We start from the raw sequence: 230,686 nt of genomic DNA on the forward strand, positions 1-230,686 counted from the left end.
AAAGTACAGAAAATAGATCCTACATTACTCCCTATTACTCTCACTGTAATAAAGTATGCCTCTTTTGTAGTTTGCGTTCTTGTCATTTTAAATATTTTTGGGGCAAATACGAATGGGATCATTGCTTTTTTGGGTGCAGCAGGCGTTGGTGTCGCTTTGGCATTGAAAGAAACTTTACAAAATATTGCTTCTGGAATTATGTTAATTTTTTTAAGACCTTTTCAAGTTAACGATTATATAGAATCAAACACAAATATTGGAACAGTCCAAGAAATAAATTTATTTACTACTACATTAAAAACTCCAGATGGACTATTTCTCTTTGTTCCAAATAGTCTTTTATGGAATTCTTCGATAAAGAACTTTACCAGAAATGGTACAAGACGTTTGGATATCAATGTTAGTATTTCGTATGAAAGCGATGCCGAAAAAGCAAGAGAAATTATTCTTAATTTAACTAGATTAGATGGCAGGATTCTAAAAGAACCATCACCTATTATAGTTATTACTGCTTTGAATGAAAGTGCAGTAAATGTTATGTTAAGATGCTGGGTCTTAATTGATAATTATTGGGATGTAAATTATTACTTATATAAAACAATCAAGACTAATTTTGAAGAGCAGGGAATTTCAATTCCTTATCCACAACGTAACGTGAATTTAAAAATTCTGCACGACCCGACCGAACTAGTGAAGTTAAGTAATCAAGCAAATAAATAATTTATAAATTATATAGCAAGTTAAGATGATTTTCGTAAATGTCTTTTACTGATTGATAAGTTTTTCTAAAAGTAGGGAAAGTACCTATAATATCTATGTGATTCCATGTGTCTTTAACACCCAGATAGTTCCAAATACCTGAAGTAACTCCTTCTTTGTCAGAAAAATAAATTTGTTTTTGCTGAAATGGGCCTTGCATACTTATAGTATTTACCATTCCATCATTATCTAACCAATTTTCATCTATATTAATTTTACCGGCAATATTTTGAGTAAAACAACCAATTGCTGCTGTTGGTAAATCTAAAATATTAAAAAATGAATATTTGCAATTGTTAAAAGGATTAGTAATATGTGTTGATTTAGTACCTAAAGCAAAATAATAAACATTAGAATATATTTTTTCTGTTTCATTAAATTCTAAAGCACCTTCAGGACTTAAATCCCATTTACTAATATCTTTTGTACTAAATGCTTTTGAATTAAGAACTTTATTAAAATAATTGGAAAAAGATTCATGCCTATCTCTAGATAATCCCCAATGATCGAGTTTAAAGTCATAAAAAGAATTTTGGGTAATTCCAACTGCTGCGCTAAAAAAAGAAAAAAGAGTTTGGAGAGTTGGGACAAAGACATCTAAGATATTTGTTAGAGAAGTTCCATTATTAGGGGTTGAAATTGTTGTTAAACTAAATACCCAATCTTTGTTTCCAGAAAAAAGTTCATTTCTATTAGCTTGAAAAGTACTTACTTCCTCAGGTGAACCTTCTTTCAATAGTTTAAGAAAAACTCGAATGGTTTGCCCACCTTGACTATGCCCTAACAAATGTATTTTATGAGTCTCATCCCAATTTGCCAAAAGTGGGGTTTGATAACATTTCCCATATCTAGCATGTCCAAATTTTTTAGAATGATACTCTCCATAATCAGCACATGTTCCTTTAAGTTGAGCATATAATTCAATGGCTCTATCATAATTAGAACTTAATGGCCCAACAGAAGCACTTACTACATGAAAATCTTTTGTTTTTAAATCTTCTTGCAAATCATTTAATCCACCCCAATAGTAGAATCCTTTCATTTCTTGTCGACCCCAACCTGTTAGACCATGAACAAAAACTACGGGTAGATGATTTTTTGCAAAACATTTGTTTTGGATAAAAAAAGATAAAAGCAGTAAATAGACAAAAAAACGTTCCATATAGCTTCCCTCTAAAATGAATCCTCTTTGCAAGGAGAGTTTTAGTCATTATTGTGAAAAAATTGTATCATTACAGTATCTTGAATATTTTTGTGTTTCAAGAATGGAAAATTAATATTTTTTGTTTTTTTCAAGCTCAGATAGATTTCCTGTTATTTCAATAAAACTTTGCTTATTTTTATTTTTGCTCCTTTTAATTTTTTTTGTAATTGAATATTTTTAAAGTTATTTAAAAAAATATAATTTCTTTTTGTTTAATAAGAATGTATTAAAAAAATATTTTTATTTGTATTAAGAAATTTTAGAAATGAAACAGGAATAAAAATTTTTTCAAAATTAAATAAAATATAAAACATCTCAGTTTTCCAGTTCAACTTTTTTGTGCCCTACATATTTGTCAAATATTTTTCATTTGGTTAAATCTTTTCCCAATAGATCTTGAATATTCAATATGTCTTTGCCAGAATAAAACTTAGGTTACTTACTTAAATACTTTTTTTTAAAGGAAAATTGATTATGGATCCTCGCCCTGCTCGTATGCCATGGCTTTCTCCTTATCTTGCAGTAAGAAATCTAGAAAGAACGGCTGATTTTTATACAAAAGCGTTTGGTTTTAAAGTAAAAGGAATGAAGGACCAACATGGGAATATTAACCATATAAATGTTTTTCACAAGAATACAGTCATTTGTATGTTGCATCCAGAAAATGCGATGGGAAGTCCTGCAAGAGCGCCTGCATCTTTAAATATTACAGCTTCGCAATCGTTTTATGTTTTTGTTGATAATGTAGACAAAATATACGAAAAAGCAGTTGCTAGTGGTTGCAGAAGTACTGTTTCACCAGAAGATTTTTACTGGGGAGACAGAATGTGTACTGTAATTGATTTAGATGGATATTCATGGTCATTTGCTAAAGAAATAAAGAAGCCAAAAGCTAAAGCAAAAAAGAAAAAAGCGACGACAGCTAAGAAAAAGAAAACTTCTAGCAAAAAAAGCCCTGCAAAATCTACGAAGAAAAAAGTTACAAAGAAAAAAGTAACGAAGAGAAAAACAAAAAAGTAACTTAATTAAGAAAATTGTTTTTTTCTTAAGAATTGGTAACGTGATTCAAAAAGATTACTTAATTGAAATGGACTTAGTTTATTAAATTGTTTAAACCATTCTTGTGCATTAAATTGAGCAGGAAAGTTTGGGATGTTTTTAAAAGATTTTTTCTCAAAATGATATTTAAAGCCACCATGTGTAATTTCTTTTCCAGATTTTTGATCAAATGTTAGAACAACACAAGTAACTTCATTACAATCACAATCTGGATTTACGCAATATAAATCATCTAAAGCAAAAACTTGTTTTTCATGAAAACGCTCAATAGCGCCTGCGTATGGAAAAATTGCTTGGAAAGGAACTAATGATGCTTTCTTTTGTTTAGGTGGAATTTTTTCTTCCCAGTTTGAATCAGCTAAGTTTGGGATAAAACTGATAAAAGGCTGTTTCAAATGTGGATTAAGGTTCCCATGTGCTAATTTTTCAAAAGTGGATTTAAATTCTGCTTTTTCTTTTTCTGTTAACTTTACTATTTCACTATCAGAAACATTTATATTTCCATTGCCCTTAGCATCTAAGGTCGTTTGTAATGAGCGGCAATCGAGAATTTCAGTTAAATTAAGGTTAAAAATGTCAAATTTTAAAGTCAAACCAAGTATTTTTGCATTTTCGTTAGACTCATCTCCCTTTAAACTTGCTAAAAGCTTTGCTCTGAACTGATTTCTAAATGGGGTCAGTTTTACAACCAAAGTGCATTCTTTTGCTGCATTATAGGCATCATCTTTAGTTTCAACCTGTTTTTGAAGCATTAAGACAGATTCAACCGAAAAATATTGTTCATTCCAGTAAAGTCTATTCGCTTCGTTAGCCTCTAAATTTAATTGCATATAATATGGTTGTTGCATGCTGTGAGCTCCTAATTAACACAAAATCATGGATTAACAAAATTAAATCCTTTGAGCAAGTTGCCTTAACATAAAGCTCCGCATGGACATAGAACTATTCTGGAATTTTTCATATAAAAATTCAATCTGGTCTGTATCAGATTCTAAACCTATAATGTATAAAAGTGGGATGAAATGTTCTTCTGTTGGAACGGAAAGTTTAGCATTTTTGCCAAATATTCTTCTATATTTTATGATAGTATTATGGTCTTTATTTTCTAACGCACTTTTAATTTTTTCATCAAAAGAAGTTGCCCATTCAGGACTAGGTGCCGAAATGTCTTGAGAAAATGAGAAAAATGAATGGACGATGTTCCCACTGCCTATAAATAAAATTTTTTCATTTCTGAAAGGTCTTAAAATTTTTCCAATTTCATAATGCTGATTTAGTTTCAAATCTAAATTTTGGCTAATAAGAACTACAGGAATATCAGCTGATGGAAATAAATGAATTAAAATACTCCATGCGCCATGATCTATTCCTCTTTTTTCATCTAATATGGGAGCAAAATCTTTTAATTCATTTTTTAATCGCTCTGCTAAATCAGGATTTCCTGGTGGAGAGTAAACAACATTGGAAAGCTCACTAGGGAAGCCTGAAAAATCATAGATAGTTTTTAATTTATGTGAATGAGAAATAAATAAACCTTCAGTTCTCCAATGCGCAGAAAAACAAACAATAGAACTTATGTTATTTTTTAATGAATTTCCAATTTCATTTAATTTAATAGAAAAATCACTTTTTTCAATTGCATTCATAGGGCTTCCATGCGCTATAAATAAACAAGGAGTGTTTTCATTTTGCATTTTTTATCCTTTTAAGTAATTTTAAATAAAGAGATTTTATCAGAAATAAAGAAGAATAAACTTGCAATAATTTGACATATTAAATAATCACAGAATTGTATTATTTGTCATATCGAGGATCGTATGGATAAAAAAATTTATCTTCTAGGAATTATTTCTTTATTAAGTGCAGTAGAATTTAAAAGTTATTCGCAAAGTATATTTCAAAATCCTGATAAAAATAGAAGTTTACCGCCGGTTGATCTTGTTCCTGAAGCAAATAAAGGAGTAACAATAAAAGAACAACTTGGGAAAAAAATTGATTTAAATATAAAATTTATTGATCAAAATGGAAATCCTAGAACACTAAAAAATTTGACCGAGAAAGGCAAACCAATTTTATTAACTCTAAACTACTATAGATGCGTTAGTTTATGTAGCGTACAGCTATTAAATTTGGCAAAAACATTAAAGGAATTAAATTGGCCAGTAGGGAAAGACTTTACAGTTTTAACAGTAAGTTTTGATCCTAAAGATACTTATCATGATGCAAAAAAGAAACAAATTGAATATCTAGATAAATTAGGTCAAGATCATGCTGAATGGAATTTTTTTGTTGGCGATAGTAAAAGTATTGAGACGATTACTAAAGATGTAGGATTTTATTATAAGTTCATTCCTGAAAATAATGAGTATTCACATACTGCAGCAATTTTTTTTATAGCGCCAGATGGAACAATTACTCGTTACGTTTATGGAATTTCTTATAAAGTAAATGATGTGAAGTTTTCTTTAATGGATGCGTCGCAAGGAAAAATTGGCTCAACTACTGACAGATTTCTTTTATTTTGTTGTTACTATGATCCTAATGCAGGCGCATACACCGGGTTTGCTATGGGTTTTATGCGAGTTGTTGGAATTTGTATGATATCTTTTTTACTTATATTAATTTTTGTATATTATAGAAAAAGAAAGTATAATTTAATAAAAATGAATTATAAGGAATAATTATGTTTGAAATTAGAAAAAGTAAAGATAGAGGTTCTGCAAATTATGATTGGCTAAATACAAAATTTACTTTTTCTTTTAATGGTTATTATGATCCAAAATTCTTGGGTTTCCGTTCTTTAAAAGTAATAAATGAAGATTTTATTAAAGGTGCAGGAGGATTTCCTTTTCATGAGCATAAAAATATGGAAATTATTACATATTTAGTTAAGGGTATATTAGAACATAAAGATACTTTAGGAAATAGTGCCACTATATCTTCAGGTGAAGTGCAATTAATGAGTGCTGGTACAGGAATTAAACATAGTGAATTTAATCATTCAAAATCTGATGATGTGCATCTCCTCCAAATTTGGATAGAACCTAATGAGTTTGATCAAACTCCTTTTTATCAGCAAAAAAATTTTAGTAATACGAAAGATAAGTTTCTTTTACTGGCTTCACCTAATGGAGAAAGAAATTCTTTGATAGTAAAACAAGATGTAAAGTTATATCGTTCAATCCTTTTTAAAGAAGAAAATGTATCATATAAATTAAAGAAAGATAGGCATGCTTGGATTCAATTGATTTCTGGCGAATTGCTAATTAATGATACTGTAACTTTAAACATGGGTGATGGACTCGCTATAACAGAAGGTGATATTTTAAATTTTAAGGGAAATGAATTGGATAATCATTTTTTAATTTTTGATTTACAATAACTAGTTTATTTTCTTTAAAAAGTTAATACTATTTTTCCAATTGTTTTTCCTGTTTTTAACAGATCGTGCGATTGTTCTAATGTTTCTTCTGAAATAGTTCCTAAATCATTTGCAATTGTTGTTTTTATTGTCTTTGTATCTATAAGTTGTGATATTTTATTTAAAATATGGTGCTGCTTAATCATATCTTCAGTTTCATAAAGAGAGTGAGTGAACATTAATTCCCAAGAAAATGTTAATGATTTTCCTTTTAATTTCATCAAATCAAACTTATTTTCTGGATCATCAATTGCAACGATTTTTCCAAATGGTTTCATATTATCCGAAATTTGATCAAAATATTGTTCTGTTCCATTAATAAAAAAAGAATAATCAACTTCATTAATGCCTAGTGCTGTTAATTGCGGCAAAAAGTTTTTTGTGTGATCAATAGTAAAATCTGCTCCTAGTGATTTTACCCAGGCTATTGATTCAGATCTTGAAGCCGTTGCTATTACAATACAATTTGTCAGTTTCTTTAGAAGCTGAATGGCCATTGAACCGACACCACCAGCAGCACCAATTAATAAAATTTTCTTAGGTTTAGTGCTTTTATCTTCAGATATTTTTAATTGTTCAAATAATGCTTCAAAGGCAGTTAAAGAAGTTAAAGGAACAGCCGCAGCCTCCTTGAAAGAAAGACTTTGTGGCATATATCCAACAATTCTTTCATCAACAACATGATATTCAGCATTTGCACCTTGACGATTCAATGCTCCTGCATAAAAAACTTTATCGCCAACTTTAAAATTTTTAACATTCTTTCCAACATTTTCAACAACCCCAGCAACATCCCAGCCAATAATATTTTGTTCGGGCATATCTTTTTTCCAAAGTGCTATTTTGTAGTCAGCTGGATTAACAGAAATTGCTGCTACTTTTACAAGAATATCTTGGTCTTTTAAATCAGGCATTGGCAATTCTACTTTTGAAAATTGGATCTTTTCTGTTGAGGGATTATAGAAAGGTCTAAAAGCAAACATAGATTTCTCCTTAAAAATTTAATCTATTTTCATCTCTCTGAATGTAACACTTGTAATTTAGTTATCAATAAAGTAGTTTATTAACATATTGTTTATATTTTATTAACAATAGGAAAAATCTATGAAAATCAATAATTTAGATGAGATAAGAGCTTTTGTGCTCCTTTACCAAGAAAAAAGTTATACAAAAGTTGCTGCTAAATTAAAAATATCTAAGGCTGCTTTATCTAATAAAATAAAAACATTAGAGGAAAATATTCATTTTTCATTATTTCACCGCAGTACAAGAATTGTTACTGCAACTCAAGAAGCAGAAAATTTTTATTCCCATGCTTTAAAAATATTGGATTATGTAAAAGAGCTGGAGTTATCGTATTCAGATATAAAAAAAATGGAAGGTAAAATACACTTAACATGTTCAAACTCAATTGCAGTTAGTTTTTTAGGGAAAGTTATTCCTGAGTTTATGCAATTGTATAAAGATATAAGTATTGAACTAACAGTTACAGATAGTTATTTAGATTTACTTGAAAATAATATTGATCTGGCTATCCGAATAGGAAATTTACCTTCATCTTCATTGGTTGGAAAAAAAATGGGAACAAATAAATTAATTTTTGCATGTTCTCCTGAATACTTGTCAGTTAATTCTTTACCTACCAGTTTAGATGGGTTAAATAAACATAAAATAGCTTATTTAGATATTCATGAAAAATTACAATTTGTTAAATCTAAAATCAAATTAACTAGTTTAAAATGTAAACGTGATTTAAAAACGAATTATTCAAATGTAATTAATCAATATGGGGTAAATGGAGGTGGAATAATCGTGCGATCTTTTTGGGATATAAAAGATTATCTTTCACAAAGAAAACTAATTGAAATTAAATTTGATGATTTTTTAGAAGATTATGGAAATATTTGGCTACTAACGACAAATAGCCGGTATGAAAATTTAAGAATAAAAACTTTATTTCAATTTATATTAGAAAAGTGGAAATTTTACAATAATTAAGCTTTAAATTGTTCACGAAGCATAGTTTTATTAATTGAAAAATTATTTTCATTTAACATCGTTTGGATTTTTATAGGAAGACCCAGAAGATTAATAAATCCTTCAGCTTCACTTTGATTGTAGCATTCATCTTTTTCAAAAGTAGCAAAATTCTTATTAAATAAACTTTTATTAGATTCACAGCCTGCAAAAATGCAATGCCCTTTATATAATTTAAGTTTTATAATTCCTGACACATTCTGTTGTGTATAATCAAAAAAAGAATCTAATGCTTCTCTTATTGGTGTGAACCAAAAACCATCATATATAATTTTAGCATAATCCATTGATAGTTTGTGTTTCATTTGAATTAGCATTTTATCTAAACAAATACTTTCAAGCTTTTCATGAGCCGAGTACAGAATAGTTCCTCCAGGAGTTTCATAAACACCACGTGATTTCATTCCAATTAATCTATTTTCTATAAGATCTATCACACCTATCCCATGTTTACTTCCTAGTTTATTTAATTCTTCTAGAATTAGAATTGGGGATAAATTTATACCATTTAAAGCTACAGGAATTCCTTGATGAAATTCAATATCAATGAATTCAGGAAAATTTTCAGTTTCTTCTAATTTAGAACACATTTCATAAAAATTTGCATTATGTTCACTTTGTATTTCTTCCAGATCACCTCCCTCATGAGAAACATACCAGATATTTTTATCTATCGAATATGGCACTTCTTTTGTAGCAGTAATGGGAATTGATCTTTGTTTTGCAAATTCTATTGCTTCACTTCTTGAAGAAATAGCCCATTTTCTCCATGGAGCAATTATATTTATTTTTGAGTCAAAAGCTTTGATTGCAAGTTCAAACCTGACTTGGTCGTTGCCTTTACCTGTAGCTCCGTGACATATGGCAGTTCCATTTTCAAGTTTAGCAATTTCAACTAGTTTTTTTGCAATTAAGGGTCTTGAAATCGTTCCAAGCAAGTAATGGTTTTCATATTTAGCTCCTGATTTTACAAGTTTCCATAAATATTCAGTAATAAACTCATTTTGCACATCTAGAATATAAGCTTTTGAAGCTCCTGATGTTATCGCTTTTTGTTTTATTCCCTGTATTTCATCAAGACCTTGTCCTAAATTACATGTAACTGTAATTACTTCACAATTATAATTTTCTAACAACCAATGAATCATAATTGAGGTATCTAAACCTCCTGAATAACCAAGTATAATTTTTTGCTGCATTTTTATATCCCTTAAATTGAATAAATATTCAAAAAATGAATATTTATTCAATATGTGAGATTTTTAAAATTTGCAAGTGTGTTTTTCATTAAGTATAAAATTACTTAAAATAATAACAATCTGCCGGTGATGTGCTAGTTACAGGGCATAGTGTTAAAACATCATTTGATTTTGTATAGTTGTAATTACTTTTAAAGAGAACGGCATGGCAAATTGCCACCGATTTTGCACTTTTCAGAACTTTTGTTGCTGCAACTGGATCTTCAAAATAAAAGGTACGAAAGATATTAACAAAGTCTTCAACTGAAAGAATGCTTTTCGAGATGTTTTTTATACTTCCAGATCCTTGATTTCCTACAATATCTGCAGAAATTGCGCACACAGTTCTGTCATAACTTGTAACAGATGCAATAATGGCAAAGGTTTCGCTGTAATTAAAATCATTTTTTGAAAGATTTAATTCAATTACGCCCGTGTTAATTTTTTTTCCAGTATCTTTGTTAAATGAAGTATCCCAAATACTGAAAAGGTTTTTACCTTGATTCTCATCTTTATTCTCAGATTTCCCACAAGAAATTGTCAGAAAAGAAATAATAACAAAACAAATAAACTTAGAAATTTTATCTACCATAATTTAACCCAAACTTATTCTCAAAAACAAATAAAAATAAGTTAAAAATAAAGCAAAAATCTTTTAATAAAATAGCATATTATATTGTTTTTATCAATATATAAAAATTAAATTTATATTAATAAAATTAAATAGTTATTGATGGTTAAAAGTTCGGTTTTATACTTGATAGCTAAGTCTCAAGATAATTAAGATTTTTAGAGAAATGATTTAACATTTTGTTATTGTTAATAAAAATATATACATAGTAATTATTTTAATGCAAATAGGAATTAATATATAATAAAATATTCAAGTCAAAGTTATTATTTAAATTTTCTTTAAGAATAGTTTCTTTAACAGGAACAACTCGTAACATTAAACTAGGCTCATAGATAGCTTCATCTCTGAAAATATCTAATTCATAATAACCCCGAGCAAGATCTTTTTTATTTACTACTAAAGGTATCCAGGGAGAAAATTTATCTTTTGCTGCTTGCAAAAAATGGTAATCACTTCCAAAATTGTTAACACACATTTCTTGAAAATTTTGAATTTTTTGGTCAGCATTTAATTCTGTTACTTCTAAATATCGAATAATCCATGTATGATATCTTCCTAATCCTTTATGAATTTTATATTTTGTTTCTTTATAGACCCCAGATATAGGGATATAATTTTGTGATGAGTCTTTTAGCCATTTCCAATCTTTCTTACTATTTGCACAATAAATGTAGTAATTATTATGTGAGAAAGCTTTACTAAATATAAATAACGAATAAATAAAAATAAAAGTAGCAATTAGTTTTGGATGCATTTTATTCCTGCGTTTTTAAATTTTAATTTGCTTATTAACAATTATTTGCTAAATAAAATTCTAAAATATAAAATTAAACTTATTCTAAATTAAAATTGTTTTCAACTTTTTTAAAGAATTTTATTAAGGGAATTTAGAAATCTAGTAAAAATCAGGGATTTAAGGATTGTATTTCTGTCTCGCCAATTGTTATAGATGCCCCTGAACGGACAGCGGTTTTTTGTTTTTTCCGTAAATGAGGAGGAACATCACTTAAATCAACAGATACTAATTTAGAAACTCCTGGTTCACTCATGGATATACCATAAATTGTATCTAAAACTTCCATTGTTCTCCGGTTATGTGTAATGACAACGAACTGAAATTCATCACTTAAAGCTTCTAGAACAGCATTGAATCTACCAACGTTGGCTTCATCCAAAGGAGCATCGACTTCATCAAGGAAACAGAACGGTGCGGGTGTTGTTTTTAATAAACTAAAAATCAAAGAAATAGCAGTTAAAGCCTTTTCCCCACCACTAAACAAACTCATATTTTGCATTTTCTTTCCGGGAAGACGAACTAAAATTTCAACTCCTGTATTTAGTAAATCATCTTCTTTTAACATATGAAGCTCACCATAACCGTTAGGGAATAGTACTGGGAAGATTTTTTGGAACTCGACATTCACTTTATCAAAAATTTCTTTAAATCTATTTTTTGTATTTTCTTCAATTTCAGTAATGGACAAATAAAGTTCTTGCATTGATCTTTCAATATCTTCTTTTTGAGTAACAAGAAAATTTAACCTCTCAGAAACATCCTTAAATTCTTCTAATGCTCTTTCATTAACAGGTCCGAGATCAAGAATTGCTTGTTGAAGTTCTTTGATTCTACTTTCAAGAATATTTCTTGAATTTTGATCGCTATTCGTTTCTGAAGGTAGATCTTTTATTGACAAAGAAAATTTTTCATTTGCTTCACGAACAGCAGTGTCAATTATTGTTTCATATCTTGCTAATTCCAACATTTTTTCGTTAATAAATTTTTGTTTAGATGCTGCATTATCTTTTTGCGACTTTAATTTGCTTTCATAAACTCTCAGTTCTTCTGATATTTCACTTTCTTCTTGAACTAAATATTCCAACTTATCTTCTAAAATTTTTACTTGTTTTTGATAATTTACTATTTCAATATTAAGATTTTCAAATTCATCTTCTGCATCAGAAATAGCAGATTCTAATTCATCTATTTGACGAATAAAGGAATCAACTTTCTGCTGCATTCTTTTTAACTGATAAACCATTTCATCATAGTATTTTCGATTATTTGCTTGTCTCTCAGTAATAACTGCTCTTTCAGATTTTTTATTCTGCAATTGAGTAGTTATTTCATCTTTTATTTCTTTTTTTTCAGAAAACTCTAATTCAAAATCATTTAAATTTTGTTGCAATAATTTTAATTCATCATCAAGTCTATCTAATTGATTCTGATTTTTTGCAAATGATTCTTTTGCTTCTGAAATTTCTAAGTTTAATCGTTGTTTTTCCTCTGAAAATCTTGAAATATTTTCATCAATATGTCTTAACTGAAGATCAAAATTATCTAATTGACTAGATAACTTTAAAGATTCTACCTTTTCTTTTTCCAAAACACTCGCAAGTTCATTAAATTTAAATTCGATTTTTTTCTTACTTTCATTCAATGAATATAAAGTACCTTCTGCTGATGCAAGCTGTTCCTGAATTTTTTCTTTTAAAATTAATGATTCAGAGTGATCCCTTCTCCGTTGCAGAATTCCTTGTGAAGCTCCTTCTTTTATAATTCCACAAGAAAAGCCTTGCACTCCATTTGATATTGCTCCTCTTTCAGTAATGAAAATGAAATGTTGATTATTATTTGCAATTTTTTTAGCTTTTAATAAAAGCCATTCATCTTGGCATATGAATATTCTTTCAAAAATTCTTTTTGTTGCCGGTATTTTATAGTTTTCCAACCTATCACCAACACATCTAATACCATTAATGCTTAAAATATTTTGCTTATCATTTTCTTCACTTTGGCTTAAAGGTAAAATTAGATCTTTAACAAGTAAATTTACTTTTGAAATTGAGTACTCTTCTACTTTATCTATAATTTCTATTAAATCATCTGTGTTTTCAAGAATAGCTGATTGAAAAAGAAATGGCATATGGTTTTCTAAAATAGATTCGTCTTCCTTATGCAGAGAAACTGAATCAAATAAATATCCAGAAATTTTTGTACTTAGTTTTTCTTTAAGTGATAGTATTCCATCAGATAAACCGCTATCAGACTCAACTAAATCTTTTAAAATGTTTACTTTACTTGTCACTTCTAAATGATTTTGTTTTATTATTTCACGGTCTTTGTTTGCTTGATCATATTTTAATTTAACTTTTTCTAATTCCGTTTCTAATGAATTTCTATTTGAGACGACTTCATCTAACCCTAATGATAGTTTACTTAAATTTTCAGCAATTGTTTTTCTATCTGCCGCTATTTGACCCTTGGATTCTAAAGCAATTAAATGATTTTCTGTTACTTTTTGAATCTGACTATTATATTTACTAATAGTGTCAAGCAAACTTTCATTTCGAGCTCTTAAAGAATTTTTGCTTGATTCAATAGCGCGTATTTCTGATCGATACTCATCACCACGCATTCTCTCTACTTGAATTGTTTCGTCAATCTCTTCTAACTTTTCTTCTAAATTTTCTTTTTCAAGATCAATTTTTCGCAATTGCGTACTTAGTGCTTCTATTTCAAGCATTATTGAAGATTGTTTTGCTTCTTCTAATTTTAAATTATTCTGCTCGTCAATTAATTCTTTTTTTACTTTTTCTTTTTGTAAAATTCTTTCGTCATGCCTTTTTTTGTAATTTTCTCTTCTTTCTTCATACTTTGTCAATGCAATTTTTTGATCATCTAATGTGTTTTCAGTAGATTTTATTTGTTGAGTTAGTTCCAATTGATTTGATTTAAGATCATTAGCTGCAACTTCCCATTCACTAGCTTCGATAGTAGCTTGTTGTATTTCAGTCGATCTGCTATCAACTTCTTTTTTAACTTTATTAGCAATACTGCGATAAAAACCAATATGATTTTTAATAAGTTCAATTTCTTTGTCTTTTAATTCAGATGAAAGATTTAATTTAAGTGAAGCTTTTTCTACTTGTTCTGATAGAGATTCTTTTTGTCTAATTAATTCACCTTCAATTTCAGCTAAATTTTTCATTCTATCTTGAGTAGAAAGCAGCCTTTTTTCGGCTTCTTTTCTTCTCACTTTAAACATTGTAATTCCAGCAGTTTCCTCTAATATTTCTCTAAGATCTTCTGGTGATGCTTGAATTATTCTATCACGTTTATCTTGTTGGATTATAGCATAACTTTTAGAACCTAGACCTATGGAAAGTAAAAAATCAACTATATCTTTTAATCGACATGGCTCACGATTCATGAAATATTCTCGTTCACCACTTCGATTAATTCTTCTACCAATAGAAATTTCAGGTAAGTGCATATATTCAGCTGGACAATGCAATCCATCATTTGCAAAAATTAAGGTAACTTCTGCTAAACTTAATGGTTTTCGATCTTGCGAACCTGAAAATATAATATCAGTTGGATCATCAGCGCGTAAACTTTTAGCGGTTTGTTCTCCCATTACCCAACGCACAGCATCGATGATATTCGATTTACCAGAGCCATTTGGTCCAATAACACCTGTAATTCCATCATGATATTGAATGTTAACTCTATCAGCAAAACTTTTAAAGCCAGATATATGTATCGATTTTAGTTTCATATTATCCTTATAGATATTAATGATCTACAATAGTTAAATTTTTTGACTAAAAAAACAGCAAAAAAACACAAATCAGTCTATAAAATAGATAGATTCGCAACCTTTGATCAAGAAAGATCAGCTATTGATAATCTAAAATTCAAATTTTACAAACTAATTTCACTATCTCTAACTTACAACATCTGCCTTGATTTACAAATGTTTGAAATTTGGACTTATTTTTGATTTTGGAGAGGAAGAATAAAGAGTGGAATGAATGGATAGTCTAGTAATTTGTTTATTTATAAGACAATAATTTAATATACATTTGATATTATTTACTAAAATTTTAAAAAACACACTTGTAAATTTGCATCAACATCTATTTTAAGTGTAATAAATTTAAGTCTGATTATTAAAATGTTTCTAATAGGGAAGGGGAATCTTTCAATGGCAACTCTAGGAGTTAATATAGATCACGTCGCTACTCTGCGCCAACAAAGAGGCACAAAATATCCAGATCCTGTTGAGGCAGCTTTCATAGTCCAAAATGCAGGAGCTGATCAGCTTACTGTTCATTTGCGTGAAGATAGGAGGCATATCCAAGAGCGAGACATAAAACTATTGAAAGAGATCCTTCAAATTCCGCTAAACTTAGAAATTGGAAATACACATGAAATGATAGATTTCGCCTGTTTCATTAAACCTTTTATGGTAACATTAGTACCGGAAAAAAGGGAAGAAAAAACAACTGAAGGTGGTCTTAATTTAGAGGAATATTTTGATCAATTAAAAGAATCTATTAATTTGTTACAGATGAATTCCATTCCTGTTAGTTTATTTATTGAACCTAGTTTAAAAGATATTACTTTAACAAAAAATTTAGGTGCGAAAATGATTGAACTACACACAGGGAAGTACGCTGATAGTGAAGGACTTGAAGCTCAGAGAGAATATGAAAAAATTGTTGCAGCTACTGAATTTGCTTTAGAAAATAAAATTCAAGTTCATGCAGGACATGGGCTGAATTATCAAAATGCACAAAAAATTGCAAAAATTAAAGGTATTTCTGATTTAAATATTGGCCACAGTATTGTTTCCTATGCTTTATTTGTAGGTCTTGAAAAAGCTGTTCGAGAAATGAAGAAATTAATATCATAATATAAATAGGATCTTCTTAATTAAATAGGAATAAAAATGACTTTTATAAAAAGCCAAATATCGGTTGTTTCAGAAGATTATAAACAAAATTATAAACAAAATTTGTTGATATGTGAGCAATTGTCAGAGCTGCAAAATAAAATAAAAATGGGTGGTGGAGAAAAAGCAAGAGAACGACATCAAAGTCAAGAAAAAATGTTTGTTAGAGATAGAGTATCGACAATTTGTGATCCGGGCTCACCCTTTTTAGAAACTGGACTTCTAGCAGCCCATGAAGTCTACGAGGATTCTGTTCCTGGTGCAGGAGTGGTAACAGGAATAGGAAAAATCTCTGGCAAAATGTGTATGATTATAGCAAATGATGCAACAGTAAAAGGTGGAACATATTATCCTCTAACAGTAAAGAAACATCTCAGAGCACAAGAAATAGCATTAGAAAATAAATTACCATGTGTTTATTTAGTTGATAGTGGAGGAGCCTTTTTACCATTACAAGCTGAAGTTTTTCCAGACAAAGAACATTTTGGAAGAATATTTTATAATCAAGCATTAATGAGTTCGCAAGGGATACCACAAATTGCTGCTGTTATGGGATCGTGTACAGCAGGTGGAGCATATGTTCCTGCAATGAGCGATCAAACAATTATTGTAAATAAAACTGGAACAATTTTTCTTGGAGGACCTCCATTAGTTAAAGCTGCCACAGGAGAAGATGTAACAGCTGAATTTTTAGGTGGTGCAAAAGTTCATACAGAAATGAGTGGAGTAGCAGATCACTTTGCAGAAAATGATGAACACGCTATTTCGTTAATTAAAAATATTATTTCTCATTTAAATAATAAAAAACAAGCTAATATTTCATTAAAAACTGGAGAAGAACCTTTTTATGATCCAACTGAAATATTAGGAATATGGCCAAAAGATTTAAGGCGCCAAATAAATATTAAAGAAATTATTGCAAGAATTGTCGATGGCAGTCGTTTTTTTGAGTTTAAAGAAAAGTATGCCACAACAATAGTTACAGGTTTTGCGCATATTGAAGGAATTCCTTGTGGGATTATTGCAAATAATGGAGTATTATTCAGTGAAAGTGCTTTAAAAGTAACACACTTTATTGAATTGTGTACCAAGGATAAAATTCCGATAGTGTTTTTACAAAATATTACTGGCTTTATGGTAGGTTCCCAATATGAAAGATCTGGAATTGCAAAAGATGGAGCTAAAATGGTGCACGCAGTTGCAACAGCTAAAGTTCCAAAAATTACTTTTTTATTGGGTGGATCATACGGAGCTGGAAATTATGGAATGTGTGGCAGAGCCTATTCACCAAGATTTTTATGGACATGGCCAACAAGTCGAATTTCGGTAATGGGTGGAGAACAAGCCGCTCAAGTTATGGTAACAGTGAAAAGAGAACAACTTGCTCGAGAAAATAAAGCATTTTCATCAGAACAAGTTGAAGAAATTTCTCAACCTATTCGATCAAAATATGAAAAAGAAGGACACCCCTATTTTGCATCAGCTCGCTTATGGGATGATGGTGTCGTTGATTTACGTTTAACACGATCCGTTTTAGCTGCAAGTTTAGCTACCACATTAAATGCACCTATTGAAGATACTCAAACTGGCGTATTTAGAATGTAATTATTTAAATTATTTCTTTGGAGTTTGAATTATGTCAAAAAAAGAATTTATAAGAATTGCTAACGCCGGTGGATATTGGGGAGATGATCCTTATGCTTTACGTAGGCAAGTTTTTGGTGAATTAAAATTAGATTATATTTCAATAGATTTTCTTGCTGAAATTACAATGAGTATTTTGCAAAAACAAAGATCTAAAGATCCACAAGCTGGATATGCGAGAGATTTCATTGTAGCTTTAGAGCCTTTGTTAGAAGAATGTTTAAATAGGAAAATAAAAATTATTACGAATGCTGGAGGTGTGAATCCAAAAGCATGTGCTGAAGCACTTTTTACTTTAGCCCGAAAAAAGAATGTTAATTTAAAAGTTTCAGTAATTGATGGTGATGACATTTTAAGCGCAATTCCCAGTTTAAGAAAATCGGGAGTTGAGTTTAAAAACATGGAAACAGCAGAACTATTTAACAATTATGCTGATAAAGTTTTGTGTGCAAATGTTTACTTTGGAGCTTTACCAGTTGCTGAAGCCCTAAAAAGCGATCCAGATATTGTTCTTTGCGGAAGAGTAACCGATACTGGCATTACTTTAGGCGCTATGATGCATGAGTTTAAATGGAAAGTTTCAGATTATGATAAGCTCGCGCATGGCATTGTTGCTGGCCATATTATTGAATGTGGTGCTCAAGCTTCAGGAGGAAACTTTACAGATTGGCAGAAGGTTCCAAGTTTTATTGATATTGGATTTCCAATTGTTGAATGTTACGAAGATGGTTCCTTTTATGTAACTAAACATCCCAATACTGGTGGTTATATTAGTTGTCAAACAATCCGTGAACAACTTTTGTATGAAATGGGTTCTCCCCAAAGTTATATTACACCCGATGTTATAGCTGATTTTTCATCTATTCAAATTGCTACAAATTCTCCTGAAAGAGTTAAAGTAACAGGAATTAAAGGCAGAAAACCTACCGATTTGTTAAAGGTAAGTATTGCTTATGAAGAAGGTTATAAATGCTCCGGTTCAATAATTATTTCCGGTCCTGATGTAAGAGCAAAAGCAGAAATGTTTGCACGAGTATTTTGGCTAAGATTAGAAAGTGAATTAAAAAAAGCAGGTTTTCAATCAACAGTTGATTTTAAAAATACTGAATATGTTGGAGATGATAGTACACATAAAGGGATGTTAAAAAAGCATGATGCAATAGAAATTTTATTAAGACTAACTGTCAGAGATCACAATAAAGATAAATTAAATGTTTTCAGAAAATTGTTACCAAGTTTGATATTAAGTGGTCCAGCTGGAGTTGCTGTAACTGGAGGTGCTCCCACAATCTCTGATATTGTAAGTTATTGGCCAGCGTTAATTCCCCAAGAATGTGCATTGCCAAATATTAGGACCTTTGAACAAAAGAAAAATGATGAAAAATCAATTCAAATCCAAGAAGTTCTGCAACTGGAATGGCCTATTACAAAAGGTACAGCCGAAATAGAAAATCCTCCCCATGATCCTTGGAGCCCAAGTTTAGTTAGTATTATGGCAACTTCTCGTCCAATAAAAGTATGTTTAATGGAAATTGCGCATGCTAGAAGTGGTGATAAAGGTGATACCGTAAATATTGGATTAATAGGAAGAAGTCCTGAGTGTTATGTATGGTTAAGAGAAAATATAACAGCTGAAAAAGTGAATGATTGGTTTCATAGTTTATGTAAAGGAAACGTAACAAGATATTTAGTTCCCAATCTTTGGGCTCTAAATTTTTTACTAGAACAATCATTGGGTGGTGGCGGAACAAAAAGTTTACAAATCGATGCTCAGGGTAAAACTTTTAGTCAAGCTTTATTAAGATGTGAAGTCGATATTCCTGAATCCTTACTTGCAACTATTCAACCTGAAAACAGATCTTGTGCAGGTGAACTTGTAAGAAGGAATGCATAATGGAAGATATTTTTTATGCTGGAAATTCAATTAAAGTAATAAATGCCGAATTTGGTGTGAAAAAATTAATACTGAATAGACCTGATATTAGAAATGCTTTTAATGAAGAAATGATAAATGAAATAATTTATGTTCTAAAAGAATTAAAAGATATTAAAAATATTTATGAAATGCGTTTACTTACTATCGAAGGTACAGGAAAAGTATTTTGTGCTGGAGCTGACTTAAATTATATGCGATCTTTGGCGGACAAAAGTCATGAAGAAAATCTTTTAGATGCAAAAAATCTTGCAAAAATGTTTTATGAAATAGTAAATTTTCCTACACCAGTTATCAGTTTTGTACATGGCGCAGCTATTGGTGGAGGGTTTGGACTCGTTGCTTGCTCAGATTACGTCCTAACTACTGAAGAAACAGTTTTAGCTACATCAGAAGTCTTGCTTGGGATTGTCCCAGGAGTTATTAGTCCTTACATTATAAGAAAGATAGGTGTTGCCTTTGCTTCACCTATTCTACTCTCAGGAAAAAAACAATCAGCGGATGAATGTTTAAAAATTGGTTTAATTCATAAAGTAACAAAAAAAGAAAATATAGAAAACGAAAAACAGGAAATACTTCAGCATTTTCTTCAAGCAGCTCCTAGTGCAGCCAGAATTACCAAAGAATTAATCAAAAATAGTTATCCGTTACCTAATCAAGTACAAATTGATTTTACAATTGAAAAAATTGCTGTTGCTAGGTCTAGTTCTGAAGGAAAAGCAGGATTAACGGCTTTTTTTGAGAAAAAAAATCCTTCTTGGTGCGATGGGATGCAAAAATGAAAAAACTGGTTATTGCAAATAGAGGCGAAATTGCTAGAAGAATTTTTAGAGCAGCAAAGCAAAGAAATTATTCCGTGGCAGTCATTAGTACTGAAGAAGATTCTGATTCATTAGTTTGTAAAGAAGCTGACTGTATTCTTTTTGTATCAAGTTTTTTGAATGCAACTGAAATTGTAAATGCTGCTAAAAAATGGGGAGCAGATTTATTACACCCTGGCTATGGTTTTCTCTCTGAAAATTCTAAGTTTGCTGAACAAGTTGAACTTGCTGGAATTGCTTTTGTTGGACCGACTCCGCAAAATATGTATGCTATGGGAAGTAAAGAATCAGCAAAAAATATGGCAAAAAAATGTGGTGTCCCGACATTAAATGCTTTGTTGTCAGAAGATTTAAGTAAATTATCTCCATCTGAGTGGCAAAATGAATTAAAACACAGAAATATTTTTTCTCCATTTTTAGTTAAAGCAAGTGGAGGTGGTGGCGGTCGAGGCATGCGAATTGTTGATGATGTTCTCGAATTGCCAAATGCTATCAAAAGAGCTTCTGAAGAAGCAAAAGCAGCATTTAATGATGGAACAGTCTTTATAGAACGTTACCTAACTGCTCCGAGACATATTGAAATTCAAGTGTTTGGAGATGGAAAAGGTGGTGGCGTTTTTTTTGGTGAAAGAGAATGTTCTTTACAGAGAAGACATCAAAAAGTAATGGAAGAAGCGCCTTCTACCCATGTTAATAAAGAATTAAGAGAAAAAATGGGAAGAGCATCATTATCGTTAGTTAAGGAAACTAAATATCGTGGTGCAGGTACTTTAGAATTTTTATTAGATGAAAATTCTAATTTTTATTTTTTAGAGATGAATACTCGTTTGCAAGTTGAACATCCTGTGACAGAAAATGCTTATCAAATAGATCTCGTGCATGCACAATTCGATTTAGCAGAGGGTGTTTGGCCTGAGCAATTTCCTAATCCAAATGAATTTCATTTACTAGATCCAAAGCAAGTTTCAATTGAAGCGCGCATTTTAGCTGAAGATCCCAGAAATCAATTTTTACCAACTCCTGGTAGAATTAAACTCTATATTGAACCAGAATCTTCTGGAGTGAGAGTAGATTCTGGAATCATTGAAGGTGCTAGAATAAATTCAAATTATGATTCCATGATTTCTAAATTAATTGTTACTGCTCCAAATCGAGCTTTAGCAATAGAAAAAATGTCTGCTGCTTTAGAAAATTATGTTATCTTAGGCTGCACAACTAATTTACCTTTCCTCCAAAATATAGTTCGGCATCCCGATTTTTTGGTAGGGAATGAATCCACGCATTGGATAGCTAAAGAGCTAGATCTATTAAATCAAAAAATAATACCAAATTGTTTAATTGAACTCGTAACTTCAAAAAAATTTAGAGAATTATTAGTTAATATTTTAAACGGAGAAATCAAGCAATCAAAAATAAACAATGCATTTAGTAATCAGGCAAAATGCTTACCAAATTTAAAAGGTTTATCTGCCGAAAAAGAATTTAGTGATTTCAAAATTATAAGAGAACCTGAAAATAATAAATTTTATCTTCTTGGAAATTCTATTGATTCTTTGCTTTCTTCAATAAAAGAAGTTAAAAACTCCTATTCCTTCAATTTAAAAAAACTTATTTTTAATTCAAATTATACTAAACAAAATAGAATACCATTTTATGCAAAAAGACTTAATTCTGAAGTAATCCAAATTAATTTTTTTGGTGAATATTTAAATATAAAATGTCCTTTTTATGAACTTAGTATCGTTAATAAAAATCATACTGGTAGTGGCGAAATTTGTGCTCCTATGGCAGGTAAAGTAATTGAGGTTCTTATCAAAGAAGGACAACTGGTTGAAGCTGGTCAAGTTCTTTTTATTGTTGAGTCAATGAAGATGCAATTGGAAGTAAAGGCATCAGGAAATGGTAAAGTAACAAATGTTTTAGTTGAACAGGGGAAAATTTTATCAGGAACAGATATTATGGCTATGATAGCATTAGACTAACTATAAGCTGTTTCATTTTTGAATTTTCATTTATTATCATGAAAACATCAAAAGACCATTTTTGAATGAAATCCAATTTTAGTTGAAGGAAACCAAAATTATGACAACCTATCATAACAATGCACAAGAGATTCGAGAAGTTATACAAACTGTTAGAGCTTTTGCCGCAAAAGAGCTGGCTCCTTATGCAGATGAACTGGATAGAGAAGAAAGACTCGCGCCTGGGATTTTTAGGCGATTAGGAGAATTGGGAATTTTAGGGCTTACTTGTCCCGAAGAATTTGGGGGAGCTAAACTTGGAGCTGTATCAGTAGTCGCTGTTATGGAAGAACTTAGTTATGCTTGTCCAGGTACATGTCTAAGTTATTTAGCGCATTCTCTTTTATTTGTGCATAATCTCTCGCAAAATGGTTCTCCCGAACAGCTCGTTCGCTATCTACCTAACTGTATTTCTGGGGAAATGATTGGCGGAATGGCAATGACTGAGCCAGGAGCAGGCTCCGATGCAATAGGATTACAAACTAGGGCAGTAAAAAAAGAAGATCACTATGTTTTGAATGGTTCTAAAATGTTTATTACTAATGGCCCTATAGCAGATGTTTTTCTTGTTTATGCAAGAACTAGTGAAGATAGAATGGGGCTTTCAACCTTCATAGTAGAACGAGGATTTCCTGGTTTTTCTGTTGGTAAAAAACTTTCAAAAATGGGAATGAGGGCAAGTCCAACTGGAGAATTGGTTTTCAAAGATTGTATAGTTCCAGTTGAAAACCTTATTGGTGAAGAAGGTTCGTCTGTTAAACATATGATGAAGAACTTAGACATAGAGAGGGTTGGATTAGGAGCTATGTCTCTAGGTATAGCCAGAGCCTGCTTAGATCATTCCTTGAAGTACGCGCAAGAGCGTCAACAATTTTCGGAAAATATTATTAACTTTCAAGCAATTAGTGAGAAAATAGCAAATATGTATATCGGCTATCGGGCGGCAAGAGCATTTATGTATGAGGCAGCTCAGGTGATAGAAGAAGGTCGGAGAGCAAATCAGGAAGCTGCTGCTGCAAAAGTATTTGCCTCAGAAATGGCTACAAAAGTTGCTTTAGATGCTATTCAAGTTTTAGGTGGCTATGGTTATATTCGTGAATTTCCTGTTGAGAGACTTATGCGAGATGCGAAGTTGTTAGAAATTGGTGGAGGAACTAGCGAAATTTTGCGAAACATTATTGTTAAAGAATTTGTTCGTAAAAGTGGCAAATAAGCATTTTTTAAATTCGATCTAGTGTTGAAAGTTTTTTTGCAAATGCCTACAATCTACTAATCGGAGTAGATTAAAATGAATGTTGAGTTCATTTAATTTGGGAGTATATGATTTGCAGGATAGTTCAAATAACTTAATTATAAAAAGTTTAGCCCCTTCATCGGATAGGCTTCCACTTTTTATCGTAGGCGATGTGCATGGTTGCGCTCGCGAGCTTTTTGAACTTATCGAAGCCGCCAAAAAGCATATTTCTAAATTTCAGCTTATTCTTGTTGGTGATTTGTTTACAAAAGGCCCAGATCCAGTTGGAATTTATGAAATTATTCAAGAATATGGGGCTCTTTGTATAAAAGGGAATCACGATTGGGCATTATGGTCAACTATCCAGCAAGCTCAAAAAAGAAGTTTTCACACCTTAGCAGAACATACGAAACAGACCTTACATTTAATTCGCTACCATAAAAGAGCAATTTTTGATTTATTATGTTCATTACCACATGCTTATGTTTCAACAGTGGTTTCGCAATTGAAGCGCAACGAATGGGAAAGAGAATATCCATTAATTATAGTACATGCAGGTCTTGATGCAACTAAAGGATTATTAGGTTCTTCTGAAAGAATGTTGTTAACTGCCCGTTATGTTAAATGGGATACTAAAGGAAATGAAAAAAAACTAACTGTGGTTCCTGCAGGTTATCGTTCTGAAGTACTAAATCAGGCAAGCCAAAATACTCAGAATCAAAAATCAGCAATAAGTATCGACAAAGAAAAAGAGCGTTTTCGTTGGCATGAACTTCATCAAGGGCCAGCATTAATTGTCTTTGGCCATGATGCCAAACAAGGTCTTTTTCGAAAGACATTACCTTCTGGAAGACCAATCTGTGTTGGAATTGATACAGGTTGTACTTATGGTAACAGTTTGACTGGTTATTTTCCAGAAATTGATCTTGCTGTTCAGGTTCGGGCTCAAAGGAAATATTTTGATATTAAAAAAAATATTATTCTACTCAAACCTCATCAAACAAAATTAGTTACGGTTTGAATTGAAATAGAATGGATTCTTTATGAATAATGTTGTTTCTGAAACGAAAAATAATGTAACAAGTGATGTCCCAAATATTTATCTAGGAAGTGAACTTTTTCTAGATTTATTATTAAAACAATCTGTAAAAATAAATTATGTTACTATTAGAACATATTGCAATGGTGCTTGGCATCAACTTTCAGGAAAAGATTTCTGTTCGCACGTTGGAAGAGCTGTTGAATATTGGACCAATTTGTTACCTATAGAAAGTAGAGAATACGGACAAAGTGTTATTTTAATAGGTCGAAATACTTATAATTCTTTTGTAGCAATGTTTGGAGCGATTTTAGCAGGTCTTGATGTTATGTGTGCTCCCTCGCAGATGTCGAAAAGCGATTTAAAATGGTGCTTAAATTATTTTAAAGGAATTGTAATTGCATCTGATATTGATGAATTAACTCCGCAATTAAATGGTTTTTCTGTTCCTGTTTTAAATATTTCATCTGCTGCATGGATGCCGCAGGATAAACATCCAGAACCAAAAATTCTTTCAATATATAGAGAATATAAAATAAAGAAACCGGAAAATAATCAGGATTACTTGCAAGGAGAAGGTGATCTAAAAATTCAAAAAACACCTCATTCAGTTGTTCCTGAAGATTCGCCTTGGAGAAATGTCAAACCAGGACGTTTTTCTTTTGTTTCCTTTGGTCATGATGGGTTTCAAAAACCAGAAACTCTATTACCTGATGCATTAGTAACCACGGCACAAAATTTTATAATTCATGCTGAATTTCCAAAACAAATATTTTGGAAAAGTATGGAATTGATGATGCCTAGTAATCCTTTTGCGCATTTAAGTCGTTTTTGTGCAATGTTGAAAAATGGAATTATTGGCTTTCCTAATCCAAGTACTGATTGGGAAACTAATTTAAGAATTTTAAGACCAAGTTATCTTTTTGGTAGTTCAAATGAATTAGAACAGCTCTGTTCCTTTATTGATATTGTAACAAAAAGATCTAATCATCTTCCAAGATTTCAGGTAAGCGAAAAAATAGATAAAATTCAAAATTTACTGTCATCTAATAAAGCTATGAAAATTCCTGAAGGAATTTTTGATTTGTTAAAATCTTCTTTGCGTAAAACCTCCAGAATTATTTCTGGACATTCTTTTTTGAAAGAGGCGGTTGAAGATTTACGATTTGTGGTGCACGGTTTAGCATCTGCACAAGAAACATATGTAAAGACGCTCGAAAAATTGGGAATACCTGTTATTGAATCATACGGAACAACTCACGCAGCCGGTATGTTATCAAGCAATCTTTATCATGCAGCACATTATAAAGTCATTGGCACACCTTTACCACATGTAAATTTCCGCTTAGCAGCGCATTCTACTTTAGAATATAGACTTTCAAGTTCTGTTTTTGAAAATGCAGGTAAGTGGGAAGAAACTGGTGATGTTGCCCAAATGACTCCATTTGGATTTATTATCACTGGTAGAAAAAAGCATTTGTTTGTAACTTTAGGAGGAACAGTTGTTTCTCCTGTTAGGTTAGAACAATTATTAAAAGAAGATGATATAATTTCTGATGCTTGTGTTATTGGTGACAAAATGCCATACCTATCTGCATTGATTGTTTTGAATCACAACGCTCTGGCTGATTATCGAGCGACTCCAGAGAAAATAAAAGATCATGTACAATCAATTGTAAATAAAGTTAATGAATCTTTGCCTAGAAATGTAACGTTAAAAAAGTTTTATATTTTAGAAAAACCTTTTACTGAAGCTAGTGGTGAAAAATTAACAAATGGAGAAATAAACCGTCTAAAAATACAGGAAACCAGAGCTACTTTAATTAAATCTTTGTATCAATAATTCACTACTAGTTAAGTTTGCGACCGACTTTTTTTTGAGATAATCTACTTTTAATTAGTTCCCTCATGCATCGGAGGTCTCATGCAACTGCATACTGAAAAAGTGTTCGAGCTTGTTAAGGAAGTTTATAGTCCTTCTCTATTTAATGAGTTAAATTGGACTGGCAGTTATTCTGATTATGTTGCGATGGTAGAGAAGAATCCTAAACTCTGCAGAACAGCATTTCAGCGAATTTACGATTTAATCATGCATTTTGGTTCATATGAGTATGTTGAACATAAAAAGAAACTAATTCATTATAAGTTTTTTGATGATCCTTTGAATAATGGGAAAGACGCTGTTTTTGGTCTTGATGTACATATAGCTAAACTAGTAAATTTTTTCAAAGCTGCATCGTTACGTTATGGACCAGAAAAGAGAGTATTACTTTTGCATGGACCTGTTGGAAGTGCTAAATCAACTATAGCAAGATTATTAAAAAAAGGTGTTGAATGGTATTCGCATCAAACTGATGGTTCTTTGTATTCTTATGAATGGATAAATCTTCATGACAAATTAAAAATGGAAGATGTTATGCCATGTCCCATTCATGAGGAACCCTTACATTTAATTCCTGAAGAAGCTCGCTTAAAAGTATTAAGTTTATTAAATAAAGGAAAACATTTTCAAGAAAGAATTCATATAGAAGGTAGTTTATGCCCAGCTTGTCGTTACGTTTACAATGATTTAATGAGACAATATAATGGCGACTGGGAAAAAATAGCAAAAAATCATATCAATGTGAAACGTTTGTTATTATCAGAAAAAGATAGAATTGGAATTGGTACTTTTCAGCCGAAAGATGAGAAAAATCAAGACTCAACTGAATTAACAGGCGATTTAAATTATCGAAAAATTGCTGAATATGGATCAGACTCAGATCCACGTGCATTTAATTTTGATGGTGAATTTAATATTGCAAACAGAGGAATAGTTGAGTTTGTAGAAATGTTAAAACTTGATGTTGCATTTCTTTATGATTTATTGGGTGCTTCACAAGAACATAAAATTAAACCAAAAAAGTTTGCGCAAACTGATATCGATGAAGTAATTATTGGACATACAAATGAACCTGAATATCGTAAATTGCAAAATAATGAATTTATGGAAGCACTACGAGATCGTACGGTAAAAATTGATGTTCCTTATATTACAAAATTAAAAGAAGAAGTTAAAATCTATAAAAAAGATTTTAATCCAGAAACAGTTCCACATATACATATTGCGCCACATACTATTGAAACAGCAGCAATGTGGGGAATTTTAACTCGCCTTGAAGAACCGAAAAAAGCTAACTTAACAGTTATGCAAAAAATGAAATTGTATGATGGTAAAACCCTTTCTGGTTATACTGAAGATAATATAAAAGAATTAAGAAAAGATGCTTTAAGAGAGGGTTTAGACGGTATTTCTCCTCGCTATATTCAAGACAAACTTTCTAATTCTTTGGTTGAAGATAGAGGTAATGGTTGTATTAATCCATTTATTGTCTTGAATGAATTAGAAGGAGGATTAAAGAATCATAGCTTAATACGAGATGAAGAAACTAAAAAAAGATATCGAGAGCTTCTTGCGGTAGTTAAACAAGAGTATGAAGATATTGTTAAAAATGAAGTTCAAAGGGCTATTTCAGCAGATGAAGAAGCAATAGCTAAACTCTGTGGGAATTATATAGACAATGTAAAAGCTTATACTCAAAAAGAAAGAGTACGGAATAAATATACAGGTATGAGTGAAGAACCTGATGAAAGACTAATGCGAAGTATTGAAGAAAAAATTGATATACCTGAAAGCCGGAAAGATGATTTCAGAAGAGAAATAATGAATTACATTGGTGCTTTGGCTTTAGAAGGAAAAATATTTGATTACAAAACTAATGAGCGTTTACATAAAGCACTTGAATTAAAATTATTTGAAGATCAAAAAGATACAATTAAGTTAACAAGTTTAGTAAGCAATGTAGTTGACAAAGAAACACAAGCAAAAATTGACGTTGTCAAAAATAGATTAATTAAAAATTACGGATATTGTGATATTTGCTCAACAGATGCGCTTCATTTTGTTGCAAGTATTTTTGCCCGTGGTGATGTGAAAAGAAATTTAAATTAACAAATTCTTTTCACCATCATTTTTCTTTTTTCTTATCGAAAGGGGGAGGGCATTCAAATGAAAATGGAAACCGATGTTAACCGTTTTAGAAAAATTGTAAGAGGAAAAATTAAGGATAACTTAAAACGGTTTATCTCTTCTGGTGAATTAATTGGGCGCCAAGGAAATAAACAGGTTTCAATTCCATTACCTCGAATAGATTTACCAAGGTTTGAATTCGGTGGGAATCAACAAAGAGGTGTTGGACAAGGTGATGGTGAGCCTGGAGATCCTGTAGGGCAGGGGCAGCAACAACCTGGTGAAGGTGAAGCGGGTCAGAATCCAGGTGAACATAGCATGGAAGTAGATGTAAGCCTTGATGAACTTGCAGGAATTTTAGGGGAAGAATTGGGCCTCCCTAGGATTGAAGATAAAGGGAAAAAAAATATTTCTCAGAAAAAATATAAGTATCAAGGTGTCTTAAGAAATGGACCAGAAAGCTTAAGAAATTTTAAGCGCACTTATAAAGAAGCTTTAAAAAGACAAATCAGTATCGGTGATTATACTAACGACAGACCAGTCGTTATTCCTATCAAAGAAGATAAAAGATACAGAAGTTTTAGAATTGAAGAAAAGCCGGAAGCCAGTGCAGCAATAATTTATATGATGGATGTTTCTGGTTCTATGGGAGATGAACAAAAAGAAATTGTTCGTTTAACCTCATTTTGGCTAAATGCTTGGCTTAAACATAATTATGATAATTTAGATACTCGCTTTATTATTCATGATGCGATAGCAAGAGAAGTTGATGAACATACATTTTATCACACCAAAGAATCAGGTGGTACTTTAATTAGTAGCGCTTATAAACTTTGTGAAAAAATAATTACTGATAATTACCCAGCTTCTGAATGGAATATTTATTTATTTCATTTTTCAGATGGAGATAACTGGAGTGGTAATGATACAAATGAATGTATGAATCTTTTAGATGGTACTTTGTTACCTTCTAGTAACTTATTTGCTTATGGACAAGTGGAAAGTCGCTATGGAAGCGGACAATTCTTAAAAGATTTAGAAAAACATTATGGCGAACAAAATGAAAAGGTCATAATGCATCAGATCAAGGATAGAGATGGGATTATGAACGCGTTACGTGCTTTTTTAGGAAAGGGTAAGTAATTATGGTAATGGATCCACGTCTCACAAGTGAACTCACTCCTGAATTAAAAGATATTGTAAATGAAATTGAAAGCCATGCAAGAAATTTAGGTTTGGATTTTTTTCCAACTATTTTTGAAATGGTTGATTATCAACAAATGAGTGAAATAGCTGCATATGGCGGTTTTCCTACCAGATATCCGCATTGGCGATTTGGAATGGAATACGAAAGAATTGCGAAAAGTTATGAATATGGGCTTTCATTAATATATGAGATGGTGATAAATAATGACCCTTGTTATGCATATTTATTAAGAAGTAATTCATTAGTAGATCAAAAAACCGTTATCGCCCATGTCTATGGGCACTGTGATTTTTTTAAAAACAATTATTGTTTTTCTCATACTAACAGAAAAATGTTAGATGAAATGGCAAATCATGGAAGTAGAGTAAGGCGTTATATCGAAGAAGTTGGGCATGATGAGGTTGAAAATTTCATAGATATTTGTTTGTCACTAGAAAATTTAATTGATCAACATGGACCACATATTCGAAGAGAAAATAAACCGAAAGAGAAAGATAATTATGATGAAAGTTTAATTTCTCCTGATAAGTTGCCAGTCCCTAAACTTCCTTCGTTACGTGGATACATGGAAGGTTATATTAATCCTGATAGTTACGTTAAGGAGCAGCAAGCAAAAGTTATCCAAGAAAAAGAAAAAGAAAAAAAATTTCCAGAAAGTCCAATACGCGATGTACTAAAATTTTTATTGGATTTTGCGCCTTTAAATTCTTGGCAACGCGATGTTCTATCCATTGTAAGAGAAGAAGCTTATTATTTTGCTCCACAAGGTCAAACTAAAATTATGAATGAGGGTTGGGCGGTCTACTGGCACTCAAAAATTTTAACTCAACTTGTTTTAAAAGATTCTGAAGTGATTGATTATTGTGATCATTATGCTGGTGTGGTGCAAATGTCTGGGCAAAGATTAAACCCTTACAAATTGGGTGTAGAGTTGATGCGACATATTGAAAAGCGTTGGAACAATGGGCAATATGGACTAGATTATATTCTCTGCGATGATCCGCAAATTAGAAAAAATTGGAATAAAAATACGAATAAAGGAATAGAAAAACTATTTGAAGTTAGAAAATTTCATAATGATATCACTTTCCTTGACGAATTTCTTGACGAGGATTTTTGTGAAGAAGCGAGATTGTTTACTTGGGTTCAGGATAGACGATCTGGACAGGCCATTATTCATGATAGAGATTTTAAAACAATTAAAAGAGACTTGCTCGATGCAATGACTAATTTTGGTCAACCTATTATTGATGTTGCAGACGGAAATTTTAGAAATCGTGGTGAATTATTACTAAGACACAAGCATCAAGGTAAAGATTTAAAAATTGATTGGGCTGTAGAAACTTTAAAAAATATTTTTAAAATTTGGAACAGACCTGTTAATATTGCAACGATAATAGAATCTGAAAATAAAATTGTGCATTATGATGGTTCAGAGCCAAGAATAGAAAAAGGTGTTAACTTAGATTAAGTTCATAATTGTTGAAATGGTTCATTGATTAGTTTTAAAATTTTTTCTTTAAATTCATCGTTTTTAAATGGTTTAATGATATAGCCGTCAGCTTTTAAACTCATACCTTGTAAGATATATTTCTTTTCTTTTATTGAAGTAAAAAAAACAATTTTAAAACGTCGCTTTTGAAATCTATCTTTTAAACTATGCATAACCATAAAACCATTTTTATCTGGCATATAAATATCTAGCAAGACAAGTGCTACATCATGAATATGTGCAAGTATTTGTGAGATTAAGTCTTCTGCATTGTAGCAACAAACGACTTTCAAATCCATAGATTCAAGTATTTTTTTTGTTATCAAATGTATTTCTTCTGTATCATCAAGAATAATAACGACTTTTTGCATAATTTCACCATTCTTAAGAATATTTTTATTATATAGGAATCAGATATGTATTTGAATAGGTGGTGAAATTTTTGACTATTTTACGCGAATAGGTATAAAAATTGACACTTAAATACTAATAATTTTACTGCTAATATAAAACAATATTTTGAGAAATTTGAATATAAGTTTAAATTATGATTTTTTGGAGAAAACAAAAAAAGTTCGTTTTGTATAAGAAGCTAAAATTGTTTTTTATAACTTTAGCTATAGTTTTATCTTGGCAAAATATTTGTTTTGCAGGACATAAAATTAAATTAGGACTCATGACACTTCGTCAACAAGATGATGCTTTCTTCTCACTATTGGTAGACTTTACAAGAGCTGCTTGTGAAAATTTAGATATGGATTTATATGCAATTTATGGGAATGATAGCATTTCTTATATAACCGAAAATTTACATTCTATTTTAGATAAGAATAAAATAGATGCTATGATTATTTTGAATTATCAAGATAAAATTGATGAAATAGCAGAAAAATTAGAAGCAAATAGAGTTCCTTTTTTTGTTTATAATTCTGGTTTTAGTTCTTCTAATAAAACAGATATAAAAAATAAATATAAATATTTTTTAGGAGAAATGTTACCTACTGATGAATATGCTGGTTATTCTTTAGGAAAGACTTTAATAGAAAATAGTCTGCCAAATAGCAAAGGCGAATTTCATTTAATTTCGCTTGCAGGTGGTGTTGCTGATGAAGCTTCTATCAAAAGAATAGCTGGTTTAAACAAATTCATTAAACAATCAAAGAAAAAAATAATAATTGATAAAATATTTTATATAAATTGGCGAAAAGAAGAAGCTACTAAAGTTATGAAAAATGAAGTCTCAATAATGAATAATCTTTCTGCCATATGGGCTGCCAGTGATTCATTGGCACTTGGTGCTGTCGAGAGTATTTCTAAACAAAATAGTAAAATATTAGTTGGAGGAATAGATTGGAGTTTTGAAGGAGTAAAAGCTGTTTCAGAAAATAAGTTATTTGCCACAGTTGGTGGTCATTTTATGGATGGCGCTTGGATTTCTGTTCTATTACACGATTACTTTCATGGGATAGATATTTTTGATGAAAATAAGAACTTTTTAAATTCATGGATGTCCCTAATAAGAAAGAATAATTCTGATAAGTACTTAAATTTTTTTAATAATAGAAAAAATTGGAAAAAAATAGACTTCAAAAAATTGTCAAAAGTTTATAATTCACGGCTCAAGAATTACGATTTTTCTGAAAAAAGAATTGTTCCCTTAATTTTTGCAAATGAATAACATAAATATTTGATATTACTTAAGAAAAATAAAAAATAAAATATTGAAAAGTAACAATTTTTTTAAAGAAAGTTAACTTTAGACCGATATTTAGATAAATGGAGGGACTTAGGAATGAGCTTTAATCCAAAAGATGAAAAAATTAAAAGTGAAAAATATAAACGTGATGGTGCAAAATATGTTTGCACAAAATGCAAAGCAAAACATTTTTCTAAAGATGATGTTGAAAAATGTTATGACAGCCATCCAGCTACGGAAGAGAAACTAGTGAAATAGCATTCCATTAGGATTGAAAAATTATTCAATAGGAATTCCCCTAAAAAACTAATATATTTGACAAAAATAAAACAAATTATTATAAAATAAATTCAACTTATGTCCCACTAAAATTTAATAAGCAGGTTAATTTATGGTAGAAAAATATTTACACATGTTTTCTGTTGTTTCTTATGTCTTGTTTTTTTCATTAATTTTATTAGAATTTGTTGTTTCTAAATATAGAAGTAGAAATGACTATGAATTAAAAGACACTGTATTTAACATTGGCACAGGTCTTTTTTATCTTACAATTCCTTTAGCATTAAATGCTGCATTGACTATTTTTTTATATGACTTTTTTTCTAGATTTGCATTATTTGAAATGCCCGGTGTTTGGAGTGCCTTAATAAAAGGTGAGAATTTATATCTATGGGCATTTTTACTATTATTTCTAATGGATGATTTTTCTTATTACTGGTTCCATAGAATTTCCCATGTTTGTCGATTTTTATGGTGCATTCATGAAGTCCATCACTCATCAAAAAAATTTAACTTAACAGTTTTTTTAAGAGCCTCATTTATTGATTATGTTCCTCAAGGTTTGTTTTATATTCCTTTATTTATTATTGGATTTAAACTCGAAGATATTTTCTTTCAAATGGCAATAAATTTCACGTATCAATTTTGGATACATACAAAATATACAGGAAAAATTAAGTATTTTGATGAAATTTTTAATACACCAAGTCATCATCGAGTGCATCATGCAAAAAATATTAGTTACTTAGATAAAAATTATGGAGGAATTTTAATTATTTGGGATAAAATGTTTAAAACTTTTGCTAGAGAAGAAGAAACTGTTGAATATGGAGTATTACATGATTTAAATACTGATAATGTATTTGCTTTAAATTTTATAACTTTTAGAGATATGTTTAAAGCTTCTTTCAAAGCAAAAGGTATTGTAAATAAATTTCTTTATCTTCTAAATCCTCCGGGCTGGAGTCATGATGGATCATCTAAAACAACGAAAGAAATACAAGACGAGTATTTTAGGAAATCTAAGTTAACTAATGATAGACAAAAAGAATATATTCAAGAAAAAATATCTGCAGTTTAATTAAGTTCAGATTAATTATAAATCTGAACAATCTGCAGAAAATTCCTCAACTGATTTAGTATTATAAACAGAATAGTTTGATTTTTGTTCTAATATGTATTCGGACATTCCATAATGAAATCTTTTTTCAGTTCCCCAATCATATGTATAACCACGACCCGTCCAAGGACATTCGGTATATCCATCATGTGCATAGTATCTTTTTAAAAATTGATATGCAGTCCATTTTGTCAAAGTAGGACTTAGCAATAAATTACTGTTTACTTTGTCGTCTTTACCTATTTCTTTTCTTAGTAAAACTTCATTTGCAGGCATTTTATCGATTGTATTACAATTTGCTGCCGTTGGATTCATAAAAGTAGAGGCACAGGGACGAAATATTCCAGGACCTTTAAAACTTGTAAAAGTATTATTTTGATAATCAAGATCAAGTTTTGCTAAAACAGCAGGAACTTTCATAAATGCAAAATATCTTGGTGTTTCATTAGGAGATTGAGGAGGGATACCTAAAAGTTGGCTGTATCTTAATCCTAAATTTTTCTTATCTATGCGTTCTTTTTTGATAACATTTTTACATGTTTCTTTCATATCAGCAGCATTTGTAAACCAAACTTGTATTCCTTTGGGAAGTGATCCATTAGTGCCTTTTTTGTAAGGGTAATTAGTAAAAACTGCAATTTCATAGAAATCCATTTCATTTTTTACTGGAAGAGGTGAAAGTTTAATTGCGGGTAATAAATTCCAATTGTCAAGAACTCGTTTCGTTGCCTGCATATACTTATCATACCAAACAAAATATTCGACCCAGCTACTTTCACTGGTTTTATTTTCCATATCACATTTTAACTGGGGAATGTTTGTTGCATTATTACTTGATACAATACTTGATTTTCCATATAAGTAGCAGACAAATTTATTTGTTTTAGTTGTAAATGTGTATTTATAGTATAATGGATTATTTATAATAGAATTGCTATTTTCTTTGCAAGAATAATCAATAATGTCAACTTTGTTAATTTTACTTGCATAATCTTTAATTAAATTAATCTCATTTAGGTTACAGGAAGGATTTGTTTCAAGAGAATGAGCATTGTATGAAAAGTAACTTAAATTCATTCCAAAGATTATACAAATTGTTTTTGGATTATTTAAAAACATTATAATTTCCTTTTTTTATTTATTATTTTTTTTGATGTACTAGTCAGAATTTATATTATCTAAGTTGAAAAGTAAATTGGAAAATCTAATATTTTATTTTTTGGAATAAACTTTAAAATATTTTTTGTCAGAGTAAAATATATAATTAATTTTTTAAAAAAAAATTTATTTAAAAATAAGAAAAAATTATAAAATTTATATTTTATTATCAGTGTTTAAAGATTAGATGCTTTGACTATAAGAGGTATTTTTTTTGAGTTCCGTAAATTGATCAAATGTTGAACAAATATTTCGTAAGAAAACTAAACCTAATGGAGTTACTTGAATTGTTTCATTATCTAATTCAATTAGTTTATCAATTTTATAAGGAATTAAATTTTCTATAATTTTTTCTTTCAAATTAACATCTAATGGAAAATGTTGAAATGATGTTTTATGGTAACAAGCTAAATTTAGAATGTGTTGCTTAATAACTAAATCAGTTTCATTCATAATATAGCCAGACTCAAAATTAAAACTTTCGTTTCTTGTTAGTTCCATATATTCAGAAAATGACTTTTTATTTTGGACATAAAATAGGCCAAAATCACTGATTGCTGAAACGCCTATTCCAAGAAGGATAGAACTATTTTGTGTTGTAAACCCCATGAAATTTCGATGCAATTTTCCTTGCAGTGCACTTTGATATAGTGAGTCTGTATTTAGGGCGAAATGATCAAAGCCTAAACTAAAGTAGCTATTATTAGTCAAAGAATCAAAAGCAGTTTTATAAATTAAATGCTTTTCTTTTCCAGAAGGCAAAGAGGTTTTACTTAATTTACTTTGACTAGGTTTTAGTTGAGGAACATGCGCATAGCTATAAAAGGCAATTCTATCGGGTTTTAATTTATAAACTGTGCTGAGAGTTGCTAAAATTGATTCAGGATTTTGCTCAGGTAATCCATAAATCAAATCAAAATTTACAGACTTAAACCCTATTTTTCTAGCATATTGAGTACAAAATTCAATGTCATTATATGTTTGTTCTCGCCCAATTATTTTTTGAACATCAGGATTAAAATCTTGCACCCCTATACTTAATCTTTCAAAAGAATATTCTTTTAAAACATCAAAGTGCTCTTTATTTGTGACTTTTGGATGAACTTCAACACTAAAATCTCGATTGTTAGATATTTCTATTCGTTTGAAAATTTCTGAAAATAGTAATTTTAAATTAGAAGGGGAGAAGAAAGTAGGGGTTCCTCCACCTAAATGTAGTTCTTTTAATTTGATTGGTCTTTTGAAAATATTAAGATAATTATCAATTTCTATTAGTAGTTTATTTATATATGGAATTTCTAATTCATGATTTTTAGTTATTACTTTATTACAACCACAAAAGTAACAGAGGGATTCACAAAAAGGAAGGTGAATATAAAGTGATATTTCAATTTCATTTTTGGTTAAAAAATTTGCATTATAAGTATTAAGAAATTCTTCTTGCGTAAAAATTTTTTTCCAATAAGGATATGGAGGATAACTTGTATACCGAGGAACAGGAAGGTCATATTTAAAAAAAAGTTCTTCATTTGGTAGCATATCCTAACTCCTTATTAACTACAAATAGCCAAATTTTTATACCTAATTTTTAAAAAGAAATAAATAATTATTTTACTGGATAAAGTATTTTGAATAATTTTAAAATATATAGTAATATTAGATTAATAAAACAATATTGAGATTTATTTTCAACAGCTGAAAAAACACTTTGTAATTTGCATAGAAAAATTAGAAAGGAGTTAAGGTGAGAATATTGTCTTTTATTTTTCTTCTTTTACTAGAAGTGTCTTGTAAAAAAAGTTCACAAGACACTCCTGCGAATATTGTAAACTATTCTGGACCCAGTTCATGCAATATAATGAATAAAAAATTGAGTATAAAGCCTCAAATAGTTGGAGGGAACCCCGCCACAGATTCAAGTATAATTACAGGTTCAAATACAGTAGCCTTAATTTTGAATGAATCTAATAGCTCTACTAAAAAAATAATATGTTCAGGAACTATTGTGCAAAGCAATCTAATATTAACAGCTGGGCACTGCTTTGATGATGTAAATCAAAATTCAACATCACCTGGAATAGTTGTGTTTGCAGATTCTTTTGTAAATTATACGGCATCACAATCATTAAGGATTAGTTGTTGGCAAAGACCTACAAATTATAGACCTTGTAGTTCAGATAATTCTTACAACTGTATTTTAAATGATATTGCATGGGTTAAATTCAACGGTTCCTTATTGCCAAATTACAATATTGTTCAAGTATTAAAAGATCCATTGAGCATTTCAAACACAGAGACAAAATGGATGGCTGGTTTTGGAAATCAGAATGATTCAGGATCTAATAATTCTTTAAAAAATGTTGTTGCTTCTATTCCAACAATTTCTAACCCAGATTCACCTCCTAGCGGAGCAATCCAACAATTTAACTCATATACTTTTGCAAATGCGTATCAATCTTATTTGACTGTCATAGGTCCAAATGTTGGAAAAGGAACATGCGAGGGGGATTCAGGAGGTCCTGTTTATGTGTTAAGAAACAATAATTATGTATTAGCAGCGATAACCCAAGGAAGTAATAACTTATTGTCTCCTCATCCATTGAATTCCTCACCACCTTATCAGTTTGATACAAATAACTATGCCACGTGTCAGGATGGATATGGGGTCTATACAACTATCGGAAATTATGTAAATTGGATTCAAGTTTCGAGCGGTATCACATTAAGTACATATTAAAATTAAATTTATTTTGTTTTATGAGCAAGAAAAAAAAGTATTGTATCATCTTTCTTATTTTTTAAAAATTGGGTAAATACTAATCAAATAGTATAAAATTACTATTGTTCAATTGGTGAGATAATATGCAAAATGATGTAACATTAAATGATATTATAGATGATAATCTTAAAAGTAAATTTTATGAAATATGTTATAGTTTTAAGGCATTGAATTATTTTAGCTATATCAATACTAGCTTTTTAAATATTGAAACGAAAGAATTAAATTTTTTGCATATTGATTTAAACAAGTATCTTGATTTTTATCGAAATGAAAGATTTATTTTAATTGATCCTGTCATGGATTTAATATTTCATACAAACAGGGATGTAATTTGTTTCGAAGAATTAAATTATAAAGAATTAGTTAATGAAAATGGTAAAATATACAATCCTGGTAAAATAATAAATGCCCACAAAGCAAGTAATAAGTACTGTATGTCAAACGGTTTTTATACAGTTTTAAGATTAAAAAGTAAATATATGATTACTGGTTCATATGGAATTCATTCAAAAAGCTTTAAAATAGAAAAGTTTTTTGACAAAAAATATTTAGAGGGTAAATGGTTTTATGAATATACTAAGCAAATCAATTTCCTACTTTTAAATGCTATAAATAAAAGAGAGTCCGAAAATAAACTAGAAAGAATTATTCATTAGATGATAGTGCAATAAGATTTAATTTTTCTTTTTTAGTCAATTTTTTAATTTCTATTTCTTTTTTTGTTGCACTTGATCTATCTTTTACATTTTCTTGGTAGACTACTCTTTTGGGAGGATTAAAAGAAAAAAATTTTGCTCTTTTTTTATTAGAGGAAGAATGTTCTTTGAATCTTCTTTCAAGATCTGTGGTAATTCCAGTATAAAGCTTGCCTGAAATTGTTTCAATAATATAAACCTTCCAAGTCATTTTAAACCTTAAATTAGTGTCTATTTTATAATTGAATTAAGCATGCTAAACTTTCTTCAGATGTATTATAAACTAACTTCAGGAATAAAGTATGTCAAATTTAAGATTCCTATTTGCTTTACTTTTTGTTTTTTTTATTTCTTCAGCCAAAGGTCTACAAATAAAAATTTGTGCTGATGATTTTCGAGGAGAATTGCGCCTTAAAAAAAATGTAGAAAATATAAGTATTGATATATTAAAAAAAGGAATACTTGAACTAAATAAGGAAACAAGCGTTGTACTTGTATTAGAATTCTTACCTCTTCCTAGATGTCTTGATTTGTTAAAAAAAGGTAAAATGGATGGAGCACTAAATTTATCATACAATGATGAACGCGCTAAGTTTTTAGAATATCCTCCAGGTTCTGGACCTGAAGAATGGGGTATTTGTACATCAGTCTATAAAGTTGCGTGTTCAGGCTATGTTTTAATCACTTTAAAATCGAATCCGTATAATTTTGAAGGGGATAAAAAAACATTCCCGAAACCTGTCCGCGTTGTCAGAGGATATTCAATTGAGAAAGAAATAAATCCAATTTACAAAGAAGATTTATATGTTGGTGTCAGCAATTTTAATAATATTAAACAAATGTTGGAAACAAAAAATGGTTCAGTAGTTGCAAATTTCACATTTCCGGTAAATATTGAAAAGTTTTATGAAATTTCGGATCAATTAAAAATTCATACAAAATATATTACTATGAGATCATATTATATTCCATTGGCTAAAAACTCAAAACTTCCCAAGGAATTTCGGGAAAAATTTTGGAAAACCGTTAGTTCTGTTGCGAATGATACGACTGTTGTAAACGAATTGCTCAAGTCATATTCAAAAAATTGATATAAATTTAAAATTGTCTTTTAAATTTATATCTTCCCGTGATATGCTAACTTGAAATAAGAATCGTAATTTTTAAAATGTTTTGTTATATAACAAAAATAGCAAACAATTGGAAACGTATTTTATGTACAATTCAGATGTAGTCTTTGAAGAAAATCGTTATGGAAAATTAAATGTGTTACTAGTAGACGATCAATCTATGGTAGCAAATTCATTAGCAACCGCTTTGTTACATAATGGATTTAATGTAAAAGTAACAGATAAAATTGATGAAATGAAAAAAATAGTTAACTTGGAGAAAGTTGATGTTGTAATAATGGAATATGCTTACAAGAATACTCAGGGTCTTGAAGAAATAAAATATGCAAAGCTAAAAAGTAAAAATGCAAAAATTAAATTTATCGTTACAAGTCCTGATTCTCGTCATGAAATAAAAGAAAACGCACTTAACCATCAGTGCGATTTATTTATTCTTAAACCTGTATCAATTCAAGATCTTTCTTCTGAAATTAAGAAAATTGCAAAACAAGAATATAGAAAATCTGAACGTGTAAAATGTTATATAGCTTTTGATGTTCAAAAAGCTGGAAATAATTACAATACTTTTGCAACAGATATATCAGTAGATGGAACTCATTTATTAGATAATGATAAGATTATAAATCCTAGTGTTGGTGAAGAGATTGAATTAAAATTTACAATTCCAAAAATATTAGAAGAAGTGCGGTGCAAAGGTCTGGTTGTGCGTTTGTCAAACAATGGTTTTGGATTACAATTTAAAGATCTCGAACAAACAGCTAAAAATAAAATAAAATTACACATTATTCAATAATTGAAAGTTTAGCATGCAAAATTTAATTTTTCCAGATTTAAAAATAGTTCAAAATTCAGACTTAGAAAAAGCAACTCGAACTTTACTTTTAGCTTTTGAACATGATCCTTGTTTAAGATATTTACTAAATAATTCATATCCTGAGCGCGAAGCAAAATTTATTCATAACTTTGTCCTCAAAACTGGTCTTGAAAAAGGAAAAGTATATACAACTAGTGAAAATGTAGAAGGTGTTGCAGTTTGGCTTCCTCCAGAAAGTATAAAACTTTCTTGGTTTGATTTTATTAAATTTGGAGGCTTAAAAATTCCTTTAAAGCATATATTAAAAATGAACACTTATGATCTGCATGCAAAAAAAATTCATAATAGTGTTGTAAAATCTCCCCATTGGTACTTGCTTTCATTAAGTGTGCAACCCATCCAGCAAGGGAAAAGTCTTGGAACAAAAATGCTGAAACCAATGCTTGAGTTTTTTGATATGACTAAACAAAGTTGCTATTTAGAAACCCATAACCAAAAAAATATTCCTTTTTACGAAAAAAATGGTTTTAAAATAATGAGCATAACAAAATTACCTAATTCAGATACAAATCATTACTCCATGTTACGGCATCCCAAGTGAAAAAGTGTTTGCTACTTTTTGCAAATATTAGGATTAAATATTAGTAAATTACAGCTAACGGTAAATGGCTTTTTCATAGAATTTTTCTAGATCTTTTTTCATTTTTGCTCTTGTATTTAAATCGAGAAACATCAAATGTCCAGATGAATAATTATGAATTTCAATATTTGCTTTAACTTCGTTTACTAAAGGTAAATTTTTTAAATCCAAAGTTGCTTGATAGTAAGGAGTTATAAAATCATAAATACCTCCAGCTTGAAAAAATTTTAAATTTGGGTTTAGATTTAATGCGGCAGCTAGATCTTCACCTACATATAAATCTCCTTGCAGTTTAGTTTCTTTTCCACTTGGATAAGTATGTGAATAATTCCAAAGATCAATTAAATACATATTTTGTGGAATGAAATTAGAATTTGTTGAATATTTTAATTCTTTTTGAATATAAAGAAACCAGGCGGCATTAAATACAGAATTGGTATTATTCATTAATGGATCCTGAAATAAGTAATCTATATTATCAACTATAGGGTTTGAAAAACGCGAATTTCTAGCATCATAAAAACTAATAAATTTATTTTCATTTTCTAAAAGATGACTTGGAAGAAAATTAAATAAATTTAGTGGAAGAATATTTAAATCAAATTTAGTTTGTTTTTTTATATCTAGTGAATTAATTCCAATATATTTCTCAACTTTATTCGCAATTCTATCTGGCATTTCTGACATTTTTGATAGGGCAGTTTCAATTTTATTTGCTAATTCAATTTCTGCAGGTGAGGATAGTTTTAATAATTCAATTAAATTATGATAGTTTTTTGCAATTTTTATTTTTTCATTAAGTAAACTTTGCAATATAGTATCTGTATTATGATAAATTAAGTTATTTAAATTTTTATAATTATCATTCCATCCATCCATAAAAGAAGCATATTCATTTGAAGAAAAATCTTCAACTTTTTTTAAGTGATCAAAAACATTATTTGTATCATTTATTTGAATTTTTTGATAATTTAATGCTGCAGCTGAAAAAGAAGGAAGTTGTCCTATCGGATTCATCCAATTACGATAGTCTAAAATTGTGGAAATAGAAGTTATTCCATTAAAATCTATTCCATTTTTATGAAGAAAGTAAACTAAAATCGGACTTCTTACAGTTCCATATGACAATCCCATCAAAAATTTTGGAGAATCCCAGCGCTTATTTTTTGTTAAATATCTTTTTATAAAATTTACAAATGATTGTGCATCTTCATCTGCACCCCAAAAGTTTCTATTTTTAAATGGTGCTATAGCTGTTGAATATGCTGTTCCTATTGCGTTAATATAAATTAAATCAGTTTTTTCTAACAAGCTATCTGGATTATCTTCTAATGAATATCCTCCTGGCGGAGTAAAATTTGGGTAAGATGATTTTATAACCTTTGGTGAAAATCCCCCCAGTAATTGATACATAGAAGTTGTTCCTGGTCCACCATCATAAATAAATGTAACTGGTCTTTTTTGAGAGGGCTTTTTTTCTGCAGTAAAGGCCACATAAAACATTTTTGCATTTGGTTTTGAGTTATTGGGATCTAACGTAACCAAATGACCAACTGTAGTTAAATAATTTAATTTAATTTCACCATTTTTATAGGATTTTTTTGTTGTAATACTGTCTTCAGTTGTATTATTAACAGAATCATCGGGTAGAAATCCATATATCGTTTCATCAATAACGGAATTTTTTTTAATAATGTTATCTGATTTTTCAGAGTTTATATCTTTTTTTAGAATTGTTTCATTATTTTTACACGAAACTAATAAATGTAATGAAATTATACTTATCAGTAGAATTTTTTTCATTTGCTGCTCCTTTGAAATTAAATAGTACATTAACATATTAATTTTATTATTGATATTTTTTCTTTGGAAAATCTTAAGCTTCATGTTTTTTATTAAAAAATGAAAAACATTTTATTATTTTGATTTTTAGCATTACTTTATAAAAATAAATTAATTAATTAATTTATCCGAAGGAAAGATTACATTCCGAAATTTTTAATAAAATTGAATACTAATTACTAATATATTTTCGGAATATAATTTGTATAGTAAATTACAACCTAAACGACTTTTTTTCTTTCTTTTATAAGAGTTAAAAAAAGCAAATTTGTTACTATAAAACAAATTAAAGAAATAACTAAAATATATGAAAAAACTGTTAAATTTTTAATATATTTTGAGAAAAATTCTACACTAATACTTAAAATGATCATGTTTATAAAACTAAATAATGCTGTCATTGTTGTTTTGGGATATTCAAATGAATATAAAATAGTTCTAAATAGTGGAGAACTTATACAACCTAAACCAATTGTATAAATACTTAAGAATAAAATAGCAAAAAATACATTACTCATTCCATAAAATGAAGTCATAAATAGTAAAAATAATCCAGAAAAAATAAAGAAAGAAGATATAACAATAATTTGATGCAATTCAAATTTTTTCAACAAAAATTGTAATAAAATTGTTCCTGCAATAAATCCTCCAAAAATAGGGAATTGAGAAAATCCATATTCTATAAAAGTCATTTTTGCATTTTGAATTAACAAAATAGGTGAAACGGAAATCCATAAAATTAATGGAAATTGCGCAAATGTAAAAGTTAAAACCCCAAAAATATATTTGTTTTGCTGAATTAATTTAAAATATAATTTTATTCCATCTTCTATAAAATTTATGTTTTTATTTAATTTATTATCTTTTGGAAATGAAAAATATAACCCTATAAATGAGATTGCTGCTAGAAAAGTAATAAATATATTTATACCTCGCCAATGGAAAAATTGCAGATGTATACTTCCAAGTAAAGGACCAATTAAAGGTGCAAGAATGCTAACTGAAGTCATAAAAGCTATAATTTTGACAGCTTTTTTTTCTGGGAATGATTCTTGCACTGTGGCATAACCAATAGCGCTTATAAAAGCTATGCCAAGACCTTGAATTATTCGAGCAAATAAAAATTGGTAAATATTTAGTGCTATAGAATTAATTATGCATCCAAGAATAAAAACAGCAATTCCTTGTAATAGGAGTTTACGTTTCCCATATTTTTCAGCGAAATATCCAACAAATAATTGAAAGCAAGAACCTCCAAAAATATATAGGCTTAATGCACTGGGAATATAACTATTATCAACATTAAAATCTTTGGTGACATGAATCATTGCGGGCATAATCATATCATTCGAGATATAAACACTAAATTCATACAAAACTAAGAAATAAACAAATAAATACGATACTTTTAACACGTTATTAGACATGATAAGTCCTTATAAATATTATTGAATTTTAATAAATAGATTTAAATAAGAGATTATTAGTTATGTCGTCGTGTTAAAGGAGATTTCATTTTTATCCTAAAAAATAAGCAAATAGAAAACAACTACTTCTATATCATCATAGTGATACTTGCAAGCAAAATTTGTATAATGGTATAAGTTTGACAAGAGAATTTTAAAATTGTGGAGGAATAATTTTGAAATTAACAAAACATCGTTTTTTTAAATTGTTACTTTTAATCACTATTTCTCAATTTTTTGGTTGTAATCATCTTTTTTATTATCCTGATAAAACTATCAGATTTGAACCAAGTAAATTAGAATTACCCTTCGAAAATATTTACATAAATGTTGATAGTTCTACTAAACTAAATGGATGGTTAATAAAGTCAAAAAGAAAAGAGAATCTTGGTTTAGTTGTTCAATTTCATGGAAATGCTGAAAATATTTCTACTCATTTTTTATATTTGTCATGGTTAACTGAATATGGTTATGATGTATTTATCTTTGATTATCGGGGTTATGGACTTTCAAATGGAAATCCAGAAAGAGAAATGATTTTTAAAGATTCTATTCAAGTTTTAAATTGGATTTTTAGTAATTATACTTATAAAAATATTTTTTTAGTGGGACAAAGTTTAGGAGGGGCGATTTTAATCCCAGTTATTGGTGAAAATCCAAATGAAAAAATTCGGGGCATTGTTTTAGATAGTACATTTTCTTCTTATCGCAGTATTACACGCGATAAATTAAGTTCAGTTTGGTTGACTTGGCCTCTTCAATGGCCTTTAAGTTTTCTTGTTTCTGATGAATATAGCCCAATTGATTTTGCTAATAAAATAACAGTTCCTATCTTAAATTTTCATAGTGAAAATGATCCCGTGGTATCTTATGAGTTGGGGAAAGCCTTATATGAAGCAATTCCGTCTCAAAAAGAAATGAATACTCTCTCTGGAAAAGAACATTGTGCTGCTTTTATAATGAAAGAAGATCAATACAGAAGAAAATTACTAGAATTTTTCTGCATGAATATACTAGAAAAAAATAATCAATGTGCAAAAGAATTAGAAGACTTAAAAAATATCAGAATTAAAAATGCAATTGATATATATAATGAGAAGAAAAACCAAAAAGGGTGAAATAAAAAAGGTGGGAAAATATTTTATCCCACCTTTTTGCTAATTATTTCGGTTGAGCTGACATAACAACATCAACTTTTTTCACTTCTAATGGGAAGAAAAGATCAGGTTTTGCATTTACTGCTTTTGGAATGTCCCCAGCAATATGCGCATTTCTGCCTTCTTCAGTTGTAAAAGTGTCAAAAACATAGAATGTTTCTTCATTTAATTTAACGAAGTACCAAGTTTTTGTTTCTTTTTCATTCTCAACAACTTTCAATGGATTTGCACTTGCCAAATAATCTAAAGCTTGTTTCCCTTTTCCAGGTTTAGCTTTAACAGTAACTATAAGAGCTTTCTTTAAGTCTTGATTAGGTGTTACGGAGAATGCATTAAGGCTAATAAATAAAGCTGCGAATGAAGTTAATAAAGTTTTCATGATCTGTTTCCTTAAAAAATAAAGTAATAAAAATAAGTTTAAAATTCTTAAAATAAAAAATCAAATTAAAAAGTAATTACTGTTTTTCCTTGAATCAATAAGCTAGCTATGCTAGTAGCCCCGCCTAAACCAGGAATTTGAAATTGATCAATTAAGTTAATTCCATATTTTTCAACGTCTTCTTTTGCATTAAAGACAGTGGCACAAGCTTTTGATGCACCTGCAATATTTGTTTTTACAAGAGCATATAGTCCGTGGGCTGGGTGATTAGTATCTTCTAGAACAGCAATCCAGCGAGTTCCTGCACCTTGAAAATAAATTTCAAAATCTTGTCTTTGTGCTTTTAAGTCAGCTGCTAAAACAAGTGCGTTGAAAATTCTTCCTAAAGATTCATCTCCAGGGCTTTTTGGGTCATTAAAAATTACGATTGAGTACTGTGACATGGGTTTCTCCTTTGTAGAAATCACTATACCGAACGTTCGGTATAGTGATTTCTAGCTGAGCAATTTAAATTAGTCAATCTTTTTTTTCAAAAAGTATGCAATATTTTTATAGCTAAATAATTACAATATGTTACAAAATTAAAAATTTTCATTTTTGAGGAGATTTAAAACATCTTGCTATCTTTTCTGCAGAAAGCTAATTTTGGGGAGTGTTTTTTGGCAGCTTTGTGAATTTAAAGGATGTAGAATGTTGCAGCAAGAAGCAGGTTATCTTGCCATATTATCAAAAGATTCAAGATTTGATGGGAAATTTTACTTTGGAGTGACAACCACTGGTATATTTTGTCGTCCCATATGTCCTGCAACTCCAAAAATGAGCAATATTCAATTGTTTTCTTCTATTGCAGAAGCAGAACGATTTGGTTTTCGTCCTTGTATGCGCTGTCAACCGCAGAAAAAATATGAACATTCTTTTGCTTTGAATGAAAATAATTTTTTGATTAGAGCTTTGCAAAAGCTTCAATCTATAGAAATATTTGATTTTAATGAAGAAAACTATGCTTCTGAATTAGGTTTTACAAAACGGCATTTAAGGAGAGTATTTTCAAACTCGCTTGGAAAAACTCCTGTCCAAATATTACAAGAATATCGATTACTAACAGCTAAAAAACTGATAGCAAAAAGTTCCTGTAATTTAACAGATGTTGCTTATAACTCTGGTTTCCAATCACTACGTCGATTCAATGCCTCAATCAAAGAGAAATATCAAATGTCACCTTCAGAAATTAGAAAAAATAGTAGTGAAAATTCTAGAGAATTTTTTGAATTTCTACTGCCTTATCAAAAGCCCTATGATTTTGGTGCGTTACTCGACTTTTACCGTTCACATCAGGTGGGATTATTAGAAGAATTTACGCAAAACTCGATGAGTAGAATTTTTCAAATACATGATGATATAGGAAAAATAAATATTGAGCATATTCCAGAAAAATCATCTCTCTTGCTGAAAATAAATTGTCAAAATATTTCAGTCATTCCGTTAATCATTGAAAATGTAAAGTCTATGTTTGATCTGCAATTTAACCCTGAAGATCTTGCAAATTCCATTCAAAAAGTACCTGAACTTAAAGTTATTTCAGATGAATTTCCAGGAATAAGACTTCCAACGGGCTGGGATCCGTTTGAAGTAGCTATAGCTACTATTCTTGGGCAACTTGTTAGTGTCGAAAGAGGGAAAAATTTAGTTGCAGATTTAATAAATTTATTAGGCAATGAATCAGGATTTTATGCAAATGAAATGCCTATTAAGCTTTTCCCAACCCCAAAACAAATATTAGAGGCAGATTTAACAAAGTTAAAAACAACCACACGCAGAAAACAAACTTTAAAAGATTTTTGCAGGGCGATTATATTAAATGAAATTCATTTAAATTCTGCTCAATCTGTGAGCGAATTCTCAAATAAATTAAAAAAAATAAAAGGTATTGGAGATTGGACCGTTAATTATATTTCTCTAAAAGCTTTAAAAGATACAAATGCATTTCCAGCAACTGATCTTATATTAGCGCTTGCTTTACAAAATTATTCGCTTGAAAAAATTAATGAAGTTTCACCTTGGCGCGGATATGTTGCTGCTTTATTATGGAAAAAATTTGGGAAAAGTAAAAAGAGTATTCTGTAAAAAAAATTATTTAATAATCCATTCTAAAAAATATACTGAAAATTGGTTTATAAAGAAAAAATAGCTATTCAAATCTATAAAAAATGTATTTCTTTGTTTTTACCTATTTTATAGGACTTGTAATTCTTTAATTTGTTTGAGAAATAAATTATGTAATTTTTATTTTACCTTAGCTGGAAATTTTATGGAACATCTGTTTGCATCCGATTTAAAAACCATTTTGCATTCAAAGCGTGCAAATTTATATTATTTAGAATATTGCAGAATATTAGTAAATAATGGTCGAGTTGAATATCTTACAGAAGAAGAAAATAAAAGTTTATATTGGAATATACCTATAGCAAATACAACTTGCATCATTTTAGGTAATGGTACTTCTGTTACTCAAGCGGCAATGCGAGAACTATCGAAAGCTGGAGTTATGGTTGGATTTTGTGGGGGAGGGGGGACACCACTATATTCAGGTATAGAAAAAGAAATAGACATTGCTTGGTTTTCTCCGCAAAGCGAATATAGACCTACTGAATATGTACAAAAGTGGGTAAAGATTTGGTTAGAAGATGAATTAAGGTTACAAGCGGCAAAAAAATTTCAACTTCTTAGAACAACATTTTTAATTGAACAATGGAAACTAAGATTTGAAAGTAGTGATAAAATATTTAATGTTCAGATTGATCAACTAGAAAGCAAATTAAATAATCATACTAATCAAATTCTGAGTGCTAAAAATACAAATGAATTACTACTAGTTGAAGCTAATTTAACAAAATATTTATATTCATTAGCATGTAATGCTACAAAATATGGAGATTTTACAAGAGAAAAAAATGGTACGGGTAATGACCAAGCAAATAAATTTTTAGATCAAGGAAATTATTTAGCATATGGGCTTGCTGCAACTGCCTGTTGGGTTCTAGGAATACCTCATTCTTTTTCTATACTTCATGGAAAAACTAGGCGTGGAGGACTTGTCTTTGACGTTGCTGATCTAGTTAAAGATGCGCTTATTTTACCACAAGCTTTTGTTTCTGCAAAAAATGGAGATGAAGCACAAGATTTTCGTTCCCAATGTATTAAGCTTTTTTTAAAAACGAATAGTCTTGATTTTATGATTAATAGTATTAAAGAAATAGTTGAAAAGATAAACAAATGAATATTTTAATAATTTCACAATGTACAAAAAATGCTTTAATAGAAACAAGAAGAATTCTTGATCATTTTGCTGAAAGAAAAGGGGATTGTGTTTGGCAAACCGATATAACTGAACAAGGCTTACAAACTTTAAGAATTTTACTAAAAAAAACTGCTAAAAAAAATACGGCAGTTGCATGCCATTGGTTAAAGAATAACAATTTATCAGAATTAATTTGGATTGTTGGAGATCGAACAAAATTCAATGATAAAGGAACAGTTCCAACTAATTATACTTATAATAATATTCTAAGAAAAAATTCTGAAAATAATTGGAAAACAGGACAGGCAATTGCACTTCTTAGTTCAATTTCAGGATTATTTCATGATTTTGGCAAAGCGAATGATCTTTTTCAAGAAAAACTTGATTACAAAAAATTTAAAAGCAAAAAAATAAAATTTGAACCTTGTAGACATGAATGGGTTTCGTTAAGATTATTTTTGTCTTTTATAACAGAAAAAATTAATGAATTCAATGAACCTGTTTATTTAACTGATGAAAAGTGGTTACAGAAATTAGCAAATGTAACAAAAGAAGATGATACTGAAATTTTAAATAAACTAATAAAAGATAATACAGAATTTCAAAAAAATCCATTTAAAAATCAAAGTTTACCTAATTTGGCCAGAATAATTTCTTGGCTAATTGTTTCTCATCATAAATTGCCGCAGTATAATAAAGATCGTTCAACACATGCAGAACCAAAACTAGAAAATATTGATTCATGGTTTATAGAAAAATATTGTAACAATATTTCTTGGAATACATCGCAAGTAAATAATAATAATTGGGATACTAGTGATTTTCTTAAAGTTTGGTCTTTTTCGGAAGGCACTCCTATACAAAGTCAGACATGGAGAGAAAAGGCAAAAAAGTTTGCAAATAGAGCCATAAAAAATTATCAGTTATTAAATGCTGACTTTTTGCAAGAAGATAAGTTTTCATCGCATATTTCAAGACTTTGTTTAATGCTAGGAGATCATTCTTACTCATCAGCAATAGCAAATAAAGAGTGGCAAGATAGTAATTATAAGGGCGCAGCTAATACAAATAAAGTTACTAAAAAAATTCATCAAAAACTAGATGAACATAATATTGGTGTAGCTTATTATTCCTATATGATAGCCAAGTCATTGCCAAAATTAAGAGATTATTTACCTAGTATTCAAAGTAATAAAATGATTAAAAGAAGATCAGATAATCCAAAATTTCAATGGCAGGATAAAGCTTATGATTGTTTACTATTTCATCAAAAAGAAACATTGAGGCATGGCTTTTTTGGAGTTAATATGGCTTCAACTGGATGTGGAAAAACATTAGCAAATTCTAAAATAATGTTTGCTATTGCAGATGAAAAAAAAGGATGTAGATTTAATGTTGCTTTAGGATTAAGAACTTTAACCTTACAAACGGGCGATGCCTTAATAGAAAAATTAAAAATTCCAGAAGAAGATATTGCAATTTTAATTGGCTCACAAGAAGTAAAGCAGTTGTATGATTTGGCAAAAGAAAAAGAAATTAAAAATAGTAAAGGAATATCTGAAGAATTTTTTACAGGATCAGAATCAGCAAATTATTTTTTTGAAGATAATTCTTACATTAAATATGATGGAACAATATTAGAAAGTAGCTTTGCAAATTTTATAAAACATAATCCAAAGATTCAAAATCTCATTCAAGCGCCTATTCTTGTTACGACAATAGATCATCTTATTCCAGCAACAGAAGGAACTAAAGGCGGAAAACAAATTGCTCCCACTTTAAGATTGTTATCATCTGATCTTGTGTTGGATGAACCAGACGATTTTGATTTACAAGATTTGCCAGCTTTATGTAGGCTTGTGAATTGGGCTGGAATGCTTGGATCTAGGGTGTTACTTTCTTCTGCTACCATTCCACCAGATCTTGTTAATGCTTTATTTGCAGCATATATTGATGGAAGAAAAATTTTTGAAAAAACCTGTTCCAGTAATGTCAGAGAAACTGAAGTTTGCTGTGTTTGGATTGACGAATTTTCAAAGCCTAAATTTGAAAAAATAAGTAATGAAAATTTATTTAAAAAAGAGCATGAGTTATTTGTTGAAAAAAGAATAGAAAATATTAAAAATATCCCTTGTAAAAGAAAAGCTGAAATTGTAAATGTAAATTCTTTGTCAAATAAAATACCTGAAATTATTTCTAGTATGTCAAATACAATTTACGATAATATTTATAAATTACATGAAAAATTTTACATCTCACATACTAATTATCAAAAAAAAGTATCGATCGGTTTAATAAGAATGGCAAATATTAACCCTTTGATTGCAGTTGCAAAAAATATTTTAGCACGAGAACATAGTAATAATTATGTATTTCATTTTTGCATTTATCATAGTCAGTATCCTATGATTATAAGAGCAAAAATTGAAGAAGAGTTAGATCAATTATTGACAAGACACAATGCAGAAAATTTATGGAACACTTCGTATTTTAAAGAAAATGTTATTAACTGTCCTGAAGAAAACCATGTTATTGTCATTTTTGCTACAAGTATAGCTGAAGTAGGGCGAGATCATGATTACGATTGGGCAATCATTGAACCTAGTTCAATGCGCTCTATCATTCAAATCGCTGGAAGAGTCTTGCGACATAGAAATAATATTCCAAATGATTCTAATATCTATATTTTAAATAAAAACTTTAAAGCTCTCCAGCAAAAAACGGTTTGTTATCATCGCCCTGGTTTTGAATCTGAAGATAATTATTTCATAGATAAAGATTTAAATAATTTATTAGTGGAAAATGATTATAAAGTTATTACTTCTATTCCAAGAATTCAGAAAAATATAAATATGAATTCTACAAATAATTTTATAGATTTAGAACATTCGCAACTTAACAAAAAGCTTTTTGGAGGAAAAATTGGAGATGTATACGCTGAATTATGGTGGAAGAAAAATGTATCATGGTGCAGTGAATTGCAAAGAAGAAGTATTTTTAGATTAGCATTTCATGAGAATAATGAATTATTTTGGTACTTAGATAATGAAGATGATGATCCAGTTTTATCTGAATTTAATTCGGAAAATAAAATTATAACTGTATCAAATATTTATATCTACAATGAATTAAAAAATTTAGTAGTAAGTAAAAAATCAAAAATAATTAATAAGACCGATTTGAAGAATTTAATCATTGATATTTCAGAAAAACTTAAAATTTCACTAAAAGAAGCTTCAATAAAATTTACAAAAATAAGCTTAAGGGAAGGAGAACAGTTTTCTTATTTTTCTGAATTAGGTGCATACAAAGAATTATCTAATTAAATTTTTTTTACTTAATAGGTTTTTAATAAAAGGAGTTGTATGGAAAATCAAGATTTTGTAATTAAAATAAAGGAATATATCGATAGTAAATTGAAGGATAAAAATGATCCTGAAAATGAAAATGTATCTCTCAAATCAGGTATTTATGCAGATTGGATTGATAAAGCTGCAAAAAATGCTAATTCTATTTGTATCACAAGTCATCCTGCTAAATATTCAAATTCAGAAATTAAAACTGGAAATATAAAAGCAGAATTAGTTGATGTATTATTAAAAGATAATAATTTGAACAATGATTCTACATTTTTCGTAAGTACACATAATTTGGAAAATAAAAATTTAGATATTTATTGCAATGCAGCTTATTTAGGATATGCAGGGTTCCTGTTACTTAAAAATCCAAAAAATGACCAACATTTAATAAATGAAATTGTTGCTGGAAATATTCATTTTTTATCTGCATTTTCTGAAAATAAAAAACAAATTTGTGAATGGGTTGAATTATTGAAAGAATCTATCAAAGATAAAAACTATGCATCGCATTATTTATCAAAGCAAATATATTTTCCAGTTGCAAATAAAGAATATCATATTGTGAGTCCTTTAATGGCTTCTTCTTTATATCATAAAGTTTTAGAAAAAATTACATTTTTTAGATATTCAGAAAATGCCAAGTTATTAAGAGAAAAAAAGAAAAATTGTGAATATTCTGATGAAACTATAAAAGATTTTCCAAATTTAATAGAAGTAAAGTATGGAGGTACAAAACCTCAAAATATTTCTTATTTAAATAGTATAAGAAATGGAAAAGTATTTCTACTCTGTAATAAACCTCCAGTGTGGAATAAAAATAAGTCAATTAAAATTGTAACAATAAATAATATTTGGAAAGATTTTGAAAGTATTGTGTATAGGAAAATTAAAAATTTTAAATTCTTTCTCCATAATGAAAAAGCAAATAATTTTGAAAATCGAGATTTAAGAGCAAACTATTTAAGTGAAATTGTAGAATCACTCGTTTTTTATCTTGTTTCATTAAAGAAAGATATTAAGAAATATAAATTAGATGATAGTATTATTAATTCTTATTTTGATGTGTATTTTAAACAAAATAAACTTAAATATTCAGAATTTGATAATGAAAATTTTATAGAAAAAATTGCGAATGAATTTACTTTTTTATTAATAAAAGCAATTAAATCAGATTCTTTAAACTTTAGCGATGATGAATATCAGCACATCAATAAATTAGTAAAAAATGAAATGAAATGGCTTCTTGATGCAGGTGAATTATGAAAAACATCATTGTCTTAGAAAATATTAAAGTAGAAAATGCTAATGCAATCTTTGGTTTGACTTATGGTTTTCCGGGAATTTCAAATTTTTTAGGATTCACTCATGCTTTATCTAGAAAATTAAATAGTAAATTTTGTTTATCTTTTGGGGGCTGTGCCATTGTTTCTCATGAGTATGAAATTAAATTAAAATATTACAAAAAATTTAAAGAACCCGTTTTTACACTAACTAAAAACCCATTGCTGCAAGATGCTAGCACTGCCCCATTTAATGAAGAAGGAAAAATGCATTTAACTGTTTCGTTAATAATTGAGTGTAATTTTTCTATTTCAGAAATTCCTTTTGATACAGGTTCTGCTAAAAATGACAAACAGGAATTTGAAAATTATATTTTGCATGAAGCAGTAAAAATGAAATTAGCTGGTGGGAATATTTTAAGTATAGAAAATGTTAGTTTTTATGAAATTCCAGAAGCAGAATTTGAGAGAAAAAATTTAATAAAAAAAATATGTTACTCTTTGATACCTGGATTTTTCATAATAAATAGAGTTAACTATTTAAAAGAGTATCATGAAAATAAATTAACAGAAAATCCAAAACAAGAAATATTAGATTCATGGTTAGATTTTTATGCGATACAATTTCAAGCAAATAAAATTCTAAATAATAACTCTGAAGAAATAATAAATTGGGAAAAGAAAGATAAACCATATTCTGGATATTTAGTTCCTTTAGCAGTTGGTTATCAGCCAATTACTAAGATTTTTAAAAATTGTGAAGTTAAAAATGGTAGAGATTCAAATTCTGATTTTTGCTTTGTTGAACCTGTTTACAGCATAGGAGAATGGAAAAGTCCACATAAAATAGATAATTTATCTGATGTTTTTTGGTCCTACAATTTTGTTAATAATTTTTATTCATTTTTTTATAAGGGAATGTAACTATGTCAAAAAAAGAAATTAAAACTGCATCAGTACTTGCTTTTGAAAGAAAGCTCTCAAATTCCGATGCTATTATGTCTGCAGGAAAATGGCAAAATATTGAAAACTCCAGTCTTTGGGAGCCAATTCAAATTCAAGAAAAATCTGTTAGAGGAACAATCTCTAATAGATTATCTTCTAAAAATGAAGAAGACCCTTTAAAATTAAATGCAAGTATACAAAATGCAAACTTACAAAGAGTCGACTACGCATGTTTGCCATTTAATACTGATACTTTAAAAATTGAATTTACAGTTAGAATATTAAATAATGTATATGTTCCTACAACTTGTAACAATCCTAGTTATCAAGAAGTTTTTACAGAAAAAATTCAAGAATATATTAAAGAATACAGTTTTAAAGAATTGTCTTTACGATATGCCGAAAATATTGCTAATGGAAGATTTTTGTGGAGAAATAGATTAGGGGCAGATAATATCAATATTCGTGTGACTCAAGTCTCTATTAAAAATGAAAATTCAAAAGTTTGGAACTTTAATGCTTATGACTATAATTTAAAAAACTTTCAATCTTCTCCTACAGATCAATTAAAATCTTTAGCTGAAGTTATTAATAACGGATTTAAAAATGATACTTATACTGGCTTAAAGGTAGAAGCTTTTATTAAATTAGGTGAGGGACAAGAAATATTTCCTTCGCAAGAATTGGTTTTAGATAACGATAAAAATTCTGCAGGAAGAAAAAGTAAATATCTTTATTCTGTTTCTGGTGTAGTAGCTATGCACTCACAGAAAATTGGTAATGCTTTAAGGACAATTGATACATGGTATCCAAATATGTCAGAACCAATTTCAGTTGAGCCTTATGGTTCTGTTACGAACAGAGGGATAGCTTTTAGACAGCCAAAAGAAAATATGGATTTTTATAGTCTTTTTGATAACTGGATTGTAAAAAATATTGAACCAAAATTAGAACAAAAGCATTTTATAATAGCTATGTTAATAAGAGGCGGAGTCTTTGGTGGTAGTGATAAGTAAGAAGGAAAATTTTCATGACTGATTTTTATGTTAACATCGAAATAACTGAAAATTTAGAATTTAGTTCTCAAGTAATTTTAAATACATTATATACAAAATTGCATATAGAACTTGTTAATTTAAAAAGTAACATAGGGGTTAGTTTTCCAAATTACAAAAAAACTTTGGGCAACTGTCTGCGTATCCATGGAAATGAAAAAGATCTTATGCAATTAATGGAGAATAAGTGGTACGGTAATCTACATTCTTACATTAATGTCAGTAAAATTTTAAAAATTCCTGAAAATGTAAGTTATAGAATTGTATCAAGAGTGCAATCAAAAAGTTCTTTAGATCGTTTGTATAGAAGATCGTTGCGCAATGGAAAAAAAACTTTGGAAGAAGTACAAACTCTTTTAAGCAATAATTTAGAAGATAAATTATTGAAATATCCATTTATTGAGTTGAAAAGTTATTCAACTAAACAAAGATTTAAATTATTTATCCAGCATCAAGAAATCAAAAAAGTTCCAACTGAGGGGAAATTTTCTTGTTATGGGTTAAGTCAATTTGGAACTGTTCCTTGGTTCTAATTTTTAGACCCTTTTTTTTCAGCGTGAAAATATGTCTTTAAAATTAAGCTTTAATTGTATTCTGTGAAAATTGGGTTTTGCATGTAAGAAATAGGAGTTGTTATTTGAAAACTGAATAACTTATGTTATAATGCTCAGTTCACTGCCGCACAGGCAGCTTAGAAAAATTGAGGGCTACATATCAAAAACTGATTTGTGTTCACTGCCGCACAGGCAGCTTAGAAATCCGATTGCCAAAGGTTCTGAATGTTTAAAGAGTTCACTGCCGCACAGGCAGCTTAGAAATAACAACAAAGTAGAAGAAATAGAAAAAATTGGTTCACTGCCGCACAGGCAGCTTAGAAAGATGTAAGTTCTACAATTGCGTTAACAGTATTGTTCACTGCCGCACAGGCAGCTTAGAAAACAGGACGCACAGCGGCCGAGGAGGCTCGAGCGTTCACTGCCGCACAGGCAGCTTAGAAATGCCCAAGGTGACCGTGGGGAAAGGGCAGGGAAGTTCACTGCCGCACAGGCAGCTTAGAAAGCTATCGCTTTATATTTTACAACCTCCCATCTGTTCACTGCCGCACAGGCAGCTTAGAAAAATGAGTCAAAGCAGAAATTCAATAGAAGTCTGTTCACTGCCGCACAGGCAGCTTAGAAAGATCTTACTGCAAGTATCAGCAAATCTTCTGGGTTCACTGCCGCACAGGCAGCTTAGAAAATAAGTTCAGATCTTAAAAGCTTTACTTCAAAGTTCACTGCCGCACAGGCAGCTTAGAAATCATGTTGGTTTCGCAAGGGGCTAGCAACCTGGTTCACTGCCGCACAGGCAGCTTAGAAAACTCATCAATATCAATTCGTTTTGTTGGCTTTGTTCACTGCCGCACAGGCAGCTTAGAAAAAGCATAAGTTGAATTTCTGCATTTATATTTTGTTCACTGCCGCACAGGCAGCTTAGAAACATATGATCTGAAACTTTTAAACCCATCAAATGTTCACTGCCGCACAGGCAGCTTAGAAATAAATTAGTTGCTCGTTGGTTAAAAGACAGTGGTTCACTGCCGCACAGGCAGCTTAGAAAAACAGTATTAAGACAACTCGATAAAATGGAATGTTCACTGCCGCACAGGCAGCTTAGAAATGGTCCTGAGCCTCTCTTAGCGCAATTTCTTGGTTCACTGCCGCACAGGCAGCTTAGAAATTGAATTTTCAGAGTTAAATTATTCTACTGCAGTTCACTGCCGCACAGGCAGCTTAGAAAGTGTTTTAGATTATTTAAAAGAATCTTCATATGTTCACTGCCGCACAGGCAGCTTAGAAATGATTCATATTTAAAAAATGCTGGAGCAGACATGTTCACTGCCGCACAGGCAGCTTAGAAACATAATTATCAGGCAATTGGATTTACTATAGCTGTTCACTGCCGCACAGGCAGCTTAGAAATTAAATTTAAAGATACTGTCAAGTATGTAGATGTTCACTGCCGCACAGGCAGCTTAGAAACTGGAAAAAAGGAATTTGCTAGAAGAGCTAGAGTTCACTGCCGCACAGGCAGCTTAGAAATTTCTCTAAAACGAGTAAGTCTGACTTTGTGGGTTCACTGCCGCACAGGCAGCTTAGAAAATTAAATCAGAGTAAGTTCTTTTGAGTAAATTGTTCACTGCCGCACAGGCAGCTTAGAAATTATTTATGAATTTAATTAATATGACCATGTAGTTCACTGCCGCACAGGCAGCTTAGAAAATTCAAATCATGGTTCAAGACGCTCAACGAAAGTTCACTGCCGCACAGGCAGCTTAGAAATGTCCGAATTCCTGTACATCGTACATTTTTAAGTTCACTGCCGCACAGGCAGCTTAGAAAACTCAGCTGGGTATCGATGTAATCTACATCGTGTTCACTGCCGCACAGGCAGCTTAGAAATGTTTTTACAAGTGGGGAACACCCGTGTGTTTGTTCACTGCCGCACAGGCAGCTTAGAAAGATTATGAAATTTACTTTGCCTGTATTAGGAAGTTCACTGCCGCACAGGCAGCTTAGAAAAATGGGAACGCCAACAGTCGATATTTTCTCAAGTTCACTGCCTCACAGGCAGCTTAGAAATAGTTCCAAAGTTATAGTTGTAATTTCTTTGTGTTCACTGCCGCACAGGCAGCTTAGAAAAGCACAGAGACCTATGCAACAGCAACAGAGACGTTCACTGCCGCACAGGCAGCTTAGAAAAATGAAATACCTAAATCTTAAGATGTTCAGAGAGTTCACTGCCGCACAGGCAGCTTAGAAATAGTTGGGCGGTAGGTGCTACAGCTAGTCTTGGTTCACTGCCGCACAGGCAGCTTAGAAAAATCAGGGAATTTTTCGGGTTTATTCATTTTCGTTCACTGCCGCACAGGCAGCTTAGAAATGCAATTGGTGAGAATATTTTCATTTATATTTGTTCACTGCCGCACAGGCAGCTTAGAAAAAACTAGCCATGCTATCTTTATTAAAGACTTCGTTCACGGCCGCACAGGCAGCTTAGAAAACAAGGAAATTTTTAGTGAGTCTACAAAATTAGTTCACTGCCGCACAGGCAGCTTAGAAAAAAATGGTCATATATAGAATTATTGGCATTAAGTTCACTGCCGCACAGGCAGCTTAGAAACTAATAAATTGAAATTTGATTCTTTGAAGTTTTGTTCACTGCCGCACAGGCAGCTTAGAAACAGCAATTGCTTCTTGCCTAGTAACACAACCAGTTTACTGCCGCACAGGCAGCTTAGAAAAAATCATGTTGTGTTTCCATCTGGAAAAAAGGGTTCACTGCCGCACAGGCAGCTTAGAAAAACATCTGATCTTAATTTATGTTGATGCACGCGTTCACTGCCGCACGGGCAGCTTAGAAATGACCATGCGGCAGTCAACGGCATTAAGTGAGGTTCACTGCCGCACAGGCAGCTTAGAAAGCACAAATGAGTAATTTCAAATTTAGTCATAAGTTCACTGCCGCACAGGCAGCTTAGAAAAATCGCCCATAAATATATTGCTCTCATCATATGTTCACTGCCGCACAGGCAGCTTAGAAATCTCGAGCGTCTTTTCTATCAAACGTCTTTTAGTTCACTGCCGCACAGGCAGCTTAGAAATTCGTACTCAAAGACAATCTCATAAGTTAGTAGTTCACTGCCGCACAGGCAGCTTAGAAAAGCAACGCAAAATAGTGATGAGCTTATCGCTGGTTCACTGCCGCACAGGCAGCTTAGAAAAGATAAACGTAAACCTAAATACCACAGTATCCGTTCACTGCCGCACAGGCAGCTTAGAAAATTTAAACCAGCCAGCAGGTGAATAAAGGCCAGTTCACTGCCGCACAGGCAGCTTAGAAAAGACAGACTCTGTCTATCACTTACCTTAATTTGTTCACTGCCGCACAGGCAGCTTAGAAAACACCAACGCTTCCATATCTGATCTATTTGAAGTTCACTGCCGCACAGGCAGCTTAGAAATAATGCAGTGATATTTATTGTCGGCTCACCAGGTTCACTGCCGCACAGGCAGCTTAGAAAAACTATACCCAACATTAAAATAATCAATTAATGTTCACTGCCGCACAGGCAGCTTAGAAACTTGATATCTCTGGAACTAAGGTAGATCCTAAGTTCACTGCCGCACAGGCAGCTTAGAAAGACATTTTGTCGGTTGTCAAGCTTTCAACATCGTTCACTGCCGCACAGGCAGCTTAGAAACCGCTGAAGGGTTAGCTCGAGACACTGCAAGCGTTCACTGCCGCACAGGCAGCTTAGGAAATATCTTAAAAATTATTCCAAATTTTAAAGTTACAAGGTCTCATTATTTATTTGTATAAAAATTAATATATTTGGAAGAGAATAAGTAATATATTTAAGTAAATTTTCAGATAATAAAGATATCATGCCGAGTAAATAAACAAAAATTTAATACAACATAGTAGTTGCTTCAGAAGTTAAAGTTAAGAGATGTTCTAATCCTTTAAAATCTTCGTTACCTTTTAAAATAAAAGAATAAGCATCTGTATTTTTTGGTACATTATTTTTTACATTTTTAATAGCTTCTTTAAAAATTTGTTCAACTTTATAAATATCTTCATTTATTTTATTTTTTTGTTCTATAATTTCACTCAATTTTGGATACATAGCATTATATTCAGACTTAATTTCTTTTAGTAAATATGGTATGCCTACTATATCGCTAATTTTACCATCTGACATAATGTCACCTTTTAACAAATTTAAAGTGACATAGGCATCAATTCTTACTGGATATAAATAAATTTCTGATTGATCAACTTTTCCAAAATTAAGATTTAATAAAATTAAATTATTTTTAGTAACTTTACCGTTAAATTTGTTTAAGTAGCTTGAGATTACATGTATTTTTGCATTTAATAAAACAGATTTTTGATTTAAATCTAAAAGATATTCCCTACTTTTTTTGTTATCTTGAGAAGAACTATTTTGAGAATATTTTTTATTTTCATCTGTTTTTCCACAGGAAAATATAAAAAAAGAAAGGAAAAATAAAACTAGGATGGAACTTACATTTTTCGACATTATTAAAACCTCATAATTTGATAATGCTATTTTTTGAAATAGAGTTTAATTAAAAATTTGTCAATATTGATTTAAAGAAATAAATTGGCTTAATATTTAATTTTAAATTTAATTATTATATAAAGTTATGAATTTCTATTTGTAATTATTGAGTTATTTCTCTTTATTTTATTGACTTTAAATTAATATAGTAAATTTAAATAGTTATAAAATTATTCATATTTTCTTTAAAAAATGATGATGTCCTCATTTGGCGAGTAATTTTAGAAAAAATAATTTAGAAGAGTTATACCTTTTGGATACTATATTAAGGTTGGAGATAACATGCAGGTAAAACAGAAAAAAATTACAACAAACCTTTGTGATCTGTACTTAGTTGGATCAAATGCAGGTCTTCAGGGGGTTTATTGGTCAGAACAGCCAATAAATTCTCTCGAAAATACAAATACTAATGCTATTAATGAAATATTAGACGAAACAGAACGCCAATTACATGAATATCTCATTGGTAACAGAACAACTTTTAATTTAAAGCTTGATATTATAGGCTCTGAATTTCAAAAACAGGTTTGGGCTCAATTGCTTAAAATCCCTTATGGAACAACCATTTCATATAAAAAGCTTGCGCAAAATTGCGGAAATATGAGTGCTAGTAGAGCTGTAGGCAATGCTAATGGAAAGAACCCTTTTTGCATAATTATTCCTTGCCATAGAGTTATAGCTTCAGATGGAAATTTAGGCGGATATTCTGGAGGGCTGGAAATTAAAAAAAACCTATTAGAACTAGAAAAAAAATATTATTTTTAATTAACTGAGAGACTATGAACATAAGTAACAAAATATTGAATTTAAATTGGGATTTAATCCATGCACAATTGTTAAAAAATGGATATTACTTGCATCAACAAATTTTATCTACAGATGAGTGTCAGCAATTTAAAGAATATTATCATAAAGATGAATTATATCGTTCAACCATCGTGATGGAAAGATATCAGTTTGGGAAAGGGATATATCGTTATTTTAAATATCCTCTGCCAGATACAATCCAAATGCTTAGGGAAGTGGTTTATACTCAGCTATTTAATACAGCAAATGAATGGAGTAAACGCACAAAATATGATTACTGTTACCCTGATACGTTAAAAAAATTTTTGGCGGATAATTCAATTGGGATGCAGACAAAATCTACTCCGCTAATTTTAAAATATAAACAAGGTGATTATACCTGTTTACATCAAGATATAGCGAGTTCAAATTTTTTCCCTTATCAAATTGTTTTCGGACTAGATCAGCAAGGTGTTGATTACGAGGGTGGGCATTTTATTTTAGTACAACAAAGACCTCGTATGCAAAGCATCCCTCATGTTATAACAATTCCAAAAGGTGGTTTTATTATTTTTTCTTCCAATTATCATGCAGAATTAGGAAACAAAGGTTTTTATCGCACTGTCTTTAAACATGGAGTTAGTGAAGTAACACAAGGTGATAGAATGACATTGGGGATACTATTTCATGACTATCAAGTCGAAAATTCATTACTATAAGTAATTTTCTAAATCTGGAATATTTGTTTTTGTGTACTGTGTAAAATCTTCTCTGCTTTTAAAGATAGTTCGCATTTTAAATTGTCCCTTATCAATATTTTTTTGGAAAAAATTAGCTGATAAATATTTAGGTACAATTTTTACTTCAGACTTATTAATAAATTTATGATCAATACGATATTCTTTATATCTAACGGAATGATTCATTAATATTTCATCTATAATATTTGCTAATTTATTTTCTTCAATATTTTTTAAGTCATCAGAAAATAAAACCCATCTATAAAAAGCTGAATTTTCTTCAACCGTAGGATAGACAAAAAAATGATCTAAATCACTTTTAACCTCATTCTTAAATTGTGTTATAGTTTCAATTATACTTATATATGAAACACGTTCTGCTGAAATATTAAGATATACCCCCTCTCTTCCTATGATTTGAATTCCTAAATAAGGTTCTATTTGTGTAATTTTTACAATATCTTTCATATTATATTGAATAAGACCGTTATAGTTAGAGATATTAATGATATATTCTCCCCCTAATTGTACTTCATCAACTGCTAATGGAGCTTTATTTGGGTGAGCTGGATCGCTAAAAGATATTAACGCATGTTTAAATAGTGGATAATAATCTTTAACATTGCTATTTATTGATGGTATTTGAACTGCTATAGGACATTCTGTAGCACAATAAACACCAAGAAAAAGAAGTTCTTTTCCAACAATTTGATTTAAAGCCTGCATATGATTTTCAACTGCAGTACCACCATAAATAATACAAGATAAATTAGGCCAAATGTCTTTTATGTTTTTATTTCCTGATTTTTTTATTAATTCATTTAATAAAAACAAAACTTGCGATGGAAGTCCAGAAATAATTTGAATATCCTTATCAATTGTTTCAGTAATTATATGTTGCAATTTTTCTTCATAATTATCTAGATTTATCGTTTTTTTACTAGGATAACGGTTACTTTTTTGAATGTTATGTGGTTCTTGCGCTAATAATCCACTAAGATAACCTACTGGAACTCCATTAATAAAACTTACTTCTGATTTAGCACTTAATGTTAAAGTTGCACTATTTAAATTTATACTCGGTAGGTTTTCTGAAAAAATAGACATAAACTCTAATTGAAAGTCTTTATATTCTTCTAACATTTTTTCACTATATGGGAAAATTTTGTGACTAGAACTAGTTGTTCCTGAAGTCATTAAGTAATATTCTGGCTTACCTTTGAACAGACAATTTTCTTCACCAGATATAATTTTATTTACATATTCTTCATAAAAACTATAGTCATTTGTGGGTATTTTTTTTACAAAATCATGATAGTAAACTATTTTATCTAAGTTTAAGTCTCTATAAATTTTTGAATCTTTTAAATAATGTTTTATACCTTCTAGTAATTTATTTTGAGCTTTTATAGGATTCTTTAATGATTCTAATATTTCTTTGTAATTTTCAGAAAAGTTTATAATTTTATTTGTTTTTGAAATTGTATCTAAATTTAAATTTTCCATAAATAATTTCCTTTTAATAAAAAAATTAAAATCTATTATATAGCCTTTAATTGGGACAAATTTGTTCAGCTAAAATTCAAATATTTAATATCATATATTTTTTTATTAGGCTATGAGGAGTTACTTAATGAGAATGAATTATTTTGCACTCAGATTTATTGAATTTTTTACAAACCTCTAAAGCTTTTGTAATTGCTTCTTCTTTTGAATATTGACTGGTGCTTTTTCCATAACTTCCTTTATCACCAACTGCAAAAGCTTTGTGAGGCGCGTCATCTAAATATTGCATAAAAACTTCTTTTCCTTTTGTACTTGAAAGATTTGGATATAAGTTTAAATTTTCTTGTTGTTTAGTAAGCATAATATTTTTTAATTTGTAGTTATTTTCTTGGAAAAATTTTTCTACTATTGGTTCCCAAATTTTCATACCTTGATTAAATAAAAAATGCCCATCTTCACCAAAAGGTGAAGTTATTATAAGTTTTGCATTTCCTCCATTTTTATTAAAAACCATTAATAATTCATTAGCTAAGTCAGGTGAAAAATATTGATCATTTTCAGCGTAAATCCAAAGCATAGGTATTGAAGAAGATTTTCCTAATTCTTTAAAAGCTGAAATTAAAGTATAATCTCCTCCACATATTTTTCTTGGCGCAAAGGAACCGCTTCCGCCTGCAAAACTTATTGCTAATTTAATTTGCACCATATTTGTTTCAAGAGGAAACGCTGTTAAGCCTACTACAGCTAAACCTCCCGTAGAAACACCAACCGCTATTGTATTGTTAGTATCAAATTGAGGAAGAGTAGATAAATATCCTAAAGCAGCTTGTAAATCATTTACAGCTTGTTTCGTTGTTACTAGGTAAGCAGGGCTCTGACACGAGAATTTGCTGTATTTTGCAATATTACCTCCTGAATGCCCAAAACCAGAGCGCATAACAACGGCAACTGAAAATCCTTTTTTTGCAAAAAACATTGCCTGCTTAAAAAATCCCATTGCGGTTCTTTTTGGTATTTCACTGTGATCGCGGGGTGTCCCGTGAGTTATTAGCACAACTGGGTGTTTGCCAGGTAAGTTTGGATAAATGAGAAGAGTTTCTAGGCCTTTTTCATTAGTATCTGGTGCAGGAATTTGTATTTGTTCCCAAATTATTTCTTCTGAATAAGCTTTCCCAAAAGTTATTATGCTTATTAACATAACTAAAAAAAATAGAGAGTAATGCAGTAAGTTCTTAAATTTTATACTCACCTGGTAGTGGAACATACTCTGTTTCTCCTGGTACTGTTCCCATTTGTTGAACTTTCCATTTTTCGGCAGCCTGATAAATTAATTCTTTTCTTGTTGCTACAAAATTCCACCATATATGTCTTTTTTCGGGATATGGTGTTCCTCCAAAGCAAGCAAGAATGGTTCCTTTGTTCACTTCAATTTGAATATCGTGTGGATCATTTAAAATAATAAGATCATTTGCCTGTAAATTTTGCATGTTTATTTTTGCTTGTCCATTTGTTACTAATATACCTAATTCTTTATATTGGAAGGAAAGTTTTTCAGTGCTATCATTTTTGCTTTCTATTATACAATATAAAGTATCAGTAAATGTTTTAACGGGAGACTGATATTGATTATATTTTCCAATTAATAAATTCATTTCCAAACTTTGATTTAAAAGAAATTTTGGCAGCTTGTCTTTTGTGTAATTAATAAATTCTGGTTCACATTCTTCTTGCTCTTTTGGCAAAGCTATCCAAATTTGGAGCATATGAATTTTTTTTGTTGAATCGCTTTGCTTATGTCTACTTTTTTCAGCATGCACAATTCCTTTTCCAGCAATCATTAAATTAATATCTCCAATATTAATTTGCTGTTTACTTCCTAAGCTATCTGTGTGAAAACCTTCACCAGATAAAAAATAAGTTACGGTCATTAATCCAATATGCGGATGTGGTAGAACATTAATTTCATTCTCTAATTTATATTCAATGGGACCCATGTGATCTATAAATACAAAGGGGCCTAATTGTCTTTTTTTTGCATTTGGTAAACATCTTGTAACGGTAATGTTTCCAATACTTTTCGGTACTGATGGAATAATTATGTCATTTGTCATATCTTTTGCCCTTGTTAAGTTCTTTGCACGATTTTTATACTAACAAATTTTTCTCGCAATAAAATTAAAAACTGAATATTTGCAATTATATATATTTTGAATTCACTTTTTTTCTGAAGTCAAGATTTTAACTTTTTGAAATTTTGTTTAAATTGAAAATTATTTCTGCTAAGAAAATTTTGGGCAAATTTTTAATTTGTGCTTGATGTTTATTAGAAGAATGGTGATGAGATGGTTCTGAGTAAAAAAAGTGATTCTAAACAGAAAGATAAAAAAGATAATTCCAAAATACAGCAGAAAGATAAAACAAGTCTTATCAATTTTAAATTTCCTCTTATTGAACTTATTCTTGACTATTTAAAAATAAATCAAATGGAAATAAAAGATTTTTGTAAAAAATTTAAAATTACTCAAAAGGAATTTTTAAGTTTAATAGATCCTGTATCTGATGTTCCTTTCTTACTTGTAGCAGATATAGTTGAAAAAATGGGATATGACTTACGTATAGAGCTTTAGTCTAGAAATTGTTTCTTTTTTGAAAATTAGATATTTTTTTAATATGTATTGTTATCTTTTTATTTCAGTATAATCGTGGAAAAATAAAAGGCATAATTTAAATTATAGTAAATTAAACAAAATATTTATACATAAGTAAATAAAACAAAGGTTATCGCTTTAGATAAATTATTTATATCTAAAAAAATAAAGTAAATCAAGGAAATTTTGATTGAACATTAAAAAAAAATATATTAAAAATAATTATTGGTTTGCTATTTCTTTTCTTTCTGAAGGGTTTTTTTAGCTTTTTTAGAAAGAGTTTATTCATTGCTCTTGCTATAGATTTTTTTATTATTATAAAAAATACAAAATAATATAAAATTTAATTCTATAATTTTGTGTTTTTTTAAAATTTAGATCTGTGAAAGGATTTGTAAATGACTCAGCCTGAAAATGAAACACTCGATACCGGTGCTTCTGGAAGAGAAGCTACAGAAAACTCTAACTCACTGGATTTACTGACAACTCTTTTTGATAACTCCGATCAACCAATCCCTCTGTTAAATGAAGAAAATGACCTTTCTGTAGCTCGAAGTTTAGTAACTGAGTACTTTGCCCTCGGAAAACAAGAAGGTGAAAATTTAAAAAAACTAATGGAATCTAGAGTTGGTTATAAATCTATGATAGCTGCAAGCTCTACATCCGGCGCTGCTGGAGGAGTTATTGCAAATTTTGTAAGTCCTTCTCAACTAGCCGCAACAGCAGGTGGAGCTATTGGAACAGCAGTTGCTGGACCAGTAGGCGGTGTTGCAGGTTACGCTATGGGGAATACCTTAGGTTCTTTACCGGGAGTCCAAACGACAGCGCATGCTTTAATGGGAGCAATGTCAGGGTTTTTGCTTGGGTCAGCAGTCTATATGCTGCAAGCAACCAGAACAAAATGGGTCAGTCTGAAAAAATTCCGAACTTTTATGGATTATGACCTGTTCAAATGGGAAAATCAGTGTTTTAGAACTCAATCTGTGCAAATTCAAGCTGGGGTAGAAATCCTAGCGCAATATTTAAAGGCAAAATATTCTGGAAAATTTGGGAATACAAAACTTCTCCTTATTAGCTGGAAAAATAGTGAGAATGGATTTTATTTAGCTAATGCCTATGTAAAAGTTCTTTTCATGTTACTTCTCTCTATTGATAAAATGCCTAGTTCTGTAATATTATCTATTTTAAATTATGTTGAAAAAGAATTAGAAAGTGAACAAATATCTGCAAAATTACCGAGTGACTTTAAAAAAGTTTATCAAAACTTTAAAGATAAAATTACTAAGTATGTAGAGAGTAGAGTTTATAGTGAAACTATTGTTGAAAATTTGGGAAGTATACTACTTTCTGGATCTTCTGCAATTACACCAATAATGCCATGGATATATTCAAGTTTACTTGGTACTGATCAAGAATTAAAATTTTATGACTCTGATGATTTTATTAAAAGAATTGAAAATGATTCTGTTAAATCGGTTTCATATCGTTTATGGTCTGATTTAAGTATTTTAAAAGTAAATGAAATTAAAGATTCAAAAGATTTAAGACTTGAAAGCCTTGAAAAGAAAATAGGTAAAATAACAACTTTAATTAACGAATTAAATAAAGTAAAATTAAATAGCAATGGTCTTGAAGAGATACCAAATGAAGATAGTGTTTTAAAAGTTGAAAAAAAAGTTAATAAACTATTTGAGTATGCACATGATTTTTTAAAGCATAACTTTAATAATAAAGATAAACAACTCGAAAAAATAATTACACTTACGCATCAATTAGTAAAATTGGAAGATCCTAAACAAAATTCTGTTAGCTTTGCACAAAACGTTTGGGATAAAATGTTTGAATGGTGGAATTCTCAACATAAAATTAATGAAAAAGCTTCAGAATCAAGTAGTAAGTTATACAATGGACTTATTAAAATAAATTCAGAGCAAAAAATATTAACTAAAGATGAATTTAAAAATGTTGTAAATCTATGTTTTTCAATTAAAAAAGAATTTGATAAAAATACTAAATTAAAAGAAAAATATTCGCAAGAATTTTCAAAAAGTGAGCAAAACAAAAAACGTGAATTTGTTTTTGCCAGAAAAATAGATAGTTTTTGTGAACTTGTTTTATATGTTGAGAGAGTTAGTACTTTCATGTTAAAAGATGATAAACTAGATAAATTTTCTGTTTACTCATTTTTTGGACTATGGAGTGTTTATAATATAGTTCTTAATAAATATTCAGTAGATATCCCAGAAGAAGTATTAAGATCTTTTCAAGATAAAAATCTTGCAAATAATTTTAATTCAGATGAAAAACTTAAAAGATACTTTTTGATACCTTATGAATCTTTTTCAAAATTTTTACTTCCAGGTTTTAAAAGAGATTACTTTAATAAAAATTCAACAGATTTCTTTAGATTATACTTATTTTATCTTTCCAATTTAATAAATTTAGTATCTGAAATTCAGTACCACACAGAAGCTCTTAAGTTTAGCAAACTCCTTATGGCTATGTATGGTGAAGAAGATACTTCAGTATTTTTTGCTATGGTACCTTTAAGTATATTAAAAGATAGAACAGAATTATTATTATCTATGATGAATGAGTTTTCAAATCACGTTGAAAGTTTAAATAAAAGCTATTTAGAAGAAAAAAACAATAGCTGGTCTAATATGGTAGGGCTATACGATTTCTTGTTTGGAAAAAATACTGGTTTTTATCAAAATTTCACGAAACGGTATACTGAATATAAGGATAGGGTTGTTATATTTAAAAGAAATATTGATTATTCATTATCATTGCTGGAACAAAAAAGTAGAGCTAAAAATGAAAGTAAGCCTATAAATGAAAGTCTAGCAAGAAATACAGATAAATTTTTTAAATATTCTCTTGATTTATTTTTAAAATATTTAAAAAGCGTAAATTCTAATACAAAAGACAAGAATTATTCAGAAAAGCTTGAATTACAAATAATGGACTTACAAGAACGGCATGAAAGTTTTATCTCAGATAAGGCTTTAATGCTTGGAGTTATTCCTACTTTTAAAGTTATTGGCTCTAATTCTACTGATCCAAGTAATGATCAAATTCATCCTTTTATAATGAGTTTTTTTAAACCCGATAAGTTTAAAATACCTTTTAAAACTTATGAAATAAGCAAAAAAGAAAATTCTGAAACTAGTCTTTCGCAAATTTTGAAAAACTTTTTGATTAGTGATGAAGCAAAAGAAATTTTAAATGAATGTATAGAAAAAGTTAGGGATAGTTCGTATTTTAAATCTTTTGGGTATAATTTTTATAAAAGAAATTCATTGTTTGATATTACAAGAAATGACTATATGTTTGAAAAAGCTGAAATTAGAATTAGTTCATTAGCATTATATTTTTCTAAATTTGAAAAAACTACAAACATTCAACTTTTAACCGATCCTCAAAGTAATACCGCACAAAATGAAAATTTAAAGTTACTTAAAGAAAGTGGACTAGCAGAGATAGATCTAGAAATAGATAACGCAGAAAATGAGTCAAAAAATCAAGCTTATTTGACTTATCTGGTCCTTTTTTCATTCGCTATGTATCCGGCAAATCATGAAACTATTTTAGAAAGCTTTTACTCAAGTAACAATTCTGAAAAAGAAAAATTAGCATATATTCAATCTGTTTGGGGATTATTTGGATTGTTTTTGGCATATATGTTTGATGGTACTAGGGAAAAATATCAAAAAATAAGTTCATATTATCAACAAGAAAAAGCGAATAGAAAAATAGAAGAAGTTCAGATAGCTTCTATAAAAGATAAAAGTTTATCGCAAGAAAAAAAGAAGTTTCTCCAAGAAAAAATTGATTATAAAAATCAAGTTGAATTTGAAAGAAAAGCTTTAGAACAATCACAAACCTCGACGTATGCAAAAATTTCATTAGGAATTCAAACGGAAATAAAACGGTTAGAAAATACTGAAAAAGGAAAATTACTAAAAACTGAGTTTGAAAAAATTGATCGTGAAAATTCAATCAACTTAATAAATAAATTGAGTAAGGTTTTAAATCAGCAAAGAAATTTCTTTTCCTTTGGTGCACCGCAATCCTATACAAATATTGTTGCTTTAGCCCAAAAAAATGGTATTTCTCAAATGGATTTAGCGAAGGAAGCTGCAAAAGAAAAAGTTTAATATACATGTGTATAGTTTTTGATTATCGCAATGATAATCAAAGACTATTTTAGAATTTTAATGAACTCTGCGATTCTATCTCTCAATAGAATTTACTTAAATTTTATTTAAGTTAAAATATTGAGGGATTTTTTATGGAAAATAAATTAGCGAATGAAATTTTAAATATTTTATTTCAATATCGAAGAATAATTCATCAGCAGCGAAATTGTCAACAAAACTGCACTAAATGCCTTTTCCCGCATTTTTCAAAAGTTTTGGCATTTATTAAAAAGAATGATCCAATCACATTTGTATTGCCAGCTTTTCCAGGTAAATCGCCTAATTTACATAAGGTTATTAGTCATTTACCAGATATGGGAGAGCAACTTGCATTAAATTTTTTAAATCAAATCTGTGAGCAAATTGCACAAATATATCCCCCAGGTGGGAAGATAAAAATTTGTTCTGATGGCCGTGTCTTTAGTGACCTTATTGGAATAAGTGAAAATGCTATTACTGAATACCAAAAAGCCATTATGCAGATAATTTCTGAAAGTAATTTAACGCATTTATCAACTTTTCATTTAGATGATATTTGTAGTGAAAATAATTTTGACAAATTGAGAGAAGATTTAATGTATCAATTTGGAGATACGTTAGAAAATTTGCGAGATAAAGTATTACGCGGTTCAAAATTATCAAGTCAACAAGAACACATTGATGCACATAGACTTTATTGCGGTATGACAAGATTTTTAGCCGAGGATGCTGCTTTTCCTGGACAGACCAAAAGTCGTAACCTTATTCAAAAAGAGAGTAGAGCAAAAGCCTATCATGTTATTTTACGTAGCAATGCTTGGAGTGAATTAATAGCTCAACGATTTCCAGAATCAGTAAGATTGTCTATCCATCCACAAAGTTGTGGTGCAAAAAAATTGGGAATTCGTCTAATCGGAGAAGAAAGTTGGGGAACTCCTTGGCATGGCGTGGTTGTGAAAATGAATGAGAAATTTTTCTTATTAAAACGGGTTGAGGCCGAAAATTTAGGCGCAAAATTAGTTTATTCACCATTAGGGATTCCTAGTTATTATGAGTTGAGGGCGCAAGAACAAAACTATCAATCACTTTCATATTCAGAGGCGTAAAATGAATTTTAAAAGTAAACAGCTAGAACCTTTTGGAGTGCTACTCGAGCCAACATATTTTAATCAATCTATTCATTCTCTTGATGTTGAAAACCTAAGGGAAATTTTTCACGCAAAACAATTTATTGTATTGCGTGGATTTAAGACCTTCATGAATGCCGATGATTTTGCGCTTTATTGTGAAAATTGGGGGAAAATTAGCCTTTGGCCTTATGGGAAGGTGCTTGAACTTATTGAACAAGAAAATCCAACGGATCATATCTTTCATCACAATTATGTTCCTTTACATTGGGATGGAATGTATCGTGAACAAATTCCCGAATATCAAATTTTTCATTGCGTTTCAGCTCCTCTTCAGCATCAAGGTGGACGAACAACGTTTTCAAATACTTTTTTAACTTTCCAAAATGCTACGCAGGATTTTATAAGTTTGTGTAATAAAGTAACTGGAATATATTTAAGAAAAACAGAATTTTATCACAGCAAGGTGATTTCACCAATTATAACAAAGCATCCCTATAAAAATTATAATGTAATTCGTTATAATGAAATACCTGCAAATGATTTTGGGCATTTTATTAACTATCCAGAATTGAAATTTGAAGGTTTAAAGAAAGAAATTGCTGACAATTTTCATCATTCTTTAAAAAAAGCTTTGTATTCTAAAAATAATTTTTATGCGCATGCTTGGGAAAAAAATGATATTGTAATTGCAGATAATCTTACACTTTTGCATGGTCGTGAAGCTTTTTTAGCAAAATCTCCAAGACATTTACAACGTGTGCATGTTTTGAGTGATCCTCCTGTCCAAAACGAAAATTTAGAGTCTTACAAATGAAAAAAATATACACAGATATCGCAATCGTTGGTGCTGGGCCAGTAGGGTTAATGTGCGCCTACTTAGCAAAATTATGCGGTATGAATTCAATTATTTTTGATAAATCAGCTGGTCCCTTAAAAGTAGGTAGAGCAGATGCATTAAATGCCAGAACTTTACAGCTTTTTGAGATTGTTAACTTATTTAATAGTGTTTATCCTCTTGGAAAAGTTTGTAATACAAGTTCTGTTTGGGAAAATGGTAAGTTTATTTCAAGACAATCAGCTTGGTGGGAAAGCATAGAAGGTTGTTTTCATAAACACTTTCTTATGGTAGGGCAATCTTTTATTGAACATATTTTAGATGAAAAGCTAAATGAATTAAATAATTCTGTAATAAGAAAAACTGAAGCTCTTGATATAAAGATATCTGAAAATTATTGTGAAACAAAATTGTCAACTGAAGAAACGGTCTATTCTAAATATGTCATAGGTGCCGATGGAGCGCATTCATTTGTTAGAAAAATATTTAATATCTCATTTGAAATAACCAAACCAAAGCTTACTTGGGCAGTATTAGACGCAGAGATATTAACAAATTTTCCAAAAGTTCCTGAAATTATTGTTTTTCAAAATGAAACTTCTGATGTTGCTTGGATTCCTCGAGAAGGTAACATAGATAGATTTTATATTAGAATGGATGAGGAAGAAATTACTCTTCCAAATGTTTTGAATAAAATAAAAAAAGCTATTACTCCTTATGAAATTGCATTAAATAATGTTAACTGGTTTTCTCAATTTTCTGTGAAAGAGTCTCTTGCAGAACAGTATTCAATTGCAAATAAAGTATTTTTAGTTGGAGATGCTGCTCATATTCATTCAGTAAATGGAGGACAAGGACTTAATACAGGAATTGCAGACGCGTTTAATTTAATATGGAAAATACATTCAGTTAGTAAACAAAACTCACCAATTGCTTTGCTTGATAGCTATGAACATGAAAGAAAACCAGTAGCCCTAAGTGTGATAGAAACTTCTGGAAAACTGGTTCGTTCAACGAAATTCTCAGAAAATAATACACATGCTATTGATTATGTAAAAATTGTTGAGAAACATGCCGGAAATATTACGGGTATGGGAATATATTATAAAAATAGTGATTGTGATATTTATCGACTGCATGATTTTTTTGTATATAAAAATAATCTGCAAAAAAGAATATATTCACTTCTTAAATACTCAAGTTTTACTTTATTAGTATTTTTAGAAAATAAAAAAGAGTTAAAAAATTTGTCATTAGGCGATGTCCAAGTTATTGAAATTTATTTTGAAGAAAATAAAAATGAATATTGGACAAAATTTATGAAATATAAGAATCAAGTTTTACTTGTTCGACCTGATTCTTATATCCAACAAATTTATTCTTTAAAAGAATTAGAAGTAATTTAAAGTATTGTATTCTAATTATGGTGCTAGACGGATAGCATTTTCTTTATCAATTTGTGTATAAAATAAGATTGGATAGTGATCACTATAGCTTGTATTTCCAGCTGTTGGAATAAAATACTTACTTGAATTTTCTCCATTTTGAAATAAATACAAGTGATCAAAGTATAACTTCTCTAAAAATTTATTTGTTGGGTCGGCTTTATATGAGTTAAAAATGTTTTCTAAGTAAGGCTGGTATTTTCTCAGACAAGCTTCTTGTAACTCAATAGGACTATTCAAAGTAGCAAAGACATATTGTTTCTTAACACTGTCATTACTAGTAATTTCTAACCATCTTCCATAGACAATGATGTGTCCTTTATAATATTGGTTTGGAATTTCTTTTTCTAATCTTGGTAGATCTTCTTCAGTTATAAATTCTGAATTTTCTAATTTAGGTACTTTATCAGCAGATAGTATTGAGCATCTTAAGTATGTAGAATTGGAAAAACTTGGTTCATTTGTATTTCCAAAATCACTTATTTTTAGAATAGGATTTTTTGCATCAACAGTTAGGATATTTAATGGGGTATGTGTAAAATGATAAAATGCATTTAGAACTGAAGGATAAGTTGAATATGCTGTGTACATGAAAGAAATTTGTGAAAGACCAGGGAGAACATATCCAGTTAAATAGCCATGAATTTGCATAGCTTTAATTATAGAGCCAGTGGCTGTTTTAAGGTCGAATTCGCCTTTGCCAGCATTAATTAAGTATGAATCCTTTAATATTGCATATCCTGATTGATAAAAACCTAAACTATCTAAATGCCAAAGCGGGTTATATTTTTTGGCAATAAAATTAGCCCCACTAGCAACAGTATTTAATCTATCTAACCATTTAATATAGTTAATGTAATTATAATTACTTGTCTGGCTTTTAATAGGATTTGCACTTACTGCAGTATTGAAGAATAAAATAAGAAATAATATCGCAAAAGTCTTAATTTTCATTGTATTGTCTTTCTTGTTAAATCACCATTAAAAACTATATAATAAGTAGACAAAAGCAATATTAAATATAAATTAAAAAAAATTATTATCAATATAAATATTTAAATTTCTTATATTTTATTTGAATTATCTTTATAAAATATAAGAAAAATATAAAATTTGTTTTCTTTAATTGTCTGATTTGGTAAATTCTATAAAATTCTATTTAGTTAATTCTTTTTCAATTTTATTAAATATTACTTTGTCTATTTTTTTATTGAAAACGATATATAAATTTATTTCTTTTATTGGATTTTTTAAAGAAGTTATTTTTTTGAATATTTCAGAGCTTTCATCTTGGTATTTTTTGATATGCTCTGAACCTAATATCATAAAATCAGCATCATTATTTAGAATAGAAAGTAAACAAGATTTAGCATCAAATTGTTTTTGTAATTTAATTTCTTCTTTTTTTATTTTAGCTTCAATAGATTCTTCAATATAGTATCCATTAGGTGAGCAAAAAACCAATCCATTAAAATCGTCTAGTGATTTTTTCTTTTTGTATTTAATATGAGTATAAATATATATTTTAGATGTAAGAATAGCTTTTTTTAGATATAATACTTCTTTGTTTCTTTCTTCAGTGTATGTATAAGGGAATGTGGCTGAATAAGAACCTTTTTTAACAAGCTCATACCCACGCGCCCATGGCATAAATTCTATTGTATATTTTATATTAAGTTTATTTAAAATTTGTTTTACTTTAGCGGTAAATGTACCACCATCAGGTAATTTTTCATCTGAATAAGGAGGGTAATCATTGCCAGTTACCAATTTAAGAGTTTCTTCGCCTTTTGCTGAAAAATTTATGCAAAGTAAAATAATTAAATATAAAAATTTCATATATTCCCTCATGGTATAATTACAATAAACTATTATAACCAAAAGGAAAAATAACAAGATATTTTTTTTGTCGGTTTATTTTACATCACAAATCAAACCGATCTAAATTCATAATCTTGTCCCAAACTTTTATAAACGACTTGATAAATTTTTCATTACTATCTTTGCTTGCGTAGACTTCAGCAATTGCTCTTAATTGTGAATTTGATCCAAAAATAAGATCTACTGATGTTGCAGTCCAAACTTTTTTGTTGGTAATTCTATTAAATCCTTCATATAATTCTTCATTCTTGGCTTTTGTCCAAAAAGTATTCATATCTAATAAATTCACAAAAAAATCATTAGTTAAAGTTTCTGGTTGTGAAGTTAATACTCCATAGTTGGTATTTGAGTAGTTAGTATTTAATACGCGCATTCCAGCAAGCAATATACACATTTCAGGGGCTGTTAGGGTAAGTAATTGAGATTTATCTATTAAAAGTTCTACAGCATTTTCAGAATAATTTTTCTTTACATAATTTCGATAACCATCTGCTATGGGTTCTAAAATAGCAAAAGAATCAATATCAGTATGTTCTTGCAAGCAATCCATTCTTCCAGGTGAAAAAGGAACAGAAAAATCAAATCCTGCTTTTTTAATTGCTGCTTCTAATGCTGCGCATCCTCCCAAGATAATTAAATCAGCCAAAGAAATTTTTTTATTTGTTATTTGATTTGAATTAAAGTTTTTTTGTATACCTTCCAATTTCGATATTACTTTTTTAAGTTGAGTTGGCTGATTAACTTCCCAGTTTATTTGTGGTTCAAGTGTAATTCTTCCACCATTAGCACCACCTCTTTTATCACTTCCACGAAAAGTTGAAGCTGAAGCCCATGCTGTTGAAATCAATTGAGGAATGCTTAGACCAGATTTTAAAATTGAATTTTTTAACTCTTTTATATCTTGTTTATTTACTTTGGCATGATTTATACACGGAATTGGATCTTGCCAGATAAGAACTTCTTTCGGTACAAATGGTCCTAAATATCTACTTATTGGCCCCATATCTCGATGAGTTAATTTAAACCACGCTCTCGCAAAGGCATCGGCAAACTCATTAGGATGTTTTAAAAATTTTCGGGATATTTTTTCGTAGATAGGATCCATTCTTAAGGCGAGATCTGCTGTAGTCATCATAGGAGCATGCTTTTTTTTCGAATTGTGAGCATCGGGAACTGTATTTTCGCCTTTGTTACCTTTTGGTTTCCACTGATGCGCTCCTGCCGGACTTTTAGTTAATTCCCAGTCGTATCCAAACAGAGTTTCAAAATATCCATTATCCCACTGAATTGGATTTGGTGTCCAAGCGCCTTCAATTCCACTAGTAATTGTATGCTCTGCTTTGCCTGTCCCTAAGCGATTTTTCCAACCAAGTCCAAGTTCTGATATCTCAGCTGCTTCTGGTTCTGGGCCTACATTTGCCGGATCTCCAGCACCATGACATTTTCCAAAAGTGTGACCACCTGCAACGAGTGCTACAGTTTCTTCATCGTTCATGGCCATACGAGCGAAAGTTTCACGAATATCTTTTGCTGACGCTAATGGATCTGGGTTTCCATTTGGCCCTTCGGGATTAACATAAATAAGTCCCATTTGTACTGCAGCTAATGGGTTATCTAATTCTCTATTTCCTTTATATCGTTCGTCTCCAAGCCACTTTGTTTCAGACCCCCAATTGATATCTTGCTCAGGTTCCCAAATATCTTCTCTGCCACCAGCAAATCCAAATGTTTTAAATCCCATAGATTCTAGAGCTATATTACCAGCTAAAATCATTAAATCTGCCCAAGAAATTTTACATCCATATTTTTGCTTTATAGGCCATAATAAGCGGCGTGCTTTATCTAAGTTTCCATTATCAGGCCAGCTATTTAATGGAGCAAATCGTTGTGAGCCATTTCCTGCTCCTCCTCTGCCATCAAATATCCGATAAGTTCCAGCAGAGTGCCAAGCCATGCGGATAAAAAGAGGTCCATAATGACCATAATCTGCAGGCCACCATTCTTGTGAATCTCGCATTAATTTATGTAAATCTTCAATGACAGAATGAAGATCAAGTTTGTTAAATTCTTCAGCATAATTAAAATTTTTGTTTAAAGGGTTACTTAATTCAGAGTGTTGATGCAAAATAGACAAATTAATTTGCTTCGGCCACCAATTTTTATTACTATTTTGGGAATTTAATGCATTTGTAAAAGGACATTGGGAGATATTTTTCATAATTTCCTCATAAAAAAATAGAAGAAGAATGTTAATTGTAAAAATTTAATTAATTAATGTCAATTATTTTAAAAATACAAAGTTTAAAAATAAAAAAATATAATTTACTTGGTTTGAAAATGAGAAAAAATATTTGTATTTATAACTTGTTTGGAATAATTTTTTTTAATTTTATATCTTCTTCACAAATATGAAAAATAAACCATTCAAGAAGAAAAACTTGAATTTTTAAAATTAGAAAAGCTTCATCAAAATTATTTTTTTCTATTTCTGATTTAATATTACCTAATTCAGAAATAAATTGTTTATGCAGATTTCTATGAAAATCAATTTCATTAAATTCATATTTTTCCATAAACAGTTCTTCATCAGCAAAATGTTTTAATGAGTAGTTTTCTATGAAAGTACAAATAGCTAAAATTTCTTCCTGGCTTTTATTTGTTATAATACTATTCACAAGATTATTAATGAATTCGATTAACTCTTCATGCTGCATGTCAACAATTTTATTATTTATTGAGTATTCGGAAGACCAATTTAAATCAAGTAAATCAAAACTTTCTTTTTCTTCATGTTCTTTATTGTAATTTAAGCAGCGTTCTAAATAGTACTTGCAAGCATTATCTTCTGGATTTATTTCTAAACAATTTCGAAATAAATTTGCAGCAATATCAATTCTTTTTAAATGGAAATTTGCCACTCCTCTTTCAAAGAGTAATTTTGTATTAATCTTTTTTTCTTTAAGATCAGGCGAATCTGTTAAAAAAATTTCATATACAGATATTGGCCTTGATTTCCCTTTTACTTTTACCCAATCAATAAAACGGTGATCTGGTATGGAAAAAAAACTTGTATTATTTAAACTGCTTTTTGTTACAAGAAATTTTACTCCATATATTTTAGTTAATTTTTCTAGTCTTGATGCAAGATTAACAGCATCTCCAATTACTGTACTTTCCATTCTATTTTGTTCACCAATAGTTCCAAGAAAAACATTCCCAGTATGTACTCCAACTCCAATATTTAAAGGGTTTACTTGATTGCTATAGAAATTAATTTTATTCAAAGTTTCAAGCATATTTATTGCAGCTTTTATAGCTCCTTCTGAGTTAACAGGGAATAAAGCCATTATTGAATCGCCTATATATTTATCTATAAAACCTGAGTCGTTCATAATTATTGGATTCATTTCATGAAGATACTTATTTAAAAAGGTAAATGTATTTTCGGGTGTATTTTTTTCTGAAAGCGTTGTATAGTCACGAATATCAGCAAATAATATAGTAATTTTTTTTTCAACACCATGTCCTTTTTGAATTTCTGTAATACTTTTTTTTCCTAAAAGATCAAGAAATTGCTTTGGAACAAATTGTTCATATACTCTATTTGTTTCTTTGAGCTTGTCTTCTGATTTTTTTAGCTTTTTTAAGCTAGCTAATAAAGGCTTATAAGTGAATAAATATAAAATTGGGAAAAGGCAAATTACTAAAGACGAAGAATCGATAAAACCTTCAATGAGATCAGGATTTTCAAAGTAATCTTGTAACTTAACTTTTGAAAGAATAATCATTATAGAAAATTCAATTGAGAAAATTGAAAGTGCTAATAGAAGAAGTAATTTAAAAGGGGATGTATAATAATTTTTCAAAAATCACCCAAATAATTTAAAATTCACCCAAACTATATAATTGGAATAGAAACAAAGAATAGTCTCGGTAAGTAACTTACTTTCTTTAAAAAAAAATTAGAAGAGTATTTTTTTGTTTAATGGATTATTTAAGAAAATTATAGTACTTGTCTTCTTTTATAACTAACTTTCGAGAATTACTAGTATGATAGAACTACTTTATTTTCTTCTTCTTGGTGTTTTTTCTGGTACAATTGCTGGATTATTAGGTTTAGGTGGGGGTATCATTTTAGTTCCATCATTAATTTGGATATTTCAAAATGGACTGAATATTCATCAAGAAAAATTAATGCATATGACAATTGCTACATCAATGACAACCATCGTTTTTACGGCTATATTTTCAATATATGCACACCAAAAAAGAAAAGCAATTCACTGGCGAGCCTTTAAGAAACTTTTAATAGGTATGATTTTAGGTACGTTACTAGGCGTATTCGTCGCAAGCCATTTATCTAGTTCATTTTTAAAAATAACCTTTGCCTTTTTTCTGTTAATTGTAGCCTTGCAAATAGAATTTCTGGGAAATCCTAAAGCTGAAAAAAAATTTCCTGGGTATCTGTTAAGTAACATATTTGGATTTTTTATTGGAAACTTAAGTGCTTTGGTAGGAATTGGAGGAGGTTCTTTAATTGTTCCTCTTCTCCTCTGGTTTCGAGTTCCAATTCGGAATGCTATTGCAACTTCAGCGGCGTGTGGGTTACCAATTGCACTTTCTGGTGCTATTGGATTTATTATATTGGGCTATAAAAATAGTGTGAATCAATCTTCAGGATATGTATACTGGCCTGCTGTTTTTGCAATTGTTCCTGCTAGCTTAATATTTGTTCCTTTAGGAGTAAAATTAGCGCATCGATTGCCGGTCGAAATATTAAAGAGAATCTTTGCAATTTTTCTAATTGTAATTAGTATCAAAATGCTTATAGGTGAATTTTTATAGTAATTCTTACAAATTTCTAAGGCAAAAATGGAAGGTTCTATTTTACATATTCTAAAATTTTTAATTACTCCATTATAATCGAGATAACAGATTTTTCACAGGCGCTATAAATGCATTACCTTATAGCGAAATAATATTTGTTGTGTTTTGTTACATTAAATGTATTAAAAAAATCGTATTGCTTACCACTTATAGTTTAAAAAATAATTTTACAATTTTTATAATAGTTAGTATAAATATTAAAATAAATGAATTTTTAAAACAGTTCATTTAAATTTGTTATTATTTGAAAAAAATACAATTTAACCTTTTTTCTTAACTTGGGAATTATTTATGCATGATCGTAGACAATTTTTAAAAAAAACAACTTCATCCCTATCTTTTGCTTTACTGTCTAAACTTACATTTCCAGCATTTTCTGTAACAGATACTGATCTTGATCTTGCCATTATCGGTGGTGGACTAGCGGGACTAACTTTAGGACATAAACTAAAACATCAGCAGTTAAAAGCTTGTGTATTTGAAGCAAATCCAGAAAGATTGGGAGGAAGAATTAGGACTCTAAGAAATTTTAATGACCATTTTGTAGAGCTTGGTGGAGAGCATATTAATTCTGATCATAAAAATATAATGAATATCTGTAATGAATTAAAAGTTGAAGTTGTTAAGGTAGATTCCGTACTGGCTGAAAACAAAAATTTGGACTTATTCTATGCAAATAAACATTTTCTAAACCAAGATGAATTAAATTCTGTATCAAATATAATGCTGAATATCATAAAAAAAGATCTTAAAAACATGCCAAAAGATAAATTAGGTAATATTATTTGGCCTGATTTTGAAAATAAAAATCCATTGTGGAAAAAATTTGATAATACTAGTATAAGTGAATATCTGAATAATTATAAAAATGAAATTCCAGATTGGTTTGTTAAACTTATTAGTAACTCAATGACTATCCTAAATGCAACTGATTCATCGTTACAACCAAGTATTGCTTTGATGCAGTTTTTTCCAAATAGCATTGATTCTAAAAAATTTTCAATTTGGCAAAATTGTGATGAGTCTTACAAAATTAAAGATGGAAATAGTAGTTTAATTGAAAATTTAGCAAAAAGCGTTAATGAACATTTTCCAATCAAATTAGGACATAAAATTATTGACATAAAAGACAAAATAAATTTCTTTTTATTAACTTTTGAAACAGAAAATGGATTAAAAGAAGTAAAAGCTAAAAGAGTTGTTTTTGCATTGCCAGCAAAAATTTTACCGCAAATTGCGGGCTTGTCTAATTTGGAATTAACAGCAACCAAAAAACAAGCAATAAAAAAATATGGATTTGGAAATAGTTCTAAAACAATTTTAGGCTTTAAAGAAAGATTTTGGCTCAATGAATCTACTGTAAATCCTTTATTGAAAAGATTAGGAAGCGACGAATTTAATGGAGTTATATGGGATTGTACTAAAAATCAAAAAAGTAAAACTGGTGCATTAACTAGATTTAATGGTGGAAATATTGGAAATAGTATTAAAAAAGATGAATTTAATGGTACGTTAAAATTTTACGAAAAATTATGGCCAAATGTCTTCAGTTTTTATGAGAAAAAAAGCGCATATATCAATTGGGGAAATGAGCCATATGTCCAAGGTTCATATTCAAGCCCACTCATTGGGCAAATGACTACATTATATGGATGTTGGGATAAAAGTGAATTAAATGATCGATTACATTTTATAGGTGAACATACAAGTAAAGACTATTATGGATACATGGAAGGAGCTTGTCAAACAGCAATCGATTTAGCCTTAAAGTTAAATAATAAAACAACTTAATTAAATTTTAAAACTGGAATATGATAAATAGATACACTGAAATTATTCATGCTTATCATAAAAATATTTTTTTACACCATTGTAAGCATTTTTTAATCTTTCTTTTTGTGATAAATTTTTCCCTTTTGAGTAATAATTTGCAAATATTTTTTCTGGTGAACTGAATTTAAATTTACTTATATAACTGCTATTATCATACCACAAACTATTTGCTGTATAAGAAAAATATCGATTTACTGACATTGCTATATTATCAAATCTTAGGTAATTTTCTCCTATATCTGTAATATAGTAATTAAAGAAATTGTTTTTATTTAGTATCCAAATAAATTCTTTTGCTAACATTCTATTTGATGAACAATAGTCACCATTTACCCAATCAAATGCAGAACCTCCATTTTTTATAAGTGAGGAGTAATAACAAATTTGTGGTTCCAATTCACTGTTTCCATAATTAGAAAACAAGATATTGCTATGTGCATTATAGTAATTTAATCTTTCAGAAGGTGGTCCTATATACATATTTTTTCCAGAAGACAGCAAAATTGAATATTTTCCATTTACTGATAGGTCTAAAGAAAACTGAACAAAAGGCTTTACCTTTTTGAATTCATTATAATTTACGACTTGTAATGTTTTCGATGTGTCGAAGTTATTAGCAAGATATAAGTAATAATTGTTATAGGAATTAATATATTTACTGTCATACGATGTGATTAAGTAATTAGATTAACCCTGTGAACTTATATTCCATATTTGTTCTTTTAAATTTAGATCACAAATTTCTAATTTAATATAGTTATAATTATTTGCATTTATTGGAGAAGTTAAACAATAATATTGCTCATTTTGACCGTCATGAACTAAAGTAATTATTTGTCCGAGATCAGTGTATATCCATTCTGCTGCTTTTTCACAATAATCTAAATAAACGTAATTCCCACTTTTTGGACTGACGCAATATCTTTTTTTATTAAAAATTTCAATTTTTATTTTAAAAGTATTTTTATTAAATATTTCTTCTGGAGATTGTACTGTTTCATAAATATTTTTGCCAGAATAAGGACAGATGTAATTTTTTTCATTTCCATCTCTTTTTTTCCGTATATTTGAGCTTGTATTTGGTATATAGCATGCAAATCCACTTGATGTTTGATTGTATTGTATTTGCATACTATTAAAAGTACCTAGAGGAAAATTATTTTCATGCAGTGATGCATCAATTTGTGGATTGTTACGATCTACTCTAGTTATATTATTTTCAATAGTTTCGTGTTGAACAAACTGCCTTGTATTGGAATCAAATTCAAAGCGTGTAGCGGAGATAATTGTCTCAGGCCGAATCTCATAAAGGGCAGAGTATTCATTTTCTCTTGTGAAAGTATAACGAGCATTTTCTAGAGACGCTCTTAATTCCGGTGATGTGGTTGAATTTGTTATTGTTCTTGTATAAGTTGCTTCTAAATCTATAAAATTACTTTGAGGTATAATTTCATAAACATAAAATTCCCGAACATGCCACCACCCCATAGCGTAAGAAGTAGCAAATTGTCTTGCATAATCTCGATTTGCAGTAGTGCTAATAAAGGCTGTTGAATCTCCAGAGTCCCCTGAAATGTGAAGACCCAAATCCGTACTTAAAGCTCTATCTCTGATAAAACCATATCTAAATTTGTCATCAGGCTTTGATGGAGATGCTCGATAGACGAATTTTGGAATTTTTCTTTCTGTTTCATCAGCATATATTTTAAAATCAGGGAGAAAAACTTTCTCTACTAAAATTAGAAATAAAAAAAATGAAACAAATTTTAAAAGTTTTTTTCTTCTCATTAACAAAAACCGCCATTATTTAATTGTTAAAGCTAATTAATTTAAAAAAGCGAAAGCTTAAAATTTCATTAAAGTTTATTTATCAAAATTTGATAATAATATCAAATTTTTTCTGATGGCATAAAAAATATATTTTTTAATATGCTTGTAATTAGAATAATTTTATATTATGATGAGCACTCTGTTTCTTTTTTTTTAAGGGTATCATGAAAAAATAACCATTCTTAAGTAAATTAATAAACAAGCAATAAAAATGCTAAAATTAGCAGTATATACTGTATACTATATTTTTTGTGCAATTTTAGTGACTATGTATTATTAATTCCATCTTATTTCTTTTTTTAGTCAAATATTCAAAACTAACAAAATTTGTATGCTAAAGAATGGTGAAAACATGCGTCATATGCCTAAAAATTTATTTCTATTTATTTGGAATTTTCTTAAACCTTATAAGTTTATCGTCTTTTTGTATATATCAATTCCAATGGCTGCTGGATTTATGGGGCCTTTAAATAGTTACTTATTGAAAATTATTATCAATACTTTATCACAATCAGTGCAAAATTCAATTGAAAACATACTTTTTCCATTGATATTTTTGGTATTAAATTTCATTATGCTTGATAATGTAACTTGGCGTTCAATAAGTTACATTAATTATAAGTATCAGCCTGTGATTAAAAATAAAATTATATATGATACATTTCAATATATTATTTCTTTACAACAAGCATTTTTTCAAGATAATTTATCTGGAAAAATTGCAAGTCATATTAATACACTATCAGATAATATCATAAAAATACTTTATCCAATATTACCGCACTTTTTAAGGAATTTTTCCCTCCTTATTATTTCTTTATTTTTAGTATATCATGTAAATATTTCCTTTTTTTATATAATGATTACGTGGGCAATTGTCTTTTTTTCTTTTAGTTTTATTATGTCAATAAAACTTGTTAATTTATCTGATAAATATGCTGAGTCAGAATCAAACATATCAGGTTATTTAGTAGATTCTATTTCTAATGTTAATAATATTAGATTATTTGCAAAGAATAACTTTGAGCTATCTTCTTTAAATAATTTATTATTGATTAGAAAAAAAACATTTAAAAAAGAAGAATTATTTATTTTTATTATGAATGTAACTCAAGGTTTACTAATAACAATAATGTTAATTTTTATGATAGTAAATTTAGTACATTTTTATAAAGCAAGTCTTGTGACAATAGGTGATTTTGCCTTAATTTTGGGGGTCACTATGGAAATAGCTTATATTACATGGTTTACTATGTCACAAGTAAATGAATTTCATCAGGCGTTAGGTAAATGTAAACAAAGTCTTTCAAATTTAATTGTCCCTTTAGAAGTACAAGATCATAAAAATGCTAAAGAGATATTTGTGAAAAAAGGAAAAATTGAATTTTTGAATGTTAAATTTCAATACAATGGAATGGAGGCTTTATTTCAAAATAAATCAGTAATAATTGAAGCTGGTCAGAAAGTTGGTCTTGTAGGTTTTTCTGGAGGTGGAAAAACTACATTTATAAATTTGATACTAAGAATTTATGATGTGACATCTGGAAGTATACTTATAGATAACCAGAATATTCAATTTGTTACTCAAGAGAGTTTAAGAAAATCGATAGCTATGATTCCACAAGAACCATCTTTATTTCATCGAACAATTTTAGAAAACATTCACTATGGTAATATTGAAGCAACAATGGATGAAGTTATCGCAGCATCAAAAAAAGCAAAAGCACATTCATTTATCATGAATTTACCTGAAGGATATCATTCCTTAGTAGGTGAAAGAGGTGTTAAGTTATCTGGAGGCCAGAAACAAAGAATAGCTATAGCAAGAGCAATACTTAAAAACTCTCCAATAATAATTTTAGATGAAGCAACTTCGCAACTAGATTCTGTTACTGAATCTGATATTCAAAATAGTTTAGCAGAACTTATGGAAAGTAAAACTACAATTGTAATTGCACATAGACTTTCTACTCTTTTACACATGGACAGAATTTTAGTATTTAATCAAGGAAAAATAGAAGAAGATGGATCTCACAATGAGCTCATAAAGAAAAATGGGTTATATAAGAAGTTGTGGGATGCTCAAGTGGGAGGATTTATTCTCGATTAAAACTTTTAATTTTTACTTTGCAGTTCTGTGCTAGTCGAATATTTACGAACTATTATTATTGCGGCAGTGTTAGTTTTTCTAATTTAGGATTTTGAATAAGCATTGATTTATCAAAATTTCTGACAGGGTTATCATTAATCCATAATAATTCTAGCTCTTTTAAATTAGAAAATATCCCATTTGGAATGTGTGTAAGAAGGTTATGATTTAAAGCGAGTTCTTTCAGCTTTTTATTATGTGCAAACGTAAAAGATGATAATTGGGATATTTGATTTCTATGAATCCAAAGACTTTCTAAATTTTTTGAACTAGTAAAGAGATCATCTGGGATATGTGTAAGATCATTGTGGCCTAGATGTAATCCTTTTAATTTTGTATTAAGAACAAAAGTAGCTGAGGACAATTGTTTTATTTTATTACTCTTTAGCATCAGAACTTCTAAATTATTTAACTCTTTAAAAAGATTTTCTGGGATACTTGTAAGTTCATTACCGTTTAGATCTAATGTGACAAGCATGGTATTTTGAGAAAAGATAGTAGAAGATAATTTATTTATTTTATTGAAATTCAACTTTAATTTTTTCAGTTCTTTCAATTCAGAAAATATGTTATCAGGCAGACTTGTAAGCAGATTAGTGCTTAGTTCAAGTTGTTGCAATTTTAAATTTTTAGCAAAGATGTTAGGTTCTAGTTGAGATATTTGATTCGAAATGAGGCGTAATGACTCCAAATTAATTAATTCTTTAAATAGATTCTCTGGTAAGCGAGAGAGATTATTATAGCTTAAAGAAAGTTCGATTAGTTTTTTATTATTTGTAAAAGTTTCAGGAGCTAAATTCTTTATCTGGTTTTTCAAAAGATATATTTTTTCTAAATCTTTTAAACCAGAAAATATACTTTCAGGAATGTAAGAAAGATTGTTATATTCTAGTTTTAATTCTTTCAACTTCGTGAGTCCAGATAAAGAACTTATATCCTCTATTTTTTTTCCAGCAAGGTCTAAAGTTGTTAAATTTTTTACTAGACTTGTATCACAAGTATTACTTATCATTTTAGCAGTTTTACTTGCATCAAATCCTGAATTTAATTGACACCATTTCTTAAATGAATAATTCAATAAAATATCAATTTTTTTGCTTTCTATACCATTTACTAGCAACAGATATTTACATTGAGTTGCCGTGTTTAGTGATTTTGGTAATTTGGATATATAAGCATAGCTTTTAATAGTATGGCTATTAAAAGCATGGCTATTAGAGAAGGTAAAAGCCACCTCAAAGCATTTATAATCTTGTTGGATTGTTTTATCTAATATTATAGAAAATTTATTACTAGAGTCTTTTGATAAATTTAAAGTATAGTCAGAAAGCTCGGACTGTGCTTCATCTATTCCTCCAGTTGTAACTTTTCCCTTTTTTTTTGCTATTTTTGCATTTAAAATACCCCTAGTATTCTCTACAAGGTAAACCACTTCACCATCATTAGCATAATAATTATTTTCACTTGCGGTAACTGGTATAAAAAATGTAAGCAATAAAGCACTGCTATATTTTAAGTAAGTCATTTTTTTCCTAGTATTAATATTTATAATTATATTTAAAATTTATGCATAGGTTTTATATTTTATGTACTCATTTTAAAAAATGAGTACATTTCGCTTTTAAGTTAAATTTATAACAATTTCAATCTGTAGTTTATATTTCTGTTGTTAATTTATTGCTACATATTGTTGCTTTGTATTAATGTCTTAAAATTATTGTAATTACTTTATTGTTGAATAAATTTTCAAAAAAGAAATAATTATTTGTAGTGAAATATTAAAATATTATTTTAGTTATGAAAAATATTCTATTACAATAAATATAGAAATGAGAGTAAAGTAACTTTTTTGGATTTGTTCGAGAGTGTGGAGATTGAGTTCAAGTAGAAGCATGCTGATCATATGATTATAATAATGGCAATACATTAATATGTGAGCTACTCTCTAATTTACAGGCAAGTAAAAGAACTTTTAGCATAACGTGGTATTTTTGTAGATCGCATGACAATTCATCGTTGGATCGTGGAATACTATCCGAAATTACTTAAGAAGGTTTATAAGCTTAGGAAGAGCATCTGCGAACGTTAGCGAATGGATGAGACTTAAGTCAAAGTAAAAGCTGAATGGTATTATCTCAATTGAGCAGTGGATAAGCATGATCAAACGATAGATATTTATCTTTCAAAATGAAGAGATACAACGAGTGCTAAACTTTGACATTTTTGCAACAGAACCACTATAAATTAACAGAGAAAGAATATTTAATTGATATTCTGTTCCGCTCCATATTTTTTGTAAATATCTGTAACACCTTTTTCCGTCTTCATTTTTAGCAATATACTATTTAAATTATTTATAACTAAGTCACTTGTTTTTTTGTTAAATGCAATGAAAATTTTAATTTCTTTTACTGAAAAAACAGAATGAATATTACTGATATGCATTTGTTTAGCTAACCATTTTCCTTGAATTTCCCCGATAGCTAAAAGATCGATTCTTTTTTTTTCAAGTTTTAAAATATTGTTTCTTTGATTGAAAGCAATATCTAAATTTTCACCTCTTTTAAAACCATTGTGCAGAAGAAAATTTGTGAACCCATCAGAAATATAGCCTCCAACAATGTATTTTTTAACCTGATCTAATGTAGTAATCTTTTGTTTAAAATCGTTGCGAGCAATAAAGACCCATCTATTTTTAATAATTGGCCCAACCCATTTATATAAATCTTCACGTTCTGGAGTGCGGGCAACCGAATAGAGTATTGAGTTTTCTTCATTCTGAACTTGAATCATTGCTCTAGCCCAAGGTAAAACTGTGATGTTATAAGAAAAATTCGCCCTTTTCAATAATTCTATTAAGAGTTCTGTGCCTAATCCCGTCACTTTCTCATTTTTTAACATATTCAGAGGAGGCTGAAAATCTTCAGTATAAATTTTATAATTTTCCCGATCTGCAAAGGCAAAATTAAAATTCAAACAAAGAAGGATTATTATTTTCAAGAAGTTGAACCACATTTACAAACCTCAATCTTCTTATTAAAGATATTTTTTGCATACTATCATTTTTGTGGTTCTGTTGCAAAAAATAGCATTGTCAAATGCACGTATAAGCCCGCTCTAAGCGTTCTGTTGCAAAGATTTCAAAGTAACAGCCCAATGTTTCCTAGCCCCTAATTTCGAATTCTAAGTCAAGCTGCTAGAATTAATCATATTTTTTTGCTGAAATCTCCAATTCTTTTTTCTTTAAAAATGAATACTAATTTCTATATCATCCTAAAAATTTTTTTAATAAATACAAAAAAATTATAATTTATTCAATTATATCAAATGTTAAATAATTCTAGATCTGTATTTTTATAAAATTTTTTAATTTCTTCTTCGGGGCAAATTTTGGGACTTTTCTTATTTTAATAGTTTAATTTACTAAATTTATATATTATATTAATAAATTTATATTAATTAATATTACTAAAATTATTAAATTAAATAAAATAACTCTTAGTTGGAATTTCAGTTATGATAACTCCCATTATGTTGTGTGAAATTCTGAAAGAAAGAAAAATTGGCTAAAAAAACAAGGGGGAGGTGTATAATAGTAAACATAGTTACTATAGGGGGGGTTATGTGGAGGTATAAATATGAAAAAACTTATGAAAATATTGAGAAAAAAACTATTTGGGAACTTTGGAGTGACATAGAAAATTGGAAAAAATGGAACCCAGGAATAAAAGATAGCAAGCTGAATGGATCATTTTCAGAAGGCTCAACTTTCACTCTGATTACTTTAGAGGGAAGGGAAGTTAATTTAAAGTTAATTGAAGTTGTAAAAGAACATAAGTTTGTAGATTGTACTCAACTCCCAGGCGCAAAAATGTATGGCATTCATGAAATCATCCCAGAAAAAAATGGTGTAAGGTTAGTAACCATAATAAAAATCGAAGGAATCCTTACTTTCCTCTGGAAAAGAATAATAGGTAACAAAATTGTACAAAAAATTCCTCAACAAACTGAAAACTTAGTTGAGCTTGCAAAGAAAACTTAGGAGTATTGCTTGAGCTAGATTTTCACCTACGAAAGCGCCCAGCTTTGTATTGCACAACGATTTTTTTCGTTATATTCCATGTTACATAAAATTATCAATTTGATTAAATGTAAAACAGTTTAAAATATTACTGTCATAAAATAAAATTACTAGGCAACCATGACGTTGATCGCGTGGATGACTTTGTTACACTTTTTAAATGAATCTAATCAAATTTTATAGTGTAACTTTAACGTTTATTTTTGTTACTTTTAATATTAATGAAAGGTACAAAAATGCCTACAAGATGATATAAATGTAGAATTATCACTTGTTTAGTTTTGGACGAAGAAGAAAAATATAGGAATTTTTCTTCTATTAAAGTTGAATTATAAAATTAAGTTTTTAACCCGGCAGTAGAAAATACAAATTGTAGTAATCAAAGTTCTAGTTAGAGATCACTTTAAAGTGACTAAGACCCTTATTAAAGGATATTTTATTGATGGTAATCAAAACAAAATTTTATATTTTAATTGTAGTTATTTTATCTTATATTTTTATTAAATGTGATAGAAATCCTTTTGGTGATTACAATAATTCTATGTCGGATCAAAATTTTCATCCGGGTGTAACCACCGAATCTCCTAGCTCAAATGTTGCTCTTATTTATAAAGCTTTTATTTTAGGAAGATCAACTAATACAATTTATGTTTGTTCTGTTTCAAATAATAGCTTGTCTAATTGTTTTAATACAGGGGCAAACAATATAAATGCTCCAACAGGTATTGTTGTTTATAATGGTGTAGCATTTATAGCAAATTTAAATTTAACTACCATCACATCGTGTAATGTTAATTCTGATTTTACATTTTCTAATTGTATTGATTCAGGTGCAGCCACCATTAATCATCCTTATGAATTGACGCTTGTAGGTTCTTCCATTTATGTTGCCAATAGTGGGCAAGGTACAGGAAGCACTGTATCATTATGTTCAATTTCAAATAATTCATTAAATTGTTCAACAGTTGGTAATGGATTTAATTGTCCAACAGAAGTAAATTTTTTGGGGAATTACGTATTTGTTTCAAATTGCAATGGAGGCTCAATTTTAATATGTAATGCTTCTAATTTTTTAGGATGTAATTCCTTTGCGGTCGCAGGGAGTATAATAGGAGTGACGATTACTAATGGTTATACTTACTCGACGGGTTCAGGATTTATTAATTATTGTTCCATTACATCCTCAATACCACCTACCCTGACAAGTTGTAATTCAATTAATTCAAATTACTCTGATGGCCCAGTATCGTTTTTATCTGGTAATATTTTTTATACAACAAATGGAAACCCTGGACGTGTTAATGTCTGTAATATTTTAGCAAATGGCTCTCCCAGTAATTGTCAGGATTCAGGAGCTTCAGGTTTACCAACTGGATTAAATGGAATAAAAATAATTGGATTTTAGGAATTGTTTGAATTCCTGCATGGCCCTCTAAGCCGGTAGCTGCGTTTTGATGCTATTTAAGCCTTGTTTTTTAAAAGTTATCCATATTTTATATGACATTTATCCATAAAGTTTTTGGTTATGTGAGTCATTTGGATATAATTCCTTAAACAAGAAATTTTTTCATTTTTTCATCATAGACTACTTGGGCATCATTCAAAGACAACCGAGAATAAATCTCTAAAGATTGCCTTGTTACATGACCAGAATACGGCTGAATAAGAGCATCATCAACCCCTTGAGACTTTAACCAGCGGAATAAGTAGTGGCGTATTTTGTGAGGGGTTAAACTTTCTGATATTTCAGCTTCAGAAACATATCTTTTAAACATTTTTTGAATTCCGCGTGGAGTATATTTTTTATGCCAAGAGGATTCAAATAAATATGTTGCGCTTTCTAACTTCATTTTTTGAATATGTCCTTTTAAAACTTCTTTGAATTGTGTAGGAAAAGGAACTATTCTATCTTTTTTTCCTTTACCTTCCTGAATTTTAATTTGACAAGCATCAAAATCGACATTTTCAATTTTTATATTTACAATTTTAGACACTCTACAACCTGTATACAATAAAGTTTTAATAATGAGAATATCTTGGAAATTTTTAGCCTCCCATACGGCTTTATAAAACTTTTTTAGTTCTTCATCAGATGGAACGTAAGGAAGTTTTTTACCTTTTTTTTCGATTTTAATCCCAAACTCTATTCTTAGATATTTGAAGACATCTTTAAGATAAAAATAATTTGGTTTTTCTTTTCTTAATGTTTTTGCAAACTCTTTCGCTTTTTTTATAGCTGGTGTTCTATTTTGTTCTCGCATGATAGACTCCATTAATTATGCAGATAAAGCTTTTTTAAAAGGAATTCTTTCATTCATATCAAGAGTAAATTTACCATAAGGATTAATATGTGAATGAATGATTGGAGTTAAAGCTCTAAAATCATTTTTATCCATTAAATTAAACCAATATTTTTCCGAAAGAACTTCTTGAATCATAAGGGTATTAATATATACAAGACATACTTGTAAGAGTTGAAGTGCTAAAATAGACAGTTCTTGTTCTTCTAATCTGTTAGAAGAAAATTCACTATTCTTTCCGTAAAAAATAAATCCTGTGATACCATTCCAACGCTCAACAATATTAAGGCCTTCATTAATTTCTTGTCTAAGATCTTCAGAATCAAGATATCTGAATAAAAAAATTGTTTTAATTGCTTTACCTAATTCATGAAGTGCTAGGTATGCAGGATGTTTAACTGGGTTTTTTGTGAATCGTTTTAAAATAGATTCAGTTTCAGCCGTCCCTAAACGGAGTGCAGTTGCATATTTTACCATTTGATCATATTGCTGTTCAATAAGTTCCCAGTCAATTTTTTTTGTCAATATTAATTTTAAATTGTTAAGTTCTTCCTTTATGTCCTCATCTGTTAATGAGAGTTTTTGTGCATATATATTTTTAAGCCGTGGCATTAATTGAAATCCAAGTAGATGTGTAAAAGCAAATCCAACTTCACTTTGACCATGAGTATCAACAAAGTGCTTTTCAATATTCACTTCATTACAATGTCTTAAAACTCCTTCAATCATAGAAGCTACTTCAGAAGAAGAACAAGATTTTAATTGTGAATAAATACACAAGGAGTTTTTTTCAACATGCCAATAAATCATAACTCCTCGACCACCATAGCGAAGGTGATATTCTGTCATTAAATTTTGTTCCCATGCTCCGAATTTTTTTGAATCAGAAGCAGATGTCGTAACAGTCACATTTCCCCATATTTTTTTCACTCGTGTTTTAAATGTTGCATTGATAACAGATGCTATAGCCTCTCTTAGTTGTTCTTTTGTAATATATGTCTTTTTAACATGATTTAGTTCATAATGCTGTACCCTGAAATCAAACTACTTGCTCTTGTTATTCCTGTATTTGTGCCAAGAGCAAACAAACATGTCAATAATCTTCTTTGTAAAATGTCTTTTGCTAAAACTTCCTTTGTACCAACGGTAGAAAATTTACTTACAAAATCAAGTCTCAAATCTGTTTCCTTAAGAACATCAAGTAAACTTGTGTGTTTCCAGCGTTTATAAATTTCTTTTTGTATTTTTTTTAAGTTCTCCGGCTCACTTTGCTCATCTAATGGAGTAAGTTGTATCCATCCTTTCTTATATTTTTCTAGAATTTTTACTTTTTTATTTTTAACTATACGTTTATTAAGATTCATTAATTCTTTTGTCATTAGATCTTTAATCAATTGAATAAATTCTTTTACATTAGTGGGAAGATTCAAGGCTTTATAATATTCTTCTCTGAGTGAATCAAAATCATCAGGAAGATCTTCGTCAGGATTTCTAAATCTATTGGCTCCAACAATCCAAATTTTCCTGCACCTTAGCCCTTCTCTTAAAGCTTGAAGAAGGCAAATTTCAAAACTAATTCTATTTATTTTTTCAACTATAAAATTCCGAAGATTTTTCTTAAGAAGACTATCTATTTGGCTTTCTTCTTCAATTGTAAAATATCTCTTTTTTTCATTTAGGTGTAATTTTATTAAAGATAGTCCTTTAATTATTGACTGATGGTATTCATTATTTGAACTAAATTCAAACCGCTGTAAAATTTCAGGGAGCATTCTTCTGTAATGACCTGAATAAGAATCTCGAAGAGTATAATGAATTTTTTTATGATAGGATGTGGTTCCTTTTTCTTTAAGTTCTTTAATTAGCTCTTTTAGTGTGTCCTGACTTGCAATAGGGTAGATAATATCCTCAATAACACCCAGCGGATATTCCACTAAAGGTTCTGCGACATTCAAAAATAGCTCATCTTTGTTTGGAATTTTACTGTTTTTAATGGCATCTAAAATTGACTTTTCAACTTTCCCTTCTGAATTTGAAGACATCTTGTGTATTTATGAGTGAATTTATATGACAAAAGAGCTTATAAGCTCTGAATATATCGAGTTTCTTGAAGGTCTTAAAAGCAGCGTTAGAAACTCTAGGTATAAAGCAATAAGAGCTGTTAATAGTGAACTTATTCTCTTGTACCATAAAATTGGTAGTGAAATTTTAAGTACGCAAAAAACTTTTGGTTGGGGCTCTAAGGTTATTGCACTTCTTGCTAAAGATCTTAAGTCTTCTTTCCCTGACATGAAGGGTTTTAGCTTAAGAAACCTTAATTATATGCGGCTTTTTGCAGAAAGTTACCCCGAAATTGAATTTGTGCAGCAGGCTGCTGCACAATTACCATGGTTCCATCTTGTGACTATTTTAGAGAAAGTAAAGGCTCACGAAGAGCGTATTTTTTACATACATCAAACAATAGCACAAGGATGGTCACGTCCTATTTTATCCCATCAAATTGAAACAAATCTCTTTACTAGACAAGGAAAAGCTGTTTCTAATTTTAAAGATAAATTACCTTCACATCAATACGAACTCACTCAGCAAACTTTAAAAGATCCCTACATTTTTGACTTCTTAAGCATTGGAAATGAAGCGTATGATCGAGAATTAGAGATTTCTCTTATTCTATATATGGAAAAGTTTTTAATTGAATTAGGCTCTGGATTTGCTTTTGTTGGACGTCAATACAAGTTAGAAGTTGGTGGGGATGATTTTTATATTGATCTTTTAATGTACAATTTAAAACTCAGATCATTTATTGTAATTGATCTTAAGTCTGATAAATTTAAACCAGAATATGCTGGTAAAATGAACTTTTATTTGTCCGCAGTGGATGATTTACTAAAACACCCTACAGACAATCCTTCTATTGGGCTTATTTTATGTAAAACTAAAAATCAAATTCAAGCAGAATATACCTTACGAGATCTTAGTAAACCCATTGGACTTTCTGAATATCGACTTAATGAATCATTGCCAGAAAATTTAAAAAGTTCTCTTCCTACTATTGAGGAATTAGAAGATTCCTTAAAAAATGATTTAAATCCTAATAAAAATTCATCCATGATAGTCGGCATTGCACACATCGCTCTTCTTGTCTGAGAATATGATTTGGCAATTGATTTTTATTGTAACAAATTAGGATTTAGAGTTATTGAAGATATATAAATGCCGAACAAGCGATGGGTTCGCCTAGAAGCTCCTGGGAAATTAGGCTCTGAAATACTCTTATCCAGAGCAATCAATGAAGAGCAGCTTTTTGTTGTTGGCAAACAAGCAGGTGGAAGGGTTTTCTTTTATTTTCATACCAGTGATTTTGATTTAGATTATCACTTATTCCTTTCAAAAGGAATTGAATTCACAGAAAAACCTAGAATTGAAGAATATGGTAAAGTTGCTGTTTTTAAAGATTTATATGGAAATAGAATTGATTTAATTGAATTCAGTGAGTCTAAAAAAGTTTGTACACAGTTTGGTGGAAATGTGTTTACAGTTTAAAAATAATGCTAAATAAAAGAGCAATCTTCTAAAACTTCATAACCAAAAATTTACAGGCAAATTTCATATAAAATATGGATAACTTTTAAAAATCAACGCTTAAATGGCGTCAAAACGCAGCTAGCTGCTTAGAGGGCCTATTTGGGGGCCTGAGCCGGCAGCTGATTTTGAACGCCATTTCTAATAGTAAATCAAATATAAACATTCGATATCAAAGATGAAATAATAAATTTTAGTTTATTTAAATATGAAGTTTATAAGTTAGAAGTATTTTAAAACCTAAATCCAAACAAGCCTGCTTCTTCAGGGTAGTCTTTTAACTCAAGTACTATATCTTGAAGTATAGATGAATCACCAGATTTTAAACCTTCAGGCATTTTATCTGAATTCATACAACAAATATATTGAAAATTATGTTCTAAAGATTTATTTTTTGCTAATTGAATTGCTTTTAAGATTTGTCTTTCATCTACATCTGCAAAAATTGTACTATCATGAATCAAAAACATTGGTCCACTTTTATTTTCAGAATTTACTTCAGCAATTAACAGGTCATAACATAATATTTCCATAAATTTAATTCCAGAACTTGAGGATCTTTCAATTTCAATATTAAAATCATATCCTGATTCTTTATAATTCAGAACTAATTGACCTGGTTTTTCATATAAACTTCTCGTGTTTTGGGAAAATATATTTATAAGCTTATCTCTTTGTAATTGCCTTTCTTCGTAATCTCTTCCAATTTTCAAATTTAATTGCTCTTGTCTTATTCTAATTTCACTTTCGCCGTGTTTAATCTTTTTAAGATCATTTATCTTAGATTTTATTTCTTCTAATTCATTTTTTTTCATAACAAAACGTTCAGATAAAGAATTGTACTCAGCTAATGCACCATGGTTTTTAAGAATAGTAAAATATTTTGCTCTTTCTTCAGTTATTTCCTTTATTCTAACATTTCGTTCTAAAATCGATTTTTCCAATATTTTAATTTCATCTCTTAAATATAAATTTCGATTTTTAACTACACTTGAATGAAAGTTTTTAATATCGCTAATTCTCTTTTTAATCAAATCAGGAAAAATTATATTAACCTCTTCATACATTGTTTCAATATCAGAGATATTAATATTCTTCTTTTCAAGTTTAATAGCATCACTATAATTACTTAATAAAAGCCTGTCTGTTACATTTTTATTTGATAAATCATGTATATTTTTTGTTAATTCATTGACTCTAGTTTCAATTTCTTCATATTGTGGATGAACTTTAAACGTATTAATTTGGTTATCTAAATTGTTAACTTCAGTCATTAAATTTATCTTTATTGACTCTAATTCTCCAAGATCACCAATAAATCTACTAAGAATTCCACTTTGTAGAGACTTCTTTAATTCTTTCAGAATTTTTTTCTCATCTTTAATTGTTTGTAATTCAGACGCGTATTCAGAGGATAATCCCATAAGATAAGTATTGCATACTTGAATTTGCCAAGGTTGTTGATTAGGAAAATATTTGAAGGGTGAAGAATAAGCTTCTATACCTTTCCTTGCAGAATAGGAGAATAACATCCGGAAGCTTGGTGAATATTTTTGAGATGATTTAGGAATATTATAAATTAATTCTCCTAATGCAGTGTTAATTTGTTTTTCACTTACATATTTTTTGCCATTATCTTCTTTAAAATTTGAAAATATTTGCCCACTATCTTCTAAAATATAAAATTTAGATGCATCCGAAATTTCCCTGCATATTGAAAGATTTTTTTCATTAATTTCTAAATCAATTGTAAACGACCAACCAGCAAGTTCTTTTTTATTAAAACTAAGCCCTTTTTTAGCTTCTCCTCCTAGACAAAAATGAATAATTTCAATTATTGAAGTTTTACCTACACCATTTCGAGTATCTTCATCACTAGATTTATGACTTTTTTCTGCAATAATAACATTTAAACCTTTCTTAAAAATGACTGGCTTAAACTTGGAATTATTTGCTTTAACTGATTTTAGCACTTTTTTATTTTCCTTAGAATTCCATCTTCTATTGTTATTGCTTCAATTGTATATAGAAAAGATAGTAGGAGAGTATATCTACCGAACGAAGAAATAGAATTACTAGATTTAAATCTTTCCCATAAAGAAGAAACAGTATCTGTCTCATGGATTTGATTTAATAATAAACCAGACAAATATATAATTGAGTCTTCTAATTTGATATTTTTTGTGGGCAAAATCATTTTTCAAATACCTCACAATTTTGAAAAAAGTATACTAGAACAGCAAGTCCTGATGCTGAGTATAAAAAATCAGTTGTTTTATTTAAACAACTAAACTGGAACATTTCTTCAAATAAATCATCACCTGTGATAGAAGTAGCTTTTAGTTCATTATATTTGGTTATGAAACCTGTTTTAAGTCTTTCTGGAAAGTCTGCATCTAATAAAAGTACAGTAGATAAATATTCTTCTACAGAACTAACTTTCAACATACCATATTTAATTTTTTCTTGAGATTTCTTACCTAAATCATTTTTATTTATTTTAGTCGATACTGATATTAGAGTTAAGTCTTGAGTAGGGTTAGGAATATTTTTATTGGCTATTGCCTTTATAATTACATCTAATTCTGAAAAAGTAACATTTTGCATATTTTCTTTTAAAGCTTCGCTTATCCACTCTTCGTGTGCTAATTTCATATTAGTTAGAGATTCTATAGTGTATTTATCAGGTCTTTTATCAATTTCTGTGTGATGATTTGGACAAAGAAGTATTAAATTATCATAACTATTTTTAGATAATTTATCTAAAGAAGAATTTGCCCGTGGGCCTTCGTCACCATAAGCGTATATATGAGCCATTTCGCCTATTACTGAAGCACCATCTTTTCCATCTAAGATAAGTTCTTTCCTACACTCGGTAAAAGAACACCTACCCGCAGCTTTACCATATAATGATTTAATAGCTTTATCAGGTATTTTACTTCGATTCATATAGTCTCACATATTAAAATAAAATCATTTATCAAAATTTTAATTTTATTTTCTAATTTGCTTATAGCAGTTTATAAGTTATAAATCCGCTTATAGTAAATGATTATAACTTGAAAAGTTCGTTATTGTCAAGTAGAGTACGAACTCGATAGTTTTTTGAGTGTAGAAAACACGAAATCTCTTAATTGATGAGTAAATAAAATAACAAAAAGTTCGCACTCTGACCATTATGCGAACTTTTTGATTTCATTCGAGAGGTAAAATAATGCCACCAAAAAAATCAAATTATGACTTTGATGAAATTTATAAACTATTACCTCACGAAAAAGTTTTGATGGAAAGAGCTAGAGAAAAAACGACAGTTCCATTAGCAATACTTATTGTATATTATCGTATTAATAAGACTTTTCCAGATGAATTAGCAGATGTTCCTAAATTTCTTATTAAATGTCTGGCAGAACAATTTGAATTAGATTGGAAAGATTGTCAGAAAATTTTTAAAAATTATGACTTACATAGCAGAACTGCAACAAGACATAGAATGCTTATTAGAGACTTTTTTGGTTTTTCCGAATCTACAGAAAAAAATTTAGAACAATTTAAAGAATATTTATTTCATGAAAAACTTCATTTGGAGTGTAGGATCAATGTATTAAAAGAAATAGCGGATAACTGGTTTATTCAAAATAAACTTGAAATTCCTGCACAAAGTAGTGTAGATAGAGTTATAAAATCTGTATTGCAAATTTGGGAAAATAAATTATTTTCAAATATCTTTACATCAATATCTACTTCAACTAAAAATGAAATCGATGCACTTTTACAAGCGCCAACAGAAAAAATAATTCAAGTAAAACGAGCTGGAGTTGTTAAAGAAAAAAAAGCAAAAAGTGGTTTTGCTCTTGTCAAAGATGATCCAGGAAAAATTGGTCTTGATAGTTTAATGCAAGAAGTAAAGAAATTCGACTTACTTTCTAAAATAAGCTGCACAGATATTTCTTTAAATCATCTTTCTTTAAGAGTTTTAAAAAAATATAAAAATAGAGTTTCAATAGAAACCATATATGATATGCGTACTCATCCAGAAACAATTAGATATCCTCTCATGTCAATCTATGCTTTTGTGAGAAAACAAGAAATTACAGATACAATAGCTGATCTTCTTATTCAATTGATTCATAAAATATCATCAAATTCAGAAGGAAAAGTAGAAAAAGAGTTATTAGAAGAGATAAAGAAAAAAGTTTCTGGTAAGAATGAAATTCTACTTAATATGTCAGAATCTTCTGTTGAAAATCCAAAGGGCACAATTGAGGAAATTATTTTTCCAGTAGCAAGTGAAGAAACTCTTCGAGCAATTATTAAGGAATTAAAACAAAAAGGTACTTCGTATCATGAAAAAGTTCATTATACAATGAGAGATTCTTACTCTGGACATTATAGAAAAATGCTTCCAGAAATCTTACAAAGAATTGAATTTAGATCAAATAATTATTACCATAAACCAATTATTGAAGGTTTGAATTTATTAAAATCTCATCTAAATGAAAAAAACAGGTTTTTTAATTTAGAAGAAGAAAATCAAATTGATAGCATTTTAAAAAAAAGTTTACGCAATTATATTATTGAAGAAGATAAAGATGGAAGTGAGAAAATAAATAGAATTAGTTTTGAAATATGCCTCTTACAATCACTTAGAGAAGGATTAAGATGCCGAGAAGTTTGGATTGTAGGTGCAAATCGATATCGAAATCCTGATGAAGATTTACCTGATGATTTTGATACTATGAAGAAGGAGTATTATGAAGCATTAAATTTGCCAATAGATGCAAAAGAATTTATCAAATCAATTATAGTAATTATGGAAAAAGAACTTAGAGCTCTTAACCATAAAATGTCAAGAAATAAAAAAGTAAAAATTCTTGATAAGGGGAAAGGATGGATCCATTTAACTCCAATTGATGAGCAAGAAGAACCTGAGAATTTAAAAAGAATTCAAAAGGAAATATTTAAAAGATGGAAACATACCAGTTTGCTAGATGTTCTTAAAGAAACTGATTTAAGAGTAGGATTTACAAATAAATTTTCGACTGTCGGCACTCAGCAATTTCTAGAAAAAGATATTTTACAAAGACGACTTTTATCATGCTTATTTTCAATTGGAACAAATACTGGATTAACGCGGGTAAGTAGTCTAATCCCTGGTGAACATTATCATGAATTAAGTCATGTAAAAAAAACTTATATCACAAAGGAGCAACTTCGCGATGCTATTGCAACTGTAGTGAATGCAACTTTTCAAATTAGAAAGAAAAAAATATGGGGAAATACTACAGTAACATGTGCTTCAGATTCTAAAAAATTTGGTGCTTGGGAACAAAATTTAATGACTGAACATCATATTCGATATAATGGACGTGGAATTATGATATATTGGCATGTGGAAAAGAAATCAATGTGTATCTATTCGCAAGTAAAGTCGTGTTCATCGTCAGAAGTCTCTTCAATGATAGAAGGGGTTTTACGTCATTGTACTGATATGAAAATAGAAAAACATTTTGTTGATTCCCATGGGCAAAGTGAAATTGCATTTGCTTTTACTCATCTTCTAGGATTTCAATTAATGCCACGTTTAAAAAGAATTCATGCTCAAAAATTATATTTACCTCATAAAAATATGAAGGAAGAGTTAAAAAATTTAAGCCCAATACTTACAAAAGAAATTGATTGCGAAATTATTGAACAACAATATGATCAAATGGTAAAGTATGCTACAGCTCTTCGATTAGGAACTGCAGAAACTGAATCAATATTAAAAAGATTTTCAAAAAATCCTATAAAGCATCCAACATATCAAGCTCTACATGAGTTAGGGAAAATTATTAAAACAATTTTCTTATGCAGGTATTTAGATTCAGAAGATTTAAGACAAGAAATACATGAAGGATTAAATGTTGTTGAAAGATGGAATGGTATTAATGGATTTATTTTTTATGGTAAAAATAGCGAATTTGCTTCCAACAGATTAGAGGATCATGAATTATCTGTGTTAGCACTTCACTTACTTCAGGTTTGTTTAGTCTATGTAAATACCCTTATGATTCAAGAGGTTTTAAGTGAAAAGCATTGGTTCGATTTAATGGAAAAAAATGATTTTAGAGCCTTAACTCCTCTTATTCATTCTCATATTAATCCATATGGTAAGTTTACTTTGGATATGAAAATCAGGATTCCTCTTAAAGATATTTTATCGGCTTAATAATATTCATTGAGGTAAACTATGATTGAATATAAAAGAACTCCAGCAATAAAAAAAGCAAAAGAAATAGCAAAGATATTAAGATCTGAAAAGCCAAATTATTTTTATTTAAAAGATATATTTAAAATTATTAGAAAAGAACTTGAAATAAAGATTGAAAAGAAAAGTAAAAAGTTGCCTTATGTTCCAAATGATGATGAGTTAAAACGATTTTATAAGGCTGTTTGGGAAGCAAAAAATTTTCAAGATATGCTTATCATAAAGACACTACTTTACACAGGAGCAAGAGTTTCTGAGCTTGTTAATATGAAAATTGTAGATGTTGATTTTGAAACTTGCCAGATTAGAATTCATGAAGGAAAAGGAAGAAAAGATAGAATTACGCCGTTTCCTATTCAATTTAGAGAAGTATTAAAAGGTCATATTCAAAAAATGAAACAAGATAGTGCAACTTATCTTTTTGAATCATCTTGGCATAGGAAATATACTTCTCGAGGTATTCAAAAAATGTTTAAGAAATATGTTATTGAAGCAGAAATATCAGGAAACTTAACTCCTCATAAGATGCGACACTTTCTTTTTAGATGGTTAAAATCACAAGGTATAGATGATGCTTTAATTCAGCCTTATTCAGGACATGAAACTCGACAGTCATTAGAAATTTATTCTCGTTTGGCAATTCACGAAGCTCAAATAGTTTATACAGATAAAATGAAAAAATTTCCAGTATAATTAAATATTTATAATTATTTTATCCCTAGAAATGGCTCGAAAAATCAGCTGCCGGCTTGGCTCCCCTATTTGGGATTCTACAGTTCCTTACCGCGCTCAAAAGCACATATTATTTTTACGGATTGAAAAAAGTCGCAGCTTGGTTGATGTTACTATCTTTAAATTTTGAATTAGTTTCTTAGGCTCTTCAAGGTTTCTAATTCGCGCCCATTTTGACTCACCATTTGCTCCTGGCGATTTTCAAAGATGGGTCGCTACATTTAATTTTCATTATAAATTTGTTTTCTAATTTTTTTTGATTTTAATTCGCCAGCTTTAAGTCCCATTTGACGATAATGTTCTTTATCATGGATTGCTGATGTTGCTTCCCCACCTTTACGTGCAATTTCTTCAACCGACATGTGCTTATTTTCTTCAGTATTTTTCCTAGGATATTTCTTTTTTTCTTTCTCAGAATAAGGTTTTTTGGTATTATAGTTATCACTATGAGACTGAATTTTATTCGACATAATAAGTTCTCCAATATTTATATTTTATTTAAATTTGTTCGATTTGAATTAATTAAAAAGAACTATTTTTCAGAAGTGACTTTGATATCAAAACACTTCTTTAAATTAACAGCAATAATTTATTTTTCAAATCATTTTCAGTATAAATGTTTTACTAATCAATAAATTCAGTGATATCTTAGTCTTAAATATTTATAACAAATAAAATAATTTTTATACTATTATTTTTACATCTATTTAGTTGTAAATTTTATATTTTTGTTTATTATTATATTTTTTATAAATGAATGTTTTCTTTAAGATTTGTTATTTATCTTTTGTTTTTTTGGTTAAAAATTTCTTCTCGCTTTTTATTTGTAAATGATGAATCTAAAGTTTACATAGTTCATTAGAAGTATTTAAAACAATTGTAATTTATATTTCTAATATAATGAAACTATAAACTAATATGTTAATTATAATCAAAAATATAAATTATAAAAAAATATTAAAATTTTTAACTAAATATTGATAATTTATATAATTTTTATATTACTTTCTATATCATCAATTTGAATTTATAAAAAATAACATTTTTTAGTAACTACTTGTTTCACTAAAAAGATACATCTTTTAATACGATTAATTATTTGAATTTCTACAATTATACAAAGCTCAGGCTTTTCTATTATTCACCATAAAGTAACAAATAGAAAGTGCAAAATAGCCATAACCAAAAATATCAATTCTTATAATAAGTCTTATTATATAATAATTCTTATCAGTAATAGTTAATTTTTGATATTATTATTGATATTTTTGTTCTGTATAGTTATCTTAATAAAAATAACTTATATCTTATTTGTGATTAATGTCTAATTTTTCAGAAAATTAAAGGAGGCATTAGATTGAAAATGTTTTTATTATATTTATAAGTTAAATAAATTATTACTCCATTTTTTTGGATGCATAAAATTTATGCAGTAAATTTGTTTTACTCTTAGTGTAGAATCATTGCAAAAATAAAATTAATGGTACTTTAATTTTAGTTATAAATTTCTTGAAATCATGACTAAAAGTGAGATTTTATTATATTTAATTCAATAATTTCAGATTTTTAAAGTTAAGTAACATATTTTATGGTAAATATTTGTTATAAATTTAATTTTATGATAAAGGAACTTGTTAGATAGAATTTTCTATCTAGAATAGTGATATTCATGGCTTTGTAGATTGGAATATAAATACTTCTAAAATAAAATAGGTTATTTTGGATTTCTTGTCTATTTATTATACTATTTCTAAATTAAATATAAAGTATTAAAAATCAAAACTAAATAGATATAGCTAGTTAATTTTATTATAAATAAATTAGTTTTAAAAAATTAAATAGAAAGAGAATAGCTTATGAGTATAATTATTAAAAATAATTATGATTATTGTGAAAAGTTAGAAGTTAGTTTAACTAATTTTTTTCAATCAGATGCAATATTAATAGGAATAAGTCTAGAGGCGGGAAAAATCATCTTTGCTTCTGAAGGTTATTATGATTTATTCAGTTATGAGATATATAATAAAGATATTGCCAATGTCTTTACTCAAAGATCAATAGAAAAATTAGTAAATTTCTCAAGTAAATTAAAATCATTTAATAATAAGTCAAGAGTTCTTGTAAATTTAGAAATTTACTTGAAAAAATATTTGGTCAATATACCGTCTTTTATGTTTTTCTCAGGGTCTGTTTTATGCATTGAATTCCAAAGCAATTTTGATAGGCTAAATTATTATTTTGATGAAATAAAATATCAAGAAATCCTTCAATATTTAACGGAATCTAAAGATAGCATAAATGTATTAAGTAATAATCTATGCAAATATATTTCAGAAGTAACAGGATTTGAAAGAACTTATTTTTGTGAATTTTTGCAAAATAACCACGCAGTAATCAAGGCAAATTATTTTTCTAATGGATTAGAAAGTATTCTACACCATCATTATCCAGCCACAGATCTTCCTATGTCAGTAAGAGAGATATACATAAAAAATAAATTTAGGATAATTTATAATGTAGATTATATTCCGCTACCTATTAAAGGGTGTATCAATAAAATTGATCTTACATATTCTATATTTAGAGATATATCTTCTATACATTTAGATTACTTAAGAAATATGAGTTTAAAATCAGCTACCTCATTTTCAATTGTTGTTGATGGAAAACTTAAAGGTTTAATTGGGGGGCATTCTAAACATAAAAACCATACTCCAATTGAATTGTTGCCTAAAATTCAAACATTAGTAGATGCTATTTCCATTAAAATAAAGCAACTTAGAAATAATATTATAAAAAAAGTAAATGTAGAATTTAACTCATCTATCGATGAGTTCGTTTTGTCATATGAAAAATCTCAATGTAATTTTGAGAAAATGCCTAATAAAAGTTTTGATTTATTAAAAGAGATATTTAGTTCACATTTGTTATGTTATAGATACAATAGCAAAAATGAAGAAAGTTCAGTTATTCCAACAGAATTTGTAGATGAAGTCTTAAAAAAATTAAAGAAATATAAAATAAGAAATATATACATTTTTGATAGATTAGTTACTTTTAATCCTATTTTTTATAAATGGTCAAAATCTATTGGAGCTGGAATGCTGGTTATTAATTTAAGTAATGATTTATCAAATTTTATAGTTTTAATAAGAAAAGAGGAAAACCATACTTTAAAGTGGAGTGGAAACCCGGAAGAATTAGATCTTTTTTCGGAAGAGGAGAAGATAGTAAATCCTAGAAGGTCATTTAATACATGGCTTCAAGATATAAATCATAAATGTAAGCAATGGACAATGAAAGATTATGAAATTGCCTTAAAACTCCATAATCAACTAATTCTAACACGTTCAAATTTATTGAACCATGTACAAATGAATAGAGAAATAAAATTTTATGAAACAATAAATTAAACATTTTATTATATAAAATTTATCTAAAAAAGAGGTTATATAAATGATTCAAAATGATTGTTCTTTAAGTTTCCATGAATTATTAAAATTAGAAACTTCAAAGATTCATAAGGAGGTTGAATTTTTAGTAAAAATTAATTCTCCACAACCTGCCTTAAGTGATTATATAGATTACATTGTTGTAATGTACAAAATAATTGCACCTTTAGAGAAAATTGCTTTAAAATATTTTGAATTTGAAAGCTCATTCCCAAAGACGACTAAAAAAAATAAAACACAAAAGTTGAAGTTAGATTTAGATAGTCTTGATATTGATCTAAATAAAATTAATTTTTCTATATTTGTTCCTGAAATTAATTCTTTTGCAGAGCTATTAGGATGCTTATATGTAGTTGAAGGATCTTCAATAGGATCTCAAATTATTTGTAAGAAACTTTACTCACTCTATGGAGAAGAATTAAAAAATAAAATGAATTACTTAAATGGATTTGGGAGAGATTCTTTTAAAAATTGGATTTATTTTATTGAATATTTAGAAAATTATACAACATTATTTCCTGATAAAAAAAATATTATAATAAGATCAGCTCTAGAAACTTTTAATTGCTTTAAAACTGAATTCAAAAATGTAATTACATGATTTAATATAATATTTTATTATCTAAATATGATTTAAAAAAGATTATTAATTTTTTTACATTTAATATTAAGTCTTTATTTCTTAAAAATGAAAAATAATCTGATTTAATTGAAGAAATATTTATTTAATTCAATCAATTCGCGTTTTAAGTAAATAAGAACATTAACTCTTAGTTAATTAATCGTTGATATCAAGGTCCAAAGATCGATACAAAGCCTGAAAAATTAAGATTGTTCTATTTATTGTTATAATGTTAATAAATATTTATCTAAAATTAACTACAAATAAGCTTCATGGAATTAAGAAAGAAGTTTTTCTTTTACTAAAATATTTATCATAATAAAGAAATGCTAGAAAATTATTTAAAATATGAAGAAATATTGTTTCAAAAGTATTTGAGAAAATTTCAGGGCATGTCGTATTGATACTTAAATGTTTTAATAAATCTTAAGAATAAATATAAATCCCCGATAGGACTAATATTGTACCAAATATACCAAATAAATTTGCCACTACTAGCGGAGTATTTTTAAGATAAAAACCATAGTAAGTCCAGCTAGAAAGGGCTAGTAAACTTATCAAAAATGCATTTAGAGATACAGAATCTGCCGACTTTAATTCAAATATTTTAAATGCTTGAACATAAAACATTGTATTACCAAAAAGACCAATCGTCATGATAACGAAATCAATAGTTTTTTTATTCATTTATATATCCTTTAAAAGTTAAGTGCTTTAAATTTGCCGTTGGAGGTTATAACTAATCTTTTTATCTTCTGAAAAAATTTGTTTAAATAATAAATAAATATTGATATTTTAATTAATATATATATATATATATATATATATAGCATAAAAGGATTTACCTCAACTTTAATTAAGATTTTAAAATATTTAATATTATTTGAAAGTTATTGATTGATTCTATTTATCTTAGATAAAGAAAAGTAAACTTATAAAATCAACTTTATAATCATGATTCTTATTTTTAGAAAAATCAAGCTTAACTTAATTTTTCCAATTGGAAATTTAAAAAATTTTTACTTTTAGTATTTTTGATTTTAAATAAATGTTTCTTTACCAATATGGTTTATTTATTTAGATAATTTAATTCATAAATATCAAAATATTATGAAGATAATTTTAATTTTTCTATGATGTAGTGTTTACTTACAGAAAATAAAATGTTAACTGTAAAAAGCAGATTGTTTTTTTTAATCTGCCTCCCCTAATATATATTGTTTAGTTAAAGCTTATTTTTTCTATTGATATTAAATTTACTATAAAATTATACAAATAATAATGGAGTACATATTATGACAAGTAACATCCAGAATACACAAAGTACACAGAGCAATAGAAATGAAGAAGGATCAAATTCAGTTCATAAAGCAAATACCACACGAGGAGAAAATAACGACGAAAGAGAAGATAACAGAGCTCTGACTTCTGAAGAATTAGGCCGAAAAGGGGGAGAAGCTACAGCTGCTACCCATGGTAGAGAGTTTTTTCAAGAAATAGGCCATAAGGGTGGTGAGGTTCGCACGGAACAAATGCGGGAAGCAAAAGCTGCTAAAGAGCGTGAAGAAGAGCATAACAATCAATCAAATCAAAACGGACAATATGATCGCGGTTCAAGAAATGATCGTGGTTCAAGAAATGATCGAGCATCTAGAAATGAAAATAATGAAAGGAGAGAACGTAACGATAATAATGAAAGGAGAGAACGTAACGATAATAATGAAAGGAGAGAACGTAACGATAATAATGAAAGGAGAGAACGTAACGATAATAATGAAAGGAGAGAACGTAACGATAATAATGAAAGGAGAGAACGTAATTAATATGTCATAGAGTATGAATTGATACGGAAAATTGATAACAAGAATTGAGTGGCATAAAATGATAATAATTAATGAAAATCATCTGATCCTAAATTTTAAGAAACAAAATCAATATTAGATATTTAGCAAAAGAAGAAGAAGTTGAAATTAGATAAGAAGCTGAAATGAGCCGCCTTCTAACTTATGCACTTATTAATAATATACAAATAGTTTACATAAAAACAGAATGAATTATTTAATTATATTAAAGATTATTAAGCTTTAAACAAAATATTTATGGGAGAATTTAAATGAGAAAGCTTTTAGAATTTGAAAATTGGAAACGTTTTTTAATATCTAATAATGTTAATGAAGTTATTTATTTTAAAAATAACATTAACTATAAAGATCAGATAGTTGGAAAAGGAAATGGAGAAATTTATACAATAGAAAAAAATACGGTTGTAAGATTGAGTTTTTCTTATTTCCCACTCCCTAGTTTGTGCATGAAATTAATGGAACAAAAATAATCAATTGGATTTTATTAAGTGAATATCGAACAACATATTAGTTTATACTTTAGATATTATAAAATTAAAAAAAATTTCTTTATTAATTACTTTAATAAATATTGGAGTATAGAAAATGAGTGTTTTAAAATTTAGAAAGGATAGAACATGAATGGTGTTTTAATAGGGTTTTGCTTGACGACTGTAACTTATGTTTTAATATCGAAACTGATCAAACAAAAAGATTCTTCGATTCGCTCACATATTGATTCTGTTGCAGAGAGTATAAAGGATTATTTAGATAAATTCATTAAAGATAAAGAATCAAATATAAATATTGGAGATAAAAAAAAATAAATTTTTGCAGTGAGGTTAAATAAATTTTTAAAATTTTTGTATGTTTCTATAGTAAGAAATATAAATTATAAAATTCAATTACATATGAGATGAAATATTATGACTTCTTCAACGGAAAATACTGTTAATGATCACGTCCTTGTCTATTGTAGACCAGAAGTTCTTTATAGGTTCTGGCTCAATTTGGAAAATTTACCCCTTTTTATGGGACATCTTAAAGAAGTGAAAAAAAAAGATGAATTGAATTCCACTTGGATTGCAAAAGCTCCTTTAGGTGCAACAGTCTCTTGGGAAGCAACTATTATGGAGAAAATACCTAATGAGAAAATTGTTTGGCAATCGCTTCCAAATTCTGATGTTTATAATTATGGTAGGGTGTCTTTCAAATATGCTATTATTTGCGAAGATCCTCTTCCAGTATATGCTACCTTGCTAGAAGTTTTTATTCTTTACAAACCACCTCTCGGAACTCTAGGAGAAAAAATAAGTTCTTTTTTTGGTGAAAATCCAAAGCAGAAAATTTCAATAGATTTGAAAAGTCTCAAGGAAGGAATAGAAAACAATAAATATATGAATTCTGGTTGAGAGTTGATAAGTTGTGTTTAAAAAAAAGGTATTTAAAAAGACATGGAGAAAATTTTCAAAAAGCACGGACAAAGAGTCTCTTCGTTGATTGGGTCATGAAAGTACTATATATTATTTATTGCCTTCTTGTTCCTTAAAGATAAACTTCTCCATACGGTTTATGAATAGTCATTTTCCTCTTCTTATCACCAATCAAAGTAACAAATATTTTACTGATTTCTTTGAAGTCTTTGGAAAAATCTATATTAACTTTTTGGTTATCCATTACTCTATTACAATAAGCATTTACATCCGCTTTTAATATCCAATATGATACATCACCTTTTTTTCTCTCTCCTCTCTCTGGTAAATCAAATTTCTCCGATGCAACTTCAAAATTTTCGATTTCTTCAATTTCATATTTGCAATTTGCTTCCTTAGGAAATGCAATAATCTGCGAAATTTTTTCTCGGATAATATTATCAGTAGCTCTAACTTTTTCGTCTTGTTCAGCTGTTTGAGATTTTCCTTCAAAACCATATGCTTCTTTTGCTGGTATTCGTATCTGAATATTTACTTTTTTTGAATTAAAAAGGCCAATTGCAATATCGACTTCAGCTTTATTATGATGCGCTGTTCCAAGCTTTTGATTTTTAGTGTAGGAAGAATATGTAGCTATTGGCGAAATAAATAGAGTAGAAATAACAATTAATTTTATACAAATTTTAATCATAAAAGTATCCTTTTCTAATTTTAAATTTTTAATAGAAATGATTGACTGGTAATACTGATTTGCGTGATTAACAATAAAACTTTATAAATAAAAAGTTCTACTGCATTTATAGTATGAATTATTTTAATTTATAAATCAAGATTTTAGTGCATTTAATAATTGAATTATTTTAATTTATAAATCAAGATTTTAGTGCATTTAATAATTGAATTTTTAATTTTTTTATTGATTTACTAAATTAAATTAATTTGATAAAATAAAAAAGTAATAGATTTAATATTATTATTAACTATTATATTCGAAAAATATTTTTAATTTGAATCAATTAAATAATGGAGAGAAGAATGATTGTATCTGATATTATGACAAAAGATCCCGTCCTTTGCACACCTGATGTTACTTTGCTAAAATGCGCACAATTAATGTCTGAATACGATTGCGGAGAAATACCTGTTGTTAATACATTTGAGGAGAAAAAAATAATAGGAGTTATAACTGATAGAGATATAACATCTAGAGGAGTAGCAAAAAATTTAATTCCTTCTTCTTCAATAGTTGAAGAATGTATGAGTAAAATTAAATATACTTTAAATAAAAATGATAGTTTGGAAAAATGTATTAAAATAATGTCTGATAATCAAGTTAGAAGATTGCCAGTGGTAGATGAAAACTTTTCTTGTATTGGGATAGTTTCTCAAGCACAAATCTCTAGATTTTGTTCAAGTATTACGAGTGGTAATTTGTTACGAGAGATCTCTAGCCCATAGAAAATTAAAAATTTAAATACAAACAACACTTGTTTAGTAAAATTAACTGTCTTGGATTATGTCACATTCATTATTATCTGGATGCAGATTTTTAATTAACCCTGCATCTATAATTGCTTTTTCAGCGAAATTAGCAATTAAGCAATGGGCCCGTTTACTAGGGTGAATTTCATCCCAAAATAAATATTTATCTGGAGTTGAGCAAATTTCTCCATCATTTTCTAAATAGTTTTTAGAATAACATGCTTCGTTTACTTTTTTGAAACCATAAAAAGTAGGAAAAGAAGTTATCTTTTTAAAAAAGTTATCTATTTTTAGATTAATAATAACTAATTTGTCTTTATATTCAAGTTGATTCTTAAGAATTTCTAATTTTTCATTTAAAATTGAATTATGCTTAGCAGTCACATGGGCTAATGTTTCTATTTCTTCTTTCCTCTTCATCGCGTATGGTGTTTTCCCTAGATTAGGTAAATTAGGGATCAAAAAATATTTTTTGTCATTCGAAGAAGAATAGTCTAAAATGATTTTTATGCTCTCTATGATATTGTTTACTGTTAATGTAGGATCCGACTTTTGTAGGTAGTCATTTCCACCTACCCAAATAACATATAAAGTATGGTTTAATGCATATTCATCAGGTTTATTAACCGTCACATATTCTTTAATCATTTCTTTAACACCAATATTCATAAAAACTTGAAAGCTTTTTAAATAGTTTGTTATAACTTCATTCTTAAATAAATCATTAATTCTCTTAAAAAAATCATTTTCTAAATTTTTATTGTTTGAAGTTGTTGATCCTCCAACTGCAAAATTACATGCTCGATTTGTATTTATGTTAAAAAAACAATCATGTGCGGAAGGTGGAGATAGTTTAAGATCTTTTAGAAGCTTATCCACCCAAATTTTTCCATTGGAAAACCTCCCTTCTTTATACGGAGGTGAAACGGGATAAGCTTTGGAGACTCCTGATCCTGGAATGTCTTTAGTTGCTCTGCTTAAAAGATCTACATTCCCAGTGTCAGAAAGACTATCTCCAAAAATTACTACTGAATTAAATTGAGATGAATATTCTGATAGTTGGGGACGACTATTGTCTTTTTTAAATAAACGAGCACATCCTTGCAAATTAAAACTAAAGAATATAGTTGAAAAAACATAGATATTTTTTTTGGAAATCATAAAATAAACCTTATATCAAAAAAATATGGAAACTCTAATTATTAATTTTAAGTAAAATTAAATTAACTGCATTAAGATTAATTATAACTTTTTTATTTTTTATAAAATTCAATATAATAGCTAGATATCATAATAAAATATATTCATTTAATAAAATGAAATTTTGAACATCCATCTTTTTTCATAATCTTTTATTTTAATTTTTAATAATTTTATTTGAGAAAATAGTTATTTGAATTTCTTATTCGCTTATGATTTATCTTTTTGCATTCAGCATTAGAAATCAACATTTAGTAAAATTATTATAAAATAAGGAAACAAGTCAAGAAAAATCGAGTAAAAATATAATTGTATTTTAACAGCAAAGATAAATATAATTTTTTAAATGTGGAATATTACTTTACTGATCATATATCTTTACTATCATTGATTTACATTCCTGAAATTCAGTGCGTGTCATATATAGGTCTGCAATTCTTACACCTTCTTTATTAAATTCTCTCAAATCATCACAATTATTATTTCCTGTGTAACTGGTTGGATCAGGAAATTCTTTTCTGGACGTTAAAATAGATTTATTATCGAAAATAAATCTTATTGAATCAGAACATTTTATTCTAGTAACTTCGATAGAATATTTTTGATCTTTCCCTTTTTATAAAGCTCTTTTTTTAAAAATTGTTTGCATTGTAACCGAACAACTATGCTTTGCACGATCCCCAGACACTATCAATGAATTTAAAGTACAATTTCTTCCATCTTTTGGTGATTCACAGATTAGTGAATATAAAACAATACTATGATTGTCACTTGAGATTTGTTTATAGTGATTAATTTTATTCAAAAGAGAATATGTAGGGATAAAAATGAAACATGAGATAGCTGTAGTAATATTTATGAATATTTTTTTTGCTCCATTGTAAAGTGTCCTCAATAAAAATATAATTTATTTATTATGATTTCTATAAAATTTTAGTTTTTATTATTAATATTTCATGCTAAATAGTAAGCGATAATCCAATAAGAAATTTTTATTATTCTAAAAATTTCTTAAATTATAGTAAAAGATACATTTAATTTTAATTTATTTTAAATGAATCTAGGATAATTAAACTCTCATATATTTTTTTTATAAGCAGTAACTTAATAATATATATTTTTTTGATCTCATCTATATTTTAGATAAAATAAATCCTCTATTAAAAGAATTTAAATATATTCTTTATTTAATTTAAAAAATTTCTATTTTTAATAAATTAATACTTTACGAAAATTACTTAATCCTGTACGATCTCACTGGTGAGAGAGTTTTAATTTTTTTAGAAATTCATCCTATAGGTTTTGTTATTTTCTTTCTTTGTGTTTTAAGAAAGATGATTTTAATTTTTATTAAGTATTTATGCATTATTAAATGCTTTTTGTAATTTTTTTGGTAACTAATAATATTTAAATGCAATAAAATCTCTTTAATTCTTAAAGAATATGTATTTATTCTCAGTAAAATATAAAATTTTAGTTAAATTATAATTTATTCTTAATAGAAATTAATTATTTATCATAAATATTAATTGAAAATTTAAAATATACTTAGTAAAAAATGGTTAAATATTATTTACAATTTTAATTTATTATTAATCTAATTTTTAAAATTAGAATATTTTGTGAGGAAATTTTATGGATATTATAAAAAAATTGATAAATGATCATCATAATGCATTGGCTCTTATTGAAAAATTAGAAAAACGTACTCAGAAAAATGATGATAAAACACAGGAACTTGTCCAAAAGTTATATGATGAAATATCATTGCATGCTAAATCTGAAGAAAAAGCACTTTATAAAATGTGTGAGAAGAAAAATATTAAACTTAGAGATATTGTTTTAGAAGGTAAAATTGAACATTCTCTAATTACTAGGCTTTTGGAAAAATTAATTTCTACTACGCCTGGAGAAGATGGGAAATTTAAAGCTATTCTTTTTGTCTTAAAAGAACTCTTAGAGCACCATGCTCTTTGTGATGAAGAAGAAGAATTATTTCCACAAATTAAAAAATATTTTACGGAGAGGGAACTTATTGAAATGGGCAAGTTTTTTGATGACTATAAAGAAGAATTAACTGTACAATAATTTAAACTAGTAGTCTTTTGTAAATAATCTAGAAGTTTTAACTTTTTCTTTCTAGGAATGAATCGATAAACGATAAAATGCTTAGAATGAGAAATATGATAAATATAATTTTTGCTGTAAAAGCGGATATGTTTGCTAATAAATAAAATCCACAGAAAGCAGAAACTAAAGCAATACCCAAAAAAAACAATGCCCAACGTAACATATTTTATTCCTTTAAAATTTTTAAACCATATGAAGATATTATTTATTCTTATTTTACAACGTTAATTATTAAAAAATATTAATTTATCTACTTAAATCCTTGCTTCGAAAAATGAATTTTATTTTCCAAATGGAAGGATAACTAGTAGGAATTCAAGTAAAATTTATATGATATCTGATCCATTAGCTAAAGTTGCATTTTAATTAATTTTTAAATCTTCTTATAAAAAATATTTTCTTAATAATTGAAAAAATTGGATCTTAATAAAACTAAGAATTAACAGGAATACCACCATTCGGGTGTAGTACTTGTCCTGTCATATAGGAGGCATCTTCAGAAGCTAAAAAAACAAATGAAGGTGCCACTTCACATGGCTGCCCTATTCTTTCCAAGAAAGTATCTTCTCCAAAATGTTTGAGGCTTTCTTCAGTAAAAGTGGAAGGTATCAATGGAGTCCAAATAGGCCCAGGAGCAACCGCATTCACTCGGATTTTTTGCTTGGCGAGATTTTTCGCTAAAGATCGTGTAAACGATATGACAGCTCCTTTAGTAGAGGCATAATCAATTAGGTCATCACTTCCTTTATAGGCAACTACTGAAGCACAATTAATTATGCTGCCACCTTCTTTCATGAATTTTAATGCTTCTTGTGTCATAAAAAAATAAGAGAAAATATTTGTTCGAAATATTTTTTGTATTTCTACTTCTGAGATTTCTTCAAATTCTCTGTGAAGATGTTGTTCTCCACAATTATTTACGAGTATATCGATGTGACCAAATTTTTTAATAATTTGCCTGATTGCTTCATTACAAAAAAACGATTCCCACAATCGCCATCAAATATGATGCAGCGCTTTCCAATATCTTCAACTCGCTTTTTTGTAAATAGTGCGTCTTCATGCTCGTTTAGATATAGCAATGCTAAGTCGGCACCCTCTTTAGCAAAAGCAATAGCTGTTGCTCGTCCTATCCCACTATCTCCACCAGTTATGATAGCAATTTTACCTTCTAGACGCTTTGCGCTTAATTTATCTGCTCTTTCGAAAATAGGTTTTGGAGTCATTTCCTTTTCTTTTCCTGGTTTTCCTTCATCATTTTGTTGGGGTTTATTATTTTTCATTTCCTTATTTTCCTATGATTATTTAATAAAAGAAGATTTTTTTAATAGGCTTTTTTTCGACTAAAGTTAGATTCTAAAATTAATTTTTACCAGCTGGATTTTGTATATTTATTTTTTAATATTTTTATAAAATATTAAAAATATATTTTTTTTATTCTATATATAATTTAGATAAAAAATAGAAATTTTATAATGATATTTAGAATTTTGATCTTAATTTTTAATTTTGAAATAATTTATTTTTTTTATTTCCAATTTCTGATGCTGACTCACCTTCTTGAGATTGTTTAGATTCATTCTGTCTCTTTTCAGTTATAAAGTTTTCTAAATAATCACGAAGCTTTTCGGCTGTAGAGTTTAAGTAGCTTCTTACAGAAGATTCATTTTTTTTGATTAATTTTGAAATTGCTACATATGAAACAGCGGTTATACAAATCCCTAAGATAACTCCAGACATAATTATTCTCCTTAATTTTTATGAAAAAAATAGCAGTAAGTATTTAAAAATACTAGTGATGTAAATTCAATTAGTTTAAACTGATAGATATCTTTTCTATGCATATTTTATATCAGATGTAAATGGTAGTTCTTTTTAATATCTCTTCAGTAGGAGGAACCCCACTCGGACTTCGCGGAGGATTAATAATTGGAACTTCTACTGGTCTTCTAATTGTATCTTCTTTTTCCTTCTTTTCTTTATATGTTTCATCCTTTTTTTTAAATGGATCCTCAAGATTATTTTCAGAATAATTTAAATAGCCACTCTCTAATACTTTTTTCATTTTTTTCTCCGATATTTTAGTTTTTATAAATTGAAAAATTAAAAACTTAATCCAACGTCTATACCAATCATTTGTATGTTATTAGTAAGAGAATATGTTAGAAATATAGATGGACCTTTTTCAGTTTCATAACCAACCCTAACTTCACCTCCAGCAGCCAGATCTCCTTTGTCGATATTTTTTTCTGGAACCTTAATCCATTCTTTTCCACCAATTACTCGCAAGCCGGTCGAAAACGATTTTACAGACATCCCTAATCCCAGAAAGGCATAAGTATTAGTTACCTGAACATTGTTGTCAGATATCTTTAAATTAGGAATAGATGTTTTAATCTTTGCTCCAATTTCTGGTCTAAAATGAGAAACTTTCATCAGCCACGAAAATTCTGTTCCTAAAGATAGGTAATTTATTCCACTTTCTCTATAATAGGTATCATAAGAAAATAACGAACCAATTCTAAATTTAGGTTCAGTCTTGTATTTATCCGAGTATTGATTTTCAGATTTATTTTTTGAAGAAAGATCGTTGTAATCTTTCTTGAGATTATCTAATTCTTCACCTGTCGAAGCGAGCAAAGCATCTCGATTTTTAATCTCCATATCCATTTCTGATATTTTTGTTTCTAATAAGGCTATATTTTTTGCTTCTGCTGGGTCCTTGTAATAAAAAGTGATTACTGCTTTTGTTCCCATATATTCCATTTGAAAAGGGTTCAATTTTTTCACTGGAATTTCAGGGTACCTTTCTTTTATCAATAAGATTGATCTTTTTGCTCTTTGAGAAGCAAGGTGTTTGTTTTTGGCTGCCGAACCAGTCCTTGAAGATCCTGCATAAGTTACTATGTTTTCTATTTTTTTATTCGCCAATGAATTCAAACAGTAATTCAAATTCTCCTCATTCTTTATATTTTCAGAAGAATTATTTTCAAACTCAACAACGCATTCCTTCTCTTCTAAAGCATTTGAAGTTAGAGGAATAAAACAAACTTGCAATAATAGGATCTTATATTTTGAACGCATAATAAATTCTCACATAAATGTTAAAGATTAATAACTCGTAATTAATATTCTTTTTAATTGATAATTATTCTATGAATGAACCTGCAAATTTCTGTTTTAAACATTTATCTATTCATTGTTTTACTTGACATTTTTATTTGTATTATTAGATTTTGAGTCTCGCTCATGTTTTGTTGGGGGTTCATTTTGATCTTTTTCTTTAAAAGGTTTACGGCGTCTAATTGTTGATAGTTTTTCTACTTTTTTTAGAATTTTTCCTACCGTCTTCTTTTTATTATTTTCCCCCATTTTCTCCAAACTATATTTATCAGCTCCATGCTCCTTTTCTGATACAATAGAAAATATATTTGAAATTTGATTTTTTTTTAACATAAATTAACCTCTCTTTTTAAATTAAATAAATCTTGTTTTGATACTAAGAAGTAAACATTTAAATAATTTATAAATTGTGCATTTAAATTGATTTAACTTAAAATAAATTATGGAAATATTAATTTTATTTTAAACTAATTAAATGCAAAGATAACTTTAATTAATTAGATATTTATTTCAGATAATTTTTGCTAAACTTTTGAGTTTTATGAAAAGTGTATTCCTTTTTCTTGAATAATTCAAATATTCAATTAAATTTTACTTCTTATTATTTTGATAAATTTTTGATAATACAACTTATTAAAGCTCACAATGTGCATTCAGGATAGGAACCCAAATCACAGAAGCAATGTGTTGTATTTCAATTAATCATACTCTCTAAAAACTAAGAAAATATCTAAATGATTTAACGATCGTCGGAAGTTTTTTTCTCTTTTTCTGCTTGTTAATTATAATTCTACAAGAAGAAAATTAGCAAGTTTTTATTTGATATTTAAGAATACACTTTCATCAAATATGACCACTTCTTTTTATAAGAAGTTCTTAAACAAGATAAATGCAATATTTAAATTTGTAAATAATATTTACACCAAATTACTTTACAATAATATTTTTGTATAATAATTTTTTGTAGTTAAGAAGATATGTATTTTGAGAAATTATAAATGTAAGGTTTTAAAACAAATAATTAAGTGTATTTTATATAATAAAATATTATTTGAGTTTAGTAATGAAGAATCTTCTTTGAAAAATATAAAATTAATTCTCGATAATATAACAAATATATAATTATAAATCATTCATTTTCACAAAAAAATGTTGATAAAATTTGATTTTTCTTTTGTACATAAGAGTAATGAACATTCTTTTTCAAAACAGAGTAATTTTTTTTAATTTTAAGTGATTAAATCGTATACAGGGTGTATTAGGCACTGATATTAACTGACAGACTATTTTATTTTAGGTGTCTTTTGAAATAGGTAGTCTGTGCGATTTTTAGAAAACTACACTTATAAAGCATGCATAGTAATGTTACTGATTATAAATATGTACAAGCTTCTTACACCAGTTTTCCAAGTTGGGTGCTTTTTGCGACAAATACTAAAAAAATGGCTCCAGGTTTTTATGAAGTGAATACGCAAATCAAAAAGCATGGTAAAGAAACATCATCCTGGATATCGTATGATATATTATTAAACCCTGGCTACAATCTACATGAGCTAAAATTAAATTCTAAGATATTCAAAGAATTGCATAATATTAATAATATAATAGATTAGTATTGCTTTAAAATTGCCCTTTCTTGTAAAATAATTTTTATCATTTTCTTCAATGTATAAATGTTTATTTTTTAATATAAGGTTCATTTTTATTCTATTTGTTTCGTCGTAGTATACAGTAGACATAGAGAGGCATGAAACACATTCCAGACTATTTCAGTTAAGGTCAAGAAACATCAGGATTTCGTCGATCCCCTTTTTCTCATTTTCTAAAATAAAGAAATCTAATGAAATAAAAAGTTGCATTTTTCCATAAATTTTTTTTGCCTAAGCATTACATAACCCAAGTTTCCAGCAAGTAAATTCTAAAAGTAAAATATTTTATTCTCTCCCAATGAATTAACAAGCAACACGCCATTCCGCAAAGGAATCTACTGGTTTTTTATTTATTTGAATAATTCTTCTCCTAGCTTTTAGTTTACTTAAGTTTAAATGACTAGAATTATTTATTATAATTGAAAGACTTTTATTGAAATTATTTGATTTTATTCGCTCTATATTTGTGCCAATCGATATAGATTTAGCATCCTTTTGGTTTAATTCATTCGGAAAGAAATGTAAGGAAGTAATTAATGCAAATGGCAAACAAATGGAAAGATCTGCTGCAACCTTACCTGTACACGAAAGCCTACCAAAAGATAATTTTTGTTTCAAATTTCTAAATAATTCTTCGATTAACCAACGCATTATACCTATTTCATAAAGAAATTTTCCAGTCATATCCAATCTATTTGTAACATAAATTGAAAAATATGAGGGGTCAGTTATTTTATTGTACACTGCAATAGCTTTTAATGCTAATTTTCTTTCTTTAATATATACAACACATTCTTGAATATATTTTACTTTCCTTGCCTTATTTTGATGCTCTGTTTTTGTTAATTTTACTCTATATTTTACTTTATTTTTAAAAACTCTTTTCCAACTTTTCCAAGGAACTTTTGATGAGGCACAATGTCTTACTTTTCTATTATCTTTTGCATTGATACAAAAGGGAATTTTTAATTTATCTAAACTTTCCATTAATTTAACCGAATCATACCATGAATCTAAGGCTACAGGAAGAATTGGATAACCTTCAGCAAATATTTCTTTCAACAGTTGAATTGTTAATTCATGTCCTGAATAAAGCAGTCTACCATTTACCTTTTCACAGAAAAAATAGTGTATGGGTAATGCATATCCTTTTCTTTTATTTATAAGAGAAAGTATAAATATTTTTTGACCTTATAAATATAATTGTTACTTGTACCCCAATTACCTATTCCATGTATTTTTTTCCCAGTTTTTATATTTGAAGTATCATCTATTACATAACAATAATCTTCTTCATTTATATCTTTTTTGATTTTATTTAAAATACTAAAACGTAGCCTTCTCATAAACCGGTTTGAAGAAAATCTCTGTACTCCATTTTGCATTGTTGAAACGGATTGACTCCAACCTAATTCCCTTGCTGTGGCTGATAAACTTTTCAATCCAAAAAGATGCATGCAGAAAAGTGCACAAATATTATTGTAATTTTTTAACCTTCAAAAAAAACATCTTTGTATGCCAGTTAAGAGCTGAGAAAAGTAATGTGAGGATTGAAGAAATAGCTCCAATTTGGTAGTTAATTGTTGCTTAAAACAAAGTAACAAAGGAGCTACCAATGGATTGGCAGAACCAACTCATCAACGTTTACCCTACTACCTGCAACTTCTTTTCTCAACTATCTTCAAAAATTTTTTTAAAAATTAGTCCTAATGCAAATCCTTTGTTTACAGATGAAGAAGTCATCACTATTTACATTTTTGGAATTCTAAATGGACTTAAAAATATTAAATCAATTTTTGACTTTACTAAAAATTTCCTTTCCGAGTGGTTTCCACAGCTACCTTCTTATGAAGGGTTTTTATTCAGACTAAACTCTTTAAATTCCGTTTTTCCTGAACTTACAAAATTCTTACTTAATGCCGACAAATTTAAAACAACATCCAACTCAGCTGAAAATATTACTTTAGTGGACTCACTACCAATTATGATTACAAAAAATTCAAGGGTTTATAAGTGCATCACAGCCAATGATATCTCTGCTGTAGGGTATTGTTCCTCAAAGTAAACATACTACTATGGAATGAAGCTTCATTTTATTGCATCATTTAAAAATAAAAAACTACCTGCACCTAAACTCGTAATGGTTACAAAAGCAAGTATTCATGACTTGAGGGCAATAAAGAAAGAACTTCTAGCTCAAAAAAATACGAAAATTCTTGCCGACAAAGCTTATATTGATAAAAAAACTAAACACAATTTAGCTCTTATTGGTACAGAACTTCATACTCCTATTAAAACCTCTAAATTTAAAAAAGAACTCTCCCATGATGAAAAAGTTTATTCAAAAATAGTCAGTTCATTTCGACAACCAATCGAAATATTATTCAATTGGTTGATTGATATCAGCGGTATCCAAAACGCTTCAAAAGTTCGATCTACCAAAGGACTCATTGTTCATGTCTATGGACGTTTTTCTGCCTGTTTATTTAAATACTTATTTGCATATTAATTTAACTTTATAAAGTATTTTCAACTCTTAATTGGCATTTTGTATTGATCTGCTACTATACGAATCTCGCTTGGTACGGTAATACTAATCATAAGTGACTCTTTGTTAATTTATTTTTAAGCAATCTATCTTTACCTTGAGTCACTCAACTCGTCTACATTTTTAGCCTGTGGAATCTATCCTTTATAATTTTCTCTTCACAAAATCTATACTTTTTTAACTTGCGTTGTTAATTTGGATGGAAACTTGGGTTAACTATTTATTATTTAATATCGGGTACTTATGAAGAATCTGGGTTAAAATAAGCTTTGATAATCATCTTTAAGAATTCCTTCGGTTTACTTAATTCGATATATACAAAAAATTTATGCCTTATATCCTTGATTTATGCATTTAATTCTACTAACTCTCTTAGAGGTTTTTTCTTAAATGTTGTAAGTGCATTTATTAAAGAGGGAAAAAATATTTTTTTAGAAATAAAATGAATTTAGCTTAAAGTCATAAAGCTAAGAGGAATAATCAATAGTATGTAAAAGTTTATTTTTTTTAATCAAGAAGTACAACTGATAGAAAATATAAATACAAATACTGTAATTTTAAAATAAGAAATTCTAATACATCATTTCCTTCACTTTTGCTTATTTTTAGCGAAAGTGAGGGAAGTAGAATTATTTCCATAACCAGTATTAATTTGCAGCAATATTTTTGTCATAAAATTAATATTTATTTAATAACTGACTAAGATAAAAATTTTTATATATATTTTTTGTTTTAATTAAATAAAATAGTTTATTATATTAGAAGGTGTTTAGGTAACATTATTTTTTAAAATAAAATAAACTATTTATAATAAATAACATTACTTATTTGTTTAAAAAGAAAAAATATTTATATTAGTAGATAGATTACCAAAAAGTAATTGTAACATAGAAAAATTTTTATCTTGCACTAAAATTTTTCTATATTTTTATAAAAAAATTTGCATCTCATTATTTACTTATGCTATTCATTAAAGTGTTATATTTTATTCTTTATCTTTTGAATGTTTTTTCTATAAAATTAATTTAAAACCAATTTAATATAAAATAATCAAAAAATAATATTTTTATTGATAGGAAAATTTATATATGGAAAATGTATTGCGATATTTAGAATTAATTTCTAAATATAATGAAAATATTTCTGATGAATTAATTAGAAATAGTACTATAAATAATTCTCCTGAAAAAAAACAAAAAAATAAGTTTTATTTTAGGGGGCAAAGCAATTGTTCATGGAAATTAATTCCTAGTATCTTTAGACAGGAATGTGTTGATTATGATGAAGCTAAATTAATTAAAAGTGTTCTTAAATTTAAATATTCACATTTTGATATTGACGACATTGGTTTAAATACAATATTACAAAAAACTTTAGAATTACAGCATTATCACATGCCAACACGTCTTCTTGATTGGAGTGAAAATCCATTAGTGGCGCTATATTTTGCAGCATGTAATGACAATAATAAAGATGGCACTATATTTTTATTATATAATCTTCAAGAAAAAGGAAATGAAAAATTAGCTAAATTAAATGATTTTAATTTTAGGTTAAAATTAAAAATTTCAATAATGGACAATAAAAGTTCTATTTTAAAAGAGTTGAATAATGAATATAATAAATTTAAAGAATTATTCAAATACAATAATATTGATATTGAGAAATTTAATAAAGAAGAAAATAGTAATCAAAATAATGATATTTTCAAATTTTCAAAAGAAGTAATGAGATTTAAAAAGGTTGGAATTAGGTCATTAAATAGAAATTTAACAACGCCATTAACTGAATTTGTAACTGATCAAGGTTCTGTTTTTTCATTAGAAGATGATTGTGAAATATTAAAAGAAATTCAGAAGAGAATATCTTTTATATATAAGTTAAATGAGGCAAGTATTATTAAGTATAGAGAAACCGACCGTGGTAAAAATCAATCTTCAATTTTTACCATGCATTTTGGGAAAATTATAGATAATAAAATTATAATTCCTTATGATCTTTTTGAAGAAAATAAAAGATTAGAAAATAAAGTTAATAAAACTGATTTTCAATTAGATCATTGGAATGGATCTAACTTACTTGTAGCAAAAATACTACTTAGAAAAGAGGATAAGTCAAAAATTATTTATGAACTTAGAAAATACTTTGGTATCCATGATGCTTTTATTTATCCTGATGACAAAAAAAGGAAATTTGATTATCTTTATCAAGAATTTATTTGCAGAGAGTATAATGATACTGAAAATTTTAAATATACCAATAATATTTAGAATTTTTTGTAATTTATAAAAAATATACAATAATATTTGCTTCTATGATTAAATACTATTGATAATAAAGAAATAATTATAAATTAAAATTGATTAATTTTAATTAGTTTATTTTATAAAAATCAATTTTTATTTCGATTTTATTAATACTAGTTAATAATAAGATTAATTTTTAAATTATGAATAATTTTATTTTTCATGGAATGGTTATTAAAAAATATTTGATGAATATTTAAAGAATATCATAGCAGGTTAAATGGGCTTAATAGAATATTAAAATTATTGCTTATTTTTACTTTCTAGTTCTAACTTAAAGCATTTAAATGTGTCAATTGCAGATTTTAAAATGATATCTTTCTTTTCAGGAAAAGAAATCGTATAATTTTCTAAAGATTCAATAAATTGGGCCCAATGTTGAAAAGTATTCCTTCCAATTCCATTTAAATAATTCATATTATTTATAAAATTTTCACCAAAAAGTGAACAAAGTTTCTTAAAAAGAAATTGTGTTCCTAAAGAAGATCCTTCAAGCACATAAAAGCACCCTAAAGCTTCATCAAAACAATTAATATGAGGAACAAATTTAGAAAAATTAATTTTCGCAATATCAATATCAAGATTTTTTAAATCTAATATTAATTTATTACTTTTATTTTTTAAAATAGTCTTTGAAAAAGATATTTCAAATTCATTAAAATTTAAAATATCTTTTTCAAGAGGAGTCATAACTCTATACATTACTATTAAATAATCTATATACTCATTAGTAGAATTTATTTTTATTAAATTATCTAGTTCATTGTGAATGTTTTTGGTTTTTAATTTTATTAATTCATGAAAACGAATCGATAATTCGCTATTTATCATATGAAAAACCTCTATTTAATAAATAATTTATATGAAAAATATTTAGTTTATAATGCTGCAAAATTTAATTTCACTATTCATTTGAATATTATTTAAAAAATTTGAACGAGTTAAAATAAGTCGATTATAAAGATGTAAAGCAATTTCATAATCCTTCATAGTCCATTGTTTACATTTATGGCTTATATCTTGCTGCCATGTGTCAAAAGATCTTTTTGGATTTAAAATCTTTTCATCATTTATAAAAAGATCTAATTCTTCAGGTTTTCCACTCCACTTTATAGTCTGACTTTCCTCTTTTCTTATTAGAACAATGAAATTTGATAAATCATTACTTAAATTAATAACAAGAATACCTGCCCCTATTGTTTTTGACCATTTATAAAAAATTGGATTAAACGAAACTAGACTATCAAATATGTAAATATTTTTTATTGGATATTTCTTTAGTTTTTTTAATACTTCATCAATAAAATCTGATGGAATTATAGAATGAGTATCTATTTTATTATTAAATCTGAAAAATATTAGGTGTGATTTAAATATTTCCTTCAATACACTAAAGCTTTTATTAGGTACTTTTTCTAGATTACACTCAGATTTTTCATAAGAAGATACAAATTTATCAATATGCGAGTTATATTCTAATTGTACTTTTTTTATTATATTGCTTCTAAGTTGGTTAATTTTTATTGCAAATGCATCTATTAAAGTTTGAATTTTTGGTAATACTTCAATTGGAGTATAATTTTTATGTTTTGAGTGGCAGCCAATCAAACCTTTAAGTTTTCCATCAATAACGATTGAGAAAGATGCAGCTGATTTTAGACTCATATTTCTTAAATAATGCAAATGAAAAGATGATATATCTCTAAATATTGAATAAGTTAAATCAATTTTTTTATTGCATCCTTTAATTGGTATCTGAGTATAATCAACATTGTAGATTATCCTAAATTTATTTTTTATGTATATTTCTCTCACAGACATAGACAAATCTGTGGCAGGATAGTGATGACTCAAAATATTTTCTAAACCATTAGAAAAATAGTTTGCTTTAACAATTCCATGGTTATTTTGTAAAAACTCACAAAAATAAGTTCTTTTAAACCCCGTTACTTCTGAAATATATTTACAAAGTATATTACTTAAAGAATTTATGCTATCTTTTGTTTCTGTTATATATTCATATATTTCTTGAAAGTGTATTTCATCAAAGTAGTAATTTAATTTATCAAAATTACTTTGAAATTCTATACATAGGACAGAACCTGAAAAAAACATAAAAGAAGGAATATTGACCAAAAAGTTTTTTAAATATATTTCTAAATTTGCAAGCACCCTTGATTTATTATTGTATAATTTTAATTTAGAAGAGTAATTTAAAATTTTATGCAAAGATCTTTGACTGAAAACATTTTCAATATTGTTATTGTATAATTCATAACTAAATAAATCATGAAAATTTTCAGAAGTAAAAATAATTTTATTATTTGATAGATTAATTCCTATTAAAATTGAATCAGATTGAATAATATTAGTAAGATTAACATCTAATCTTTCACAATATTCATAATTATATTTGTTTATTATACTCATAAAATACTCTCTTTAAGTTAATTAAAAGTTAATTGATCTATTTTTAAATAGAATTAGCAAAATATTTAAAATTATTTGTTACTTAATTTGATTGTGAAATAGCATTAAAATAGATAAGAAAATAAAATAGCCATTTTTATTTTAGAAGTATAAGGTTTCTGATCTAAATCGTTATAAACACCACTATTTTAGATAGTGGGAATCTATCCGGAAAAATTCTTTATCATAATAAAAAAAAATAACATATTTTTAAGATAAAATATGTTACTTAAATTTAAATATTTGAAATTATTAAATATTATTTTAAAATTAGAAACGATTTAGTTAGTCCTAGAATAAAATGTTAACAGTAAAGTACCAAGAAGTTAAATTGCTGTAAAAGCGCTTGTATAAAAATCAAATTTTAATTCTGAATGTAAGAAATTAAAATATTTTAGTAACAAATACTCTATAAAAAATGTTAAATTTTATAGCATAATATTCTGCTGAAGTTAAAATATTTTAATTTACTGAAATTACATATATATTATTTTATCTGTTCTATTCTTATATTAGATATATTCTATTTTTAGATTATCTTATTGATTTGTTTTTAGTGCAATAAATCTATTAATTATTTTATAAAAGAATCTGAAAGATTTATTTTGTAACTATAATTCTTTATTTTTAATTCTTGTCGTTTTTACTCAAAATTTACGCCAAGCATAAGAATTCATTTATCTCAAAAAATTATATAATGCAATTCAAAAGCGATATTTAATTAAAAATATTTGAATAGAAAGTTTCATCCGCATTGAAGTTAAAATTACCTTCCGTATTAATCTTGTTCTTTACCTTATAAAATGTATTATAAAAATATACAGTTCAGATAACTGATAAAATATCCAAAATAATTTTGAAAGGAGTTTAAAATGACAAAAATTTGGATTGTCGATGCTTTTACAGACATTGCTTATAGAGGAAATCCTGCTGCAGTGATGATTGTAGACGAATTTCCACTAACAATGCTGCAAATTGCAAAAGAAATGAATTTATCAGAAACAGTCTTTGTTAAGCCTCTAGGGGGTAATCGATTTCATATACGGTGGTTTACGCCAAAAAATGAAGTAAAACTTTGTGGCCATGCGACTCTTGCTACAGCCCATATTTTAACTACTGAAAATTTTATATTAAGTGACAATATTATATTTGACTCACTATCAGGTGAACTTTCGGTGATAAAAAAATCAGATTCATATTCGTTAGACTTTCCTTTACAAAAAGTTGGTCAAAACCTATCTATAGAGCCATATAAAAAAGCTTTTCAATTGAAAGATGAAATCACTGAAGTAGTAAAAGCATTTGATGATGTTTTAGTTCTTGTGAATAATGAAGATATTTTGAAAGAATTAACCCCAGATTTTTCAAAATTATTAGAGATAGATGCCAGAGGAGTTATTGTTACAGCGCATTCTTCAAATTATGATTTTATTTCCAGATTTTTTGCCCCCAAATCTGGAGTAAATGAAGATCCTGTTACTGGTTCAGCGCATTGCAAACTTGCAGACTATTGGAGTAAAAAATTAAATAAAAAAGAATTACTTGCTTATCAAGCAAGTGAAAGGGGAGGAATAATTAAAATTTTTGTTAATGATGAAAGAGTTATATTAAATGGTAAAGCAGTTACTATACTAGAAGGTAAATGGTTAGTTAATATTTAGTTTCCAACGACAAAAAAACAAATTGTTTAATTTTTTTAATATCTCAAAATTATATCTAAATAAAATTGAAAATTAGTTTAAAATTGCTTTACAAAAAGCTGAAATATTTTCGCTCATATCTTCATTTAGATATAAATATGGCTCAATCAATTCAAGTTCAATCAAATACATTTTACCTTTATGTTTGACTAAATCCACTCTAGCATAATTTGGATTTATATGTTCTAAAAATTTCTTAGCACTCTTAATTTCTTCGTTAGATGGTTGATAAGAAAGATTTTTAGCTCCATACAATTGATGCGCTAGTATGGAATTTATTGCTGGCTTTTTCTGAACAGCATGGGAGAATTTATTATTAAAAAAGAAAAAAGATAGTTCTCCATCTACTTTAATTTCTGGAAAAAAAGTTTGAATAACTAAATCCCATTGTGATATAATTTCCTTAAAGAGAGACACTTTTTTATCTAAATCTGAAATAGAAAATTTAAATACATTTTTTCCACCGAGACCAATCGCTGGTTTAGCAATAAAACTAGTTTTAAAATTATATTTCGAGATAAAAATTTTTATTTGTTCTAAAAAGTTTTTAGAATTTTTATTAACAATTAAAATATCACCTACATCTAAATTCATATTTTTTAAATCTAAAAGATATTTTTTATGAGAATTCCATGTTATAATATCAATGTTGTTAACTGTTTTTTTATTATTTTTCTTTAATTCTAGTAACATGTCTATAAAATCAGAATAATTTAATGAATAATCCCAGCATCGTTTTGGGACTATTATGTCATATTTATTTTGGCTTTTAGTAATATTTTTCCAATTTACAAGTTCTAACTCTGCTCCAAATTCTTTCATAAATGGTTTCAATAATTTATATTCATCTAAAAAATCAGAGCAGTTATTTAAAAAAAAATCTTTATTATCGGAATCTAGTAAAGCAACTTTCATATAAATATCCATCATTTATTGTTAATAACTATAATTATATATTATAATTAATTTCGTAGTGCAAGTGATGTAAAAAAATTAATAGACATAAATTATCAAATTACAGTAAAATAAAAAGATGAAAGGAATATTATGGGAAAAATATTTAAATTAAAGAAAATTAGTAATATGAGTACAGATTTAATTTTATCTTTTCAAAAACTACCAATCTATTTATATATAAAAGAGAGTTATTACTTCAGAATGAGAGGTTATTCAATTGGGAATTTGAGAAGTTAATTCTGCCAAATATTCTGGTTGAAATACCTACTTTTGAGTATCAAATTGGAATTCATCAAATAATGGTTTTTTGTAGTGATCATCATTTAGGATTACCTACGGCAGAAGGAATTCAGCAAGATGGGTTCAAATTTCTTGCCATTTGTTGAATTGCATTAAAAAATGTAATTGGTGCAACTACACAGATTTTTAACAATGATAAAATTACTCTAGTTTATGAAAAAAATTTGAATCCATATGATTGACTGATTTTCAGTGATGAAAATTTTCAGCATTTTACAATACCTTTTCAATCTGAAATTTTGAATATTGATAGCTATAGGGATGCCATAGTTTTTACTTTTAAGAAAATATTGCTGTGTTCATTTTTTCTATTTACTGATTTTTGCTCTTCTCTTCTAAGAAGAAGCTCACACCTTGGATGTAATTGTTGATAACAGTAAATACTTGCATTGCACAGTACTGTGTGATACATAATATCTTGGATGGCACAATATTAAGCACTGGAGGTTGTTATATTGAATTCGCAGTTGAAAAAGGGGGTTTTAGAACTATGTGTCATGGTCATATTAAATAAAAAAGATTGCTATGGTTATGAACTCGTTGAAACCCTATCAGAACATATATCAGTAGTTGAGGGAACAATTTATCCACTCTTACGGCGTTTATTAAAGGAAGGATATTTTGAGACATATTTACAAGAATCGGGAGAGGGGCCTTCTCGAAAATATTACAAACTAACTGAATTAGGAAGAAAAACGATGCATGAAATGCTGCAAGAATGGAGAGAGTTTTCGCAGGGCGTCAATATGATTATTGAAAGAGATAATATAGGAAATCAAAAATGAATAAAAAAATATTTTTACAAAAATTAAAAAATGCACTTGCGCAGATGGATGAACAAGAAAAAAATGAAATTTTAAGTGATTATGAAGAACATTTTTTAGCGGCGGCTGAATCTGGTAAATCAGAGCAAGAAATAATTAATGCCCTTGGCGATCCTTTAATTATAGCAAAATCTTATTCATCTGAAAAAATTATAAAACAACTTGAATCTAAAAAACCATTTCAAAAAAAAGTAGTTCCACTTGCTCAGTCATACTTCTTAGTTGCTAGTCTAGGTTTCTTTAATGTAATTGTTTTTGGTATACCTTATTTCCTTGCATTTGTTATAACATTATCAATTTGGTTATCTTCTGTTCTATTAACTTTAAGTAATTTATATAATTTTGGAAATAATATTGTTTCCAGTGTGTTGAATTTCGATTTGAATAAAGGTTCAGCTATATTTTATTCTTTGGGAGGAGTTTTTCTAGGGATATTATTATTAAATATTGCTTACTTAGTTACTAATTGGTTATTAAAATTATTTATAAAACATGTGCAATTGAGTTTAAAAGTTGCAGGATTGGATGGAGAAAAAAGGTTATGAAATTAACTCAAAGTAAAATTGTAATTCCTTCATTTATCGGTATGATACTTTGTTATGTAACTGCATTTGCATTAGATAAAGATAGTAATAGAAAGTTTAGTAAAGATTTTAGTAGTGAAAAAGTCCATAAAATATATCAAGGGTTGTCTGAACCAGAGCTTGAAATTTCTGGACCAACAATTAATGCTAAAGTAACAACTATTGAAGGAAAAGATGTATCTATTTCTGTAGAAAAAAAATCTCCTAATTGTGATTTAAATATCAAAAATAATTCGGGAACAATTGATATAGAATATATTGATTCTTTTTCTTTTTTCAAATTTGGAAGATTAAAAGACACTTGCTTGGCAGAAATAATAATTTCCACCCCAAAAAATTCAAAACTAAAAATATCTACAGTTTCGGGGAATATTGATGTAGAAGGTCACTATAAGGAAATAAAAATGACTTCTGTAAATGGAAATATAAATGTTAATATAGATACTCCAGAGGCGAGGATTAATTCTGTATCAGGAGATATTTATTTAAAAGGTTTGGTAAAAGATCTTGATGTAAAAAATGTAAGTGGAAATGTCAATCTTATTTATAACTCTCTTCCTGTCATTGGTCTTTTAAAAACTAGTACAGTAAGTGGGAATGTAAAAATTGAAATACCAAAGGATTCTCAATTAGATTACAAATTTCAATCTATTTCAGGTGAGTTTAAGGTAAATAATATCTATATTAATGAAAGTTCAAAATTTTCTATAAATTCCGAAAGTGTTTCTGGAGATGTAAAGATAAATTAAAGTAAATTAATTTATCTTTTCACTTCATTGATGAAAAGAAATAAAGCTTAGTAAATTAAAGTTTTCTATCCAATTCATTTATTTGATAATCATTTGCACTCATATCACGTTTTTGCATAAGACCGTCTGAATTAAATTCCCAATGTTCGTTGCCATGAGTTCGCATCCAACTTAAATTTTCATTATCAAACCACTCGTATTCAAATCGAACAGAAATTCGGTTTTCTGTATAACACCATAGTTCTTTTTGAAGTTTATACTCTACTTCTTTTTTCCATTTCCTAGTTAAAAATTCTATAATTGCAGCACGACCTGAAAAAAATTCTGTTCGATTTCTCCATACAGAATCTTCTGTATAAGAATTAGCAACACGTATAGGATCTTTTGAATTCCAAGCATCTTCAGCACTTTTCACTTTTAATTTAGCAGATTCTAAGTTGAAAGGAGGCAATGCAAAAGGTTTACCATTTTTTTTAATAATCATGTCAATCCTCTTTCTTTAAAGAAGAAGACTTGACGCTCTATTTAAAGTAACTATCAAGTCAACGTAACGTTATTTATTCTACTAATTTTTATTTGGTTGAACTACTGGAAAATCTATTTCTGTTTGTGCAATTTCATTAATATAATTCGTCCATGTATTTAACGCTACATGTAACACAATTTCAAGAATTTGACCATCATCATAACCAGCATTTTTGATGGCATCTAAGTCACTTGTTTGAATATGTCCTCGCTTGTTAACTACTGTTACTGCAAATCGAACCGCTGCATCCGCTTTGGGATCATTTGATTTTCCTTTTCTGTTTGCTGCAATTTCATCATCTGAAAGTTTTGCTAATTTTTTTCCTAAGTAAGTATGTGCAGATAGGCAATAACTACATCCATTTATTTCTGCAACTGCAAGAGCTATTCTTTCACGGGTCGCAGCTGCTATTTTGCCTTTACCAAGAGCTTCAGAAAGGTTTAAATATCCTTCCAAGGCTGTAGGACTTGAACTAACCATCAGAAATAAGTTTGGTACAACACCTAAGTTTTTTTTGACTGATAGAAGCATATCTTTTGCTTCAGGAAGAGCTAATTCGATTGATTCTGGTGTAAAAATTCGTGACATAGAATTTCTCCTTTTTTTATTGAAGCATGATTGCCATTCAATAAAAAAAGAATAAATCCTTCCAAATATATTTAGAAGATTGAAATTTGTGATACACTTTTCCAAAATTGGAAGGATAATTTATGGATCGTTTAGAAGCTATGTTAATTATGGTGGCAGTTGCAGATGGAGGTAGTCTTTCTCAAGCTTCTCGTAAACTTAAAATTCCATTAGCCAGCATAAGTCGAAAAATATCGGAACTAGAAGCACATTTGAATGTGAAGCTATTAATAAGATCAACAAGATCACTAGAACTTACTGATTATGGTAGATCGTATGTTGGACATTGTCGGCGTATATTAGATGATATTGAAGAAGCTGAACGTATGGTTATTGGAGAATATTCAGCTCCCAGAGGATTACTCACGATTACTGCGCCAGTTGTTTTCGGAAAATTACATGTTATTCCAATAATTGCAGAATTTTTAAATAACTTCCCAGAAGTTAATATACAGTTATTATTGACAGATAGTGATTTAGACCTCATAGAAGAAAAGATCGATCTGGCAGTGAGAATTGGAGATCTTGCAAATAGCACTTTAATTGCTTCTAAAATAGGTGAAATTCGACATATAACTTGTGGAAGTTCTTTTTATTTTAATAAACATGGAAAGCCCAAAATTCCACAAGAACTAAATTTACACAATTGTATAAATATTTCTGCTTTTGGAACAGCGAAAAATTGGGTCTATTATTCAAACAAAGGAAAAATGAATATTAAAATTCAACCTCGATTAGAAGTAACTACAGTGGAAGCTGGTATTGAAGCTGCTGCTTTAGGTGTTGGTATTACTCGAGCTCTTTCCTACCAAATCAATTATTACTTAAAAAATAATAAACTAGAAATTATATTAGAAAATTATGAACCTAAACCTTGGCCTGTCCATCTTGTTTTTGCTTCGGGAAGAATTATACCTAATAAATTGAGGTCATTTTTAGAATTTGCAAAACCAAAGCTAAAAGATCATTTAATTTATATTCACTAGTAGTAATGTTGTAAAAAAAATATTCTTCATATTTGGATTTAATTTTGTATTTATTTAAGGAATGTAACTTCCAATCATAAATTTATTTTACAATAGTTGGATCCCATGAAGTTTTAAAATTTATTTCTAATGAATTTAATTCTGCAATATCTTTGTATGTGAGATCAAAATTAAAAATATTTAAGTTTTCTTTCATATGCTCTATATTTTCAGATTTTGGTATAGCACAAAAACCATTTTGATAACTCCATCTTAGTAAAACTTGTGCTGGATTTACATCATATTTTAGCGCAATCTTTAAAACTATAGGATCTGCAAGAAAATGAGCATTAGTTAATGGAGCCCAAGCACATATTGTAATGCTATTTTCAAAACAATATTTTACTATGTCTTGCTTTTGATTAAATGGTGTAATTTATAATTGATTTATTGCTGGTTTAATTGAACATATTTTTAATAGTTCCTCTAAATGTGAAATTCCATAATTTGATACTCCTATTGCTTTTATATGTCCTAATTCAGAAATTTTTTCAATTTCCTTCCATGCAGCCAATCTATTTTCAACATTTTTTGGTGAATGTATCATATACAAATCAATATATTCCAAACCTAATTTTTTTAGACTATTACTAAATTCAGTTTTTACAAATTTTGGATCAACTTTTGAAGAAGCAAGTTTAGTACTAATGAATAATTCTTCCCGCGGAATATTTGAATCTTTAATAGCTTTACCAATATCTTCTTCATTTTCATAAACACTTGCAGTATCAATATGTCTATATCCTAATTTTAGGGCATTTAAAACTGCATTATATGTTCTAATCCCAGGTGGAATTCTATAAGTTCCTAATCCAATCATTGGGACAAAAGTTTTTTTTACTATTTCTTTAGCAGGTATTTTTTGATATTTAGAGGAAATTTCTGAATTATCTTCTTTAATTTTAAAGTATTTTCTGTTTATAAGTGGATCTTTAATGTAATCATCTACAAACCGATAAATAACTTCTTCTGTAACATGCTCCATAGTGAAAATATGCGTAAAGTTGCCTTGTGAATTATTTGAATTTTGATCAACAAAAATAGGTAAATGGTATTTTTTTGCAAGAATTTGAGAAGGAGCTGGTAATACAACGCAAGGTGAGAATTTATTATGCCATGCTTCAATATTTTTACTATTTAAAATTTCTGTTAATATTTTTGTTCTTTCCAAAATTGTTTGAGTACGTTTTTTAAAACCTTCTACACCTACTTTTTTTATAATATTTAAGGCAATGATTGGTACTGTTCCATCTCTTGAACCACCAATTGTTGTATCATATGAAGCAACACATTCTGCAAAAGGAGAACATGGAAGATTGCTAATCACTTTTTTTCGCGCCAAAAATAAAGACCCTGGCATTGGAATCCCTACTCTTTTATGTAAACTTACAGATAATGTATCAATTTCTTCAATCCTAAAATCAAGAGACAAAGGTTGATTTTCTAAAAATGGTGTAATCAATCCACCTAAAGCAGCATCAAGATGAATGTGATAATTTTCTGATTTAATATTTGCTAAATTAATACAATTTATTAATTCTAAAATATTATCATAGGCTCCTTTCGCTACTGAACCAGAACAAAAAATAAATATATAATTTTCATTTTTTTTCTGCTTTTTTAATTTGGAGAAAAGATCTTCAGCTGACATTGAACCATTAGGTTCTGTTTTTACTTTTAAAATTTGTTTGCATCGAGTGATTAAAGCAGCTTTTAATATGCTATAGTGAGCATCATCAGCAAATACTAGGATAGGATCAAGAAATCTTCGCATGCCAATATGAATACCATGTAAATTTGAAAATGAAGAGCCTGGATTTGTGTATCCCCAAACATCATTTTCTGGTAATTTAAGCAAATTAGATACAAAATAAATTAATTCCTTTTCTGCTTCAAAAGAAACCAAATGACCACCCAAACCAGTAAATGGGTCGCCTAAATTATTGATAGTATGACCGAGAAGTGGCCAAAAACCCTCGCACTCTGATGTCTTTTGATTGAGCTGTATGCCTAAACAATTTTTCGTTTCTTCTTCAAATTTTTTAGCTAATTCTAACGCTATTTTATATGTCGGAGTATTTTGAATTATTTTTTCCAATTTAATTCTCCTCTGTAAATTTAGATTTTTATTTTATCCAATTTTTTTTATTCTTAAAAGTATTATCAAGAATTATAAATTTATTTTTCCTCTTCCTTATTAAATTAGAATAAAAAACTAATAAAAAAGACTACCACTTTTGAATTTTGAAGTATTTTTATATTTTTTTAATAAATCAATAATAAATTACTACTTGCTTTAAAAATATCATTCAAATATTACTAAGAATAAAAATATATTCATGAAATATTGAATAAAAAATCTTCTACTGATATAATATTTTTTATTCCAGAATAAATTAGGTGATTTAAATACGTATAAATTTAAACATTGTAAAATTATGCTTGCTAATACTCTATAAAGATAAAATATTTATAGTGAGAATATACATAATAAATCTATTGAAATAGGAGATGAATGGATAGAAAGAAATCGTTATAAATTAAATAAATTAGTATGAAAAAAATATAGATTTTAGAAAATCTTGTGATTTAACTATCGATAACTTTTTGCTTAGGGAAAAAAAGTGATTTAAAATATGATAAAAAATTTTATGCATTTAAGATTAGATTCAGTACCTTGGTATTTAAAACCACTAATTTTAGTATATGGGTATGTTTTAGGTTACCTGCAATATATTCAATACTGGCTAAATAATAAAACAATACAGATTTCATGGGTAGGTATTGAAAATCTTTCTCCCGATAAAAATTATATTTTTGTGTTTTGGCATCGCTATTTTCCATGCTATTTTTCCGCTTTTTTTAAATTTAAAAAACATATTTGGATGGTGCATCCACTATTATATATGGCACATATGTGGATACTTGTTAGACTTCTTGGAGTTCAAAAGATAATTCCGGGCTCTGCAGGAAATTCAGGAATTAAAGCAACAAAAGAGCTTATTGCAGATCTAACAGCTGGATATTCAACTATGATTTGTCCTGATGGACCATCTGGTCCTCCTTATGTTTTTAAAAAAGGAGTTCTTTATATCGCAGCTAAAAGTAAAGTTCCAATTGTCCCACTTTACTTTAGAACAAATCCAAGTTTCCAAATTAGGAGTTGGGACAAAAAAAAATTCCCTATTCCATTTGGAAAATTGGAAGTAGAAATTGGTGAACCGATTGAAGTTTCGGAGATGAATCATGATACAGTAATGAATAATATTCTTTCTGCAATGAATGGAGAATAATATAGATGTTATTAAATTTGATTAGATTAATTTTTATTTAAATTTCAACATAAAGATTTTATATAATGGTAATTATAAATAAAAAAATGAGTAGCAAGAAGGTTTTACAATATTCATTTGAATCAAAACTATGGAAATATAAAGGAGAAAAAGGTTGGTACTTTTTAACATTATCAAAAGAATTGTCTAGATTAATTAAAAAAAATCATTTTTCCTCTGAAGAAGGCTGGGGAAGACTTAGAGTAACCTGTAATATGGGAAGATCTGTTTGGTCAACTGCAATATGGTACGATAGTAAATTTGAAGCATATTTATTGCCTATTAAAATTGCAGTACGAAAAAAAGAAGGAGTTGAAGAAGGAGATATTCTTAAATGTTCTTTAAAAATTTAACTTTTTTGAAAATTGGCAATATATTACAGCCAAATCCTCCAATTTGGTTGTATTGGAAAAAGAATTATAGTTGCTGATTATTATTACAATCCAAAACTTGTGCTCTTGTTCAATTATCTAAATAGCAATTGGGGATATCCAAATGCTTATTGCTAATAGTGTGTATTTGAAAAGTATTTATTGATAAATTGATAATTATTTAACATGCTCAATATTATTTCTAATAATAAAAAATTATAAATATTTTATGTATTACAATTTTTTTGTTAATGAATGTTGCATAACTAAAATCCTTGTAATTATAATTATCTAAAGAATAAATTTAATTTTAATGAAATATTTTATATTTATAAATTAATTATTAAAAATTATATATTTTATTTAATAAAATTATATAGTAAAAAAGATACAAAGTGGATTAATTTTAAAGAATTATAATTTTTATATGCGTTTACAAAACTTTCTAACCAATGTAATTAATGAAATACTAAATTATTTATAAATTTAATTTAGATATTTTCAATATTTTCATAACTTTTATTTTTAAATGAAAAAGGGAAATTAGAAAATCAGTATTTTTTAAAATTTCTAAGAAAGGAAGACTTAAAAAATGAAGATAACATTACTTTTAAAGTTAAATTTCTCTAGGTTTAACGAATGCTAAAATTTACATATTCCCATTAAATTAATTATATTACATAATTAATTTTTCTTTGCTAAAAATTTATTTTGATAAATATTTGTTGTTAAAGTAAGTTTAATAATTATTTCGAAAGGTAATTTATGACAAATAGTATTAATAGTTTGGAAAATGAATTTGTACAATACTCAAGTTCATTAGGAAAAGAAATATTATATAAACCATCTTTGGAAGTGAAAAATATATTAGATCCAAATATACAAGAAATTCTCCAAAAAATGAGGATTCAATTAAATGGAAAAGGAATTGGATTAGCAGCAAATCAAATTGGTTTTCCTTTGCAAATATTTATGATTGAGTTTAATAATGAAAATGAACGTTATAAGCATTTAAATTTCGAATCAATACCTAATCAAGTGTACATTAATCCTAGAATAGTGAATACTTCAAAAGAAAGAGTTTCTTTTTGGCATGGATGTTTAAGCGCAATCGGAAAACCAAGAGGTCTTGTAGCAACTTATAAATGGCTTGATTTTGAAGCTTTTGATGAAAATGGTAATTTTAAAAGTGGAAGATTAGATGGTATAGGATCTGTAATTTTTCAACACGAATTTAGGCATTTGTTAGGTTCTTGTTACTTTGACCATGCGAAAGAATTTCTAGAATATGAAAAACTCAATAATTTATTTCTTTCAGGGGTACTAAATCCTTATGAGATTGTAAGCGAAGAAGTTCCTCTACTATTAGCAGATTATATTGTTGGTACTAAAATTAGTTAATGACTTTTTGCATTGTTTTTCTATTTAAGAAAATAGCTATAAATAGGGCTAAAATACTTGTAACAGTACCTCCTAGAAATGCATATTGATAACCAACTAAATAAATAATAAATCCAAAAATTGGTCCAGTAATCCCTAAAGCTAAATCAAAAAAGGCTGTATATATTCCTAAAGCTTCTCCGCGACTTTGTTCAGGAATTTTTTTCACAACTTCTACGCCAAATGCGGGAAATACAAGAGAATAACCAATCCCTGTCAGAGCTGAACCTAAAATAGCTATAATTGGATTGTTGAAAAGCAAAATCGTTGACTGTCCAATTGTTTCAACTAGCAGAAGAAATACAAGTATTCTTGTTCCACCATATTTTTGTATCATATTTGGGAATAGTATTCTTACAAGAATGTAAGCTGATGCAAAAACTGTTAGACAAAGCGATGCTCCATTCCATTGTTTACTTGCATAGTATAACGTCATAAAGGTTGCGATAATTCCGAATCCAATTGCACCTAAAGCCATTCCTGCTCCAGGTAACCAAATATCTTTTAGTAAAATTAAAAATTGAATTCTTTGATTGTTTGGAATAATTGTTGTTACTACAGTATTGGGTAATTTTAGCGCTATTAAAAAAGCAATTACTGGAAGGGAAGTTATTACTAGGGAAATAATTTGTAGTCCACCTATTTTATAAAGTTCCATACCAATTGGAGCGCCAAATGCGAAGGCTCCGTATAATGCAAGACCCATCCAAGACATGACTTTTGCTGAGTTGCTTGTTCCAGCTAATCCAATTCCCCAAGAAAGAGCACCCGTCATGACCATACTTTCTCCTAATCCTAAAACAACTCGACCTATTAAAAGTATTGCTAGTGATAAATTAGAGGTAGAAGAAACAAGATAAGAGGAATAATATGTTAAACTAGCAAATGCACATAAAAGTAATCCTAAAAGAACTATTTTTTTGCTTCCTTTAATATCAGATAATTTTCCTGAATATTTTCTTGTTAACATTGTAGAAATGGATTGAGCAGCTATGACGATTCCAGCTATTGCAGAACTATATAGTAATTCTTTAGTAACAAATAATGGCAAAACTGGTAACGGAATTCCTATCGTAAGAAAGCCAATAAAAACAACTAATGTCAGAATAAGCAAGGATTTATTTGAATTTTCCATGGTCTAATTTTCCTAAATTAACAAATTATTATCTAAATTACTTAATAGTTATAATCTATGTAAAATAAAAATATTTTTTATAATTAATTACAAATCGAATAATTTTTTGCTTTAAATATTAAGCAACTAAAGTTTCTCCCCAGAGAACTTACACCTTCAAAATAAAATTATGCAATAGAGAATAAAAACTTTTAAATAAATATATTATCCTATTATAATTTTTTATACTTTCAATTTTAAAAAATAAAAATATATGAAATAATTAAATGAAATATTTATATTTTAAAATAAAAATTATTTCTATAACATTTCAATTTTTTGTTTAGTAGTTTATTCTGGAATTAACATCTTGTTAAAATTTTTTGATTTAAAGGAGTTTTATATGAAAAGTAAATTCATAAGTTTGATTGTCTTTAAAATAGGTTTATGTTCTGTAACTTTAAATGCAAAAGCTGTCAGTGCTCATAATGCTTGTACTGGAGCTAATACGGTATCAAAACATTTAGAAATCTTTGATGATCTTGATTTTAATGTTTATTCTAATCAAAAGTGGGATGAATTAAAGAAAAGCCATGCAAAGGATATTATTGTTCACTATCCAGATAGGCACATAACAAAAGGCTTAAATGATCACATTGTCGAATTGAAAAAAGCTTTTATATTTACCCCTGATAGTTGTATTACGTCACATCCAGTAAAGATTGGTGCAGGCGAATGGACTTCTGTAATTGGAGTTTTAGATGCCACATTCTCTTTAGTTGACGATTGAAAATAATTTTTATTTTTTGTAATATTTTTTGATAACCCTTAACTAAAAGATATAATTATGAAGTTTTTAAGAAATAAAACTATACTTTTTCCATTTTTTTTATCATTAAATCTATATGCAACAGATTTAAATGAACTCCATTTTGTAACCGAACCTTCTGGAGTTATATATTATGATAAAAAAAATATTGAATTGAAAGGAATTGTTGGTGAAAGAATTCAATATTTAATCAAAAAATTAGAATTAAAAAATAAAGTAGAAATTATGCCTTGGTCTAGAGCTTATTATGAAACGATTAAAAATAAAAATTATGTTATTTTTCCAATTGCGAAAACAGAAGAAAGAGAAAAAGAGTTGAAGTATTGTTGTATAATTTCTAAATCTAGGCAGTTTTTTTTTAAATTAAAAGCAAGAAAAGATATAAATGTTAAAAATATTACTGATGTAAAAAAATATTCTGTTGGAGTTGTTCGTGATGATTATAGGCAAGTTATATTAGAAAAAAAGGGATTATCAAAATTAGAAGTAGCAACCACAATGGATTTAAATTTTAAAAAATTCATTGGAGGTAGAGAAGATATAATATTATTAAGTGAAAATTCAATGCTTAAGTATTTGAACCAAAATAATATGACGATTAATGAGATCGAAAAATTAATAGAATTTAAAGATATTGATATAAATAATTATGTTGCATTTAATAAAGAAATGGATGATAAAATAATTTCTAAAGTAAAAACAACATTAAAAGAAGTTTATGACCCTGATAAAGATTTATAAATTTTGGAATCATTTCTTTGAGGTTAAAAATATTAAATAATATTTTTATAGGTTTTTATTTGAGGATATCCGGATTGCATAATATCTTTTACCGCATTAAAAAATTTGCTCATATGTTCTGAATTTAGATGTGCATGTAAATGTTCTTGAGACTCCCATTGTTCATAAAGTGTAAATTCACAATTATCATTTGTAGATTCGTGTAGCAAATAGCAATATGCACCCTCTTCATTCAATGTTAAAGGAATTATTTTTTCCATCTCTTTTTTGAAAAAATCTTCCTTCCCAGGAATTACTTTTACAACAGCAAATACGGCTAAAATTTCTTTGTTTGGTTTTCCTACATTATAAGTTTCGTTAAATTTTGTCATTTTACAATCCTTTTCTAAGTAAATACCTGAAAAACTTTCCTAACAAGGTTTTTCATTAATTAAAACTTACCATTATTTTTTTTTCTTACAATCTATTAAAAGAAAAAATATTGTTAATTAAAAGTTAATAATTAACGTGATTCTTTTTCTTAATTATTAATTTATTTAAGTGCGAATAAAAATTACTTAGTAATATCATTACTATATTTAAATAAATGAATTAAAATAAATTGTATATGGCTAAGAAAAAAACTATAGTGAAACATCTTTAGCAATTAATCTATAAATCTATTGCTAGTATGAATAACTTAAGGAATTAAAAAGTACCAATTTTTAGTTAACCTATTGAATATAAGGTAAAAATAGTGACACAAAAGAAGAGCCCATTTGGATTTGAAAAGCCAGAAAGTAGTCCAGGTTTCTTACTATGGCAAACATTGACTATTTGGCAAAGACTTATAAAAAGGCAATTAGAAGAGTATAGATTAAATCATACGCAATTTGTTATATTAGCAATTGCTTATTGGTTCTCAACAAAAGATAATATAGCTAAACAAACGGATATTATTACACTTTCAAAGCTGGAAAAAATGACGGTTTCAAAATCTCTCAAGTCACTTGCCTCCTTAAATTTAATTCAACGATCAGAAAATCAGAGTGATAGTCGATTTAAAAATATTATTCTAACTGATGAAGGTGAAAAGCTAATTAAATTACTAATTCCTATGGTTGAAAAAGTTGATAATGATTTTTTTAATACACTAACAAAAAATGAAAATGACATTATAAAAGATTGTTTTAAAAAACTTTCTCATTTTCAGAGTATTGATAACTCCTTCTAAAAATTTATTTAAGTTTTATAATTAGTAATATATTAATAGAAACATTAGATTAGTTTTTACGAAGGAATATTTATCAAGTAAATCCAACTATAAATTTTAAATTACTGAAAAAAGGTGAATATATGGCGAATCAATTAATTCAAAATTTAAAAAAACTTCAAAATAAAGAAAAAGCAAGAATACAACAAAAATTTTTTAAAACTGGAAAAGGAGAATACGCTGAAGGAGATATTTTTTTAGGTGTTATCGTTCCTGAAGTCAGAAAGATAGCAAAGAAAAATATATCACTGCAACTTGATCAAGTACAAATTCTATTAATTAGTAAATATCATGAAGTTAGATTGCTAGGATTAATTATTTTAACTTATCAGTATGCGAATATGGTTAATATTAATAATGAAATAGAACAAAAAAATATCGTTAACTTTTATTTATCTAATACGAAATATATAAATAATTGGGATTTAGTAGATGCAAGTTGTTACAAAATTTTAGGAGAATACTGTTATCAATATAAATTAGAAGACATTTTAAGCAAATTGACATATTCTTCAATACTTTGGGAAAGAAGAATTTCAATAGTTTCATGTTTTGCTTATATCAAGAAATCTGAACTAAATTTTATATATTCCATAATTCCAAGATTTTTTAATGATAAACATGATTTAATACATAAAGCTTGTGGCTGGATGCTGCGTGAAGCTGGAAAAAGGAATAAATTTCTGCTAGAAAATTTTTTGAAAGAAAATTTTGAAGTAATGCCAAAAATTATGCTGCGCTATGCATTAGAAAAATTTTCAGAAAATGAAAAATCTCGTATTTTAAAGTAATTATTCAATATATTTTAAATTATTCCTCTGATTGAATAATTTGAGTTACTGGTATTTTAATTTCTGGTTTAATTACTTGTACAAATGCGACTTCATCCATATATTCTATTCTATTATCATTGGAAAATGTCCAAATTGCCAAATCCCATATGATCTGATCAAGTTCTCCTTTTTTATATGCATTTAATGTATATTTTGTAACTAATTTTTTTGGATTTTTAGGAATAACAACTTGCTCAAATGGTAACGAAACTTGAATTAATAATTCTGAATCACGAAATCCTTGAAAATGATTATATAATTCATCATAACCTGTAACTTTTATATTCCCATTCATACGCATAATAAAATTTGGGGTAAAGTATTTTTCTAAATCGCTTTTTATAAAAGGGTTTCTTTTGTCTGCAATATAATTAAACCATTGCATCATATTTTCTACACTTTTCGTGCGATTAAATTTTTTATTACTACTTGTAGTCTGATTTACTATATTATTTTCATTAATGTTACTATAATTTGCTAGCACTTGAGTAGATATCATACTACTAGATGTTAGAATCAGGAAAGAATGAACTAATAATTTTTTCATAAAATCTCCTTACATATTCGTTAGTGATTTCTAAATTAGAAAAATCTAATTTAGTAGTATATTTTTATTTAAATTTTATAAAATAGTAAATAAGCATAAAAATTATCAATATAGTTAGCAACTTTTGATTTATATTATTATTACTATATGAATTAATTATGTATTATCAATTATTTTGTAAATAATAGTTACTTCCAAGTAATAGGTAATTTATTCCTATAATATAAAATATTTTTTCTCCGAAATAGCATTTAAGTTAAAATTATTTTTTATTAAGTATAGAAAGAAAATCATGCATTGTATGAGTAAAGCTAGATTAGAAGCTTTTAGTGATGGTGTATTAGCCATTATTATAACTATCATGGTGCTTGAGTTAAAAATTCCGCATACTGATGACTTATACGAATTACTCCCATTGCTTCCAATTTTTTTAAGCTACTTTCTTAGTTTCATCTATGTAGGTATATATTGGATAAGTCATCACTATATTTTACATTTAGCATCACAAATTAACATGAAAGTAGTCTGGTTAAATATCAATTTTCTATTTTGGATTTCTCTGCTCCCTTTTGTTACGGCTTGGTCAGGTGAAAATTCATTTGCTAAAACTCCCGTTTTTTTATATGGGATTGTATTATTTCTCTCATCTAGCTCATTTTTTTTGCTTACACACGCATTAAAAGTTTCACATGATAAGAATTCAAATTTAGTAAAAGAAATAGGTGAAAATAAAGTCGGTAAATTTTCACTACTTTTTTATTTCATTGGAATTATTTCAACATTTTATTCCCCTTATATTTCATTAATAATTTATATTTTATTGGCTTTTTTCTGGGCTAATCCATTTAAAAAATTAAGAATTCTATACTTCAAAAATTAAAAATAATTATTTAAATTTGAAAGCAATTTTCAGGATGTTTATCCATTAGTCATAAAATATAAAGGCCTTGCTTTAAGACAAGCTAGTTTTAAAGAGAAAAGTAAATTAATATTTGGAGTTATATATGCAGACTTTTGAAAGAAATAATATGAATAATTGCAATTTAAAGAAAGAAATAGTAAGAAAATGCTTCTCTGCATGCTGGGGAAAAAATGGGAATGTAACTAGTCTTGAATTATTTTATGATAGTAAAGTCAAGATAAACGCACCTCTTCAGGGTAGTTTAAATGGAGTTGAGCAATTACAGGGCTTTATAAGAGGTGTTCGATTGGCTTTTCCTGATATGGATTTTGAATTGGTATTGCCTCTTATTTCAGAAGATGATTATGTAGTTGGCTATTGGAAAGGCGGAGGCACTCATTCTGGAATTGCGATGCCAGATTTTGTAGGTGGTCCATTACCTGCGGCAACAAATAAAAAAGTATATTTTTCCGGTATTACCATTTGGAAATTTAAGGATAATAAAATTATAGAAGAAATAACTGAAGAAGGGGCTTGGACTATGTTTGAACAATTAGATTTGGTTAAGAAGTTGTAGAATGTACGAAAGTTTTAATCTGGAAAAATTTAGATGGGATTGCCTGCAAAATAAGACAAAATTAAAAGGTGAAGAGTTTTTTTATGCAGTAAAAACAACGGGCATTTTTTGTAGAATAGGGTGTCCTGCAAAAATCCCAAGAAGAGAAAATATTATTTTTATTGCTAGTATACAACAAGCAATAAAAGCAGGTTATAGGCCATGCCTGCGTTGCAAACCTGATCATATTAATTTTACTAATAATCATTTAAATTTAGCACTAGAGGCTTGTAGAATACTAAATGTAAGTGAAAATGTATTATCAGCTAAAGAAATTTCAGATCAATTAAGTATTAGTCTTTTTCACTTTCATAGAATATTTAAACAGGAAATAGGACTAACTTATAAAAAATATGCTTTGGTAATATTAGAAAATAGAATGCGCTATAACTTAAAGTTAGGTGTATCAATTACGAATGCAATCTATGACACCGGATATAATTCGAGTAACAGATTCTATGAAAATGTAGATCTTAAATTAGGAATGAAACCAAAAGAATTTTGTAATTACGGAATTAACACAACTATTTACTTCCTTGTATTAAAAAATAACTTTAGATTATTTAGCCTTGCGTTAACTGCAAAAGGTATTTGTCACTTTAATTTTGGAAATTCAGAAGATGAATTAACACAAGATATTTTTAACTTGTTTAAAAAATCTAAGTTAATTCATAGAATTAACAATGATATTAAGCAGTTTGAAAATAAAATTACAGAAGTAGTTGCAGAAATTGTTGGCAGGAAAAATTTACCGCTGCAAGTTAAAAGCATTTTATTTCAAAAAAAAATATTTGATATTGCTGTAGAATTATTTCTAAAACAAGGTAAATTATATAATTGTATTGAATAGCAAAGTATTAAAACTAAGTTAAGAAACGAAAAAAGCTCAACTAATTAAAAATTTAAAATACAATAGCGCAGCCAATCATAGGTAAATACTCTTCTTCTGTTATTACTTTGGATTGGCTTGTAGTTGACCCTACCGGAGTATAAGAATTATAAGTTATATTTCTGTAAGTAAACTGTAAACCTAGTGAGAAAGCTTTAGATAATGGAGCATAATAACCAGCATCAAATTGAAAACCAACACCATCAGAAGCAGTAAAATTTGGATGATTATATTGTGACCAAGGAAAAAAATGCACTACAATTGCAAAATTATTTGCTGCAAAACCAGCTGATGCCCCAGCTGAAACCCGTTGTATTGTACCTGGTGTATAATCACGTTTCATTCCAGAATAGATTAAACCTAAATATAACTTTACTTTAGTATTGATAAGGTAACCTAACCGAATATCATATAAAAAATGTGAGCGTTGATCTTGTTTTGGACTGGCTGTTGTGTTCGAGTAGTCATCATTGTAATTATAATAACCAATCATAGGGCTGAAAACTATTCCAGGACCAGTAAATGCATTAGCATTAAATCTACAGATGGATGATAAAATCAAAAGAATTAATACAACCTTAACTAAATTTTTAAAGAACATTTTAAAATCCTTTTTTGTAATTAATGTATTCAATAATTCGGATAATCACATTTTAAATTCAGTAACGTGTCAGAATAATAACATTTATTAAATTTTTTGTTAATATATTGGTACGATAAATTTAGATAGTGAATTTAAAAAGAGACATATTTTGAATAATATTAACAATTACAGAGGTAGTGAAAAATGAAAAAAATAGGAATAATATCAGCAATATTAATGAATTTTTACAGTTTTTCAGTTATGGCTGAAGAAAACAATTTAATAGGAATTGATACGCTTACAAGTCTTGGCTATAATAGTTATAAATTTGATGATAATAAATTATTAAATGATTCTAGCTTTGAATATGGTGGTTCTGCTAAAATGTCGGTTATTCTATCAACTGATATCTTTAGTAAGAATATTTTACCGGCTGTTGGTTTTGGTTTAAATGCTACCTTTGTTAATGCTAATGGGTCATCAAAAGATAGTGACGTAGGAGTTGATTTATCAAAATATGAAATAGATAGTAAATACTATTTTTTCAATATTGGAGCTAAATTTAAATATTTTGATAAATTAAATTTTTTTAGCTTTTTAACTATTGGGAATGCATATCGTGAATTATTTAAATTATATTTAAAGACATCAAATGGAAATTATAGCTTAGGTACTTTTGAACTAAATGTAAAAAAAGATTACTATGTAGGATTTGATTTCATTGGTAATTATCAATTTGATACTGGGATAACTTTAGGTTTAGGAGCATCAATTTATAGACATTTCATAACTACTACTTCTTATGACTACTACAATATTTATGGACTTTATAATAATACAATTCAAAGTACCAGTAATCTTAACTTATATGATACAGGAATGTATCTCATTTTTGGATATAATTTTTAGCACTTAGTCATTTCTTTTTTGAAATCTATTTTTGACAAAAAAAATATATGAATATAGTCTGCTTTTTTTAGGAAAGGAAATTTCCGATGTTTGAAAAAAAGCTAGATTTAAAAATATTTATTTTAGTTCTAATTTTATTTTTATTTAATTACTTATATTTTATTTATGATGTTCAAGATTCTTATAGCTTATTAGGCGATCAATCTAGAGATTGGAGAATTGCAAGTTCAAATAGTATTCAACTTATAGGTACATCTATTTCTTCTGGCGGAAATTCATTAGGACCTATTTTTTATTGGATACTCCAATTAACTTATCATGTTTTAGGACCTTTTTTTAACTATCTTCCGCATATAGCAGTATATTCTCAATCTTTCTTTTTTGCAATAGCAAATTCTTTTTTGTTTTTTTGCCTAGTAAAAAAATATGATAAATCAATTGTTCTTATTTTTTCATTATTTATATTATATATTACCAGTCCAATTCTTGCTTCCATGGCAGGTACCTCATGGAATCCTAATTATGCAGCTACATTTATAAATTTCTCATTAGCATATGCATTATTTAAAAATATTTTAAATAATGGTTATGAAAGAGCTAATATAGGTAATATTTTTATATTTGTAACTCTTTCTTGGTTTTCTGTCCAATGTCACTCACCAGCTCTATTTTATTTTATTTCAACTATGCTTTTTTTATTAATAAAAACTAAAACTATTAGACAAAAAATCGAATTTCTAATTACTTCAATAATTATTGTTTTTATATTACAAATCCCCTTTTTAATTCACACTTTCACAATTAATAGTCAATTAAATAATTATGTGGGAAATACAGGAACTGCAACATTTTTACATAAATTTCTTCTTTTACAAGGTGGTTTTGGAAGAGGTTTTTTGTTTTTAATGAATGATCCATCATTAATTTTATTTCAAGTCTATAAAATTTATCCTTTACTAATAATTTATTTATTAACAGTTATTAAAATTATATACTCCAAACTATATAAAGATTGTTTAGTACAATTTTTCCTTTTATATATATTAATTACTTACTATGGGTTTTCTTGTATTCCTTCATATGATAGACAAACTTACTTATTGAATGAACATTTATTTATTATAGCAATACTACCTATTATTTTTCTTTTTAATGAAAATATTAAAAACAAGAAGTACAGTTTATTTTTTCAAACAATTATTCTTACTGTTATCATCTCATTTATACCTTACAGATATTCAAAGAAAGAAAGTAAATTGGAATATTATGCTAAATTAGTTAACGCATCCCAAAAAATATTTACGACCTACCCAGAAGTAAGCAGTATTGAAATTCCTAAATTTCCTTTATCAGTTGATTCAACTCTAATTTATGAAGGGTTTGGTGGAAAAATTAACAAGAATAGTAATGTAGAGGCTATAATTGATATCAATGGGAATGTATCTTTCACAATAAAATAATCAAAGCAAAAAATTTATTTTCTACTTAGAAAGTTGAAAATCTTTCTGCTAAGTTATATTTCTTTGGGTAACTGGTTAACAAGATCAATAAATTTTTTTCAGTTTTTATTTGTGAGTTGAAATATGCAAGAAAATAAAGTAAATCAAAATATTAATAAAATTTTAGATTTTTGGTTTGGTGACGTTCAGAAATTGAAATTAAACAATGTAAACTCATCCATGATGCTTTGGTTTTCAGGATATCCTGAAATTGATCAATTAATTGATAATAAATTCAGAAAATTAATTGAAAAAGCAATTCTTGGTCACTTTGATATATGGATGAAAACTCCTGAAGGTTGTTTAGCATTAATTATATTACTAGATCAATTTCCTTTAAATATTTTTAGAAATCAAGCTAGATCATTTACAGTTTGTCATATGGCACTTCCGTATGCTCTGACTGCTATAAAACTTGGATATGATAAACTTCTGTCGCAGCAAAAAAAAAGTTTTATTTATTTACCTCTTGAACATGCTGAAGATATAAATTTGCAAAATTTATCTGTTGAATTATACTCAAAAGAATATGAAAATTCTTCGCCTGCAGAAAGACAGTTTTGTAAAATTAATTTAGATTATGCATTAAAACATAAAAGAGTAATTGAATTATTTGGAAGATTTCCAAATAGGAATAAGATATTAGGTAGAATATCAACTAAAAGTGAGTTAGAATTTCTGGAAAGAGAAGGCGCTGGATTTTAAATTTTAAAAAAGGAAAATATGACTAACCTTGTTTATATAATGGGCGATCAATTATCTGAATCTATTTCTTCTTTGCGGTCTTTAAAAAAAGAAGATATTATTTTTTTTTGTGAAACTTCAGATGAATTTACTGATCTTCCTCATCATCCAAAAAAAATTGCCTTTTTATTAGCTACTAGAAGACATTTTGCAGAGGAATTAAAAGAAAAAGGTTTAAATGTTTTTTATATTAAACTCGATGATCAACTAAATTCAGGTTCTATTCGGGCTGAACTTAAAAAAGCTATTCATAAATTTGCAATTAAAAATATGATTATTACTGAACCTAGTGAATTTAAAAATAAATTAATAATTGAAGAAATATCTAAGCAAAATAACATAACTATACAAATTTTAGAAGATGATAGATTTTTTTGTTCTATAGTAAATTTTAAAAAATGGTCTGTAGGCAAGAAAAGTTTAAGAATGGAATTTTTTTATAGAGAATTGAGGAAACAAAATAAAATATTACTTGAGAAAGATGGCAGTCCAACTGGTGGTTTATGGAATTATGATAAAGAAAATAGAAAACCACCTTCTAAAAGTTTAAAATCTTTGAAAAGAATTTCTCATAAAAAATCTTTGATTCTTCTTGATGTAATAAATTATGTAAAGCAAAATTTTTCGCAAAATTTTGGCACCCTAGAACCTTTTTATTATGCAATTACTCGTAAGCAAGCATTAATTGAACTTAATGATTTTATCGAGAGAATTCTTAATCTATTTGGTGATTATCAAGATGCTATGTTAAAAGACGAAGCATATTTACATCATTCTTTGCTCTCATCTTACATAAATGTTGGATTATTACTACCAAAAGAAATTTGTTCTCTTGTTGAAAAGGCATATAAAGAAGGAAAAGTCTCTCTTAATTCTGCTGAGGGGTTTATTCGTCAAATTCTTGGGTGGAGAGAATATGTCCGAGGAATATATTGGTTAAAAATGCCATCTTATGTTGATCTGAATTTTTTTAATGCCAAAAATCCCCTTCCCTTTTTTTTCTGGGGTGGAAAAACAAAAATGAATTGTATTAATAATGTAGTAGCACAAACCAAGGAACATTCTTATTCACACCATATTCAGCGTTTGATGATTACCGGAAATTTTGCTCTTATCGCAGGTCTAGATGTTAAAGAAGTACACAAATGGTATTTATCGGTGTATAGTGATGCTTTTGAATGGGTAGAAATGCCAAATACTATTGGAATGGCATTATTTGCTGATGGAGGTATTGTCGCAAGTAAACCTTATGCAGCAAGCGCTAATTATATTAGTAAAATGAGTAATTTTTGTATGAACTGTTTTTATAATTCAAAAGAAACTGTTGGGGTTAATTCTTGTCCTTTTAATTCTTTATATTGGAATTTCATAAATAAAAATAAAAATAAATTTCAAGAAAATCCTAGAATGTCATTAATTATAAAAAGCTGGGAAAATTTCTCTGATGACAAGAAAAAAACCATTATATTGCGAGCAGAAAAAATTCTTAATTTAATGGAAAATAATGACTTATAATTTATACTAATTATCTTATTAGTTAGATACAAATAAAATAATGCTGTTACTTGATATAAAGAATTATTTTTTATTTAAATTTACATTTTTGTTTCAAGCAAAGTAAATTCCACAAAATTTAGGGAAAATAAATTTCATATTGCTTTTTTTAACAAATATAAAATAGAATGCTTCATCAAAAAGAGTAATTATTTTTATATTCATATCGTTGTAAAAAATTTTTTCTCAGGAGTTTCAATGATAGCGTCACCAGCAGATCTACTTTACTTTATAGAAGTTTCTAATGTCCTAAATTTATCAAAAGCAGCTAAAAGAGCTGGAGTTAGCCAGCCGTCATTGACACAAGCTATGAAAAGGCTTGAAGAATCAATAGGAACTTCTTTACTCATTCGGAATAAATCAGGGGTTATGTTGACGCAAGCTGGTAAACAGCTTTTGGCTCAATCAAAATTTTTAATTAAAAGTTGGGAGCAATTGAAGGTTCAAGCTCTTGCATCGATCAATGAAATTCAGGGTTCTTATACTATTGGTTGTCATCCATCAGTTGGCTTATTTACTCTTTCTGAATTTTTGCCAACTCTTTTACTTAATCATCAGAAACTTGAAGTAAATCTTTTTCATTCGTTGTCTAGAAAAATAGTTGAAGGAGTAATTAGTTCTAATATTGACATTGGAATAGCAGTAAATCCATTTTATCATCCAGATTTAATCATTCATAAAATTTGTGATGATGAGGTTACTTTTTGGAGTTCAAATCCCGCTAAAGATTTACATAAATTAGAAAAAGATGAATGTATACTGTTATGTGATCCTGATTTAATTCAAGTTCAAAGTGTTTTAAAAAATGCGAGCAAAAAAGGTATTAAATTTAAAAGAATAATATCATCAAGTAGCTTGGAAGTTATAGGCTCTCTTGTTAGCCAAGGATGTGGAATAGGAATTTTACCAACAAATGTTGCTAATTTAGTCGAGGGTAGAAAATTATTTAAATTGGAAAACTTTCCAGCATTTCATGATGAAATTTGTTTACTTTATCGTGTTGAAAACAGAAATATTAAAGCAATTCAAGCAATTTCAAAAGCGATTATGAATGCGTTAAAACCAAAAAATTAAAAATTAATAGCACATAAATCCTTTATTTTTGCTATCAATAGAACAATTAACTTCATCTATAAATTTTAACGCTCTTATTTCTCCCCAAACAATAACAGAAGTATTTCCTTTGCTTGCTTGTATATTTTTTGGGACTGAAGAACAAAATAAGATTGACATGTCTTTATTAAAGGTAATTTCAATATTGTAATCTGTCCAATCATTTATAGTTTCTTTAGTAATGAATTTATGGATAGTTTTATTTGTGGCACTTACTGCATATATTTGCCATTCATCAATTTCACTAAAAATAGAGTGATAAGTATTTGGAGTTATATCAGGGCATTTATAGAATTTAGCAAAAATAGAATTTTTAAAAATTAATAGTAATAAACATAAAACAACCTTATAATTCATAACTTCTCCATAGTAGGTAAATTTTGTAACTAAATTTGAAAAAAATTGTTATAATTAGCTTTCAGTAAAAAGCATTTAAAATTTTTATTGATATTTAATGATTTTAAAGTTTTAGTCAATAGGAAGTGATAAAAATTTATTTTTTGCTGAATTAGGTAAAAAATACAGTTTACTTATGAATAAATTCAAATTATTTTAAAATTATTAATAATACAGTTCTTCGAGGAAAAATTATGCCAAGAGTAATAGGTGATTTTCATGATGATGCAATTTCTTCTAGTGAAGATAAAATACTTTTAACTCATGAACAAAGCGCTGAAGCTTTAAAATTGGTTAACAATTATTGCATGGAGAAATATAATTTTATAGTAAATAAGTCATCTGATTTTTTTAATTCAAATGGTAATACTTTGAAAAAAAATATTTTTACGACTTTCAAATATAATCATCGAAAAGATGATTCTTTGTACTGGTATTTAAATATGCTAGCTTATAATAAAGTTGTTGACTTAGTTGAAGCAAATTTCAATTTATTAGAAAGAGGAATTAGTAACCTTTTTTATCAAATTCCGACTCAAACACGTAATGCTCTTGATCCTTATAATTTCATGATTTGTGCTTTAAATACAGGAGATGTTAAGAAATATTTTATGCAAAGATTTGATCAAATAACGACTCCTATTCAATACTATCAAGATTTTGGAGGTACATGGAATAGACGTTCAAATACTTTAAATTATAGCTTTCAAAATACTTACGAAAATTTTTCAAAAATAGAAGGTTCTATAATGAATCCAACTCGAAAAATTACTCATTCTTGCGAAATTATTTATGATCTTTCAAATAATTTTGTTGCTGAAAAGCTTGGAATATTTTTGTCAGTTTTCGGTTTGTTTAATATCTCTCCCTTTCGAAGAAAAACTAATATAGCAATGAATCATTTATTTCCTAAGTCAACCTACTATGGAAGCTTTGCGCAAAGTTTTCCAGTTAAATTTTTAGTTACAAAAAGAATGGCTAAGCTATATGGTAATCCAGTTTTATCTTTAATAGTTGGAACTTATTTAATTGGCATGCATGTTGGACAACACTTAAGAGATTCATATGAATTAAAACAAAAAAATCCAAATTTACATGGGAGATTGCAATCAGTAAATAGAGACTTAACAAATTCATCATTTCATAAAAATTTCGCAGAATCTGTTGAAAAAACTTCTTCAAAAAAATAAGTAATTACTATTTAATTACTAACAACTAATTTTAAATAAATAATTAATAATAATTTTTATTTAAATATAAATAATCAAAACAAAAAAATATTGCTTTAATTCTAAAATGTATTTATAAACCTAAATATTCAAATACTAGCAGTGAGGTACATGAAATTGAAAAAAATTATTTTACTTTTAAGTTCTTTGATAATTAATAAAGCAGTATTTTCTGCAAATATGCTTCATTTAAATAGTAATTCTTATCATGTCAATTATTTTGAAAATGATTTAAATAAACAAGAATATAGTTATTCTATAGTTGAAGGAGATATTCTAGAAAAAAGAGGATTGAAAAATATAAAAGATAACTTAAGTGCTCCATATAATTATTCGAAATATTATTGGAACAATGGAATTATTTACTATTCATTTATTCCTTTTGAACAGAAGAATAGATATATTCATAAAAGAAATTTTACTTTTAGCGAAAAATCAATAATTAGATATGCAATGAATGAACTTGAAAAAATAGCTAATATAAGATTTGTAGAAGTTTTTGAAAAAGTTCGTTACAATTATCTTGAAATTATTGATGACGATGGATGCTATTCAGGAATTGGCGCTGATTATCCTCAAACTGTTTCATTAGGGTATGGTTGTCTTTATTCTGAAATTATACAACATGAGCTTATGCATTCCCTAGGATTTTTACATGAACAAAGTCGTGCAGATAGAAATTTCTATGTAAAAATTAATAAAGAAAATATCTTACCTGGTAAGGAAAGTAACTTTGATATTGGCCATCACTCTACCCTTCAATTTGGGGCATATGATTACTATTCCATTATGCATTATGCACTTAATGCTTTTAGTAAAGATCCAAGAAAATTAACTATAGTTCCTTTGTATCGAGGATTATATTGGAATTACATAGGTAACGGAAAGTCTTTAAGTCAATTAGATAAAGAGGCTCTCCAAAAAGCTTATGGCAAGTCTTTTCTAAAATAAATTAATTTTTTTGCTGTAATTCATTGTCTAAAACTAAAAAGTGGAATCCTATTAGGGAAATTAAGCCACATATAAAAATAGTATTCATTAGTGGCAATGGAGTATTATTATGAAAAAAACTTACAAAGAATGAACTTATGAATGCAATACTCCATTGAAAACAGCCATAGAATGCTGAAGCTGATCCAGCTTTTCTTTCTTGATTATTTAAAACGATCGAGATAGAATTGGGGCTTATAAAATTTAAAGATGCAATAAATATAAAAAGAGTTGCGTATATTCCAATTAAAATTGGTACGAATGAGGTTAATAAAAATAAAATAAATGAGGCAAAAAAAGCAATTTTAATCCCTAGTCGACAAATAGATTCAGGTGTCATAAAATTTAATAATTTCTTATTAATTTGAGCTGCAAGAAGAAGTCCTAAACCATTTATTCCAAAAAATATGCCGTATTCTTTTGGTGTTAAATGAAATAATTGAATAAAAACAAAGGGAGACCCTGCTATATATGCAAACATTCCTGCTCTGATTGAAACGTCAGGAATTAAATAGGCAATAAAATTTCTATCCTTTAAAAAATATAAATAATTTTTAAGTACTGTAGAAATATTCAGTTTTCTTTGAATGCTTTTATTCGTTTCAGGCAAGAAAAATAAAATTAAAAGTATGCTTATTAAATTAGCAGATGATAGAAAATAAAATATTGCACGCCAACCAAAATATTGATTAATAAAAGCCCCAATAGAAGGAGCGATTATTGGGGCGATTCCCATGACAATTGCCATATTCGATAAAAAAATAGCCACTTGTTTCTTTTCAAAAAGATCTCTCACTATTGCTCTACTTATAACCATGCTTGCACAGCCACCAAAAGCTTGTGCCACTCTGAAAAACAGAAATAAATAAATATTATTTGCAAAAGCACAACCCAATGTTGCAAAAAAGTAAAGTATCATTCCTGCTATTAAAGGTTTTTTTCTCCCAAATTTATCTGATAAAGGTCCATATACAAGTTGCCCAACTGCCATTCCAATGAAAAATAAAGAAACAGATAGTTCAACGAGCGGCATTGAGGTTTTTAAATCATTTTGAATGTTACTAAATGCAGGTAAATACATGTCTATCGTAAGCGGATCAAAAGCCGTTAGACAGCCTAATAATACTACAAGCCAATTTTTTTTATCACCATTTAGAAGTAAAGAATATTTCATACAAATTTCCCAATTATGATCTTAGAAAATCTAGTGGAAATTTTCTAAGATCGCAATTGAAAAAGGAAAAATCTCACTTGAAAATAGTTTCTAGAAAAAATTTATAAAGTAGTGATCATTTATTCACAGATTATTTTTTAATAAATTTACAACGTAGTTAAATTGCTGCTCAAAAATATTGGTATTTTGTAGAATTCTGGATTGTATTAAGGAGCCTTGAAGTAAACTTAAAGCAGTTTGTGCTGTTATTTGTGCTTTTGACTCATTTTGTCCAAAATCTTTAGCTAGTATAAAGAAAATATTTGTTAAGTTTTTTAGAATATTTTTTGATTCAAGATAAAAGTCATCATTAGCGCAATTATCTATCGTCATTACATCTAGGAGGCACGCATTTTTTCCATTTTGATAAAATTCTTTTAAAATTACTTCCAAACTTTTTAATCTTTCTTCTGGTGTTAATTGTGAAGTTACTAACGCTTGTAAATCTTTTTCTATCCAAGAATTTGCAGCTTTCATAACTTCGAATGCCATTTCTTTCTTTCCACCTGGAAAGTAGTGATAAAGACTAGCCTTACCGAGTCCAGTTGCTTGCGATATTTGTCTAAGACTTAGTCCTTCATATCCAAATTTTCTAAATTCATTTATAAGTATTTGTATTATTTCGATTTTTGTCATTTATGCAAGTCCTTCTTCACTATCGCAAATATTCAAAAAGATTTCTTTGCTGTACCAAATGTTCGGTACTATAGAGTAGTTCATAAATATCCCTTTGTAAAGATAAATTTTCTTTATTTTTCCCTAAAATTTCAAAGTTGTAGGAGAATATTAAAATATTAGCAACCATGAGTAGCTATAAATGTATTTAAAACACTTGAAGACACTCTTTAACTATCTCAATGAAATATTTAAGATAAAAATAATATATTAAAAAAGAAAATGATTACAGAATAAATTATTTATATTTTCTTAAATTACTTTAATTAAAGTAATTAAGAGCGAGTTTGAAATAATTACTTTAACACTATATATAATTTTTAATATATTGATATTATTAAATAAAAAAGTGTATTTTGGTTATAATACTGCTTACAAAAAGTAAAATATTTTTTTATCTTATAATATTTATAATTAAAGCGATTAAATAAATTCTTGCCTTGTTAATTTAAAAATAACTCCAATATTTTAAATTAAATGTAAATATTCAATATAAACAAAATATTAATGAATGAAATTTGAAAAAATTAAATTATTTCTAACTAAAAAAATTAGGTTACCATAATTACAAGATAAAAAAAAGAATTATAAAATAAGTGAACTATTACGAAATTAACTTATTTAATATAATTATATTTTGCGAGTTAAATATCATGATTTATTTATTAGTTAAAATGTATAAATTAAATTTGATTTTAATCATGCCATAAAATAATAATTTTTTATCATTCAAAAAGAATGGGAATCTAAACAAGGAGTATTTTATGATTAAAAATACATTACTTAATTTTGGTAAAAAATATTTATTAACAAGTAGTTGTATGGTTATAGCTGGAATTAATTATACTCATTTGGTGAACGCCAAAGAAATTCCATCTAATCAAAACTATGATAAATTTTTGAATAATTGCATGTTGAAAGTTAGTGAATTAAAATCTACTGAAAATATATTTAATGGAATAAAAAATATTGATTCTAAATGCTTTAATAGGTTGTCATTTTTTCATAATGACTCAATTAAGTTTTTAGTAAGCGATGAAAATATGCTTAAAGTTTCAGATAATCTAAAGGAAAATATATCTAACATCTATGCTGAAATAAAACCCAATCTATCTGAGGGTAATTTAGGGACAGGTATAATAAATAGTGAAAAAAAACAAAACCTTCTTAAGTTAGCAGCAATACTAAATAACGCTTACTATATTAACTCTCTTGATAATAAATATGTAATGGATACAGAAATTGGAAAAAAAATAAGAAACAATATTGCTGATATAACTTATAAATTTGCAATAATTACTCATTCTCAAAAAGAAGAAAGTACAGATAAAAAAAATAAAGACTATATTGAATTCAAAGAGCTAGCTAAAGAAATTTATTCATTAATAGGGTCTTCAAAATCATATGAAGAATCGTTAAGTTTAATTGAATATGTGACAGAAAATCACGACTATATAACAAAGAATAACACACTTTTAATATTTTCAATTATTCCAATCCAAATTGCATTATCAGCGTCACATGATGCAGGAGGAATATTTTATAAAAACGAAGAAAATAAAATAAAAATTGAAAAAGTAGTAAAGAATATACAAAAAATATTGTCAACTGATTATATTCCAGAATCTAAAACATTTTATGAGAACTATATTTTGCAATTAGGAAAATTTTTAAGATATAAAGATTTTCAAAATAGTATAGTTAATACAATGAAAGAAGTCATTCGAAAAACCACAGGTGGAAACTATAAAGATGCAAAAGAAAAACCAAGTACTTTCTGGTTTGAAGCAGTTTCTGCTTTGGAATACTATGGGTTGATTAATACAGAAAATTGTATATCATTTGTTGACAAAAATAACTTTAATGCTTGTAAAGCTAAAACTAATTTAGGTAAGTCACTATTTAAAAATAGATTTGTATATGATGAAGGTGCCATAGTTATTCATTCGGCATTGAATAAAATAGACACTAATAAAGTATACTATGCTATGAAACAAGTAGAAAGTAAATTTAAACAAGAAATGCAATTATTTGAACCTATTAAAAAAGATAAAAATAAGAGATTATATGTATATATCTATCCAACAAAAAAGGATTATCAAGATTATAAACCGTATGCAAGTGATCTAGATAAACAAGAGGATGGTGGTGTATATATTGATTCAAGAGGTGCTTTTTATACCTATGCAGAAAGTCCATATTTCCAAGACTTGATAAAACATGAATATGTTCATTATTTAAATAGCAGGTACTTATATAAATATTTTGCTAAAACAAATAGTAGTAAGGATATTTGGAAATATATGGACTGGTTTGTAGAAGGCAGTGCAGAATTATTCTCAGGATCAAAACAAGATGGAATTGGAATTTCATCACTCGAATACAATTATATGAAGGAATATAATAAAAATAAAATTCCAAATATTTATGAAATTGTAGATTCAAAATATGATGCAAGTTATACAAACAGATTTTTATTAAATCATTTTTTGTTTTTTAATAAAAGAAGCATTTTTGATGATATTATATTAAGTATTAAAAATAATAATTTAAATAATTTTAAGAAAATTATAATAGAACTTTTGACTAGTAAAGAATTAAATGAAGAATTTAAAAATTATGTATATAATTTATCCTTTGATGAAAGTAGTGTAGCAAATTTAAAAAGTAATACGGAAACCTTATTTGCAGATAGAATATCTTTTGAAAATAGCTTGAAAAATTTATCATTTAATCCTAAATGTGAAACTATAAGTAGTTCTGAAGGTGGAAATACAATTGCAAGAGTTAGTTGTAGTTTTGATTATCCAAAAGAAAGGGAAAGAGATTTATATCAATTATTATCTAGTGACATTAAAAATGATCAAACAAACTGCACATATAATAATTCGTTAAAAATATTTTCTTGTGAAACTCCAGTATTGTTAGCAAAAAGAAATGAAATTTCATCTCAAATGCTTAAAAATATAGATGCAGTTAATAAAGAACAGTTTGATAGAATATTTCCAGTAATTAATGATAATTTTATTTTTTATAAAAATGATATTTATTCTTCTTATCTAGCAAAAGGAAACAAAGAGGAAGGTTGGTATTACAATTACTATGTTAATGATAGTAATCTTGATTTTAAAGTAGATAGTGATGGTGAATACTCTCTAAAAAATCTAGATAATTATGAAAAAGTTACTAAAACAGTGTTAATTAATGGTAGTGAATTTCATTTATCATTTTTTAAATTTCTAGGTTTTGATAAAAGAATGTTTGCAAAAAAGATAACAGTAAGAAAAATTGTTAATGGAAATGATGATAAATATGATTTAGCATCGCATTCTCTATATAGAAATGAAGGAAGCATAGAAAATGTTGATGATGGATTTAGAATATTTGATGCTAAATTTCGTTATGATGAAGTAAATGATTATGATTTTGTAATTGATAAAGCAAAGGTTCCTAAAGGAGCAATTGCAGAAATATATAACAGATACATGCTATATTATGTGAATAAAAACCCTACTGATAAAGACGAAGTTGGTTTTAAAGTTTATAAACATGGAAAATTAGAGGGTGAATTATTGTTAAAAGTAGATAGCTCTCTAGATAGTTCATATCTAGATGAGATTAAGAATAATAGTTCAAGTTTTGCGGAAGAAATTAACTTTTCTATTAGTAATAGCGAACGCTACTTAGACTTTTTCATATATGATCATATTAGTGCCGTTGAGGAGGGTGTTAAATATAATTACACTATAGTTAACAAACCAAATTGTCATACTCAAAGCTATGTAAGAGATGATGGATTATTTAGATTTATTATTAACAAACAATGTGATGTTTTAAATGATTCAGTAATCGTTGCGATGACTAAGATTACTAATAAAAATCTTGAGCATGTCAAAAATATTAAAATAAACTTTTCTATAATTAAAAAATAGAAAAAAATTTAAGTATGCTACTGAATATGCTATTATTTTCTTTGAAAATTTACTCTACTTTAGTTAGCATATTTAACTATATTTTTCTTTATAACTAAGTCTCTCAAATTTCCAATGCTATCCCAAAATTTCTCACATAATATTTTATTTTTTTCATAAAAACTTTTTCCAAATACTAGAAAATAGTCCTTCGATATTACTGGAGGGGATAGTTTAATTAAATTTTTGGCTTTTAATTTTCTAATAAATAAATCAACAGTCATACTTTGTGAAACTAATCCATCTAATCTGCCTGAATCAACTTTTTTAACTAAAATTTCTGAGCCTTTACTCTCTTCATATGGAATAGAAAGTTTTTTTAAAATATCTATTACGGCATAACCTCGGTTTACACCAATTTCTGAGTTTAAATTACTTAGGGTTTTTCCATCCCATGTCAACTTACTTTTCTTATTTTTATAAAAATGATAGTCTAAAGAAGCAACACGATTTTTATGATTTAGTTCTCCATTTTTTAAAAGAGGATAAACTCCACTTTCTTGTCTTTCAGGTAAAAAAGAGAAAATAAAAACTCCATCAACTTCTCCTTTGGCAAGAAGTTGAAAAACCCTATTTGTAGGTACTCGAATTATATTTATGTCAGCCTTAATTTTCTTTGCTGCTGCAGTAATAATATCTATTGACAATCCTGGAGGATGAAAAATATTTTCTCCATTTCCAATTTGCCAAGGAGGCGCATCATTGTCCGGGTAACAAAGTTTAATTGTTACAGCATAAGTATTAAAAAAAATAAAACTCATAAGTAAAGTAGAGAAAATTCTGCAAGTCATAATTTTACTTTCTTGCTACATTTCTTAATTAAATTTAATGTATATTTTGATAAAATTTAATTATTTTAGAATATTCACCAGATTCTATTAGTTTTTTTAAACCATTGTTAAAAAGTATATTCTTATCTTTATAATTTTTTATACTTTTTGACCAAGCAATATAAAGTTTATGGCTTTTAATTGCAGGTGATATAAAAAAGAATGAATTTTTTGATAGTAAGAGTTCTGGTGAATTTCTTTTATAGTAATGGGCTACATTTTTATCTATCACAACAATATCTACTTTATTTTCATCAAGTAGTATTAAATTTTTTTCATCAGATGTAGAATCAATTTTATTAAGTTCTGTATTTTTATCAAAGTACTCTTCATTTACATAACCTCTAACAATACCAAAACGATAATTTTTTAATTTTTCATATGATTTTTGTAAGTTGTTTTTATCAATTGTTATATTAAATTTTAACTTATTTTTTTCATTAATTAAAAATCCAACTTCACTATCTAAAAAAGGATCTGAAAATTCAAAGTATTCTTCTTTACTTTTATCAAAGTATTCTGGCAAGTATCCATCAAGATTATCTTTTCCGGTTTCAGCTTCTTTTACAGCTCTAGCCCAAGGTAAGAAGACGAGATTTAATTTGTATCCTTCCATTTCTAAGGCTCTTTGAACTATTTTTGCAATTAAGCCTTGAGAATATAAGTCTTCACCTATATAGGGACTCCATTCTGAAGTAGCAAGTTTTATCACTCCCATAGAATAACTGTTAAAGTTTATTCCAAAAAAAATACAAACGATATAAAATTTTAATATATTTAACATGTTACCCTGTTTTAAACATTTAATCTTATTTATAGAATAGACTAGTTAAATTTTAAAACATAAGGCATTTTTTTTCGAATTTAGTTAGGAAATTTATTTGACTAACTTTTTCAATGGAAAAAATGTCGAAATAAGTTCATATAAAGTAAAAGAGGGGTTAACATTCATTAACCCCCCTCACTTATATTTTAATTCATTGAAATTAATTAAAATTTTCACAACTTCCATTAGCGCATAATTTTAAAGTTCCATCTCCAAAAGTATATTCAAATCCAGCATCAGAATTAGTACTATTAAATGTATTTTCTGCTTCACTACAAAAAGTATCTGCAGCACTTAAACCAGAAGTTGATTTTAAGGAACTAAAAATCATATTACCCTTAGTATTTGAGCCATTTAGGTTAATATCTCCGGCACAAATCGTAGTTCCTTTCTCTTTAGTTACTGATATTAGAACTTTCCCTATAGAATTCACAACAGCTTTTGTTAAGTCTAATTTTAATTTTACTTTTTTTCTTGTGGCATCTGGATCTGCCAAATCATCTGTGGCATCTGGATCTGCCAAATCATCTGTGGCATCTGGATCTACCAAATCATCTGTGGCATCTGGATCTACCAAATCATCTGTGGCATCTGGATCTACCAAATCATCTGTGGCATCTGGATCTGCTAATCCTTCTGTGCCATTTGGGTCCACAAATCCTTCCCAAACAGAAAGTAAGGAAATATTTTTAATTTTTCCATCTGGTTTGTTATCAGACTTGTTTTCAGCAGGCTTACTTTCAGTTTTATTGCCATTGCTTTTGCCACAAGAGATTAATGCGGAAGCTGAAATTAATGAAATAATTGTTTTTTTGAAAACAGACATGGTTCCCTCTAACTAAAAGAAATTATTTAAGAAATAAAATATTGATATAATTAAGAATTTATTAAAAAATTAAAAATACAAAAAATCATTCCTATCATACGACATTTTATTACATAATCATTAATAAAAATGTAGTTTTTATTGTTAATTTGATTAATATTCAAAGTCAATTATTAATTTTGTGTATTATATTAAATTTAGTTAACTATATTTATAATATATTTGACCTACTTTATTTACCATGAAGGATGTTTAAAATCTAAGACACTAAAAAAAGAGGGGTTAATATTTCATTAACCCCTCTTCGTAATTTATATTTATTTTAATTTAATTAATTAAAATTTTTACAACCAGTTCCATCGCATATTTCTAATGTGCCATCTTTAAAAGTATATTGTAAACCTTTCCCTGCGTTTTCAATATTTAAATTAGTTGACATAGTAATACAAGTTGTATCAGCTTCAATTTTTGTTACTGTTTTAGAAGAAGAATAGTAAGAAGAAGCGGACATAGAGGAAAACTTCATGTTTCCAGTAATATTTGATCCTTTTAACTCAATATTTCCTATACATTTAATATAATTAGCATCTTTAGAAAGTTTTATTGAACCAGTACCAGTAGAACCCACAATTGCTTTTGTTAAATCAATTTGCAATTGAGCTTTGTCACTTGTTCCAGATAAATCAAGAGTTCCTTCCCAAACTGAGAGTATGGAAGTATTTTTTGGCTTGCTTTCGGATTTTTTATTATCACCACTTTTACCACAAGAAATGATAGTTATAGCTGAAATTAAAGATACGATTGAATTTTTGATTATTGACATATTTTCCTCTAAATAATTAAAAATATATTAGTAAAATAAAGTATTTAAGTAGATTTAAGTTAGTAATTAAAATTATAAATACAAGGGGTTTAATTCTAGAATATGAAATTTCATTACAAAAAAATTAATAAAATTTTCATGCTTATTTAATAAACTGATTAATTTTAAAAGTCAACTATATATTTTGTGCATTTTTTTAAATTAAATTAAATTAAATTCTTTTTTATTTGTTACTTAAATGATTTTTCATTTATAAGTGTTTGATATTTAAGAGTAAAAAAATTTAAATTTTTTTTTTGATTTCTGTATTGACTTAAAGAAAAAAAACATATACAAACCAACTAATCGGTAGGCAAGTTTGCCTAGCTTTAAACATCCTAAATGAAAGGTAGGGCTGATATGAATTCAACATTTTTTTCAAAAAAATTACTTGTAGTTGGTGGAACAAGCGGTATGGGGCTTGAAACAGCTAAAATTTTAGCAAAAGGCGGTGCTAAGGTCATAGTGACTGGCTCTTCTGTAGACAAAACTAAAGAAGCTTTAGAGGTTTTGAATAGTATAGGTGAAGCCAAAGGATATACTATTGATTTAACTAAAGAAAATGAAGTAAATCAATTTCTTGAAGTGTTATCTCAAGAGCACAGTGACATTGACTATCTTGTGAATGCAGCTGGAGTTTTCTTTCCTAAACCATTTTTAGAGCATCTAGATAATGACTATGACATTTATCACAAAATTAATAAGTCATTTTTCTTTATTACTCAAAAAGTTGCTCAAAATATGGTAAAAAATAATAAAATGGGTTCTATTGTAAATATAGGTTCTATGTGGGCTAAACAAGCAGTTGCGGCAACCCCCTCGTCGGCATACTCAATGGCGAAATCAGGATTGCATTCTTTAACACAACATTTAGCAATGGAATTGGCTCCGCATAAAATTAGAGTCAATGCAGTTTCTCCTGCTGTAGTTCAAACTCCAATATATGAAGGATTTATCCCTAAAGAACAAGTACATGCTGCTTTAGAGGGTTTTAATACCTTCCATCCAATCGGTAGAGTTGGGCGTCCAAATGACGTTGCAGAAGTAGTTGCCTTCTTGCTTTCAGATAAATCTTCATGGGTAACTGGAGCAATCTGGGATGTAGATGGCGGAGTTATGGCTGGTAGAAATAAATACTAAAAAAATAATATTAAATAGAAGGATTTATTTATGAATAGAAAAGTTTTAACAGAAAAGTTTTTAGCAACTATTGATTCAAAATATGATGGAATTATTGTGAGAGATTTAAAGGGTAATTTTGAAAAATATATTTACTCTGAAAATTTAACAGATAAAGAAATTGCTTTATATCTTATATCACTTAGTAAAACACTTGAAAGTAAAATTCTTGTAAATTTAGCTTTAGAATATGCTACTTTTTTAGATATTAGACCAGATGAAATTGAAGAAGCACAAGAAATTCCAGGAATAAATGGTATGCTAAATACTTACCATAAATTTAGGCATTTTATTGACATCAGCGATAAAGAAGCTAGCAAAGAGTATGGTGCTGTTGGATTAAGAATGGGCATATTAGGTAAAAGCAAAATGCCTCAATCTCATTTTGAACTAATTTTTATTGCTATTAGTATATTAAATAGCTGTGAAAAATGCGTTCTTGCGCATGAACAACATGCAGTTCAAGTCGGGGTTCAAAGAACAAAAATTCATGATATAGTTAGATTAACAGGGATTCTTAAGGGATTAATAGAAATATCTAAAAACTAAAACTACAGTTAAAGGAGTCTTTAAAAAAAGACTCCTTTTTCATTTATAATCCAGTATTTAAAAAAAATAACAGAATATCTTTCCATCGATTGAAATTCTATCAAAAATTAAAATATACTATCATTCTTGCTTTTGAATAGGAGCTATTCAACTAAGCACTTATCTAATTATTGGTAAATTTTAGAGGAAATAGAATGAAAAAATTAATTAGAGGTATTACTGATTTTAGAAAAAATGTGCTTGAGGGTTATCGTGAAACTTTTGCGCGTCTTGCTTTAGGTCAATCTCCTGATGTTTTATTTATAGCCTGCTCAGATAGCAGAGTTGTTCCCAATTTATTTGCTTCTACAGATCCTGGAGATTTATTTGTTGTAAGAAATGTTGGAAACCTGATTCCTCCCTGTCAAGAAGATGGTCAATCTGTTGGAGATGAATCAGAAGCTGCAGCGATAGAGTTCTCATTGTTAACTTTGAAAGTATCAAGCATCATTATTTGTGGACACTCTGAATGTGGCGCTATGCAAGGTATTCTAGCAGGAAGAAATAACATTTCGTCTCCAAATCTTCGTTCTTGGTTGCAGTACGGAGAAAAATCTTTGAAAAAGTTACATGAAGGGTTTAGTCTTGATAAGAGTTTAAAGTTGCACAATCAATTATCACAAGTAAATGTCATTGAACAAAAGAAAAATATGGAATCATACCCTATTGTTGCCGAGCTTATTAAGCAGAATAAATTGAAGATATATTGTTGGTGGTTTGATATAGCAACTGCTGATGTTTATTCATTTAATGAATCTTTAGGAAGATTTAAAATTTTAGATGATGAAGAGGCAGAATTATTGTTATCAAGTTTAAATTACTAATTTTAATTATCAGCAAATAAAAAAGATAATTTTAAGATTCATTTTTATTGTTATAAGACTTTATTTTTTATAGATATTTTCTTTGTCATTGAAAAAATTTATTAAAGAGAAAAAAAGACCAATTCTCTTAATAGAAATTCTGTTTAATTCAGAGTTGGAAGTTAATATATATGTTCTATCTTTTGATGATTCAATAACACCGGAGGAGCTAAAAGAAATTTTAGTAAAAGGATTTATAAATTGATTATAAATAATTTGGCATTTTCCTTCAACTATAATTTCAATTTCTGAGGCATCGAAAACTTTTTTTGTAATTCCTTCCGGATGTTCATTAACTAATTTACAATCATTATTATATTCTATTAAAGCCTTTGCTCGTAAGGGTAATTTTTTATTATTTGGTAAATACTCAGAAGGTTGTTCAGAAAATATCAAATTTTCTTTCAGTAAATAATTTTCAATGTATCTACGATTCATAATTTCATAATTTATTGGAATAGAAAGACCAAAAATAACTTGATAAATAGAAGATAATATTAATGAAGTAAATGATATATTTTTTAACCATTTTGTTTTAGAATTGTATGTTAAAATAAAAATGGACATGCAAAATGAAAAAATAGATAAAACTGTAGAAAAAGATAACAATCTCCATGGGAATTGAATAAAATTAGCACCAGGAATATTTTCATAAAACAATGCCGAAAATGGTGTTTGTAAAAATATATAAATAAAAATACAAATTAAAGATGCAAAGTATATATTTCTTTTATTTTCTATATTATTAAAAGATATTTTCTTAAAAAATAAAAGAAAAATTGTAGAAGTTGTAAATAGAATCGAAAGTAAATTAAATACTCTTCCAATTTCCGCAGTTACACCAATGGATGATTTTCCCCAAATGTATCTCGTATTTATTAAGTATCTTTCAAATAAAGGAAAGTTATTTAATGGATTTAAAGATTCTTGAACAAGAACTGAGAAGCTATATATTTTTTTATAATTTATTATTCCTATTGCATATATACTACAAAAAAGAATTACAACAAAAAATGTTACTAAAATAGGAAAATAATTTTTTAATTTTAAATATCTATTATTTTCAAATAAAAATATAGAGTAAAAAGTAATTACAATAAAAAAAGCATAGTAACAAATTACAATGTGAGAATAAAACATGCAACTTAAAACTAAACCAATTTTTATACCAGTATTTTTATTTAAAAGTAACTGAATACAGTAGTAAAGTAACCAAGGAATAAAAATCATTGCTGTCAATTCTGCTACAGCTCCCCTTATTAGCCAATTTGAGATTGTATAATTTGAAAATATAAAAAGTAAGGATGCACATAATGCATATTGATAATTTAATCCAATTTTGCTTATAAGTTTATACATTCCAACTCCACCTGTAAATAGTAAAATTGGTATTGCTAATTTAACTCCCAAATAAATAGAACCTAATGGAAATGCTAAAAGAGCTGCAAGAGTATTAAAAAACCTATGGTATAAAAATGGGAATGCAGAGCCATAACCATTTTGACCGTAGGAAGTCCATAATGGAAAAAAATTTCCTTTCTGAAATTCAAAATGAAATGCTGCTACCCTATCAAATAAATGCATTCCATCATGATTTCCTGGCCAGCCATCAATTTTCCAAACTGGGTATAATGCTACAAAGGAAAGCAATAATAGAAAAATGATGCTAAATAAATCATTCATACTTTTTGATTTATTGTGGTTAAAGTCATTCATTTTAAATCCTTCACTTAATGTTATCGATAACATTTTTCATTACTATATTTTTCAAATAAATTCATTAAATTAAACTTAATATTAGAAGCTATGAATTAAATCTAAAAAGAAATTGCATTTTTCTTCATTTTACCTAGAATAAAATTTTTTTAAGCGAGGTTTTAATGCGTACTAAGTTACTTATATCTTCTATTTTTTTTTCAACTTGTAGTTATGCAGAAGAAATCAATTTTTCTCAATACTATAAAGATGCAGAAGGATGCTTTTTCCTCTATGATGTGCAAAGTGATAAGTATGTTATAGAATATAAAACAGAGCTTTGTACAACCCCTACTCCACCCAATTCAACTTTTAAAATACCTTTAAGTATAATGGGATATGATAAAAAAATACTTAAAACCGCATCGTTACCAACTTGGGAATTTAAAAAAGAATATCTGAGAGATGGTGTAAAAGACTGGATGCCAAAGCAGTGGGTAAGTCCAGTAAATCCTACGATTTGGTTACAATATTCTGTAGTTTGGTATAGTGAAAAATTAGTGCATGAAATTGGTGAAAAAGATATTAATGTTTATTTAGAAAAATTTAATTATGGAAATAAAGACTTTAAAGGAATTTCTTCTGATAAAGAAAAACTTTTGATACCTTGGATTGATTCATCTTTGAAAATAACTGCTGTTGAACAACTACAATTTATGAAAAAATTTATTAAAAATGAATTACCAGTTAGCAAAGAAGCATTGCTAAAGACTAAGAAAAATTTATTTTTAGCAGATAAATCTGATATAAATAAAGTTTATGGGAAAACTGGCGCAGGTTATCTTGAAAATAGAATTGCACATGGATGGTTTGTTGGTTGGATTGAAAAAAATAATAACCAGTATATTTTCATTAGCCAAATTAAAGATAAAAATTCAAATGGTAAATTTAACCATTTAATCGCCAAAAATAATACCTTTGAATTTTTAAAAAAATTAAATTTCATAGCAGAAAAATGACATTTAATTTAAAAACTAAAATAAATAAAGTATTATTTTAACTGTATAGATAAAAATCAGGAGATAATATGAGTAATACTTTATATTCTAAATATGGTGGATTCGATGCCATTCAACAGGTTGTTAGCTTATTCTACAAAAAAGTTTTAGCGTCTGATAATTTATATCGTTTTTTTGAAAATACAGATATGACAAGACTAATAGAGCATCAAACACAATTTTTTTCTACGGCTTTAGGTGGCCCACAAGGTTATGATGTAAAGAAAATAAAAGCTGCGCATCAAAATTTAAAAATTAATGAAGCTGATTTTTCTGAAGTTGTAAAATTACTGAAAGAAACACTAGAAGAAGTTAAAATTGAAGGTAATGACATCAATTCAATTTTGACCGCAATTGGCGGATTTAAAAACGATATTGTTACTGCTTAGAAGTTAATATTTTGAAAGATAATGCCAAGCAAAAAGAAATTCGCCAACACTCCATGCTTGTGCAATGCAACCTCTCGGGGCATGCGGATAATCTGCATCAAAAATTTCACTAATAAAACCTATTCCTGCTTCGTTAATATGTTTTTCCATGGTTTCTAAAAATCCATATGCAACAGATTTATTCTTTGTCACTTTGTAATATGCAATAGCGTAATGCCCAAGAAGCCATCCCCAAACTGTACCTTGGTGATAAGCGGAATCTCTTTCAAATGGATTTCCTAAGTATTTTCCATAATAATTTTTAGACCCTTTCGCTAAAGATTTCATGCCAAAATAGTTTAACAATAACCTTCCACAATTATCTAAAATACAGCGTTTTTGATAGATAGTTAACGGAGAATATTCAAGAGACAAAGCAAGAATTTGATTTGGTCTTAAGGAATTATCAGGCTGATCATCTAAAGTTAAAACATCAGAACAATACTGTAATTTTTCATCCCAATATTTTTGGAATCCGTCTTCTGTTAATTTTATGTATTCGCTGAAGAAAGATTCGTCATGTTTGTTTAATATACTAGAAAATTGTCTTATAATACATAAGGCATTATACCAAAGAGCGTTTATTTCAATTGGTTTTCCTATTCTTGGAGTGACAACATAGTCACCAATTTTTGCATCCATCCATGTTAATTGAGATCCTTCTTGACCAGCATAAATTAATCCATCTGCAGGATCTATTTTAATATTATATTTAGTTCCTTTAATATGCCAAAGGATAATGTCTTTTAAAACAGGATAAAGTTCTTCAATAAGTGTAATGTTATTAGTAAATTTATAGTACTGAAAAACAGCATTAAAGTACCAAAGACTGGCATCTACTGTATTGTAATCTGGTATTTCTGAATCATCAGGAAAACGATTTGGTAATAAGCCATCATTAAGATAATACGAGTAATTAGTTAGAATAGAAGCTGCTATGTTAAATCTACCTGTAACAAGACAAATTCCAGGAAGACTGATCATGGTATCTCTTCCCCAATCACCAAACCAATGATATCCAGCTAAGATTGAGTATAAATACTCTTTTTGAACATTGTATTTTTTTATAATAAAAAAAGTACTACTGAGGATAAGTTGATTCACCCAATCAGGGGAATTTTTAACTTCTTTTTTCCAAAGATCAACAACAATATTATTATAAAGTTTAATTTCATTAGTAATACTTTCAAATGAGACAGTATCAATATTTTCATTACTACAAGCAATTAAAATTTCTGCACTATTATTTTTTGCTAATTTAAAACTTAATTTGCCTAATAGCAGATGATTTTCTAATGCTTCAAAACCTCTATTATTTTCTTCTTTTAAAAAATAATTGTAATATGTTATATTTTTAAGTTCAATACTATTAAAATTTGCTCTAATTTTTATAAAATTTTGTTTTATCGAATTACTTAAAACTATAATATCTTCTGTTTGTGTTATGTCTAAATCTATTTTGTTATTTTTTTGCAGCGAATGAAAATTTCTATTATTTCCAAATAAATTACATGACAAATTAATTGAGGCATCATCACTATTTAAAATAGAATACTTTATCGCTAGAATATTTTTATTGTAATGCAAAATTATACGTTTTTCAATTAAAATATCACTACATTTATAAATCCAAACAGGCATATTTTCATCGAGATAAAAAACATCCAAATAAATATTTCCATTAGGAATTATTGTTGCAGCATCATTCCAACAATTGGAATAAAGCAGATATTCTAATCCATCTTTTTCGAGAGTTTCTTCGATTTTTGTAATAAATAAATTTCGATTTAGAGGTGGCTGCTCTGCTAAAACAAATAAACCATGATATTTTCTAGTTAGAATACCTGAAACTGTACTAGATGCATAACTTCCATGTGCATTAGAAATTAACCATTCATTTTCTAATGCAGCATTTAAATTGCTTTTATTAAAGAAACAGTAAGGTCGGACATTTTCTTTTAAATGTTCCATTATATTCCTATCCGTTTATTTGATGACCCCGCATAAAATTCTTTTGCCTGCATTTCCTGCTGGTGCAGTTTTTTCGTCATCTTCATCTGCATGAATAATAATTGATTTTCCTAAAATAGAAAATTTATCATCAGTAATTAAGTTTACAGGTTTTTCAATATAAACATCAATGACTGCTATGCCATTTGTATTAGCCTTGATATTTCCTAAATCACCGGCATGTTGATGTTTGTATCCAGAAGTTACAATAGACTCACCATGCTGATGATGACTATCTGGATTGAAATGTCCTCCGGCATTCATTGCTGCGGGGTCAGAACAGTCACCTTTTTCGTGAATATGGAATCCGTGCACAGAATTTGGGGTTAAACCAATAATTTTTCCAGTAATATGAATTTTATTTTGAATATTAGATTCAACTAATATTTGTCCTGTTGCTTTGGTATCATTTTTTGGTAATAAATTAATTTGATAACTTTTTGTATCGTTACTTTTACTAGATTCACATGAGACAAAGAATAATCCACCTATAGAAAAAAGAAGAGCCAAGCGAAAGTTCATTTATGTCTCCTTAACTGCAGCGTTTAAACGTTTTTCTTTCTTTTCTTTAATTTCCATTACAGTTGTAGAATGCAAGGGCTGCGCTTTTTCTTTGGGATTTAAGTAAACCTTCGCAAAAGCGACAGCTATAGCTGCTTCTGAAAAACCTGTAACAATTAAATCAAGTTTTGCTGAATATTTTGCAATATCTCCGGCAGCAAATATACCAGGCAAATTAGTTTCCATTTTTTCATTAACACAAATACCATTACCAACCAAATTTAAGCCCCACTCTTTTATCTTACCAAGCGAACTATTAAAACCAAACATTATTAAAGCAGCATCAACTTTGATTATTTCTTCATGATGATCATCTAATCCTTTTATTAAAACTTCTTGCAATTTAGTATCGTTACCATAAAAACCAGAAATTTCTGAATTAAGTATTATTTTCGCGTTTGTTTTTTTGAGTTTTGAAATTGAATCATCATGCGCTCTAAATTTATCTGACCTATGTATTAAAGTAACTGATTTAGAAATAGATACCAATTCATTGGCCCAATCAAGAGCTGAATCACCGCCACCGGCAATAATTACATTTTTATCTTTATATATATTTTTTTCAATAACCGCATATTCAATTCCTTTTCCTTCAAAAAGATCTGCTCCTATTCCTTGATGTTTTTTAGGACTATATGATCCAACTCCAGCAGCTATAATTATTGTTTTTGAATAATGAGTAGTTAAATTTGTTTTAATTTCCCAGATTTGATCTTCTAATTGTTGAATTGATAAAGTATTTTCATTTAAACATATTGTTGTATTATAAGGTTTTATTTGTTCTACTAAATTATCTATTAAATCTCTTGCTAGAATTTTAGGAAAACCGGCAACATCATAAATATATTTTTCTGGATAGACAGCGGTAAGCCTTCCCCCTAACGCTGGCATGGAATCAATTATTTTACATTTTGCATTTCGCATTCCTGCATAGAAAGCTGCGAATAATCCAGTAGGCCCACCACCTAATATAGTAATATCATAAATTTCATTATTCATTGTTATTCTCTTTATTTAATTTAATATTTTAATAAAAGTAATAATAATAAATTAAAACTAATTTTTATTATTACTTGAAAGTCGAATGCTATCTATCAAAATATTTACTGCTTCTTTCAATTGAATGTCATTTTTTCTAATAACTTTTGGTGAAAATTCAAAATTTTCTTCATCCTCAACTACAGGATCGTTACTAGAAATGGTATTTTTCTTGTTTTTACTACTACTATCTTTATTAGCTACTTTATCAAGATTGCTATTTTCTTTATTGCTAGCGGTTTTATCTTTACTTTGTTTTGCTTGTGTCCCCTTTGCTAAATTAGTTTTACTTTCTTTTAATGAAACTAAAGTGTTTTTCTCTTTTTTAGCCTTTTCAATAGCTTCATTTATTTTTTTAAATTCATCTGATTTTTCAACTCTTTCTTTACTTAATTTTTGTAAATCTACTATTAAGTTAGATAAATCTTTTTCAGGTTTGAAATCTCGGGAAGCTTTTATTATTGTATATGGTAAAGCGTAATCATTTTCTTTTTCACCAATATCAGTTGCTTCAATAATATCTGGTATCACAATATCAGATAATATTCCCTTTTCTTGGTTACTTTTACCGCTTGGTCTAAAAAACTTTGCAATCGTAACATGAATGGCACCGTCAGTTACTCTTCCTCCTGTACCAGGTACTTCAATAACTGTTTGCACTGTTCCTTTTCCGAAAGTACGACTGTTACCCATAATTATACCACGTCCGTAATCTTGGACAGCACCTGAAACAATTTCTGAGGCAGATGCAGTGTATTTACTTACAAGAATTCCTAATGGCCCTAAATAAGGATCCTCTTTTAATTCTCCGCCAGGAAGTATTCTTACATTTTTATCTTTATCTTCAACTTGAGTTACGATTGGATTTTTAATAAATAAACTGACAATTTTTTGAGTTTCATTTAAATCTCCGCCGCCATTTCTGCGTAAATCTAATACAATACCATCGACTTTTAATTGCTTAAGTTTTTTAATTTCTCGATACATATCGTTGAAAGAGCTACGACATGTTGAAGGACTGTCTTGGCATCCTTTGTAATCAATATAGAAACTCGGCAAATTAAGAACACCGATTTTCTTATTATTAATTGTCATGATATCACTTTTAGCTTCATTATCTTTAATTTGAACTACAGCTCTTTTCAAAGCGATAGTAAATCGATTCATTTTACCATCTATTTCTTTTCTAAGGATAACTAGCTTTACTGTAGTACCTTCTTTTCCTCGTATTAATTGAACTACTTTACTAAGATCCATTTCAATTACATCTTGAATTCCTGAATTGTCGCCCGAATCTACGGCAACAATTTTATCATTCTTTTTAAGTCTTCCATCTTTGGCAGCAGCACCACCAGGTACCACAGAATCAATAACGGTATACCCATCAACAGATTTTAAGGTAGCGCCTATTCCAACAAATTTTAAACTAAAATCTGCTTGAAATTGAGCATTATCTATCGGAGTTAGAAAACTTGAATGCGGGTCTAAAGAAAAAGCAAAGGAATTTAAAAATAAAGAAAATCTTTCATCAGATGTTTTTGAATCAATATCTTTCTTAATTAGGTCATAACGTTTCATTAATCGAGTTCTAACTTTTTCAATATCATCAGAATCTTTCATATTTAAAACTATAAACTTAATAGTTTTTCGCCAACGTTCCTTTAATTCATCTGTAGATTTTGCCCATTCAATTTTTTTCCTATCAGTTTCTAAATATTCATCTTTAGTAAAATCTTGGTTTTGTTTTAAAGCTTCCTTAGCTAATTGAGTTGCTTCGGAAATTCTTTTCCGATATCTTTCATAAATTCCGTTCTCACCTGTAATCAAACGGCAATCATAATTATTAATATTTTTAAATAAATCAGGTTGTTGTTTTTGAAATTCATTAATATCATCTCGAGTAAAATATAATTTTCCTGGATCTAAAAGTTTTATGAAAGTATCAAATGTTCTTTTTGCTAATTCAGGCTCAAACGTTCTAAAAACATAATGATTTTTTAGAAAATCTTTCATTCTTTCAGATAAGGTAGCACAGCTTAAATAAGACGATACTATTTTAGGGTTCTTTTTAATGCTTTCTTCTGAATTAGCATTTTGAAAAGATGGAATAATTTTAAGATATTGTCCTAAAGGAACTGCGATCGTAACAGCTGCAATAGTTAAAAATACTCGTGTTTTATTAAAAATCATTGAAACATTCTCACTTTCGGGTTGGAATTCTTAAATTCCTTCTTGAAAACCTAGATGGAATAGAAGACAAATCATCGTCCTTGTCTGTATATACAATAGTTTTTTCTTGTACACGAAATGACCGAGTAATATTTGCACCACTGTTTTTAAACTCGCTCAAATTTTTCTCACTATAGGCTAAACTGTCATTTGTCTCAACAAATTTACCATTAAACCAATAGAATATTTGACCTTGTTGAAAACGAATTCTTGCTTCGCCAGCGGCTTCTACTTTTTCATGAATTTCATCAAGCCGAGATTTTATGCGTTCATAGTTATCGTCAAATAATGCTATTGCAAGGGATGTTTCTTTTTCATCTGCGCGAACAGTTATTCTATGATTAAATTTTTGCTTTAATTTTTCACGCAGAGAGCGTAAAACCCTATCACGATCGTTAACCATTATTTCGGGATCCAGATCTAAAACGATATAAAGAGAGGCTAAGTACATGGTACACCCTGAAATTACAAGGGTTGAGAAAAAAAGAGCAGAAAATTCTATCCTAACAACAAGCAGATGTTGGGACGCAGAATTTTTAAGTTGCTCTGAGTTGTTCTTCCCTATTATGCCATATGGACAAATTTTTTCCAACCACTCAAATTGGCCAACATTGGAACAGCTAAATCTTTCTAAGCCACAAGAAACAAAAACTTGGACCGGGTTTGATTTAAAATTTGTCCTACAAAAAGGGAAAAGATGTTATGAAGGTTTTAACAGCCTCTATGAACCAAGAATTTTTTTGCAAGGAGAAATAAGAACTAGGTATGAAAATTGGCACGATTTTTATAATGCTCTTATTTGGTTTACTTTTCCAAAAATTAAAGCTTCTTTGAATATGCGCCAGTTCTTTGCGTTTGATGAAAACGCTGAATTTCCTTGGAAATATCCACCTAAGTCACGAACAAGAGAGCAGGATTTTCTTACCATTTTTGACGAAGGAGGTTGTTTGTTAGTAAAAACAGATGGCTTTAAAATTCCATTTTTATTTGGTCATGCGGTTTATGAGAGAATGACTTTAGGTGAAAATGACATTTCTATGAGTTGTTTTGAAATCGACTGCAATAACGATTTTATAAATTTATCTTTACTAAACAAAATTCAATATTTAGATGAAATAGGCAGTCAAACTCTTTCTTCAAGAAATGCATATTCCAATGGTTGTCCATTTTATCCTTTAAAAATTAAAGATGCATTAAGCTATTTGAAAGATTTAAAGAATCTATCCAATTATCAGAGTAATGCCTAATAGCTTGATTTTCCAATATAAATATCTACTTCAGAATTCTCTGGATCAATAGCTCTAGAATCATAGAGCTCAAAATCAGCAAGAAAGTTTCTTTTTCCGTGAAACTCAGAATGCTGCATGCTCCAAATTTTTTGCCAAACATTTATTACGATATCAGGCATTTTTCCTTTTGCAGATGTAAATTTTAGATAACTATTTTTAGAAATTGTTATTGTTTTAAATAAACTAGTATCCTGATTTTCAAATGAAGAAACTTCTTCACCAAGGAAATGAGTATACTCCCCATTTTCATCGCTTTCGTACTCGGTATAGACTGCATAAGTAACAAAAGGTTTCACTCTGTGTTGAATTTTCTCAAATATTTTTTCGCCAAAATATCTATTAAAATTTCCAGGTATTTTTCCTAAGTTTGGGGTGAACTCGTTTTTATTATTTGTTCTGACAAAAATGCCAACTAGTTTGAACTCTTCTAATGCAGTATCAGTTATTTTCATAATTAGCTCTTTTCTGAATAAGGTTTTATCAGAATATTTTTCTGATTATATGGATATATTAATTTAGACGAATTTAAGCAAGTGTATTTGCAAATTCTAAAAACGATATTCAAGATTTATCCTAAAAAAATCACTACAACAAAAAAGAAAGATCTTTCTGAATTAAATGTAGTATAATTTTATAAATGTTAATACTTGAACAATAAAACAGGTGAATTATGAGCAAATGCCCTTACACTTATTTTAGAAGTTTTTTTCAGAAAAAATCATCTGATAACAAAGCAGCAAACTTAAGAGTCTTAGTGCAAAGAAACAATGAAACAGTTGTAGATGTCTCTTTGCCAGCGCATAGTGCTCGCTGGCTCATAGAACTCATTCCTGATGATGTTATTGCCAAAATTTATGCCGAAGGGATTCCTTTAAAAGAAATTCAAGACAATTTAGCAAAGCAAGAAATTCTATATGCAACGGATATTTTTAAATTGGAAGAACAAGATAGAAAAATTATTGTTTGGCTTCAATAGTAGTTTTAATGATTATTATTCTTCCACGTCAAAACCGATCATCATTCCAGCTGATAGATGTTCAGCAATATGACAATGTGACATCCATTTGCCAGGATTTGATGCTTCTAATAATATTTCTACTGTTTCACCTGTTTTCACTAGAGCAGTATCTTTCCAAGTATAGTTTGTTGTTTTTACACCATTGCGAGTAACAATTAAAAATCTTTGTCCATGAAAATGAATAGGGTGTTGCATAGGATGGTTCGATTTCGGATCATTAAATATTTTTATTTTATAATAATTTCCTTTTTTAAATTTCCATAATATATCCATGTTCATTTTTTTTGTATCGAGGTCCTCAATTTGCCATGTTACTTCCTTCGAAGTCATCATGGAATTCATTTCAGGCATGGTATCTTCCCATTCAATTTCTGGGGGATTTTCTTCAGCATGACTCATATCCATTTTGACTCTTAATGCTATATTTTTATCAACTTTTTTATCTAAAAAAGGTCTTACTTTATCTATATCTTTTATAACTTCAGAATCTTCACTTAAAATTCCGAACTCTTTAGTATAATCTTTTTGAGATTTCCCTTTTATTACTTTTATAGTTCCAAGCTTTAAATTTTTTTGCGGATTGATACTTTCAATATTAAAAGAACCTTCTTTCTCAAATAAAACATCAATTGTATATCGCTCAGAAGGTGCTATTGTGACGCTATCTACCCAAGATTGTTTTTCATAGTTACTTGCGTCCCCAGCAATAAGTTTTATCTTCACATTTGGAATTTTAAATTGAAATGTTCTTGTATTTGAAGTATTTGTTAGATATAATCTAACTACATCTCCTTTGTTTACTTCTGTTACGTAATTTGGTATTCCGTTAATTAACATTATATTTCCAAAACGTCCCATAGCAGCATAATTTGTGAAGTCTTTAAAATAAGGTTTTGCATCTTTACTAAGTAAAACATCATCAAGAACTAAAGAAATTTGCTTGTTAAATGGTTCTTCTTTTAACCCATCTTTGACTAAATAATTTCCATACAATCCCATATCTTGTGAGTAGTCTTCACGAACATGCGGATGATACCAATATACTCCTGCGTCAGGAAAAAATAATTCATAATCAAATGATTCACCAGGTTTTACAGGTGTCTTTTGTCCAATTCCCACTACTCCATCAAAGCGATAATCCAAGCGTAGTCCATGTGAATGTAATGTTTGATCGGTATCTGTTTGATTAACAAATTTTAATTTAATTTTTGCATTTTTTGGAACAACGATTAATGGCCCTGGAATACTACCATTATAAGCATATCTTCTAATAGTTTTATTTCCAATTTTTTGCTTAACAATAGCTGCTGTTAAAGTAAAACTATCTCCATCTTTTAATTTAATGATTTGAGATTTTTTTACAAAATTTAAATTATTTATAGATTCACTGAATCTTTCTTCGGTGCTAATTGTTTTATTATTAGGTGAATGATGCCCCATCTCAGAGGCATAAAGATTTATACATGATAAAAGTACTAAAGAACTTAACGATAAAGAAATTAATTTATTCATTTTTTAACCTTTTGATTAATTAGAAATTGAATTTGCTATATAACCACCATCCACAAAAATACTTTCACCTGTAATATAAGTTGAAGCATTTGATGCAAATAAAAATAGTGCTCCATTTAGTTCATCGTAATTACCTTTTCTTCCAAGGGGAATAGTTTTTTCTAGAAAATCTTTACCTTGCTGGGTTTGAATAAAATGTCTATTCATGTCTGTTTCAAAAAAACCTGGGGCAATTGAATTTACTCTTATGTTATATTTAGCAAATTCAACAGCATATTTCTTTGTCAAAGAAATAACTGCTGATTTAGAAATACCATAAAGTGGATTTCCAATTCTTGTTCTATTTGCAACAGTTGATGAAATATTTATGATACTACCATTTATTTTATTTAACTGCATATTATTTGCTACAATTGTTGTAAGATACCACATGCTTTTTAAGTTAATATCAAAAATATCATTCCAATCAGAATTTTCTAGCTCAAAAACACTTTTTTTTATTTTAGGTGAATAACCAGCATTATTAATAAGAACATCTACACCATTTATTTTATTTAGTAATTCAGAAATACTTTTTTGCAATAAATTTAAATTTGTTAAATCAAGCGATAAATACATTACATTTGCATTTTCTTTATTTAAACTTTTAACAAGATTTTTTAATTGTTCTTCCCTTCTAGCAATTAAAAATAAATGCGCACCAGCCTTAGCTAGAACTTCTGCATAGTGAGCACCTAAACCCGAAGAAGCGCCCGTTATTAATATTTTTTTATTTTTCACTGAAAATAGTTCGTTTTGCATCAGTTACTCATTTCATCAGCAAAATGAATTCCTATAGCATTTAACCATTCTTTGGGTTGTTCAATTATTTTTCTTTTTTCAAGATCAAAAAATGCCATAGTAAAGTCTGCTTCTGAACAAATGATATCCTCAGTATTTCTAATAAAATGTTTAATTTTTATAATTTTTTTTGAAACTTCTGTACAAAATGTTTCAATTATAATTTTTTCTCTTAACTTTAGTTCCTTTAAAAATTTAATATTAGTTTCTAATATTATTGGTCCCTTTTTTTCTTGCTGTATTTTTTTTAATCCATATCCATTTTCAGTAATAAATTCCCAGCGCGCTTCTTCAAAAAGCTCTAAATACACAGCGTTATTAACATGTCCAAATGTATCTAAATGGTGTTCTTTAATAGTTAAATTATAGTAGAATTTCTGAATATTTTTTATATTACTCATAAAGCCTCTAATTTTTGCATAAAATTCATTTTCATGCTTTCAATTTTTGTTATAACACCTATTATTCTCTTGGACAATGTTCAATGGTTGAAGGAATAATACATATTATGAAAATATCAAAAAAGTCTTTAGTTTGCTTTCTTGTAAGCATATATCAATTTCAAGCACATAGCTTAGAAGGATTAATAGTAGAAGCAAATCCCTTGTTACTTATCAAGCAAGGATTTGGTTTGAACACAGAAGTAGGATTGAGCCAGAATATTTCAAGTGGAATCGGGTTGGAAGGATATCAACAAAAATTATATGCAAATAATACATTAAATGCTAAGAGAGATATTTACAATTTATCTTACTTTATGCGTTATTATTTATTTGCAGAAAAATTATTGGGTCCATTTATTCAAGGAAAAATTAATTATACCCATTCAGAGATTAATTTAGCAGACTACCAAGATAGTTATAACTCTAAAAAAGATTATTTTTCTTTTGTTTTTTCAGTTGGGTATCGTTTTGTATCGGAAAATGGTTTTACTCTTTCAGGTTATATCGGTGGAGGAATTAAATCGGGGACAAATTATATTGATAAAAATAATTTGCCCAATAATAAATCTAGTAATTCTGATTGGATTAAGGCAACAGATGAATTAAATAAGCAAGAAAATAATTTCCAACCAGATTTAGGAATTACAGCAGGATACTACTTTTAATTTATCCATTTGAAAGTATTTTTTCTTTAGTCTCAGTTTCAATTTCAGCAATGCCGCTGTGCCCAGAAAGTATTAAATTTATATTTTTTTCGGCAATTTCTTTTGGTAACATTGTTGCTTTAGATAGTAGCATTATTCCATAAGAAAAAATAGCTAATAATAAGTAGTCTACTCCTTCTGGAATTATTTTTAAACCTTGGTCAAAAGAACCAAATTTAGTAAATAAACAGAGACCTGCTAAATAAACAAAGATCCATAAAGCATTACGCCAAGTAGGAATATTTTCACGCAATTCTTTTTTGTATACTAACATCGAAAAATAAATGAAGAAGCCGACTAAAACAGCAACAAATAATTTGCTAATAATGTCCCAACCAGACCAATAAAGCATTAAATTACAAATGAAAAATGCTAATAGACAAAACATTTTGTACATCGGTAAGCGAAAAGGTCTATGTAAATTTGGTTGTTGTTCTCTTAAAGCTACAATACAAATAGGAACAATAGCATATCCTGCGATCATAGTCGATGATAAAAAAGCAACCATTCCCTGCCATCCTGGAAAAGGTAAAAAGGCAAGCATTCCTAGTGCAAAATTTACCCATACACTTGTAATTGGTATTCCTCTTTTATCTATTTTTTTAATTTGCTGTGGAATATATCCATTTGCACTCAATGCATACAACACTCTTGAGCTTGAAGCTGCATAAACAATACCAGCTCCAAGTGGCGAAATAACGGCATCGACATAAAGTAAGTAAGCAAGCCAGACGACACCTAATGTAAGAGCTAAACCAGCTAATGGACCAGCATCACCTGTAAAAGATAGATGTGACCATCCATGTTTTAAAGCTTCTTCGGGAACAGCCATTAAGAAAGATGTTTGTAGAAGAATATAAAGTAAAGCACCAAGTAATACTGAGCCTATGATAGCTTTCGGAATATTTTTTTGCGGATCTTTTGTTTCAGCCGCCATCATAATTCCAATTTGAAACCCATTAAATGAAAATACAATACCAGCCACTGCCAGTGCAGAGAATATTCCTTGCCAGCCGTAAGGTGCAAAACCTCCTGCTGATTCTAAAGTTAAATTAGTAGTTCCTTTAGCACTTAAAAAAAAGATAAGTATGGCCAATGCTGGAACTGCTAATTTCCAAATACTAAACACTTTGTTTGTATCTGACATGAATTTAACGCCTCTTGTATTTATAAAAACAAGAAGAAGCATAAGAACAGTAGCTGTAATATAACCACCAACAGTTAGGTGATGAATATTGTTTTCTACTCTTGTTAAAGAGGGGAAGAAGTTTGTCATGTATTGAATAGTAGCTTGTACTTCAATAGGAGTTAGAACTAAAAAAGATAACCAAGAAATCCAACCTAAAAGAAACCCTGCTAGTTTTCCATGGGTGAAAAATGGATAATTAGCAATTCCACCGGCTATCGGAAATAATGTTCCTAATTCAGCAAAAGTAAGGGCAATAATAATTATAAAAAATGTAGCAATGATCCAAGATATAATTGCTGCGGGTCCTGCTAATTGGGAAGCATATAAGGAACTAAAAAGCCAACCAGAACCAACCATCGCTCCAATTGAAGCGAACATGACCCCCCCAGCACCTATTTGTCTTTTAAATTGCATACATAGTCTCCGAAGCAAAAAGTTCTACTAGTGTAAAATCAACATATGGTTTAACTGAAAAACTCTAGCTTGTCTAATAAAACATAAAAGCATCCCATTTTTGTAACAATTTAGTAATAATTATAATTATTTATATCTTCTAGGAAATTGCATCTCGCAAGCAATGGACTTATGTTTTCTAGGTTGATAATCTGCAAATGCAACAAAGGAACTAATTGTTCAATTTCATGCATTTGCAAAATTACACAAAGGAGAACAAATGAAAGGTGATGCTAATGTTATAAAAGCCTTGAATGAGGTATTAACTGGCGAACTTACTGCAATTAATCAATATTTTTTACACGCCAGAATGTGTAAAAATTGGGGTTATCATAGAATTGCAGAAAAAACTTACAAAGAATCCATTGAAGAAATGAAACATGCGCAAGAGTTATTAGATAGAGTTTTGTTTTTAGATGGGATCCCAAATTTACAAAAATTAGATAAATTGAACATTGGTGAAACCGTGAAGGAACAGCTTGAGTCTGATTTAGCTTTAGAACATACCGCTCTTGATCGGTTAAAAAATGGAATTGATATTTGTAAGAATGCTAAAGATCATACCAGTGCTGAACTATTAGAAGAAATTTTGGAAGATGAAGAAGAGCATGTTGATTGGCTTGAAACACAATTAAGCCTAATTAAGGATATTGGATTAGAGAATTATCTTGCTCAACAGATGCATGAGAAGTCGTAAGATTAGAAAATTTGGCTAAATTTTTTTCGCTTTCGACTAATTTTTCTAATGCTTCAAGACAACATCCACAACCAGTTCCGGCAAAGCACTGTTCTTGGACGCTTTCTTTTGAATCAAACCCTTGATTTACAAGGGTTTTTATATCCTTACAAGAAACTCCGTAGCATAAACACATCAACATTATCAACCCCTTTGAACCTACGCACTCTTTCTCGGAAAAAAAATAGCATAGTTGAGAGTAATTCTCAAGTTCAGTTGATAACAATTCTCATTTACGTAATAATGATTTTAAGTTATCCAGTTTGGCATTCTAACATTCATTTAAGATACAACGCCCATTTAAATCATTCATAATTTCGTTTCAGCCATAATCATCTTTTTTTCGTTCAGAAGGTAACAAAGATTTTTTTAAGGAAATTAATTTATATAAAGTAACTCCAATAACCCAGAACCAAATACCATTGCCGACTTAGAACGCAAAATTTAGTTCTTATTGAAGTGAACGCATTGTACGACGGTTTACTATGTAGTACAGTATTTGCAACAGAACTCATTAACTTAAATTTATGCGTGTTTAGTAATGCAAGAGAGAAAATTAGAAAATGCTTTTAAAAATTATTTTCTGCTTAATGCTATTTAATATTTACAGTACGTCATTCGCTAGTGAAGAAATAAATATAGATATTTTAGTAAGTGGTGGCTATTCTGCTCTTAATATAGATGGAAATAAATATAATGGCTATAACGCTTCTGCTAAATTATTTTTCCCAATAATTCCAAGCCTAAGCTTAGGTTTTGGTGGTAAGTATATATCCGTCTCCGACAATATTGCTTCACATTATGATCAGGTAAACGGAAATCAGAAAAATAATTTTAAAAGTATTCTTGCTGGACTAGATCTAGCTTATATTTATAAAACCGATCTTATAAATCTTTTAGTAAACCCCTATGTATATTATGGGATTAATAATAGCTGGCAACGTGAAAGCACATTTAACCAAATGAATAACACTATTACAGTAACAGGTTCGCCAAACGTTTCAAAAAATTTAATATATGGGTTTGGAATTTATATATTATTCAAAATAGAAAATATTTATTTAGGGCCTTCTACTTGCTTCTCTCAAGGTTATCTTGAAACTCAAAATTATACAGATAGCAGAGGGGCCACTATGCCTTCTACTTCAGGAAACTATTATAATTATGATTTGAACTTCACAATAGGAGCTTTTTTATGAATTTTTTTTCATTGAAAAAAGCAATCTTTTTAGGCTGTTTCATATTTTTTACTTTTCTGTTTTATTCTTGTTCAAATATTCCTGAAATTACTGATGGTGGCTACCGTTTTGCTTATGTAATTGGTGATACTGCTGCTAACACAGTAAGTCTGTGTAAGGTAGATAGTGGCACAGGGGCATTATCTGGCTGTGCCACTACGGCTTCTGGGTTTAATGGTGCATTAAGTATAGCTATTTCAAATGGTTATGCTTATGTGACCAACATTAGTGGTAACACAGTAAGTCTGTGTAAGGTAGATAGTGGCACAGGGGCATTTTCTGGCTGTGCCACTACAGCTTCTGGGTTTAATGGTCCAGAAGGAATAGCAATTTTCAATGGTTATGCTTATGTGACTAACATTGGTGGTAACACAGTAAGTTTGTGTAAGGTCGATAGTGGCACAGGTGCATTATCTGGCTGCACGATAACTGGATCTGGTTTTAATGGACCTGCTGGAATAGCTATTTCAAATGGATTTGTATATGTGACTAACAATAATGTAAGTACTGTAAGCTTATGTAATATGGATAGTAATACTGGAGCATTAAGCGGTTGCACTACGATAACACCTTCTGGGATTAGTAATCCAGTTGATATAGCTACTGCTAACGGCTTTGCATATATGACTATGAATGGTAAGAATGTAGGTTTTTGTAAAATAGATAGTAGCACGGGACAATTCAGTAACTGCGTGATTAAAGCTGTAGGATCTAACGGTCACGATGGAATAGCCGTCGCCAATGGTTTTCTATATTTGACTGAACGCAGTAATGCAGTAATTTTGTGTAATCTTGAAAGTGTCACGGGAGCGTTATCTAACTGTGCGACAACTACGGCTCCAACTCCGTATCCTTTTACTGCCAGAATAGCTATTTTTTGAGGTGACGAGTTCCATCTACTACCTATGAAAATGCCCAAGAGCCAAATTCTCAAGTTCAGTTGATAACAGTTCTCAACTAATTAATTCTTTTCAATATAAAACTTGATTATAATTTTTTGCTATATGTAAATGATTAGTGACAGAAATAGATATTCACTGTCATAAAGGTAAAAATATGAAACAGACAAAAAAAGAAGTTGCCATTGTTGGAGCAGGAATTTCTGGAATAAGATCCGCTTATCTGATTGCAAAAGAAGCAAAAGATAACATAGCTAAAATTACAATTTATGAATCTAGCGATTCTATTGGTGGAGTTTTAAAAAATACCACAAAAAATGAATTTAAATTAGAACATGGAGCACAGGGCATATTGCTTTCTAGAAAGGCATTTTGGGATTGTTTAAGTGATTTAAAGTTAACAGATATGTTGTTAATTCCTCCTAAAAGTGCAAAAAGAAGATATCTTTTAACGCCAAATAAATTTGTTCCCATTACTCCAAATGTGTTTGTTTTAAAAAAAAATGGATTTCTCCGCTTTCGAGATTTATTTAAAATTTTTACTGAAGTATTTATAAAAAAACCGCAAAATAAAAATTTTAATGATACTTTGTATCAATTTTTTTTCCGTCATTTTGGTAAAAAATTTACAGAAACTTTTTTAGTGTCCCTAACTTTCGGTATTTGGGGTGGTGGAGCGAAAAAAATTTTAGTTCGATATGCTTTTCCTAATTTACTAAAATTAGAAAACGGTTATGGTAGTTTATTAAAAGCTTTTTTGATTCTTTCTTTTAAAAATAAATTAAAGAAAGATACAAATATAAAACAAAAAGGGTTAGGAAGTTTTGCTCAAGGAATGGAATATTTAGTTCATGAATTATATGAACAATTTTTAACAATTTGTTCGCAAAAATCAATAACTGTTGAATTAAATTTGAATCATAAAATTTGTAAAATTATTAAAATTTCTAATTACTTTTCACTTGAGTCCACATTAGAAAATAAAATAAAGAAACAATCATTTGATTGTGTCGTATATTCAGGACAGCCATGGAGAGATAGTAATTTATCACTTATAATCGATAATATTAACTTTGAAGAATTGCAAAAATCTTACCAAAACCTAAGATCTATGGAAGCACATAGTGTTGCTGTTGTAGGTTTAGGAACAAACAATGAAAACTTGAATTCACCAAATGGATTTGGAGCATTAGCTGGAGAATGGTCAAAAGACTTATTAGGAGTCATATTTGTTCATTCAACATATCCTCAACATACACCTAAAAATTCAAAATTATTTAGGGTCCTCATTGGTGGTGATAGAGAAATAAACATTTCACAAAAAAGCGAACTTGAACTCATTGATCTTGCAAAGCAAAGATTAGAAGAAACAAATATAGTTCCAAGCAATACAAACTATTCCTTTGAAAAAGTAATAGTTTGGGAAAATTATATACCATTAGCTACTGTAAATCAGGACAGAATTCTTGAATCGATTTGGAAAATAGAAGCTATTATGCCTGGGCTTTTCTTTGTTGGAAATTACTTAAAAGGCCCCTCTGTTTCTGACTGTCTTGAACAAGCGGCAATAACTTGTAAAAACGTTACACTTTTTTTGGATGGAAAAGGAAAAAATGATTAACAACTTTGCTTAGTAAAAAACACAGGCAAAAACTAATGTTCTGTATTTAATTACATTAAATATTTTATTCCCATTTAAAATTCTTAATTTTTTTTCCTATTTCGTCTCTAACATTTCTAAATTTATTGATCGATTCTTCTGGACTATCTGATTTATTTGCTGGGTCGAAAAAAGGCCAATGTAAAAAGTATGCTTTTGAAGAGTTAATATAGGGACAAATTTCTTCTGCACAAAGGGTAACAATGTAATTAAATTCATTTAAATTGAATTCATCAACAGATTTTGAACTCTGATTTGAAATATCAATCCCAATTTCATTCATAACTTTGATTGCATAAGGATTTATTTCACTCGGCTTAGAGCCTGCACTATTTATAATAAAAGCCTTTTGAAGTATATTTTTAGCTAATCCTTCGGCCATTTGGCTACGTGCAGAGTTCGCAACACAGAGGAATAATATTTTTTTTACCACACCCTCTCCAACATAAATATTTTAATAATTTTATCGTATTATTTTCAAAACTACAATCTTAAAATATTGTGATGTATCAATTTTCTATATTTTAAACATATGAAAAAATTATTAGAATATTATTTTATTAAATTATCTTAAAAAATAAAAATAGAAGGTTTTAATTTCTCAAAACCTTCTATCAAAATGAGTGTTACTCTGATAAATTATTTTACTGAAGCTAATTCTTCATCAAAGAATGATAAACTATTAGCATCCTAACTTCCAGAAACAGTCTTACATCACCATTTTATAATCTTTTTGCAGCAACTAAAGCGGCTTCTTTTGCAAGAGCACCTTGTTTCGCTACAACACTTTCAGCAACTGAAGTTCCGTTTCTAAAAGCATTTTTTGCTTTCTCAAGCAAAGAAAGATTTTCTTTAGCTACTGGAGTTGCAGCAGTTTCTACAGCAGCAACTTTTGCTGGAAATAACTTATTCTTAATATTTGCAAAAAATCCTTTGATTTTTTGAAATAAAGTAGGAGCAGCTACTAGAGCTCCAGCTGAAACTAAAGTTGGAACAATAGATGGATTCTTAGAAGAATCAGGTTTTGCTTCTGGTTTAGCATTTGTAGAATCAGGTTTTGCTTCTGGTTTAGCATTTGTAGAAGAATCAGGTTTTGCTTCTGATTGGCTGCTAGCCGCTGGTGCAGCTGGAGCCGCAACTTGAGACTGAATTGGTAAAGTAGCAACTGCTACGCTAGCACCAACTAATGGACCTTGAATAGAATCTAAATCAGAACCTAGGTATTCTTCATCTTTAGATGGAAATTCACCAAGTTTTAATTCAGAAGCTTCTGTTCCTGCTAGAGGAGCTTTTACTTTAGTAGCTTCAGTAGTTACGTTATTTTCTACTAAGATTTTAGGAGTTACTGTAGGAGCTGCAGGCGCAACAGGAGTTACAACAGCTGGTTTAGCGTATTTCCCTGCAACGATATCAGCACATTCTTTACCTTCAATGTCACACTTGATGATAGCACCAAAAGTAACACCTTTTACAGTTTTTCTTCCGATAGAACCAACATAGATAGATTTACCATCTTTAGATAAAGCTACACTTGATCCAAATTTATCATTTTTCTCAAATGCTAATCCACCAGTTACTTTAGAAGTTCCACCAATGTAATCTCCACAGTTTCCACCATCGATATCACATCTGATTAATCCACCGATGTCATATGTTGAAGGTTTTAATGCGCTTTGATCTCTACCTGGAACGCCAATGTATAAATATTTGCTATCTCCAGTCATGCTTTCTGCAAAGTTATCATTTGTAATTAATGATACTAAAGAAGAAGAAAGATTTAATGGTAAACAGTTGCTTCCATCTGCTTCACATTTAGTTACTTTACCTAATCCACCTTGAGCACCAACAAATAAATTCTTTTCATTTGCAAATATACTTGCACCTAAACCATAAGTTCCAAGTAATGATGTATTTGCTAAAACTTGTGTTGAGGAATTTGTACTTTCTCCACCTAAAGATACTGCACAATTTGTTCCGTCTAATTCACATTTTATCAATGCACCTTTAATTTTTTTATCGTCACCTTTTCTCTCAGGAGCTCCAATATAAAGATTTTTTGCTGTTGCAAACATGCTTTTACCTAAATATTGTTTTGCTTGATATAAATCAGTGATATCTAATGCAGATCCATTTTTACCAGAAAGGTCAAATTTATAAACCGCTCCAGATCCGCTTTGTTTATTTGCTGCACTTACAAATATATTATTTGCAGTCACAACTATGCTTGATCCAAACTTATCGCCTTCTTGTAACTTTAAACTTTTAGCTGATGCTACGGACGCTTCGTCTTCTCCACCTAAAAATGTTTTACAAGAACTTCCATCTGGATTACATATTAAAACTGCACCTTTGCCTTTAAAAGCATTTGGCGCACCAACTAATAAATAATCTTGTGTTGTTGGCTTTGTTTCAGCCTGTGGTTTTGATGCTTGCACATCACTTGATTGACTTGCACTCTCACCTGAAGAAGATTTTTTACATCCTACTGCAGCAAAAGCGATTGATGTCAACGCTAAAGAAACTTTATAAAATGTAGACATAACACACTGACCTTTCCTATTATGGGTGTGATATAAAATATTTTAAAGAAAAAATATTCATTAAAATACAAAATATATTTATCAAAAAATTGATAACATAATCATTAAAATCTCATTAATATCATTATTTTTATTACTATTTATTCTTTATATATATGGATATTTTTGAATATATTTAAAACAAAAAAAATTACATTTAATGTAACAGAATATTTTCTTTTTTGTTTTAAAATAAAAAAGAAGGTTTTGATTTCTCAAAACCTTCAGTTATGTTTGTTACTTTACTTTAACTTAACTAACTCACCTTACAGTGCTGCTAAAGCTAATGGAGCTACTCGCTCACCAACACCTATAGCAGTTTTAGCGAATGCTAAAATCTTAGGTCCTGCAACTTTCGCAAAACTTACAATTGAGCTACCGATTTTCCCAAAGAATGTTCCTACTTTTGCAAAAGCAGTCTTGATTGAATCAGTAATTCCTTGTTTAGCTAATACTGGTCCTGCAACTAAAGCTCCACTTGTAATTAAAGTTGGAACAATAGATGGTTTTTTAGAAGAATCAGCATTTGCTGTTGCTTGGCTGCTTGAAGAAGCAGGAGTTGCAGCAGGCTTAGTAGTAGAAGAATCAGGTTTTGCTTCTGGTTTAGCATTTGTAGAATCAGGTTTTGCTTCTGATTGGCTGCTAGCCGCTGGAGCCGCAACTTGAGACTGAATTGGTAAAGTAGCAACTGCTACGCTGGCACCAACTAATGGACCTTGAATAGAATCTAAATCAGAACCTAGGTATTCTTCATCTTTAGATGGAAATTCACCAAGTTTTAATTCAGAAGCTTCTGTTCCTGCTAGAGGAGCTACTGGTTTAGCTGGTTGTGCTGCTGGAGCGATAGGGTTAGCTGCTACTATTGCAGAAACTGTAGGAGCTGCAGGCGCAACAGGAGTTACAACAGCTGGTTTAGCGTATTTCCCTGCAACGATATCAGCACATTCTTTACCTTCAATGTCACACTTGATGATAGCACCAAAAGTAACACCTTTTACAGTTTTTCTTCCGATAGAACCAACATAGATAGATTTACCATCTTTAGATAAAGCTACACTTGATCCAAATTTATCATTTTTCTCAAATGCTAATCCACCAGTTACTTTAGAAGTTCCACCAATGTAATCTCCACAGTTTCCACCATCGATATCACATCTGATTAATCCACCGATGTCATATGTTGAAGGTTTTAATGCGCTTTGATCTCTACCTGGAACGCCAATGTATAAATATTTGCTATCTCCAGTCATGCTTTCTGCAAAGTTATCATTTGTAATTAATGATACTAAAGAAGAAGAAAGATTTAATGGTAAACAGTTGCTTCCATCTGCTTCACATTTAGTTACTTTACCTAATCCACCTTGAGCACCAACAAATAAATTCTTTTCATTTGCAAATATACTTGCACCTAAACCATAAGTTCCAAGTAATGATGTATTTGCTAAAACTTGTGTTGAGGAATTTGTACTTTCTCCACCTAAAGATACTGCACAATTTGTTCCGTCTAATTCACATTTTATCAATGCACCTTTAATTTTTTTATCGTCACCTTTTCTCTCAGGAGCTCCAATATAAAGATTTTTTGCTGTTGCAAACATGCTTTTACCTAAATATTGTTTTGCTTGATATAAATCAGTGATATCTAATGCAGATCCATTTTTACCAGAAAGGTCAAATTTATAAACCGCTCCAGATCCGCTTTGTTTATTTGCTGCACTTACAAATATATTATTTGCAGTCACAACTATGCTTGATCCAAACTTATCGCCTTCTTGTAACTTTAAACTTTTAGCTGATGCTACGGACGCTTCGTCTTCTCCACCTAAAAATGTTTTACAAGAACTTCCATCTGGATTACATATTAAAACTGCACCTTTGCCTTTAAAAGCATTTGGCGCACCAACTAATAAATAATCTTGTGTTGTTGGCTTTGTTTCAGCCTGTGGTTTTGATGCTTGCACATCACTTGATTGACTTGCACTCTCACCTGAAGAAGATTTTTTACATCCTACTGCAGCAAAAGCGATTGATGTCAACGCTAAAGAAACTTTATAAAATGTAGACATAACACACTGACCTTTCCTATTATGGGTGTGATACAAAAACCCTGAACGATTCAGCATTTTTTGTCTGTCTCATTTTTACAGCAATGAGGGTTGCAATCTCATTACAACGAAATTAATTGTCGAAATTTAATATCAAAGTTTTCCTTTATTTTAGATTATTTTAATGAATTATTTATTTATATTAATTTGTGACAAACCATAAATTATACATAATAAACCAACATTATCAATATGTTAAAATTTACATTTTTTTACAATTTTCTGTTAAGTTAGCTATAACTATGTATGTGAGAAAGATATATTTTAAACTTTTAAAAACATAGAACAATATAATTAAGTATTTATAAAATAAGCTAATTTTAAGTATTAGTTACTTTAAAAAATATATTTAACTTATTTTACTAAAGTTACTAGTTACTTTAGTAAGTATAAGTAATCAATGCTTAAAATATTTAAAAATCTTTAATACATTTAACTTATTGATTAAATTTAAATATTTCACTTCTGCCAGTTGAAATTTTTATTTTCCTAATATATAAAATATTAGATATAAGTTTAGAAATTAATAGGATTAAACATGAAATACACCACAGTTATTCAAAATAAAATTTATAATTTCAGTTCACTTAAAGAGGTTATGGCAAAAGCTTCACCTGAACGTTCTGGGGACTTATTGGCTCAAATTGCTGCAAATAGTTATGAAGAAAGAATGGCCGCTAAAATAGTTTTGGCAGGAGTTCCATTAAAGCAATTTTTAACAGAAGTTTTAATTCCTTATGAAGAAGATGAAGTAACTAGACTTATTATTGATAAACATGATAATTTAGCTTTTCAAAAAATTTCTCATTTAACTATTGGTGATTTTAGAGAATGGCTCCTTTCAGATGAAGCAGATTCTGATTCTTTACTTGCTTTATCAAAAGGATTAACACCTGAAATGGTTGCAGCAGTTAGCAAAATAATGCGCAATCAGGATTTAATTTTAGTTGCTAAAAAATGTAAAATTATAACTCAATTCAGAAATACTATAGGTTTACCAAATACTCTATCTGTTCGCTTGCAACCCAATCATCCCACAGATGACTTAAAAGGAATTTCTGCTTCACTAATTGATGGTCTTTTTTATGGCTGCGGAGATGCTGTAATAGGAATTAATCCTGCAAGCGATAATATAGAACTTCTTTCGCTACTCAATAATTTACTGAATGATATTATTTATAAATTTAATATTCCCACACAATCCTGCATTCTTACACATATAACTAATACTATAAAAATGATAAATAACAAGGTACCAGTTGACTTAGTTTTTCAATCCATCGCTGGTACAGAAAAAGCAAATGCTCAATTTGGTGTTAATCTTGCTATGATAAGAGAAGCTCAAGATGCAGCATTATCTTTAAAAAGAGGTAGCGTTGGAAATAATGTCATGTACTTTGAAACAGGTCAAGGAAGTTGTTTATCATCTTATACCCACTATAATGTTGATCAACAAACTTGTGAAGCGCGTGCTTATGCTATTGCCAGAGAATTTTCTCCTCTATTAATTAATACAGTAGTTGGTTTTATTGGACCAGAATATTTATATGATGGAAAACAAATTATTCGCGCAGGACTTGAAGATCATTTTTGTGGTAAATTACTAGGATTACCTATTGGATGTGATATTTGCTACACAAATCATGCTGAAGCAGATCAAGATGACATGGATACTTTGTTAACTTTACTTGGAACTGCGGGTGTAACTTTTATTATGGGAATTCCTGGTGCGGATGATATTATGTTGAATTATCAAAGTACTTCCTTTCATGATTCTTTGTTTATTCGTCAATTATTAAATTTACGCAGAGCACCTGAGTTTGAAGAATGGTTGGTTAGAAATAATTTACTTGATAAAAATCTTAATAAAGTTATTCCTCCAATTCAAAATAACCCCATTTTACTAGAATATTGTTAGGAAAATTATGGCACAGAATATACTAATTAAAAAAGATTCATGGCAACATTTAAAAAATCATACTACAGCAAGAATTGCCTTAGGAAGAGTTGGACAAAGTATACCAACTCAAGAAGTGCTTAATTTTGGTTTGTCACATGCTCTTGCAAAAGATGCTATTTATACTGAATTAGATATTGATAGTATTTCAAACAAATTAACTGAAATTGGTTATTCCTCTTTAGAACTTAAATCTTTAGCTGATTCAAAAAAAGATTATTTAATGAATCCAAATTTAGGTAGAAGACTAAATGAGAAGAGTAAAAAACTTCTTCAAGGACAATCTTTACAAGAAAACTCAATAGCTTTGATATTTGCGGATGGACTTTCTGCTACAGCAATACATAATCATGCCATTTCCCTTTTATTAGAATTAGATCGTTATTTTAAAGAACATTCCTTTTTTTCTTTTTCTCCTATTTTACTAGCAAAATATTCAAGAGTTGCATTAGGTGATGAAATAGGAGAAAATTTAAATTGCCTTGCGAGTCTAATTTTTATTGGAGAAAGACCAGGATTATCATCTCCAGATAGTTTAGGAGTTTACATCACATGGCTTCCTAAAGTTGGAAGATTGGAATCAGAGCGAAATTGTATTTCTAACATACGACAAGAAGGGTTAAGTTATAAACTCGCTGCATACAAAATATTTTGGATTCTACAGAGAGCTAAACAACTTAATGCAACTGGAGTTATTTTGAAAGATGAAAGTCCATCCCAGTTTTCTGTAGATCAAGATATGAATCAAATCCAATTACCTTAATATTTTTACTACTTTACTTCGTTCCATGAAGATATGACTCTACTTATTAAACCATATTCCAAAGCTTCTTGGGATGTCATCCAGTAATCACGTTCAATATCTTTTCTAACTCTTTCAATAGGTTGCTTGGTTTCTTTGGTATATAATTCAGCAATTTTTTCTCGTGTTTTTAAAATTTCTTTTGCATGAATTTCAATATCAGAAGCCTGGCCTTGAATACTTCCTCCAATTAATGGTTGATGTATTAACAATCTCGAATTAGGCATTGAATATCTATGTTTAGCCTGTGCAGCTAATAATACTACTGTGGCAGCACTTGCAGCCAAGCCCGTGACAACTATTTTTACTTCTGGGCGTATAAAACGGATTGTGTCATAAATTCCAAAGCCAGAATTTACTTCACCACCTGGACTATTCAGAAAAAGCCATATTTCTTTTGTGGGGTCAGCAGCTTCCATGGCAAACAGTTGCTCAATAATTTTTTTGGCTGATGCCGCATGAATACCTTCAGATAAAACAATAAGTCGTTGATCAAAGAGTTTTTTTTGAGTAGTCGTTTCAAGGTTTGGGTTTAACTCTTCATGATTAGCCATTTATGCTCCTTCTCATTTCAATTTTTGGAAATGATTTGCTAACAGGGATTATAAGTTAAATAAAACAGAGGAACAAGACAACTTATGAGCAAAAAAATACAGATTGGTACCGATATCGTTTGCATCTCTCGATTTGCAAAATCTTTGACAACTGGTAATTTTATTCAAAAAATTTATCACGTTAAAGAAATTGAATATTGTGAACAGAAAGCACTGAAAGCTCGGATAGCATCTTATGCTGCACGTTTTGCTGCTAAGGAGGCATTTGCAAAAGCACTAGGCACTGGTCTTTACGTTCAAGGCATTGTTCCGAGCCATATCTGGGTAGAAAATGAAGAATCTGGACGCCCAATTCTTTATTTTTCTGATTCTTTGACAAAAGTACTTAATGATAAAGGTTTTTTTTCTGTCGATGTTTCTTTAAGTCACCATGAAGAATACGCGGTTGCTACAGTTATATTATATTCTTTATAAAATTTATCTATTTCCTTAAAACTTAACATAATTTATAATTTTATTAATAAATATTCACATATTTATAACATATTATACATTAATTTTACTAAAAAATATTTGACTTAATATCTTTTGTATATTAATTCAAAGCTTTCTAACATTCAAACTAACCTATTAAGGAAATACAATGAATATAAAGAAAATACTTCTCTTAATTGCTTCCCTTTTTATTTCTTATGAAACACACGCTCAAAATAACCTCGATGTTTATGGGAACTTTGGATACACTTATTTAAGTGGCTTTTCTTTTTCTAAAACTAGTAAAGTGATGAATTCTTTTAGTGGCCTAAACATTGGAATTTCTGGTCTATATAACTTCGATACTGTTTCATCTGTTTCTCCTGTTTTAGGTTTAAGTTTAAATAGTGTTTTCACTAAAAACTCAAATTCTGTGAACAATGAAAATATAAAAGGCAGTTTTAATTATTTTACAACAAGTGCATTAGGTGGGGTTAAACTTAATTATTTTAATAATTTGCCTATTTATGTTCTTTTAAATTTAGGATATTCCCCTTCAAATAGCATTAGTTTTACAGGCGATATTCCAAATAGCTATACTTCACGAGCATTGAATGAAAATAGCTTTAAAGTAACAAATCATTACTTTTATGGTGCTACATTGATGAGTACATATAATTTAGTAGAAAATTTCAGCTTGGGTGGCAGTCTTAATTATAACAGACATTCTATGGATTTAGAAATGCAAACACCCCCTGAAAGCACTACTGAGCGCAGTGGATTTAATGAATATTCAGTAAATTTAATTGCTATGTTTACTTTTTAATCCATACTTAAGGACAAAATAAATATGAAAAAAATATTAAGCTCTGCTTTTGCTGGCACTTCTTTATTACTTCTCTCTTGCAAAGAGCCTCCAAAAAATGGTGTTAAAAATTCGGAAGTTTGCACTTCTCTTCCAGGAGAGTTTTCTGTAAATAAAATAAGTAACGGTTGTGATGTAAATGAAAAAAACATTTTAGGTAACAATTCAACTGTTTATTTATCGATGGGTTGCACAGGAACCGTCGTTTCTCCGCACTTTATTATTACAGCATCTCATTGTTTATACGACAAAAATACTGGTATTTATGAAAAAAAAGAAAATATAAAAGTTGTTTTTGGCAATAATGCTTATAATGTTTTTGATATAAAAACAGCAAGCGTTAAGAATTATTATACCAACTCTTACTATACTGCACCTTCTAATTATAAGCCATCATTAGGCGATATAGCTCTTGTCGAAACTGAAGAAGATCTGGTGAAAGATTTACAATTAACCCCAGCAAAAATTGCCGTAAATTTACCTCATCCTTCTCAATTAATTTTAAACGTAGGATATGGTAGTACAGGAAAATTTGATTCTAAATCAGGTGGTTTAAAAAGATGGTCTATTTCTAGTTTAGGAAAAGTAGAAATTTATGATGCCTACTCTATATATAGTTTAGTAAATAATTACTTTAATACACAAGTAACTTTGGGAAATGTATCAAAAATATATAGCACTAATAAACCAGAAGATACTTTAATAATTACTGACAGAATTACTGCGCAACAAGGCCAAACTTGTTATGGAGATTCTGGAGGACCGCAATATTTATCTTTTAATGGGGAACCTTTATTACTTTCTTCAACACAAGGAGGTAGCGAATTTTGGTTAGGAAAAAAATTCAAAGATATTATTGCGAATAAAGAAGATGACTGTAATAAGCTAAATACATCTATAAATACAAGAATTGCTCCCTATACTGAATGGCTTAATACTAAAATGAGCACCAGAGGGGAAAGTTTGGTTTTAGTAAATAATTAATTTATTTATAAAATAGTATCATTTTAAAAAAGGGTTATATTGAAAAATATAGCCCTTTTTTAGCAGAAAAATTACTTTACAAATCCCGCACGCTCTAAAAAGCGAGTAGAATGTTTGCCTTGAATAAAATCAGGATGTTTTAATACTTCAAGATGAAATGGAATATTTGTTCTAATTCCATCGATGATAAATTCTTTTAATGCACATTCCATTTTTTGAATAGCTAATTCGCGTGTATCAGCAGTAATTATAAGTTTAGTTAACATGGAGTCATAGTAAGGTACCACAGTGTAACCATGATAAACGAACCCATCGACTCTGACACCCAAACCACCAGGACTAGAATAAGCTGTTATTTTTCCTGGCCAAGGTGCAAATGATTTAGGATCTTCTGCATTAATTCTACATTCGATAGCATGACCTTTTATAGAAATATCTTTTTGCGTAAAGGGAAGTTTTTCTCCCATTGCAACTAAAATTTGTGTTCTAACTAAATCTATTCCAGTAATTTGTTCAGTAACAGGATGCTCAACTTGAATACGAGTATTCATTTCCATAAAATAAACGTTTTTGTCATCATCCATTAAAAATTCTACAGTACCCGCTCCATGATAACCAACTTCTTTTGCAAGTGAGACAGCATAACTACCAATTTTGTTTCGTTCTTTTTCCGATAATAAATTACACGGAGCTTCTTCAATTACTTTTTGGTGCCGACGTTGGATACTGCAATCTCGCTCACCTAAATGGACAATATTGCCATGTTTGTCGGCCATAATTTGAATTTCAACATGTCTTGGGTTTTCAAGATATTTTTCAAGATAAACTTCAGAGTTGCCAAATGCAGCACCTGCCTCTTGTCTACAAGTAAAATAGGCTTTTTCTAAATCTGCTTCTTTATGGACGATTTTCATACCTCTACCGCCACCACCGCCACTTGCTTTTAAAATGACTGGAAAACCTATTTCTTTTGCTGTTTTTTTAGCTACATCTATATTTTCAATTGCGGACTTTGATCCGGGTAAAAAAGGTAAGCCTGCTTTCCTAGCAACGTCTCTTGCTGCAACTTTTTCACCAAGCTTCCGCATTTGTTCGGGGGTGGGACCAATAAATGTAAAATTACATTTTGCACAAACTTCAGCAAAATGCGCATTTTCAGATAAAAATCCATATCCTGGATGGATAGCGTCTGCACCACTTACTTCTGCGGCTGCTATAATTGCAGGAATATGTAAATAACTTTTTTTACTTTCTGCGGGGCCTATACAAATACTTTCATCAGCCAATTTTGCATGCAAACTGTGTGCGTCTGCTTGCGAATAGATGGCCACACTTTTTATTCCTAATTCTCTACAAGCGCGAATGATTCTAACTGCAATTTCGCCTCTGTTCGCAATAAGAATTTTTTTCATAATAATTTTTCTCACAATTGGATTTACATAGCAGGAGCAACAATAAACAAAGGAGTTCCAAATTCTACGGGTTTTGCATTATCAACTAAAACAGCTACTATTTCTCCATCTATTTCAGCCTCTATTTCATTCATTAATTTCATTGCTTCAACTATACAAAGAGTTTGCCCTTTTCTAATTTTTGCTCCTAAATCAACAAATGGTGCCGCATCAGGGTTAGAAGAACGATAAAAAGTTCCCACAAAAGGGCTTGTAATCGTTATTCCATCAGGAAGTTTTTTCGCTACTTTTTCTTCTTTATTTGCATTTTGTTGTAAGGTTGTTTCTTGCTCAGATGTACTATCTGTTGAAACATTACCATTTTTTGAAGACAATGCTATTGAATTTGTCTGTAAAGTTGGCTGCACTGTCGGGTTAAAAAGAGATGCCTGTGTTACATTTCTTGCTAAAGAAATTTTCTCACCAGAGGATTCTGCTTGCACCACATCAAACCCATGCTTTGCCATTAATGACATCAATTTTTCAATTTTATTTACATCAACCATTTTTTTTTCCTCTAAAAATAACCTGTAACTCAAAATTACAGATTTAAGTATATTCTTATACCTAAATTACGAACGTTTAAAGTTCTATAAAAAACAACCTCAGATTTCCATAATTCCTTTAAGAAAGTCAATACCTTGAGAAGAATTCTCGAATCTGTTCTCTTTGTTTTTTCGCAATAAAAAAGCTGGCAGATTAACCTTACCAGCTTAAAATATATGTATTCTTTATTTATTTTCTATTTACCCTATCTACATAAACACCTTCACGAGTGTCAATTCTTAGGATATCTCCCTCGTTGATATGAAATGGGACACTTACTACAAGTCCTGTTTCTAATTTTGCAGGTTTGCTGCCTCCTGTAGCAGTATCTCCTCTTACACCAGGGGCTGTTTCTACAACTTTTAATTCTACAAAGGTTTCAGTTTCGACACCTATTGGTTTATTATTAAAAAATACTACTTTTATCACTGAGTTTTCGATTAAATAGTTCTTTGTGTCGCCAACTTCTAAGTTTGTTAGAGAAATTTGTTCGTAGTTTGCAGTATCCATGAAATTATAGCCATCAGCATCATTGTAAAGGAACTGCATATTTCTTTCTTCGACATCCGGTTTTTCTAGCTTGTCACCACTTTTAATATTGTGCTCGACAACTTGCCCAGTTCTTAAATTTTTTACCTTAGTTCTTGTAAAAGCTGCACCTTTACCAGGATTGACATGCTGAAAATCTACTATTACCCAAGGATCATTATTCATTAAAACTTTGAGACCTCTTCTAAAATCACGGGTATCATACATGCTACTCATATAAAAATCTCCTTTTCATGCGAATCTGAACTAACATCTTTAATATAAAAATGCAATCAAGGAAATTTGCTAGAGATTTATTAAAATATATCTTAAAATTTTAGCCACCCCTTCCATGCATAGCCAATTATTCCAAAGTATTCATTCATTAAACTTACAGATGTTATCGCATTGTTGAAGTTAAAGATACCTGAGCCATAGGAATCTTGTGCGAGAACTGATATTGGACAAACGTTAAAACCTTGTTTTTCAAAAGTTTTTCTTGCTCTGAACATATGAAAATCATTTGTAATTAATATAATATTTTTTTCAATTTTATTTTCTGAAAAAATATTTTTTACATAAGCTGAATTTTGATATGTATTTTTGCTTTCTTCTTCAGTTATTACTTTTAAATGATTATTTTTTTTAATAAAATAGTTTAAAAAAACTTTCATTGCTTCGGCTTCGCTTTGTTTAATTTCTTTATTCGTATAACCACCTGTTAATACCACTGGTATTTGTAACCTTTTTGTTTCATTAGTATTCATTAATATTAGTAATTGTGATAAACCCATTAGCCGTATTTGCGAATTTGTTGCCGGTAAGTTTTCTTGAAATATACCACCACCAAGAACAACTATTGCATTTGCCTGTTTAATACAGTGTGGAAGATCTTTCGATATTATTAAATTATTTTTTTTATTTTCTTTTTGTTCACTTAAAATTAGCAAAGGTTTTATAAGAATATCAGGAGTTTTTCGAAAACAAAAGATTCCAAATAGTAATGTTGCAAGTGTTATTAATATTTTAGTTATTTTCTTTGCGACACACAACCATAGAAATATACAACAAATCAGTAAAATTATGATAGGTAGTCCAGCATCATAGGAAAAATCTTTCAGATAATTTTTTAAATCTAAGTCCCATGTAACTATTTCTTGATTATTATTCATAACTCTAACCTTCTTCCAATATCCAAGTAATTCTTTCGTTTATTCTATATCATATTGTTAAGAAGGTTTAAAAGAATCATTCACATGAAGTGAGTTTATATTTTTTTTCATTTAAATCAAAACATTTTATATAGGGTTGGTTAACAGTATCACAAAATCCAGCATAAATTTTTCTAAAATGCTGACAGTGTTTATTAGCATCATTTCCATAAAATGTTGCTAATTTTTCTTTTTTTAGCATTTCTGGGACATCTACTATTAAGTCAACAGAGTCGACCTTTGTACAACCAACCAGGAAATTAAAAAAAATAAAGGTAATTATTATCAAAAGGCATTTTTGCATTAGCATACCTCAAATTCTGATATTTACCTTTACCTTAACTTTTTTTATTTTGCATTTCAATTAGTTAACTTTTGTCACTTACCATTCCAAACCAAAACCTGTTTGGTATTCTGTAACACGGGTTTCGAAAAAGTTTTTTTCTTTTGGAAGATCCATAATTTCATTCATCCATGGGAACGGTGTTTCTTCTTCACCATATATTGGTTCTAGACCAATACTTTCAATTCTTCTATCCGCTATATAACGAATATATTTTGCAAATTGTGCTTTTGAAAGACCTAAGATATCTCTTGGCAGGGCATCTGCAACAAATGCATCTTCTAGTTCTACGACATGCTCAATATTTTGCCTTACTTCTGCTTGCAACTCTGGTGTCCAAATATCTTCATTTTCTAAGATATATTGATTAATAAGTTTTGTTCCAAATCGACAATGCAAACTCTCATCACGGACAATATATTCAAGCTGCTCTGATGTTCCAACTAAAAGATTTCTTCTTTTGAAATTAAGTAACAAAACAAAAGCGCTATAAAATTGCATTCCTTCCATGCCGACATAATATGCACATAAATTTTTTAAAAATAAAGCTCTACCTTCCTTTGTTTTTGTAGTAAAACCTTCATTTAAAATACCCTCAAAAAATTGAGCTTGAAAGTCGTGTTTATCTTTGATTGTTCCAACTTTTTTGAACTCGCCAAAGACTTCTTGTTGATCCATAGAAAGCGATTCAACTATGTGTGAATAACTCCAAGAATGAATGCTTTCTTGAAAAGCTTGAGCTGTTAAATATTGGCGGCATTCAGGATTAGTAATGTGCTTATAGATAGCCATAATAATATTATCACCTACAAGAACATCAGTATTTGCAAAAAAACTTAAAATTTTCTTGATTAGATGTCGTTCATCGGTCGTTAAATAACCCATATTTTTCCATTGAGAGATATCAGATGCCATTGATATTTCTTGTGGTAGCCAATGGTTTTTACATAAATTTTTAAACTCATCCCACGCCCATGGATAATTAAAAGGCATTAATTGTGGTCTTATTTCATTGATTAACATTTTTTTCTCCTAGCTTATTCTTTTTACTGACATGATTCGCAATCTGGATTTTCGATAGAACAAGCTTTTACTTCAGTCGGTTTTATATCTTTCTTTTTAGCAACAATACTTGATTTCTCAACACTTGTAGCTGCTTTTGTTCTTAGATAGTAAGTTGTTTTCAAACCACTATGCCAAGCATAACGATACATTTCATCAATTTTCTTTCCACTTGGAGCAGACATATATAAGTTCAAACTTTGAGCCTGATCTATATAAACTTGTCTCAATGCTGCACAACGAATCAATTGTTCAGGTTCGATATCAAAAGCTGTTTTATAGAGCTCTTTTATATGTTCAGGTAATTCGAGTGTTGCAAGAGACCCATCATTTATTTTTAATTCACGTGCTAACTCAGTATTCCACATGCCTAAATTTTTTAAGTCGTCTATTAAATATTCATTAATAATTGTATATTCTCCGCCCATGTTACTTTTTACATATAAATTTTTATATGTCGGTTCTATAGACTGAGTACAGTTAGAGATATTAGATATAGTTGCTGTGGGTGCTACTGCAAGACAAAGACTGTTACGCATTCCTTGAGAAACATGAGTTTTCAAATCGTTCCAATTTAGATTTAGATTAAATCCATCATTTTTTAATAACTCTTGACAAGGTAACAATTCTCCATTGTCATTTTGAAAATGTTGAGGTGCTCTTGGAAGTGTAACATGATCTCCTAATTCGGTTATGGTGTCTTTTGGTACCAGTCCTTTAGACCAAGAAGATCCATTAAAAGTAGAGTAACTTCCTCTTTCCTGTGCTAATAAAGCAGAAGCTTTAATTGCGTAATAACTGATTTGTTCTGCAATATTTTCAGCCATCCACATTGCTTCTGGCTTTGAATACGGTATTTTCTTCAAATATAAGACATCTTGAAAACCCATAAACCCTAAACCAACTGGTCTATGTCTATGATTTGCCCTTTCAGCAGACTTAATGGGATAAAAATTTTCAGAAATTACATTGTCCAACATACGCATGCCTACACGAACTGCATATTCTATGGTTTTCCCTGGATTTTCTGATAAGAAAACAGCCTTTAGATTGATTGAACCTAAATTACAAACAGCTGTTTCTTCAGCATTTGTGTTTAATGTAATTTCTGTACACAAATTACTGCTATGTACAACACCAATATGGCGTTGTGCGCTACGTAAATTACAAGGATCTTTAAAGGTCACCCATGGATGCCCTGTTTCGAAAATCATTGTTAAAATTTTTCGCCACAATTGAAGTGCGGATATTTTACGAAAGTTTTGTATTTTTCCTTGGTCTGCTTTTAATTCATAATCCAAATAAGCCTTTTTAAACTGATCACCATATAGATCGTGTAAATCGGGTGTTTCAGAAGGGCAAAATAAAGTCCACTCTTTATTTGCTTCAACTCGTTCGAGAAAAAGATCTGGTATCCAATTTGCTGTATTCATATCGTGGGTACGACGACGTTCATCGCCAGTATTTTTTCTGAGTTCTAGAAAATCTTCGATATCCAAATGCCATGTTTCTAAATATGCACAAACAGCACCTTTTCTTTTTCCACCTTGATTAACAGCGATTGTTGATGAATCTTGGACTTTAATAAAAGGGATGACTCCTTGTGAGCGTCCATTTGTGCCTTTGATCCAACTCCCACTTGCTCTAATGTTACTCCAATCATTACCTAGACCTCCAGCATATTTAGAAAGCATTGCATTATCTGAATATTGTCTATAGATATCGAGTAAATCGTCTTGAGTTGTAGTTAAAAAACAAGACGACATTTGGGAATGATTTGTTCCTGAATTAAATAGAGTAGGAGTGCTCGGTACATATAGCATTTGTGAAATAACGTCATAAAACTCTGCTGCATGTTTTGTGGCTTCTTGCGCATTATCTTCTGCTAATGCAACCCCCATTGCAACTCTCATCCAGAAATGCTGTAAAGTTTCATAACGCATCCCTTTTTTATGCAAAAGATAACGATCATAAAGAGTATGGGCGCCAAGATAGTCAAATAAATAATTTCTTTCGTGCTTAATGCAAGAGTTCAAGTATTCTAAGTCTAACTCACGCAAGCGGTTTGTAAGTTGTCCAAACTCTGTACCAAATTTTACATATTCCATTAATGTTGGGTAATGTTTTTCTTCTTCAGGTAAATGCGACTGTGATGATTCTAACCCAATCGTTTGGAGAACTTCTAAACGCAATTGTTCAGATAGTATGCTAGCGGCAATGTATGAATATTCCCTACCCTGTTCAATAAATGGGCGCACATCAAGAATGATATTTTGTAATGATGAATTAAAGTCTACATTTGGAAAACTTAACTCATTAAAATTCACTTTTGGATGATAAGGTCTATAAGTAGTTATTGCCATGAATAAATCTCCAGATGGTGTATCAGAACAGCACATTTTACAGTCAATACGCAAACAAGTGGTATAAAACCATACAAATGAATGGTGTTACATGCCGCAAAAAACTCGCAGCCGCAAATCTTCTGAGCGAGGAATTGCGGCATTTCATTTTGTAGGATGAAAATGCCGACACTTGTTATATATAGTGTTAGCTCATCCGAAAACACACTGTCAATAGTGTGGGTATAAAAGTTCCTGCTCTGAAAGATCCTTAAATTTATTGCACATTAATCTTAAAAGCATATGAAATAAGCAGAAATTCTTAATAGAAAAGATAAAAAAATTGACGAAAAACGACAAGCTTTTGACAACAAGATAGACTTAGGGGAATAGGTCATAACATTCGGGAGGTCAAGCTGCAAAACTATTTTTTAGTCAGATTGGTTGAGTTGGATTGTAAAAATGAGAGCAAAAGATCTCCCGCCTCATCGACATTTTTCTTAGAAGAAAGATCTATACGTGTTTTAGCAACAGTTAGTCGCAATTTTGCATCAATAATTTGAATATCTAAATACTTTCCACTATGTGACCAAAATACAAGCAAAATATATGACAATTTCAGTTGCGCTAATAATTCATTTGGAAGTGCATTAGTAGCTGGCATTTTATAAAAAGCAGCAGGATAATATGGGGATATTCTTATTTCTTTAACTTTTTCCGCCGTGATTGTCTGGGAAAATAGACCATTAGCACAAGATGCAGTTACTATACTGAACATTTTTGGTGGAAGTAAAACTTTATTTGTTTTTAATTCTTGCCCATCTACATAAACATTACAATTTTTTATATTCTTAATATGCACATATTTTTGGGAAGATATATAGCTTTTTGTAAGATCTTTTAATTGATCAATTAATTCTGTATTAGCTTGATATTCAAGCTCATCTTTAATGCGTAGTGGCAAATATTTTTCATAAATAATCCCATATTTAATTGCATAATATTTCGCATATTTCATATTTGAAACAGAAGCCCAAAAGCTTAAAGTAGCATAAGCAAGACCAACTGACGCAGGTTGATTTGCTAGTAAAAAAGCTGCTTCTTGCATATATTGATGAGAAAGCTTGTAAGCTTTTAAATACTTTCCAGCTAAATAAACTGCTCTTAATTTTTCGCTAAACGAATTTAATTTATCTTCAACATGTACTTCTTTAAGAGTGCCTATGCTATTTAATAACCATTCTTTATTTATCTCAAGGTCTTCAAATGCAGAATATGTACTTTCGCGTTGAATACGTCTAGTAATAACATTAGAAAAATATGGCAACCATAATGGGTCATCTGAAGCATACAAAACCAACATTTTTTTAGATATATTAGAGCTATTTTTTGAGGAATTAGAAGGATTAGAATTACAAGAAGTCAACAATAAAGTTGTTAATAAGATACTAAAATAAAATATAAAAATCTTACTTTTTTGCATTTAATCCCCTAAATATCCATATATTCAGAGGACTTTTTAATCCAAAAGAAATAATAAATCAATCAAAATTATTTCTTTCCTCTATCACGAATACCACTTTCTTCAAGAACTTTCTTATTTTTATCTGCTTTGTTTTTTTGAATCCATTCATCAAGCTCACAGGCCGTCTTATTACCATTATCGCATTCATCTGAAACTGTTTTTTCATCCAGCTTTTTCTCTTTTTTCTCTTCACTTACTTTAGAGCTATCAGAGATATTAACCACACAAGAGCTTAAAAAAACACAACACATTGATATAATTAATTTAATTTTCATAATACAACTACAACTTCCTTCGTAAAATGTAAAAAAACAAAGTCTTTTATAAAACACCCAAATTACGAAAGCTAGAAGAACAGCAATTATTCTAAAAACATGTTAAAATGTGAGGTGAAAAACTTTTCGGGCAATCTTCACAGTGATAGGATTGAAAGTAAATGTCAGAGACTAGCGAAATATTACAACATACCCCTACCCATCTCCCACCGGATCAGAATCTTAATTGCAAAGAATCTGACGAGAGTTTTACCATCAGCGCAGAAGAAGCTGCTGATATATTAGGAGTCAATCGCTCAAGGCTGTCGCAACTTACTAGCAAAGGTATTTTTTCGTTTGAAAAAAGAAAAATAGATACAAGAAATAGATTATTCTACAAATTAAGTGATTTATTAAATCATCAAAGGAATCAATTTCAAAATTCACATAATTATTTACCAAAAAATCAACAAGAAAATATTCCTATAATAGAACAGACTAATAATAGTTTTGTTGAAACTAAGATAACGCTTAGTGATAAACCAAAAATTAATTCTATAGTTCAAACCAAAAACAATAAATTAAAAACGGCAAAAGAATTGTTTGAAATTGAACAAAGTAGCAATAAAAAAAATGAACTTTATAATTTAATATATAAAAAATATGAGGATTTATTAATTGTCAAAGAAAAAATCACTCAAGCTAAACATATAGAGACAAAAGAAAAAATTTATTTTCAAAATAAGTTAGATCAAATTGAAAATAAAGTTCAAAATATATTAAAAAAATTATCTATATTAGAAGAAAATTTTAGCAAAAAAAAGGAAGAAGAAAAATCTAAAAAAATTGTTCCAAGTAAAAAATCTAAAAATTGGAAAACAAGAAAAACAAAATTTTTACCTACATTAACCACGAGTCGCTAAGTAAAGCTGAGTTCCCATTTGTCGTACAAGTTCTAATTGCTGATTCATTAACGAATAATAACCTTTTTGGTGAATAGAAATTTTTTCTAATAAAACTTTTAATTCTATATCATGTGTAATAAAATTTATCTTATTGCACAGCTCATAACAATTGGCTGCCATAGATCTATCTGAAACAAATATTTCTTCAACAGTTTGTCCAATATTTAACTTACCTAAATTTTGGAGATCAAGATTATATTCTTCTTTTAACATAAAAGTAATAAGAGTATCTTGAAATTGCGAAACAATTTGTTTTTGGGTAGTTATTAAATTTGTAATTTTTTCATACCCCCAAAGCCCAACCATATTTTTATGAATTCTAAGTTGTTGTAATATAGTACCATTCAATTCAACTAAAGAAGATAACCCACTAGATAGCTCATTGGTCACTTTCATAATTTCTCCTCTCCAAATTACAATCTGTTTACTTTTATATTTTAAGAAAAATAATACAAAAAAACCACATGAGAAAAAGATTTTAACTCATGTGGTTTTTTCTAAATAGAAATGCGCGTAGAAAATTAATTATTATTTGTTTTCTGCAGCACGCTTCGCTTTATATTTTGCTACCATGTCTTCTTGAACATTTCTTGGTACCGCTGCGTACTTAGCAAATTCCATAGAAAACTCGCCTTTACCTTGTGTACCTGAACGTAAATCAGTTGAGAAACCAAACATTTCTGTTAAAGGAACTTCTGCTTCAATTTGACAATATCCACCATTTCCAGAGGATCCCATAATCACACCACGACGTTGATTTATCAATCCCATCATAGTACCTTGGAATTCTTCAGGTCCTTCAATTCCAACTTTCATAATTGGCTCAAGAATAACAGGTTTAGCATTCATATAAGATTCACGGAAACCAGTCATAGCACAAGTTTTAAATGCCATTTCATTAGAGTCAACTGGGTGATGTAAACCGTCATTAACGATGAGTTTAACACCAACAACTTGAGCTCCAATTAAGAGACCATTTTTCATTTGCTCTACAAAACCTTTTTCACAAGCAGGGATAAATTGTCTTGGAATAGATCCACCAACTGTTTCATCAGCGAATTCATAAATTTTATCACCAGCGTCAACTAAAGGCTCCATAAAACCAACAATACGCGCAAACTGACCAGAACCACCAGATTGTTTTTTGTGCGTGTAGTTAATTTCGGCACGTTGAGTAAGGGCTTCACGGAAATTAACTTGCGGTTTACCAACGATTGTTTCACAGTTAAATTCACGTTTCATACGCTCAACATAAATTTCAAGGTGAAGTTCACCCATACCAGCGATGATAGTTTCACCAGATTCTTCATCACGAGAAACTCTGAAAGTAGGGTCTTCTTTTGTAAATTTATTTAAAGCTTTTGAAAAGTTTGTTTGAGCTGCTTTATCTTTCGGCGCAATAGCTAAAGAAATAACCGCATTTGGCACATACATAGAAGCCATTGTTACGTTAATTTTTCCATCTGTAAATGTATCGCCAGAAGCGCAATCAACACCAAATAGGGCAACGATGTCGCCAGCAGATGCTTCTTCAATATCTTCCATTTCATCAGAATGTAGACGCACAATACGGGGTACTTTAACACGTTTTTCAGAAGCCATGTTAATTAACATGTCACCTTTTCTAACTGTACCTTGATAAACGCGCATGAAAGTTAATTGTCCATAACGAGTTTCATCCAATTTAAATGCTAGCATTACTAATGGTAAATCGGGATCGGATTTAAGTTGGTATGGAGCTTCATTATTTGATTGATCAAGACCTTCGTTAGAAACTTCATTTGGGGCTGGTAAATAAGCTCCAACAGCATCGAGAAGATTTTGAACTCCCTTATTTTTGAATGCAGAACCGCAAAATACTGGCGTAAATTGTAGACTAATAACAGCTTTACGCATAACTTTAGCAGCTTCTTCTGCTGATACGTATTCATCACCTAAGAATTTTTCTGCTAAAGCGTCGTCAAAGTCGGCAAGCGCACCAATAAGATCGGAACGACGAGTTTTTGCTTCTTCAATCATGTCTACAGGAATTTCTTCTTCTCTTACATTTTCACCATTTGCACCATCAAAGTAGAAAGCTTTCATAGTTAAAAGATCTACTACGCCTTGAAAACGGTCTTCCGCTCCGATAGCCATTTGTGCCATCCAAGCGTTATGATTTAATTTTTCACGTAATTGTTGACAAACACGATAAGGATTTGCACCTGCACGATCCATTTTATTTACAAAAGCAATACGTGGAACGCGATAACGGCGCATTTGACGGTCAACAGTTATCGACTGAGATTGAACCCCAGCAACTGAGCAAAGCACCAAAATTGCACCATCAAGCACGCGTAAAGAACGCTCAACTTCAACAGTGAAGTCAACGTGGCCAGGAGTGTCAATTAGGTTTACCCACAAGTCTTTCCACTGACAAAAAGTAGCAGCAGACTGAATTGTAATCCCTTTTTCACGTTCTAGATCCATACTATCCATTGTTGCACCAACGCCGGATTTTCCTTTAACTTCTTCAATCTTGTGGATTTTTCCAGTATAGAAAAGGATACGTTCAGAAAGTGTTGTCTTTCCTGAGTCAATATGGGCAGATATCCCAATATTTCTTACACGGGCGAGGTCTTTAATAGTCATGATTAATCCAACTCAACATAAAAATGGTTAAAATTTCAGTCCTAGCATGCGGACATTAAACAAGCCCTGTGTTATCTGATTTTTGATTGAATTTCAATAGCCATTTTAAAGGGAGTCTTTCAGCAGATTTATCTAAAGAGATGCTTTAATTCCATACTGACTTTTAATTGTTCTTTGTTTGCGAGAATAAGCTGCCTCTATAACTTCATCTATCCAAAGCTCACCTTTCACTCCTTCATATTCCCAAAGTTTTGGAAACATACTTATAGAGGTCAGACCTGGTATAGTATTGATTTCATTAAATATAAAAGTATTTGTTTTTTTACAATTCCAAAAGTCTATTCTACAAAGACCTGAAATTCCCGTTATTACCGCAATAGTCTTTGCAAAATTTTTCAATTCTTGCATTTTCTCAGGAGTGAGACGAGCTGGTATAAATAATTCAGCTTTTGAGGTATTAGCATACTTTTCTTCATAGGAGTAAAAATCACTTGTTGCTATTTCTCCTGCAATTGTAATTTTTGGATTACAAGAGTCCCCAAGAAATGCGCACTCAACTTCCGTTCCGGTCATAGGTTCCTCAACGAGAGCTTTTTGATCAAACGCAAGTGCTTCCTTTAAAAGAGTTTCTAATTCACTTCTATTTTTAGCTCTTCCCGTACCAACTGCAGAACCAAGGGAGTTCGGCTTTATAAAGCAAGGATAATTTATACTTTTCTCTATCCTAAGAATGGTTTCTTCAAGCTTTTTCTCAAAATGCTCTATTTCAATAAGTTCATATTTTGCAACTGGTACACCTGCAAGTTTTGCTAGGCGCTTCTGTATATCTTTATCGATTCCTATTACGCTGGATCTGATATCACAGCCAACATAAGCCAAATCTGCTAATTCAAACAATCCTTGCAGCCGTCCATCTTCTCCATTTTGTCCATGCAACACTGGAAAGAAACATGAGGCATCTAAATTTAAAATTCTAATACTTTCTTTTTGCTCATTGGATTCATAAAAAAATTCTGTTTTATCATTTTTTATTTCGTCTTCTAAATAAGGTAACAAAATTGATTTTAAATTTTTCCTCCCAATAAATGCACTTGGTACACTTCCTTTTACTATAATAGCTAAATCATCCGGAGTTATACTTGAAAAATCAGTTGATAAAAATGTGCCAGACAAACTACAATAACTTCCATTTTTATTAATCCCAACAGGGATAATCTTATATTTTAATGGAATATTTTTTAGTATAAACACAGCTGAACGTAATGATATTTCATGCTCACTTGATCGTCCACCAAACATGACTGCTATTGTTTTTTCATTGCCTATTTTTAAAGCCATTTAATTTCTCCCGAACACAATTTTTATCCCAACGGAAAATATCCTGAGAACCCTTGAATTGAAACTAAACAAAGGATATGAAAAAATGGACAGTACAAATGTATGGTATTCTTTCTACAAAAAAAGAATATACATACTTCAGAGGGTTGCACGTACACCAATTCCCAACATATATCTAAACATGTGCAATTTACGTTTGCAATAAAAGGAGAAGCTCATGTCCGCTAATGAATCAAATGCTAATAAATTTAAAGCTCTTGAAACGCTTTTTCACTCAGTTGAAAAACAATTTGGCAAAGGCACTATTATGCGCCTTTCAGATGACGCCAAAATTGCACAAGAACTTCAAGTCATTCCTAGCGGCTCCGTCAGTCTAGATGTTGCTCTTGGCGTTGGAGGCTTACCTAAAGGTCGTATTATAGAAATTTACGGTACTGAATCGAGTGGGAAAACGACTCTCACGTTACATGCAATCGCTGAATGTCAAAAAAAAGGGGGTATTGCCGCTTTTATTGATGCAGAACATGCTCTTGATGTTAGTTATGCACGAAAAATCGGCGTTAATACATCGGATCTTCTTGTCTCACAACCCGATCATGGCGAACAAGCTCTTGAAATTGTTGATATGCTTGTAAGAAGTGGGGCTGTGGATCTTATAGTTGTTGACTCCGTTGCTGCATTAACGCCTCGAGCAGAAATCGAAGGGGAAATGGGAGACAGCCATATGGGTCTACAAGCCCGCTTAATGAGCCAAGCTCTACGTAAATTAACTGGTAGTATATCTAAAACAAATTGCATTGTTATTTTTATCAACCAAGTTCGTATGAAAATAGGTGTCATGTTTGGCAACCCAGAAACAACAACAGGAGGACAGGCTCTTAAATTCTATTCCTCCGTCCGTTTAGAGGTAAGACGAGCTGCCGCCATAAAAAATGGAAATGATACAACTGGACATCGGACAAAAGTTAAAGTTGTGAAAAATAAAGTTGCAGCCCCTTTTAAAGAGGTTGAATTTGATATCATGTTTGGCCAAGGCATTAGTAAGGAAGGTGATCTACTTGATCTCGCTTCTTCACCTGAAGCCGAAATCGTTCAAAAAAGTGGGACTTGGTTTACATACAATGGAGAACGCCTTGGCCAAGGAAGAGAAAATGCAAAAGAATATTTAAGAGAGCATCCCGAAACACTAGCAAAAATTGAAAATGCAGTCCGTTCCAGAGCAAATTTAATCAAAACAGCAAGCTCTGCAGAAAGCGACGCAGAGGACTCAACCGTCAAGTCGTTACCTGGAGCTGCTCAAGCTCTGCCAGCAAGTTCATCCCCACAACAGACTGCAAAGCCAGGGCGCAAAGGAGCTGCAGCTAGCGTAGAGCAATAGCTGCAGAAAATTATTCGTTAACTTAAAAATACATACCAATAGTAAAATTAGCAGAATACAAAGAATAACTACCTTCTCCACCGGAATACTTGTTCCCCTTACTATCTGTAGCATTTTGGTACACAATATAACCTCCTGAATAGAAAGCACTTGGACCGAAATAAATGCCAGTGCCCGAATCAAGAGCAATTTTAAAAAGAAAATGCAGCCCCATACCGTAATTTACATTGTGAATGATGTAAGGAGAGTATGTTTGCTGATAAGTGGGAGTATCAGTTGTTTGAAGCCAAGTATCGTAAAGAGAATAATAGATATAAGGATTTAAAAGAACCAATAACCAAGAAAAATTGAACTTATATCCCAAATCAATACCAACCATTAATGAATCGTATTGATGAGTATATGTTACTTGTCCATTAGTTGTACTTGGAGAATATGAAGCATTATCATATTTAACGCCAAGTCCTATAGAAGCATCTTTAGAGCTGCTAAAAGGAAATAAAACTTTTGCTACAGCTGAATATCCAATATATTGACTATTTTGAATTGTGATTACCGTATAGCCACCTGAAGCAAGAACATCAACAGAGTTTCCACTTGATCCAGAAAAATCCTGAGATAAAGCATTAAAAGAAAAGAAAATCAAAACAACAGAAAATATAATATTAATCAAAATATATTTCCTTCTATAAAATGTTATAAGATCATAATACATAGATAAAACTCTACAAAAAAGAGTCAATAAAAATATGCTGAAAGCAAAAATCAAGGATCATTTCTATTTAAAATTTTTATAGCGCTAGAAGACATTGTTGTAGAATAAGAAATTCCTAAATAATGGCCGGAATTATTTTGTCCCCAGCAATACAAGTCATCATTAGAAAGTAAAACACAAGTTACGTTATCACCACAAGCAATATCAACTACAGTTTCAGAAGCTGGTAAACCAACTACTTTTTGAGGTATAGTATATGAAGTTGTATTTCCATTTCCTAACTGCCCTGAATTATTTTGTCCCCAGCAGTAAACACTTTTATTGTTATTTGTTACAGCACAAGCACGTTGAGCAGCGGTAATCATCATACTAACTCCAGAAATACTACTTACAGGAACAGGAGTAGCAGAAGCACTAGTTGTTCCGTTACCAAATTGTCCATAGGTATTTGTTGATCCAAAGCAATAAGCATTTTGATTATTATTTACAAAGCAAGAAAACTCTGCCCCTCCATCTCCTCCATCCCCACTAGCAACAAAAGCAGCATTAGCAGCAATAGTTGAAGGTGAACTTGAACCTGTTAATAATGTCCCCCAACATTTTAAGTCTTTATTACTTGTAATTGAACAGCTTGAAAAATCATTACAAGAAAATTCAACAACAGATGCGCCACCTAGGTTAGGAGATACTCCAGCTGCATTAAGGGTAGTCGTACCATCACCTAACTGCCCATTTGTATTTAGCCCCCAGCACTTTAAAGTTCCATCAGTAAAAATGGCGCAAGAATGTTGGTCTCCTGCATTAAATTTTTTAACAGTTTTACCACCTAAAGTACCTACGGCCACAGGAGATAATACATTTGCTGCTGCTGTTAAACCATTCCCTAATTTCCCGTTTGTTTGATCACCCCAACACTTAAATCCCGATTTAAAATAAGCACATGTGTGAAGTAAAACCGAAGTAACAGCAACTGCAAAATCACCTGAAGAAACACCAGATAGACCCAAATTAGTAGCTGTAACGGGAGTTTCCTGATTTACTAAGTTTCCTAATCCTAATTGCCCATTTGCATTGTTACCCCAGCATTTTATTTTACCAGACTTCATAACAATACAGCTATCAATGTCTCCCATACTGATTAAACCGTATTCACCACCATTTGTTGTATAGCTGGGTACGTAGCCTATTTTTGTAGAATAAGAGACCAACTCATCAAGCGAATTAAAAGATCCTTCATTTATAGGTACTTTAGGATCAGGCAAATCGTATAAATCATTGCAAGCTGCGAAAAAAAGGCTTCCCATTAAAAAAATAATATTCAAAAAAAACTTCATTATTCACCCTGTAAAATTATGTTGCTTTATTGATAATATTATTCAAAATTATTTAATTTAAAGTAAACTAATGTCAATTATGTGACAAAAAAATAAGATACAATTTAAAAAAAATGGGGTGAAAAATGAAAAAATACATTGCTTTGTTTATTTTCACATTAATAATAGATCTGACATCCCAAGCAAATGAATTTAACGATTTAAAAATATACACAGAAAATAATCCTCCTTATGTTCTAGTTAATGAAAAAAATGAGATTTCAGGATTAGTTGGGGAAAAAGTAGTAAAAGCATTAAAAAAATTAAAAATTGAAAACGAAGTAAAAATTGAAGTTGTTCCTTGGGCAAGGGCTTTAATAGAGGCAAAAAAACAAAAAAATGTAATGATATTTCCATTTGTAAAAACAAAAGAACGTTTAGGTATTTTTAATTTTGCAATTCTTGCTTATAAACAAACATTAAATTTTTATAAATTAAGAGATGCTAAAGGAATTGAAGTTCATAATTTAGAAGATGCAAAAAAATACACCACCTGTGTAGTACGAAATGATTACAGACATGAGCATTTACTACAAGCAAATTTTAGTAAAATTGAGGAAACAGCACAACAAACTCAAAATGTGCAAAAATTTTTAAATAAACGGTGTGAGTTAATCATTATAGCAGAAGAAGGTCTTAAAGCAAAATTAAAGGAACTTTATAGCAATATGAGTATAGTTGAAAAAGTTCTTGAAGTACCAGAGTTTGATGGAAATATTTACATAGCCTTCAGTCCAGGAAGCGACTCATTTATAATTAATAAATTCAAAGAAGTAACTGAAAAGTAACATATACTTTATTGTTTTGTAACACTTAAATTAATATATTCCTATTTTTTTATTAATAATATCAAATAAATAAAGGAAATGTTGAACTATTTATTAAATTTATGTTGAATATTTAAGCATATTTGTTTAGTATAAGGAATCTTTTTTAAAGGAGAAGTTCATGATTAAATATTATGTAGTACTTATTTTAACTTTAGTTGTTTTGTCAAACCATGATGAAATAAAAAATGAAATCATTAGTTTTACTTCTGAGATTTCAAAATAAATTTTCAATAGTTTAGTAATACTAGAAGTAAAATATAAAATAAATTAGAAAAAGACTGTTATCAATTCTGATGCGCAGTCTTTTTTGTTTATTTAAGCTTCTTCAAAAAAATTCCTCTGCAAGTATTTGCCTAAAAAAAACTATAATGCTAATATTTTTAAAACTTTACAAAAGTGAATGAAATATGTGCAAAAAGTTAAAAAACATACTGATAATTATTAGTTTAACAACTGGATATTTTTCTTTTGCTGCATTTGCACAAGAGAAAATTATCAAGAAAATAGAATTCAAGAGTGATTCTGATGTTCCAGAAGATACCTTAAGAAATATAATAGAGATGGAAGAAGGCGATCTTTATTTTCAAAGTAATTTAGATAGCGACATTCAAAACCTAAAAAACACAACTATTTTTAGCAAAGTCACAGCTGAAGTAAATGAGGATAAAGAAAAAAAAGTTAAAATAACTTTTAAACTAGAAAAAAAATGGACCTTTATTCCTTACTTCATTGCAGGATCGGGAGGTGGTACTAGTTATTATTCCTTTGGATTATTTGACTCAAATTTTTTAAATAATCTTTACTCTTTTAATGTAAACTACAAAATAGAAAATAGTGAATCTAACTATAGTATATCTTTCATAGATAATTATGCATTTAAAAACAATTTTATAAATGGAACAAGCGCTAATATTGTAAATAAAAAAATTACCTATTTTAAAAATGAACAAAAAATAGGCTTTTATTCATTCGAAGAACATTTATTAAATTTATATAGTTTATACAAATTTAATAAATATTTAAATTTTGGCGGAGGAGTTGCTTTTAAAGAAGCAATTAAAATAAACTCTCAACTTTCAAATGATGAAATAGTTACAAATAATAATAACTTTATAAAAGACCCAACGAGTTACTCAAGCATTGGATTTCAATCTAGAATACAAATTGGAAAAATAAACTACCAGGAAATATCTCAAGAAGGAATTTTAGTTAATAATATTAATAATTCTTACGTTAGCCAAAATTCAAATGACGAAAACTTTAATGATGAGAATTTTCAATTACTTGGGTTTCTTGAATTGCCTAAATTAAATGACTCATATTTTGGTACAAGAATTGGTTTACAGTCTACCAATTCAAGAAATCCAGTAAATGAATTTTATTTAGGTGGTCTAGATAAAATAAGAGGATTTAATTATACACAATTAACAGGAAGAAATGCTTATTATCAAAATGTAGAGCTTCGTTTTACTCTGTATAAAAATAGCTTTATTGCTTTTCAAATTGTTCCATTTTTTGACTATGGAAATACGACTGAACAATTTGATGATCTCTTTCATAATATTTATTCCAGTGTTGGGTTAGGTATAAGAATACCATTAATGAAAATTAATAAAATTGCTTTAAGATTAGATTATGCAACAACAATGGCTCCATTTAAAATGAATGGATTTAGTTTTGGATTACTTCAGTTTTTTTAATTTCTTTTTTCTTTGTGACCCTGAATAATTAAATTCATTAAATCCATAATGTCTTTCAATTTATCACACTGTATATCAATTTCTTTTGCATATTTTATTAAAGCATTCATCTGATCATAAGTTTCAGAATTGATAGAACTTGCAATGTTGACGGAGCTTACAACTGAACCAATACTGGAACTTTGTTGGGTTGTTGATTCTTGAATTTCTTTTGTATTATTATAAATATTAACCACTTCAGAAGATATGGCTTGGAAAGAATTAGAAACATTTTTGGAATTATCTTTCAACTCAAAAACACTATTATTCATGTCTTTTATTACAACTTCAGCTGCTTTTTGGCTTTCTGAAATTAATTGATCAATTTCTTTTGCAGCTTTTCCACTCATTTGAGCTAAATTTCCAACTTCTTCTGCTACTACAGAAAACCCTTTCCCCATAGGTCCAGCTCTTGCCGCTTCAATAGAAGCATTTAACGAAAGCAATTCTGTTTTTGAGACTATATTATTAATAACTCTTGCTTTCGCAGATATATCTTTAATTATTTTTGAAATATTTTGCAAATTGTCACTTGATTTACCAATTTTGCCCACAGCCGAAATCATTAAGTCAACAATATGATTTCCCTCTTTTGTTTTATTATTTAGACTATCCACAATTTGAATACATTCATCAGCATTTTTTTTGGTTTTATCAATCATTTTTACCATTTCATCCATTTGATTTTGAATTTGATCCATTGCTTCACTTTGTGATTTTGATAATTCAGAGACTTTAACAAATGCTTTACTAAGCTCCTTGTTTGTTGAGTTCAATTCATCAGACTGACTCCCAATTTTCTTTGTAAGTAATTGCAATGGAGCTGAAACAAATTTTTTCACTATAAGAAAAGAAAGAACAGAAATTAAAATAATACAGCTTATTAAACCAAGTACTGCCGTGAAAATCATTTTATAAATTTGTTTATTTAAATGGGTTAATTCTGATTCTACTAAAATAACTCCGTCAAATCTATTCGATTCTTTATCAATAATTGCCGATATGTAAATTCTTTTATTTGAAGAAATAGAAATAGTTTCAACACCTTTTATACTTTTTAAATCATCTATTTTAGTAAAGTTTGTAAGTTTAACATCATTCGTTATTTCATCAACAGTATTGCTATCTTTTTTCGTAGCTCCAGTAAATAAAGTCTTTTTTTCCCCAAAAATAAATACTTTAACAATATTTTCATTTATAAATAAACCTTTAATTGAGTTTAAGACATTTTGTTTTTCTAAATTATAAATATTAGCTGAAAGGGAGGGTTTTAATATAACAAGAGAATTAGAAATGGAGTGATCAAATTCTTCTTGCAATTGTCCTTTTGTATCTAAAATAGAGTAGATAAAATAAATACTTAATGATAAAATGATAATAGGTATTACAACAATTAAAATTTTAAGGTTAAGAGACACATTTGAAAAATTCATCAGATCTAATCCTCATCCGCAGTATTATAATCGGATTATTTTTCCTTAAGTTTAAGCTCATTACAAAAATATTTACTATAATTATCTTATACTTACTTCGTTTTAGAAATTTTACTCGGTTTTCCAGCAATAATTAAATTCATTGACTGCATGACTTGGTTAAGTTTTTCACATTGATCATCAATTTCTTTTCCTAAATTAATCAATCCGCTCATTTCATCTTTTGCATTAGAATTAATTGAACCTGCTAAATTTACTGAACTTTGTACTTCATTAATGCTTTGCGATTGAAGAGTAGTTGAATTCTGAATTTCTTTTGTATTATTTAATATATTAACAACTTCTCCTGCTATTTCATGAAAAGATTTTGAAACATTACTAGAATTATTTTTCATTTCAAGAACACTATTATTCATTTCCAATATTACGGCATTAGCTACTTTTTGACTTTCTGTTATAAGATTATCAATTTCTTTAGCAGCTTTTCCACTCATTTTTGCTAAATTTCCAACCTCTTCAGCTACTACAGAAAATCCTTTCCCCAGTGCACCTGCCCTTGCAGCTTCAATTGAAGCATTTAAAGATAGCAATTCTGTTTTAGATACAATATTATTTATTACAGTCGCTTTAGCAGAAATATTATTAATTATTTTAGAAATTTCTTTTAAATTTAAACTTGCTTTATCAATTTTTTCAACAGCAGAAATCATTGTACCAACAATACTGTTCCCTTGTTTAGTCTTTTCATTTAAGTTGTCTACAATTCTATTACAGTCTTCTGCTCTTTTATTTGTAACATCAACACTTTCAACCATCTTATTCATCTGTTGCAGTATTTTATCCATAGTTTCAGTTTGCGATTCTGATAAAGTTGATACTTTTACGAAAGAGACATTTAAATTTTGATTTGTCGCATATATATCATCTGATTTTTCACCAACTTCTTTTGTTAAATTTGCTAAAGGTTTTGTAATTATTTTATTTATAATATAAAAAGATAAAACAATAATCGAAATAACACAAAACAAGACTCCAAGAATAGCACCGATGATCATTCGCAAAATTTGGCTAAAAAGTTTACTCAAATCGGCTTCAATAATCATAATTCCGTCAAATCTTTTTGATTCTTGATCAATAATTGGGGATATATAAATGCTTTTATTGCCTTTTGTTTTTGAAATGACACCTTGAATTGTTTTAAAATCAAGATCTTCAGTGAAATCTGAAATTTTTGTCTCATCAGGAAGATCAATGTAAGTTTTATCAGGTTTTATTTGAACTCCGGTAAATAGTGTCTTTTTTTCACTAAAGATCAGTGCTTTATGAATATTTTCATTAATAAACAATCCTTTAATAGAATTAGATACGTTGTTTTTTTCTAAATTATAAATATTAGCTGATAAAGAGGGTTTTAAAATAACCATAGAATTTATGATAGTATTGTCAAATTCTATTTGAAATTGTTTTTTTGTATCTATTATTTGATAAACGAAGTATAAACCTATCGAACATACTGTGATAGGAATAATTATCAGCAAGATTTTTATATTTAAAGGTTTTTCTTTAATATCCATCTTTCTACCAAAATAAAATTATGACAACTATTCGGTAGGCAATAGATAAAATTTACCTAATTATATTTATGATTTAATATAATTATAGATTAAAGACTTGTAATATCTTCTAATTAAGGATTTTTTCCGGTATACTTTCGCACGACTGCAGCATATTGTGGTGTTTTTTTAAAGCTTTCAATTGCTTGTTTTACTTTATGAATAAGTTTTTCTGGGGTTTTTTGAGTCGTAGCTATATAATTTTCTTCAGTATCAATTTTATTCCCAAATGTATAATAATCTATATTTAATTTTTGCTCTTTCAAAAAACTAAGAGCTCCAATTACAGATGTATACCATGCATCAATTGTTTTTTCTTCTAATGCTTTTATATTCTGTGAATCTTTTGGAGCTGGAATAATATTTTGTTTATTTAACTTTTGATTTAACAAAAATGTTTCATATGAAGTTGCTAACATTACACCTATTTTTTTATTTTTTACATCTTCAATTGAATTAATGGGTTTTGTACCTTTATAACTAATAAAAACGGTATCAGCATTATAAATTTTCGAAACCCATAAATATTTTTTTTCTCTATCAGCATTTCTTGTAAATGGTATTATAAAAGATTTACTGTCAGTATTTGCCAGACAGTCTTCTTGTGCTCTAATCCATGGCTCCCAAATAATTTTAAATGTAATATTTTTATGTCTGAACGCTTGAGAAATAATTTCACCAGCTATTCCACCAATTTGATTCTCCCCCCATTTTTCAGTTTTAGAAGGAAAATCATGAGTGAATATAGTTACATCTTCTGCAAAAACTGTAAATGGAATAGTTGATAAAGCTATAATAGACGTCAAAAAATATTTTTTAAAAGTTGTCATTTATTTACCTTTAGTAACTAATCAAAAAACTACTTACCAGTATATTTCTTAATGATAGTTTTGTATTCAGCAGTCTTTTTAAATGCTTCAATTGCATCTTTAACTTTCTCTACTAGTTCCTTTGCTGTTCCTTTAGAAGTAGCAATATAATTTTCTTCAATATCTATTTTGTTGCCAAATTCAAAAGAATCTATGGCCATTTTTTCTACATTAAATGTAGCAATTGCACCAATAACGCCTGTATACCATGCATATATTTTTGTTGCTTCCAGTTTTTTTGCATTTGTTGCATCGTTGGGTACAGCTTCAATATCAGCTTTATTTAATCCGTTTTTTTCATTTGAAATTGCAGTTTCATAAGAAGAACCTAACAATACACCAATTTTTTTGCCTTTAGCTTCAGAAATAGAATTTAACTTAGTTGTTCCTTTTTTTGTGATAAATACAGTTTCTGCATCATAAAGTTTTGAAACCCAATTATAGTTGGGTTCTCTTTCTGCATTTCTTGTAAATGGTATTATAAAAGATTGTTTGTCACTATTAGCTAAAGTTTCCTCTTGGGCTCGCTTCCAAGGTAACCAATTCATCTTAAAACTTATTTTTTTTGCCGCCAATGCTTTTGTAATAATTTCACCACCTATACCACCAACTTGATTTTCTCCTAATTTATCCGTTTTAGAAGGTAATACTTGTGTACAAATGGTAATATCTTCCGCATATATTGAGCCACAAGCTAAAACAGAAATAGAAACTGCTAAAATTTTTAAATTTCTCTTCATAAATTCCTCTATTTTTATTAATTACGCTAGGAATAAATTACTTTATACATTAATTGAATTATTTTCCAGCATACTTTTTAATAATTGCCGCATATTGGGGAGTCTTTTTAAAGCTTTCTATCGCATCTTTTACTTTATTTGCCAATTCTGCTGGAGTATTTTTAGCTGTTGCAATATAATTTTCTTCACGGTCTATATTTTTACCAATTTCTATTTTGCTAATTTCTATTTTTTCAGCTTTTAGAGCCGCAACTGCTCCTATTACTCCCGAATACCAACCATATATTTTTCCGGCGTCGAGTTTTTTTGCATTTGTTGCATCGTTCGGTACTGCTTCAATATCAGCTTTACTTAATCCATGTTTTGCATCTGCAATAAAGCCTTCATAAGATGAACCAAGTAAAACACCTATTTTTTTACCTTTAGCATCTGCTATACTATCAAGTTTTTTATTTGCTTTTAACGTAAGAAATGCGGTATCAGCATCATAAAGTTTAGCTACCCAATTGTAACTTGCCTCCCGTTCTGAATTACGCGTTAAAGGTATGACAAATGATTTTTTATCTGAATTAGCAAGTGTCTCTTGTTGTGCTCTTTTCCATGGTGACCAAACCATTTTAAAAGAAATTTTCTTAGCTTCTAAAGCCTTTGTAACAATATCGCCACCAATTCCACTAACTTGATTTTCTCCGATTTTTTCTGTCTCTGATGGAAAGTTTTCAGTTAAAATTGAAATATCTTGTGCTGTTGCGTTCGTAAATGCGAAAAAAAACAAAGGCAACAAAATAAATTTTTTTTGATTAATCATAAAAACTCCTTAATAAAATTAGCTATCACTTAATTAAACAATTTACTTTCAAAATTACAAAGTCAATATTCTGTCAGATTAGTTTTTATTAGGAACATATTTTTTTATAATTTCCATATATTTTTCAGTTTTTCTAAACTGTTCAAAAGCTTTAGCAACTTTTTCAATTAATTTAAGATCTGCCTTTAAATTTGTTGCAATAAAATTTTCTTCCACATCAATTTTACTTCCATATTCAAACTGATTTAAATCTATCTTCTCAGCAACTATATTTGCTTTTCCAGATATTGAACTGGTATACCAGGCAAAAATTTCTCCAAGTAGTAATTTTTTCACATTTAATTGATCATATGGAACTGAAGCTACTTCATCTTTAAAAGCTTTTCCTTTTTGATTTAAAATTTTCTGCTCATAGGATGTACCTACTTGGACACCAATCTTTTTATCATTAATTTCTTTCAGACTATTTATTTTTTTGTTGCCTTTTTTTGTAATAAAGAATGTTTCAATATCACATATTTTAGCTACCCAAATATATTTTTTTTCTCTTTCAGGAATTCTGGTCAAAGGTAGGATAAAACTTTTCTTATCCGCATTTTCTTGTACTTTTTGCTGTGCTAACTTCCATCTTGTCCAAATAAATTCATATTTAATATTTTGACTTTCAAGTGCTTGAGTAACTATTTCTCCAAATATTCCAGTTACTTTTCCATTATTCAGTCTTTCAACTTCTCCTGCAACATTTTCAGTAAAAATTTTTATATCTTGAGCATTTGTTTTATTTGTTATGTAACAAGAGCCAAATAAAGCAATTAGTGTGGATATTTTTTTATAATTCAGCATTTACATATCCCTAATTTTATAAATTTATAATTTATTATATTATCTAAGATATTTTTAAACAATTATAGTCAATTAATTGGCGAATTAAATTCGATTTATTCCGCTTGAAAAAAAAAGAAGAATATTCGATAACAAAAATCTTATTCCGCTTGAAAAAAAATTTACTTTTGTTAAATTCACAATTGACTTTTATAAAGTTATATTTTTTTTTGTAAAAATTTTTAATTTTTGGTATTTTAAGTGATTAAGGTATTTAATTTAATGGTTATGGAAAAAATGGGAAGCTAGCATGATCGAATTTAAAGGTATTCATAAATGGTACAATAAAAAACTTCACGTTTTAAATGATATAAATTTATTTGTAAAAAAAGGTGAAGTGGTAGTCGTATGTGGTCCATCTGGTTCCGGCAAATCTACTCTTATACGAACTGTTAACGCTCTTGAAACTGTAGACGATGGTGAACTCATCGTTGACGGCACTAAAGTAACAGATCCGAAAATAAATTTAAATACACTGCGAGGAGAAATTGGATTTGTCTTTCAGCAATTTAATCTTTATCCACATTTAACTGTTCTAGAAAACATAACTTTAGCTCCAATTAAAGTGAAAAAAATAAATAAATCCGCAGCTGAAAAAATAGCACTTGATTTACTTAATAAAGTTGGACTTGCAAATAAAAAAGACTCCTATCCTGCGCAACTATCAGGAGGTCAACAACAGAGAGTCGCTATTGCCAGAGGTCTAGCTATGCAACCTAAAATAATGCTTTTTGACGAACCAACCTCGGCACTTGATCCTGAAATGATCGGAGAAGTTTTAAAAGTTATGAAGGATTTAGCAAAAGGCGATATAACAATGATGGTTGTTACTCATGAAATGGGATTCGCTCGTGAAGTTGCTAATAGAATAGTTTTTATTGATGCTGGTAAAATTGTCGAAGTTTCTGAGCCAAATGATTTTTTTAATCATCCTAAATCTGAAAGAGCGCAACAATTTTTAAAGCAAGTTTTAACACCAATGCAAGCTTAATAGGAGTTTCACATGCAATTAATGAACAGAAAATTATTTATTTCCATTCTTTCTTTAATCCCTTTTTTTTACGTTACAAGTGTTCAGGCTGACGTTAGCGAAATTAAGAAAAAAAATATCCTTGTTGTTGGTGTGAAAGATTCTTTGTATCCGTTCGGATTTGTGAATGAAAAATCTCGTACTCTAGAGGGTTATGATATTGATTTTGCAAAAGCTATAGCTGATAAATTAGGAGTAAAAGTAGAGTTGAAACCAGTGACATCAGCTAATAGAATACCACTGCTAATGGAAGATAATGTTGACTTATTAGCTTGCACAATGACTATAACTTCTGAACGAGCTAAACAAATTAATTTTAGTTATCCTTATTTTGTATCAAAACAAAAATTTATTGTAAAAAAGGGAACAGTGAAGTCTTTAAAAGACTTAGAAAATAAAAAAATAGGTACTACAAAAGGATCTACTTCGGAAATTAATGCTGCTAAAGCAATTCCAAGTGCTAAAATACTTTCTTTTGATGACTATCCCCAAGCTTTTTTAGCTCTCCAACAAGGAAAAGTATTTGCTATAACTACAGATGAATCGATTTTGGCTGGAATTCTTTCAAAAGCTACTAAGAAAAATGATTTTGAATTACCCTCATTCGATATTTCTAAAGAACCTTATGGTATCGGTGTTAATAAAAAGAATCCTGAATTGTTAAAAATTGTAAATCAAACTTTACTTGAAATGGAAAAAGATGGAAAAGCAGATGCAACATTTGTAAAATGGTTTGGCCCAAATTCCTCAGTTCCCTTAACAAAAGATTTTAAAATCACGCCCTAGAAGAATAAACAATTAAATATTTAGGAATGATTTTATGTCTTCTTATCAATTTGATTTCTCTATTCTACTAACAGAAAAATATACGAATATGTTAGTAAGTGGACTTGTCACAACAATTGAACTATCTGTCATTTCATGTGTACTTGCGTTTTTTCTAGGGTTAAATTTAGCAGTAATGCGTCTAGCACATTTTAGTCCTATAAGAATATTTGCTCAATGTTACCTTGAATTTTTTAGAAATACACCTCTCATTGTCCAATTATTTTTTTGGTATTTTGGTTCTTATCAAGTATTACCAACCGTTGTTAACGATTGGTTAAATACTATGAATTTTGAATTTGCAGCAGCTGTTATAGCTCTAACATTTTATACTTCTGCTTTTATTGCTGAAGATATTCGATCAGGAATTTCATCAATTCCAAAGGAACAAATGGAAGCAGCAAGAAGTAGTGGTTTTTCATATGTAAGATCTATGCATTATATAATTCTTCCTCAAGCTGTACGTTTAACAATTCCTCCATTGATAAATCAATTTTTAAATCTGGCAAAAAATTCATCTATGGCAATGGTTATTGGTGTTGCAGAAATTACTTACCAAGCGAGACAAATTGAAAGTCAATCATTTAAAAGTTTTGAAGCCTTTTTTGCTGCTACTTTAATTTATGTATGTTTTTCCTTTGTCATTTCTGGAATAATTACAATTTATGACAAAAAAGTTCTAAACCCAATAGGCAAAGGAACTGTTTGATATGGAAAGTATCTTTGATCTCAGCGTATTACATAATAATTTTTTACAATTAATGATTGGACGCTATCCAAATGGACCTTTAGGAGGTTTGGCACTTACTATTATTCTTGCTTTTATTTCTGTTTCTTTTTCAATTATTGGTGGATTAATTTTGGGATTACTTTGTATATCAAGAAGTTCTTTCATAAGAACCCCAGTTTCTTTTATTGTCAATTTAATCAGAGCAATGCCTTTATTGATGGTAATTTTTTGGATGTTTTTTTTGTTACCTATTTTAACTGGCGGAAAATTTCCTGAGAATGGAACAGTTATTTGCGCACTAACTATTTTTACATCATGTTATATTTCACAAATTGTGAAAGCAGGAATAGCAAGTATACCTAAAGGCCAAACAGAAGCTTCTATGTCAAGCGGAATGACTTATTGGCAAACCATGCGGTACGTTGTTCTACCTCAAG

201 protein-coding genes, 4 pseudogenes and 1 CRISPR repeat array (2 of these 206 running past the window's edge) are annotated in these 230,686 nt (G+C 28.8%); of the genes and pseudogenes, 107 read left to right on the forward strand and 98 right to left on the reverse strand.

The window, feature by feature from the left end; translation table 11 throughout:
• Nucleotides 1-720, forward strand: partial view of a mechanosensitive ion channel family protein gene (locus QEJ31_RS14205; protein ID WP_280591118.1) — the 3' portion only. 132 nt of this gene lie to the left of the window's left edge; 720 of the gene's 852 nt are visible here — the last part of the coding sequence; its start codon lies beyond the left edge, outside the window; it ends in the stop codon at nt 718-720.
• Nucleotide 721: 1 nt separating this feature from the next.
• Here the strand turns inward: QEJ31_RS14205 and QEJ31_RS14210 are convergent, their stop codons facing one another.
• Nucleotides 722-1,921, reverse strand: a complete 1,200-nt coding sequence (locus QEJ31_RS14210) for a hypothetical protein (protein WP_280591119.1) — start codon at nt 1,919-1,921, stop codon at nt 722-724.
• Nucleotides 1,922-2,437: 516 nt separating this feature from the next.
• Between QEJ31_RS14210 and QEJ31_RS14215 the strand changes: the two genes are divergently transcribed.
• A complete protein-coding gene (locus tag QEJ31_RS14215; protein ID WP_280591121.1) occupies nt 2,438-2,983 on the forward strand; it encodes a VOC family protein in 546 nt (181 codons plus the stop codon).
• 5 nt (nt 2,984-2,988) lie between these two features.
• Here QEJ31_RS14215 and QEJ31_RS14220 read toward each other — a convergent pair whose 3' ends face one another.
• Together QEJ31_RS14220 and QEJ31_RS14225 are read right to left on the reverse strand one after the other, a co-directional pair.
• Nucleotides 2,989-3,870, reverse strand: coding sequence for a hypothetical protein (locus QEJ31_RS14220; protein WP_280591123.1), 882 nt, complete (start codon nt 3,868-3,870; stop codon nt 2,989-2,991).
• A 42-nt stretch (nt 3,871-3,912) separates the two neighbouring features.
• On the reverse strand, nt 3,913-4,716 hold the full coding sequence (locus tag QEJ31_RS14225; protein WP_280591125.1) for a class III extradiol ring-cleavage dioxygenase: 804 nt from the start codon (nt 4,714-4,716) through the stop codon (nt 3,913-3,915).
• Between the two features lie 123 nt (nt 4,717-4,839).
• Between QEJ31_RS14225 and QEJ31_RS14230 the strand changes: the two genes are divergently transcribed.
• Together QEJ31_RS14230 and QEJ31_RS14235 are read left to right on the forward strand one after the other, a co-directional pair.
• Nucleotides 4,840-5,703 (forward strand): SCO family protein, encoded by an 864-nt coding sequence (locus tag QEJ31_RS14230; protein ID WP_280591126.1) that lies wholly within the window; start codon nt 4,840-4,842, stop codon nt 5,701-5,703.
• A gap of 2 nt (nt 5,704-5,705) precedes the next feature.
• The gene (locus tag QEJ31_RS14235; RefSeq protein WP_280591128.1) at nt 5,706-6,404 is read left to right on the forward strand and encodes a pirin family protein; all 699 of its coding nucleotides are present in this window, start codon (nt 5,706-5,708) and stop codon (nt 6,402-6,404) included.
• A 14-nt stretch (nt 6,405-6,418) separates the two neighbouring features.
• Here the strand turns inward: QEJ31_RS14235 and QEJ31_RS14240 are convergent, their stop codons facing one another.
• Nucleotides 6,419-7,426 carry a zinc-binding alcohol dehydrogenase family protein gene (locus QEJ31_RS14240; protein ID WP_280591129.1) on the reverse strand — a complete coding sequence of 336 codons (1,008 nt, stop codon included), beginning with the start codon at nt 7,424-7,426 and terminating at the stop codon, nt 6,419-6,421.
• Nucleotides 7,427-7,547: 121 nt separating this feature from the next.
• Between QEJ31_RS14240 and QEJ31_RS14245 the strand changes: the two genes are divergently transcribed.
• A complete protein-coding gene (locus QEJ31_RS14245) occupies nt 7,548-8,441 on the forward strand; it encodes a LysR family transcriptional regulator (RefSeq protein ID WP_280591130.1) in 894 nt (297 codons plus the stop codon).
• Here QEJ31_RS14245 and QEJ31_RS14250 read toward each other — a convergent pair.
• The 4 genes from QEJ31_RS14250 to smc all read right to left on the reverse strand — a co-directional run bounded on the left by QEJ31_RS14250 (nt 8,438) and on the right by smc (nt 14,911).
• Complete coding sequence (locus QEJ31_RS14250) at nt 8,438-9,679, reverse strand: argininosuccinate synthase (RefSeq protein WP_280591131.1); 1,242 nt, start codon at nt 9,677-9,679, stop codon at nt 8,438-8,440. The genes QEJ31_RS14245 and QEJ31_RS14250 overlap by 4 nt on opposite strands.
• Before the next feature lie 100 nt (nt 9,680-9,779).
• Nucleotides 9,780-10,310 carry a hypothetical protein gene (locus QEJ31_RS14255; protein ID WP_280591132.1) on the reverse strand — a complete coding sequence of 177 codons (531 nt, stop codon included), beginning with the start codon at nt 10,308-10,310 and terminating at the stop codon, nt 9,780-9,782.
• A gap of 256 nt (nt 10,311-10,566) precedes the next feature.
• Entirely contained in the window at nt 10,567-11,106 is a 540-nt protein-coding gene (locus QEJ31_RS14260) for a hypothetical protein (protein ID WP_280591133.1), read from the reverse strand.
• Between the two features lie 151 nt (nt 11,107-11,257).
• Entirely contained in the window at nt 11,258-14,911 is a 3,654-nt protein-coding gene (gene smc / locus QEJ31_RS14265; RefSeq protein ID WP_280591134.1) for a chromosome segregation protein SMC, read from the reverse strand.
• Between the two features lie 429 nt (nt 14,912-15,340).
• On the opposite strand from smc, the gene QEJ31_RS14270 reads away from it, so the two are divergent.
• The 11 genes from QEJ31_RS14270 (at nt 15,341) to QEJ31_RS14320 (ending at nt 31,469) form a co-directional block, all read left to right on the forward strand.
• Nucleotides 15,341-16,051, forward strand: coding sequence for a pyridoxine 5'-phosphate synthase (locus tag QEJ31_RS14270; RefSeq protein WP_280591136.1), 711 nt, complete (start codon nt 15,341-15,343; stop codon nt 16,049-16,051).
• A 36-nt stretch (nt 16,052-16,087) separates the two neighbouring features.
• Nucleotides 16,088-17,695, forward strand: a complete 1,608-nt coding sequence (locus QEJ31_RS14275; RefSeq protein WP_280591138.1) for a carboxyl transferase domain-containing protein — start codon at nt 16,088-16,090, stop codon at nt 17,693-17,695.
• Between the two features lie 31 nt (nt 17,696-17,726).
• Nucleotides 17,727-19,628: a DUF1446 domain-containing protein gene (locus QEJ31_RS14280; protein WP_280591140.1), complete on the forward strand. Its 1,902-nt coding sequence runs from the start codon at nt 17,727-17,729 to the stop codon at nt 19,626-19,628.
• Nucleotides 19,628-20,449 carry an enoyl-CoA hydratase-related protein gene (locus QEJ31_RS14285; RefSeq protein WP_280591142.1) on the forward strand — a complete coding sequence of 274 codons (822 nt, stop codon included), beginning with the start codon at nt 19,628-19,630 and terminating at the stop codon, nt 20,447-20,449. Before QEJ31_RS14280 ends, QEJ31_RS14285 begins: the two co-directional genes overlap by 1 nt.
• A complete protein-coding gene (locus QEJ31_RS14290) occupies nt 20,446-22,470 on the forward strand; it encodes a biotin carboxylase N-terminal domain-containing protein (protein ID WP_280591144.1) in 2,025 nt (674 codons plus the stop codon). The genes QEJ31_RS14285 and QEJ31_RS14290 overlap by 4 nt, the downstream gene beginning before the upstream one ends.
• A 100-nt stretch (nt 22,471-22,570) precedes the next feature.
• Complete coding sequence (locus QEJ31_RS14295) at nt 22,571-23,722, forward strand: acyl-CoA dehydrogenase family protein (protein ID WP_280591146.1); 1,152 nt, start codon at nt 22,571-22,573, stop codon at nt 23,720-23,722.
• A 79-nt stretch (nt 23,723-23,801) separates the two neighbouring features.
• Complete coding sequence (locus QEJ31_RS14300) at nt 23,802-24,764, forward strand: metallophosphoesterase (protein WP_280591148.1); 963 nt, start codon at nt 23,802-23,804, stop codon at nt 24,762-24,764.
• Between the two features lie 22 nt (nt 24,765-24,786).
• Complete coding sequence (locus QEJ31_RS14305; protein WP_280591150.1) at nt 24,787-26,625, forward strand: hypothetical protein; 1,839 nt, start codon at nt 24,787-24,789, stop codon at nt 26,623-26,625.
• An 81-nt stretch (nt 26,626-26,706) separates the two neighbouring features.
• Nucleotides 26,707-28,773 carry a hypothetical protein gene (locus QEJ31_RS14310; RefSeq protein WP_280591152.1) on the forward strand — a complete coding sequence of 689 codons (2,067 nt, stop codon included), beginning with the start codon at nt 26,707-26,709 and terminating at the stop codon, nt 28,771-28,773.
• A gap of 51 nt (nt 28,774-28,824) precedes the next feature.
• Nucleotides 28,825-29,934 carry a DUF444 family protein gene (locus QEJ31_RS14315; RefSeq protein WP_348524562.1) on the forward strand — a complete coding sequence of 370 codons (1,110 nt, stop codon included), beginning with the start codon at nt 28,825-28,827 and terminating at the stop codon, nt 29,932-29,934.
• A 2-nt stretch (nt 29,935-29,936) separates the two neighbouring features.
• Nucleotides 29,937-31,469 (forward strand): SpoVR family protein, encoded by a 1,533-nt coding sequence (locus QEJ31_RS14320; RefSeq protein ID WP_280591155.1) that lies wholly within the window; start codon nt 29,937-29,939, stop codon nt 31,467-31,469.
• A 2-nt stretch (nt 31,470-31,471) separates the two neighbouring features.
• Here QEJ31_RS14320 and QEJ31_RS14325 read toward each other — a convergent pair whose 3' ends face one another.
• A complete protein-coding gene (locus QEJ31_RS14325) occupies nt 31,472-31,861 on the reverse strand; it encodes a response regulator (protein WP_280591157.1) in 390 nt (129 codons plus the stop codon).
• A 227-nt stretch (nt 31,862-32,088) separates the two neighbouring features.
• Between QEJ31_RS14325 and QEJ31_RS14330 the strand changes: the two genes are divergently transcribed.
• From QEJ31_RS14330 to QEJ31_RS14340, 3 genes are all read left to right on the forward strand, one after another.
• Nucleotides 32,089-33,168 (forward strand): substrate-binding domain-containing protein, encoded by a 1,080-nt coding sequence (locus QEJ31_RS14330; RefSeq protein ID WP_280591158.1) that lies wholly within the window; start codon nt 32,089-32,091, stop codon nt 33,166-33,168.
• 114 nt (nt 33,169-33,282) lie between these two features.
• Nucleotides 33,283-33,444, forward strand: coding sequence for a hypothetical protein (locus QEJ31_RS14335; RefSeq protein ID WP_280591159.1), 162 nt, complete (start codon nt 33,283-33,285; stop codon nt 33,442-33,444).
• Nucleotides 33,445-33,577: 133 nt separating this feature from the next.
• Entirely contained in the window at nt 33,578-34,546 is a 969-nt protein-coding gene (locus QEJ31_RS14340) for a sterol desaturase family protein (RefSeq protein WP_280591161.1), read from the forward strand.
• Nucleotides 34,547-34,561: 15 nt separating this feature from the next.
• On the opposite strand, the gene QEJ31_RS14345 is transcribed toward QEJ31_RS14340, so the two are convergent.
• Entirely contained in the window at nt 34,562-35,704 is a 1,143-nt protein-coding gene (locus tag QEJ31_RS14345) for a hypothetical protein (protein ID WP_280591163.1), read from the reverse strand.
• A 222-nt stretch (nt 35,705-35,926) separates the two neighbouring features.
• A complete protein-coding gene (gene hemN / locus QEJ31_RS14350) occupies nt 35,927-37,282 on the reverse strand; it encodes an oxygen-independent coproporphyrinogen III oxidase (protein ID WP_280591166.1) in 1,356 nt (451 codons plus the stop codon).
• A gap of 205 nt (nt 37,283-37,487) precedes the next feature.
• Here hemN and QEJ31_RS14355 point away from each other — a divergent pair, with 205 nt between their 5' ends.
• Nucleotides 37,488-38,480 carry a trypsin-like serine protease gene (locus QEJ31_RS14355; protein ID WP_280591168.1) on the forward strand — a complete coding sequence of 331 codons (993 nt, stop codon included), beginning with the start codon at nt 37,488-37,490 and terminating at the stop codon, nt 38,478-38,480.
• Nucleotides 38,481-38,605: 125 nt separating this feature from the next.
• Entirely contained in the window at nt 38,606-39,181 is a 576-nt protein-coding gene (locus tag QEJ31_RS14360; RefSeq protein WP_280591170.1) for a hypothetical protein, read from the forward strand.
• On the opposite strand, the gene QEJ31_RS14365 is transcribed toward QEJ31_RS14360, so the two are convergent.
• Nucleotides 39,171-39,431: a GIY-YIG nuclease family protein gene (locus QEJ31_RS14365; RefSeq protein ID WP_280591172.1), complete on the reverse strand. Its 261-nt coding sequence runs from the start codon at nt 39,429-39,431 to the stop codon at nt 39,171-39,173. The two genes, QEJ31_RS14360 and QEJ31_RS14365, sit on opposite strands and share 11 nt — an antisense overlap.
• A gap of 91 nt (nt 39,432-39,522) precedes the next feature.
• Here QEJ31_RS14365 and QEJ31_RS14370 point away from each other — a divergent pair, with 91 nt between their 5' ends.
• The 3 genes from QEJ31_RS14370 to QEJ31_RS14380 all read left to right on the forward strand — a co-directional run bounded on the left by QEJ31_RS14370 (nt 39,523) and on the right by QEJ31_RS14380 (nt 41,765).
• Nucleotides 39,523-40,311: a hypothetical protein gene (locus QEJ31_RS14370; protein WP_280591174.1), complete on the forward strand. Its 789-nt coding sequence runs from the start codon at nt 39,523-39,525 to the stop codon at nt 40,309-40,311.
• Nucleotides 40,312-40,435: 124 nt separating this feature from the next.
• Nucleotides 40,436-41,143 carry a response regulator gene (locus QEJ31_RS14375; protein WP_280591175.1) on the forward strand — a complete coding sequence of 236 codons (708 nt, stop codon included), beginning with the start codon at nt 40,436-40,438 and terminating at the stop codon, nt 41,141-41,143.
• 13 nt (nt 41,144-41,156) lie between these two features.
• Nucleotides 41,157-41,765 carry a GNAT family N-acetyltransferase gene (locus QEJ31_RS14380; protein WP_280591177.1) on the forward strand — a complete coding sequence of 203 codons (609 nt, stop codon included), beginning with the start codon at nt 41,157-41,159 and terminating at the stop codon, nt 41,763-41,765.
• A gap of 54 nt (nt 41,766-41,819) precedes the next feature.
• Here QEJ31_RS14380 and QEJ31_RS14385 read toward each other — a convergent pair whose 3' ends face one another.
• Nucleotides 41,820-43,607, reverse strand: a complete 1,788-nt coding sequence (locus tag QEJ31_RS14385; protein WP_280591178.1) for a hypothetical protein — start codon at nt 43,605-43,607, stop codon at nt 41,820-41,822.
• Nucleotides 43,608-43,867: 260 nt separating this feature from the next.
• Nucleotides 43,868-45,073, reverse strand: coding sequence for an MFS transporter (locus tag QEJ31_RS14390; protein WP_280591179.1), 1,206 nt, complete (start codon nt 45,071-45,073; stop codon nt 43,868-43,870).
• 215 nt (nt 45,074-45,288) lie between these two features.
• Between QEJ31_RS14390 and QEJ31_RS14395 the strand changes: the two genes are divergently transcribed.
• Nucleotides 45,289-46,230 (forward strand): alpha/beta fold hydrolase, encoded by a 942-nt coding sequence (locus QEJ31_RS14395; protein WP_280591181.1) that lies wholly within the window; start codon nt 45,289-45,291, stop codon nt 46,228-46,230.
• A gap of 43 nt (nt 46,231-46,273) precedes the next feature.
• Here the strand turns inward: QEJ31_RS14395 and QEJ31_RS14400 are convergent, their stop codons facing one another.
• Nucleotides 46,274-46,648, reverse strand: coding sequence for an antibiotic biosynthesis monooxygenase (locus QEJ31_RS14400; RefSeq protein ID WP_280591183.1), 375 nt, complete (start codon nt 46,646-46,648; stop codon nt 46,274-46,276).
• A gap of 65 nt (nt 46,649-46,713) precedes the next feature.
• A complete protein-coding gene (locus QEJ31_RS14405) occupies nt 46,714-47,091 on the reverse strand; it encodes a hypothetical protein (protein WP_280591184.1) in 378 nt (125 codons plus the stop codon).
• Between the two features lie 247 nt (nt 47,092-47,338).
• Between QEJ31_RS14405 and QEJ31_RS14410 the strand changes: the two genes are divergently transcribed.
• The 7 genes from QEJ31_RS14410 to cas6f all read left to right on the forward strand — a co-directional run bounded on the left by QEJ31_RS14410 (nt 47,339) and on the right by cas6f (nt 57,118).
• Nucleotides 47,339-48,772 (forward strand): Ada metal-binding domain-containing protein, encoded by a 1,434-nt coding sequence (locus tag QEJ31_RS14410; RefSeq protein WP_280591185.1) that lies wholly within the window; start codon nt 47,339-47,341, stop codon nt 48,770-48,772.
• Between the two features lie 184 nt (nt 48,773-48,956).
• The gene (cas1f, locus tag QEJ31_RS14415) at nt 48,957-49,925 is read left to right on the forward strand and encodes a type I-F CRISPR-associated endonuclease Cas1f (RefSeq protein ID WP_280591186.1); all 969 of its coding nucleotides are present in this window, start codon (nt 48,957-48,959) and stop codon (nt 49,923-49,925) included.
• On the forward strand, nt 49,922-53,272 hold the full coding sequence (cas3f, locus tag QEJ31_RS14420; protein WP_280591187.1) for a type I-F CRISPR-associated helicase Cas3f: 3,351 nt from the start codon (nt 49,922-49,924) through the stop codon (nt 53,270-53,272). Before cas1f ends, cas3f begins: the two co-directional genes overlap by 4 nt.
• 39 nt (nt 53,273-53,311) lie before the next feature.
• Nucleotides 53,312-54,568: a type I-F CRISPR-associated protein Csy1 gene (gene csy1 / locus QEJ31_RS14425; RefSeq protein WP_280591188.1), complete on the forward strand. Its 1,257-nt coding sequence runs from the start codon at nt 53,312-53,314 to the stop codon at nt 54,566-54,568.
• Nucleotides 54,565-55,509: a type I-F CRISPR-associated protein Csy2 gene (csy2, locus tag QEJ31_RS14430; protein WP_280591190.1), complete on the forward strand. Its 945-nt coding sequence runs from the start codon at nt 54,565-54,567 to the stop codon at nt 55,507-55,509. The genes csy1 and csy2 overlap by 4 nt, the downstream gene beginning before the upstream one ends.
• Before the next feature lie 2 nt (nt 55,510-55,511).
• Entirely contained in the window at nt 55,512-56,546 is a 1,035-nt protein-coding gene (gene csy3 / locus QEJ31_RS14435) for a type I-F CRISPR-associated protein Csy3 (protein ID WP_280591192.1), read from the forward strand.
• 14 nt (nt 56,547-56,560) lie between these two features.
• Nucleotides 56,561-57,118, forward strand: coding sequence for a type I-F CRISPR-associated endoribonuclease Cas6/Csy4 (gene cas6f, locus QEJ31_RS14440; protein ID WP_280591194.1), 558 nt, complete (start codon nt 56,561-56,563; stop codon nt 57,116-57,118).
• A 137-nt stretch (nt 57,119-57,255) separates the two neighbouring features.
• Nucleotides 57,256-60,888: direct repeats of the CRISPR family, unit length 28 nt; unit sequence GTTCACTGCCGCACAGGCAGCTTAGAAA.
• A gap of 147 nt (nt 60,889-61,035) precedes the next feature.
• Here cas6f and QEJ31_RS14445 read toward each other — a convergent pair.
• Nucleotides 61,036-61,671 carry a hypothetical protein gene (locus tag QEJ31_RS14445; RefSeq protein WP_280591196.1) on the reverse strand — a complete coding sequence of 212 codons (636 nt, stop codon included), beginning with the start codon at nt 61,669-61,671 and terminating at the stop codon, nt 61,036-61,038.
• Nucleotides 61,672-61,995: 324 nt separating this feature from the next.
• Between QEJ31_RS14445 and QEJ31_RS14450 the strand changes: the two genes are divergently transcribed.
• Together QEJ31_RS14450 and QEJ31_RS14455 are read left to right on the forward strand one after the other, a co-directional pair.
• Nucleotides 61,996-62,478, forward strand: a complete 483-nt coding sequence (locus tag QEJ31_RS14450; protein ID WP_280591198.1) for a methylated-DNA--[protein]-cysteine S-methyltransferase — start codon at nt 61,996-61,998, stop codon at nt 62,476-62,478.
• A gap of 14 nt (nt 62,479-62,492) precedes the next feature.
• Nucleotides 62,493-63,218 (forward strand): 2OG-Fe(II) oxygenase, encoded by a 726-nt coding sequence (locus QEJ31_RS14455; protein WP_280591200.1) that lies wholly within the window; start codon nt 62,493-62,495, stop codon nt 63,216-63,218.
• Here the strand turns inward: QEJ31_RS14455 and QEJ31_RS14460 are convergent.
• The 3 genes from QEJ31_RS14460 to QEJ31_RS14470 form a co-directional block, all read right to left on the reverse strand.
• Entirely contained in the window at nt 63,213-64,745 is a 1,533-nt protein-coding gene (locus QEJ31_RS14460; RefSeq protein WP_280591202.1) for a GH3 auxin-responsive promoter family protein, read from the reverse strand. The genes QEJ31_RS14455 and QEJ31_RS14460 overlap by 6 nt on opposite strands.
• Nucleotides 64,746-64,869: 124 nt before the next feature.
• Nucleotides 64,870-66,009, reverse strand: a complete 1,140-nt coding sequence (locus QEJ31_RS14465; RefSeq protein WP_280591204.1) for a hypothetical protein — start codon at nt 66,007-66,009, stop codon at nt 64,870-64,872.
• A complete protein-coding gene (locus tag QEJ31_RS14470) occupies nt 65,978-66,856 on the reverse strand; it encodes a pirin family protein (protein ID WP_280591206.1) in 879 nt (292 codons plus the stop codon). The genes QEJ31_RS14465 and QEJ31_RS14470 overlap by 32 nt, the downstream gene beginning before the upstream one ends.
• 231 nt (nt 66,857-67,087) lie before the next feature.
• Here QEJ31_RS14470 and QEJ31_RS14475 point away from each other — a divergent pair, with 231 nt between their 5' ends.
• From QEJ31_RS14475 to QEJ31_RS14495, 5 genes are all read left to right on the forward strand, one after another.
• Nucleotides 67,088-67,372, forward strand: coding sequence for a hypothetical protein (locus tag QEJ31_RS14475; RefSeq protein ID WP_280591209.1), 285 nt, complete (start codon nt 67,088-67,090; stop codon nt 67,370-67,372).
• A gap of 419 nt (nt 67,373-67,791) precedes the next feature.
• The gene (locus QEJ31_RS14480) at nt 67,792-71,553 is read left to right on the forward strand and encodes a hypothetical protein (RefSeq protein WP_280591210.1); all 3,762 of its coding nucleotides are present in this window, start codon (nt 67,792-67,794) and stop codon (nt 71,551-71,553) included.
• Nucleotides 71,554-71,687: 134 nt separating this feature from the next.
• A complete protein-coding gene (locus QEJ31_RS14485; RefSeq protein ID WP_280591212.1) occupies nt 71,688-72,680 on the forward strand; it encodes an isocyanide synthase family protein in 993 nt (330 codons plus the stop codon).
• Between the two features lies 1 nt (nt 72,681).
• Nucleotides 72,682-73,518 (forward strand): TauD/TfdA family dioxygenase, encoded by an 837-nt coding sequence (locus tag QEJ31_RS14490; RefSeq protein ID WP_280591214.1) that lies wholly within the window; start codon nt 72,682-72,684, stop codon nt 73,516-73,518.
• Nucleotides 73,515-74,945 carry an FAD-binding protein gene (locus QEJ31_RS14495; RefSeq protein ID WP_280591217.1) on the forward strand — a complete coding sequence of 477 codons (1,431 nt, stop codon included), beginning with the start codon at nt 73,515-73,517 and terminating at the stop codon, nt 74,943-74,945. The genes QEJ31_RS14490 and QEJ31_RS14495 overlap by 4 nt, the downstream gene beginning before the upstream one ends.
• Nucleotides 74,946-74,960: 15 nt before the next feature.
• On the opposite strand, the gene QEJ31_RS14500 is transcribed toward QEJ31_RS14495, so the two are convergent.
• The 4 genes from QEJ31_RS14500 to QEJ31_RS14515 all read right to left on the reverse strand — a co-directional run bounded on the left by QEJ31_RS14500 (nt 74,961) and on the right by QEJ31_RS14515 (nt 80,731).
• Nucleotides 74,961-75,938: a hypothetical protein gene (locus QEJ31_RS14500; RefSeq protein ID WP_280591219.1), complete on the reverse strand. Its 978-nt coding sequence runs from the start codon at nt 75,936-75,938 to the stop codon at nt 74,961-74,963.
• Nucleotides 75,939-76,139: 201 nt separating this feature from the next.
• On the reverse strand, nt 76,140-76,823 hold the full coding sequence (locus tag QEJ31_RS14505; RefSeq protein WP_280591220.1) for a transporter substrate-binding domain-containing protein: 684 nt from the start codon (nt 76,821-76,823) through the stop codon (nt 76,140-76,142).
• An 85-nt stretch (nt 76,824-76,908) separates the two neighbouring features.
• Nucleotides 76,909-79,083, reverse strand: coding sequence for a catalase/peroxidase HPI (gene katG, locus QEJ31_RS14510; protein ID WP_280591222.1), 2,175 nt, complete (start codon nt 79,081-79,083; stop codon nt 76,909-76,911).
• A gap of 139 nt (nt 79,084-79,222) precedes the next feature.
• Nucleotides 79,223-80,731 (reverse strand): bacteriohemerythrin, encoded by a 1,509-nt coding sequence (locus QEJ31_RS14515; RefSeq protein WP_280591223.1) that lies wholly within the window; start codon nt 80,729-80,731, stop codon nt 79,223-79,225.
• A gap of 184 nt (nt 80,732-80,915) precedes the next feature.
• Between QEJ31_RS14515 and QEJ31_RS14520 the strand changes: the two genes are divergently transcribed.
• Complete coding sequence (locus QEJ31_RS14520; protein WP_280591224.1) at nt 80,916-81,710, forward strand: sulfite exporter TauE/SafE family protein; 795 nt, start codon at nt 80,916-80,918, stop codon at nt 81,708-81,710.
• 333 nt (nt 81,711-82,043) lie between these two features.
• A complete protein-coding gene (locus QEJ31_RS14525) occupies nt 82,044-83,543 on the forward strand; it encodes an NAD(P)/FAD-dependent oxidoreductase (RefSeq protein ID WP_280591225.1) in 1,500 nt (499 codons plus the stop codon).
• Nucleotides 83,544-83,585: 42 nt separating this feature from the next.
• On the opposite strand, the gene QEJ31_RS14530 is transcribed toward QEJ31_RS14525, so the two are convergent.
• Together QEJ31_RS14530 and QEJ31_RS14535 are read right to left on the reverse strand one after the other, a co-directional pair.
• Entirely contained in the window at nt 83,586-84,065 is a 480-nt protein-coding gene (locus tag QEJ31_RS14530; RefSeq protein WP_280591226.1) for a hypothetical protein, read from the reverse strand.
• Between the two features lie 207 nt (nt 84,066-84,272).
• Entirely contained in the window at nt 84,273-85,373 is a 1,101-nt protein-coding gene (locus QEJ31_RS14535; RefSeq protein WP_280591228.1) for a hypothetical protein, read from the reverse strand.
• Nucleotides 85,374-85,767: 394 nt separating this feature from the next.
• Between QEJ31_RS14535 and QEJ31_RS14540 the strand changes: the two genes are divergently transcribed.
• The gene (locus tag QEJ31_RS14540) at nt 85,768-87,525 is read left to right on the forward strand and encodes an ABC transporter ATP-binding protein (RefSeq protein ID WP_280591229.1); all 1,758 of its coding nucleotides are present in this window, start codon (nt 85,768-85,770) and stop codon (nt 87,523-87,525) included.
• A 55-nt stretch (nt 87,526-87,580) separates the two neighbouring features.
• Here the strand turns inward: QEJ31_RS14540 and QEJ31_RS14545 are convergent, their stop codons facing one another.
• Entirely contained in the window at nt 87,581-89,089 is a 1,509-nt protein-coding gene (locus tag QEJ31_RS14545; RefSeq protein ID WP_280591231.1) for a leucine-rich repeat domain-containing protein, read from the reverse strand.
• A 737-nt stretch (nt 89,090-89,826) separates the two neighbouring features.
• The gene (locus tag QEJ31_RS14550; protein ID WP_280591233.1) at nt 89,827-90,564 is read right to left on the reverse strand and encodes a transporter substrate-binding domain-containing protein; all 738 of its coding nucleotides are present in this window, start codon (nt 90,562-90,564) and stop codon (nt 89,827-89,829) included.
• A gap of 562 nt (nt 90,565-91,126) precedes the next feature.
• Here QEJ31_RS14550 and QEJ31_RS14555 point away from each other — a divergent pair.
• Nucleotides 91,127-91,606, forward strand: a complete 480-nt coding sequence (locus QEJ31_RS14555; protein WP_280591234.1) for a hypothetical protein — start codon at nt 91,127-91,129, stop codon at nt 91,604-91,606.
• 481 nt (nt 91,607-92,087) lie between these two features.
• Nucleotides 92,088-93,050, forward strand: coding sequence for a hypothetical protein (locus tag QEJ31_RS14560; protein ID WP_280591236.1), 963 nt, complete (start codon nt 92,088-92,090; stop codon nt 93,048-93,050).
• Between the two features lie 145 nt (nt 93,051-93,195).
• Here QEJ31_RS14560 and QEJ31_RS14565 read toward each other — a convergent pair whose 3' ends face one another.
• Entirely contained in the window at nt 93,196-93,906 is a 711-nt protein-coding gene (locus tag QEJ31_RS14565; RefSeq protein ID WP_280591237.1) for a tyrosine-type recombinase/integrase, read from the reverse strand.
• 15 nt (nt 93,907-93,921) lie between these two features.
• Nucleotides 93,922-95,987 (reverse strand): annotated as a pseudogene (locus tag QEJ31_RS14570) (Tn3 family transposase).
• A 25-nt stretch (nt 95,988-96,012) separates the two neighbouring features.
• Here QEJ31_RS14570 and QEJ31_RS14575 point away from each other — a divergent pair.
• Nucleotides 96,013-97,092: a PDDEXK nuclease domain-containing protein gene (locus tag QEJ31_RS14575; protein ID WP_280591239.1), complete on the forward strand. Its 1,080-nt coding sequence runs from the start codon at nt 96,013-96,015 to the stop codon at nt 97,090-97,092.
• A 9-nt stretch (nt 97,093-97,101) separates the two neighbouring features.
• A pseudogene (locus QEJ31_RS14580) lies at nt 97,102-97,488 on the forward strand (VOC family protein).
• 272 nt (nt 97,489-97,760) lie between these two features.
• Here the strand turns inward: QEJ31_RS14580 and QEJ31_RS14585 are convergent.
• From QEJ31_RS14585 to QEJ31_RS14595, 3 genes are read right to left on the reverse strand one after another with little or no spacing between them, the layout of a single operon-like run.
• A complete protein-coding gene (locus QEJ31_RS14585) occupies nt 97,761-99,500 on the reverse strand; it encodes a DUF2326 domain-containing protein (protein ID WP_280591243.1) in 1,740 nt (579 codons plus the stop codon).
• Nucleotides 99,494-99,724: an ABC-three component system middle component 6 gene (locus tag QEJ31_RS14590; RefSeq protein WP_280591245.1), complete on the reverse strand. Its 231-nt coding sequence runs from the start codon at nt 99,722-99,724 to the stop codon at nt 99,494-99,496. The genes QEJ31_RS14585 and QEJ31_RS14590 overlap by 7 nt, the downstream gene beginning before the upstream one ends.
• Complete coding sequence (locus tag QEJ31_RS14595) at nt 99,721-100,476, reverse strand: ABC-three component system protein (protein WP_280591247.1); 756 nt, start codon at nt 100,474-100,476, stop codon at nt 99,721-99,723. The genes QEJ31_RS14590 and QEJ31_RS14595 overlap by 4 nt, the downstream gene beginning before the upstream one ends.
• Nucleotides 100,477-100,741: 265 nt before the next feature.
• Between QEJ31_RS14595 and QEJ31_RS14600 the strand changes: the two genes are divergently transcribed.
• Together QEJ31_RS14600 and QEJ31_RS14605 are read left to right on the forward strand one after the other, a co-directional pair.
• Nucleotides 100,742-103,735: a Tn3 family transposase gene (locus QEJ31_RS14600; protein ID WP_280591249.1), complete on the forward strand. Its 2,994-nt coding sequence runs from the start codon at nt 100,742-100,744 to the stop codon at nt 103,733-103,735.
• A gap of 21 nt (nt 103,736-103,756) precedes the next feature.
• On the forward strand, nt 103,757-104,467 hold the full coding sequence (locus tag QEJ31_RS14605; RefSeq protein ID WP_280591250.1) for a tyrosine-type recombinase/integrase: 711 nt from the start codon (nt 103,757-103,759) through the stop codon (nt 104,465-104,467).
• Between the two features lie 260 nt (nt 104,468-104,727).
• Here the strand turns inward: QEJ31_RS14605 and QEJ31_RS14610 are convergent, their stop codons facing one another.
• Nucleotides 104,728-104,976: a hypothetical protein gene (locus QEJ31_RS14610; RefSeq protein ID WP_280591252.1), complete on the reverse strand. Its 249-nt coding sequence runs from the start codon at nt 104,974-104,976 to the stop codon at nt 104,728-104,730.
• Between the two features lie 1,386 nt (nt 104,977-106,362).
• Here QEJ31_RS14610 and QEJ31_RS14615 point away from each other — a divergent pair.
• Together QEJ31_RS14615 and QEJ31_RS14620 are read left to right on the forward strand one after the other, a co-directional pair.
• Nucleotides 106,363-107,919, forward strand: coding sequence for a hypothetical protein (locus QEJ31_RS14615; RefSeq protein WP_280591254.1), 1,557 nt, complete (start codon nt 106,363-106,365; stop codon nt 107,917-107,919).
• A gap of 43 nt (nt 107,920-107,962) precedes the next feature.
• Nucleotides 107,963-108,559 (forward strand): hypothetical protein, encoded by a 597-nt coding sequence (locus tag QEJ31_RS14620; protein WP_280591256.1) that lies wholly within the window; start codon nt 107,963-107,965, stop codon nt 108,557-108,559.
• Between the two features lie 447 nt (nt 108,560-109,006).
• Here QEJ31_RS14620 and QEJ31_RS14625 read toward each other — a convergent pair whose 3' ends face one another.
• Nucleotides 109,007-109,267, reverse strand: a complete 261-nt coding sequence (locus QEJ31_RS14625; protein ID WP_280591258.1) for a SemiSWEET family transporter — start codon at nt 109,265-109,267, stop codon at nt 109,007-109,009.
• 608 nt (nt 109,268-109,875) lie between these two features.
• On the opposite strand from QEJ31_RS14625, the gene QEJ31_RS14630 reads away from it, so the two are divergent.
• The 4 genes from QEJ31_RS14630 (at nt 109,876) to QEJ31_RS14645 (ending at nt 111,833) form a co-directional block, all read left to right on the forward strand.
• Entirely contained in the window at nt 109,876-110,403 is a 528-nt protein-coding gene (locus QEJ31_RS14630; RefSeq protein WP_280591259.1) for a hypothetical protein, read from the forward strand.
• A gap of 290 nt (nt 110,404-110,693) precedes the next feature.
• Nucleotides 110,694-110,912, forward strand: a complete 219-nt coding sequence (locus QEJ31_RS14635; RefSeq protein WP_280591260.1) for a hypothetical protein — start codon at nt 110,694-110,696, stop codon at nt 110,910-110,912.
• Between the two features lie 147 nt (nt 110,913-111,059).
• Entirely contained in the window at nt 111,060-111,248 is a 189-nt protein-coding gene (locus QEJ31_RS14640; RefSeq protein WP_280591261.1) for a hypothetical protein, read from the forward strand.
• 99 nt (nt 111,249-111,347) lie between these two features.
• Nucleotides 111,348-111,833: an SRPBCC family protein gene (locus QEJ31_RS14645; protein ID WP_280591263.1), complete on the forward strand. Its 486-nt coding sequence runs from the start codon at nt 111,348-111,350 to the stop codon at nt 111,831-111,833.
• Nucleotides 111,834-111,966: 133 nt separating this feature from the next.
• On the opposite strand, the gene QEJ31_RS14650 is transcribed toward QEJ31_RS14645, so the two are convergent.
• The gene (locus QEJ31_RS14650; RefSeq protein WP_280591264.1) at nt 111,967-112,545 is read right to left on the reverse strand and encodes a DUF2796 domain-containing protein; all 579 of its coding nucleotides are present in this window, start codon (nt 112,543-112,545) and stop codon (nt 111,967-111,969) included.
• Nucleotides 112,546-112,889: 344 nt separating this feature from the next.
• Between QEJ31_RS14650 and QEJ31_RS14655 the strand changes: the two genes are divergently transcribed.
• Nucleotides 112,890-113,312, forward strand: a complete 423-nt coding sequence (locus tag QEJ31_RS14655; protein WP_280591266.1) for a CBS domain-containing protein — start codon at nt 112,890-112,892, stop codon at nt 113,310-113,312.
• Between the two features lie 42 nt (nt 113,313-113,354).
• Here the strand turns inward: QEJ31_RS14655 and QEJ31_RS14660 are convergent, their stop codons facing one another.
• A complete protein-coding gene (locus QEJ31_RS14660) occupies nt 113,355-114,497 on the reverse strand; it encodes an SGNH/GDSL hydrolase family protein (protein WP_280591267.1) in 1,143 nt (380 codons plus the stop codon).
• A 1,674-nt stretch (nt 114,498-116,171) separates the two neighbouring features.
• Between QEJ31_RS14660 and QEJ31_RS14665 the strand changes: the two genes are divergently transcribed.
• Complete coding sequence (locus tag QEJ31_RS14665) at nt 116,172-116,624, forward strand: hemerythrin domain-containing protein (protein ID WP_280591269.1); 453 nt, start codon at nt 116,172-116,174, stop codon at nt 116,622-116,624.
• Nucleotides 116,625-116,661: 37 nt separating this feature from the next.
• Here QEJ31_RS14665 and QEJ31_RS14670 read toward each other — a convergent pair whose 3' ends face one another.
• From QEJ31_RS14670 to QEJ31_RS14710, 8 genes and pseudogenes are all read right to left on the reverse strand, one after another.
• Nucleotides 116,662-116,829 (reverse strand): DUF1328 family protein, encoded by a 168-nt coding sequence (locus QEJ31_RS14670; RefSeq protein ID WP_280591270.1) that lies wholly within the window; start codon nt 116,827-116,829, stop codon nt 116,662-116,664.
• A 269-nt stretch (nt 116,830-117,098) separates the two neighbouring features.
• A pseudogene (locus QEJ31_RS14675) lies at nt 117,099-117,949 on the reverse strand (SDR family oxidoreductase).
• Nucleotides 117,950-118,169: 220 nt separating this feature from the next.
• On the reverse strand, nt 118,170-118,406 hold the full coding sequence (locus QEJ31_RS14685; protein ID WP_280591276.1) for a hypothetical protein: 237 nt from the start codon (nt 118,404-118,406) through the stop codon (nt 118,170-118,172).
• A gap of 112 nt (nt 118,407-118,518) precedes the next feature.
• On the reverse strand, nt 118,519-118,731 hold the full coding sequence (locus QEJ31_RS14690; protein WP_280591277.1) for a hypothetical protein: 213 nt from the start codon (nt 118,729-118,731) through the stop codon (nt 118,519-118,521).
• Between the two features lie 38 nt (nt 118,732-118,769).
• Nucleotides 118,770-119,750 (reverse strand): hypothetical protein, encoded by a 981-nt coding sequence (locus tag QEJ31_RS14695; RefSeq protein WP_280591278.1) that lies wholly within the window; start codon nt 119,748-119,750, stop codon nt 118,770-118,772.
• 120 nt (nt 119,751-119,870) lie between these two features.
• Nucleotides 119,871-120,122: a hypothetical protein gene (locus tag QEJ31_RS14700; protein WP_280591280.1), complete on the reverse strand. Its 252-nt coding sequence runs from the start codon at nt 120,120-120,122 to the stop codon at nt 119,871-119,873.
• A 1,619-nt stretch (nt 120,123-121,741) separates the two neighbouring features.
• Entirely contained in the window at nt 121,742-122,620 is an 879-nt protein-coding gene (locus QEJ31_RS14705) for a transposase (RefSeq protein WP_348524563.1), read from the reverse strand.
• A complete protein-coding gene (locus tag QEJ31_RS14710) occupies nt 122,599-122,895 on the reverse strand; it encodes a hypothetical protein (RefSeq protein WP_280591281.1) in 297 nt (98 codons plus the stop codon). The genes QEJ31_RS14705 and QEJ31_RS14710 overlap by 22 nt, the downstream gene beginning before the upstream one ends.
• Before the next feature lie 158 nt (nt 122,896-123,053).
• On the opposite strand from QEJ31_RS14710, the gene QEJ31_RS14715 reads away from it, so the two are divergent.
• From QEJ31_RS14715 to QEJ31_RS14725, 3 genes are all read left to right on the forward strand, one after another.
• Nucleotides 123,054-123,503 (forward strand): hypothetical protein, encoded by a 450-nt coding sequence (locus QEJ31_RS14715; RefSeq protein WP_280591282.1) that lies wholly within the window; start codon nt 123,054-123,056, stop codon nt 123,501-123,503.
• A 15-nt stretch (nt 123,504-123,518) separates the two neighbouring features.
• Nucleotides 123,519-123,947, forward strand: coding sequence for a transposase (locus tag QEJ31_RS14720; RefSeq protein ID WP_280591284.1), 429 nt, complete (start codon nt 123,519-123,521; stop codon nt 123,945-123,947).
• A gap of 1,127 nt (nt 123,948-125,074) precedes the next feature.
• On the forward strand, nt 125,075-126,256 hold the full coding sequence (locus QEJ31_RS14725) for an FRG domain-containing protein (RefSeq protein ID WP_280591286.1): 1,182 nt from the start codon (nt 125,075-125,077) through the stop codon (nt 126,254-126,256).
• A gap of 279 nt (nt 126,257-126,535) precedes the next feature.
• Here QEJ31_RS14725 and QEJ31_RS14730 read toward each other — a convergent pair whose 3' ends face one another.
• Both QEJ31_RS14730 and QEJ31_RS14735 read right to left on the reverse strand, forming a co-directional pair.
• Entirely contained in the window at nt 126,536-127,123 is a 588-nt protein-coding gene (locus tag QEJ31_RS14730; RefSeq protein WP_280591287.1) for a biliverdin-producing heme oxygenase, read from the reverse strand.
• A 42-nt stretch (nt 127,124-127,165) separates the two neighbouring features.
• On the reverse strand, nt 127,166-128,722 hold the full coding sequence (locus QEJ31_RS14735) for a hypothetical protein (RefSeq protein ID WP_280591288.1): 1,557 nt from the start codon (nt 128,720-128,722) through the stop codon (nt 127,166-127,168).
• Nucleotides 128,723-129,633: 911 nt separating this feature from the next.
• Here QEJ31_RS14735 and QEJ31_RS14740 point away from each other — a divergent pair.
• Nucleotides 129,634-130,422, forward strand: coding sequence for a PhzF family phenazine biosynthesis protein (locus QEJ31_RS14740; RefSeq protein ID WP_280591289.1), 789 nt, complete (start codon nt 129,634-129,636; stop codon nt 130,420-130,422).
• A gap of 72 nt (nt 130,423-130,494) precedes the next feature.
• Here the strand turns inward: QEJ31_RS14740 and QEJ31_RS14745 are convergent, their stop codons facing one another.
• Complete coding sequence (locus QEJ31_RS14745) at nt 130,495-131,376, reverse strand: hypothetical protein (RefSeq protein ID WP_280591290.1); 882 nt, start codon at nt 131,374-131,376, stop codon at nt 130,495-130,497.
• Between the two features lie 797 nt (nt 131,377-132,173).
• On the opposite strand from QEJ31_RS14745, the gene QEJ31_RS14750 reads away from it, so the two are divergent.
• The 3 genes from QEJ31_RS14750 to QEJ31_RS14760 are packed head-to-tail and all read left to right on the forward strand — an operon-like array spanning nt 132,174 to nt 133,875.
• Nucleotides 132,174-132,503, forward strand: coding sequence for a PadR family transcriptional regulator (locus QEJ31_RS14750; protein ID WP_280591291.1), 330 nt, complete (start codon nt 132,174-132,176; stop codon nt 132,501-132,503).
• Entirely contained in the window at nt 132,500-133,087 is a 588-nt protein-coding gene (locus QEJ31_RS14755; protein WP_280591292.1) for a DUF1700 domain-containing protein, read from the forward strand. The genes QEJ31_RS14750 and QEJ31_RS14755 overlap by 4 nt, the downstream gene beginning before the upstream one ends.
• Entirely contained in the window at nt 133,084-133,875 is a 792-nt protein-coding gene (locus QEJ31_RS14760; protein WP_280591293.1) for a DUF4097 family beta strand repeat-containing protein, read from the forward strand. The genes QEJ31_RS14755 and QEJ31_RS14760 overlap by 4 nt, the downstream gene beginning before the upstream one ends.
• A 55-nt stretch (nt 133,876-133,930) precedes the next feature.
• Here QEJ31_RS14760 and QEJ31_RS14765 read toward each other — a convergent pair whose 3' ends face one another.
• Nucleotides 133,931-134,359, reverse strand: coding sequence for a nuclear transport factor 2 family protein (locus QEJ31_RS14765; RefSeq protein WP_280591295.1), 429 nt, complete (start codon nt 134,357-134,359; stop codon nt 133,931-133,933).
• Between the two features lie 81 nt (nt 134,360-134,440).
• On the reverse strand, nt 134,441-134,989 hold the full coding sequence (locus QEJ31_RS14770) for a peroxidase-related enzyme (RefSeq protein WP_280591297.1): 549 nt from the start codon (nt 134,987-134,989) through the stop codon (nt 134,441-134,443).
• A gap of 122 nt (nt 134,990-135,111) precedes the next feature.
• Here QEJ31_RS14770 and QEJ31_RS14775 point away from each other — a divergent pair, with 122 nt between their 5' ends.
• Nucleotides 135,112-136,014: a LysR family transcriptional regulator gene (locus tag QEJ31_RS14775; protein ID WP_280591298.1), complete on the forward strand. Its 903-nt coding sequence runs from the start codon at nt 135,112-135,114 to the stop codon at nt 136,012-136,014.
• An 82-nt stretch (nt 136,015-136,096) separates the two neighbouring features.
• Here QEJ31_RS14775 and QEJ31_RS14785 read toward each other — a convergent pair.
• Nucleotides 136,097-137,827: pseudogene (locus tag QEJ31_RS14785) on the reverse strand (aldo/keto reductase).
• A gap of 862 nt (nt 137,828-138,689) precedes the next feature.
• On the opposite strand from QEJ31_RS14785, the gene QEJ31_RS14790 reads away from it, so the two are divergent.
• From QEJ31_RS14790 to QEJ31_RS14800, 3 genes are all read left to right on the forward strand, one after another.
• Nucleotides 138,690-139,346 (forward strand): DUF374 domain-containing protein, encoded by a 657-nt coding sequence (locus QEJ31_RS14790; protein ID WP_280591301.1) that lies wholly within the window; start codon nt 138,690-138,692, stop codon nt 139,344-139,346.
• A gap of 65 nt (nt 139,347-139,411) precedes the next feature.
• Nucleotides 139,412-139,738, forward strand: coding sequence for a DUF1905 domain-containing protein (locus QEJ31_RS14795; RefSeq protein WP_280591302.1), 327 nt, complete (start codon nt 139,412-139,414; stop codon nt 139,736-139,738).
• Nucleotides 139,739-140,521: 783 nt separating this feature from the next.
• Nucleotides 140,522-141,157, forward strand: coding sequence for a peptide deformylase (locus tag QEJ31_RS14800; RefSeq protein WP_280591303.1), 636 nt, complete (start codon nt 140,522-140,524; stop codon nt 141,155-141,157).
• On the opposite strand, the gene QEJ31_RS14805 is transcribed toward QEJ31_RS14800, so the two are convergent.
• Complete coding sequence (locus QEJ31_RS14805; protein ID WP_280591305.1) at nt 141,150-142,331, reverse strand: MFS transporter; 1,182 nt, start codon at nt 142,329-142,331, stop codon at nt 141,150-141,152. The genes QEJ31_RS14800 and QEJ31_RS14805 overlap by 8 nt on opposite strands.
• A 382-nt stretch (nt 142,332-142,713) precedes the next feature.
• Between QEJ31_RS14805 and QEJ31_RS14810 the strand changes: the two genes are divergently transcribed.
• Together QEJ31_RS14810 and QEJ31_RS14815 are read left to right on the forward strand one after the other, a co-directional pair.
• Nucleotides 142,714-143,100 (forward strand): hypothetical protein, encoded by a 387-nt coding sequence (locus QEJ31_RS14810; protein ID WP_280591307.1) that lies wholly within the window; start codon nt 142,714-142,716, stop codon nt 143,098-143,100.
• A gap of 57 nt (nt 143,101-143,157) precedes the next feature.
• Nucleotides 143,158-143,880: a transporter substrate-binding domain-containing protein gene (locus QEJ31_RS14815; RefSeq protein WP_280591308.1), complete on the forward strand. Its 723-nt coding sequence runs from the start codon at nt 143,158-143,160 to the stop codon at nt 143,878-143,880.
• Between the two features lie 32 nt (nt 143,881-143,912).
• Here the strand turns inward: QEJ31_RS14815 and QEJ31_RS14820 are convergent, their stop codons facing one another.
• Nucleotides 143,913-144,251: a putative quinol monooxygenase gene (locus QEJ31_RS14820; protein ID WP_280591309.1), complete on the reverse strand. Its 339-nt coding sequence runs from the start codon at nt 144,249-144,251 to the stop codon at nt 143,913-143,915.
• 365 nt (nt 144,252-144,616) lie between these two features.
• Here QEJ31_RS14820 and QEJ31_RS14825 point away from each other — a divergent pair, with 365 nt between their 5' ends.
• Complete coding sequence (locus tag QEJ31_RS14825; protein WP_280591310.1) at nt 144,617-145,093, forward strand: MarR family transcriptional regulator; 477 nt, start codon at nt 144,617-144,619, stop codon at nt 145,091-145,093.
• A gap of 122 nt (nt 145,094-145,215) precedes the next feature.
• The gene (locus QEJ31_RS14830) at nt 145,216-145,923 is read left to right on the forward strand and encodes a DNA alkylation repair protein (protein WP_280591311.1); all 708 of its coding nucleotides are present in this window, start codon (nt 145,216-145,218) and stop codon (nt 145,921-145,923) included.
• A gap of 19 nt (nt 145,924-145,942) precedes the next feature.
• Here the strand turns inward: QEJ31_RS14830 and QEJ31_RS14835 are convergent, their stop codons facing one another.
• Entirely contained in the window at nt 145,943-146,512 is a 570-nt protein-coding gene (locus QEJ31_RS14835; RefSeq protein ID WP_280591312.1) for a hypothetical protein, read from the reverse strand.
• Between the two features lie 301 nt (nt 146,513-146,813).
• Between QEJ31_RS14835 and QEJ31_RS14840 the strand changes: the two genes are divergently transcribed.
• From QEJ31_RS14840 to QEJ31_RS14850, 3 genes are all read left to right on the forward strand, one after another.
• Nucleotides 146,814-147,392, forward strand: coding sequence for a TMEM175 family protein (locus QEJ31_RS14840; protein ID WP_280591313.1), 579 nt, complete (start codon nt 146,814-146,816; stop codon nt 147,390-147,392).
• Nucleotides 147,393-147,516: 124 nt separating this feature from the next.
• A complete protein-coding gene (locus QEJ31_RS14845; RefSeq protein ID WP_280591314.1) occupies nt 147,517-147,990 on the forward strand; it encodes an ester cyclase in 474 nt (157 codons plus the stop codon).
• Between the two features lies 1 nt (nt 147,991).
• The gene (locus QEJ31_RS14850; RefSeq protein WP_280591316.1) at nt 147,992-148,879 is read left to right on the forward strand and encodes an Ada metal-binding domain-containing protein; all 888 of its coding nucleotides are present in this window, start codon (nt 147,992-147,994) and stop codon (nt 148,877-148,879) included.
• A gap of 52 nt (nt 148,880-148,931) precedes the next feature.
• On the opposite strand, the gene QEJ31_RS14855 is transcribed toward QEJ31_RS14850, so the two are convergent.
• The gene (locus tag QEJ31_RS14855; protein ID WP_280591318.1) at nt 148,932-149,519 is read right to left on the reverse strand and encodes a hypothetical protein; all 588 of its coding nucleotides are present in this window, start codon (nt 149,517-149,519) and stop codon (nt 148,932-148,934) included.
• Nucleotides 149,520-149,705: 186 nt separating this feature from the next.
• Here QEJ31_RS14855 and QEJ31_RS14860 point away from each other — a divergent pair, with 186 nt between their 5' ends.
• The 5 genes from QEJ31_RS14860 (at nt 149,706) to QEJ31_RS14880 (ending at nt 155,281) form a co-directional block, all read left to right on the forward strand.
• Nucleotides 149,706-150,410: a hypothetical protein gene (locus QEJ31_RS14860; protein WP_280591320.1), complete on the forward strand. Its 705-nt coding sequence runs from the start codon at nt 149,706-149,708 to the stop codon at nt 150,408-150,410.
• A gap of 86 nt (nt 150,411-150,496) precedes the next feature.
• Complete coding sequence (locus QEJ31_RS14865) at nt 150,497-151,870, forward strand: hypothetical protein (protein ID WP_280591321.1); 1,374 nt, start codon at nt 150,497-150,499, stop codon at nt 151,868-151,870.
• Between the two features lie 123 nt (nt 151,871-151,993).
• Nucleotides 151,994-152,614, forward strand: coding sequence for a DUF924 family protein (locus QEJ31_RS14870; RefSeq protein WP_280591322.1), 621 nt, complete (start codon nt 151,994-151,996; stop codon nt 152,612-152,614).
• Between the two features lie 18 nt (nt 152,615-152,632).
• Nucleotides 152,633-154,168, forward strand: coding sequence for a cryptochrome/photolyase family protein (locus QEJ31_RS14875; protein WP_280591323.1), 1,536 nt, complete (start codon nt 152,633-152,635; stop codon nt 154,166-154,168).
• 237 nt (nt 154,169-154,405) lie between these two features.
• Nucleotides 154,406-155,281: a LysR family transcriptional regulator gene (locus tag QEJ31_RS14880; RefSeq protein ID WP_280591325.1), complete on the forward strand. Its 876-nt coding sequence runs from the start codon at nt 154,406-154,408 to the stop codon at nt 155,279-155,281.
• A gap of 3 nt (nt 155,282-155,284) precedes the next feature.
• Here QEJ31_RS14880 and QEJ31_RS14885 read toward each other — a convergent pair whose 3' ends face one another.
• Nucleotides 155,285-155,677 (reverse strand): hypothetical protein, encoded by a 393-nt coding sequence (locus QEJ31_RS14885; RefSeq protein WP_280591327.1) that lies wholly within the window; start codon nt 155,675-155,677, stop codon nt 155,285-155,287.
• A 233-nt stretch (nt 155,678-155,910) separates the two neighbouring features.
• On the opposite strand from QEJ31_RS14885, the gene QEJ31_RS14890 reads away from it, so the two are divergent.
• Both QEJ31_RS14890 and QEJ31_RS14895 read left to right on the forward strand, forming a co-directional pair.
• Nucleotides 155,911-156,906 (forward strand): hypothetical protein, encoded by a 996-nt coding sequence (locus tag QEJ31_RS14890; RefSeq protein WP_280591329.1) that lies wholly within the window; start codon nt 155,911-155,913, stop codon nt 156,904-156,906.
• A gap of 150 nt (nt 156,907-157,056) precedes the next feature.
• A complete protein-coding gene (locus QEJ31_RS14895; protein ID WP_280591331.1) occupies nt 157,057-157,896 on the forward strand; it encodes a M12 family metallopeptidase in 840 nt (279 codons plus the stop codon).
• Nucleotide 157,897: 1 nt separating this feature from the next.
• On the opposite strand, the gene QEJ31_RS14900 is transcribed toward QEJ31_RS14895, so the two are convergent.
• Both QEJ31_RS14900 and QEJ31_RS14905 read right to left on the reverse strand, forming a co-directional pair.
• Nucleotides 157,898-159,109, reverse strand: coding sequence for a multidrug effflux MFS transporter (locus tag QEJ31_RS14900; RefSeq protein WP_280591333.1), 1,212 nt, complete (start codon nt 159,107-159,109; stop codon nt 157,898-157,900).
• Between the two features lie 123 nt (nt 159,110-159,232).
• Nucleotides 159,233-159,784, reverse strand: coding sequence for a TetR/AcrR family transcriptional regulator (locus QEJ31_RS14905; protein WP_280591336.1), 552 nt, complete (start codon nt 159,782-159,784; stop codon nt 159,233-159,235).
• Nucleotides 159,785-160,587: 803 nt separating this feature from the next.
• Here QEJ31_RS14905 and QEJ31_RS14910 point away from each other — a divergent pair.
• The gene (locus QEJ31_RS14910; RefSeq protein ID WP_280591338.1) at nt 160,588-163,755 is read left to right on the forward strand and encodes a collagenase; all 3,168 of its coding nucleotides are present in this window, start codon (nt 160,588-160,590) and stop codon (nt 163,753-163,755) included.
• 59 nt (nt 163,756-163,814) lie between these two features.
• Here QEJ31_RS14910 and QEJ31_RS14915 read toward each other — a convergent pair whose 3' ends face one another.
• The 4 genes from QEJ31_RS14915 to QEJ31_RS14930 all read right to left on the reverse strand — a co-directional run bounded on the left by QEJ31_RS14915 (nt 163,815) and on the right by QEJ31_RS14930 (nt 167,099).
• Nucleotides 163,815-164,585: a transporter substrate-binding domain-containing protein gene (locus QEJ31_RS14915; protein WP_280591340.1), complete on the reverse strand. Its 771-nt coding sequence runs from the start codon at nt 164,583-164,585 to the stop codon at nt 163,815-163,817.
• Nucleotides 164,586-164,619: 34 nt separating this feature from the next.
• Entirely contained in the window at nt 164,620-165,408 is a 789-nt protein-coding gene (locus QEJ31_RS14920; RefSeq protein WP_280591342.1) for a transporter substrate-binding domain-containing protein, read from the reverse strand.
• A gap of 202 nt (nt 165,409-165,610) precedes the next feature.
• Nucleotides 165,611-166,276 carry a hypothetical protein gene (locus QEJ31_RS14925; RefSeq protein ID WP_280591345.1) on the reverse strand — a complete coding sequence of 222 codons (666 nt, stop codon included), beginning with the start codon at nt 166,274-166,276 and terminating at the stop codon, nt 165,611-165,613.
• Between the two features lie 331 nt (nt 166,277-166,607).
• The gene (locus QEJ31_RS14930) at nt 166,608-167,099 is read right to left on the reverse strand and encodes a hypothetical protein (RefSeq protein ID WP_280591347.1); all 492 of its coding nucleotides are present in this window, start codon (nt 167,097-167,099) and stop codon (nt 166,608-166,610) included.
• A 399-nt stretch (nt 167,100-167,498) separates the two neighbouring features.
• Between QEJ31_RS14930 and QEJ31_RS14935 the strand changes: the two genes are divergently transcribed.
• From QEJ31_RS14935 to QEJ31_RS14945, 3 genes are all read left to right on the forward strand, one after another.
• Nucleotides 167,499-168,278 carry an SDR family oxidoreductase gene (locus QEJ31_RS14935; RefSeq protein WP_280591348.1) on the forward strand — a complete coding sequence of 260 codons (780 nt, stop codon included), beginning with the start codon at nt 167,499-167,501 and terminating at the stop codon, nt 168,276-168,278.
• 30 nt (nt 168,279-168,308) lie between these two features.
• Nucleotides 168,309-168,866 carry a carboxymuconolactone decarboxylase family protein gene (locus QEJ31_RS14940; protein WP_280591349.1) on the forward strand — a complete coding sequence of 186 codons (558 nt, stop codon included), beginning with the start codon at nt 168,309-168,311 and terminating at the stop codon, nt 168,864-168,866.
• Nucleotides 168,867-169,060: 194 nt separating this feature from the next.
• Entirely contained in the window at nt 169,061-169,729 is a 669-nt protein-coding gene (locus QEJ31_RS14945; RefSeq protein WP_280591351.1) for a carbonic anhydrase, read from the forward strand.
• Nucleotides 169,730-169,789: 60 nt separating this feature from the next.
• Here QEJ31_RS14945 and QEJ31_RS14950 read toward each other — a convergent pair whose 3' ends face one another.
• The gene (locus tag QEJ31_RS14950) at nt 169,790-171,484 is read right to left on the reverse strand and encodes a hypothetical protein (protein WP_280591352.1); all 1,695 of its coding nucleotides are present in this window, start codon (nt 171,482-171,484) and stop codon (nt 169,790-169,792) included.
• 164 nt (nt 171,485-171,648) lie between these two features.
• Between QEJ31_RS14950 and QEJ31_RS14955 the strand changes: the two genes are divergently transcribed.
• Both QEJ31_RS14955 and QEJ31_RS14960 read left to right on the forward strand, forming a co-directional pair.
• Complete coding sequence (locus QEJ31_RS14955; RefSeq protein WP_280591354.1) at nt 171,649-172,482, forward strand: penicillin-binding transpeptidase domain-containing protein; 834 nt, start codon at nt 171,649-171,651, stop codon at nt 172,480-172,482.
• A gap of 68 nt (nt 172,483-172,550) precedes the next feature.
• Nucleotides 172,551-172,910 (forward strand): group 1 truncated hemoglobin, encoded by a 360-nt coding sequence (locus QEJ31_RS14960; RefSeq protein ID WP_280591356.1) that lies wholly within the window; start codon nt 172,551-172,553, stop codon nt 172,908-172,910.
• Between the two features lie 3 nt (nt 172,911-172,913).
• On the opposite strand, the gene QEJ31_RS14965 is transcribed toward QEJ31_RS14960, so the two are convergent.
• The 5 genes from QEJ31_RS14965 to QEJ31_RS14985 are packed head-to-tail and all read right to left on the reverse strand — an operon-like array spanning nt 172,914 to nt 179,238.
• A complete protein-coding gene (locus QEJ31_RS14965) occupies nt 172,914-174,920 on the reverse strand; it encodes an amylo-alpha-1,6-glucosidase (protein ID WP_280591359.1) in 2,007 nt (668 codons plus the stop codon).
• Nucleotides 174,921-174,935: 15 nt separating this feature from the next.
• Nucleotides 174,936-175,481 carry a superoxide dismutase family protein gene (locus QEJ31_RS14970; protein ID WP_280591360.1) on the reverse strand — a complete coding sequence of 182 codons (546 nt, stop codon included), beginning with the start codon at nt 175,479-175,481 and terminating at the stop codon, nt 174,936-174,938.
• Nucleotides 175,482-176,519 carry an NAD(P)/FAD-dependent oxidoreductase gene (locus QEJ31_RS14975; protein ID WP_280591362.1) on the reverse strand — a complete coding sequence of 346 codons (1,038 nt, stop codon included), beginning with the start codon at nt 176,517-176,519 and terminating at the stop codon, nt 175,482-175,484.
• Nucleotides 176,520-176,576: 57 nt separating this feature from the next.
• Nucleotides 176,577-178,748 carry a carboxy terminal-processing peptidase gene (locus QEJ31_RS14980; protein ID WP_280591364.1) on the reverse strand — a complete coding sequence of 724 codons (2,172 nt, stop codon included), beginning with the start codon at nt 178,746-178,748 and terminating at the stop codon, nt 176,577-176,579.
• Nucleotides 178,749-178,758: 10 nt separating this feature from the next.
• Entirely contained in the window at nt 178,759-179,238 is a 480-nt protein-coding gene (locus QEJ31_RS14985; RefSeq protein ID WP_280591366.1) for a hypothetical protein, read from the reverse strand.
• On the opposite strand from QEJ31_RS14985, the gene QEJ31_RS14990 reads away from it, so the two are divergent.
• Nucleotides 179,237-180,034, forward strand: coding sequence for a DUF3025 domain-containing protein (locus tag QEJ31_RS14990; RefSeq protein WP_280591368.1), 798 nt, complete (start codon nt 179,237-179,239; stop codon nt 180,032-180,034). The genes QEJ31_RS14985 and QEJ31_RS14990 overlap by 2 nt on opposite strands.
• Here the strand turns inward: QEJ31_RS14990 and QEJ31_RS14995 are convergent.
• Nucleotides 180,031-180,528 carry a GyrI-like domain-containing protein gene (locus QEJ31_RS14995; RefSeq protein ID WP_280591369.1) on the reverse strand — a complete coding sequence of 166 codons (498 nt, stop codon included), beginning with the start codon at nt 180,526-180,528 and terminating at the stop codon, nt 180,031-180,033. The two genes, QEJ31_RS14990 and QEJ31_RS14995, sit on opposite strands and share 4 nt — an antisense overlap.
• A 218-nt stretch (nt 180,529-180,746) precedes the next feature.
• Between QEJ31_RS14995 and QEJ31_RS15000 the strand changes: the two genes are divergently transcribed.
• The gene (locus QEJ31_RS15000; protein ID WP_280591370.1) at nt 180,747-181,052 is read left to right on the forward strand and encodes a hypothetical protein; all 306 of its coding nucleotides are present in this window, start codon (nt 180,747-180,749) and stop codon (nt 181,050-181,052) included.
• A 15-nt stretch (nt 181,053-181,067) separates the two neighbouring features.
• Here QEJ31_RS15000 and QEJ31_RS15005 read toward each other — a convergent pair whose 3' ends face one another.
• Genes QEJ31_RS15005 through QEJ31_RS15015 form a run of 3 tightly spaced genes read right to left on the reverse strand, consistent with a single transcriptional unit; the run spans nt 181,068 to nt 183,847 of the window.
• The gene (locus QEJ31_RS15005) at nt 181,068-182,606 is read right to left on the reverse strand and encodes a multicopper oxidase family protein (RefSeq protein ID WP_280591371.1); all 1,539 of its coding nucleotides are present in this window, start codon (nt 182,604-182,606) and stop codon (nt 181,068-181,070) included.
• A gap of 15 nt (nt 182,607-182,621) precedes the next feature.
• A complete protein-coding gene (locus QEJ31_RS15010; protein ID WP_280591374.1) occupies nt 182,622-183,407 on the reverse strand; it encodes an SDR family oxidoreductase in 786 nt (261 codons plus the stop codon).
• The gene (locus QEJ31_RS15015; RefSeq protein WP_280591375.1) at nt 183,407-183,847 is read right to left on the reverse strand and encodes an acyl-CoA thioesterase; all 441 of its coding nucleotides are present in this window, start codon (nt 183,845-183,847) and stop codon (nt 183,407-183,409) included. The genes QEJ31_RS15010 and QEJ31_RS15015 overlap by 1 nt, the downstream gene beginning before the upstream one ends.
• Nucleotides 183,848-183,954: 107 nt before the next feature.
• Between QEJ31_RS15015 and QEJ31_RS15020 the strand changes: the two genes are divergently transcribed.
• Complete coding sequence (locus tag QEJ31_RS15020; protein WP_280591376.1) at nt 183,955-184,554, forward strand: hypothetical protein; 600 nt, start codon at nt 183,955-183,957, stop codon at nt 184,552-184,554.
• 1 nt (nt 184,555) lies between these two features.
• Here QEJ31_RS15020 and QEJ31_RS15025 read toward each other — a convergent pair whose 3' ends face one another.
• Complete coding sequence (locus tag QEJ31_RS15025; RefSeq protein ID WP_280591379.1) at nt 184,556-186,196, reverse strand: APC family permease; 1,641 nt, start codon at nt 186,194-186,196, stop codon at nt 184,556-184,558.
• Between the two features lie 259 nt (nt 186,197-186,455).
• Here QEJ31_RS15025 and bfr point away from each other — a divergent pair, with 259 nt between their 5' ends.
• A complete protein-coding gene (bfr, locus tag QEJ31_RS15030) occupies nt 186,456-186,932 on the forward strand; it encodes a bacterioferritin (protein ID WP_280591380.1) in 477 nt (158 codons plus the stop codon).
• Here bfr and QEJ31_RS15035 read toward each other — a convergent pair.
• Nucleotides 186,877-187,113: a (2Fe-2S)-binding protein gene (locus QEJ31_RS15035; protein ID WP_280591381.1), complete on the reverse strand. Its 237-nt coding sequence runs from the start codon at nt 187,111-187,113 to the stop codon at nt 186,877-186,879. The two genes, bfr and QEJ31_RS15035, sit on opposite strands and share 56 nt — an antisense overlap.
• Nucleotides 187,114-187,534: 421 nt before the next feature.
• Here QEJ31_RS15035 and QEJ31_RS15040 point away from each other — a divergent pair, with 421 nt between their 5' ends.
• The 3 genes from QEJ31_RS15040 (at nt 187,535) to hemG (ending at nt 190,729) form a co-directional block, all read left to right on the forward strand.
• The gene (locus tag QEJ31_RS15040) at nt 187,535-188,170 is read left to right on the forward strand and encodes a hypothetical protein (protein WP_280591382.1); all 636 of its coding nucleotides are present in this window, start codon (nt 187,535-187,537) and stop codon (nt 188,168-188,170) included.
• Nucleotides 188,167-189,090 carry a beta-propeller fold lactonase family protein gene (locus QEJ31_RS15045; protein ID WP_280591384.1) on the forward strand — a complete coding sequence of 308 codons (924 nt, stop codon included), beginning with the start codon at nt 188,167-188,169 and terminating at the stop codon, nt 189,088-189,090. Before QEJ31_RS15040 ends, QEJ31_RS15045 begins: the two co-directional genes overlap by 4 nt.
• 175 nt (nt 189,091-189,265) lie before the next feature.
• Nucleotides 189,266-190,729, forward strand: coding sequence for a protoporphyrinogen oxidase (hemG, locus tag QEJ31_RS15050; protein ID WP_280591386.1), 1,464 nt, complete (start codon nt 189,266-189,268; stop codon nt 190,727-190,729).
• A gap of 64 nt (nt 190,730-190,793) precedes the next feature.
• Here the strand turns inward: hemG and QEJ31_RS15055 are convergent, their stop codons facing one another.
• From QEJ31_RS15055 to QEJ31_RS15065, 3 genes are all read right to left on the reverse strand, one after another.
• Entirely contained in the window at nt 190,794-191,201 is a 408-nt protein-coding gene (locus QEJ31_RS15055; protein WP_280591389.1) for an arsenate reductase ArsC, read from the reverse strand.
• A 289-nt stretch (nt 191,202-191,490) separates the two neighbouring features.
• Nucleotides 191,491-193,308 carry a hypothetical protein gene (locus QEJ31_RS15060; RefSeq protein WP_280591391.1) on the reverse strand — a complete coding sequence of 606 codons (1,818 nt, stop codon included), beginning with the start codon at nt 193,306-193,308 and terminating at the stop codon, nt 191,491-191,493.
• Between the two features lie 305 nt (nt 193,309-193,613).
• Nucleotides 193,614-195,413: a hypothetical protein gene (locus QEJ31_RS15065; protein ID WP_280591392.1), complete on the reverse strand. Its 1,800-nt coding sequence runs from the start codon at nt 195,411-195,413 to the stop codon at nt 193,614-193,616.
• A gap of 577 nt (nt 195,414-195,990) precedes the next feature.
• Between QEJ31_RS15065 and QEJ31_RS15070 the strand changes: the two genes are divergently transcribed.
• Nucleotides 195,991-197,370 (forward strand): ethanolamine ammonia-lyase subunit EutB, encoded by a 1,380-nt coding sequence (locus tag QEJ31_RS15070; protein ID WP_280591393.1) that lies wholly within the window; start codon nt 195,991-195,993, stop codon nt 197,368-197,370.
• Between the two features lie 7 nt (nt 197,371-197,377).
• Nucleotides 197,378-198,172 (forward strand): ethanolamine ammonia-lyase subunit EutC, encoded by a 795-nt coding sequence (eutC, locus tag QEJ31_RS15075; protein WP_280591394.1) that lies wholly within the window; start codon nt 197,378-197,380, stop codon nt 198,170-198,172.
• Between the two features lie 8 nt (nt 198,173-198,180).
• On the opposite strand, the gene QEJ31_RS15080 is transcribed toward eutC, so the two are convergent.
• Entirely contained in the window at nt 198,181-198,765 is a 585-nt protein-coding gene (locus QEJ31_RS15080) for an ATP-dependent Clp protease proteolytic subunit (RefSeq protein ID WP_280591396.1), read from the reverse strand.
• Between the two features lie 84 nt (nt 198,766-198,849).
• Here QEJ31_RS15080 and acpS point away from each other — a divergent pair, with 84 nt between their 5' ends.
• The 3 genes from acpS (at nt 198,850) to QEJ31_RS15095 (ending at nt 201,088) form a co-directional block, all read left to right on the forward strand.
• Complete coding sequence (acpS, locus tag QEJ31_RS15085; RefSeq protein WP_280591398.1) at nt 198,850-199,239, forward strand: holo-ACP synthase; 390 nt, start codon at nt 198,850-198,852, stop codon at nt 199,237-199,239.
• A 169-nt stretch (nt 199,240-199,408) separates the two neighbouring features.
• Nucleotides 199,409-200,065, forward strand: coding sequence for an opacity family porin (locus QEJ31_RS15090; RefSeq protein WP_280591399.1), 657 nt, complete (start codon nt 199,409-199,411; stop codon nt 200,063-200,065).
• Nucleotides 200,066-200,089: 24 nt separating this feature from the next.
• Nucleotides 200,090-201,088 (forward strand): trypsin-like serine protease, encoded by a 999-nt coding sequence (locus tag QEJ31_RS15095; protein WP_280591401.1) that lies wholly within the window; start codon nt 200,090-200,092, stop codon nt 201,086-201,088.
• A 71-nt stretch (nt 201,089-201,159) separates the two neighbouring features.
• On the opposite strand, the gene accC is transcribed toward QEJ31_RS15095, so the two are convergent.
• The 9 genes from accC to QEJ31_RS15140 all read right to left on the reverse strand — a co-directional run bounded on the left by accC (nt 201,160) and on the right by QEJ31_RS15140 (nt 210,371).
• On the reverse strand, nt 201,160-202,503 hold the full coding sequence (gene accC, locus QEJ31_RS15100; RefSeq protein ID WP_348524564.1) for an acetyl-CoA carboxylase biotin carboxylase subunit: 1,344 nt from the start codon (nt 202,501-202,503) through the stop codon (nt 201,160-201,162).
• Nucleotides 202,504-202,523: 20 nt separating this feature from the next.
• Nucleotides 202,524-203,045 carry an acetyl-CoA carboxylase biotin carboxyl carrier protein gene (gene accB, locus QEJ31_RS15105; RefSeq protein ID WP_280591405.1) on the reverse strand — a complete coding sequence of 174 codons (522 nt, stop codon included), beginning with the start codon at nt 203,043-203,045 and terminating at the stop codon, nt 202,524-202,526.
• A 229-nt stretch (nt 203,046-203,274) separates the two neighbouring features.
• A complete protein-coding gene (gene efp, locus QEJ31_RS15110; RefSeq protein ID WP_348524565.1) occupies nt 203,275-203,841 on the reverse strand; it encodes an elongation factor P in 567 nt (188 codons plus the stop codon).
• A gap of 101 nt (nt 203,842-203,942) precedes the next feature.
• Nucleotides 203,943-204,785 (reverse strand): YdcF family protein, encoded by an 843-nt coding sequence (locus QEJ31_RS15115; protein ID WP_280591409.1) that lies wholly within the window; start codon nt 204,783-204,785, stop codon nt 203,943-203,945.
• A gap of 76 nt (nt 204,786-204,861) precedes the next feature.
• The gene (locus QEJ31_RS15120) at nt 204,862-205,128 is read right to left on the reverse strand and encodes a hypothetical protein (protein ID WP_280591410.1); all 267 of its coding nucleotides are present in this window, start codon (nt 205,126-205,128) and stop codon (nt 204,862-204,864) included.
• A gap of 78 nt (nt 205,129-205,206) precedes the next feature.
• Nucleotides 205,207-206,190 carry a ribonucleotide-diphosphate reductase subunit beta gene (locus tag QEJ31_RS15125; protein WP_280591411.1) on the reverse strand — a complete coding sequence of 328 codons (984 nt, stop codon included), beginning with the start codon at nt 206,188-206,190 and terminating at the stop codon, nt 205,207-205,209.
• Nucleotides 206,191-206,213: 23 nt separating this feature from the next.
• Nucleotides 206,214-208,592 carry a ribonucleoside-diphosphate reductase subunit alpha gene (locus QEJ31_RS15130; RefSeq protein ID WP_280591413.1) on the reverse strand — a complete coding sequence of 793 codons (2,379 nt, stop codon included), beginning with the start codon at nt 208,590-208,592 and terminating at the stop codon, nt 206,214-206,216.
• 403 nt (nt 208,593-208,995) lie between these two features.
• A complete protein-coding gene (locus QEJ31_RS15135; RefSeq protein WP_280591415.1) occupies nt 208,996-210,054 on the reverse strand; it encodes a hypothetical protein in 1,059 nt (352 codons plus the stop codon).
• A 68-nt stretch (nt 210,055-210,122) separates the two neighbouring features.
• Nucleotides 210,123-210,371, reverse strand: a complete 249-nt coding sequence (locus QEJ31_RS15140) for a hypothetical protein (RefSeq protein WP_280591416.1) — start codon at nt 210,369-210,371, stop codon at nt 210,123-210,125.
• A gap of 161 nt (nt 210,372-210,532) precedes the next feature.
• On the opposite strand from QEJ31_RS15140, the gene QEJ31_RS15145 reads away from it, so the two are divergent.
• Nucleotides 210,533-211,273, forward strand: a complete 741-nt coding sequence (locus tag QEJ31_RS15145) for a hypothetical protein (protein ID WP_280591417.1) — start codon at nt 210,533-210,535, stop codon at nt 211,271-211,273.
• Here the strand turns inward: QEJ31_RS15145 and QEJ31_RS15150 are convergent.
• From QEJ31_RS15150 to QEJ31_RS15160, 3 genes are all read right to left on the reverse strand, one after another.
• Entirely contained in the window at nt 211,256-211,711 is a 456-nt protein-coding gene (locus tag QEJ31_RS15150; RefSeq protein ID WP_280591418.1) for a hypothetical protein, read from the reverse strand. The genes QEJ31_RS15145 and QEJ31_RS15150 overlap by 18 nt on opposite strands.
• 132 nt (nt 211,712-211,843) lie before the next feature.
• A complete protein-coding gene (gene fusA, locus QEJ31_RS15155; protein WP_280591419.1) occupies nt 211,844-213,946 on the reverse strand; it encodes an elongation factor G in 2,103 nt (700 codons plus the stop codon).
• A gap of 132 nt (nt 213,947-214,078) precedes the next feature.
• Nucleotides 214,079-215,284 (reverse strand): D-alanine--D-alanine ligase family protein, encoded by a 1,206-nt coding sequence (locus QEJ31_RS15160; RefSeq protein WP_280591420.1) that lies wholly within the window; start codon nt 215,282-215,284, stop codon nt 214,079-214,081.
• A gap of 217 nt (nt 215,285-215,501) precedes the next feature.
• On the opposite strand from QEJ31_RS15160, the gene recA reads away from it, so the two are divergent.
• Nucleotides 215,502-216,662 (forward strand): recombinase RecA, encoded by a 1,161-nt coding sequence (recA, locus tag QEJ31_RS15165; protein ID WP_280591421.1) that lies wholly within the window; start codon nt 215,502-215,504, stop codon nt 216,660-216,662.
• A 22-nt stretch (nt 216,663-216,684) separates the two neighbouring features.
• Here recA and QEJ31_RS15170 read toward each other — a convergent pair whose 3' ends face one another.
• The gene (locus QEJ31_RS15170) at nt 216,685-217,335 is read right to left on the reverse strand and encodes a hypothetical protein (RefSeq protein WP_280591422.1); all 651 of its coding nucleotides are present in this window, start codon (nt 217,333-217,335) and stop codon (nt 216,685-216,687) included.
• Nucleotides 217,336-217,427: 92 nt separating this feature from the next.
• The gene (locus tag QEJ31_RS15175; RefSeq protein ID WP_280591423.1) at nt 217,428-218,711 is read right to left on the reverse strand and encodes a hypothetical protein; all 1,284 of its coding nucleotides are present in this window, start codon (nt 218,709-218,711) and stop codon (nt 217,428-217,430) included.
• Nucleotides 218,712-218,836: 125 nt separating this feature from the next.
• Between QEJ31_RS15175 and QEJ31_RS15180 the strand changes: the two genes are divergently transcribed.
• Nucleotides 218,837-219,538, forward strand: coding sequence for a transporter substrate-binding domain-containing protein (locus QEJ31_RS15180; protein WP_280591424.1), 702 nt, complete (start codon nt 218,837-218,839; stop codon nt 219,536-219,538).
• A 449-nt stretch (nt 219,539-219,987) separates the two neighbouring features.
• A complete protein-coding gene (locus QEJ31_RS15185) occupies nt 219,988-221,280 on the forward strand; it encodes a POTRA domain-containing protein (RefSeq protein WP_280591425.1) in 1,293 nt (430 codons plus the stop codon).
• Here the strand turns inward: QEJ31_RS15185 and QEJ31_RS15190 are convergent.
• From QEJ31_RS15190 to QEJ31_RS15215, 6 genes are all read right to left on the reverse strand, one after another.
• Nucleotides 221,277-222,752: a methyl-accepting chemotaxis protein gene (locus QEJ31_RS15190; RefSeq protein WP_280591427.1), complete on the reverse strand. Its 1,476-nt coding sequence runs from the start codon at nt 222,750-222,752 to the stop codon at nt 221,277-221,279. The genes QEJ31_RS15185 and QEJ31_RS15190 overlap by 4 nt on opposite strands.
• 92 nt (nt 222,753-222,844) lie before the next feature.
• Nucleotides 222,845-224,326, reverse strand: a complete 1,482-nt coding sequence (locus tag QEJ31_RS15195) for a methyl-accepting chemotaxis protein (protein WP_280591428.1) — start codon at nt 224,324-224,326, stop codon at nt 222,845-222,847.
• A 113-nt stretch (nt 224,327-224,439) separates the two neighbouring features.
• Nucleotides 224,440-225,195 (reverse strand): transporter substrate-binding domain-containing protein, encoded by a 756-nt coding sequence (locus QEJ31_RS15200; protein WP_280591429.1) that lies wholly within the window; start codon nt 225,193-225,195, stop codon nt 224,440-224,442.
• A gap of 29 nt (nt 225,196-225,224) precedes the next feature.
• A complete protein-coding gene (locus QEJ31_RS15205; RefSeq protein WP_280591430.1) occupies nt 225,225-225,974 on the reverse strand; it encodes a transporter substrate-binding domain-containing protein in 750 nt (249 codons plus the stop codon).
• 58 nt (nt 225,975-226,032) lie between these two features.
• Nucleotides 226,033-226,782 carry a transporter substrate-binding domain-containing protein gene (locus QEJ31_RS15210; RefSeq protein WP_280591431.1) on the reverse strand — a complete coding sequence of 250 codons (750 nt, stop codon included), beginning with the start codon at nt 226,780-226,782 and terminating at the stop codon, nt 226,033-226,035.
• A 78-nt stretch (nt 226,783-226,860) separates the two neighbouring features.
• The gene (locus QEJ31_RS15215) at nt 226,861-227,625 is read right to left on the reverse strand and encodes a transporter substrate-binding domain-containing protein (RefSeq protein ID WP_280591432.1); all 765 of its coding nucleotides are present in this window, start codon (nt 227,623-227,625) and stop codon (nt 226,861-226,863) included.
• 289 nt (nt 227,626-227,914) lie between these two features.
• Here QEJ31_RS15215 and QEJ31_RS15220 point away from each other — a divergent pair, with 289 nt between their 5' ends.
• The 4 genes in view from QEJ31_RS15220 to QEJ31_RS15235 are tightly spaced (at most 34 nt apart) and all read left to right on the forward strand, a layout consistent with a single transcriptional unit that may run on beyond the window.
• Nucleotides 227,915-228,655, forward strand: a complete 741-nt coding sequence (locus QEJ31_RS15220; RefSeq protein WP_280591434.1) for an amino acid ABC transporter ATP-binding protein — start codon at nt 227,915-227,917, stop codon at nt 228,653-228,655.
• A gap of 12 nt (nt 228,656-228,667) precedes the next feature.
• On the forward strand, nt 228,668-229,480 hold the full coding sequence (locus QEJ31_RS15225; RefSeq protein WP_280591435.1) for an ABC transporter substrate-binding protein: 813 nt from the start codon (nt 228,668-228,670) through the stop codon (nt 229,478-229,480).
• Between the two features lie 34 nt (nt 229,481-229,514).
• Nucleotides 229,515-230,228, forward strand: a complete 714-nt coding sequence (locus QEJ31_RS15230) for an amino acid ABC transporter permease (protein ID WP_280591436.1) — start codon at nt 229,515-229,517, stop codon at nt 230,226-230,228.
• Nucleotide 230,229: 1 nt separating this feature from the next.
• Nucleotides 230,230-230,686: the 5' portion of an amino acid ABC transporter permease gene (locus QEJ31_RS15235; protein ID WP_280591437.1), read on the forward strand. Its footprint extends 245 nt past the window's final position; 457 of the gene's 702 nt are visible here — the first part of the coding sequence; the start codon lies at nt 230,230-230,232; its stop codon lies beyond the right edge, outside the window.

Origin of the sequence: Pigmentibacter sp. JX0631, from assembly GCF_029873255.1 — a bacterium.
Lineage (GTDB): Bacteria > Bdellovibrionota_B > Oligoflexia > Silvanigrellales > Silvanigrellaceae > Silvanigrella.

Excerpts from the sequence above, each read along its gene's own strand:
- QEJ31_RS14325 (WP_280591157.1), bottom strand. The coding sequence starts at position 31,861 with ATGCAAAAAGTCGTTATTATTCTTGATGATACAGAAGAAATACATTTG.
- QEJ31_RS14895 (WP_280591331.1), top strand. The coding sequence starts at position 157,057 with ATGAAATTGAAAAAAATTATTTTACTTTTAAGTTCTTTGATAATTAAT.
- QEJ31_RS15125 (WP_280591411.1), bottom strand. The coding sequence starts at position 206,190 with ATGTTAATCAATGAAATAAGACCACAATTAATGCCTTTTAATTATCCA.
- QEJ31_RS14320 (WP_280591155.1), top strand. The coding sequence starts at position 29,937 with ATGGTAATGGATCCACGTCTCACAAGTGAACTCACTCCTGAATTAAAA.
- QEJ31_RS14630 (WP_280591259.1), top strand. The coding sequence starts at position 109,876 with ATGACAAGTAACATCCAGAATACACAAAGTACACAGAGCAATAGAAAT.
- QEJ31_RS14545 (WP_280591231.1), bottom strand. The coding sequence starts at position 89,089 with ATGACTTACTTAAAATATAGCAGTGCTTTATTGCTTACATTTTTTATA.
- QEJ31_RS14455 (WP_280591200.1), top strand. The coding sequence starts at position 62,493 with ATGAACATAAGTAACAAAATATTGAATTTAAATTGGGATTTAATCCAT.
- efp (WP_348524565.1), bottom strand. The coding sequence starts at position 203,841 with ATGTATGATACCCGTGATTTTAGAAGAGGTCTCAAAGTTTTAATGAAT.
- QEJ31_RS14450 (WP_280591198.1), top strand. The coding sequence starts at position 61,996 with ATGCAGGTAAAACAGAAAAAAATTACAACAAACCTTTGTGATCTGTAC.
- QEJ31_RS14910 (WP_280591338.1), top strand. The coding sequence starts at position 160,588 with ATGATTAAAAATACATTACTTAATTTTGGTAAAAAATATTTATTAACA.
- QEJ31_RS14345 (WP_280591163.1), bottom strand. The coding sequence starts at position 35,704 with ATGTTTTTAAATAATCCAAAAACAATTTGTATAATCTTTGGAATGAAT.
- QEJ31_RS14655 (WP_280591266.1), top strand. The coding sequence starts at position 112,890 with ATGATTGTATCTGATATTATGACAAAAGATCCCGTCCTTTGCACACCT.
- QEJ31_RS14775 (WP_280591298.1), top strand. The coding sequence starts at position 135,112 with ATGGATCGTTTAGAAGCTATGTTAATTATGGTGGCAGTTGCAGATGGA.
- QEJ31_RS14830 (WP_280591311.1), top strand. The coding sequence starts at position 145,216 with ATGGCGAATCAATTAATTCAAAATTTAAAAAAACTTCAAAATAAAGAA.
- QEJ31_RS14525 (WP_280591225.1), top strand. The coding sequence starts at position 82,044 with ATGCATGATCGTAGACAATTTTTAAAAAAAACAACTTCATCCCTATCT.
- QEJ31_RS15010 (WP_280591374.1), bottom strand. The coding sequence starts at position 183,407 with ATGCAAAACGAACTATTTTCAGTGAAAAATAAAAAAATATTAATAACG.
- QEJ31_RS14930 (WP_280591347.1), bottom strand. The coding sequence starts at position 167,099 with ATGTCAATAATCAAAAATTCAATCGTATCTTTAATTTCAGCTATAACT.
- QEJ31_RS14295 (WP_280591146.1), top strand. The coding sequence starts at position 22,571 with ATGACAACCTATCATAACAATGCACAAGAGATTCGAGAAGTTATACAA.
- QEJ31_RS14845 (WP_280591314.1), top strand. The coding sequence starts at position 147,517 with ATGCAGACTTTTGAAAGAAATAATATGAATAATTGCAATTTAAAGAAA.
- QEJ31_RS14250 (WP_280591131.1), bottom strand. The coding sequence starts at position 9,679 with ATGCAGCAAAAAATTATACTTGGTTATTCAGGAGGTTTAGATACCTCA.
- QEJ31_RS14485 (WP_280591212.1), top strand. The coding sequence starts at position 71,688 with ATGGAAAATAAATTAGCGAATGAAATTTTAAATATTTTATTTCAATAT.
- QEJ31_RS14870 (WP_280591322.1), top strand. The coding sequence starts at position 151,994 with ATGCAAGAAAATAAAGTAAATCAAAATATTAATAAAATTTTAGATTTT.
- QEJ31_RS14940 (WP_280591349.1), top strand. The coding sequence starts at position 168,309 with ATGAATAGAAAAGTTTTAACAGAAAAGTTTTTAGCAACTATTGATTCA.
- cas6f (WP_280591194.1), top strand. The coding sequence starts at position 56,561 with ATGACTGATTTTTATGTTAACATCGAAATAACTGAAAATTTAGAATTT.
- QEJ31_RS14670 (WP_280591270.1), bottom strand. The coding sequence starts at position 116,829 with ATGTTACGTTGGGCATTGTTTTTTTTGGGTATTGCTTTAGTTTCTGCT.
- QEJ31_RS14470 (WP_280591206.1), bottom strand. The coding sequence starts at position 66,856 with ATGACAAATGACATAATTATTCCATCAGTACCGAAAAGTATTGGAAAC.
- QEJ31_RS14990 (WP_280591368.1), top strand. The coding sequence starts at position 179,237 with ATGGTACACCCTGAAATTACAAGGGTTGAGAAAAAAAGAGCAGAAAAT.
- QEJ31_RS14850 (WP_280591316.1), top strand. The coding sequence starts at position 147,992 with ATGTACGAAAGTTTTAATCTGGAAAAATTTAGATGGGATTGCCTGCAA.
- QEJ31_RS14935 (WP_280591348.1), top strand. The coding sequence starts at position 167,499 with ATGAATTCAACATTTTTTTCAAAAAAATTACTTGTAGTTGGTGGAACA.
- QEJ31_RS14985 (WP_280591366.1), bottom strand. The coding sequence starts at position 179,238 with ATGTACTTAGCCTCTCTTTATATCGTTTTAGATCTGGATCCCGAAATA.
- hemG (WP_280591386.1), top strand. The coding sequence starts at position 189,266 with ATGAAACAGACAAAAAAAGAAGTTGCCATTGTTGGAGCAGGAATTTCT.
- QEJ31_RS14500 (WP_280591219.1), bottom strand. The coding sequence starts at position 75,938 with ATGAAAATTAAGACTTTTGCGATATTATTTCTTATTTTATTCTTCAAT.
- QEJ31_RS15045 (WP_280591384.1), top strand. The coding sequence starts at position 188,167 with ATGAATTTTTTTTCATTGAAAAAAGCAATCTTTTTAGGCTGTTTCATA.
- QEJ31_RS15090 (WP_280591399.1), top strand. The coding sequence starts at position 199,409 with ATGAATATAAAGAAAATACTTCTCTTAATTGCTTCCCTTTTTATTTCT.
- QEJ31_RS14300 (WP_280591148.1), top strand. The coding sequence starts at position 23,802 with ATGTTGAGTTCATTTAATTTGGGAGTATATGATTTGCAGGATAGTTCA.
- QEJ31_RS15175 (WP_280591423.1), bottom strand. The coding sequence starts at position 218,711 with ATGAAGTTTTTTTTGAATATTATTTTTTTAATGGGAAGCCTTTTTTTC.
- QEJ31_RS14285 (WP_280591142.1), top strand. The coding sequence starts at position 19,628 with ATGGAAGATATTTTTTATGCTGGAAATTCAATTAAAGTAATAAATGCC.
- QEJ31_RS14390 (WP_280591179.1), bottom strand. The coding sequence starts at position 45,073 with ATGTCTAATAACGTGTTAAAAGTATCGTATTTATTTGTTTATTTCTTA.
- katG (WP_280591222.1), bottom strand. The coding sequence starts at position 79,083 with ATGAAAAATATCTCCCAATGTCCTTTTACAAATGCATTAAATTCCCAA.
- QEJ31_RS14745 (WP_280591290.1), bottom strand. The coding sequence starts at position 131,376 with ATGAAAGTTGCTTTACTAGATTCCGATAATAAAGATTTTTTTTTAAAT.
- QEJ31_RS14835 (WP_280591312.1), bottom strand. The coding sequence starts at position 146,512 with ATGAAAAAATTATTAGTTCATTCTTTCCTGATTCTAACATCTAGTAGT.
- QEJ31_RS14955 (WP_280591354.1), top strand. The coding sequence starts at position 171,649 with ATGCGTACTAAGTTACTTATATCTTCTATTTTTTTTTCAACTTGTAGT.
- smc (WP_280591134.1), bottom strand. The coding sequence starts at position 14,911 with ATGAAACTAAAATCGATACATATATCTGGCTTTAAAAGTTTTGCTGAT.
- QEJ31_RS14360 (WP_280591170.1), top strand. The coding sequence starts at position 38,606 with ATGCAAAATGATGTAACATTAAATGATATTATAGATGATAATCTTAAA.
- QEJ31_RS14800 (WP_280591303.1), top strand. The coding sequence starts at position 140,522 with ATGACAAATAGTATTAATAGTTTGGAAAATGAATTTGTACAATACTCA.
- QEJ31_RS14690 (WP_280591277.1), bottom strand. The coding sequence starts at position 118,731 with ATGAAAAAAGTATTAGAGAGTGGCTATTTAAATTATTCTGAAAATAAT.
- acpS (WP_280591398.1), top strand. The coding sequence starts at position 198,850 with ATGAGCAAAAAAATACAGATTGGTACCGATATCGTTTGCATCTCTCGA.
- QEJ31_RS14230 (WP_280591126.1), top strand. The coding sequence starts at position 4,840 with ATGGATAAAAAAATTTATCTTCTAGGAATTATTTCTTTATTAAGTGCA.
- QEJ31_RS14625 (WP_280591258.1), bottom strand. The coding sequence starts at position 109,267 with ATGAATAAAAAAACTATTGATTTCGTTATCATGACGATTGGTCTTTTT.
- QEJ31_RS15080 (WP_280591396.1), bottom strand. The coding sequence starts at position 198,765 with ATGGCTAATCATGAAGAGTTAAACCCAAACCTTGAAACGACTACTCAA.
- QEJ31_RS15150 (WP_280591418.1), bottom strand. The coding sequence starts at position 211,711 with ATGAAAGTGACCAATGAGCTATCTAGTGGGTTATCTTCTTTAGTTGAA.
- QEJ31_RS14520 (WP_280591224.1), top strand. The coding sequence starts at position 80,916 with ATGATAGAACTACTTTATTTTCTTCTTCTTGGTGTTTTTTCTGGTACA.
- QEJ31_RS14535 (WP_280591228.1), bottom strand. The coding sequence starts at position 85,373 with ATGAGAAGAAAAAAACTTTTAAAATTTGTTTCATTTTTTTTATTTCTA.
- QEJ31_RS15160 (WP_280591420.1), bottom strand. The coding sequence starts at position 215,284 with ATGGCTTTAAAAATAGGCAATGAAAAAACAATAGCAGTCATGTTTGGT.
- QEJ31_RS15020 (WP_280591376.1), top strand. The coding sequence starts at position 183,955 with ATGAAAATATCAAAAAAGTCTTTAGTTTGCTTTCTTGTAAGCATATAT.
- QEJ31_RS14645 (WP_280591263.1), top strand. The coding sequence starts at position 111,348 with ATGACTTCTTCAACGGAAAATACTGTTAATGATCACGTCCTTGTCTAT.
- csy3 (WP_280591192.1), top strand. The coding sequence starts at position 55,512 with ATGTCAAAAAAAGAAATTAAAACTGCATCAGTACTTGCTTTTGAAAGA.
- QEJ31_RS15185 (WP_280591425.1), top strand. The coding sequence starts at position 219,988 with ATGTGCAAAAAGTTAAAAAACATACTGATAATTATTAGTTTAACAACT.
- QEJ31_RS14660 (WP_280591267.1), bottom strand. The coding sequence starts at position 114,497 with ATGATTTCCAAAAAAAATATCTATGTTTTTTCAACTATATTCTTTAGT.
- QEJ31_RS15005 (WP_280591371.1), bottom strand. The coding sequence starts at position 182,606 with ATGAATAAATTAATTTCTTTATCGTTAAGTTCTTTAGTACTTTTATCA.
- QEJ31_RS14620 (WP_280591256.1), top strand. The coding sequence starts at position 107,963 with ATGATTCAAAATGATTGTTCTTTAAGTTTCCATGAATTATTAAAATTA.
- cas1f (WP_280591186.1), top strand. The coding sequence starts at position 48,957 with ATGGAACATCTGTTTGCATCCGATTTAAAAACCATTTTGCATTCAAAG.
- QEJ31_RS14475 (WP_280591209.1), top strand. The coding sequence starts at position 67,088 with ATGGTTCTGAGTAAAAAAAGTGATTCTAAACAGAAAGATAAAAAAGAT.
- QEJ31_RS14400 (WP_280591183.1), bottom strand. The coding sequence starts at position 46,648 with ATGAAAACTTTATTAACTTCATTCGCAGCTTTATTTATTAGCCTTAAT.
- QEJ31_RS14685 (WP_280591276.1), bottom strand. The coding sequence starts at position 118,406 with ATGTCTGGAGTTATCTTAGGGATTTGTATAACCGCTGTTTCATATGTA.
- QEJ31_RS14700 (WP_280591280.1), bottom strand. The coding sequence starts at position 120,122 with ATGTTAAAAAAAAATCAAATTTCAAATATATTTTCTATTGTATCAGAA.
- QEJ31_RS14565 (WP_280591237.1), bottom strand. The coding sequence starts at position 93,906 with ATGCGAGAACAAAATAGAACACCAGCTATAAAAAAAGCGAAAGAGTTT.
- QEJ31_RS14310 (WP_280591152.1), top strand. The coding sequence starts at position 26,707 with ATGCAACTGCATACTGAAAAAGTGTTCGAGCTTGTTAAGGAAGTTTAT.
- QEJ31_RS14920 (WP_280591342.1), bottom strand. The coding sequence starts at position 165,408 with ATGTTAAATATATTAAAATTTTATATCGTTTGTATTTTTTTTGGAATA.
- recA (WP_280591421.1), top strand. The coding sequence starts at position 215,502 with ATGTCCGCTAATGAATCAAATGCTAATAAATTTAAAGCTCTTGAAACG.
- QEJ31_RS15130 (WP_280591413.1), bottom strand. The coding sequence starts at position 208,592 with ATGGCAATAACTACTTATAGACCTTATCATCCAAAAGTGAATTTTAAT.
- QEJ31_RS14465 (WP_280591204.1), bottom strand. The coding sequence starts at position 66,009 with ATGTTCCACTACCAGGTGAGTATAAAATTTAAGAACTTACTGCATTAC.
- QEJ31_RS14530 (WP_280591226.1), bottom strand. The coding sequence starts at position 84,065 with ATGTATATAGGACCACCTTCTGAAAGATTAAATTACTATAATGCACAT.
- QEJ31_RS14865 (WP_280591321.1), top strand. The coding sequence starts at position 150,497 with ATGTTTGAAAAAAAGCTAGATTTAAAAATATTTATTTTAGTTCTAATT.
- QEJ31_RS14270 (WP_280591136.1), top strand. The coding sequence starts at position 15,341 with ATGGCAACTCTAGGAGTTAATATAGATCACGTCGCTACTCTGCGCCAA.
- QEJ31_RS14880 (WP_280591325.1), top strand. The coding sequence starts at position 154,406 with ATGATAGCGTCACCAGCAGATCTACTTTACTTTATAGAAGTTTCTAAT.
- QEJ31_RS14225 (WP_280591125.1), bottom strand. The coding sequence starts at position 4,716 with ATGCAAAATGAAAACACTCCTTGTTTATTTATAGCGCATGGAAGCCCT.
- QEJ31_RS14860 (WP_280591320.1), top strand. The coding sequence starts at position 149,706 with ATGAAAAAAATAGGAATAATATCAGCAATATTAATGAATTTTTACAGT.
- QEJ31_RS15060 (WP_280591391.1), bottom strand. The coding sequence starts at position 193,308 with ATGTCTACATTTTATAAAGTTTCTTTAGCGTTGACATCAATCGCTTTT.
- QEJ31_RS14575 (WP_280591239.1), top strand. The coding sequence starts at position 96,013 with ATGACAAAAGAGCTTATAAGCTCTGAATATATCGAGTTTCTTGAAGGT.
- QEJ31_RS15215 (WP_280591432.1), bottom strand. The coding sequence starts at position 227,625 with ATGCTGAATTATAAAAAAATATCCACACTAATTGCTTTATTTGGCTCT.
- QEJ31_RS14235 (WP_280591128.1), top strand. The coding sequence starts at position 5,706 with ATGTTTGAAATTAGAAAAAGTAAAGATAGAGGTTCTGCAAATTATGAT.
- QEJ31_RS14220 (WP_280591123.1), bottom strand. The coding sequence starts at position 3,870 with ATGCAACAACCATATTATATGCAATTAAATTTAGAGGCTAACGAAGCG.
- QEJ31_RS14590 (WP_280591245.1), bottom strand. The coding sequence starts at position 99,724 with ATGATTTTGCCCACAAAAAATATCAAATTAGAAGACTCAATTATATAT.
- QEJ31_RS14945 (WP_280591351.1), top strand. The coding sequence starts at position 169,061 with ATGAAAAAATTAATTAGAGGTATTACTGATTTTAGAAAAAATGTGCTT.
- QEJ31_RS14795 (WP_280591302.1), top strand. The coding sequence starts at position 139,412 with ATGGTAATTATAAATAAAAAAATGAGTAGCAAGAAGGTTTTACAATAT.
- QEJ31_RS15015 (WP_280591375.1), bottom strand. The coding sequence starts at position 183,847 with ATGAGTAATATAAAAAATATTCAGAAATTCTACTATAATTTAACTATT.
- QEJ31_RS15180 (WP_280591424.1), top strand. The coding sequence starts at position 218,837 with ATGAAAAAATACATTGCTTTGTTTATTTTCACATTAATAATAGATCTG.
- QEJ31_RS14640 (WP_280591261.1), top strand. The coding sequence starts at position 111,060 with ATGAATGGTGTTTTAATAGGGTTTTGCTTGACGACTGTAACTTATGTT.
- QEJ31_RS15095 (WP_280591401.1), top strand. The coding sequence starts at position 200,090 with ATGAAAAAAATATTAAGCTCTGCTTTTGCTGGCACTTCTTTATTACTT.
- QEJ31_RS14740 (WP_280591289.1), top strand. The coding sequence starts at position 129,634 with ATGACAAAAATTTGGATTGTCGATGCTTTTACAGACATTGCTTATAGA.
- QEJ31_RS15040 (WP_280591382.1), top strand. The coding sequence starts at position 187,535 with ATGCTTTTAAAAATTATTTTCTGCTTAATGCTATTTAATATTTACAGT.
- QEJ31_RS15065 (WP_280591392.1), bottom strand. The coding sequence starts at position 195,413 with ATGTCTACATTTTATAAAGTTTCTTTAGCGTTGACATCAATCGCTTTT.
- QEJ31_RS14810 (WP_280591307.1), top strand. The coding sequence starts at position 142,714 with ATGAAAAGTAAATTCATAAGTTTGATTGTCTTTAAAATAGGTTTATGT.
- QEJ31_RS14765 (WP_280591295.1), bottom strand. The coding sequence starts at position 134,359 with ATGATTATTAAAAAAAATGGTAAACCTTTTGCATTGCCTCCTTTCAAC.
- QEJ31_RS14665 (WP_280591269.1), top strand. The coding sequence starts at position 116,172 with ATGGATATTATAAAAAAATTGATAAATGATCATCATAATGCATTGGCT.
- QEJ31_RS14385 (WP_280591178.1), bottom strand. The coding sequence starts at position 43,607 with ATGAAAAAAATTCTACTGATAAGTATAATTTCATTACATTTATTAGTT.
- QEJ31_RS15190 (WP_280591427.1), bottom strand. The coding sequence starts at position 222,752 with ATGAATTTTTCAAATGTGTCTCTTAACCTTAAAATTTTAATTGTTGTA.
- QEJ31_RS14290 (WP_280591144.1), top strand. The coding sequence starts at position 20,446 with ATGAAAAAACTGGTTATTGCAAATAGAGGCGAAATTGCTAGAAGAATT.
- QEJ31_RS15210 (WP_280591431.1), bottom strand. The coding sequence starts at position 226,782 with ATGATTAATCAAAAAAAATTTATTTTGTTGCCTTTGTTTTTTTTCGCA.
- QEJ31_RS14370 (WP_280591174.1), top strand. The coding sequence starts at position 39,523 with ATGTCAAATTTAAGATTCCTATTTGCTTTACTTTTTGTTTTTTTTATT.
- QEJ31_RS14805 (WP_280591305.1), bottom strand. The coding sequence starts at position 142,331 with ATGGAAAATTCAAATAAATCCTTGCTTATTCTGACATTAGTTGTTTTT.
- QEJ31_RS14760 (WP_280591293.1), top strand. The coding sequence starts at position 133,084 with ATGAAATTAACTCAAAGTAAAATTGTAATTCCTTCATTTATCGGTATG.
- QEJ31_RS14950 (WP_280591352.1), bottom strand. The coding sequence starts at position 171,484 with ATGAATGACTTTAACCACAATAAATCAAAAAGTATGAATGATTTATTT.
- csy2 (WP_280591190.1), top strand. The coding sequence starts at position 54,565 with ATGAAAAACATCATTGTCTTAGAAAATATTAAAGTAGAAAATGCTAAT.
- QEJ31_RS14820 (WP_280591309.1), bottom strand. The coding sequence starts at position 144,251 with ATGACAAAATTTAACGAAACTTATAATGTAGGAAAACCAAACAAAGAA.
- QEJ31_RS14855 (WP_280591318.1), bottom strand. The coding sequence starts at position 149,519 with ATGTTCTTTAAAAATTTAGTTAAGGTTGTATTAATTCTTTTGATTTTA.
- QEJ31_RS14900 (WP_280591333.1), bottom strand. The coding sequence starts at position 159,109 with ATGAAATATTCTTTACTTCTAAATGGTGATAAAAAAAATTGGCTTGTA.
- QEJ31_RS14490 (WP_280591214.1), top strand. The coding sequence starts at position 72,682 with ATGAATTTTAAAAGTAAACAGCTAGAACCTTTTGGAGTGCTACTCGAG.
- QEJ31_RS15025 (WP_280591379.1), bottom strand. The coding sequence starts at position 186,196 with ATGCAATTTAAAAGACAAATAGGTGCTGGGGGGGTCATGTTCGCTTCA.
- QEJ31_RS14365 (WP_280591172.1), bottom strand. The coding sequence starts at position 39,431 with ATGACTTGGAAGGTTTATATTATTGAAACAATTTCAGGCAAGCTTTAT.
- QEJ31_RS14715 (WP_280591282.1), top strand. The coding sequence starts at position 123,054 with ATGGATTGGCAGAACCAACTCATCAACGTTTACCCTACTACCTGCAAC.
- QEJ31_RS14540 (WP_280591229.1), top strand. The coding sequence starts at position 85,768 with ATGCGTCATATGCCTAAAAATTTATTTCTATTTATTTGGAATTTTCTT.
- QEJ31_RS14375 (WP_280591175.1), top strand. The coding sequence starts at position 40,436 with ATGTACAATTCAGATGTAGTCTTTGAAGAAAATCGTTATGGAAAATTA.
- fusA (WP_280591419.1), bottom strand. The coding sequence starts at position 213,946 with ATGACTATTAAAGACCTCGCCCGTGTAAGAAATATTGGGATATCTGCC.
- QEJ31_RS14885 (WP_280591327.1), bottom strand. The coding sequence starts at position 155,677 with ATGAATTATAAGGTTGTTTTATGTTTATTACTATTAATTTTTAAAAAT.
- QEJ31_RS14970 (WP_280591360.1), bottom strand. The coding sequence starts at position 175,481 with ATGAACTTTCGCTTGGCTCTTCTTTTTTCTATAGGTGGATTATTCTTT.
- QEJ31_RS14770 (WP_280591297.1), bottom strand. The coding sequence starts at position 134,989 with ATGTCACGAATTTTTACACCAGAATCAATCGAATTAGCTCTTCCTGAA.
- QEJ31_RS14790 (WP_280591301.1), top strand. The coding sequence starts at position 138,690 with ATGATAAAAAATTTTATGCATTTAAGATTAGATTCAGTACCTTGGTAT.
- QEJ31_RS14260 (WP_280591133.1), bottom strand. The coding sequence starts at position 11,106 with ATGCATCCAAAACTAATTGCTACTTTTATTTTTATTTATTCGTTATTT.
- QEJ31_RS14960 (WP_280591356.1), top strand. The coding sequence starts at position 172,551 with ATGAGTAATACTTTATATTCTAAATATGGTGGATTCGATGCCATTCAA.
- QEJ31_RS14730 (WP_280591287.1), bottom strand. The coding sequence starts at position 127,123 with ATGATAAATAGCGAATTATCGATTCGTTTTCATGAATTAATAAAATTA.
- QEJ31_RS14815 (WP_280591308.1), top strand. The coding sequence starts at position 143,158 with ATGAAGTTTTTAAGAAATAAAACTATACTTTTTCCATTTTTTTTATCA.
- QEJ31_RS14305 (WP_280591150.1), top strand. The coding sequence starts at position 24,787 with ATGAATAATGTTGTTTCTGAAACGAAAAATAATGTAACAAGTGATGTC.
- QEJ31_RS14445 (WP_280591196.1), bottom strand. The coding sequence starts at position 61,671 with ATGTCGAAAAATGTAAGTTCCATCCTAGTTTTATTTTTCCTTTCTTTT.
- QEJ31_RS14480 (WP_280591210.1), top strand. The coding sequence starts at position 67,792 with ATGACTCAGCCTGAAAATGAAACACTCGATACCGGTGCTTCTGGAAGA.
- QEJ31_RS14840 (WP_280591313.1), top strand. The coding sequence starts at position 146,814 with ATGAGTAAAGCTAGATTAGAAGCTTTTAGTGATGGTGTATTAGCCATT.
- QEJ31_RS14240 (WP_280591129.1), bottom strand. The coding sequence starts at position 7,426 with ATGTTTGCTTTTAGACCTTTCTATAATCCCTCAACAGAAAAGATCCAA.
- QEJ31_RS15115 (WP_280591409.1), bottom strand. The coding sequence starts at position 204,785 with ATGAATAATAATCAAGAAATAGTTACATGGGACTTAGATTTAAAAAAT.
- QEJ31_RS14210 (WP_280591119.1), bottom strand. The coding sequence starts at position 1,921 with ATGGAACGTTTTTTTGTCTATTTACTGCTTTTATCTTTTTTTATCCAA.
- eutC (WP_280591394.1), top strand. The coding sequence starts at position 197,378 with ATGGCACAGAATATACTAATTAAAAAAGATTCATGGCAACATTTAAAA.
- QEJ31_RS14505 (WP_280591220.1), bottom strand. The coding sequence starts at position 76,823 with ATGAAATTTTTATATTTAATTATTTTACTTTGCATAAATTTTTCAGCA.
- QEJ31_RS15200 (WP_280591429.1), bottom strand. The coding sequence starts at position 225,195 with ATGACAACTTTTAAAAAATATTTTTTGACGTCTATTATAGCTTTATCA.
- QEJ31_RS14380 (WP_280591177.1), top strand. The coding sequence starts at position 41,157 with ATGCAAAATTTAATTTTTCCAGATTTAAAAATAGTTCAAAATTCAGAC.
- csy1 (WP_280591188.1), top strand. The coding sequence starts at position 53,312 with ATGGAAAATCAAGATTTTGTAATTAAAATAAAGGAATATATCGATAGT.
- QEJ31_RS15070 (WP_280591393.1), top strand. The coding sequence starts at position 195,991 with ATGAAATACACCACAGTTATTCAAAATAAAATTTATAATTTCAGTTCA.
- QEJ31_RS14275 (WP_280591138.1), top strand. The coding sequence starts at position 16,088 with ATGACTTTTATAAAAAGCCAAATATCGGTTGTTTCAGAAGATTATAAA.
- QEJ31_RS14610 (WP_280591252.1), bottom strand. The coding sequence starts at position 104,976 with ATGTCGAATAAAATTCAGTCTCATAGTGATAACTATAATACCAAAAAA.
- QEJ31_RS14755 (WP_280591292.1), top strand. The coding sequence starts at position 132,500 with ATGAATAAAAAAATATTTTTACAAAAATTAAAAAATGCACTTGCGCAG.
- QEJ31_RS15195 (WP_280591428.1), bottom strand. The coding sequence starts at position 224,326 with ATGGATATTAAAGAAAAACCTTTAAATATAAAAATCTTGCTGATAATT.
- QEJ31_RS14915 (WP_280591340.1), bottom strand. The coding sequence starts at position 164,585 with ATGACTTGCAGAATTTTCTCTACTTTACTTATGAGTTTTATTTTTTTT.
- QEJ31_RS14650 (WP_280591264.1), bottom strand. The coding sequence starts at position 112,545 with ATGATTAAAATTTGTATAAAATTAATTGTTATTTCTACTCTATTTATT.
- QEJ31_RS14710 (WP_280591281.1), bottom strand. The coding sequence starts at position 122,895 with ATGCATCTTTTTGGATTGAAAAGTTTATCAGCCACAGCAAGGGAATTA.
- QEJ31_RS14595 (WP_280591247.1), bottom strand. The coding sequence starts at position 100,476 with ATGAATCGAAGTAAAATACCTGATAAAGCTATTAAATCATTATATGGT.
- QEJ31_RS14495 (WP_280591217.1), top strand. The coding sequence starts at position 73,515 with ATGAAAAAAATATACACAGATATCGCAATCGTTGGTGCTGGGCCAGTA.
- QEJ31_RS15220 (WP_280591434.1), top strand. The coding sequence starts at position 227,915 with ATGATCGAATTTAAAGGTATTCATAAATGGTACAATAAAAAACTTCAC.
- QEJ31_RS15000 (WP_280591370.1), top strand. The coding sequence starts at position 180,747 with ATGAGCAAATGCCCTTACACTTATTTTAGAAGTTTTTTTCAGAAAAAA.
- QEJ31_RS15140 (WP_280591416.1), bottom strand. The coding sequence starts at position 210,371 with ATGAAAATTAAATTAATTATATCAATGTGTTGTGTTTTTTTAAGCTCT.
- QEJ31_RS14615 (WP_280591254.1), top strand. The coding sequence starts at position 106,363 with ATGAGTATAATTATTAAAAATAATTATGATTATTGTGAAAAGTTAGAA.
- QEJ31_RS14600 (WP_280591249.1), top strand. The coding sequence starts at position 100,742 with ATGCCACCAAAAAAATCAAATTATGACTTTGATGAAATTTATAAACTA.
- QEJ31_RS14875 (WP_280591323.1), top strand. The coding sequence starts at position 152,633 with ATGACTAACCTTGTTTATATAATGGGCGATCAATTATCTGAATCTATT.
- QEJ31_RS14605 (WP_280591250.1), top strand. The coding sequence starts at position 103,757 with ATGATTGAATATAAAAGAACTCCAGCAATAAAAAAAGCAAAAGAAATA.
- QEJ31_RS15225 (WP_280591435.1), top strand. The coding sequence starts at position 228,668 with ATGCAATTAATGAACAGAAAATTATTTATTTCCATTCTTTCTTTAATC.
- QEJ31_RS14695 (WP_280591278.1), bottom strand. The coding sequence starts at position 119,750 with ATGCGTTCAAAATATAAGATCCTATTATTGCAAGTTTGTTTTATTCCT.
- hemN (WP_280591166.1), bottom strand. The coding sequence starts at position 37,282 with ATGCTACCAAATGAAGAACTTTTTTTTAAATATGACCTTCCTGTTCCT.
- QEJ31_RS14975 (WP_280591362.1), bottom strand. The coding sequence starts at position 176,519 with ATGAATAATGAAATTTATGATATTACTATATTAGGTGGTGGGCCTACT.
- QEJ31_RS14335 (WP_280591159.1), top strand. The coding sequence starts at position 33,283 with ATGAGCTTTAATCCAAAAGATGAAAAAATTAAAAGTGAAAAATATAAA.
- QEJ31_RS14560 (WP_280591236.1), top strand. The coding sequence starts at position 92,088 with ATGGTAATCAAAACAAAATTTTATATTTTAATTGTAGTTATTTTATCT.
- bfr (WP_280591380.1), top strand. The coding sequence starts at position 186,456 with ATGAAAGGTGATGCTAATGTTATAAAAGCCTTGAATGAGGTATTAACT.
- QEJ31_RS14735 (WP_280591288.1), bottom strand. The coding sequence starts at position 128,722 with ATGAGTATAATAAACAAATATAATTATGAATATTGTGAAAGATTAGAT.
- QEJ31_RS15230 (WP_280591436.1), top strand. The coding sequence starts at position 229,515 with ATGTCTTCTTATCAATTTGATTTCTCTATTCTACTAACAGAAAAATAT.
- QEJ31_RS14995 (WP_280591369.1), bottom strand. The coding sequence starts at position 180,528 with ATGAAAATAACTGATACTGCATTAGAAGAGTTCAAACTAGTTGGCATT.
- QEJ31_RS14460 (WP_280591202.1), bottom strand. The coding sequence starts at position 64,745 with ATGGAAAATTTAAATTTAGATACAATTTCAAAAACAAATAAAATTATA.
- QEJ31_RS14255 (WP_280591132.1), bottom strand. The coding sequence starts at position 10,310 with ATGGTAGATAAAATTTCTAAGTTTATTTGTTTTGTTATTATTTCTTTT.
- QEJ31_RS14725 (WP_280591286.1), top strand. The coding sequence starts at position 125,075 with ATGGAAAATGTATTGCGATATTTAGAATTAATTTCTAAATATAATGAA.
- QEJ31_RS15035 (WP_280591381.1), bottom strand. The coding sequence starts at position 187,113 with ATGTTGATGTGTTTATGCTACGGAGTTTCTTGTAAGGATATAAAAACC.
- QEJ31_RS14410 (WP_280591185.1), top strand. The coding sequence starts at position 47,339 with ATGTTGCAGCAAGAAGCAGGTTATCTTGCCATATTATCAAAAGATTCA.
- QEJ31_RS15135 (WP_280591415.1), bottom strand. The coding sequence starts at position 210,054 with ATGCAAAAAAGTAAGATTTTTATATTTTATTTTAGTATCTTATTAACA.
- cas3f (WP_280591187.1), top strand. The coding sequence starts at position 49,922 with ATGAATATTTTAATAATTTCACAATGTACAAAAAATGCTTTAATAGAA.
- QEJ31_RS14405 (WP_280591184.1), bottom strand. The coding sequence starts at position 47,091 with ATGTCACAGTACTCAATCGTAATTTTTAATGACCCAAAAAGCCCTGGA.
- QEJ31_RS14245 (WP_280591130.1), top strand. The coding sequence starts at position 7,548 with ATGAAAATCAATAATTTAGATGAGATAAGAGCTTTTGTGCTCCTTTAC.
- QEJ31_RS14340 (WP_280591161.1), top strand. The coding sequence starts at position 33,578 with ATGGTAGAAAAATATTTACACATGTTTTCTGTTGTTTCTTATGTCTTG.
- QEJ31_RS14980 (WP_280591364.1), bottom strand. The coding sequence starts at position 178,748 with ATGATTTTTAATAAAACACGAGTATTTTTAACTATTGCAGCTGTTACG.
- QEJ31_RS14905 (WP_280591336.1), bottom strand. The coding sequence starts at position 159,784 with ATGACAAAAATCGAAATAATACAAATACTTATAAATGAATTTAGAAAA.
- QEJ31_RS14635 (WP_280591260.1), top strand. The coding sequence starts at position 110,694 with ATGAGAAAGCTTTTAGAATTTGAAAATTGGAAACGTTTTTTAATATCT.
- QEJ31_RS15145 (WP_280591417.1), top strand. The coding sequence starts at position 210,533 with ATGTCAGAGACTAGCGAAATATTACAACATACCCCTACCCATCTCCCA.
- QEJ31_RS14925 (WP_280591345.1), bottom strand. The coding sequence starts at position 166,276 with ATGTCTGTTTTCAAAAAAACAATTATTTCATTAATTTCAGCTTCCGCA.
- accB (WP_280591405.1), bottom strand. The coding sequence starts at position 203,045 with ATGGTTGATGTAAATAAAATTGAAAAATTGATGTCATTAATGGCAAAG.
- QEJ31_RS14215 (WP_280591121.1), top strand. The coding sequence starts at position 2,438 with ATGGATCCTCGCCCTGCTCGTATGCCATGGCTTTCTCCTTATCTTGCA.
- QEJ31_RS15120 (WP_280591410.1), bottom strand. The coding sequence starts at position 205,128 with ATGCAAAAATGCCTTTTGATAATAATTACCTTTATTTTTTTTAATTTC.
- QEJ31_RS14965 (WP_280591359.1), bottom strand. The coding sequence starts at position 174,920 with ATGGAACATTTAAAAGAAAATGTCCGACCTTACTGTTTCTTTAATAAA.
- QEJ31_RS14280 (WP_280591140.1), top strand. The coding sequence starts at position 17,727 with ATGTCAAAAAAAGAATTTATAAGAATTGCTAACGCCGGTGGATATTGG.
- QEJ31_RS14890 (WP_280591329.1), top strand. The coding sequence starts at position 155,911 with ATGCCAAGAGTAATAGGTGATTTTCATGATGATGCAATTTCTTCTAGT.
- QEJ31_RS15205 (WP_280591430.1), bottom strand. The coding sequence starts at position 225,974 with ATGAAGAGAAATTTAAAAATTTTAGCAGTTTCTATTTCTGTTTTAGCT.
- QEJ31_RS14720 (WP_280591284.1), top strand. The coding sequence starts at position 123,519 with ATGAAGCTTCATTTTATTGCATCATTTAAAAATAAAAAACTACCTGCA.